A 230686-nucleotide genomic window follows, 5' to 3' on the forward strand; every position below is an offset into this window, starting at 1 on the left:
CTAAGCCCTCCAGCGCCGATGGTACTGCACTCGGGAGGGTGTGGGAGAGTAGGACGCCGCCGGACTCAACGTATGGAAAGGCCCACCCGGGTGACGGGTGGGCCTTTTCTTTTTGCCCTGACACGAGCGAGACACCCTCCTGGCCGGCGGTAGCGGCGCAGCCGGGGGCCGGGTGGATGCGGTTGTGGCAGCGGTGGCACGTACCGAATATGGGTTTTGAAAAGGCCGGGCCTCTCCGTTGAGAGAAGCCCGGCCTGATTTTGTTGGGTCAGGAAGGGAGGCCCAGGGAACGCCAGTCGACGAACTTGAAGTTCGTGCTGGTGCGGTCCTCGTTCGGGGTGTTCTCGCCGTCGTGGAGGACCAGGAGGCCCTTCGGGTAGCCGGGGAGGGCGACCGCGGTGACGGCGGCGCCGTCGGAGTGCTGGACGCCGTCAACGGTGCGGCCGTCGGTGACCGAGAAGATGGTCAGCGGCTTGTTGGTGCGGCGGTCGTAGACGAAGAAGCGGCTGTCGCCCTGACTGGAAACGATCAGGTAGCCGCTGCGCTTGCCGGTCGGGTAGATCGTGGCGCCCTCGACGTCGGCGGTGATGCGGCCGCCGAAGTTGTTGAGGTACTCGACGGTGCACTCCTCCGTCTCCGGGTCGTAGGTGGCGGGCTGGCCGAACTCGCGGACCCGCTCGACGACCCGCGGGATGCTGCTGAACGTGCCGCCGGCCAGGTTGATGCGCCAGAGGGCGACGTCCTCCTGGGCGGCGTAGAGCACGCCCGCCTCGGCGTCCACGACCATGCCCTCGACCTGCGGGTCCTCACCCGGCTCGAGGCAGGGCGTCCAGCGCTCGCCGTTGGGCAGGCGGAACTCGCGGGGCAGGTCCAGGGTGTCGGTGGTGCGGTAGGTGACCTTTCCGTTCTTCTCTTCGAGTCGGAAAATGCCCAGCCGCGTGCTGTGCCGGCGGCTCACCACCGCATACCGGTCGTAGACGGCGATGCCGTAGCCGGTCGCCTGCTCCTCGACCTCGGCCTCGTCCTTGGAGAAGAGCAGTGGGGCGTCGGCCGAGGTGATGTCGGTGAGGCCGTTCGCCTCGATCTTGTAGATGCGGAGCTTGTCGAGGCCGCGGTCGGTGACCACGGCGATGTCGACCCTCTTCTTGCCGAGCTTGAAGCCGGAGAGGACGTCGACGTTGTTGAAACGGCCGCCCTCGGGCGTGGCGATCGACTGGATCTCCCGGCCCCTGAGGTCGTACACGCGCAGGCCGCCGTTCTTGGCGGTGCCGATGACCAGGCTGCGGCCCTTGTCGGCCGGGTTGATCCAGATGGCGGGGTCGTCGGCGTCCGCGTCACCGCCGGCCTCGTCGTCGAAGAGGCTCGGGGTCTCGATGGTGGCGGTGATCTGCCGGGGCGGGCGCTCCGCCGCATACGCCGGGAAACCGGCGGCCAGAGTGGTCAGGGCGACGAGCGCGGCAATGCCGGTGGTCCGTTGCATGACCGGTGACGATTCCCGATCCACCTGACCGGGGGGTGGCTGATTGTTGAACACCGAATCCCCCGTTACCTATCCGTGACCGTGAATCACGGACAACAATCGTCGCTTTCCGCATCGCACCTGATGACGGATTGAACAGTAGCCGAGGGTGGGTAACAAGGGATCTGCTGAATGAGCCTCGCGATCGTGATCCTTCGGGATCCGCCGTCACAGGCGGGCCGGGCGGGCCGGATCGCTCGGCAGGCGGTGAAGACGGGTGTTCGGCATCGAGTGACCGTGATGTCACCTTTCGTCGACAGTGGTCGACGCGGATGTCACCTGTCCTCGCCCGCACGGGGAACTAGAGCGTTCAGACTATTTCGCCCAACGCGTGGGATCTATAGCATCGGCGCCTGATTCTTCTCAACCTGAGCTTCAGGTTGGAAGGACTGTGGGACGATAACGGGTGGCGCAGACTTGGGGGCACTCGTGTCCGCGCCGAACGCGTCGTCGCATACGAGACCCAACCGAATCCAGCCGGCTCAACTCTCGTTGAACGACAGCGTGACCGGCCGCGAGACTCGGTCCTTGATACGAGCTGGAGAAATCGTGAACACCGAAGTCGCGACCATGGACACTCTGGTCGGGCCGCTGGCCACCATCAAGAACGCACCCCTTCGGGAGATCAAGGCCGAGGACGCCGATCGGGTGGTGCGCCGGATCGTGGACAAGGAATCGTTGCTCCGGCGGCTGGATGTCGCCGCGTTCCAGTCTGCACACTGATGCCCGGCCGGGCGGGTGGTGAGTCCGGCGGGCCCCATCCGCTGAGCCAGTTCGTGTTGAAGGTGCACAGCCGGTGCGACCTCTCGTGCGATCACTGCTACGTCTATGAACACGCTGATCAGAGCTGGAGATCCAAGCCCAAGGTCATGTCGCCGGAGGTGGCCGGGGCCGCCGCCCGCCGGATCGCCGAGCATGCCGAGACGTGGAGTCTGCCCCGGGTGCGGGTCGTCCTGCACGGCGGTGAGCCGCTGTTGCTCGGGCCGGCCAGGCTGGACGAACTCATCACCCGGGTCCGCGCGCCGATCGAGGCGGTGACCCGGCTCTCCTTGATGATGCAGACCAATGGCGTGCGATTCAGCACCGAGGTGGGCGACGTGCTGAAGCGGCACGGCGTCCGGGTGGGTGTCTCGCTCGACGGTGATCGCCCGGCCAACGACCGGCATCGGCGCTTCGCGAACGGCGCGAGCAGCTTCGACCAGGTTCGCGCCGCCCTCGCGTTGCTCCGCCGTCCCGAGTATCGCGAGCTGTACGCCGGGATCCTCTGCACCATCGACGTGCGCAACCCACCCGAGCAGGTCTACGAAGCGCTGCTGGCCGAGCGCCCGCCGCGCATCGACTTCCTGCTCCCGCATGCCACCTGGGACGAGCCACCGTATCGTCCGGGGGACCGGCACACGCCGTACGCGGACTGGCTCTCCGTCATCCACCGGCGCTGGCTGGCCGACGACCGGCCGATGCGGATCCGCCTTTTCGAGGGCCTGCACTCCACGGCGCGAGGCGGCCCGAGCGGCAGCGAGCAGCTCGGGGCGGACGCCGTGGACCTGGCCGTCATAGAGAGCGACGGCAGCTACGAGCAGGCCGACTCGATGAAGACCGCCTACGACGGAGCGCCGGCGACAGGCCTGAGCGTTCTCACGCACACCGTCGACGACCTGTCCCGGCTGCAGCCGATCGCGGTACGGCAGAACGGCATCCGGAATCTGTGCGATGTCTGCCGGTCCTGTCCCGTGGCCACGCAATGCGCCGGCGGGCTCTACGCGCACCGCTACCGTACCGGGCACGGCTTTGCCAACCCCTCTGTCTACTGCCCCGACCTGCGTGTTCTCGTCGAGAGGACAAATGAGGAGAGCAGCATGTACGACGCCGGCAAGCCGCAGGAGACCGGCACCGCCGAGGTGATCGCCCAGCTGGCCTCCGGCTTCGGCGACGAGGCGACGATCGGTTGGCTGGCCGAGCAGCAGCGTTCGGTCACGCGTGCGCTGCTGTCCGCGACGATCGACCAGCACGGCGGGACTGCAGGCTGGGAGGTGCTGGCCGAGGTGGAGGCGGAGGATCCGGAAGCGGTCAGCCGTGTGCTGGCGCATCCGTACGTGCGGGCGTGGGCGGTCGGGATGCTCCGCACCGAGGACCCGTCCGGAATGCCGTACCTCGGTGGCCTCGCCGCCGCGGCCGGGGTGCACGCCGATGTGCGCGTCGAGACTGAGGTGCGGATCGACAGGGGTGTGGTCACGCTCCCCACGATCGGCACTCTCTACTGGCCCGGAGAGGTGACGGCCGGCGCCCGGATCACCGTGGATCGTGGGAAGCTCTGGCTCACCGGCCCCGACGACCGGACGATCACGGTGGACCTGGCCCAGCCCGGTGGCTCCGCGACCTGGCAGCCGGCTCGCCGTATCACCGTGGACGGCTGGAGCGTTCGTATCGAGGACGGCGACCCGGCCCGCGACTGTCACGGCTGGACGCCGGCGGGACGGCTCGACGACGTGGCCGCCGCCCGCTGGCGTGATGCGCTGGCCGGCGCGTGGCGCCTGATCGTCGCCGACCTGCCCGGATACGCCCCGGCGCTACGAGCCGGGTTGCAGGTGATCATGCCGTTGGAGGCGGACCCGGCGGGCAGGCAGCGGGCGGCCACCGCCATGGACGCCTTCGGCTCGATGGCGGCCGCACCGGTGGGGCCGGCCGAGCTGGCGGTCCTGCTCGTACACGAGTTCCAGCATGCCAAACTGGGCGCGCTGCTCGACCTTTACGACCTGCATGACCGGAACTCCGATGTGCGGATCATGGTCGGCTGGAAGCCGGAGCCCCGGCCGGTCGAGGCCGCTCTCCAGGGGGTTTACGCTCACGCCGCGGTCACCGACGTGTGGCGGACACGGCTGGGTTCGGACCCGCGCGCCGCCGAGTTGTATCCGATGTACCGCCGCTGGACCACCGACGCGATCACCGCGCTGCGCTCCTCCGGGGCGCTCACCCCTCTCGGGGCGGACTTCGTCGACCGGATGGCCGCGGCCGTGGCAGCCTGGGACGCGTGACCGGCCGCGCGCTCACCCGGAACGCCCTCGTCGCCGACCTGAGTGGACTCGGTGTTCCGGAGGGCGGCATCCTTCTCGTTCACTGCTCGATGCGCCGGCTCGGCTGGGTGGACGGCGGCGCCGCCACACTGCTGGCCGCATTGCGTGCGGTGTGCGGTCCGGCGGGCACGCTCGTCATGCCGGCGCAGACGCCGAACAACTCGCTGACCAGCCCGGTGTATCGAGCGGCCACGGCCGGCATGACCGACGCCGAGCGGCTGGCGTACGAGGACGGCATGCCGGGATTCGATCGGGACGTCACACCGTCGTACGGCGTCGGTGGTCTCGCCGAGCACCTGCGGTCGCAGCCGGGGGCGCTGCGCAGCCGGCATCCGCAGACCTCGTTCGCGGCGCTGGGGCCGGCCGCCGGAGAGGTTGTCGGCGTCCACGACCTCGACTGTCACCTGGGCGAGCGATCTCCGCTGGGCACGCTCTACCGCCTCGGCGCCACGGTGCTGCTGCTCGGTGTCGGCATGGACAAGTGCACCGCCCTGCACCTGGCCGAGTACCGCCTGGACCGGCCCGTCCCGACCATGGAGTACTCCTGTTTCGTCGCCGAGGACGGGCGCCGTGTGCTGACCCGGTTCACCGCCCCGAGGCTGAACGACAGTGACTTCGGCGCGGCGGGCGCCGACCTGCTCCGGCGCCCGTGGGCGGTCTCCGGGCCGGTCGGTGAAGCCGAAGCGCACCTTCTGCCGCTGGCGCCGGCCGTGGATCAGGCACGGGAGTGGTTTGCCGCCCACCGTTGACCCGACAGGGAAGCCGATCGATGACAGAGTGGAGTTGGACAACTACTCTGAATCTCCAGACCGGCGACCGGATCGGGGACCGAAGTGGACGTACGCGCTGAGGAGAGCTGATCGTGGCCCCGCCCGATCTCTACTTTGCGTTGATCTACGCTCGTACCTCGACCCCCAATCAGTGGGTCGAGGCGTTCTATCACCGCCTCAGTCTCGAGGTGCAGAGCCGTGCCGCGCCGATGCCCGGCCTGCGTTCGGGATCGCTTTACTTCCCCACCGCCGGCGAGGCGCTGCGTGCGCTCAAACTCGGACTTCCGCGGGTGCGCGTACTGGTGCCGCTCTATACCCGGGAGTTCCTGCACGATCCGCCGCCTGACTTCGGTGACCGCCTCTACCGCGTCGGTGACCCGACCAAGCTGCCCTTCGTGCATCCGGTGCTCTGGGAGGCGCACCTGCCGGCGCGACGGGTGAACGGCCTGGCCCAGGCCACCTCGTTGGGCAAATCGGTTCAGGAGTATCTGGACTGTGGCATGGCCGCGATCTGCCGGCTCAACGCGTACACAGTGGAACTCAAACGAATCGTCGAGGAACTGGCCGATCGCCTGGTCTCCGCCGCGGAGAACCCGGACCGGCCACCGGTCTGGCTCGTCGCCCGGTCCGAGCCGCCGGTCCTCGCCCGGGCGCCCGAGGTGCGTTTCCTGATCACCGTGGTCCGGGCGGACCGGCGGACCCCCGACTGGTCACCGTTCGGCACCGGCTCGCTGGCCGAGCGCGCCAAGGACGCCGCGCAGCGGCTCTCGTTGCTGCCGGAGATCGTGCTCGCGACGACGTCGCCGGCCTCGCCCAACGGTTTCCGTGAGGCGGCCGGTGTCCTGTTGCTCGACTCCGGCGTGCTCGACGACCCGCTCAGCCGGCCCGCCGCCGAACAGATATTACGCACCATGCCCCCGTGGATGACGGTGGTGATGGTGATCGCGCCGGACCACGGTGACCACGCCGCCCGTGCCCACGAGCTGGCCGCCGAGGCGCGGACGCTGGCGCCCAACAGCGTGCAGGTCGCCCGCGACGACCGGGAGTTCCAGCGGGCCGTCGTCGAAGCGGTCGCCAAGGCCCGCCGCAATTTCATGCACCGCCGGCAAACGAGCAGACCGTGGGAGGACCTGCGATGACCAGGGGCCGCAACGGACAGGTCGTCACGTTCTACTCCTACAAAGGTGGAACCGGCCGCACCATGGCGCTGGCCAACGTCGCCTGGATCCTGGCGGCGAACGGATACCGGGTGCTCGCGGTCGACTGGGACCTCGAATCGCCGGGCCTGCACCGCTTCTTCCAGCCGTTCATGGACCCCCGGCTGCTGGCCAGCACCCGTGGTGTCGTCGACATGATCAATCTGTATGAGTGGGACTCCTCAAAACCCGGATGGGACCCGGCACAGGTCGACGGCTACGCGGCGGTGCAGCAGCACTCCTCGTCGCTGAACTGGGACCACTTCCCGGAGGGTGGCACCCTGGACTTCCTCTCCGCCGGTCAGCAGAACCCGGTGTACGAGGGCGTCCTCACCAACATCAACTGGGATGACTTCTACCAGAGCGGTGACGGCAGCGGTGGCCGCTTCTTCGACGCGATGCGCGCCGACATGAAGGACCGCTACGACTTCACCCTGATCGACAGCCGGACCGGGCACAGCGACATCGCCGGGATCTGCACCAGCCACCTCCCGGATGTGCTGGTGGACTGCTTCACCTTCAGCGACCAGGGCATCGAGGGCGCGGCCCGGATGGCACGCCAGTTGCACAGCGTCCGCGACATCCGGGTACTACCGGTGCCGATGCGGGTGGACCCCGCCGAGAAGGGCAAGGCCGACGCCGGGAGGGCTGTCGCGCTCCGCGAGTTCGCCGACCTGCCGAGCGGACTGACCGATGCCGATCGCCGCGCATACTGGCTCAGCGTCGAGGTGCCTTATCGGGCGTACTACGCATACGAGGAGACACTGGCCACCTTCGGCGATGAGACCGGGGCGAGTGGCACCCTGCTGAGCTCCTACGAAGCCTTGGCCTCATACATCACCGACGGTCGCGTCTCGTCGCTGCCGCCGATGAACCAGAACCTGCGCAAGCAGATCACGCTGCGGTTCGAGCGCAAGGTCTTCTCCGAGGCCGACGCCGTGCAACTGTCCGGCGCCAGCGTCGACCAGGTGTGGATGGAGTGGGTCGAGCACGTGCTGTCCAACGGCGGCTTCCGGGTGGTGAACGCGGCCGACGCCGCCGACGACCCGGACGTCCCGTCGGAGAACGTCCAGCACCTGAAGATCATCTCGCGGGCGGAGGGCATCGACCAGTTCTCCGGTGCGCCGGGCATTCCCGGTGTCGAGCCGGAGGTGCGCGCGATCTACACGGCCGACATCACGCAGTGGCGCAGTATTCCCGCGGAGCACTCACGGTTCATCACCGGGCTCGGCTCGGCCGCGGCGGCCGCCCAGATTCTGGAACTCGTCGGCCGGCCCGCCGGTGACCTGGACGGCGTGCTGGCCGGCGCCCCCCGCTACCCCGGCGACGAGCCGGACCTGGTGGTCAACCTGCCGGCCCGCAACGCCCGCTTCACCGGGCGCGAGGCCGGGCTGCGCGCCCTCCGTGAGCAGTTGCGCTCCGGCTCGGCCGTGGTGCTCTTCGGCACCCAGGCGATCGCTCTGCAGGGCATGGGCGGTGTCGGCAAGACCCAGATGGCGCTGGAGTACGCGTATCGCTACCGGGCCGCGTACGACGTGGTGGCCTGGCTGAACGCCGACTCCGAGGAGAGCCTGCAAGGGTCGCTGCGAGACCTCGGCGGCCGGCTGAACCTGCAGTCCGAGCAGTCCGGGCCGGACTACGCCCGCGCCGTCGTGCAGGAGCTCAGCCGGGGCAAGCGGCGCTGGCTGCTGCTCCTGGACAACGCCGACGAACCGGATGCGGTCCGGTCCTACCTGCCGCACGGCCCCGGGCATGTCCTGATCACCTCCCGGAACAAGGCGTGGGGCGAGCAGACCCAGCCGTTCGAGGTCGACGTGTTCACCCGGGACGAGAGCATCGAGCACCTGGTGCAGCGCGTCGACGGGATCGGCCGGGACGACGCCGACCTGGTCGCCGAGCAGCTCGCCGACCTGCCGATCGCGGTCGCTGCGGCCGCCGCCTGGCTCGACGAGACGCACACCGCGGTCAGCGACTACCTTCGGCTGATCCAGGAGGAGGGGCCCAGCGCCGTGCTCACCGCCATGAGCGATCGGCCGATCGCGCGTACCTGGGACCTGTCGCTGAACCGGCTGCGGGAACGGGACCATGCGGCGTACCGGCTGTTCCAGCTCTGCAGCGTACTGGCCCCGGAGATCCCGCTCGAGCTGGTCTTCAGCGATCAGATGGCGGAGTACCTCAAGGCGTACAACCCGGCGCTCTCCGAACGTCTGCTGCGCGGATCGCTGATTCAGCAGATCAATCGCCTGGCGCTGCTGCGCCTGGACCAGCGGCCGAGCTCCTCCGGTGACGGTGAGCGCAGCGGGCGGATCCTCATCCATCGTGTCGTGCAGAACGTGGTCCGTGACCGGATGACCGAGGAGGAACTCGCCCAGGCACGGTTGGAGGTGCACCAGGTCCTCGCCAAGGCCCGGCCCGAGGGCGAGGTCGAGGACCCGCAGTACTGGCCGCGGTTCCGCCTGCTCTGGCCGCATCTGGATGCCTCCGACGCCGAGCACAGCACCGAGGAGGCGGTCCGCCAGCTGCTCATCGACCGCGTCCGTTGGTACTACGTCCAGGCGGACCCGGTGACCGGCCGCGGGCGATCGGAGCGGGTCGCCCGGATCTGGGAGCGGCAACTCGCCGAGATCATCGACCCGCAGCAGGCCGCGACCCTGCTGCGGCAACTTCTCCAGCTGCGCTTCAACCTCGCCAACCTGCTGCGTGACCTGGGCGAGTTCGAGCGCTCCCGGCAGGTGGACGAGGAGGTGCTGGCCGAGCAGGTACGCCTGCTGGGGCCGCAGCACCCACACACCCTGATGACCCGGGGAAGCTACGCGGCCGACCTGCGCGGGCTCGGGCGTTATCCGGAAGCGCTCAAGCTCGACATCGAGACCTATCGCTCCTGGCAGGACATGTACGGCGAGGACAACCCACGGACGCTGGCCGCCCGGAACAACCTCGCCGTGTCGTACCGGCTGATGGGGCAATTCTGGGAGGCCAGCGAGCACGACAAGGAGGCCTGGGAACGACGCCAGGAGGTGAACGGCGAGACCAACCTCTGGACGCTCGCCACCGCGGCGTGCCTGGCCCGGGACTGGCGCGACGCCGGTGACTTCGATCGCTCGGCCGCGCTTCTGAAACAGACGCTGGGCCACCTCGTCAACACCCGTGGACCGGACTCCCGGTCGACACTGACCACCAAGTCGAACTACGCGGTCTCACTGCGCAGCCTCGGACAGATCAACGAAGCTCGGCAACTGCACCAGGAGGCCTACGCCCGGCTGCTCGAGCTGTTCGGCGCCGACAACCCGGAGACGGTGGCCTGCCGCTTCAGCCGCGCGCTCACGCTGCTCACCGCGGGCGAGGGCGACCAGGCGGTGGAGGAACTGCTGGCCATCCTTCAGTTCTGGGAGCGCCGGCTCGGCGACAAGCACCCGTACACACTGGTCTGCCTGAACGACCTGGCGATCGCGGAACGCCAGCTCGGCCGGCTGAACGAGGCGCGTACGCGGATCAGGCCGACCGTGGAACGGCTCACCGAAGTCCTGGGGCCGGACCATCCGTACACGCTCTCCGCGCAGATGAATTACGCCATCTGCGAGGCCGAGCCCTCCGAGGCGGGCGGCGCCGACCCCGCGAAGGCACGGGAGACGCTGCTCTCGATCGGCGAACGCGTCCGGCGGGTGTTCGGGCCCGAACACCCCATCGCCCTCCGGTACGAGGCGAACCTCACCCTCGTCGAGGACGCGCTGGGCACCGAGGCCACCGACGATCGTCTCGCCGCGATCCGCCAGCGCATCGTCGCCCGGCTCGGCGCGACGCATCCGATCGTGAGCGGCCTCGACCGGCGCCGCTACCTGTACCGGCTCATCGATCCGCACCAGTTCTAGGGGATGGACCCATGGCGAACTCGGATAGCACCATCACGTCGCTGATCCGAACCGCTTGGCGCACCGCGCCGCCGGTGCTGCGCCGGTTCGCCTACGGGGTCTGGACCGTCGCGCTGGTGGCGGTGGTCCTCTCGGGTGTGGCCGACGCCCGCAACTGGTGGGGTGGACTGCAGTTCACCACGAACATCATCGCCGAGCTGGTCTGCGGCCTGTTCGCGCTGCCGGCCGCCCTGGTGATCATCGCCAGGCTGGCCGACTACCAGGTGCAGGAACTCGAACGGGTCCGCCTGGAGGCCAGGTACGGGGCGGCACTGGAACAGCTGACCAGCTCGGTCCGCACCACCGGCGACTACGTCCAGGAACTGGTTCAGGAGGTGACCGACAGCACCAACGCCTTTGTGACGGCCGTACGCATCGTGAACGGCGGCCTTGCCGATCCGGACGCCGCGATCGAGTCGGCCCACCTCCTGCAGGCACAGATGGACCGCCAGCAGTGGCTGTTCTACGAGCGGGTGGTCACTCCCCTGCGAATCGACGGCAACCAGCTCCGGGCGGTGTTCGGCGAACTCGTCCGCCACGGCGAGCAGACCGCCCAGGCGGCCCAGTTCGAACGACTCTGGAACGACATCGAGGCTGTGCTGCGGCACCACCGGCAGACCATGGCAGCCGGTTACCAGGAGTTCGCCCGGGGCGGCACACCCACCGCGAACCGGGCCACCCGGATGCGCAATGTCGCGATCGAACACCTGCAGAGCGTCGACCACCTGCTGCACCTGTGCGACGAACTGAAGGCGTTCGCCAACGAGGTGCGCCCCCAACTGGCGCGCGCCGACCTCTCCGTGGGCCGGCCCGGCCGATGACCGGCGGCGGTCAAGCCGTCAGCCACGCCAGGATCCGCGGCAGCACCTCCACCGCGCCGAAGTGGGCCGCGTCGTGCTGCACGTGCACCTCGGAGCGCGGGATCCGCTGCGCCAGCCACCGGCTGTGGCTGGCCGGCGAGAACGTGTCATGTGCGCCATGCCAGAGCCGGACCGGCGAGACGATCGAGTCGAGCGTGAACCCCCAGTCGCGGCGAAACGCCAGGATGTCGTCGAGCCAGCCGTACGGGCCCACCCGCAGTGCGTCGGCGTAGCTTTTCGCCAGCAACCGCCGGTACAGCACGCTCTGCATGAAACGCACGTCCGGCCCGGACATCTGTGCCTGCAACACCTCGAGGAGACTCTCCGGGTCGGCGGCGGTCTGCTCGGCCAGTGCGCGCAGCTCACCCAACTGATCGATGGTGCCCTGCTCGGCGGTGACATGAGCGCGGACATTCGACTCCGCCATACCCTCGTACCAATTGAGGCCGGCCGCGTCACGCGGCGCGAGCCCGACCAGGACCGCGGCACGCTCCACCCGGTGTGGCAGCAGCGCGGCACACGCCAGCGCATGCGGGCCGCCGCCGGAGCGGCCCACCACGGCGAACCGCTCGACTCCGAGCCGATCGGCGATGGCCCGCACGTCCACGGCGGCGTCCACCACATTGCGGTCCGGCAGTCGGGTGGAGCCGCCGTAGCCAGGCCTGTCATAGCTGATCAGCCGGATGCCCAGCCGGTAGAGAACGCTGTTGCGGGGGCGCGGGCCGGCGCTCGAGCCAGGGGTGCCGTGCAGCAGGAAAACCGGAGCCCCGTCCGACGCGCCGGACACATCGACCGAGAGGACCCTGGCGCCGACCCCGACATCAACTCGCGTCATCAAGGCCATCCTCATCTCCGAAGTACCGGTCAAGTCTTGACGGAGGTCGCTCGGCTCGTCCATCGATCGTAGTCGTGACAAGGAGGCATCCGAACAGGGTTTCGTGTCGGCCTCGCGCTTGGGTCACCTGCCCTCCACCGGGCTGCCGTGGGGGGATGGCCAGCTCTTCCAGCGAAAGCGCCGTCGGGGCAGGACCCACCCGACCCTGTTCGGGACCCGCCGAGGTGATTTCACGCCATGAACCGTTCTGGCCCCGGTCGGAGCGCAGATCCGGCCAAGGTCCTACCCGTGCCCGGTACCGCCTTGAATGGCAATTGAGCTGCGGAAACATGCACTTCGGGGTATCCCGGTGGGCGTCGAGGTCGTGCGCCGGTACTCTGTCTGCTGCGGGCTGCTAGCTCAATGGCAGAGCTGTGGACTTTTAATCCATAGGTTCAGGGTTCGAGTCCCTGGCGGCCCACTGTTACACCTGGTCAGCGCTGGTAATCCGGTGCTGGCCAGTTCCATATTCGGGGTCGTACAGCGCGAGCTTCTTGGCAATTGCTCCTTCTACGACGGCCAGGGGTCTGGAGCAGGGCGGCGGGGCCACTGTCAGGCGAGGTCCAGCAGGTGCATGTCGCCGCTGCGGATCATCCAGTCGTCCCAGTAGCCGAGGCGGCCGCAAGTGACGCAGCGGCTGGTGATCGCCAGGGCCCGGATTCCGTCGCCGCCGTCGTACAAAGAAAACCCGACCGCGATGTTGAAGTCTTCCTCGTCGGCGTCGCCGTCGCATTCGCAGACCATGATGCCGGTCTTGGTGTCGTCCCAGTACTGGCCGCTGTCGGCGATGCAGTGCTCCCCGCTGCAGCCGCGGCACAGACGCTTCGCGGTCTGCTGCTCCAGGTCGCCGTGGAGGCCGAAGACCTGGCCGCCGCATGTCGCGCACCGGCACAACCGGATCTCGTGGACGTCATAGCCCTCGGCGCCTTCGGCTCTCGCGTACTCGATGAGGTCGTTGACGTTCTGCCCGATCTTCCAGTTGCCGGCATCACGGATCACCACGACGACGATCTCATCACGGGAGGCGCCGGATGTGGCAAGCGGGCGGCCGTTGCGATCCGGTCAATTGGGACTAAAAGTATGGGTCGTAAATTTCGGGCTCACCTTTGGGGTGTATTCGCTTGGGGTGTGGGGCTTTGCGTGCCAGGGTCGGAGGCGGGCCGCAACGGGCGGTCGCGAGATCGGAGAGTGTCTTGGCGGTTTATGACCCTGGACAGCTGCTGGCCGGCTATCGGTCCATGACCATGCTGGCAGGGCTGGTCGAGCGGGGTGGCCGGCCGGCGGCGGTGAGCCCCACGGTGCCGCTGTGGGCCGGGGAGAAGCAGTATGGATGGTTTCCGGTGGACCTGGTCGGCGGTGATCGGCTGCTCGCCGTGGTCACCAACCGGCGGCTGATGCTGGGCGACGAGTCGTTCTCGTTGCGGGCGGTGACCGGGCTGCGGCCGCGGCCCGACGAGTGGGCGCTGACGCTGGACATCCGCGGGCACGGGACGGTGGAGATCGTCGGGCCGTGGGTGCCCTGGCTGGGTGTGGTGCTGTGCGCCGAGATCCATGGGGCGGCGTGGCCACCCGGATACGCGCCGATGATTCCCGCGCCGCGTCGGGCCCGCCGGCTGGAATCGGTGCGGTGAACGCCTCAGTACACCCAGACCCGCGTTTTCAGGGGAATGGCGTCGTTCTTCCACAGCCAGTTCATCGCGGAGACCGAGACGCGCGCACAACCGTGTGAGGCGGGATAGGGCGGCACGCTCGGGGCACCGTGCACCGCGATGCCGCCGTTGAAGTACTTGGGGCGCCACAGCAGGCCCAGCGGGGCGTTGCGCCAGCCGTCGATCTGGCGGCCCACCGTGAACCTTCCCCGCGGGGTGTTCGCCAGATAGGTGCGACCTTCCTGCTCGTAATACTCGTTCGAGCCGGTCGACGTGTTGAAGGTCTGGGTGATCCGGCCGTCGGTCACCAGGAGCAGCAGCTGCCGTTTCAGATCGATCTCGATCATTTTCCCGGTGGCGGAGCGCGCCTTCGGGCGTACCCCTTGATCCAAGGCTTTTTGGGTTTTGGGGCCGACCGTGCCGTCACGGTTGATGCCGGCGGCTTTCTGCAACGCGAAGACCGCCTGCTGAGTGGTCGAGTCGAATTTCCCGTCCATCTTGCCGTTCCAATAACCCAGCTCGGTGAGGCGTTGTTGCAGCGCCAGGACGTCGGGGCCCTGGAGACCGCTTTTCAGTTTCCGTTTCGGCCCCGGCAGGGCCGGGGCCGAGGAGGCGGTGGGCGCGGGAGCCGGCTGCGACGGCGATCCGGTGGTCGAGGCCGGCGACGACGATGACGGTACGCCCGAAGTCGGCCCCGCCCCGGTCGGTGTCCTCGACTCGCAACCGGCGGCGAGGGAAAGCGCCACCACGGCCGCGATCGTGGTCGCCAGAGCTCTACGCACAGGTGAAGTCTAGAGACTCATTCACGACCATCCACCGATGAACGGCAATCGTCCACTCGCTCGGGTGGCGTTCCGCGCACACGGGAAAAAGAGCCGAGTAGGCTTTGGGTATGTCATGGAAGGCCAGCGCGCGGCACGGTGTACGGGAGGCGCCGGGTGGTTTCGCTCTCGTGCAGGAGTTGCTGAACACTCGCCCGGCAATGTCGTATGCGCCTGATCTGCTGGCCAGCGTCGAGGACGCCCAGTGGTGGGTGACCGACGCGCTCGGGTTGTGGTCGCACGTGTCGGGGCTGCCCGGGCCGACTCTGCTGCTCTCCGTCGCCGATCTGCGGTCGATGCGCCGGCTGCGCACCGCTTTCGAGCATGTGGTGACGGCGGGGGCTAGCCCGGAGATGGATGAGGCGTTGCTGCCGCCGGCCGACGTCCAGGTGAGCCTGGTGCCGGACGGGGCGGGCTGGGTGCGGGTCGTGCCGACCGGCCGTGGGGTGCGCTGGCTGGCGTCGGCGCTGTGGGCGGAGGCGCTGCTGGCCCAGCAGGCGGGGATGTGGCCGCGGCTGAAGCTGTGCAACAACCAGGCGTGCCGTGCCGCCTTCTTCGACACCTCGCGCAACAACAGCGGCGTCTGGCACGACGTCAGCACCTGCGGCAACACGGCGAACCTTCGTGCTTTCCGGGAGCGGCGCCGGATGCTCGGTCACGAACATCAGTGAGCCCCGGCGGGAACTCGGGCGGCCGCGCAGGCGACTATCAGGTCATGGCATGTGAGCGGTGGCGCGAGATGCTCTCCGCGCAGCTGGACGGCGAGGACGACCCGGCGATGCGCCCGCTGGTCGACGAGCACCTGACCGGATGCGCCGGCTGCCGGGACTGGCTGGACCGGGCGGCGGTGGTGAACCGGCTGACCCGGACCGCCCCGGTGCCGGAGGTGCCGGACCTGACGGCCGCGATCCTGGCCGCGCTGCCCGCGCCGCCGGCCCATCGCCGGTGGCGGCTGCGCATGCCGAGAGCCGGTCTGCTCTACGTCGCGCTGGCGCTGGTCGGCGCCGTGCAGCTGATCCTCGGGCTGACCCAGGTCGGTGGCGGGGCGACGGTGGACCACGCGCACAACGGGCTGGGCGCCTCTCAAGGGCACCTCTGGCACGAGTCGGCCGCGTGGAACGTCGCCGTCGGCGCCGGCTATCTCTTCATCGCGCTGCGGCGGACCCGACCGACCGGTCTGGTGCCGATGCTGACCGCCTTCGTCGGGATGCTCCTGCTGATCTCGGTCACCGACCTGACCGGCGGGCGCGTCGACGTCGGCCGACTGGTCGGCCACGGTTTCGTGATCGTCGGATATCTGCTGGTGGTCGCCCTGTCCCGCGGCGCCGGTGGGGAGGCCCGGCCGCCCGGCGCCCGGATGGGGGCAGGCTGGCGGGCACGTTTCGACACCGAGGTCCACGAGGAGGCGCCCCGGCCGGGGCTCAGGCTGCTGCCACCGCCGCGCGGCCCGCTGACCGCGCGGCATCAGGACGATCACCGGGCTGCTTAGCGGTCGGCCGGGCGGACCGAGAGCTCACGCCACTCGTCCGGGCCGGAGAGCAGGGCGCGGATCATGTCGAGGGCCGCGTCCTCGCTGTCGTACTCGAAGAAGTGCGACACCCCGTCCGAGCCGCCGGCGCGCTGCTCGACATACCACTGATCACCGCTGGTGCGTAAGTAGACGTCCTTGCGGGCCAGCCGCCCCCACTTGCTGTTCCACCAGTGCTTACGCTGCTCCATCCCGGCACTGTATCGAACATCTGTTCGAACGGTGCCGGGAGGGCGGATCTTTTGAGATTTCAGCGGGGCTGGTCGGGGTGCGGCCGCTTGAGCACGTCGTCGAGGGCGCTGTTGGAGACCTGGTGGCCCTGGCCGCGCAGCAGAGCGTCGCGGATCTCGGTGAGCAGCTTGACCTCCTCGCTGGGCGCCTTCGGCGGCGGCTCCTCGCCGCGGCGGCGGCGCTCGGCCAGCACGTTCAGCGGCATGACCACGAGGAAGTAGAGCACCGCGGCGGTCAGCAGGAAGGTGATGACCGCGTTGAGGAACGAGGCGTAGTCGAACGGAACACCGTTGACCTTGAAGGTGCCGGCTTCCAGCCCCTTGCCGCCGCCCATCAGCTGGATCAGTGGCTTCAGGAATCCATCGGTGAACTTGGTGACAACCGTGGTGAACGCGGCACCGATCACGACGCCGACCGCGAGGTCGACGACGTTGCCGCGCATGATGAAGTCTTTGAAGCCTTGGAACATCTTGCTCACGGGCACACTCCTGGGGCCGAGGTCAGTCCGGCGACGGGGTGCCCGTCACCGGTCGACGACAAACTACGCCGACCGGATCTCAGTCGAGCGCAGGCTCGTCGGCGGCGACCGCCTCGTCGACCGTGGGATAGGTGTGCAGCACCTCGACCAGGCCGCTCACCTCGAGGATGCGGAGCACCCCGCGCTGCGGCGCGGCCAGGCGGACGGTGCCGCCGGCGTCGTCGGTGCTGTTCTTCGCGCGGACGAAGACCGACAGGCCCGTCGAGTCGCAGAAGGACACCTCGGCCAGGTCGAAGACCAGGCGGGTCCGGCCCTTCTCCAGCAGGTCACTGATCTGATCCTGCAGCTGGGGGGCGGTTGCCATGTCAAGCTCACCAGCGACCGACACGACCACCATGTCGTCACGCTGTTCCGTTTGTACCGTCAGGGACATTCGCCGACCTCCAGTTATTGCTGAACGGTACTCCACGTACCCCGGGGCGCGCAGAACGGGACGCGCCTTTGACCCTCGGTCCGTTACTTGGCTTACAGCAACTATTGGACATGCTGATGGTAAAGTCCGGCCGTTGCGCAGGATCGCTGTAGTTGGGGGAGGCACTGATGCCGCTCAGTCCGGACGAGGCGAGGCGCTTCGCCGCGCTGCTGGAAGGGCAGGCGGAGCAGCTGGCGAGCCGCTGGACCGAGCTGGTCGCCGCCGGCCTCCGTGGCCGGCTGAGCAGCGCCGAGCTCCGTCGACAGACCACCGACCTGCGGCGGGCCTTCCAGCAGGCGTTCGCCGGCGGGGCCACTGATCTCGGTCAGGATGCGGCCGCCGAGTTGCGTGCCCAGCTCACCGAGCTGTCCAGCGGCCGGGCGCGGCAGGGGTTCAGCGCCACCGAGACCGCCGTCAGCATCTACGCGTTCAAGGACGTGACGCTGGAGGTGCTCGGAGACCAGAGTGATGCCGCCACCCTTCGGGACTACGTGGCCTTCTCGAGCTTCGTGGACCAGGCCGCGCTCTTCACCTTCGACAGCTACGTGCGGATCCGCGAGTCGATCATCGCGGACCAGGCCGAGCAGCTGCTCGAGCTCTCCACGCCGGTGGTCAAGCTCTGGGAGGGCGTCGTCGCCGTGCCGCTGGTCGGTACTCTGGACTCGGCACGTGCCCAGGTGGTCATGGAGCGCCTCCTGCAGACCCTGGTGGACACCGGCTCGCCGTACGCGATCATCGACATCACCGGTGTGCCAGCGGTCGACACCCAGGTCGCGCAGCACATCCTCAAGACCGTCGTGGCGGCCCGCCTGATGGGCGCCGACTGCATCATCTCCGGCATCCGCCCGCAGATCGCGCAGACGATCGTCGCTCTCGGCATCGAGTTCGGCGACATCGCCACCAAGTCCTCGCTGGCCGACGCGTTGCGTTACGTGATCAGCCAGAACAAGCGGTCGGGACGCTGACGTGGAGCGGGTCCCGGTCCTGAAGATCGGTGACATCCTGCTGGTCTCCATCCAGATCGACATGGAGGACCAGGTCGCCCTGCAGCTGCAGGAGGACCTCGCCGAGCGGATCGTCGCGACCGGCGTGCACGGCGTGATCATCGACATCAGCGCGCTGGACATCGTCGACTCGTTCGTCGGGCGTACGCTCGCGACCATCGCCTCGGTCTCCCGGGTGCTGGATGCCGAGACCGTCGTGGTCGGCATGCGCCCGGCGGTGGCGATCACACTGGTCGAGCTGGGGCTGTCGCTGCCGGGGATCCGGACGGCCCTCAACGTCGAGCTGGGCATCGCGATGCTCGGCAGCCGCGAGGACGACGGCGAGCCCGAGGACGACGAGCCCGACCCGGTAGTGGTAACCGAATCGTGAACGACGAGAGCCAGCGCCTTCCGGTCGTGACCGACCAGGACGTCGTCCGGGTCCGGCAGCTGGTGCGTACCGTCGCGGTGGCCGTGAAGCTGTCTCTGGTGGACCAGACGAAACTCGTCACCGCGGCGAGTGAGCTGGCCCGCAACACGCTGGTCTACGGTGGTGGGGGCGAGGTCGAGGTGACCCGCGTCCACAACGAGCGGCGAGGCGGCATCCGGATCGTCTTCGCCGACCGTGGTCCCGGCATCGCCGATCTGGATCTGGCTCTCACCGACGGCTACACCACAGGTGGCGGCCTCGGGCTGGGGCTCAGCGGCGCACGACGGCTCGTCGACGAATTCGACATCGACACCGAGCCGGGCAAAGGCACGACCATTACGATCGTCAAGTGGTGCCGATGAGCGGAGGCGCGGTGGCGTCCCTACCCGAAGGACTCCTGGACGGAGGGGTCTGGTTCCGGGTGGAGGAGCCGGGGACGGCCTCCGCCGTGCGCCGGGCCGCCGAACGCCTCGCGGCCAGCCTGGACATGCCCGAGCAGCGCATCGGCGACCTCTCCATCGTCGCCGCCGAAGCCGCCGGCAACCTGGTCAAACACGCGGCCCAGGGCACGATCCTGGTGCGGGTGATCCGGGCCGCCGACGAGGCCGGGGTCGAGCTCATCGCGATCGACAGCGGGCCCGGCATGATCGACGTCCAGCGGTCCATCGGTGACGGGCACTCCACTGCCGGGACGCTCGGCATCGGGCTCGGCGCCATCCTGCGGCAGGCCAGCCGGTGGGATCTGCACTCGGTGCCCGGCAAGGGGACCGTGCTGAGCGTGCAGGTGTGGCCCGGCGCGGCGCCGAATCCGGGCTGGGCGGCGGGCCTGACTCGTCCGTTGAACGGCGAGACGGCCAGCGGCGACGCCTACGCGGTCCGCGAGATCGACGGCCGCCGGCAGCTTCTGCTCAGTGACGGGCTCGGTCACGGCGGCCTGGCCGCGGCGGCGTCCCACGAGGCGGTGCGCGGGTTCCACCAGGCGCCGGCGGTCCGGCCCGCTCAGATGGTGGAGGTGTTGCACCGCATGCTCGGGCACACCCGCGGCGCCGCACTCGCCGTCGCCGAGCTGGACGCCGAGGCCGGGGTGGTCCGCTATGCGGGTCTCGGCAACATCTCCGGCACCGTGCTCGCCCCGGACGGCGGGCGGCGCGGCATGGTCTCCATGCCCGGCATCGCGGGGCACCAGCGACGACAGGTGCGGGAGTACGACTACCCGCTCGCACCCGGCGCGATCGTGGTGATGCACACCGACGGGCTGGTCGACAGGTGGAACCTCGCCGACTATCCGGGCCTGGTCACCCGTACGCCCGAGGTGATCGCTGCCACCCTGCTGCGGGACGCCGGAACCCGCCGGGACGACGCCGGTGTGCTGGTGGCGCGGGTCTCATGACCGCCGAGCCGCTGATGCGCATGCGCCTGCGGGTCGAGCAGGACATCTTCGTGGTGAGGCAGCTCGGCCGCGAGGTGGCCCGGACGGTCGGTCTGGAGTCACAGGACCAGACCAGGATGGCGACGGCGCTCAGCGAGGTGGGCCGGGTCCTGCTGAGCCTCGGACGGCCCGCCGAGGTGACGTTCACCGTCGAAGCGATCGGGGTACCTACTCTCCACGTAGCCATGACGCATCCGGCGCGCGGGGAGGAGTCCCGCCTTGCCGGACAGTTACAGCAGGTCGGCCGCCTGGTCGACACGATGGAGGTCGACAATGGTGAATCCGGAACGGTCGTCCGGATGGCCCGGCGGTTGCCGGCGGGCGCCCCGCGGCTGACCCCCGAACGGATGGACGAGATCCACGCCGAGTTGGCGCGGCACGTACCGGGCACCCCGCTGGACGAGCTGGCGGTGCAGAATCAGCAGCTCATCTCCGCCCTCGACGAGGTGCGCGCGCAGCGTGACGACCTGGCCCGGCTCAACGCCGAACTCGAGGAGACCAACCGCGGCGTGATGGCCCTCTACAACCAGCTCTCCCAGGAGCTGGAGGAGACCAACCGTGGCGTGGTCGCTCTCTACGCCGAGCTCGACGAGAAATCTGCACAGCTCGCGGCGGCCAGCGAGGCGAAAAGCCGGTTCCTGGCCAACGTCAGCCACGAGCTGCGGGCCCCGGTCACCGCGATCATCGGCCTCGGCCGGCTGCTCACCGACTCCGGCTCCGACGAGCTCACCACCGAGCAGCGCCGCCAGGTCGACCTGATCCGCGGCTCGGCCACCGACCTGCTGACCCTGGTCAACGGCCTGCTCGACCTGGCCAAGGCGGAGGCTGGCCGGATCGAGCCGACGTGGTCCGAGGTGGATCTGAAAGCGGTCTTCGGTCAACTGCGCGGCACCCTGCGCCCGCTCGCCACCCGGCCCGAGGTCGATTTCACGGTGGAGGAGCCGGGCCTGCCCACCCTGCGCTCCGACGAGGTGCTGCTCGCCCAGGTGCTGCGCAACCTCCTCACCAACGCGCTGAAGTTCACCGAGGCCGGCTCGGTCCGGCTCAGCGTGCGCCGGATCGACGACGATGCCGAGTTCGTCGTCGCCGACACCGGTTACGGCATCCCGCCGGAGCTGCAGGAACGCATCTTCGAGGAGTTTTACCAGGTGCCGGGGAGCAAACCGGTCAGCGGCAAGGGCACCGGCCTGGGCCTGCCATACGCCCGGCGGCTCGCCGGGATCCTCGGTGGCGCCCTGCGGGTCGACTCCACCCCCGGCGAGGGCAGCACCTTCACCCTCCGGCTCCCGCTCGCGTCATGACACCCGCCACCGTCCTCGTCGTAGACGACAGCGCGACCAAGCGATACCTGCTGGTCAACTGGCTCAGCCGGGCCGGTTTCACAGTGCACGAGGCGGAGACCGGCGGAGCAGCGCTGACCCGGCTCCTGGAAGGAGAATTCGACCTCGTCGTCCTCGACGTGAAACTGCCGGACATGAGCGGTTTCGACGTCTGTGAGACGATCAAGAGCGATTCGCGGTACGGCGTACTCCCCGTGATCCACGTGTCGGCACACGCCGTCGACGTGGTCGACCGCACCCAGGGGCTGAACCGGGGCGCCGACGCCTACCTCGTCGAGCCGATCGAGCCGGACGAGCTGATCGCCACCGCCCAGGCCGTGCTCCGCTATTACCGCGCCCGGCAACGCGCCGAACTGCTCGCCGAGCGGATGGTGCGGCTGGCCGAGACCACCCTGGCGATCAACTCGGCGCCCACGCTGCCGGCCCTGCTCGCGGCCGCCGCCGAGGGAGCGGTCGACATCTTCGGCGGACCGGTCGCGGTGGTCGCCGAGACATCCGAGGGCGAGAGCCTCACGGCGACCGGCAAACCCTCGACGGTACGCCGATGGGCCGTCCCCGGGCATCGGGTGGCCGTCGGATCGCTCGTGCGCAGCGACGAGCCGGCCGACTGGGACGTCGTCGACTGGCCGGCCGGCGAGACCGTCGCCGTCGCCGCGGCCCGTCTGCGCGCCGACCGGCCACCCGTTTACGTCGCCGTGCCCGGCAGCTCGCAGACCCCTGGTTTCCCCGTGCTCCGGCAACTCTCCCAAGCGGTCGCCGCGGCCGTGGAGGCGCAGCGATCCTTCGACGAGGAACACCGGATCGCGGTCACCCTCCAGCGCAGCCTGCTCCAGTCGCGCCTGCCCGAGGTGCCCGGTGTCGACCTGGCCTTCCTTTACGAGCCGGCCAGCGCGCAGACCGAGGTGGGCGGCGACTTCTACGAGCTCACGATGCTCGACGACCGGCTGCTCGTCGCGATCGGGGACGTGGCGGGGCACTCGCTGCACGCCGCCACGGTGATGGCCGAGATCCGGCACGCCGTCCGTGCTTACGCCGTCGAGGGGCACTCGCCCGGCGCGGTGCTCGAACTGGTCAACCGATTCATGCGGACGGTGCTGCCCACCGAGTCGGCCACGCTCTGCCTGCTCACCCTGGAACCGGCCACCGGCCGGATCCGGATGGCCAGCGCCGGGCACCCGCCGCCACTCGTGCACGCCGACGGGGAGGTGCGCTACCTCGCCCCGCGCGGAGCGCTGCTCGGCATCGCCGCGCCCCGCCGCGCCGAACTCGAATACACCCTGCCGCCGGGCGGCACCCTGGTGCTTTACACCGACGGCCTGATCGAGCGCCGGGACGCCGACCTCGACCAAGGGCTGAACGCGCTCGCGGCCGGCGCCGCCCACATCGAGGACGATCTCGACGCCTTCTGCCGGCGCCTGCACACCCAGCTCACCGGCGCCCGGGAACAGGCCGACGACATCGCCGTCGTCGCGCTGCGCCGCTCGGTCTGACATCGAATCCTCCCCGCGGTGGTGGCTTGACGGCGGCTATTCACTGAGTGAATAGTAGCGCCCATGTCCACGGCGCATGTGCTCCTGGGGTTGCTCGCCGGGGGCCCGCGACACGGTTACGACCTCAAGCGGGCCCACGACGAGCGGCTGCCACAGGCCAAACCATTGGCGTATGGCCAGGTCTACTCCACGCTCGGGCGGCTGGAGCGGGACGGGTTCGTCGAGCAGTCCGGGCAGGAGCAGGAGGGCGGCCCGGAGCGTACGGCGTACACGCTGACCGACTCCGGCCGGGAGCGGCTCGCGCAATGGCTCACCGAGATCGAGCCGCCCGCTCCCTATGTGACGAGCACCCTCTTCGCCAAGGTGGTGGTCGCCCTGCTCGCCGCCGACGCCGACCGGGCCCGGGACTATCTGGCCGCCCAACGATCCGCCCACATGACCCGGCTGCGCGAGCTGACCGCCGTCAAGTCCGCGCCGGGCGCCACCGTCGGCGACGTGGTCGCCGCCGACTACGCCATCGGCCACCTCGACGCCGACCTGCGCTGGTTGCAGACCACGCTGGCCCGCGTCGCCGACCTACAGAAGGAAGTGACCGCGTGACCGCTCCGCTGCTGACCGGGACAGGAATCACCAAGGACTACGGCGCCACCCCAGCGCTGCGCGGCGTCGACCTCAGCGTCGCCGAGGGCGAGATCGTGGCGGTCACCGGCCCGAGCGGCTGCGGCAAGTCCACCCTTCTGCACTGCCTGGCCGGGATCCTCCGGGCCGACCACGGCTCGGTGGTCTTCCGCGATCAGAACATCGGGATGTGGTCCGAGGCGGCGCGGTCCCGGCTGCGGCGCAGCGAGTTCGGGGTGCTGTTCCAGTTCGGGCAGATGGTGCCCGAGCTGACGGCCGCCGAAAATGTCGCCCTGCCGTTGCTTCTCGCCGGTTCGGGGCGGCGAGAAGCACGGGAGGCGGCGCTCGCCTGGCTCGACCGGTTCGGGGTCGCCGACGTCGCGGACCAGATGCCCGGTGCGATGTCCGGCGGGCAACAGCAGCGCTGCGCGGTGGCCCGGGCCATGGTGACGCGGCCCCGGGTGCTCTTCGCCGACGAGCCCACCGGCGCGCTCGACCAGCTCAACGGCGAGCAGGTGATGCAGGCGATCGTCCGGGCGGTGCGCGAGGAGGGCACGGCGGTGGTGCTCGTCACCCATGAGGCGCCGGTCGCGGCGTATGCGGATCGGGAGATCGTGCTGCGTGACGGTGCCGTCGACCCGACCGGCCTCGGCGTGGGCGCGCCGTGAGAGCGGCCACCCTCATCCGGCTCAGCACCGCCGGAAACAGGACGGACACGTTACGGACGGTGCTCACGGCGATCAGCGCGGCCCTCGCCACCACCGCGATGCTGGCAGCCGCCACGGTCGCCGCCATCCGGGGCGGGGAGCCGGTGGACCAGCCGGACGGGAGCAACTGGCTCGCGCCCGGTGCGGAGCACTACACCAGCCCGCTGCTGCGTGAGCCCGGTCTGCGTCTCGGCGTGATCTTCGGGTTGCTGCTGCTCACCCTGCCGGTGCTGGCTCTGGCCGGGCAGTGCATCCGGCTCGGTGCGCCGGCCCGTGACCGGCGCCTGGCCGCCATCCGGCTGGCCGGCGCCACACCCGGGCAGGCCGTCCTGATCGCCGTCGCCGAGACGATCGCCGCGAGCATCCTCGGTTCCGCCGCGGGCTTCGGCCTCTACCTGGCCGTCCGGCAGGCCCTGCATGCGCCCGGCCCGGACGGGCGGCTGAGGCTGCCCACCGACATGTTCCCCACGCCGATGTCACTGGCGGTGGCTGTCGTGGCGGTGCCGGTTCTGAGCGGCCTGATCGGGTTGCTCCTGATGCGCGGCGTGGCGGTCACTCCGCTCGGGGTGGTGCGCCGGCAGCGCAGACACGGGCCCCGCCCCTGGCCCGGGCTCGCCATCGCGGTCGGCATCGTCCTGTTCAACGTGCCGGTCTGGCTGTCCGAGCGGATGGTGCTGTCCAGCTACGTCTTCGGGGCGTTGATGCTGCTCGGCACGGTGCTGGTGATGATCGGCGTGGTGGTCGGCACCGGGTGGATCTCGTACACGGCCGGCCGGCTGCTGCACCGCTTCGGGCGCGGACCGGTCACCCTACTGGCCGGTCGCCGGATGATGGCCGACCCGTGGAACGGGAGCCGCACCCTCGGCGCGCTGCTCGGCGCCGCCGTGATCGGCGGCGCGGCCATGGGCTACCACGCCCTCTTCGTGAGCCAGGGCCGCGCGGAGGATCAGTTCGGCGTCCTGATCGGGATGCCGGCCGACCCGGAGCACGCCGCCTTCTATGTGAACAGTGCCCGGCTCGTGCTGGTCGCGGTCGGTGTCGGCGTGGCCGTCTCGGCGGCGGGCATGCTGGTGGCGCTGGCCGAGAGCGTGGTCGCCCGGCGGCGCACCAACGCCGCACTGACCGCTGCCGGCACACCCGGCCGGGCCCTCGCCGGGACGCTGCTGTGGCAGACCCTGGCGCCGCTCGTCCCCGCGCTCGGCCTCGCCGTCGTCTCCGGGCTGGTCCTGGTCCGGTCGATCTACCACGAGGTCACGGTGGGCGGAGGAACCACCGAGACCTGCACCGACCCGGCGGCCGACCTGGAGACCTGCGCCCGGACCGTCGTGACCGACCCGGTCGTGACCCTGCCCGTGCCGGTGCCGTGGGAGCAGTTGGCGCTGCTCACCGGCGGGACCATCCTCGCCATGACGGTGGTGGCCGGGATCGGGATGCTGGTGCTCCGCAGCAGCACCGACCTCGAAGAGATCCGTGCCGCATGACCACGACCGTCGCTCCCGGAAGACATGACACCCTGACGGACTCCCCGATCCGGCCCGCGGTGCTGTTTCGCCTGGCCACAGCCGGTGGCCGGGCCGACCGGATCCGGACGGCGCTGACCGCGGCCAGTTCCGCGCTGGCCGCCGTGACCCTGCTCGCCGCTGCCACGGTCGCGGCGATCCCCGACGGCGACGCCCCCTACCGGATCGAGATGATCGCCCGCGGCGAGCAGCGGGCCGCGGTGATCGCGGCGCTGCTGCTGGTGGCCGTGCCGATCCTCGTGCTGGCCGGGCAGAGCATCCGCTTCGGTTCGCCCGGCCGGGACCGGCGGTTCGCCCTGCTACGCCTGGTCGGCGCGACGCCGGGGCAGGCCGCGCGGCTGGCGGTGTGGGAGACGGTGCTGGCCGCGACGCTCGGATCGGTGGTGGGTCTCGGGCTCTACCTGACATGGCGGGCGGTGCTCGATCGACAGGCGCAGGACGGCAGCCGGGCTCTGCCCACCGACGTGCTGCCGTCGATGGTGATGACGGGTTCGGTTCTGCTGCTCGTGCCGGTGCTGACCGCGGTCGGTGCGGTGATTCTGCTGCGGCCGGTGATCGTGACACCGCTCGGGGTGGTGCGGCGGGTGCGCGATCGTCGACCGGCCGGCTGGCCGGGCCTGCTGATCATCGGAGGGGTCCTGGCGCCGGTGGTCGTCGATCCGTTCGGCGGCTGGCTACTGGACAATGCCGACGAGGCCGAGCCAGGTCCGGGCCTGGCGGCGCTCACCCTGGCCGCGGTCGTGCTGCTGGCCACCGCCGGAGTGCTGATCGGGTCCGGCTGGATCGCCTATACCACTGGTGAGCTGCTGCAACGGTTCGGGAGACGGCCCGGCCTGCTGCTCGCCGGGCGGCGGCTGACAGCCGACCCGTGGAGCGGCAGCCGGCTGCATGCCGCGCTGTTCGCCGCCCTGATCGTCGGCGCGGGCGCCAGTTCGGTGCGTGCCTATGTGGTGGCGATGCAGGATGCCGGCGACCGGATGGCCGGCCTCAGTGGGCGGCCACCCATTCCCGGCGGGGAGTACCACCTGAACCCGATCACGCTGATCGACCTGGCGGTGGCCGTCGTCATCGGGCTGGCCGCGGCCGGCATCCTGGTGGCGCTCGCCGAGGGCATCACCACCCGCCGGCGGGTCTACGCCGCGCAGGTGGCGGCCGGGGTGCCGCGCCGGGTGCTCGGGGAAGCCATCGCCTGGCAGGCGCTCGGGCCCGCGGTGCCGGCCGTGGTGATCTCGTTGACTCTCGGCTGGTCGATCGTGCGGTCCCTCGGGTCGACTGTCACGGTCGGTGAAGCCGACGAGCCGGGGCTGCGGGTGACCATTCCGATCGAGGTGCCGATGGGGGACCTGCTGCTTCTGGGTGGCGGCGCGGTGGCGGCGTTGGCCCTGGTGGCGGGGATGGGCGTGCTGCTGCTCCGGATGAACACCGACTTGGAGGAGATTCGGGTGGGCTGAACGGGACGGGCCGTGCGCTCGCATGCGCCCGGATGCGGGCGCTGTGATCCGGTGATGCTGCTACGTCGCCTGGTAGCTGCGGGACGGTCTGGTTCGGTGGGACGGGGTGGCCGTACTGCCGAATGGGTTTGATCGTGCCCCGGCTGACCGCGGCGATGACGGGGTCCGGCGCGCTGAAATGCCGCGGTGCCTGGCGGGTGGGGCGTTTCGGGCGCCGCGGCATTCGCGGGTGCGGATGCCGCGGCGGCCGGGTTCGGTCAGGCGGGCTGCAGGACGTCGAGGACCCAGGCGAGGTTGAAGGCCTCTTCCTTCCAGGCGTCGTAACGGCCGCTCGGGCCGGCGTGACCGGCGCCCATCTCGGTCTTGAGGAGGTAGGTGCCTTCGGGAGCCACGGCACGCAGCCGGGCGATCCACTTGGCCGGCTCGTGGTAGAGGACCCGCGTGTCGTTGAGGCTGGTCACCGCGAGGATCCGGGGGTAGTGCTGCTTGGTGACGTTTTCATACGGGCTGTAGGCCTTCATGTAGGCGTAGACCTCGGCCGACTCGATCGGGTTGCCCCACTCCTCCCACTCGGTGACCGTCAGTGGCAGTGACGGGTCGAGGATCGAGGTGAGCGGGTCCACGAAGGGAACTTCGGCGAGGACGCCGGCGAACGCCTCCGGGGCGATGTTGGCGATCGCGCCCATGAGCAGGCCGCCGGCCGAGCCGCCGCGGGCCACCAGGCGGTCGGCGGACGTCCATCGGCTCCGGACCAGAGCCTCGGCAGCCGCCACGAAGTCGGTGAACGTGTTGCGCTTGGCGAGCATTTTGCCCTGCTCATACCACTGCCGACCCATTTCGCCGCCACCACGGACGTGGGCGATCGCGAAGACCACACCACGGTCCAGCAGGGACAGGCGGGCGATCGAGAAATACGGGTCGATGGAGTGCTCGTAGGACCCGTAGCCGTAGAGGAGCGCCGGCGCCGAACCGTCCCGTTTCACGCCCTTGCGCGCCACGAGCGAGATCGGCACGCGAGTGCCGTCGGGGGCTGTCGCCCACTCACGGAACTGCTCGTAGTCGTTCGGCTGGTAGTCGCCGAGAACGGGCTTCTGCTTACGCAGCGTCATCGAGCGGGTGACCAGGTCGACGTCGTAGACCGAATCCGGCGTGATCAGCGAGGTGTAGGAGATCCGGACGGAGTTCGTCTCGTACTCCGGGTTGCCGGCCAGGCCGACGCTGTACAGCGGCTCGGGGAACTCCATGTCGTAGGAGGCCGTGCTGCCGTCGGCGATCACCCGCAGGCCGGTCAGACCGTCGCGCCGCAGTGAGATCACCAGGTGGCGGGAGAACGCGTCGACAGACTCTAGGCGGGTACCCGGCTGGTGCGGGATCATCTCGATCCACTCGCCGGGGTTGTCCACCGAGGTCCAGGCGACCGCGAAGTCCTCGGCATCCCGGTTGTGCAGGATCAGGAACCGGTGGCCGTGGTGCTCGATCGAATACTCCACACCCTGCCGACGCTCGGTGATCAGGGTCGGCTCGGCATCCGGCATGTCGGCAGGGATGACCCGTACCTCAGAAGTGATCTTGCTCTGGGTGTCGATGACGATGAACTTCTCGCTCCGGGTGAGGTCGACGCCCACCCAGAACCTCTCGTCCGGCTCCTCGTAGATCAATGTGTTCTCGCTGCTGCCGACCGTGTGCCGCCACACCCGGTAGGGGCGCCACGCCTCGTCGACCGTGATGTAGAACAGCGTCGTGCCGTCGGCGGACCACGCGCTGCCGTAGAAGACGTCGGTCACCTCGTCGGCCAGCACCTCGCCGGTCACCAGATTCTTGACGCGCAGGGTGAACCGCTCGTCGCCGTCGAAGTCGGTCGAATAGGCCAGCCAGTTGCCGTCCGGGCTCACGTCGAAGGTGCCGAGCGCGAAGAACTCCTTACCCTCGGCCAGCTCGTTGCCGTCGAGAAGCACCTGCTCGCCGGGCTTGTCGGCGGCCATCGGCGGGTCCGTCTCCCCGGCGGCGACGGGGACGCGGCAATGAATCCCGTACTGCTTGCCCTCCTCGGTGCGGGTGTAATACCAGAACCCGCCCTTACGGCTCGGAACCGACAGATCGGTCTCCTGGGTGCGGCCCTTGATCTCCTGGAAGATCTTTTCTCGGAGGCCCGCCAGGTGCGCGGTCGCCTGCTCGGTCCAGGCGTTCTCCGCCTCCAGATGAGCGATGGTCGCCGGGTCCTCCTTGGCCATCAGCCAGGCGAACTCGTCGACGACCGTGTCGCCGTGGAAGGTGCGCTCGGTGGGCGCCTGGCGCGCGGTGGGTGGGCCATCAATCGTCACCGGAAACACGTTACCGCCCGGATTTCCCGGGCACACGAACCTCGGTCATTCGAACATGTGTACGATGTGCCAGAGTGGACGATCTTCGCTGTGGGGAGGCATCGGAGTGAGCGGTTCCCTTCTCGCCGAGCTCGTGGAGATCTGCGGTCCCGGCGCCGCCCGCGTCGCGCGCAGTGACGATCGAGTCGCCGGTCGCCATGCCGACTACGTCGCCGCGCCGGCTACCTCCAACGCCGTTGCACGGCTGATGCGCCTTGCCTCCGAGCGCGGGCTCGGCGTCCGGCCACGCGGTTCAGGCAGCAAAATCGATTGGGGTACGAGACCGGGGCGCCTGGACATCGTCATCGACACCGTCCGTCTTCACGGTATGTGGGATCACGACGGCTCGTCCGCGATCGTCGCCGCCGGCACCCCGGTCGAGGCGGTGCAGGCCGCCCTCGCCCGGCACGGCAGACGCCTCGCCATCGACCCGCCATCACCCGGCGCCACGATCGGCGGGGTGCTCGCCGTCAACGAGTCCGGTCCGCTGCGGCACCGCTTCGGCTCACCGGCCGGGCAGGCGGTCAGCGTCGCGCTCGTCGATCCGGCCGGGGAGCTGGTCGATCTCGCCGAGTGGGAGAGCCCGGCTCCCGGCGTGATCACGTCGGCGGTGCTGCCGGTCGAGGACCTTCCGGCGGAGCGGCGCTGGGTGGTCCGGCCGGTGTCGACGCCGACGGAGGTCAACGACCTGACGACCCGGATCGTGGCGCAGGAGTTCGGGCTGAGTGCCGTCGAGGTGGACATGCCGGCCGTCGGGGCGGGGTCGTTCGCGATGCTCCTCGAAGGCACGGCCGGGTTCGTCGCTGCCGGGGCGGGGCGGCTCGCCCGCGAGCTGGGTCCGCTCGCCACCATCCGCACCGAGGCGCCGGAGTGGTGGGGGAGCTATCCGTTCCGGCCGTCCGATGTGGCGCTGCGGCTTCGGGTGCGATCGCGTGACCTGCATGCGGTCGGGTTCGTCCTGCGCGACGCCGTCGGGGCGGCGGTGGCCGTGCGCGGGTCGGTCGGGGCCGGGGTGGTGCATGCGGTCCTGCCGCGAGGCCTGAGCCCAGCCCGTATCGGCGACATCGTCACCGGGCTCGAACAGGTGCTGATGGCACGCCGTGGCCGGGCTGTCATCGTGACCGCACCACCCGACTTGGCCGAGCGCATCCCGATGGCCGAGCCGGAAGATCTTTTCTGACCTGGTACGGGTGGCGGCCGGCTTCGTTCCTGCCGCCGGTTCCGGTGACCTGCTCTCGTGACGGGTTTCGGGAGGGGGTGAAGCCCCGCGGGGGGCCTGGTGGTGGCCGTGACCGGGAGCGCGGTGCGGCCCTTCTGGAGGCTTTGATCGTTCCGTGACCGGGAATGGGGTCCGGCCGTTCGAGAGGCTCGGTCGGCTGTGACCGGGAATGGGGCGCCGTCCGTCCGGAGGCTCGGTCGGCTGTGACCGGAACGGGGCGCCGTCCGTCCGGAGGCTCGGTCGGCCGTGACCGGAACGGGGCGCCGTCCTTCCGGGACTTGATGCCCGCGCCGGCCTGAGGGTCAGAAACGGGCGGGGATCAGGGCCGCTGTCTCTGCGGCTAAGTGACGGCCCATGCGGGCTACGTCGCCTACCGCGTAGGTGAGGTAGGCGAACTGGCCGACCTCGCGGACGCCGGTGAGGATCAGGTCGTCCACCAGCAGGCGGCGGCGCAGCATCGGGGTTCCCTCACCGAGGATGGCCGGGGCTATGCCGAGGATGATCTCGTCGAGCAGGCCCTCGGCTACGAACTGGCTCACCAGATTGCCCCCGCCGGCCAGCCAGACGTTCTTTCCCTGGGCCGCTACGACCATGGCCTCGTGCACCCGGCGGACGTCGCCACTGATCATGAACACGTTGGCGTCCGGCACCGGCGGCAGGTCGCGGTGGGTGAAGACCCAGCACGGTACGTCGCCGTACATGTCGTGCCAGTTCTCTGGTTCTTCGAGCAGATTGTCGTTCTTGAGGACCCATTCGTAGGTGGTCGCGCCCATGGCGAACGCGCCGACACCCTCGAAGAACTCACCGAACGGATTGTCGGTGCCCTCGTCGACCTCGAAGAGCCAGTCCAGCGAGTTGTTCTCGTCGGCGATGTAGCCGTCGATGCTGGTGGCGGTGTAGTACTGCGTCTTCGCCATGACAATCACCATGCCACGCCGGGACCGGCAAAAAGGGCAGATCGATCAGGAACGGCTCGGCCTCTCCACGCCGGATCCAACCGGTGATTCGTTCGGCGGCCCGCCCCGGATCGGTCGTCATCCTCAGGCCCATCGAGCACGGAATCCGAGCCACCGGGTTCACGTGAGAACCGGGATGCTGCGCCGCATCGGAGGCTGTTGTGTTGCGCCGGGGTTCGGGGCGAGCCGGGCTTCCCGGTCAGCCGAGGAACCTGCGTTGGCCGTGGGTCTCGCGCTGCCGGGGTCTTGCGCTGCCGGCGTCTTGCGCTGCCGGGGTCTCGCGCTGCCGGCGTCTTGCGCTGCCGGGGTCTCGCGCTGCCGGCGTCTTGCGTTGCCGGGGTCTTGCGCTGCCGGGGTCTTGCGCTGCCGGCGTCTTGCGCTGCCGGGGTCTTGCGTTGCCGGGGTCTTGCGTTGCCGGGGTCTTGCGCTCTCAGGAGAACTGCGCCGCATCGAGGAACTCATGATCAGGAAAACGGGGGGTGCCGGTGGCGGGTGGGGTGTTGCCGCACCCAGCCCGCCACCGTCACCGGCTCGACGCCGCGGCCTTGGGAATTCCGGCTGCGGGGTCCCACACCGTACTCCAACGGACGGGGCCGCGGGACCGACTCTCACATCTCGGATCGGCGTCGGTGGTCGACGTGTCCACACTGCTCAAACGCGCGAGGACGCGCGAGTTCCACGGTGCTGTCGCGGCTTTCCTCGGGCATCCGGCGGCCCGATGAGGGCGCAGAAGGCGAAGGCTCGCATGCCGGGCGTAAGGGCGGTGGCGGTGGCGGTCGAGGCTGGGGAACGGTGGCAGTCAAGGGAGGGTGAACGGCCAGCGGGGAACAGGGTGGCGCCGGTGGGTGAGGAAATCCAGGGAGGGGTCGTGGGCGCAAAGGAGCCAGGAACGAATGGACGCTTGTGAGCTGGAGCTTGCGGAAAGGCTCTGGACCAGCCGGACGCGGGAGGGCGCCGTGAACTGACCGCGAGGAGCTCGGCGCGGGAAAACACCGGGAAAGACGAAGGGACTTGAAGGAGGGATCCGGCCGCGCAGGCGGTGGACGGGGTGGGAGGGCTGGACCGGTGGGTGATCAGGGTGGGAGGGCTGGACCGGTGAGTGATCAGGGTGGGAGGGCTGGACCGGTGAGTGATCAGGGCGGGAGGGCTGGACCGGTGAGTGACCTGAGCGGGAGAGCTGGACCGGTGGGTGGACGGGGTGGGAGGGCTGGATCGCTGGGCGATCAGGGTGGGAGGACTGGACCGGGTGGGTGGACGGGCGGAGGACTTGGCCGACGGATGGACGGGACGTGGGCTACGTCGATGGATGGACGGGGTGTCAGCTACGCCGGTGGTGGACCGGTGAGGGCTACGCCGGTGGGTGGACGGCGTAGGTGAGGTAGGCGAACTGGCCCAGCCGGCGGACCTCGGCCAAGGTGTATCGGGAGGATGTGATGCGGCGCGGTAGCACGGGGGCGCCGGCGCCCAGAGTTACCGGGGCCACGCCGAGGATCACCTCGTCCAGCAGGCCGTGGTCGGCGAAAGTGGCCACCAGCTCGCCGCCGCCCACCAGCCAGATGTTTCGTCCGGCGGCGGCCGACACCATGTCGGCGTGGACGGGGCGGACGTCTCCCCGTACGAAATGAAGGTTTGCTCCTGGAATGACCGGCAGCTCACGGTGAGTGAAGATCCATGCTGGTGTGTCGCCGTAGGGCTCCAGCCAGGCGGACGGATGCTCCAGCGCCCTCTCGTGGGCCAGCACCCACTCGTAGGTGGTCGCGCCCATCGCGAAAGCGCCGACACCCTCGAAGAACGACGCGAACGGATTTTCGCCGGCCTTGTCGCCCACCTCGAAGAGCCAGTCCAGCGAGTTGTGCTCGTCGGCGATGTAGCCGTCGATCGTGGTCGCGGTGAAGTACTGCGTCTTCATGCCCACGACCCTGCCACGAGGGTCTGACAGAAACAGATGCGGCGGCGGGAGCCGTGTGAGCAAGAGAGAACGCAGCAAGGGAAGGCGGGAGTGCCCGAGCGAGGCCGGCGGGAAAGGATCAGGCGTCGTTACGCAGGACGAGGATCGCGATGTCGTCGCGGGGCTCCTCGACCGAGAAATTGATCGTCGTGGAGCGGAGCCGGGCCGCCATCACGTCTGCGGGGTAGCCGGCCAGTGGGGCCGACGCCTCCTTCAGCCGGGCCGAGCCGAAGAGTTCGCGTCCGCGCCGCCGCTCGGTGACGCCGTCGGTGTAGAAGATCAGCGAGTCGCCGGAGTTGAGGGTGATCGTCACATCGGGCGAGGTGATGGTCTCCAGGAGGCCGAGTGCGGTACCGCCTTCGCCGACGAACATGGTCTTGCCGTCGGCCCTGACCAGCACTGCCCGATCGTGGCCGGCCAGGTGCAGGCAGACGGTGAGCGCCCCGGTCGGCTGCCGGGTCACCGAGGCCATCGCGAGCGTGCAATACCGCCCGCCGCCGCGCTGGACGAGGGTCCGGTTGACCCGCCAGAGGATCTCGCCGAGCGCCTTGCCGTCGTCGACGAGGATCCGGATCACGTCGCGGACCAGGCCGGTCACGGTGGCCGCCTGCACGCCCTTGCCGGAGACGTCGCCGACCACCACGAGCCACTGGTTGTCGCCGGACGGGACCACGTCGTAGAAGTCGCCGCCGACCTCGGAGCCGGTCGGCACGTATTCGGCGGCGAAGCCTATGCCGTCGACGCGCGGCAGGGCCGGGGGCAGGAGCGAGGCCTGCAATGTACGCGCGACCGTGCGCCGCTCGTCGTGGATGCGCGCGTTGTCGATGGCGAGTGCCGCCCGCCGGGCCACATCCTCCAGCACGGCGACCTCGTCGGCGTCGTGCCGGTGTTTCGGGTGCTGGCCGACGGCGAGGGTGCCGAGGCGGGCGCCCCGGGCCACGAGCGGCACCGCATAACCCTCCAGCGGCGAGTTGAACATCACCTGGGTGCCGAGCCGGGACGACTCCTCCAGCCGGGCCAGCAGTGACTCGGGGCCGGGCTCGGCGAGGGTGGCGTGCAGCTGGGCCAGCGCGGACTCGTCGGCGTGGGTGGCGGCGGCGAGTTGCAGGCGGCCCCAGGCGTCGGTGGTGTGCACGGCGCACCACTGGCCGAGCCGGGGCACCACGAGCTGCGGGATCAGGGCCATCGTGAGGTTGACGTCGAGGGACTGGGCGAGCAGCTCGCTGGCCTCGGCGAGGAACGTGATCCAGGTCTGCCGGCGGATGTCGGCGCGGCGCAGCCGGTCGTTCTCCAGATGCAGGGCGAATCGCTCGGCGACCATCGTGGCCAGGGCCAGGGCGTATCCCTCGGGGGCGGCATCGAGCTCGAGCTCGCCGGCATACGGCCGGTGGACGGCCAGGGGCACGCGGATGGTGTCGGCGTTGTCGCGGGGGGCCCGGCCGTACCGCGCGAGAAGTTGCCGCCCCATCCCGTCGCCCCGGTCGAGCCGGACCACTCCGCCGGCCGCGCCGGTGAGGCGCGCCAGCCGGGAGAGAAGGTCGGCGGCGAGGTCGGCGAGGCCCTCGTCGGAGTGCCGGTCGGTGCCGCTGCGCAGCAGCCCGGTGAGCGCGCCGAGGCTCGGGGTCTCGGAGGCGTTGGGCAGGCGGACCGGGACGCCGGCGCCCTCACGTTGATCGAGCCGGAACCAGACGCCTTTGCCGTCACCCTCGTGGACGGTGCCCCAGCGGCTGGCGAAGTGGTCGACGAGCAGCAGGCCGCGGCCGCGCTCGGCGACCTCGCCGATCTCCGAGCTCTCGTTCTTGGGGCCGATGGTGAGCTGCTCGACGGGCCCGGAGGCGAAGTCAGTGACGGTGACGGTGAGCCCGCCCGGGTCGGCCGAGACCTCTATCTCCAGCTCGGTGTTGGCGTGCACGACGGCGTTGGTGGACAGCTCGGTGGTGAGCAGCAGTGCCTCGTTGAGCAGGCCGACCAGACCGGTCTCCTCGAGCACCGAGCGGACCAGCGCACGGGCCGCCGCGGGGGTGCGCCGATCGTTGGGCAACCTGGTCCGGCGCACCAGCGCCTCGGACGGGGCTCCCGATGGGATGCTCGTCCTGATTCCGACCTCGGCTGGCACCCATGCATCCTCTCCCGTCGAAGGGTGGATGCACAAAGTCGTGTCTCGCATTGACCCGGTCGGGCGAGAGAGGATAAGTAGCCCCCCGGCAGCGGACAGCAGGTGAGGACAACATGACTGCGGCAAAAGAGGTCGATGAGACCGTACTGCTCGGCGAACTCGCTGACGCATTGCGCCGGGTGCGACGCGGTGACCTCAAGGTCCGCCTGCCCCGGCGAGGTGGCGCGGCCGGGGCGGTCGCGGAGGCGTTCAACGAGGTCGTCTCGCTGCAGGAGCGGCAAAATCTGGATCTGCGCCGGATAAGCCGCATCGTCGGGCGTGACGGCCGGCTGACCGAGCGGCTCGACGAGGAGGGGCTGGACGGCTCCTGGGAGGACAGCGTCCGTTCGGTCAACTCGCTGATCGACGACCTGGCCCGGCCCACCACCGAGATCTCCCGGGTCATCGTGGCGGTGGCCGAGGGTGATCTCTCGCAGCACATGGCCCTGCAGATGGACGGGCGTCCGCTGCGTGGCGAGTTCCTCCGGATCGGCCGCACGGTGAACACGATGGTCGATCAGCTGTCGTCGTTCGCCGACGAGGTGACCCGGGTGGCCCGTGAGGTGGGCACCGAGGGCGAGCTGGGCGGTCAGGCCGACGTGCGGGGTGTGGCCGGCACCTGGAAGGACCTGACCGACTCGGTGAACACGATGGCGTCGAACCTGACGCATCAGGTGCGGTCGATCTCGCAGGTGGCGACTGCGGTGGCCCGGGGCGACCTGTCGCAGAAGATCACCGTGTCGGCGCGGGGCGAGGTCGCCGAGCTGTCCGACACCATGAACGGCCTGACCGACACGTTGCGGCTCTTCGCCGAGCAGGTGACCCGGGTGGCCCGCGAGGTGGGCACCGAGGGCAAGCTGGGCGGCCAGGCCGATGTGCCGAACGTGGCCGGCACCTGGAAGGACCTCACCGACTCGGTGAACTCGATGGCCTCCAACCTGACGAGCCAGGTGCGCAACATCGCCCAGGTGTCGACGGCGGTGGCCAAGGGTGACCTGTCGCAGAAGATCACGGTGGCCGCGCAGGGCGAGATCTTGGAGCTCAAGGACACCGTCAACACGATGGTCGATCAGCTGTCGTCGTTCGCCGACGAGGTCACGCGGGTGGCCCGTGAGGTCGGCACCGAGGGCCGGCTCGGCGGTCAGGCGCAGGTCCGCGGCGTCTCCGGCACCTGGCGCGACCTCACCGAGAACGTGAATCAGCTGGCCGCGAACCTGACCGCCCAGGTTCGGAACATCTCGCAGGTCTCCACGGCGGTGGCCAAGGGCGACCTGTCGCAGAAGATCACTGTCGACGCGCGCGGCGAGGTCCTGGAGCTGAAGAACACCGTCAACACGATGGTCGACCAGCTCTCGTCGTTCGCCGACGAGGTGACACGAGTCGCGCGTGAGGTCGGCTCGGAGGGCAAGCTCGGCGGACAGGCGCAGGTCAAGGGCATTTCTGGTACGTGGCGCGACCTCACCGACAACGTGAACTACATGGCGTCGAACCTGACCAGTCAGGTGCGCAACATCGCCTCGGTCACCACGGCCGTGGCGAAGGGTGACCTGTCGCAGAAGATCACGGTCGACGCGCGTGGCGAGATCCTGGAGCTGAAGTCGACGGTCAACACGATGGTCGACCAGCTGTCGTCGTTCGCCGACGAGGTGACCCGGGTGGCCCGCGAGGTGGGCACCGAGGGCAAGCTCGGCGGTCAGGCGCAGGTGCGGGGTGTGGCCGGCACCTGGCGGGACCTGACCGACAACGTCAACTCGATGGCCTCCAACCTGACCAGCCAGGTGCGTAACATCGCCCAGGTCTCCACCGCGGTGGCCAAGGGTGACCTGTCGCAGAAGATCACGGTCGACGCGCAGGGCGAGATCCTGGAGCTGAAGAACACCGTCAACACGATGGTCGATCAGCTGTCGTCGTTCGCCGACGAGGTCACGCGGGTGGCCCGTGAGGTCGGCTCGGAGGGCAGCCTGGGTGGTCAGGCACAGGTGCGTGGCGTCGCCGGCACCTGGCGGGACCTGACCGACAATGTCAACTACATGGCGTCCAACCTGACGGCCCAGGTCCGTAACATCGCGTCGGTCACCACGGCCGTGGCCAAGGGTGACCTGTCGCAGAAGATCACTGTCGACGCCCGCGGCGAGATCCTGGAGCTGAAGAACACCGTCAACACGATGGTCGACCAGCTCTCGTCCTTCGCCGACGAGGTGACCCGAGTCGCGCGCGAGGTCGGCTCGGAGGGCAAGCTCGGCGGACAGGCCCAGGTCAAGGGCGTTTCCGGTACGTGGCGCGACCTCACCGACAACGTGAACCAGCTCGCCTCCACGCTGACCATCCAGCTGCGTGCCATCGCCGAGGTGTCCACCGCCGTGACCCGCGGTGACCTGACCCAGAGCGTCGCGGTCGAGGCGCAGGGCGAGGTCGCCGAGCTGAAGGACAACATCAACCGGATGATCGTCACGCTCCGCGACACCACGAAGGCGAACGCGGAGCAGGGCTGGCTCGACTCCAACCTGGCCCGGATCGGTGGCCTGCTGCAGGGTCAGCGTGACGTCGGCGAGGTCTGCCGCATGATCATGACCGAGGTGACACCGCTGGTCGACGGCCAGCTCGGCGCGTTCTTCCTGGTCGACAACGAAGAGGCGGTCATGCGCCTGCGGCTCAACGCCGCCTACGGCTATGTGGCCAGGGACCACGACGTGATCTTCGGGCCGGGGGAGGGCCTGGTCGGCCAGGCCGCCGTCTCTCGCCGGACCATCCGGGTACGCGCCACGCACGACGGAATACTGACGATGCGGTCCGGGCTGCTCGCGATGCCGCCGAACGACCTGGTGGTGCTGCCGGTCCTGTTCGAGGGCGAGATGCTCGGTGTGATCGAGTTCGCGTCGGTGGCCGCCTTCAACGGGTTGCACCTGACGTTCCTGGAGCGGCTGGTCGCGACGATCGGCATCGCTCTCAACACCATTCAGGCCAACCGGCGTACGGAAGAGCTGCTCGCCCAGTCGCAGCGGCTGGCCCGGGAGATGCAGGACCAGTCGGCCGAGCTGCAGCGCACCAACGCCGAGCTGGAGGACAAGGCGAAACTGCTCAGTGAGCAGAAGGCGAACATCGAGCTGAAGAACCGGGAGATCGAGCTGGCCCGGCTCGGCCTGGAGGAGAAGGCGCAGCAGCTGTCCCGGGCGAACACGTACAAGTCGGAGTTCCTGGCCAACATGAGCCACGAGTTGCGTACCCCGCTGAACTCGCTCCTGCTGCTGGCCCGGCTGCTCGCCGACAACACCGAGCGCAACCTGACGAGCAAGCAGATCGAGTTCGCCAAGACCATCCACAGTGCCGGCTCGGACCTGCTGTCGCTGATCGACGACATCCTGGACCTGTCCAAGATCGAGGCCGGCCGGATGGATGTCGAGGCGGACGTGGTCGACTTCGACGGCATCCGCAGCTACGTCGAGCAGGCGTTCGTGCCGCAGGCGGAGATCAAGGGCCTGGACTTCCGGGTGGACGTGGCGCCCGAGCTGCCCGATTCGATCGTCACCGACCCGCAGCGCCTGCAGCAGATCCTGCGCAACCTGCTGTCGAACGCGGTGAAGTTCACCGACAACGGCTCGGTGACGCTGAGCATCTACTCGACCCCGCTCGACTCGGACGTCGACGCGCCTCCGCTGCTGCACTCGGCGCAGCAGGTGGTGGCGTTCGCGGTGAGTGACACCGGCATCGGCATCTCCGACGAGAAACTGGCGATCATCTTCGAGCCGTTCCAGCAGGCCGACGGCACCACCACCCGTAAGTACGGCGGCACCGGCCTGGGCCTGTCGATCAGCCGGGAGTTCGCCGCCCTGCTCGGTGGCACGATCACGGTCTCCTCGGTGCCGGGTGAGGGCTCGACGTTCACGCTCTACATGCCGGAGGCGCTGACGCCGGACGCGATCCCGATGCCGGTGCTGCCACCGGTGCCGGCGAAGGCGGTCTCGGTCCGCCCGGCGGCCTCCCTGGGCCTGCCGCTGATGGAGATGCCGCCACGGGTCGAGGAGAAGCCGGCGGTGAGCCCGGCCGGCCGGAAACTGGAGGGCGTCACGGTCCTGATCGTGGACGATGACGTGCGTAACGTCTTCGCTCTGACCAGTGCCCTCGAGATGCATGGACTCAACGTGCTGTACTCGGACAACGGGGTGGACGGTGTTCGGATCCTGGCCGAGCATCCGGAGATCGACATCGTGCTGATGGACGCGATGATGCCGGACCAGGACGGCTACGAGACGACTCGGGGTATTCGGCGCAATCAGCGTTTCCGGGACCTACCGGTAGTGTTCCTCACGGCGAAGGCGATGCCGGGAGACCGGGAATCGGCCCTCGCGGCCGGGGCGAGTGACTACATCACCAAACCGGTCGATCTGGATGAACTGATCGAGTTGATGGACCGCTGGGTGAACGCGGAGGGAACCGGGACCCCGAAGGAAGGCTGAAACCGGCCGAAACGGGGTAGCGCCATGGGAGGGGAACTACCGGTGGGTGAGGTGAGCACGGGTGGGTGAGCGTGCCAAGGCGCTGCTGGTCGACGACCGGCGGGACAACCTGTTGGCTCTGGAGGCGATCCTCCAGGGTCTGCCCGTCACCGCGGTCGCCGTGGAGAGCGGCGAGGCCGCGCTCAAGCAGCTGCTCACCGACGACTTCGCGGTGATCCTGCTGGACGCGCACATGCCCAACATGGACGGCTTCGAGACGGCGAGCCACATCAAACGCCGCGAACGTACCCGGCATGTCCCGATCCTGTTCCTGACCGCCGCCGACCGGGATGCCCAGCTGGCTCTGCGCGGTTACGCGGTCGGCGCCGTCGACTACCTGACCAAGCCCTTCGACCCGTGGGTGCTCCGGGCGAAGGTCTCCATCTTCGTCGAGTTGTGGACGAAGAATCAGCAGCTCAAGTCGCAGGCCGAGGCGTCCAAGGAGCGCGAGGCCCAGTGGCTGCGGCTCACCGGGACGGTCGACGAGGCCGCCCGGGTGCTGCGGGCCGGCGGCGAGAAGGCCGCCACCGAGGCTCTCGACCTGCTGGAGAAAGCCCGCTGGGGGGACTGATCCCGGGGTCAATTGTGACCTGGGTCACTGCCGGCAACCTTGCCGGGCAGCCGCACCACTACCGGGGCGTGATCGCTTGATCATGCGACGCCACCCCTGAGTAGGAGCAACATGCGGCACGCAATGCCTAGCGCGACCCCGAGCCGGCGGCGCCGTCGTCTGGTCGCCGGTCTCGGTGCGGCCGGTGCGGCCGGCGCCGTCACCGCGCTGGTGGCCATCCTCGTCCCGTCCGCCTCGGCCAGCACGCTCTTCAGCGACGACTTCGAGAACGGCGCGGGCAACTGGTCGAAGTCGGGCGGCGCCTGGTCGGTGGTCTCCGACGGATCGAAGGTCTACCAGCAGGCCAAGGCCGACAGCGAGCTCGCCCGGGTCTTCGCCGGTGAGGTCACCTGGACCGACTACTCGGTCGAGGCCAAGATCAAGGGACTCGACCTGAGCAAGGGCCTGGCCGGTGTCGCGGCCCGGGCCAGCGGCTCCTCCACGATGTACCGCCTCGCCCTCACCTCGGCCGGCAAGGCCGAGCTGCAGTCGGTCAAGGGCAGCGCGATCACCGTCCTCGGCTCGGCCGCGGTCAGCGACCCGGCCGCCTGGCACACCGTGCGGGTCGACGTCTCCGGCAGCAGCGTCAGCGGTTTCGTCGACGGCGCCAAGGTAGCCTCCGGCACCGGCTCGCTCACCGGAACCGGCCGCATCGGGCTGGTCACCAGCTTCGCCTCGGCCGAGTTCGACGACGTCGCGGTGAACCCACTGAGTGCCGGAACCACCAGCCCGACCGCCACCAAGAGCGCGACGGCGAGCCCGACGCCCACCAAGACGGCGAGCCCGGCCCCCACCAAGACGGCCAGCCCGACCCCCACCAAGAGCGCCGGCGCAACACCGACCGCGACGGCCACCCCCGCGCCGACCAGCGCGTCCACCGCCTGGCCCAAGGCGACCGGCGAGAAGGCGGTCACCGCCACCATCCCGGTCTCCGGCACGCTGGACGGCGGCAACGTCCGCTACTTCGGCAGCGGCGCCCTGGGCAGCGACTCCCAGGACGAGTCCCAGGACCCGATCTTCAAGCTCGCCGACGGCGCGGTCCTGAAGAACGTCATCCTCGGCGCCCCGGCTGCGGACGGCATCCACTGCTCCGGCTCCTGCACGCTGATCAACGTGTGGTGGGAGAACGTCGGTGAGGACGCGGCCACCTTCAAGGGCGGCACGTCGGCCGCGTACACGGTGGACGGTGGCGGCGCCAAGGGCGCTGACGACAAGGTCTTCCAGCACAACGGCGGCGGCACGCTGACCATCAAGAACTTCCAGGTCGAGGACTTCGGCAAGCTCTACCGTTCGTGCGGCAACTGCTCCACCCAGCACAAGCGCGCGGTCATCGTGCAGAACGTGGTCGCCACCGCCCCGGCCGGCAGCCTGGTCGGCATCAACAGCAACTTCGGCGACACCGCCAAGATCTCCGGCGTCACCGTGATCGGCAAGAAGAGCCTGGACATCTGCGTCAAGTTCACCGGCAACAGCTCCGGCAAGGAGCCGACCAAGATCGGCACCGGCCCGGACGGCGTCAACTGCATCTACAACGAGTCCGACATCACCTTCAAGTGATCGCCCGTGGCCGCCGGGGGGCTCTCGCCGGCGGCCACGGCCCGGAACCACAGGGATGCTGATGCGCGACGCCGCCTTCCGTGACTACTTCGAGCGGCACCACGATTCGATGTCCCGGCTCGCCTACCTGATGACCGGCGAGGCGGAGATCGCCGACGACCTGGCAGCCGACGCGCTCACCGAGGTGTGGCGGCACTGGGACCGCGTCACCGCGGCGGACGACCCGGTCGCCTACGGCCACGGCATCCTGATGAACCTGGCGCGCAACTGGGTCCGCCGTCGCAGCCGGGAACGGCTGCTCACCCTGGAACCCCTGCGCCGGGCCCTCGACCCGGACGTGCCGGCCGTCCTCGACGTGCGCGGCGCGTTACGGCGGCTCCCGCACCGGCGACGGGCCTGCGTGGTCCTTCGCTACTCGTTCGACCTCTCCGAGAAGGAGGTCGCGACGATCCTCGGCATCTCGGTCGGAGCGGTCAAGAGCGCGACCTCGCGCGGCGCCCGGCAACTCGCGGAACTACTCGGCGGCAGCACTGTCGCCCTCGCACGAATCGACGGTTGGGAGGCGGCGCGATGACGCTCATCGAATCAGAGCTGCGCGCGGCACTGCGCGCCGAGGCGGCGACGCACCGTCCCGACCGGGAGGCGATGCTCGACCGGATCACCGAGACCGCGATGCGCAGCCGGGCGGCCAAGGAACGGCCGGGCCCGCGCCTGCGGATCGCCGGCGCCGCGGTGGCCGTCGCCGCGGTGCTCGGCGGTGGCGGCTTCGCCCAGTGGGCCGTCGCCGGCGACGGTGAACCCCAGCCCGAACCCACGCCGAGCGTGGTGGTCTCGGTGACGCCGGCGCCCAGTGAGGCGCCCTCGCCCAGCGCGACCGGGCCCACGGCCAAGACCAGCAAAACGCCCCGGTCGCGGCCGCCCAGCCGATCGCCCAGCCCGTCCACGGAAGCCGGCGGCACGACCACCGCCCAGGGGGCGCTCTGGTCGGACGGCTCGGTCGCCCCGGACGGTGACTCCCAGGGCAGCAGCGTGGTGACGGTGAAGACCAGCGAGCGGCTCACCGCGCTCGAGGTGACGATCCGCCTCAACCGTACGGACGGCCTGACGGCTCGCGGTGGCAGCCAGCAGGTGCCGGGCGCCAGCGTGACCAGCACCGTCACCGAGGAGCCCAGCGCGTACGTCTACCGCTTCGTGCTCTCCTCCGGCGACACGCTCGACCCGGGGACGTACACCTTCTACGCGCGATACACGCACCCCGACGGTGGCCGGGATGCCGGCGGCGACACCTACGCCGCGGTGGCCACGACCGAGGGTGGGGCGGCGCCGACGGTCAGCGGCGACTTCCGCTGAGGATCTGCTGAGACTTTCCCCGGCCGTCGGGATCCGGTCGGGGGAAGTCTCAGTTCGAACTGATCATCAGGGCCGAACGCAGGCCCGTGATGTCGAGCACACGCATCAGGAAATCGCCGACGTTCGCCAGAGCCAGAACGATCTGCGCGTGCTGTGCTCTGCGACTCAGAACCACGAGCGTGCCGAGCCCCTGGGAGTCACAGAACGTGACACCGGACATGTCGAGCACGATGCGATTGAGCTGGTCATCGACCACCAACTCGTTGACGACCGTGGACAACTCGGTGACCGTGAGCACGTCGATCTCCCCGGCGAGCTGAATCGTCACCTCGTCGGGTGCGCGCTGAACCGCGATGGACAGCTCCGGTCGCTCCACGACGGTCAGCCTATCCTCTTCGGGGCGAATCAGCCCGTCCGGCGCGGTCAGACCAGGCGCTTGACGGCGATCATCCGGTGACGTGAGGAACCCTCTCGCAATACTCGTTCCATGCCGCTGACAGAATGGGGACCGCTGTGACCACGACATATCCCACCGCGGGACTTCCGTACCCGGAGGACGCCCCGGTCTCCCAGGCCCTGTTCGACCGCGCCCAGGCCATCGTGCCCGGCGGGGTGAATTCACCTGTGCGTGCGTTCCGCGCTGTCGGCGGCACACCCCGGTTCATGGCCTCGGGCTCCGGCCCCTGGCTCACCGACGTGGACGGGCGGCGCTATGTCGACCTCGTCTGCTCCTGGGGCCCGCTGATCCACGGCCACGCGCACCCCGCGGTGATCGAGGCGGTGCAGCGGGCCGCGGCCCTGGGCACCAGCTTCGGCACGCCCACGGCCGGTGAGGTCGACCTGGCCGAGGAGATCGTCCGGCGTACGTCGATCGACGAGGTCCGCCTGGTCAACTCGGGCACCGAGGCGACCATGACCGCGATCCGGCTGGCCCGTGGCTACACCGGCCGGTCCAAGGTGGTGAAGTTCGCCGGCTGCTACCACGGCCACGTGGACGCGCTGCTGGCCGCGGCCGGGTCCGGCGTCGCCACGCTGGGGCTGCCCGACTCGCCCGGCGTCACCGGCGCGGCGGCCGGCGAGACGATCGTCCTGCCGTACAACGATGTCGCCGCCGTCGAGGCGGTCTTCGCCGCCGAGGGTGGCGAGATCGCCGCGATCATCACCGAGGCGGCGCCCGGCAACATGGGTGTGATCACCCCGCGTGACGGCTTCAACGAGGCGCTCGCCGAGATCGCCCACCGGCACGGCGCCCTGCTCATCATCGACGAGGTGATGACCGGCTTCCGGGTCTCCGCGGGCGGCTGGGCCGGGCTGCACCCGGTCGACGCCGACCTGTTCACCTTCGGCAAGGTGATGGGTGGCGGTCTGCCCGCCGCGGCCTTCGGCGGCCGCCGGGAGATCATGTCCCGCCTGGCCCCGGCCGGCCCGGTCTATCAGGCCGGCACCCTCTCCGGCAACCCGCTGGCCTGCGCGGCCGGCCTGGCCTCGCTGCGGCTCGCCGACGAGGCCACCTACAAGCGGCTCGACGAGCTGTCCGGCACGATCGGCTCGCTCTGCGCCGACGCGCTGGCCGCTGAGGGAGTGCCACACCGGCTGCAGTACGCCGGCAACATGTTCTCGATCTTCTTCACCGACGCCGAGGTCGTCGACTACGACTCCGCGAAGACGCAGGACGCGGGCGCGTTCAAGGCGTTCTTCCACACCATGCTGGCCAACGGCGTCTACCTGCCGCCGAGCGCCTTCGAGTCGTGGTTCGTGTCGACGGCGATCGACGACGCAGCGCTGGACCAGATCGCCGCCGCGGCGCCGCTCGCGGCCCGAGCCGCCGCGGGGGCCGAATCATGACCGAACCGACCAGGACGACAGTGCACGTGCTGCGGCACGGCGAGGTCCACAACCCGACCAAGATTCTGTACGGCCGCCTGCCCGACTTCCACCTGTCGGAGCTCGGCAACCAGATGGCGAAGGCGGCCGCCGAGGTGCTGGCCGGCCGTGACATCACGCACGTGGTGGCCAGTCCGCTGGAGCGTGCGCAGGAGACGGCCGCCCCGTTCGCCGCGGAGTTCAAACTGGACATCGCCACCGACGTGCGCCTGATCGAGAGCGCCAACTACTTCGAGGGCAAGCGGGTCTCGGTCGGCGACGGCGCGTTCAGCAACCCGCGGCACTGGTGGGTGCTGCGGGACCCGATCACCCCGTCCTGGGGCGAGGCCTACCTGGTGATCGCGCAGCGGATGTTCGCCGCCGTGCAGGCCGCGCGGGTGGCCGCCGAGGGCCACGAGGCGGTCTGCGTCTCGCACCAGCTGCCGATCTGGACGCTGCGACGCTACGTCGAGGGCAAGCGCCTCTGGCACGATCCGCGTAAGCGCGAGTGCGGACTCGCCAGTCTCACGTCGTTCCGCTTCGAGGGGTCCAAGGTGGTCGGCATCGACTATTCGGAGCCCGCCGCCCACCTGGTCGCCATGTCCGCGACGGCCAAGACCGCCAAGGGGGCCTGATGCGTCGCCTCGCCGCCGTCACCGTCGCCGCGGTCACCGCCGCCGGGCTTCTGACCGGCTGCGGCGGCGAGGAGAACTGGGCCAAGAAGTGCTCCACCACGAACATGGTGGTGGAGTGCGCCCCGGAGCAGCGGCCGCTGGTCTCCGACGTCACCGGCGAGCTGCTCGCCGGCGGCACCTACGACCTGGCGAACGACCGCGGCAAGGTGGTCGTGGTCAACTTCTGGGGCTCGTGGTGCGCGCCGTGCCGGGCCGAGGCCGACGACCTGGAGAAGACCTACCAGGCGACCAAGGCCAGGGAGGTGACCTTCCTCGGGGTCAACACCCGCGACGACAAGGACTCGGCGAAGGCGTTCGAGCGCGGCTATCAGGTGACGTACGGGAGTGTCTACGACTTCCGCGGTGAGGTCGGGCTGAAGTTCGACGTCACGCAGAACGCGATCCCGAGCACGCTGATCCTGGACCGGCAGGGCCGGATCGCCGCCGCCATCCGGCGGGCCACCACGGCCGACGAGTTGCAGCCACTGGTCGAGAAGATCGCGGCGGAGGCGACCGGCTGATGGGTGACGCCTTCGAGGGTGTGGTGACCGACGGGCCGATGCTCCTGGCGGTCGGCGCGGCGTTGATCGCCGGGCTCGTCAGCATCTTGTCACCGTGCGTGTTGCCGCTGGTGCCAGGCTACCTCGCGTATGTCACCGGCCTCGCCGGTTCCGACATGGAGGCGGTGATGGGCCGGGGCGGCGCCACGACGAAGACCCGGACACTGGCGCTCAAGAGCCGGGTCCTGGCCGGCAGCGGCCTCTTCGTGCTCGGCTTCATGGTCGTCTTCACGCTGACGGTGGTCCTGGTGTCGAACATCGCGCTCCAGCTCACCAGCCACAAGGAAGTCCTGAACACCGTGGTCGGCGCGGTGATCATCGTGCTCGGCCTCGGCTACCTGGGCTGGATCCCGGGTTTCCAGCGGGAGGCGCGGATCACCAGGCTGCCGGCGGCCGGGCTGGCCGGGGCGCCGGTCTTCGGAGCGATCTTCGCGCTGTCCTGGATCCCGTGCATCGGCCCGACCCTCGGCGCCGTGATGGGCCTGGCGACGACCACCGGCCAGACCGACCGGTCGATCATCCTCGCGATCGCCTTCAGCCTCGGGCTGGGCGTGCCGTTCGTGCTGTTCGGGCTCTTCTTCCGCCGGCTGCTCGGGGTCTTCACGGTGATCCGCCGCAACAGCCGCTGGGTGACCCGGGTCGGCGGCGGGCTGCTGCTCGTCGTCGGGCTGGCACTGGTCACCGGGGCCTGGGACCACTTCCTGATCTGGCTGACGACCGTCGTCGACTTCACGGAGGTGCCGGTGCTGTGACCGTTGTCGAGGACCGGCCCGCCACCGCCGACGCGCCGCCGCCGAAGCGCGCCAACCCGGTGTGGGCACTGCTGCGCAACTCGTGGCGCCAGCTCACCAGCATGCGGACCGCGCTGATCCTGCTCTTCCTGCTCGCGGTCGCGGCCGTGCCCGGCTCGATCTTCCCTCAGCGCGGCGTGAACCGGGAGAACGTCTCCGAGTACTTCACCGAGCACCCGAAACTGGCGCCGGTGCTGGACCGGTTCTTCGCCTTCGACGTCTACTCGTCACCCTGGTTCGCGGCGATCTACCTGCTGCTGTTCACCTCGCTGATCGGCTGCGTCGTACCTCGCCTCCGTGATCATTTTCGGGCGCTCACGACCGTACCGCCGGATGCTCCGAAGCGTCTGGACCGCCTGCCGCACCATGTCGACGGCGGGCGACGGCCGGAGGAACCCGCGGCCGCTGCCGCGGAGATCGCGAAACTGCTGCGTCGCGGCAGGTTCCGGACCCGGGTGCGGGAGACGGCGGACGGCTGGACGGTCGCGGCCGAGAAGGGCTTCCTGAAGGAGACCGGAAACCTGCTCTTCCACTTCGCCATGCTGGCGGTGCTCGTGGGGGTCGGTTTCGGTCAGTGGTACGGCTGGCACGCGAACCGTCTGCTGATCGCCGGCGAGGACCAGGGCTTCTGCAACGCCGTCACGCAGCACGACGAGTCGGTCCTCGGCCCTCGGGTGGACGCCTCCGATCTGCCGAACTTCTGCCTGTGGATGACCGATTTCAGCTCCACCTTCCAGGACAACGGCATCCCCAAGTCGTTCCGGGCGAACGTGCAGGTCAACGAGGACGGCGGCGCCTACCGGCAGACGTCGTTCTCGGTCAACGACCCGCTGCGCCTGGACGGGGCGAACATCAACCTGATCGGCCAGGGATACGCGCCGGTGCTGCGTTACACCGACCGGTTCGGCGCGACCCAGGAGAAGGTGGTCGCGTTCCTGCCCACCGACAACATGCTGACCAGCGAGGGCGTCGTCCAGTTCCCGGACGTCAACATCGACCCGGCCACCAACACCCGCGACCCGAAACTGCAGATGGGCTTCGAGGGCGTCTTCCTGCCGACCGGCGGCGCCGACGGCAGCGCCAAGTCGAAGTATCCGGCGGAGGACAATCCGGTGCTCTACCTGGCCGCCTACCGCGGTGACCTGGGTCTCGACTCCGGCAAACCCGGTTCGGTGTACGCGTTGAATCGTCGCCAGATCCAGGACGGTGACCTGAAGAAGGTCAGCGGCGAGCGGCCGTACGCGCTGCGGCCGGGCGAGAAGTGGACGCTCGACGACGGCACCACGCTGGAGTTCGTCGGCACCCGCCGGTTCGCGACCATCTCCATCCGCCACGACCCGACCCAGTTCCTGATGCTGATCGGCGCGGTGCTCGGTCTGGCCGGGCTGATGCTCTCGCTCGCGGTGCACCGGCGTAGGGTCTGGTTCCGGGTGGTTCCCGCGGAGGGCGGCAGCGCGATCGAGGCCGGCGGCCTGCCCCGCACCGACTATTCAGGTTTCGGCGATGAGTTCGCGGCGCTCACCCGGCACATCAAGGAAGGGACGCCCTGATGGCGGAGTTGTCCAATCAGCTTATGGCGCTGACCGTGCTGGCCTACCTGACCGCCATGGTCTGCTACGCCGGGGAGTATGCGTTCGGCAAGCGCAGCCACATCGGCCGGGCGGCGAGCCGTCAGCTGGTGGGCGCCGGAGCCTCGGTGCCGGACGAGGTGCCGGTCGCCGAGCCGGCGGCCGGCAAGGGCGAGCTGGTCGGCCGTGTCGCCGTCGTGCTCAACCTGATCGGCCTGGCTCTGCACCTCGCCACCACGGCCACCCGGGGGATCGCCGCCGAGCGCATGCCCTGGGGCAACATGTACGAGTACATCCTCTCGGCGACCCTGGTCGGCGCCGCGGTCTGGACCGGCGTGCTGTTGCGTAAGCCGGCCGTGCGTCACCTGGGCCTGTTCGTCTCGCTGATTCTGGTGGTGCTGCTCGGCGCGGCCGCGCTGGTCGCCTACACCCCGGTCGGCCCGCTGGTCCCGGCGCTCAACTCGTACTGGTTCGTCTTCCACGTCTCGACGATCATCATCTCCTCCGGCATCTTCCTGCTCGGGGCGGTGCCGGCCGCGATGTTCCTGATCAAGGACGGGTGGGACGCGGGCAGACGCGGTTTCCCCTACACGCTGGGCCGTCGTGTCGGTGACGCCGGCTCGCTGGAGCGGCTCACCTTCCGCCTGCACGCCTTCGCCTTCCCGCTGTTCACGTTCGGCGCGCTGATCGCCGGGCCGTTGTGGGCCGAGGCGTCCTGGGGCCGTTACTGGGGCTGGGACCCGAAGGAGGTGTGGGCGTTCATCTCGTGGATCGTCTACGCCGCCTACCTGCACGCCCGGGCCACCCCGAGCGTCAAGCGGACCACCGCGACCTGGATCGCGATCATCGGGTTCGTGACGATGCTGATGAACCTGTTCGGCGTCAACCTCTTCTTCGAGGGCCTGCACTCGTACGCCTAGGGCGCGCAGTCCCCGGCGCTCCAGGTGTCGTAACGGGTCTTCCAGTCCAGGCAGAAGCCGCCGCGTGAGGGCGCTGCGGCCTCCGTCTCCACGTCCTCACGCCAGTATCGTGCGGGTCCGCCTCCGGCCGGCCGCAACTGCACGTTGTCCACGGTCACCGTCGGCATGTCGATCTTGGCCTGGCGGGACGCGTCGACGTGCACCTCGACGTACTGCTCGATCCGCGCGCTCGGGCCCAGCGGCAGCCGCTGCTGGGTGAGCAGGTTCCACCGGTTGTTCCACCACAGCCAGGCCCGCCACAGGCCGGTCCGGTCGGTGTTGATGTCCAGCCACACCTGGTCGCCGGGGCGCACCGCGTACTGGTCGTAGAACCGCCACCGGTTGGTGTTGGTGTCGAAGGTGTAGATGTGCTGGCGGCCCGGCGACGCCCAGCCGGTCTCCGACCATCCGGCCTCCAGCCATGCGATCCGCCCGCCGCCCAGGTCCCGTTTCGCCATGAACCGGCCGACCACGAAGTCGTAGGTCTGCGGCCGGATCGAGCCGTCCACCACCGAGAAACGCCCGGACACCCCGCCCCACTCGCCACGCGTACCGGCCCCGAGATGGTGGTAGCCGCTCGGGGTGAACGCGAACTTGTCGGACTCCAGGGCCGGATCGCCGCCCCGGCAGGCGCCCGGGCTGTCCACGGTGGCCGGGCCGGTCGGCGGGGTGGTCGAAGCCGGGCCGGGTACGCCGCAGGCGGGCAGCCGGGCCGTGGAGGACGAGGCCGCCGGGGCGGCGACCGCGAGAGCCGCGGCCAGACCGGTCAGCAGACACCATCGGGTCACGTTCCGCAGCTTCATGAAACGCCCAACGGGACTCCCGGATCTCCAGTGACGGACCCTGGTGCCAGACTGGGGGTATGGCGCCGCGTGGATTCCCCTATGCCGATCTGCAGAGCTTCATCGCAGCCCTCGAGGCCGTGGGTGAGCTGCGACGAGTCACCGTGCCGGTGGATCCGACGCTGGAGATCAGCGAGATCGTGACGCGGACCGTGCGGGCCGGCGGCCCGGCGCTGCTCTTCGAGCGCCCGACCCGGGGCGACATGCCGCTGGTGATCAACCTGTTCGGCACCGAGAAGCGGATGGCCATGGCCCTCGGCGTGGACCGGCTCGACGAGGTCGGCGAGCGGATCGGCGCGCTGGCCAAGCCGGAGCTGCCGGTCGGCTGGTCCGGGATCCGCGAGGGCATCGCCAAGGTGCTGCAGCTCAAGTCGGTCCCGCCGAAGAAGGTGAAGAGCGCCCCCTGCCAGGAGGTCGTGCTCAAGGGTGACCAGGTCGACCTGGGCCTGCTCCCCGGCCTGCAGGTCTGGCCCGGTGACGGCGGCATCTTCCACAACTTCGGGCTCACCCACACCAAGCACCCGGAGACCGGCAAGCGCAACCTCGGCCTCTACCGCCTCCAGCAGCACTCGAAGAACACGCTCGGCATGCACTGGCAGATCCACAAGGACTCGACAGCGCATCACGCGGTGGCGGAGCGGCGAGGCGAGCGACTTCCGGTCGCGATCGCCATCGGTTGCGACCCCGTGGTGACGTACGCCGCAAGCGCCCCCCTGCCGTCCGACATCGACGAATACCTGTTCGCCGGTTTCCTCAAGGGGGAGCGGATCGAGATGGTCGACTGCGTCTCCGTCCCGCTGCAGGTTCCGGCCGAGGCGCAGATCGTGCTGGAGGGCTACCTGGAGCCCGGCGAGCGCCTGCCGGAAGGCCCGTTCGGCGACCACACCGGCTACTACACGCCGGTCGAGCCGTTCCCGGTGCTGCACATCGAGACGATGACGATGCGGAAGAAGCCGATCTACCACTCGATCGTCACGTCGAAGCCGCCGCAGGAGGACCACGGCCTCGGCAAGGCCACCGAGCGGATCTTCCTGCCGCTGGCCAAGATCCTGATCCCGGACATCGTCGACTACGACATGCCGGCCGCCGGCGTCTTCCACAACTGCCTGATCGTGTCGATCCGCAAGCGGTACCCGAAGCACGCGCAGAAGGTGATGAACGCCATCTGGGGCGCCCACCTGCTCTCCCTGACCAAGCTTGTCGTGGTGGTCGACGAGGACTGTGACGTCCACGACTACAACGACGTGGCCTTCCGGGCCTTCGGCAACGTCGACTACGCCCGCGACCTGCTGCTCACCGAGGGCCCGGTGGATCATCTCGACCACTCGTCGTACCAGCAGTTCTGGGGTGGGAAAGCGGGTGTCGACGCCACCCGTAAGCTGCCGTCCGAGGGCTACACCCGGGGCTGGCCGGAAGAGATGACCATGTCTCCCGAGGTGGTCAGCCTGGTCGACAAGCGGTGGAAGGAATACGGGCTGTGACCGCTCTTCAGGAGCCCGGCAAGGTCAAGGCGTTCCTGCGGCTGGTGATGATCGAGCACTCGATCTTCGCGCTGCCGTTCGCCTACCTCTCCGCGCTGATCGCGATGGCGCAGCCGGCCGGTGACGTGACCACCGACGGCCGGGTCATCCTCGACCTGCCGTCCGGCACGCCGGTCAGCTCCGGCGTGCACTGGATGGACCTGCTGCTGGTCACGGTCGCCATGGTGTCCGGGCGGACCTTCGCGATGGCGGCCAACCGGATCCTCGACCGCAAGATCGACGCGCTGAACCCCCGCACCCAGAACCGGGAGCTGGTCACCGGCGCGGTCAGTCTGCGGACCGCCTGGACCGGCGCGGGCATCTCCCTGGTGCTCCTGATCGTGGCGGCCGGGCTGCTCAACCCGCTCTGTCTGCTGCTGTCGCCGCTGGCCGTGGTTCCGCTGATCATCTACCCGTACGCGAAGCGGTTCACGAACTTCCCGCACTACGTGCTGGCGCTGGCCCAGGCGGTCGCCCCGGTCGGTGCGTGGCTCGCGGTCACCGGCACGTTCGCCGGCTCCTGGCCGGCCTGGGTGCTCGGCGCCGCGGTCGGCCTGTGGATCGGTGGGTTCGACATCATCTACGCCTGCCAGGACATCGAGGTGGACCGGAGGATCGGTGTGCACTCCACCCCGGCCCGATTCGGCGTCCGGACCGCCCTGCACATCTCCACGGTCACGCATGTGGTCTGTTTCGCGCTCTTCGCGTGGTTCGGTCATCTCGTCGGTCTCGGCCTCTTCTGGTGGATCGGCCTGCTGATCACCGGCGCCGGTCTGGTCTACCAGCACGTCGTGGTGACGCCGAACGACCTCTCCAAGATCAACCGAGCGTTCTTCACGGCGAACGGGTTCATCGCGATCGCCCTCTTCCTCTTCGCCCTCGTCGAGTTGATCGTCGACGGACGTTTCGTTTCGTTGTTCCTCGTCGCCCCGATGTAACCGGTCGCGCCACCGCCTCCGTCTTACCGCCGTGAGCGATAGAGAGGCCGGATTCCGCGAGTTCGTCGCCGCGCGCATGGAGCCGTTACGGGGGCTCGCGTATCTGACCTGCGGCGACTGGCAGGTGGCCGAGGACGCGGTGCTGTCCGCCCTGGCCAAGCTGTACGTGAAGTGGAACCGGGTGGACAACCCGGAGGCGTACGCGCGGACCGCCGTGGTGCGGGCCGCCATCGACGAGACCAGGCGCCCGTGGTGGCGCCGCGAACAGGCCCGTAGCCACGCCATGCCGGACTCGGCGCTGTCCGACGACGCCACGGGGGCGATCGACGAGCGGTTACGGCTACGGCAGGCGTTGAGCGGGTTGCCGGCCCGGCAGCGCGCGGTGCTGGTGCTCCGCTTCCTGGAAGGGCTCAGCGTCCAGCAGACGGCGGCGGCCCTGCGATGCCCGGAAGGCACCGTGAAGGTCTACACCGCGCGTGGTCTCGGCGCGCTCCGCCAGATCCTCGGCACCGAGTTGGAGGCCGGTCATGAAGCAGCTGTCTGATCTGTTGCGGGAGGCGAAGGCGAACCCACCGGCGGCCCGCTACGGCGTCGATCAGGTGGTCGCGGCCGGGCGTCGTCGCCGTCGTCGGCGGAACGGCGGATGGGCGGTCGCGGCGGCGGTGGCGGTGGCCGTGATGATCGGTGTGCCACAGGTCATCACCCGCGCCGGCGGCCGGCCTCCGGTCCCGGCCGCGCCGGCCCCGGTCACGACGTACACGTTCCGCGGCTACACGGTCGACGGGTACGTGGTGAAGGACCCGTTCATCCTCGACGTCGGTGCGGTGGTGGCCGGCGTCGGGCGAAGCGGGGCCGGCGAGAAGTCGAGTGTCGGATCTCTCACGGTCTATCGGCCCGGTGTCGCACCGGAACATCCGCTGACCGGCCTGGCCGCCGCCGAACCGATGGCCGGGCGTACCGCCTTCTACCGCACGGTCGACCACCAGAAGATCCTCACCTGGGAGTACGCCGCCGAGGCGTATGCCGAACTGGCGACCCCCGAGGGCGAGGTCAGCAAGGCGGACGCCTATCGGATCGCCTCCCGTCTGGTCATGGGCGGCGGGGCGGAGCCGAGGATCGCGCTCCGGGTCGGGTATGTGCCGGACGGCTATCGCGTGATGGAGACGTGGAGCAGTCCCGGCGAGGTCACCCGGTTCGTCAGGTCGATGACGAACATCATGCTCGCGCCCGCCGCCTCGCAGAAGGCGCTGTTGACGAACCCCGGCCGCATGTTCAACCGCAACGGCAGCGCCCCGGAGGGCGAGCAGAGGTTTCACGACCAGCTCGTGATCGGGCTCTACCCGGCGGGCCGGACACGCGAGCAGATGCCGCCGGAGCCCTGCGATGAGAAGTCCTGCATGCGTGTGCTGGACGACGACGTCAGCATGCTCATCGTCGGCGGCGATCTGCCGATCGAGGAGATCCGCAAGGTGTACGAGTCGGTCACGGTCGTCAGCGACTTCACCGACGATGCCGGGTGGTATCCGTTGAGCGCGGCGGTCCCGCCCTCGGCGCGGCTGGTCGTCGAGTAGCGGCACACTTGACCACATGCGTGAACCATGGATCGTCGGCGTCTCCGGAGCCTCAGGAACCCCCTATGCCAAGGCGGTTCTGACCGCCCTGCTGGACGCCGGCGAGTCCGTCGATCTCGTGATCTCCCGGGCCGCCCGGCTGACGCTGCTGGACGAGACCGGAGCGACGGTACGGGACGCGCACTGGAAGGACGACGTCGGCGCCTGGCTCGGCCGGGACCTCGGCGATCTGGCCTACTGGCCCGCCGGGGATCTGGCTGCCGGCCCCAGTTCCGGGTCCTACCCAGCACGTGGGATGGCGGTGGTTCCGGCCAGCACCGCGGCGTGTGCCGGGATAGCCGTCGGATTGTCGAAGGACCTGCTGCAGCGAGCGGCCGAAGTGAATCTGAAGGAGCGCCGGCGGACCGTGGTCGTGCCACGGGAGACACCGGTCACCCGCAGTCACCTGGAGCATCTGATCGGCCTGCACGACGCCGGTGCCGTGGTGCTGCCGGCCAGCCCCGGATTCTACGGATCCGGGGCCGGCGCGACAGCACAACAACTGATCGACTTCGTGGCCGGAAAGGTGTTGGACGCTTTGGGCGTACCACACACGCTTTTTCGCAGATGGACCGGTGAATTGGGCGAGAGGAACGCTTAGCGCAAGCCGTTGGGCGGGCCGAAGCCCGACCCGGGATTGCTCGGACCGTTGTTCCGCGGCTTGTTCGCGGCGTCGTCCTCGCGCATCTCCTCGATCACGCCATCGCCCTCGAGCAATGCGCGAACTTCTGACTCACGGAATCGGCGGTGTCCACCCGGAGTACGGATACTGCCGATGCGCCCGGCGGCGGCCCAGCGTGTGACCGTTTTAGGGTCGACGCGGAACAACGCGGCCACCTCCCCCGGTGTCAGCAGACGATCTCCAGTGTCCACAACCCCCTCCTCGGTTTGGTTTCTGGAGCGGCCGTGGTCACGGAGAGTGTCGGCGTGCTCGATCGGGACGTAAAGTCATTAGAGCACCGCCCCCGAACCAAGTCCGTGAAATGCGGAAAAAGCCCCGATTGCGACAGTGGTCATTATCCTGCCGCCCATTCGCCGCTACCGGGCGTGAAGGCGTGAGCGCCACCCGATTAGGGTTTCAAGCATGGACTCCATCGACCTCAGGCTGATCGACCTGCTACGGGAGAACGCGCGCTCGTCGTACGCCGAACTCGCCCGCAAGGTCGGGCTCTCCGCCCCCGCCGTGCACGAGCGTGTGGGTAAGCTCGAGACCGCCGGAACCATCCGCGGCTACCGGGCCGACGTCGATCACGAGGCGATCGGGCTGGGCGTCACCGCGCTCATCGGCATCATCGAGGACTCCGGTGCCGACACCGACGACGTCCTCGCCGCGGTCCGAGCCATGCCCGAGGTGGAGAGCTGCTATTTCATGGCTGGCGTCGAGTCCTATCAGCTCACCGTGCGAGTCGGCACGATCGCCGAGCTGGAGCAGTTGATCGTGCGAATAAACCGGACACCCGGGGTCGCCTCGACCCGGACCGCGATCGCGCTCTCCACCAAGTGGGAGAACCGTCCGCAGCCCGGTCTGGGCTGAGGCCGGGGATGGACCTCACCAAGCTCGACCGCTCGGACAACGTGGCCCGGGACTGGGCGCGCGACGCGATCGCCCTGGTCGAGGCGGATGCCAACCGCTCCGCCGACACCCACCTGCTGCCGTACCCTCTGCCGATCTCCTGGGGCATCGACCTCTATCTCAAGGACGAGTCGTCGCACCCCACCGGCTCGCTCAAGCACCGCCTGGCCCGGTCGCTGTTCCTGTACGCGCTGTGCAACGGCTGGATCGGCCCGCAGACCACCGTCGTCGAGGCGTCCTCCGGGTCGACAGCGGTCAGTGAGGCGTATTTCGCCCGCATGCTCGGCCTGCCGTTCATCGCCGTGATGCCGGCCGCCACGTCGCCGGAGAAGATCTCGCTGATCGAGTTCCAGGGTGGTCGATGTCACCTGGTGACCGACGCCACCCAGGTGGTGCCGGAGGCCCGGCGACTCGCCGCCGACCTGGGCGGGCACTTCATGGACCAGTTCACCTACGCCGAGCGGGCCACCGACTGGCGTGGCAACAACAACATCGCCGAGTCCATCCACAGCCAGCTCGCCCTGGAACGGCACCCGGTCCCGGCATGGATCGTGGTCGGCGCCGGCACCGGCGGCACCAGCGCCACCATCGGCCGGTACGCGAGATACCGCCGCCTGGACACCAGAGTCTGCGTCGTCGACCCCGAGGGGTCCGCGTTCTGGCAGGCTTACATCGCCGGTGACTGGGCCACCGTGACCGGCCGGGGTTCACGCATCGAAGGGATCGGCCGGCCCCGGGTCGAACCGTCGTTCCTGCCGTCGGTGGTGGACCGCATGATCCACGTGCCGGACGCCGCCTCGCTCGCCGCCATGCGGGCCGGGTCGGCGACACTGGGCCGGCGCCTCGGCGGGTCGACCGGCACCAACCTGTGGGGCGCGTTCCGGCTGATCGCCGAGATGCGCGCGGCCGGGCGTACCGGATCGGTGGTGACGCTGATCTGTGACGGCGGCGAGCGCTACGCCGACACCTACTACTCCGACGACTGGGTGGCCGCCCAGGGGCTCGAATTGTCCCCTTACTCCGGGGTGATTGAGCGATTCATGGACGGCGGCGACTGGCCGGGCTGACATGCATCGACGCACCATGATTAGATCCGGCTCGTGGAGGACGACCTCGATCATCGATCGAGCTGGGACTGGGTGGCGCGTGCCTTCGGGGCCTTCGGTGTGTTGCTGCTGGCCGTCTCCGCCGCCGCCGTGGTCTTCTGGCCCCAGCCCCGCCAGGCCAGACCGGCCACCGCGGCGCCGGCCGTCCTCGACCTGCCCGCCCTGCTCGAACGAGAGGTCCAGTCGGTCCTCCGGGGCCAGGTCGATGCCCTGCTCAACGGTGACGAGAAGGGCTGGCTGACCCCGGTCGACATCGTGGCGCAGAGCCGTTACCGGGCCATCTACCGCAATCTGCGCAAGCTGGAGATCAGGCGGGCCGACTACGGTGTGGAGATCCGCGAGCCGAGCACCGAGAGCACGGTCCACGCCCGCGTCATGATCAGTTACTGCCTCGGCGGCGCGACCTGCCCGGCCTGGGTCGACCGGGTCGACGAGGGCGCCCCGAAACTCCTCTACGACCTGACCCTGACCCGGCGCCGGGACGACTACGTGGTCACGAAGATCGCCGACGTCGAGGACGGGAACTATCTGCAGCCCACCCCGTGGGAAAATGTCGAGCTCCGGTTCGCCCGCGGCAAACGGGTCGTCGTCGCCGGCCCGCCCGGACAGGCGAAGAACCTGCGGAGGGTGCTGGCCGCCGCCGAGAAGGCCGCCACCGTCGTCGACCGCTTCAGCAGCGAGCCGCCGGGGCGCTACCGGATCTACCTCGCCGACGACAAATCATGGAAACGGTGGTACGGCGGACAGCTCTCCACCTGGGTCGTCGGATACCACCTCGCCCTGAACCAGACCGGCAGCGACATCGTCCTCAAGGCGAGCCAGGTGCTCGAATCCGACCGCCAGCTCGCCCTCACCGTCCAGCACGAGATGGCACACGCGGTCACCATGGTTCCGTCGTACAACCGGGATCCGGACGACGACCTGTGGCTGATCGAAGGGGTCGCCGACTACATCGGGTTCTTCCCCGGCAAACCACAGAACACCGAGAGCCGGTACGCGTTGCGCAACTGGGTCGACGAGCGCGGCGCCCTCAGGTCGATCGTCCGGCCGGCTCTCACCGAGAAGTCCGACGACCTGACGGTCAGCACGCTCTACGCCACCGGGCACTACGCGGTCGGCTGCCTGGTCGACGGCTACGGCAGGGCGCGGATGCTTGACTTCGTCAAGCGGGTCGTCCGGGACGGTCAGGAGCTCGATCCCGCCGCCCGAACCTCCTTCGGGAAGCCCTTCAAAACCGTCGACAAGGCGTGCGTCAGCTGGATCACACAACGGATCTGACCGCCGGCCGGTATTGGGATAGAGCCGGGTCGAACCTCGTGGTTAGATCCTCGATCATGGATGAGACGCCCGCGTCGATGCCGTCGTCCGGGCCGTCGCCCGAGCCGCCGTCATCACCCTCTTCAGCAGCCCCCGTGCCCAAGCCCGCGGCGACCCCTTCACCCACGTCTTCTCCTGTGGACGAGCCCTCTTCTGTTCCCGCTGACGAGCCCACGTCTTCTCCTGTGGACGAGTCTGCGGCTGCGCCGGTGGTCGAGTCTGCGGCTGCGCCGGTGGTCGAGTCTGCGCCCGCGGTCGAGTCTGCGGCTGCGCCCGTCGTTGAGCCCGCGCCTCTCGTCGCGGCTGTACCCCCGTCATTTCTCGCGGCCGCGCCGGACTCTTCGGCGCCACCCGCGCCCGATGCCTTCGCAACGCCGACTCCGGCGCCGCGGAAGACCTCGGCACTGCTTGCCGGCCTGACCGCCGTGGTGTTGGCCGCGGGTGTCGGCGCGGTCGTCTTCTGGCCGGATCGCCAGGAGCCGGCCACCGCCACTCCGGCGCCGTCGGTCTCGATGTCGCCGTCGGCCTCGGCAACCCCGCTCACTCCGTTGCAGCAGGCCGAGGTGGCCCTCGCCGGCCAGGTCCAGGCGTTGCTGAAGGGCGACGAGGCGGGCTGGCTGGCGCCGGTCGACGCGAAACTGCGGTCGCGATACCGGACGATCTTCCAGAATCTGCGGGCGCTCGAACTCACCTCCGCCGACCTGACGATCGAAGGTCAGCCGAAGATGACCGGCGCCGTGATGAAGATCCGCGTCGACCTCAACTACTGCTTCAGCGGCGTGGAGTGTCCCGCTCACCGCTCCGACCCGGGGGCAGGCGCCCCTATGATGATCAACACACTCACCCTGACACCCCGTGACGGTTCCTACGTGATCACCGGGATGGCCGCCTCCGGGGTAAAGAACTATCTCCAGCCGACCCCGTGGGAGTCGTCGGTGCTGACCGTGGCGCGCGGGCAGCGAGTGATCGTGGCCGGTCCGAAATCGCAGGCCAAGAACATCAGCAGGGTCCTGCCGCTGGCCGAGAAGGCCGCCGCCGTCGCCGACCGGTACGGCACCCGGCTGCGCAACGAGCAGAAGAAGTACCGGGTCTACCTCGCCGACGACAAGAGCTGGCGGACCTGGTACGACGGATCCGCCCCGCCGTGGTCCGTCGCTTACCACCTGCCGCTCAACGGCGTCGGCAGTGACATCGTGGTGAAGTCCGGTGAGGTGATGTCCGTCGGCGACGCACAGGTCACCGAGATCATCCAGCACGAGATGGGCCACGCCGTCACCCTGAACGACACCCGGAACTGGGACGACGAGGACGACCTGTGGCTGATCGAGGGCGTCGCCGAATACATCGGTTACCAGCCCCGCAAGCCGCAGAACAGCTACAGCCGTGACGCGCTGCGCTACGTCCAGTCCCGCAAGGGGCCCATCAAGACGATCGCTCTGCCGCCGCTCAGCGCCAAATCCGACGACCTGACCGTCACCCGGCTCTACGCCACCGGCCATTTCGCGGTGGGCTGCCTGGCGGAGAAGTTCGGCGAGGAGAAGATGTTCAACTTCGTCGCACTGGTGCTGCGCGAAGGAGTGGAACCCCGATTCGCCTCCGAGGCCGCCCTCGGCAAACCTTTCAAGACGGTCGACAAGGCCTGCGTCAGCTGGATCAAGCAGAAGCTGTGACCCGGCGGGCCAGGCCCGGCCGGTCCGTCACGAGGCCGTCACCGTCGAAGATCAGGTCGACGCTGGCGGTCTCGTCGGCGAATCGCACCCGCCCGTCGCCCAGCGGCGTGTAGATCTGGTCCGCCTGCACCACCTCCAGGCTCGGCAGCAGAACCCACGCCACGCTCAGCCGGTGCGACACACCCGCCTCCGACCCGAGCAGGCCCAGCCGGCGGACCGGCAGAGTGGCGGACAACGCCGACCCGCCGAGGCCGACATCGAACGCGCCATACAGCAGATCGGGATCGGCGCATCCGGGTAGCCCGGCCCGCGCGTGACCGCTTCTGGTCAGTTCGGCATCGAGATCGCCCTGTTCAGAACCGGTCACCCGCCAGCGGCCCGCCGCCAGCTCCAGCCGCACGCCGCGCGCCCAGCCGGCACCCTCCGTACGCGCGTCCAACCGAACGGTCGCCCCATCCGGCCCGGTGCGCACCTCGTAGTGGCAGGCGAACGGAACCGGCACGGCGGCCAGCAGAGTGCCCCGCGCATAGAGGCCGTCGCGCGTCTCCAGCAGGGCATGCTCGGCACCGGGAACGTCGCTGCGCTCCCAGAACACCACGTTCGGCAACGGCATGCCGGTAACCTACCTGATTTCCACCATTTTGTACGGCCTACACCAGTCCCGAAGCCACCGCGCGACGCAGGCGACACTCCCGCCCACCACTGCGCCTCACGGGCGAAAGCCGCTGGTCACCACGCTACGCGCCCCGCCGTGACGTCGACTCGAACCCCCGGTGGGCTCACCCCGGTGTCTCAGCGCTGCTGAGACACCGGCGACGACCATACGGTGATCCGGGACTCGCCCGTGAGACGCGCTGTGACCGCGGGCATCGCCTGCGTCGCGGGGTAGCCGGGCGACCTTTTGTACGGCGTACCTCATAAAAGGCCGAAGCCCCGACCGCCTGGAGGCGACCGGGGCTTCGGTGGGGTTCATCAGTAGCTGCGAGCCGGGCGGGAGGTGCCGTAGCGGCCACCCGGACCCTCGCGACGGTCGCCGCGGCCGTCGGTGCGGTGACCCTCGCGACGCGGACCCGCCGGACGGTCACCGAAGCGGTCGCCCGCCGGACGGTCACCGAACGAACGCTGCGGACGGTCACCGGACGGCCGGTCGCCGAACGAGCGCTGCGGACGGTCACCGTAGGAACGCTGCGGACGGTCACCGGAGGGACGGTCGCCGAACGAGCGATCCCCGTACGGCCGGTCGGAACGCTGACGGTCGCCGAAGCCACGGTCACCACGGTCGCCGGACGGGCGGTCGCCGTAGCCGCGGTCACGGTCACCGAACGGGCGGTCCGAGCGGGGACGGTCACCGAACGAGCGGTCACCCGCCGGACGGTCGCCGTAGGAACGCTGCGGACGGTCCCCGAAAGGCCGCTCGTTGCGCTCACCGAACGACCGCTGCGGGCGGTCACCGTAGGAGCGCTGCGGACGGTCACCACGAGGGCGGTCACCGAAACGGCCACGGCCGCCACCGGACCGCTCACGACGCGGCTCCGGCTCGTCGACGACCGGAACACCGCTGGGCTCACGGGCGCCGGTGATCTCCGACAGCTTGTCGTCACCCAGGCGGACGCGGGTCTCGGCGGGAGCGACCCCGGCCTTCGACATCATCGCCTGCGTGGTCCGGCGCTGCTTGGGCAGCACCAGCGTGACGACCGCGCCGGACTCGCCGGCCCGGGCGGTGCGACCGGCCCGGTGCAGGTAGTCCTTCGGGTCCTTCGGCGGGTCCACGTGCACGACCAGCGAAATGCCGTCGACGTGGATGCCACGGGCCGCCACGTCGGTCGCGACCAGGACGTTCGTCCGGCCTTCCTTGAACTCGGCGAGCGTACGGGTACGGACTCGCTGCGTCTTGCCGCCGTGCAGGGCGCCGGCCCGGACACCGACCGCCGCGAGCTGCTCGACCAGCCGGTCCACGCCCATCTGGGTGCGGGCGAAGACGATGGTCTTGCCGTCCCGGTTCGCGATCCACGAGGTGATCGGGAACTTGTCGGCCGGCGGGATCAGCAGCAGGTGGTGATCCATGGTGGACACGCTCGCCTCCGCCGGGGCGGTCGAGTGCGTCACCGGGTCGTGCATGAACCGCTGCACCAGCGCGTCGACGTCACCGTCCAGAGTGGCCGAGAACAGCAGGCGCTGCGCCTTCTCCGGGGTCTTGGCCAGCAGATCGGTGACCTCGGGCAGGAAGCCCATGTCCGCCATCTGGTCGGCCTCGTCCAGCACGGTGATCTCGACGTCGTCGAGCTTGCAGGCGCCCCGCTCGATCAGGTCGGCGAGCCGGCCCGGAGTGGCGACGATCACCTCGACGCCGCGGCGCAGGGCGTCCATCTGACGGTCGTACGGAACCCCGCCGACCGCGGTCTTCAGGAACACGCCGACCGACCGGCCCACCGGCATCAGCGAGTCGGCGACCTGCATCGCCAGCTCACGGGTCGGCACCAGGATCAGAGCCTTCGGGTGATGCGGGCGAGCCCGGCCACCCTGCGCGGTGCGAGCCAGCACCGGCAGACCGAACGCCAGAGTCTTGCCGGAGCCGGTCTGGCCACGGCCCAGGACATCCCGGCCGGCCAGCGCGTCCGGCACGGTCGCGGCCTGGATCTCGAACGGGGTGGTGATGCCCTCACGGTTGAGGACACGCACGATCTCGGACGGCAGGCCGAGGTCGGCAAAGGTCTTGACCGGCGCGGCGGCGGGCTCAGCCGCGGTGCCGGTGGTCTCGGGGGTCTCGTTTTCCGAGGTGGTGCTGTCGAAGACGGACGGGAACGTGCTGGCATCAGCGAAAGTGGTCAAGAGAACCTCTCTACGGGGGCGCATGCTCGCGAATGGCCCGCCGCGGTCATCGGAGACCGCTCGCTGAAATGCCCGCAAGAACGCCCGTGGCGTGCACCGGGTGGGCACGCCGCGTCAATAACTACCATCAGTGTACGGGTGAACGTCTGAACCGCCGACCGCATTCCGGCCGGGTAGTGGGCATGCTCACCCCGAAGCGCAACCGCGCCAGCTTAAATGTTCGAGGCCCCGGGCGGCAAAACGCCGGGGCCACGTGGCACTGTCGGGACTGCGTCAGTTGCTCACTTGCCGGTCAGATTACCGATGAAGTCGGTGAACGCGTCACCCGCTGTGAACACGAACACCAGGCTCACCGTCACCAGAAGGCCGAGCACCGCGAGCATGGCGATGACCACCTTCAGGTTGCTGCGGCGCTGATCGACCGGAGCGTCATACCACCCCTGGGCGAGGATGTGGCCGGTCAGCGACCCCGAATTCTCCACCGGGTCCGAGACCGGCATCGTCATGTCGATCGCCGGGTAACCGCCCGTGCTGTACACCGTGCCCTGGCCGCGCTGCTGCGGCACGCCGCCACCGACCGGGCTGATCGGGGTGGTCGGCGGGTTGCCGTACTGGGACGGCTGTGGAGTTGCGGCCGAGACCGGCTGGGTCATCTCGATGTTCTCCGGTGACGACGGGAAGCCCCGGTACGGCGTTCCACGAGGAGCGCTCTGCGGAGCCGGCGGCAGGCCTGCCGAGGCGGCGGTGGGCGGCAGGGTGTAGCTGGGCAGACCGTTTCCGGTCGGCGGGCGGGTTCCGGCTCCCGGGCCGTTGCCGGCTGGGCCACTGCTGGCTGGGCCACTGCCGGTTCCCGGGCCGTTGCTGGCTGGGCTACTGCTGGCTCCCGGGCCGTTGCTGGCTGGGCCACTGCCGGTTCCCGGGCCGTTGCCGGCACCCGGACCGTTGCCGTCCGCGGCGTTGTTTCCGGGGGTCAGGCTGTTTCCGATCATCGGGGCCGGAGGGACAGGGCCGGGAGGGACCGGTCCCGGACCCGGCGGGATCGGGCTGGGGCCAGGGCCGGGCGGCACCGGGCTGGGACCGGGGCCCGGCGGGATCGGGTTGGGCCCGGGACCGGGCGGGATCGGGCTCGGCGGGATCGGCGTGGGCGGGACCGGGCCCGGGGGCACCGGTGTGGGCGGGATCGGGCCTGGAGGAACCGGGCTCGGCGTCGGTGTGGGCGCGGGCGGAACCGGCCCGGGGCTAGGCGCTGGTGGGACAGGATTCGGCGCGGGCGCGGGCGCGGGCGTGGGCTTGGGCACCGGGAACGGCGTCGGCGGCTTGGCCGGCTCGGGCTGGGCCGGTTTCGGTGGGGCCGGGCGCGCGGGCGCCGGTTGCGGGTTCGCCGGCTCGGGATCGGCAGGGTCAGTCGGCTTCGGGCGCTCGCCGGGCTCGGGCTTGGCCGGTTCAGGCTTCGCGGGTTCGCCGGGCTGGGGTTTGACGGGCTCGGGTTTGACAGGTTCACCGGGCTCGGGTTTGGCCGGCTCGGGTTCGGCGGGCTTCGGCTCGTCCGGCCGGGAGCCGGGCGGATCGGTCGGCTTCGGCTCGTCCGGCCGGGAGCCGGAAGGCTGGGAGCCGGAAGGCTGCGGATCCGTTGCCTTGGAGCCGGCGACGTTCCAGTCGGTTGCCTTGGGGCCAGCCGCGTTCGGGCCAGCCGCGTTCGGGTCGGCTGCCTCCGGGACGGCCGACTTCGGTTCAGAAGGCTGGGGGCCGGAAGGCTTCGGGCCGGCGGGCTTCGCGGGTTCGGCCGGCTTCTCCGGGGCGGAAGATGTGACGTCGGCGACAGCGGCCGAGCCGGTTGGTCGTGGTGCTGAACCGTAGACGGTCGGCTGGCCCGCGGCACGAGCCGAGGCCGGAACCTCGTCGGCAGCCGGCCGAACCACGCCGGGCACGGACACCCGCGCGGCTCCCGCTCCGGGCACCGCCGAGACCGGCCGTGCCGACGACCCGCCAGCCGCGAGCGAGACCGGACGACCACTGGATGCCGGCGGCGTGCTGGAAGCGGACGGGGCCGAGGTTGGCGTGCCGGGAGCGGGCGCTTTCAAGGGAGACTCGCCGGCGGGCTTGCCGGACGTGGGCGCCGAGCTCGGGGAGTAGGTGGCTGGGGTGCCCGAGGTCGGCGCTGTCGAGGGCGGAGCGACGGCTGGGGTGCCCGAGGTCGGGGCTGCCGAGGGCGGAGTGACGGAAGCGGACACCCGACTGGCGGGCGCTTGCGAACCCGCTGCGCCGTCGGCTGGGGCAGCGACGGAGGCGGAGGCACTCACTCGGGGCGCGGACGGCGCGGACACGGGCACCGAGGCCGAAGCCCTGACAGCAGACGCCGAAGCGGCAAGCCCCGAGCCGGCTGCCGGTGCGGCAGAGGCCGGTGCGGCAGAGGCCGGTGCGGCGGAGACCGGCACGGCTGATGAGGAGGAGACCGGCGCTGCGGCGGGCTCGGAGGTCGGAGTTGCGGCGGGCGCGGCCGAGACCGGCGCGGCGGAAACCGGGGCTGCCGAGACCGAGGCGGAGGCAGGCTTGAAGGCGGAGGCCGGGGGCGCCGAAACGGGGGCGGAGGCAGACGCGGGAGCGGCTGCCGGGGCGGCGGAGACCGGAGCGGAGGCGGCGGCCGGGGCAGCGGAGACCGGGGCCGGTGCGGCGGTGGCCGGGGCGGCGGAGACCGGGGTCGGTGCGGCGGATATCGGAGCGGCGGCGGAGACCGGGGCCGAGGCGGCGGCCGGGGCTGCGGAGACCGGGGCCGAGGCAGGCTTGGAGGCGGCGGGCGGGGTGGAGGCGGGCTTGGGATCACCGGCCGGAGAGGCCCACAACGCGCCCGGGGCGGGCGGGGGCGGAGGAGCGTACCCCTCGGTGTCGTCGGCGGGCGGCCGCGCGGCGGACGGTGTTCCGGTCTCGCCGTCCTTGGTCGCCTGCTGCTCGTCCATGGGTCCTCCCGACCACCGCTGCCGACGATGTCTCGGACGTCGGGCGCTGACCATAACCGTGCCACATCAGCCGGTGTGAACACACCCGGCATCAGCGTCACTCGCCCGGCAACGACCGTCCGATGGCCGACCGGCCGTTTCGGGCCGTTGCGCCCGGCCCCCTTTGTCTGCTTACCGGATCACTTGTCGCCGGAACCGGCGCTGGACGAAGCGGACGTCGCGGCTGAATGTGCCGCGGACGCCGCCCCGGAGGCGGCGGCCTGCGACGCGCTCGCCGCCGCGGAGCCCGTGGTGCTGCCGACCGAGGCGCTCGGCGTGTTCTTCGTCGGCTCCTTCGACGTCTCGTCGGTCGCCGGCGGCGGCACCACGGGCGGTGTCGACGGGGACGGCGACGGCGACGCCGACGGTGACGGCGAACTCGACGGGGACGTCGAGGTGCTCGGCGACGTGGAGGCGGACGGCGACGTGGAGGTGGACGGCGACGCCGAGGTGGAGTTGCCCGGTTTCGGCGAGGACGACGTCGAGTTGCCCGGTTTCGGGCTGCTGCTGGCCGACGGCGACTTGGTCGGGGTGACCGGCTCGTCCGGGTCGGGGTTGCCGAGGTCGGGCGTCTCGGTCTCGCCCTCGATCGAGCCGTAGATCCGGGTGGCGGCGAAGAGGCGAGTCCACCGGACGGGGGTGAGCCGCACGTTCAGACCGCTACGCGGAGCCTCGACCATCATGCCCTGACCCGCATACATGGCGACGTGGTGAATTCCCGTCCAGCTGCTCGACGAGCTGAAGAACAGCAGGTCGCCGGGGAGCAGCGAGTAACGGGAGACCTGCCGCTCACGGGTCTGGTAATACTGGTCGCGCGACACCCGGTTGAGCTGGAAGCCGACCGAACGGTAGGCCGCCCACATCAGGCCGGAGCAGTCGTACTGATCCGGGCCCTCCTCGGACCACACATACGGGTCGCCGCGCTGGGCGAGCGCGAACTGCAGCGCCTGGACCGCCCGCGGGTCGGCGCCGCGGCCGGCGTCGGCGCCCGCCAGATACTCCGCGCCGAGCTGCTGGTCGGCGGCGTTGGCGGTGCTCTCGGCGGCGCTGATCTCGTCGCGGTGCTCGTTCTCGTACTTGGTCTGGGCCGCCTGTTTCTTGCTCAGGGTGGTGTTGAGCTGCGTCCACTGGGCGGCCAGCGCCGAATACCGCGCGTTGGTGGAGACCTGGTCGGTGGCCGCGGTCCGGGCGGCCTCCTCGGCGGCGATCAGGCGGCGGGCAGCCGCCTCATACGACGAGGTGGCGTCACCGCGCTGCATGCGGGACAACGCGTCCAGCTCGGCCCAGCGGGAGTCGATCGCCCCGGGCGGCAGGGCGGCGGCCTGCTGCATCGCGGCTGCGGCGGACTCCTGGGCCACCCGGCGGGCCTGGACGAGCGCCTGCTGGTTCTCGGTGACCCGGGCGGTGGCGGCGGTGAGCTGCGTCTGGGCGAGGTCACGATCCTGGCCGACGCGGATCAGCTGGTCGCCCAGGGTGGCGATCTCGGCGCGGCCCTTCTCCACCTTCTGCAGGACGGGGCTCGCGGGGGCGCCGGGCGTGATCAGCGAGGGTGTGGCCGGGGTGTTCGTGGAGGCGGGGGTGCCGGGGAGCACGAGCGGGCCGACCGCGACCGGCTGTGAGCCGCCGTCCGGCACGGACGTCATGGTCCCGGGGGCGCCCGCCGGGTCGGCCATCGCCGGGATCGGCTGGAACAGCGCTGCGATCGCGGCTGCCACCGCGGCCGAGATGACGAACGGGCGCAGACGCGAGCGCACGGGACGCATGCGATGCGTAGTGCCTCGCCGCACTGCCTTGGCCATGAGCTCCCCGTCCGTGACGGTTACGACCGTCACTTGTCGTCCCTAAAGGTTCTTACCGCAAGGCCCGTACCGGTGTCGATCGAATGAAGGTGAAAGCACGCTGAGAATTTTTCAGATGAACGGTGCCGCAGGTCACCGATGGGTGGCGACGTACCCTCGTGCACATGGATGCGGGGTTGAAGCGAGAGCTGGAAGCCAAGGTCTACGCGGGCGAGCGACTGTCCCGCGAGGACGGTGTCGCCCTCTACGCGAGTGACGACCTGGCCTGGCTCGGCCGATTGGCACACCACAAGCGGACCGTGATGAACGGCGACCGGGTGATGTTCAACGTCAACCGGCACCTCAACCTGACGAACGTGTGCTCCGCCAGCTGCGCTTACTGCTCCTTTCAGCGCAAACCGGGGGAGAAGGACGCCTACACGATGCGCATCGACGAGGCCGTCGCCAAGGCCAAGGAGATGGAGGACGAGCAGCTCACCGAGTTGCACATCGTCAACGGCCTGCACCCGAGCCTGCCCTGGCGCTATTACCCCAAGGTGTTGCGCGAGCTGAAGGCGGCGCTGCCCGGCGTGAAGCTCAAGTGCTTCACCGCGACCGAGGTCCAGTGGTTCGAGAAGATCAGCGGCCTGTCGGCCGGCGAGATCCTCGACGAGCTGATGGACGCCGGGCTGGAGTCGCTGACCGGCGGCGGCGCCGAGATCTTCGACTGGGAGGTCCGGCAGCACATCGTCGATCACGCCTGCCACTGGGAGGACTGGTCGCGCATCCACCGGGTCGCGCATGAGAAGGGCATGAAAACCCCGGCGACCATGCTGTACGGCCACATCGAGGAGCCGCGGCACCGCGTCGACCACGTCCTGCGCCTGCGCGAGCTGCAGGACGAGACCGGCGGTTTCGCGGTCTTCATCCCGTTGCGCTACCAGCACGACTTCCACGACTCCCAGGACGGCAAGGTCCGTAACCGGATCCAGGACCGCACCACGATGGCGGCGCCGGCTGAGTCGCTGAAGACCTTCGCGGTGTCCCGCCTGCTGTTCGACAACGTGCCGCACGTCAAGTGCTTCTGGGTGATGCACGGGCTCTCGGTGGCCCAGCTCTCGCTCAACTTCGGGGCCGACGACCTGGACGGCTCGGTCGTCGAGTACAAGATCACTCATGACGCCGACTCGTACGGCACGCCGACCACCATGCACCGCGACGACCTTCTTCACCTGATCTGGGACGCCGGTTTCCAGCCCGTCGAGCGGGACACTCGTTATCAGGTGGTACGTGAGTACGAGAAGGCGCCGTCGCTTGCCGAGCGCCGCAGCGAGCCCCAGAAGATCTGGGCCTGACCGGGGAGACGATGCGCCGATGACCCAGCAGAAAGACGCCGGCGGCCGGCTGGCCACGATCGGTGACCTGCTGGGTTCCGCGTTCGCCGGGCTGGCCGCGGGCGCGGGCGTCCTGCTGGTCTTCGAGACGGTGATGGCGCTGACCGGCCTCGGCGAGTTCGGCGGGTCGAACGGGTGGCTCCTGGTGATCCTGCCCGTCTGGCTGTTCGTCGAGGAGTTCCGGGGCGAGGGCTTCGGGCCGCATCGGATCATGGTGGGTGGCCTGGCCGCCGGGTTCGGGGTGGCGATCGGTATGACGGTGGCCGGTCTGGTGGCGGAGGTCGCTCCGCCCTTGGTCAGCGGCGGCTCCGGCGCGGTGACCGGTACGGTCGTGTATTGCCTGGTCTGGTTCTACGGCCTCCGGTGGCTCGGTCACCGGTCGGGCTGAGGGAGATAACGATGAAGCCCGCCGTCAAGTACGCGCTCGGCCGCCTCGGCCTGTTCCTGGTCGTGTTCGCGGTGCTGATCCCGACGACGCCGCTGAACATCCTGGTCAAGGCGATGGTTGCGCTCGTCGCCGCGTCCGGCCTGTCGCTGATCCTGCTGCGTGGCTGGCGGGACCAGTCGGCGGAGCAGTTCGGCGAGATCGCCGCCCGCCGTTCGGCGGAGAAGGAGCGGCTGCGTTCGGCGCTGGCCGGTGACGAGGTGGCGGCCGCCGAGGGCGACCGGGTCACCGCCGCCGACATCGTCGAGCACGCGAAGCGCACCGGCGCCTGATCCCGGCATCGATCGATGCCGGGATCTTGACAACGCGTTAGTCGAGTCGTGCAGAGTTTCGGCCGCCCCGGCTTCGTACCGGCGGATTCGGTCACCGGTCGTGTGGTCCGCCTGGGCCGACACGCCTCCGGTGACCGAAAAGGGACACCGTAGGCGGGGAGGACACGATTCGCACCGATGACGGCTCCCGGCCGGTGGTGGGTTAGCGTTTCAGGGACCGCGTCGCAGCGAAGCCGGTGAGAAACCGGCGCTGTCCCGCAACTGTGATCCCTCCTCGGAGGTCTAGCCAGGTCGCCTGGGCGTCGGTCGCGATTCAGCGCTCCCGGGGAGGGGCGCCTCGCGGGCGGCGGCCGGCGGCGGCCCCTGTCGGCGAAGCACCACACGCCCGGCCGACAGGAGGACCGACCCATGAAACGCCTGATCACTGCCGCCATAGCGGCCTCCGCACTGTTCCTCACGGGCTGTGCGGGCGACGATCCGCAGCCCACCGTCACCACGACCGCCTCGGGTGCTCCCGCCGCGGCGTACCCGGTCACCGTCGGCGCCGTGACCCTGCGGGAACGCCCCGACAAGATCGTCTCGCTGAGCCCGACGGCCACCGAGATGCTCTTCGCGATCGGCGCCGGTCCGCAGGTCATCGCGGTCGACGACCAGTCGACCTACCCGGCCGAGGCGCCCAAGACCGACCTGTCCGGTTTCAAGCCGAACGCCGAGGCGATCGCCGCCAAGGAGCCGGACCTCGTGGTGATCTCCGGGGACGCCGACGGCATCGTGGCGCAGCTCGGCAAGCTGGCGATCCCGGTCCTGGTGTCTCCGGCCGCGGCCACCCTCGACGACACCTACACCGAGATCAGCGACCTCGGCCGGCTCACCGGGCACCCGGACGAGGCGACGGCCCTGACCGGGAAGATGTCGACCGAGATCGACACGATCGTGAAGTCGGTCCCGGCCCGGAGCAAGCCGCTCAGCTACTACTACGAGCTGGGCCCGGACCTGTACTCGGCGACGTCGACGACGTTCATCGGCTCGGTCTTCGGGCGCTTCGGCATGACCAACGTGGCGGACGCCGCCGACCCGGACGGCAAGCTCGGCGGTTACCCGCAGCTGTCCCAGGAGTCCCTGGTGAAGGCCAACCCGGACACGATCTTCCTGGCTGACACCAAGTGCTGCCGGCAGTCCGCCGACACCGTCCGGGCACGGGCCGGCTGGTCGTCGATCACGGCCGTCGCGAAAGGCCAGGTCTACGCCCTCGACGACGACATCGCCTCGCGCTGGGGGCCCCGTACCGTCGCCCTGGTCCAAGCCGTCGCCGACGCGGTGGCCAAGGTCCCGGCATGACCGAGCGCCGCCGGCCCGCCGGGCTGCGGCCGGCGTGGCTGGCGGCGGGTGTCCTCGCGGTGCTGGTCGCGACCATCCTCGGCCTCGCCTTCGGCTCGGTCTCGCTGCCGCCCGGCGGGGTCGCGGTGGAGATGCTCAATCTTCTTCCGGGGGTACGGCTGACCAGCGGCCTGTCCGATCGTGAGGTGGCCATCCTGACCCAGCTCAGGCTGCCGCGCGTGGTCCTGGGGCTGCTGGTCGGCGCCCTGCTGGCGCTGGCCGGCGCCGCCTACCAGGGCGCGTTCCGCAATCCGCTGGCCGATCCCCACCTGCTCGGGGTGGCGTCGGGTGCCGGGCTCGGGGTGACCGCGGTGATCGTCCTCGGTGCGTCGGGCGCCGCCGACGGGCTGACCGGCCTGCCGATCGGGGTGCCGGCGGCCGCGTTCGCCGGCGCGATCGGTGCGGTGACCCTGACCTGGCTGCTCGGGGCGGCCGGTGGACGGGACCGCTCGCCCGCCACCCTGATCCTGGCCGGGGTGGCCGTCTCGGCGTTCCTGTCGGCGGCGCAGACCTACCTGTTGCAGCGGCATCTGGAGTCGGTGCGGGACGTCTACTCCTGGATGCTCGGGCGGCTCTCCACAGCCGGCTGGCACGACGTGCTCGTGGTCCTGCCCTATGCGGTGGTCACCTGCGTGATCGTCCTGGCCCAGCGCCGGGAGCTGGACGTCCTGACCGTCGGTGACGCCGAGGCGGCCAGTCTGGGCCTGCACCCGCAGCGCGTCCGGTACCTGCTGATCGTGGCGGCGTCGCTCGGCACGGCCGCGGCGGTCAGCGTGTCCGGGCTGATCGGGTTCGTCGGGATCATCGTGCCGCACACGCTGCGCCTGCTGGCCGGGCCCGGCAACCGGGCGCTGCTGCCGCTGTCGGTGCTGCTCGGGGCGGCGTTCCTGGCACTCACCGACCTGCTGGCCCGGACCGCGGGCGGCGACGCCGAGATCCCGATCGGCGTGGTCACGGCGTTCCTCGGCGCGCCGTTCTTCGTCCTGGTGCTGCGTACGAGCCGGACGGCCCCGGAATGACGAACTCCGAGCCGGACAGCCCCGGGAGAACCGCTGTCGAGGTCGAGAGACTCACCGTGCGCCTGGACGGCACGCTCATCGTCGACGGTGTGGACCTCGACGTCGCCGAGGGCGAATGGGTGACAGTGATCGGGCCGAACGGGGCCGGCAAGTCGACGGCGCTGCGGGCGATCGGCGGGCTGCTGCCGTTCGGCGGGACGGTCAGATGGCACGGACGGGCGGTCGCCGACATGCACCGGCGGGAACGGGCCCGGGCGGTGGCCACGGTGCTGCAGTCGCCGGTGGTGCCGCCGGGCGTGCGCGTCTTCGACTACGTGCTGCTGGGGCGTACCCCGTACATCCCGCCTCTGGGTCGTGAAAGCGCCGCCGACCTGGAGGCGGCCGACGAAGCCCTCGCCGCGCTGGACCTCGTGCCCTTCGCCGGACGGCGCCTGGACACGCTCTCCGGCGGTGAGAGACAGCGGGTCTTCCTCGCTCGCGCGCTGGCGCAGGGCGCCGGGATCCTGCTGCTCGACGAGCCGACCAGCGCTCTCGACATCGGGCATCAGCAGGAGGTGCTGGAGTTGGTCGACCGGTTGCGCTCGTCGCGGGGCCTGACCGTGCTCGCCACCATGCACGACCTGTCGACCGCCGGGGAGTACGCCGACCGGATGGTCCTGCTGTCCGGTGGCCGGGTCGTCGCCGCCGGCACGCCGTCCGAGGTGCTGACTGAGGAGAATCTGGCCGAGCACTACCGGGTCAAGGTGCGGATCATCCCCGGAGATCACGGCCCGCTGGTCGTCGCCGTCCGGACTTGAGCTTTCCTGCCCCGCGAACCGAACGGCAACCGAGTGGCGACCGGTCTGCACTCCGCGGGTCCGCCGAAGCGCCCGAACTGAGGGGCATGACGGACGCGCTGGTAGTTGAGATCGCCCTGCAGGCCATGACCGTCGCCGCGAAGATGGCGGCGCCGGTGCTGCTCACCGCTCTCGCGGTCGGCTTCGCCATCTCCCTGTTCCAGTCGGTCACCCAGATCCAGGAGGCCACGCTCTCGTTCGTGCCGAAGGCGGTGGCGATCGGCGCGGCCCTGCTGCTCACCGGCAACTGGATGCTCCGCGAGATGATGACCTTCACGACCGAGCTGTTCGAGAAGCTGCCGGCCATGCTCGGCTGACGTGACACCGAAAAAGGGCCGCCCGATGGGGCGGCCTTTTTCGTTGCGGGTGGGTCAGAAGGCGCCGGTGTAGAGCAGGCGGTTCGGGGAGCCGGTGCCCGCACCGGTGACCACGCCGGTGGTGGCGTTGTTGACGATCGCCGCGTTGACAGCGGTCACCGAGGCGCCCGGGTTGTCGGCCAGGTAGAGCGCGACCGCGCCGGCCACGTGCGGGGCCGCGAACGACGTGCCGCTACCGGTGTAGGTGGCGGTGTCGCTGGTCCGCCAGGATGAGGTGATCGAGACACCGGGCGCGAACAGGTCCAGCACCGAGCCGTAGTTGGACCAGGACGCCTTCGCGTCGGTGTTGCTGGTCGCGCCGACGGTCAGGGCCTCGGTGACCCGGGCCGGCGAGGTGCTGCTCGCGTTGACACCCGAGTTGCCGGCCGCGATGGCGTACGGGATCCCCGCCGCGATCGACCGCCGGACCGCCGCGTCCAGGGTGGTGCTGGCCCCGCCGCCGAGGCTCAGGTTGGCGACCGAACGGCCGGGCGTCGCGTTCGCGGTCACCCAGTCGATGCCGGCGATGACCCCGGCCGTCGTCCCGGACCCGTTGTTGTCGAGCACCCGAACACCGACGATGCTCGCGTTCTTGGCGACACCGTAGGTGCTGCCGGCCGCCACGCCGGCGACGAAGGTCCCGTGCCGTTGCCGTCCTGCGCCACGTTGTCACCCTCGACGGCGTCGTAGCCGTACGACGCCCGGCCCCCGAACTGCTGGTGGGTGATCCGGATGCCGGTGTCCACCACGTAGACGGTGACGCCGCTGCTCGCCGTGTAGTTGTAGGTGCTGTTCAGCGGCAGCGCGCGCTGGTCGATGCGGTCCAGGCCCCACGGCGCCGACGTCTGAGTGTCGGCGATCCGGACCACCTGGTCGGCCTCGACCGAAGCGACCGAGGGGTCACCGGCGAGCCGGGCGGCCTGGACGGCGGTCAGTTTCGCGGTGTAGCCCTCGACGGCGTTGCCGAAGACCCGGTCGACGCTGCCGCCGTAGCGCTTCGCGAGCCGGTCGGCGCGAGCGCGGTCCGCCTCGCCGCTCTTGAAAACGACGACGTACGAGCCGTCGATCGCCGTGGCACTGTCGGCGTAGAGGACGGTTCCGGTGGCCGGCGCGGCGAACGCGGGCGTGGTGAGGGAGAGGGCGATGGCGGTGCCGGCGAGGATCGCGGCACCTCGGGTGGCGGGTCGCATGGGTTCCTCCAGTGTCGTGGTGTCCGGTTCGGACGCCTGGCGATGACGCTAGAGAGAAACCTTTTATCGACGATCAACGATCAGTAAGCATCCTGACAACGGCTGTTATCGCCGATTGTTCAGGATTGCGAACGTTCCGCCCTGCGGGTCGGTGAGCACCGCGTACCGCCCGACCGAGATCGTTGTCGGTGGGTGCACGATCCGGCCGCCCAGCAGGTGCGCGTGCTCGGCCGCCGCGTCACAGTTGCCGACCGCGAAATACACCAGCCAGTGCGGCGGCAGATCGTCCGGGAAACCGCTGCCCACCATCAGCTGCATGCCGGCGACCGGAGCCCGGTCCCGGTCGCACATCACGTACGGCAGGCCGCTCACGTGCGCCTCCCGGAACGTCCAGCCGAACACCGAGCCGTAGAACGCCATCGCGCCCTCCAGATCCCGGGTGTTCAACTCGTTCCAGGTGAGGGCGCCGGGGATGTCGAAGACCTCGGCGCCGCGCATCGTCCCCGGCTCCCAGATACTGAACGGCGCCCCGGCCGGATCCAGGAACGCCGCCATCCGGCCCTGATCCATCACGTCGAACGGCGGCACCAGCACCTTGCCCTGCGCCGCCTCCACCCGCGCGGCCACCACGTCGGCGTCGGCGGCCGCGATGTAGCTGCTCCAAGCGGTCGGCTGGCCCTGCCCGAAGAGCGGCCCGGCCCCGGCGACCGGCAGCCCGTTCAGCAGGAACGTGGTGTAGCCACCGAACTCGTCGCCGGAGATCTGGGCGGTCCAGCCGAACAGTTCGGTATAGAACCGGATCGCGCCATCAAGGTCGGAGGTGGCCAGGTCGACCCAGTTGGGCGCGCCCGGTGACGGTACGGTCATGCTGCGGATCGTCGCATTTCCATGCCACCCACCGGATCGAACTGTCGGTTAGCCGAACCGCCGACCCTCGTCGCGACGGTGTGCCCAAACCGCCAGCGCTCCGAACAAAACGGTCCACCCGATCAGCGCCAGCGTCGCCCCGAGATCGAACGGGAAATCGGTCACCGTGGCCCACATCAGACGCGCGGCGCCACCGGTCGGCAGGAACGGGGCGAGGTCCTCGATGAACCCCGGAGCGCCGCCCGGCGGGGTGAGCAGGCCGCCGCCGAAGGCCAGCGGCAGGAACAGGATCTGCGCCACCACCAGCGCCGCCTTCTGCGGCAGCGCATAGCCGATCGTCAGCCCCATCAGGATGAACGGGACCGAGATCGCGGCGCACACCCCGATCGCGGCGACGAACGCCAGAGGGCTCACCACGGCCTCGGTGAACAGGGCGGCGATCAGCACCACCGGGGCCAGCGACACCACCATCATCAGCAGACCGGTCAGCAGCCGGCCGAGGAACCGCGGCGCCGCTCCGGCGGCCAGCGTGCGGACGAACGGATCCCACGGCTGCGCGCGGTCCTCGGAGACGCCGATGCCGTACTGGAAGAGGTTGGTGTTCATGATCGCGAAGGTGATCATCGAGGCGGTCGCGTAGGTGGCGCCCACTGGATCGTCGCCGGCGAACGGCACCACGAACGCGAGCATCGACGCGGCCGGCCAGAACGCGCTGCCCACCACCGCGATCGGGATGCGGAAGAGTTCGAGGGTCTGGAACTTGGCGTGGGTCAGGACAAGGCTCGTCACTTCTGTTCCTTTCCGGTCTTTCCCGTCAGCACCAGGAAGGCCTCCTCCAGCGAGGTCGGCCGGACCTCCAGGTCGCGGAACGGCACATTCCGCCCGACCAGCTCGCGCACCATGCGGTCGGCGTCCGGCGTCAGGAGATGCAGGCGGTCGCCCGCCTGCTCCAGGGCCACCAGACCATCAAGATCAAAATCAGTCAGGGGTACGGGTGAAGTAAGGCTGACCCGGCTCACCTTGATCAGTCCGCGGATCGCCGCCACACTGTCGTCGGCCAGCACCCGCCCCTCGGTGATCACCACCACCCGCTCGGCCAGTGCCTCGACCTCCTCCAGGTAGTGGCTGGTCAGCACCACCGTGCCGCCCTCGGCGTGGAAGGACCGCACCGCCTCCCACAGATCACGCCGTGCCTCCACATCGAGACCCGTGGTCGGCTCGTCCAGAAAGACGATCTCCGGGCGGCCGGCGAACGCCAGAGCCACCGCGAGGCGGCGCTTCTGCCCGCCGGACAGGCCGCCGGTCTGCCGCCGGACCAGGTCGTTCAGCCCGAACCGGTCCAGCAGCTCGGCCTTCGGCAGAGGATCGGGGAAGTGTGCCCGTACGAAATCGACGACCTCGCCGACGCGAAGCGAGGCGGGCAGACCCGTCTCCTGCGGTGTGACGCCCAGCGTGCGCCGGTTGCGCGGATCCCGCGGGTCACCGCCGCACAGCTCCACCCGCCCCGCTGTCGGACGGCGGCCCCCGGTGAAGAGGCTGACCAGGGTGCTCTTGCCGGCGCCGTTCGGGCCCAGCAGGCCGACCAGCTCGCCGGCCCGGACCTCCAGGTCGACCCGGTCGAGCGCGAGCGTGGAACCGAAGCTCTTGGTGACACCTTCGGCGCGGGCGTGGATCATGACGGCTCCTCTCCCGGATCGATCAGGGTGCGCAGGGCGCTGACGTACTCCTCGAAGGCGAACCGCCCCCGCTGGGTCAGGTGCACGAGCGTGGCCGGGGTGCGGCCGCGGTGGGTCTTGGTGACCTCGACATAACCGGCCTCCTCGAGCTTGCGGAGGTGCACCGAGAGGTTGCCGGCGGTCATCCGCAGGATCTCCTGCAGTCTCGGGAACGTGATCCGGTCGCCACCGGGCAGCTGGGAGAGGGCGGCCACCACCCTCAGCCGCGCCTGGGCGTGGATCACCGGATCCAGCTCGGGTAGATCAGTGCTCATCTACGCCGCATCCATCCGATCAGGCCGGCCGCCAGCAGACCGCCACCGCCCGCGACCGCGAGGACGAGCGCGTGCCAGCCCGGGCCCCAGAGGACGCCGATCACGTTGACCACGCTGATCCAGGCGCCCAGCACGAACATGTCCCGCACGTCCCAGATCGCGCTGCCGGCCATGTAGAGCACGCCGACCAGGGCCACCATGCCGCCGCCCCAGAGCAGGCCGAGCATCTCGTCCGGCACATGCTCGCCGACCCGGCCGAAGATGATCGCCAGACTCGTGAACCCGGCCGACCACGAGATGCCGTAGGCGGCGCCCTGCCGGCTCGACGGACCGGAGATGTGCCGGCTCGCCCGGGCGCCGACGATGCCGGTGAAAATGCCCGCGGCGATCAGCAGGCCGGTCAGGGCGAGCAGCGGCAGCCAGTCCGGCATGTCCACGAAGGTCTTGCCGTCAGGGCCGAACCGCAGGAACGACAGCCCGAAACTGATCAGCCAGGTGAGGCCCCACGGCCAGTACATGAGCCGGGGATCGGGGGTCACGTGGCGCATCGTGTTGGCCTGCTCGCGCTCGATCAGCCGGAGCGCCTCACCGGGATCCTCGAAGCTCGATTCGTCGTCCGTCGATGTCATGACTCGACTTTACGACACAAAGTCAAAGAAGTTTGTGCCACAAAGTTGACTAGGGTGTCGGCATGGGTGAACTGATCTTGCGGGCGGCTCTCGTCGACGAGCTCCCGGCAGTGCTGGGGTTCTGGCAGGTCGCCGCCGAGAACGAGAGCCGCCCGGCAGACACTCCCGACGCCGTGCTCGCCATGCACCGGCGCGACCCGGAAGCACTGATCCTCGCCGTCGACGGCACCGAGATCGTCGGCACGATCATCGCGGGCTGGGACGGCTGGCGGTGCCACCTCTACCGGCTCGCGGTCGCCCCGTGGCGACGCCGCGAAGGCATCGGCGGACAGTTGATCGCGGCGGCCGAGGAGCGGTTCCGGGCGTTCGGCGGCACCCGCGTCGACGCGATGGTCCTCGACGGGAACGCTGCCGCGCACGGCATCTGGGCTGCTCACGGCTATCGTCGCCAGCCAGACTGGTCCCGCTGGGTGAAGCCCCTTCGGCCGGCCGAAGCCGAGGCACGTGGGCGGAAATCGGTCGAGGCGCAGCCGGGCGGCTCCTAGGATCGGCCGCCATGAAGGCACGCGCCCTGCTGGCGGGCCTGGCGGGTAATCCGGCTCTGCCGTCCACACTGGTCGACCGGATGATCAGCCGGACCGATGACGACCTCGCCGGGGAGCTGGCGCAACGGTCCGATCTGGAGCCTCGCCAGGTGCGTGCCCTGGCTCGCCGGTCCGGGACGGCGATGCTTCAGCTGGCGTGGAACGGGCTCCTCGACCCGGTGGATGTCGACCCGGTCGCGCATCCGGAGGTGGCTCTCGCCCTGCTCGATCAAGGGCGTGGCCCGGACGAATGGGCGGAACTGCTCGCCGGCGACCCGGATCCGTGGCGCCGGGAGAAGCTGGCGGCCTGTCCCGGCCTGCCCGCGTCGTTCCGGGCCCGGCTCGCCGGGGATCCGGAGTCGCGAGTCGTCGCGGAGCTGGCGATCTTCACGACCGATCGGGAGCTGCTGACCCGGCTGGCCGAGCATCCGCATGCCGAGGTCCGGGCCGGGGTCGCCGCCAATCCGGCCGCCCCGCCGGAGGTGCTGGCCGGCCTGATCGCCGTTCACTGGCGCGGCACGGGCGGACCGCTCCCGGTCTCGTGTGCGGTGTGCCTGCTGGAGCCGGTCCCGTTCGTTCACGATCCGGAATGCCCGCGACTCGACTGTGATCTTCCACCCGGGGCGGCCTGCGACGGTACCCACGAATCAGTTATCCACAGCCTGCTTGTGCGGGCTGTGGATAACACGGCGACACCTGCTGACGCGGCGGCTGAGCTGGCCGGACATCCGTCGCTGCACGTGCGGTGGCAGCTCGCGGCCCGGCTCGACCTGCCCCCGGACGTGGCTGTGCGCTTGGCCGGCGATCCGAATCCGGGGGTGCGCGGTGCGGTGGCCGGAAACCCGGCGCTGCCCGAGCCGATGATCCGGAACCTCGCCACCGACGACAGCCCGACCGTGCGACGCCATCTCGCCTCGAATCCCGGCGTGCCTCTCGATCTGCTCGCCAGGGCAGCCCGAGTTCCCGCCGGCCCGCTTCCGCGGATCGCCGCGGCCTCTCCGGACGAGGTCCGGCAGCTGGCCGAGAGCCGGAGCCCGCAGCTCCGGGCGCTGGTGGCGGAACGCCGGGACCTGCCGCCGGAGATCCGGGACCGGCTGGCCCGTGACCCGGACGCCAAGGTCGTCAAGGCGGTGGCGCCGCACCCGGGACTCTCGGAGGATCTGCTGCGGGAGATGGTGACCCGGCACGGGGTACGGGTGATCGTCACGGTCGCCACCAACCCGGACGCGTCCTCGGCGCTGCTCGTCGACCTGGCCCGGCATGTGCCGCCGGTGCAGAAGGTGTTCCGGGAGATCGCGCGCCGCCCGGACGCCCCGGCCGAGGCCCTCGACCGGTGTCTCGCCGACCCGCAGGCCCGGCCGATCGCCGCCGCTCATCCGGCTCTGCCGGTGGACCGGATCGTCGCGCTGATCGACGACCCCGACGAGCGGGTGGCGACGGCCGCCGCCACCAACCCGTCGTTGCCGGTGTCCGCGATGGAGCGGATTATCGGCCGAGCGCCTTGAGCGCGGCCAGAGCCTGGCCCAGATGATCGTCGCCGAACGGCCGCAGGACCACCGTGTCCGCGCCGCCGCCGGTCAGGATCTGGACGCCGGCGGGCACGTCGGACGCCGGGCCGATCAGCCCGAACACCTCGTCGACCGGCACTCCGAGGAAGCCGGCCTGACCGGTCAGCGCCGTCGTCCGGACCGCTGCGGCTTTGTCCGGGTCGTCCTCGACGTGCAGGAACGCGAAGGTGATGATCTCGTGGTCGTCGCCGGCGCCGCCCCGGCGGATGTGCCCGATGGCCTCCTCGATCTGTGCCGGCTGCAGGCCCTCGACCAGGATCGTGCCGTCGGCGACGCGGCCGGACAGCTCCAGCGACTTCGGCCGGACCACACCGGTCACGATCGGCGGGACGACCGCCGGCGGGTGCACCAGTTTGATGTCCTCCAGGTGCACCTCACGGCCGTCCATGCTCACCGTCTCACCATCGAGGAGGCCGCGGATCGCCACGATGCTCTCCTCCAGCAGCGACAGCGGCGACTTCGGCGCGTTACCTATGCGGCGCATCCAGTCACCGACGCCGTGACCGATTCCGGCCACTACCCGGCCGGGGTGGACGCGGGCCAGCGTGGCGATCTCCATGGCGTACACCGCGGGGCTCCGGAACGGCGCCGGGGCGATGCCGATGCCGACCCGCAGCCGGGTGGTGGCGGCCAGGGCCAGCGCGGCGGCGCTGACGCCACCGTTCCAGCCGAGATCCTCCACCACCCACAGGTCGTCGGCGCCGGCCGCCTCGAGGGCGACCGCGAACTCCGGGAGCTCCTCGGGGGCGCGGTTACAGTCGAACATGACTCCGATTCGCGACATCACGGAAGAGTAAGCGCCTCCGGCAGCGGCTTCGAGTGCAATACCGAAAGCCGGGTCACCGCCCTGGTCAGGACCACGTAGAGGCGGTTCAGGCCCTTCGGCTCGGCGGCCACGATGTCGGCCGGCTCGTGCACGATGACGTGGTCGTACTCCAGGCCCTTGACGATCGTGGCCGGCACCACCAGGACGCGCGCCGGATTGTCGACGTCGTCCGGCGTGGCGTGCTCGATGCCCGCGGCGTCCAGGTGGGCCCGGAGCCGGTCCACCGCGGCGTCGGCAGCGATCACCGCGACCGAGCCCTCGTGGGTCAGGGCGGCGGTCACCTCGGCCATCGTCCGCGCGTCCAGGTCGGCGGCCGCCGGCACGCCGATGACGGCGAGATCGCCGTCGCGGCGCAACGACACGGCCTCCGGCACGTTCACCCCGAGCGCCGGCAGGAGGCGGTTGGCCAGGGTCACCACAGCTTCCGGTACGCGGAACCCGACCGTCAGCGGCACCACGGAGGCCTCCGGTTTGCCCAGGTGAGCGAGGATGTCCCGCCAGTCGGTGGTGGCCCACGGGGCGGTGCCCTGCGCGAGGTCCCCGAGCAGCGTGATCGACCCGTGCTCGCTGCGCCGCGCGATCGCCCGGGCCTGCATGGGGGACAGGTCCTGTGCCTCGTCCACCACCACGTGACCGAAACTGACCTCTCGTTCGAGGAGTCCGGCGGCCTCGTCGAGGAGCACCAGATCGGCCGCGCTGAACCGCGCCGACTTCACCGTCTTCGGCGGTTTCACCCAGCGGATCGTGTCCCGTTCCTCCTCGGTGAACACGTCCCCGGCCAGCTCCGGCTCGGTCAGCAGGGCCACCACCAGCGCCTCCGGGGTGACGGCCGGCCAGGTCGCCTCCAGGAACTCCGTCACCGGCCCGATCTTGCTCATCCGGCGCAGCCACGTCTCGCTCGGTGAGTTGCCGGTCCGGTACTCCGACTGGCGCTGGAGCAGGCCGACCACCCGGGCACGCACCCGTTCCCGGCCCACCGCGTACGGCAGACCCTCCCGCCGTGCCTCGTCGACGATCCGTCGCAGCGGCTCCACGTCGATCCGCCAGCGGTAGGAGCCGTCCGACACCATGATCGGGTCGGCGGGCTTGGTGATCCGGTTCCACAGGGCCCGGTGGAGTGCCGTCGCCATCCGTACGTCATGTTTGAGAGCAGTGGCGGCGGCCGAGTCGCCTGCCTTGACCGGCGCCCGGCCGACCAGCTCGTCCAGCGTGGACTGGAGCACCTCGACCTCGCCGAGCGTCGGCAGCACCGCCGATATGTAGTAGAGGAACGCCGTGTTCGGCCCGACGATCAGCACCTTCGACTTGCGCAGCCGCTCCCGGTGCAGATAGAGCAGGTAGGCGGCCCGGTGCAGGCCGACCGCCGTCTTGCCGGTGCCCGGCGCGCCCTGCACGCAGATCGAGTCGGCCAGGTCGGCGCGGACCAGCTCGTCCTGTTCCGGCTGGATGGTCGCGACGATGTCCCGCATCGGCCCGACACGTGGACGCTCGATCTCGGCGGTCAGGATGCGGCTGCTGGTCCCCAGCTCCTCGCCGCGGTCCAGATGCTCGTCCTCGAAGCTGGTCAGCTCACCCTTGACGAACCCGAACCGGCGGCGGGTCCGGATGTTCTGCGGGTCACGCACGCTGGCCCGGTAGAACGACCGCGACAGCGGCGCCCGCCAGTCGAGCACCATGGGCTCCCCGGCGTCGTCGGTGACGTGCCGCCGCCCGATGTGGAAATGCTCGGCCTCGATGTCGAGTTTGCCGAAGAAGAGCGGGGTGTCCGGGTCGTCGGCCAGCTCCTTGACCCGGCGGGCCATGTGCCGGCCGAGTTGCTCGGCGGTGTACGAGTCGCCGGCGACCTTGTCACCGGTGGAGAAGAGCGCCTGGGCCCGGTCGCGCATGCGGCGTAACGCGGCCCGGGACTCGGTGAGATGGGTCCGTTCGGCGGCGAGCTCGGCGTCGAGCTCATCAGTGGCAGTCACAGGTCGTCCTCGAAGGTTGAACGAGCTGCTCGCGTATCCGAGAGGGCGGGTCGGCCACCCCACGGCGCGGGGGACGTCCGGTCCGGTGCATGCTCACCACGGCCGTCAAGCGGCCCTAAACACTACGCGATCCCACCGCCGCGTCCACCGATTTACCAGCCCGTGCCGCGGCGCCGCGATCGGGGCGGGGTGCGATTTCAGCCACGGAGCGGGTCTCGGACCACCATGCGGGACGGGAGTGGGGATAACGTCGCAGCATGAGCGACAGCGTCCGTCGGCCCCGGGTCGGGCACATCCAGTTCCTCAACTGCCTGCCCATCTACTGGGGGCTGATGCGCTCGGGCGCCCTCCTCGACGTCGATCTGCACAAGGACACGCCGGAGCGGCTCAGCGCCGGCCTCGTCGCCGGAGATCTCGACATCGGGCCGATCACCCTCGTCGAGTATCTGCGGCATGCCGACGAGTTGCTGCTGCTGCCCGACCTGGCGGTCGGCAGTGACGGGCCGGTCCTCTCGGTCAATCTGATCTCCACCCGGCCCCCGGCCGAGCTGGACGGGCGGCCGGTGGCGCTGGGTTCCACGTCACGGACCGGCGTCATGCTCGCGCAGATGCTGCTGTCCGAGCGGTATGGCGCGGAGCCCGAGTATTTCCGCTGCCCACCCGACCTGGCCCAGATGCTCATGGAGGCGGACGCCGGTGTGCTGATCGGCGACCCCGCGCTCCGCGCGATGTATGAGGCGCCCGGCAACGGGCTGCTCGTCATCGACCTGGCGGAGGCGTGGAAGGAGTGGACCGGTCTGCCGATGGTCTTCGCGGTCTGGGCGGTGCGGAAGGACTTCGCCGCCGCGCATCCGGGCCTGGTCAAGGATGTGCACGAGGCTTTCCAGCGGTCCCGTGACCTGTGCCTGGGCGAGCTCGACGAGGTGGCGGAGGCGGCGGCCCGATGGGAGCCGTTCGACGCGGCGACGCTGGCCAACTACTTCCGGGCGCTCGACTTCTCGCTGGGGGAGCGGCAGATCGCCGGGGTGCGCGAGTTCGCCCGGCGTGCGGCGGCCCGTGGTGAGGTGCCGGCCCTGCCCGCCGAGGGTCCGGAGTTCGCCGACGTTTGATCTCGGCCGGCGGCGGCTTTAGGATCCGCGGACCCGCCGGCCGACGATCTCGGGCCGGCTCCCGAGCCCGAAGTCGGTGAGGATGCTGTTGCGCGCCCGTTTTGCCCTGGCCGGGGCCGTCTCCGTGCTGGCCGTCAGCGGTCTCGCCCTGCCCGCGCGGGCCGCCGAGGGCACGGGGGAGTTCGACTACGTCGGCATCCTCAGTCCGGAGACGGTGACCGTCATCAACGGTCAGTCGAAGACGGTGAAGTTCGACCTCTACAACCTCGGTGACAGCGCGGTGCGGGATGTGCGGCTCACCTTCGGCAGCTCGTCCGAGCCGATCAGTGCCGACCTGGGGTTCGCGGCGCCGGCCGGTTGTGTCGCGAACATCTGCGACATCGGTGATCTGAAGGCGGGGCAGCGGCGCAGCGTCAAGTTCACGGTCAAGCCGGTCGCGGGGGACTCGGCCGACCCGGCGGGAACCATCGCGCTGTCCACGTCGATCGGCGGTCAGACCAGTGACCGGTCGTCGATCATCGTGCTGCGTACCGACAAGGGTGGTGTCGACCTGGAGATCGACGACATCGCCGACATGACGCTGAGCCCGGGCGGCTCGGCGGACGTGCCGGTGGCGGTCCGCAACAGCGGCGACAAGGACGTCTCCGCGCTGGGCCTGGTGGTGGCGTCGCCGCTCGGGGTGAAGACCGCGCTGAACTACCGCAACTGCGAGCAGGACGCGGAGATCGGCGGTTTCGTCTGCGTCTTCAACGACACGCTGGCCGCCGGTGGTGTCTTCACACTGCCGGAGGACACCCCGCTGCGGGTGTCGGTGCCGAAGGGCACAGCCGGGCCGTACGACTACCCGGTCTTCGTGGCGGCGGTCGGCCTGACCGACAGGTTCGTGTTCGACTTCGCGAGACGGACCGCCGGCGCGGCCGGTGAGGAGCTGACGCTGGAGCCGGTGGCCCGCCGGTCGGCCAGGGAGCCGGACGCTGTCGAGGACCTCAACGAGGAGGACAACTTCGCCGAGTTCGCGGTGTCGGTGCCGAAGACGCTCGCGGACAGCGCCGCTGTCGGTGGCGTCTTCAAGGGAGCCGTCGGCGACCGGGCCACGGCCGAGGTGGGCGTGCACAACCTCGGCCCGTCCGCGACCGTCCCGCTGTCGGTGAACGCGGTGCAGTACGCGCACGTCAAGCTGCCCACCGGAGTCACCCTGACCACCGTCGACCGGCGCTGCCTGCCGGGCACCTCGATCGACGACGTCGGCGAGCCGGGCGGCGAGCTGTCCGCCGTCACGGATCTCGTCTGTGTCGTCCTGGAGAGCGTGCCGGACAACGGCCGGAATCTGTTCGCCCTCACCGCCGAGATCCGCGAAGCGACCGAGTACAAGGCCGGTTCCGTGCAGGTCGAGGGCAGTGTGCAGGACACGAAGGGCGGTAACGACCAGGCCGCCCTGACGGTTGAGACGACCGGCGGCGGCCAGGGCGGCGGCCTGCCGATCACCGGCGCCCCGGCCGGTCTGCTCGCGGCCGGGGGCGCCACCCTGCTGGCGGCGGGCCTGATCGCTTACCGCCTGGCCCGGCGCCGCAGGATCGTCGTCGTCGCGGAGTAAACAGTCAGGTCAGCCGTTGAGGAGCTTGTCGAGCGCGGCCACGTCGGCCGCGCTCAGGCGCCAGGAGCCGGCCGCCGCGTTCGCCTGGACCTGCTCGGCCGTGGTGGCGCCGGCAATCACACTGGTCACCCCCGGCTGGGCGGCGAGACCGGCGACGGCCACCTCCAGCAGGCTGCGGTCCCGTTCGGCGCCGAAGGCGGTCAGCGCCTCGATGGTGTCCCAGTCGGCGCGGGCGAGCCACGACGCGTACCGCTCGTTGGCCATCCGGGTGCCGGCCGGCGGCTGCTCGCCGCGCCGGTACTTGCCGGTGAGCAGGCCCGACTCGAGCGGGAAGAACGGCAGGAATCCCAGACCGAACCGCTCGCAGGCCGGGATCACCTCGGTCTCGACGCTCCGCTCCAGCAGGCTGTACTGGTTCTGCGCGCTGATGAACCGGGCCATGGTGCCGCTGCGGGCGACCCAGTCGGCGTCGGCGATCTGCCAGCCGGAGAAGTTGGAGTTGCCCAGGTAGCGCACCTTCCCCGAGCGGACCAGGTCGTCGAGCGCGGCCAGCGTCTCCTCGATCGGGGTGGCCGGGTCGGGGGCGTGCAGCTGATAGAGGTCGATGTGGTCGGTCTCCAACCGCCGCAGCGAGGCCTCGACCGCCCGGACGATGTAGCGCCGCGAGCCACGGGCCCCAAAGTCGCGCCCGTTGAGACCCTCCATGTCCATGCCGAACTTGGTGGCCAGCACCACCTCGTCGCGGCGGCCCTTGAGCGCGGCGCCGAGCAGCTGCTCGGACGAGCCGTGCGGGGTGCCGTAGATGTCGGCGGTGTCGAACAGGTTGATGCCGGCGTCGATGGCCGCGTCGACGACCTCGCGGGTGCCGTCCGCGTCGAGTTTGCGGCCGAAGTTGTTGCACCCGATCCCGACCACGGACACCACCAGACCCGAGTCGCCCAGGCGCCGGTAGGTCATCTCGCTCATGAACCACTCCTGTAGCTAGTTGTCGATGAACACGCCTGGTAGCGTGACGTAACGCTGCGTCCATCGTGGACTAACCCACGATCGGTCCACGATGGACTCAGCGCTACCCGTCCGCGTCAGGTTTCGCCAGGTCACGGTAATGCGGGCGAAGCACGTCGGTGAGGGGTACGTGTCGCACCTTCACCGGTGGCGCGTCGAGGGCGCGGAGCAGCAGCTCCGGTGGGGTCACGCCGCGCGCGGGCCGCTCCCGCAGCCGGCCCAGGCTGATCGCCGGCGACCAGAAATCGGCCAGCCGGGCGTCCAGCGGCTCCTCGTCGATCGCCAGCGGGTCGATCGTCTCCGACGGCTCGGGGGTGCCGCGCAGCGCGTCGAGCAGCTCGTCCCGGCCGCGGCCACGCCACGCCAGCACCAGGAACGGGTCGTCGTCGAACGCCTCGGCCAGCACGTAGAGCACCGCCGACCCGTGCTTGCAGGGCACCCCCCAGTCCGGGCAGTTGCAGTCGATGTCCAGCCGCTCCGGGAAGAGCGGCAGCCCCAGCTCGGTGAAGAGTTCGACGATCTCGTGCGGCATGTCACCGGCCAGCAGCGCGGCCCGGTAGAGGGCCCGGGACGCGAGGGCGTCGATCGCGTCCGACCAGCGGGCGTCGTCATAGGCGGGGACCCGGACGGTCACCTCGTACGGCTTCGGCCGCGACCCCTGGACGCGGGCCAGCACCCGCCCCGGGGAGAGCGCGAAGTCCATCACCTGGCCCTTGCGCGCGTAGTTGCGGCCGCGCGCGAGCCGGCCGGGGTCGCACATCTCCTCCAGGACGTCCACGAACCGGCGCGACCACCACTGCTCGCCGATCTTGCCGCGCTGGGACCGGACGGCGAGCCCGCCGTCCACCTCGATCGGCCGGCCGTGCTCGAAGAAGGCCATCTCAGCGCACCGCCGCCGGGTCCAGCGAGAACAGCTCCCGCAGCTGGTCGGTGCTCAGATCGGTGATCCACTCCTCGCCGGTCCCGACGACCGAGGAGGCCAGCGCCTTCTTCCGCTCGATCATCGCGTCGATCTTCTCCTCCAGCGTCCCGGTGCAGATGAACTTACGGACCTGCACGTTGCGCGACTGCCCGATCCGGAAGGCCCGGTCGGTGGCCTGGTCCTCGACCGCCGGGTTCCACCACCGGTCGAAGTGGACGACGTGGTTGGCGGCGGTCAGGTTGAGGCCGGTGCCGGCCGCCTTGAGCGACAGCAGGAACAGCATCGGCTCGCCGGACGTCTGGAAGCGCTCGACCAGCTCGTCCCGGCGGGCCTTGCTCAGGCCGCCGTGCAGCCAGAGCACCGGTCGTTCGGTGTGCGCGGCGAGGTAGGGCTGCAGCAGCGTGCCCCACTCGGCGTACTGCGTGAAGATCAGGGCCTTGTCGCCGTCCTCGATGATCTCGTCGGCCAGCTCCTCCAGGCGGGCCAGCTTGCCGGACCGCCCGGGCAGCCGGGAGCCGTCCTTGAGCAGGTGGGCCGGATGGTTGCAGACCTGCTTCAGCTTCATCATCGCGGCCAGCACGTTGCCGCGGCGCTGAATGCCCTCGCTGCTCTCGATCTCGGCCATCATGTCCTCGACCACGGCCTGGTAGAGGGTGGCCTGCTCGGGAGTGAGCGAGCACCACACCTTCATCTCGTTCTTCTCCGGCAGGTCCGAGATGATGCTCTTGTCGGTTTTGAGGCGGCGTAGCACGAACGGTCCGGTGGCCCGTTTCAGGGCGGCGGTGGCGTCCTCGTCCTGCCGGCTCTCGATCGGCTCCTGGAACCGGCGGCGGAACCGCTTCGCCGGCCCGAGCAGCCCGGGATTGCAGAAATCCATGATCGACCACAGCTCGGCGAGATGGTTCTCCACCGGGGTGCCGGTCAGCGCCACCCGGGTCCGCGCCGGGATGGCCCGGACCGCCTGCGACTGCCGGGTGCCACTGTTCTTGATCGCCTGAGCCTCGTCGCAGACCACCCGGCTCCAGGTCACCGTGCGTAGTGTCGCCAGATCACGCAGCGCAGTCCCATACGTGGTGATCACCAGGTCCGCCCCGGCGACCGCCTCGTCGAACTCCTCGCCCCGCATCCGGGTGCCGCCGTGGTGCACGTAGACGCGCAGCCCCGGCGCGAACCGGCCGGCCTCCTTGAACCAGTTGCTGACCAGCGACATCGGGCAGACCAGCAGGGTCTTCGCGCCCTCGTCGGTGAGCAGCAGCGACAACGTCTGGGCGGTCTTGCCCAGCCCCATGTCGTCAGCGAGGACCCCGCCCAGGCCGAGGCGACCCAAGAAGGTCAACCACGACAGACCCCTCTCCTGGTACGGCCGGAGCACTCCCTGGAATCCGGCCGGAGTGGCCATCGGGCTCAACCGCTCGGCAGCCTGCCCGGAGAGGAGATCACCGAGATCGCCGTCGGCGTCCACCTCGACCAGCGGCAGATCCTCGTCGCCGCCCTCGACCACCTGCCGCAGCAGCTCTCCCGCGGTCATCTCGCCCTCGCGCCGCTGCCCGACCGCCTTGAGCGCCGCCTTCAGCTGCCGGTCGTCGAGCTCCACCCACTGCCCGCGGACCCGGACCATCGGCACCTTGAGCCGGGCCAGCTCGGCCAGCTCCTCGGCGCTCACCACGCTGTCGCCGATCACCAGGTCCAGGCGGAAGTCGACGAGCTGCTCCAGGCCGAACCCGGAGTCCGCAGCGGCCTGCCCGGAACCGGACTTCGACTTCGTGCGGGTGGTCATCTTGAGGCCCACCGCCTTCCGCCCGGCCCACGCCGGCAGCTGCACCCCGAACCCGGCGGCCTGCAGCAGCGGGGCGGCCTGACGCAGAAACTCGTAGGCCTCGGCAGTACTGAGAGTCATCTCGGCCGGGCGCTGCTCGAGCAGCGCCACGTGCAGTAACGGGAACAGGCGGACCGCGCGGCCCAGCCCGGCGAGCAGGGTCTCGTCGGGGCGGCGGGGCAGGCCGGGGAAACGGGCGCCGGCCCACAGGTCCGCGGCCGGCAGATAGAGCGCCGGGTCCTCGGCCGACTGCAGCGCGAACTCCATCGCCCACACGTCGGTCTCCGGCGCCGGCTCGATCAGCCGGAAGCTGACCCGGATCGGCCCGTGCGCCTCGTTGGCGGCGCGCATCCAGTCGTCGAGAGCCCGGCGCAGGTCACGGACGTCGGCATCGGCGGCGCCCGGGAGCGCCGGGTCACCGGTCAGCGCGGCGAGCCAGCGGTCGGGGAGGGCGGCTTTCGGCCCGGGGCGCTGGCCGACCATCAACCGGTCCGGCAGGACGGCCCGGGCCGCGCTGTCGAGCATCCATTCGAGGGCGTCGCGCACCGTACGCCCCAGGGATTGACCTTCGCCGAAGGCGCGGACCACCGGCGGCATGCCGGCCGCGAAGTCCCGGAAGGAGGCGGTGTCGCCGCCGGTCAGCACCGGCCGCCAGCGAGCCGTGGGCATCCCGCCCTCGATCACCAGCTGCGGCAGCATCCGGCCGCGCCGGGCCAGGTCGCACGCATACCCGGCGAGCAGGCTCAGGTAGCGCAGCGACGACCCGGCGACCCACGGCGCGTCCGGATCGGGCTCGGCGAGCGACCCGAGGACGGCGAGCGCCTCCGGACCGGGCACGGTCAGCGCCGGAACCGTCCAGACCGCGAGCCGGACGCCCCGGGCCGTGGTCTCCAGGCCGGTCTCCGGCGACGGCAGCGGGCCACCGCCGGCCGACGGGAGCGTGAGCTGCGCCGCACCGGCGACCGCCCCGGGCACGTCCGGAAGCTCGGCGGTGGCGAACGGGTGTGGCCGGGATCGCGCGCGCGAGGTGGTGGCCGACGGCAGGCCCGGATCCTCGGCCCAGATGACCAGCCCGCGGCCGGGCACCCATCCACCGTGCACGACGAGCACTCGCACCCCCTGGACGACGGGAGCGAACCCCCCGCGACGACCCGTCGAGCCTATCCGCCGGCAGGGGCCGCCCCGGTGACCCTCGCCGCTGACGGTTGACGGCCGCTGGACGTACGCTTCAGATCGTGACCGCGAATCCGGAGATCGACAGCATCCTGCAGCGCGGCGCCGACGGCGGGCGGATCACGCCCGAGGAGGCGCTGCTGCTCTACACGGAGGCCCCGTTCCACGCGCTGGGCGAGGCGGCCGACGCGGTCCGGCGCCGGCGTCATCCGGAGGGCATCGTCACCTACCTGATCGACCGCAACATCAACTACACGAACGTCTGCGTGACGGCGTGCAAGTTCTGCGCGTTCTTCCGGGCCCCCAAGCACAAGGAGGGCTGGGCGCACCCGACCGAGGAGATCCTGCGGCGGGCGGGTGAGGCGGTCGACCTCGGCGCCACCCAGGTGATGCTCCAGGGTGGCCACCACCCCGACTTCGGGGTGGCGTATTACGAGCATCTCTTCTCCTCGGTCAAGCAGGCGTTCCCGCAGCTCGCGATCCACTCGATCGGCCCGAGCGAGATCCTGCACATGGCCAAGGTCGACGGTGTCTCCATCGAGGAGGCGGTGATCCGGATCAAGGCGGCCGGGCTCGACTCGATCGCCGGGGCCGGCGCCGAGATGCTCCCGGACCGCCCGCGCAAGGCGATCGCCCCGCTCAAGGAGAGCGGCGCCCGGTGGCTGGAGGTGATGGCCATCGCGCATCGGCACGGCCTCTCCTCGACCGCGACCATGATGATGGGTACGGGTGAGACCAACGCCGAGCGCATCGAGCACATCCGGATGATCCGTGACGTGCAGGACCTGGCCGTGGCGAACGGTTACCAGGACGTGGCGGTGGAGCAGTCGCACGAGGTCGGCGGCTTCCGGGCCTTCATCCCGTGGACCTACCAGCCGGAGAACAACCATCTCAAGGGCCGCACCCAGGCCACCACCATGGAGTATCTGCGGTTCATCGCGGTCTCCCGGCTCTTCTTCGACAACGTGTCCCACCTGCAGGCGTCCTGGCTGACCACCGGCAAGGACATCGGCCAGCTCTCGCTGCACATGGGCGTCGACGACCTGGGCTCGATCATGCTGGAGGAGAACGTGATCTCCTCGGCCGGCGCCAAGCACCGGTCGAACCTGCAGGAGCTGATCTCGATGATTCGTACGGCGGACCGGATCCCGGCCTGGCGTGACACCTGGTACAGGCATCTCGCCGTGCACCACACGCCGGCCGACGACCCGACCGACGACCGCGTGGTCTCGCACTTCTCCTCGATCGCGCTGCCCGGCGGGGGCCGTAAACAGCTCCCGATGGTCGACGTCGCCTGACCGAACCGGTCCGTTCGGGGGGTGGCAGTCAGCCGTTCGGCCAGGTTCGGGTCGTCGGACCGGTGAGGCTGGGTTGCTCCTTCGTAACGAGCCCGCCGGTTGGCTGTACCGGGTCCTTTCCGCTGGTTACGTTGCCTGTGTAAGGCACCGGAACACTTATACGTCGCCTGCCGCGGTCAGCGTGGGTGACGAGCATTCGGACCCGACCGATGGCGGTCGTATATATAACGCACAAGGCACGGGCGGGATGGGTGACCATCCCGCCCGTTCTGTTATCTGGCAGGCTTGCCTCGTGACGCGCGCAGATCTGGACAAGCAGCCGCACGAGGTCGCCGAGATGTTCGACGGCGTGGCGAATCGGTACGACCTCACCAACACGGTGATCTCCTTCGGGCAGGACCGGGGGTGGCGGCGTTCCACCCGGGCGGCCCTCGGGCTGCGGCCGGGGGAGCGGGTGCTGGATGTCGGCGCGGGCACCGGGGTGTCGACCGAGGAGCTGAGCCGGTCGGGCGCGTTCGCGGTCGGCGCGGACATCTCGGTGGGCATGCTGCGGGCCGGTCGCCGGGTGCGGGCCGAGGTGCCGCTGCTGGCCGGTGACGCGCTGCGGCTGCCCTTCGCGGATGCCACCTTCGACGCCGTGACGATCTCCTTCGCGCTGCGCAACGTGGTCGACACCGGTGCGGCGCTGCGGGAGTTCGCCCGGGTGACCCGGCCGGGCGGGCGTCTGGTGGTGTGCGAGTTCAGCCACCCGGTCAACGGCCCCTTCCGGACCGTCTACCTGCAATATCTGATGCGCTCGCTGCCGGCCGTGGCGCGTGCGGTGGCGAGCAACCCCGAGGCGTATGTCTATCTCGCCGAGTCCATCCGGGCCTGGCCCGACCAGCAGGGCCTGGCGACCCGGATCGCCGGGGCCGGCCCGTGGGATCGGGTCGGCTGGCGCAACCTGACCGGCGGGATCGTGGCCCTGCATCGGGCCACTCGGGTGTAAAACCGTCATTCGCTGAACAAAGCGGTGAATGCGCTGCTTTGCTCGGATCATGACTGATATCGGACAACTCGACGACACCGACATCGACCTCCCCATCGACGAGGGTGAGGCGGGTGAGCGCCGTGCCACCGAGCTGGCCACCCGGCTCCGGGCGGTCGCGGCGCAGGACCCCGATCTCGCCCAGGATCTTGTCGAAGGGCTGATCGTGGCCCTCGACCGGGCGATGGGGGGAACCATCCGCGAGCACCTTGACGGTCCGGCTCTCGGCGTGGCGGACCGGGTCCTTCAGGTGCCTGAGCAGGGACGTTAGTCCGGGCGAAACAATTAGGCGGACCTAAGCGCAAAGATCTTCGATTGTCGGCCTAGACTCCGATCGAGGCATGCTTGTGAACTAATTCACGAGCATCCCGAGCGAGGCGGAGGTTGGACCGTGAACGACCACGTAGCGAGTGGGCCCGTCGCCGACGAGGCGGACGTGATCGTGGTCGGAGCGGGCCCGGGCGGTTCCGCGGCGGCGTACCACCTGGCTCGGCACGGCGTCCGGGTCCTGCTCCTGGAGAAGACCGAGTTCCCCCGCGAGAAGGTCTGCGGCGACGGCCTGACCCCGCGCGCGGTCCGCCAGCTCATCCGGATGGGTGTCGACACCTCGGAGAAAGCGGGCTGGCTGCAGAACCGGGGCCTGCGGGTGATCGGTGGCGGCGTCCGGCTCGAGCTGGACTGGCCCGAGCTGGCCAGCTTCCCCAACTACGGCCTCGTCCGTACCCGGATGGACTTCGACGACATGCTGGCCCGGCGCGCGGTCGAGGCCGGCGCCCTGCTGCGGACCGGGGTGAACGTCACCGGCCCGGTGCAGAACGACGACGGCTACGTGATCGGCGTCGAGGCCAAGGTCGGTCCCGGCAAGGAGCCGGCTCAGTTCCGGGCTCCGCTGGTGATCACCGCGGACGGCGTCTCCGGCAAGTTCCCCCTCGCGCTCGGCCTGGCCAAGCGCGACGACCGGCCGCTCGGTGTGGCGGTCCGGCGGTATTACCACTCGGCGGTCAAGGCCGACGACGACTACCTGGAGTCCTGGCTGGAGCTGCGCAGCGCGCAGGACCCGGCGCGGCTCCTGCCCGGCTACGGCTGGATCTTCGGGCTGGGCGACGGCCGGGTCAACGTGGGCCTCGGCATCCTCAACTCATCCGACGCGTTCGGCAAGACGAACTACCGGCACCTGCTCACCGACTGGCTCGGCAGCACCCCCGAGGAGTGGGGCCTGCGCGACGAGGACAACGCGGACGGCCCGACCCTGGGCGCCGCTCTGCCGATGGGCTTCAACCGGGTGCCGCACTACACCCGTGGCGTGCTGCTGGTCGGCGACTCCGGCGGCATGGTCAACCCGATGAACGGCGAGGGCATCGCCTACGCGATGGAGTCCGGCGAGATGGCGGCCGAGGTGGCGGTGCAGGCCCTGGCCCGTCCGTTCGGCCCCGAGCGCGAGCGGGCTCTCCAGGCGTACCCCGCCGAGTTGAGTCTCCGGTTCGGTGGTTATTACCGGATCGGCGGGATCTTCGTGAAGCTGATCGGCAATCCGCAGATCATGAGGTTGGCGACCAAGTACGGCATGCCGCAGCCCCTGCTCATGAAGTTCGTCCTCAAGCTCCTGGCCAACCTCACCGACCCCCGGGGTGGCGACGCCATGGATCGCATCATCAACGGTTTGACCAAGGTGGCGCCCTCCGTCTGACTTGGAAATCAGGCAAATCAGGCACCCCGACCAAAGGACAGCACAACCACAGTAACTAGTGTGAAGCGGCTAACAGTCGTACGGGAGTAGAAATGACGATCAACCCTTATGTCCCGATCGTCGGGTTGCTGATTCTAGGCGCCCTGTTCGCGTTGTTCTCGGTGTCCGTCGCCCCCATCGTCGGGCCCAAGCGCTTCAACCGCGCGAAACTCGACGCTTATGAGTGCGGAATCGAGCCGGCGCCAACGCCGATCGGTGGCGGGCGGTTCCCGGTGAAGTTCTACCTGACCGCCATGCTCTTCATCATCTTCGACATCGAGACCATCTTCCTGTACCCGTGGGCCGTCTCCTTCGACATGCTCGGCCTGTTCGGGTTCGTGGAGATGGTCCTGTTCATCCTCACCGTCTTCATCGCCTACGCGTACGTATGGCGGCGCGGCGGCCTCAACTGGGACTGACCCCAACGACTTTTTAGGTCTTCTCACTGGAAGGCATTGCGACATGGGAATCGAAGAGAAACTCCCGGCAGGCATCCTGCTGACGAGCGTCGAGAAACTGTCCAACTACGCTCGGAAGTCGTCGTTCTGGGGCGCCACGTTCGGCCTCGCCTGCTGCGCCATCGAGATGATGGCCTCCGGTGGTCCCCACTACGACCTCGGTCGCTGGGGGATGGAGGTGTTCCGGGCCTCGCCCCGTCAGGCCGACCTGATGATCGTGGCGGGCCGGGTCAGTCAGAAGATGGCCCCGGTGGTCCGGCAGATCTACGACCAGATGCCCGAGCCGCGATCGGTGATCTCGATGGGTGTCTGTGCGTCCTCCGGCGGGATGTTCAACAACTACGCGATCGTCCAGGGTGTCGACCACATCATTCCGGTCGACGTCTACCTCCCGGGCTGTCCCCCGCGCCCGGAAATGCTGATCGACGCGATCCTCAAGATGCGCGAGAAGGTCATGGCGCAACCCCTCGGCCCCAACGGCCGGAAGATGCTCGAAGCTCGGCAGGCCGAGGGCCGAACTCCGATCGTCGCCCCGGGAGCCATGCCGTCGTCCTACCGTGTGGACAAGGTCCGTCGTGAGGAATGGACCCAGGCCGTCAAAGAGGGACGCGAAGAGCAATTGCGGATCGAGAACTGGATGAAGCTCCAGCCGCATTTGCGGGAGGCCCACAAATGAGTATTGAGCCCGGAACTCAGGGTAGTGTCCCGGCGGGCGCCGAATTGGGTGCTCCGGCACAGACGCCGCCCAGCCCGGATAAGGGCATGTTCGGCGTCAAGGGGACCGGAGACGTTTCCGGCTTCGGTCGCCTGGTCCGCCCTCGACCTGCTGTTTTTGACAGCCCACGGCCTTACGGCGGGTATTTCGACGACGTCTATGACGCGTTGGAAGAAGCTTATCCGGCCCTCTCCGAAGCCATCGAGAAGGTGGTCGTAGATAGGGCCGAACTCACACTTCACGTACGTGCCGAGCACATCGCCGAGGTGTGTCAGGTAATGCGTGACGACGCCTCGCTGCGCTTCGAACTGTGTTCGTCCGTTGACGGAGTGGATTATCTCAGCTCCGACGAGCGCCGTTTTCACGTCGCTTATCAATTGACTTCGATGACCTATCGCCGCCGCGTGCGGCTGGAGGTCGCGGTGGCCGAGGGCGTCACCGTTCCGAGCGTCACCCGGGTCTACCCGACCGCGGACTGGCAGGAGCGCGAGGTCTACGACATGTTCGGCGTCGTCTTCGCCGGCCACCCGAACCTCACCCGCATCCTCATGCCGGACGACTGGGAGGGCCACCCCCAGCGCAAGGACTACCCACTCGGCGGCGTGCCCGTCGAGTACAAGGGCGCCGAGATTCCGCCTCCCGACCAGCGGAGGGTCTACCAGTGACCACATCTGAGTACGCAGCCGAGCGCGAGACGACCGAGGGCCGGGTCTTCACGGTCACCGGTGGCGACTGGGACAGCATCACGTCCAGCATCGACCCGCTCAGCAACGAGAAGATCGTCGTCAACATGGGCCCGCAGCACCCGTCGACACACGGCGTGCTCCGGCTCGTGCTGGAGCTCGAGGGCGAGACGGTCACCGAGGCCCGTCCGGTCATCGGCTACCTGCACACCGGCATCGAGAAGAACCTCGAATACCGGAACTGGACGCAGGGCGTCACCTTCGTGACCCGCATGGACTACCTCGCGAACATGTCGAACGAGGTGGCCTACTGCCTCGCGGTGGAGAAGCTGCTCGGCGTCACCGACCAGATCACCGAGCGGACCAACACGATCCGCGTCATGTTCATGGAGCTCCAGCGGATCGCCTCGCACCTGGTCTGGCTCGCGACCACGGGCATGGAGCTGGGCGCGATCTCGATGATGCTGTACGGCTTCCGCGAGCGGGAGTACATCCTCGACATCTTCGAGGAGACCTCCGGCCTGCGGATGAACAACGGCTACATCCGCCCCGGCGGCCTCGCGCAGGACGTGCCGGAGTCCGCGATCCGCAAGATCCGCGACTTCCTCAAATACCTGCCGAAGAAGCTCAAGGAGTACGAGGCCATGCTGTCCGGCCAGATCATCTGGCAGCAGCGGACACAGGGCGTCGCCGTGCTGGACGTGACCGGGTGCCTCGCGCTCGGCATCACCGGCCCGGTGCTGCGCTCGGCGGGCCTGCCCTGGGACCTGCGCAAGACCATGCCGTACTGCGGCTACGAGAACTACGAGTTCGACGTGCCGACCGCGACGACCGCCGACGTCTGGGGCCGGTACCTGGTCCGGATGGCGGAGATCCGGGAGTCGCTGAAGATCGTCGAGCAGGCTCTGGACCGTCTCAAGCCCGGGCCGATCTGGATCGAGGACAAGAAGATCGCCTGGCCGTCGCAGCTGGCGCTCGGCCTCGACGGGCTCGGGAACTCCCTCGAACACGTCGCCAAGATCATGGGTCAGTCGATGGAGTCGCTGATCCACCACTTCAAGCTCGTCACCGAGGGCTTCCGGGTTCCGCCCGGCCAAGTCTATGTCGCGGTCGAGCACCCGCGTGGCGAACTCGGCGTGCACGCGGTCTCCGACGGGGGCACCCATCCGTACCGGGTGCACTACCGCGAGCCGAGCTTCGTGAACCTCCAGGCCATTCCCGCGATGGCCGAGGGCGCCCTGTTGGCCGACGTGATCGCCGGCGGCGCTTCGCTGGATCCCGTGATGGGTGGGTGTGACCGATGACAACGGTGGAATTCTCGCCGGCCGCCGAACCGCTGGCGGCGAAACTTCTCGAACCGGCCAGGGAGATCCTGGCCCGGTACCCGGCCGGCCGGGAGCGCTCGGCCCTGCTGCCGCTGCTGCACCTGGTGCAGACCGAGGAGGGGTACGTCAGCCCGAACGGGGTGGCGTTCTGCGCCGAGGTGCTGGGCATCAACAAGGCCCAGGTAGGGGCGGTCGCGACCTTCTACACCATGTACAAGCGCCGGCCCACCGGTGAGTACCTGGTCAGCGTCTGCACCAACACCCTCTGCAACGTCCTGGGCGGCCAGGAGGTGTACGACCAGCTGGTCGAGCACCTCGGCGTCGGCCACGACGAGACCACGGCCGACGGCAAGATCACGCTGGAGCACGCCGAGTGCCTCGCGGCCTGCGATTACGCGCCGGTGGTGACGGTCAACTACGACTTCACCGTCGACCAGGCCACCCCGGAGAGCGCAGTCGAGCTGGTGGAGAACCTGCGCCAGGGCCGCGAGCACACCCCGGCGCGTGGTGCGCGGATCTGCTCGCTCAAGGAGATGCAGTACCAGCTCGCCGGGTTCGCGGACCCCCGCGACGGGGCGGTCGCCGACGGCGTGGCCGGCGCACCCACCCTGCGCGGCGTGCGGCTCGCGCAGGAGCACGGTGTCGCGGTGGCCGGGTTCGACCCGGACACCCCGATCACCAAGACCAAGCCGCTGCCCAAGGACGAGGTGGCCACCAAGGCCGAGGCGGCCGGCGTGGCCGCGAACAAGCCGGCCTCCGACGCCAAGCCCGCCGGTGACGCCCGCCCGAGTGGTGGGGAGGGAGCGAAGTGACCCAGCCACGGCAGGAGGTCCTGCAGAAACTCACCCCGGTCCTGACCAAGCGCTGGCTGTCGCCGGACGCCTGGCAGATCGGGGTCTACGAGCAGCTGGACGGCTACCGCGCGATCCGCAAGGCGCTCGACGTGCACCCGGACGACCTGATCCAGCTGATCAAGGACTCCGGCCTGCGCGGCCGCGGCGGCGCCGGCTTCCCGACCGGCCTCAAGTGGGGCTTCATCCCGCAGGGCGACGGCAAGCCGCACTACCTGGTGATCAACGCCGACGAGGGCGAGCCGGGCACCTGCAAGGACCTGCCGCTGATGACCTACGACCCGCACTCGCTGGTCGAGGGCGCGATCATCGCCTCCTACGCGATCCGTGCGAACCGGGCGTTCATCTACATCCGCGGTGAGGCGGTACACGCCGCTCGCCGGCTGCGCAACGCCGTCCAGGAGGCGTACGCCAAGGGGTATCTCGGCAAGAACATCCTTGGCTCGGGATTCGACCTCGACCTGGTCGTCCACAGCGGCGCCGGGGCGTACATCTGTGGTGAAGAGACCGCATTGCTGGACTCTCTCGAAGGGTTCCGTGGGCAGCCCCGTCTGCGCCCGCCGTTCCCGGCGATCGCCGGTCTCTACGCCAGCCCGACCGTGGTCAACAACGTCGGCACCATCGCCAGCGTGCCCTACATCGTGCTGGGCGGCGCCGACTGGTGGAAGAGCATGGGCACGGAGAAGTCGTCCGGCCCGATGATCTATTCGCTGTCCGGCCGGGTGGTCAATCCCGGTCAGTACGAGTGCGGCCTCGGCATCACCCTGCGCGAGCTGATCGAGCTGGCCGGCGGCATGCAGCCCGGTCACAACCTGAAGTTCTGGACGCCGGGTGGCTCGTCGACGCCGCTGCTGACCGCCGAGCACATCGACACCCCGATGGACTTCGAGGGCGTAGCGGCGGCCGGCTCGATCCTCGGCACCACGGCGATGCAGATCTTCTCGGACCAGGACTGCCCGGTCTACAACACGTGGCGGTGGCTGGAGTTCTACCACCACGAGTCGTGCGGCAAGTGCACCCCGTGCCGGGAGGGCAACTACTGGATGGTGCGCACCTACCGGCGGATTCTCGCCGGTCACGGCACCGTCAAGGACCTGGACACCCTGCAGGACACCGCCGACAACATCTTCGGCCGGTCCTTCTGCGGCCTCGGCGACGGCGCGGCGACGCCGGTCGTGTCGACGCTCAAGTGGTTCCGGGACGACTACCTCGGCTACATCGAGGGCCGCACCGCGCCGCGGCTCTCCGAGAAGTCCCTCGTAGGAGCGCACTGATATGACGGATGTTCAGAAGAGGGCCGATCAGGTCTCTCTCATCATCGACGGCGTAGAGGTCGTCGCGGAGAAGGGCGAGCTGGTCATCCGGGTCGCCGAGCGGATGGGCATCGCCATCCCGCGGTTCTGCGACCACCCGCTGCTCGCCCCGGCCGGCGCCTGCCGGCAGTGCCTCGTCGAGGTGGAGGGCCAGCGCAAGCCGGTCGCCTCCTGCACCCAGACGGTGGCCGAGGGCATGGTGGTCAAGACCCAGCTCAGCTCGCCGGTCGCCGCGAAGGCGCAGGCCGGCGTGATGGAGCTGCTCCTGATCAACCACCCGCTCGACTGCCCCACCTGCGACAAGGGCGGTGAGTGCCCGCTGCAGAACCAGGCGATGAGCACCGGCCGCGCCGACTCGCGGTTCAAGGAGGAGAAGCGGGAGTACGAGAAGCCGATCCACATCTCCAGCCAGGTGCTCCTCGACCGCGAGCGCTGCGTGCTGTGCCAGCGGTGCACCCGGTTCTCCGAGGAGATCGCCGGTGACAAGTTCATCGACCTGATGGACCGGTCCTCCGGCGAGCAGATCAACGTCTACCGGGACGACTTCTTCGGCGGCGCCGGCACCGGCGACGGGCAGGTCGGCGAGGGCGAGGGCGACGTCGCGTTCAACTCGTACTTCTCCGGCAACACCATCCAGATCTGCCCGGTCGGCGCGCTGACCGGCGAGCAGTACCGGTTCCGGGCCCGCCCGTTCGACCTGGTCTCCACGCCGAGCGCCTGTGAGCACTGCGCCTCCGGCTGCTCGCAGCGCACCGACCACCGCCGTGGAAAGGTGCTGCGCCGGCTGGCCGGTGACGACCCGGCGGTGAACGAGGAGTGGAACTGCGACAAGGGCCGCTGGGGTTTCCGCTACGCCACCGCCACCGACCGCATCCTGACCCCGCAGATCCGCGACACCAAGACCGGCGAGCTGCGGGAAGCCTCCTGGAGTGAGGCGCTGCTCGCGGCGGCCGAGGGGCTCAAGGCCGCCAAGGAGCGCGGCGTGGGTGTCCTCACCGGCGGCCGGCTCACCGTCGAGGACGCGTACGCCTACGCGAAGTTCGCCCGGACCGTCCTCGGCACCAACGACGTCGACTTCCGGGCCCGGCCGCTGCGCGCGACCGGCTCGCCGGTGACCACCACCGAGGAGGCCGACTTCCTGGCCGCCGCGGTCGCCGGGATCACCGAGGTGACGTACGAGCAGGTGGAGAACGCCCCGTCGGTGGTGCTCGCCGGACTGGAGCCGGAGGAGGAGTCACCGATCCTCTTCCTGCGCCTGCGCAAGGGCCACATCCGCCGGAAGCTCCGGGTCACGGCTGTCTCGGCGTACCTCTCCCGCGGTCTGGAGAAGATCGGCGCCGCGCTCGTCGCGGCAGTCCCCGGTGACGAGGCGCACATCCTCGCGTCCGACGCCGCGGTGGCCGAGGCACTCGGCGCACCCGGCGCCCTGCTGATCGTCGGGGAGCGCCTGGCCACCGTGCCGGGCGCGCTCAGCGCGGCCGCCGACCTGGCCGCTCGCACCGGCGCCAAGCTCGCGTGGGTGCCCCGCCGGGCCGGCGACCGCGGCGCGATCGACGCCGGCTGCCTGCCCAACCTGCTGCCCGGCGGCCGTCCGGTGACCGACGACGCGGCCCGAGCCGCGTTGTCGCTGGCCTGGAAGGTCGACGCCGGAGTCGTGCCCGGCACCCCCGGCCGCGACACCGACCGGATCATCGCGGCGGCCGCGGACGGCACCCTCGGCGCCCTGCTGGTCGGCGGTGTGGACCCGGCCGACCTGGCCGACCCGACGCTCGCCGAGAACGCGCTGGACACGGTGCCGTTCCTGGTCAGCCTGGAGATGCGGCAGAGCGCCGTGACCCGGCGGGCCGACGTGGTCCTGCCGATCGCGCCGGCCGTGGAGAAGGCCGGCACGTACATGGACTGGGAGGGCCGGCTCCGGTCGTTCGGCGCGGTGCTGAAGAGCACCGCGATGACCGACGGCCGGGTGCTGGAGGCGATCGCCGCCCTGCTCGACGTCAGCCTGAACACCGGCGACGTCAACGCGGTCCGTCGTGAGCTGGGCGGGCTGCCCGGCAGCACGCTGCCGAGCCCGGTCCGTCCGAGCGTCGCGGCCGCCCGTGCCGCGCAGCCGGCCGAGAACCAGGCGGTCCTCGCCACCTGGCACCAGCTGATCGACCTGGGCTCGCTGCTCGACGGCGACCAGGTGCTGGCCGGCACCGCGCGGCCGCCGGTCGCCCGGATCGGCAAGGACCTGGCCGAGTCGCTCGGGCTCGCCGACGGTGACCTGGTCACGGTCGGCACCGACCGGGGCTCGATCACGCTGCCGGCCGCGATCACCGATCTGCCGCCGCGGGTGGTGTGGCTGCCGACGAACTCGCCGGGCTCGACGGTCCGGCGCAGTCTCGGGGTCACCGCCGGTGCGGTGGTCACCCTGACGGCCGGCGTCCCCGGCCCGATCCTCGCCGAGGAGGCGGCCCGATGACCTCGTTCGTCACGGCGGCCACGGCCGTCGACCCGACTCTCGAGACGTTCGAGAACGACATCTGGTGGATCGTCCTCATCAAGCTGGTCGGCGTCTTCGCGCTGCTCCTGCTGCTGACGCTGTTCACCATCAACTACGAGCGCAAGGTCGTGGCCCGGATGGCGGTCCGGCCGGGCCCCAACCAGGTCGGCCCCAAGGGCTGGTTGCAGAGCCTCACCGACGGCCTGAAACTGCCGTTCAAGGAGGAGATCATCCCGAAGACCGCCGACAAGGTGGTCTACTTCATCGCTCCGGTGATCTCCGCGACCACGGCGTTCACCGCGTTCTCGGTGATGCCGTTCGGCGGCGTGGTGAACATGTTCGGTCACCAGACCGCGCTGCAGCTCACCGACGTGCCGGTCTCGGTGCTGGTGCTGCTGGCCTGTTCGTCGATGAGCGTCTACGGCGTGGTGCTGGCGGGCTGGGCGTCCGGCTCGACCTACCCGCTGCTCGGTGGCCTGCGGTCGAGCGCTCAGATGATCTCGTACGAGGTCGCGATGGGCCTGTCGATCGTGGCGGTGTTCATGACCGCCGGCACGATGAGCACCTCGCAGATCGTCGCGGCGCAGGCCTCGGGCGACCCGGTGCAGCTCTTCGGTTTCGAGGTGACCGCCCCCGGGTGGTATGCGGTGCAGCTCCTGCCGAGCTTCATCATCTACATGATCGCGGCGGTCGGTGAGACCAACCGGGCACCGTTCGACCTCCCCGAGGCGGAGTCCGAGCTGGTCGGCGGCTTCCACACGGAGTACTCGTCGTTCAAGTTCGCGCTGTTCTTCCTCGCCGAGTACATCAACATGATCACCGTCTCGGCCTTCTGCACCACGCTCTTCCTGGGTGGATGGCGGGCTCCGGCCCCGATCACCACGTTCTGGGAGGGTGCGAACTCCGGCTACTGGCCGCTGCTCTGGTTCTTCGGCAAGGTGCTGATCCTGCTCTTCGGCTTCATCTGGCTGCGGGCCACGCTCCCCCGGATGCGCTACGACCAGTTCATGCGCTTCGGGTGGAAGGTCCTCATCCCGGTCAGCCTGGTGTGGATCCTCTTCCTGGCGTTCTTCAAGGTCGCCCGCAGCGGCGCCATCTCGGACACCACCCGCTGGGTCACCACCGGCGTCGTGGCGGTGCTCGTTCTGGCGATCGCCTGGGGCTGGCCGTCACCGAAGAAGCCGAAACAGCTCTCCATCGAGGAGGAACTGCACCAGCGGCCGCCGGGCAGTTTCCCGGTGCCGCCGATGGACCTGCAGGTCCCGCCGAGCCCCCGAGTCCGTCGCGCGGTTGCCGAACGCGACCCCGTTTCGAAGGAGGTGTGACGTGGGTACGTTCACCGGCTCCTTCAAGGGTTTCGGCGTGACCTTCGCGCACATGTTCCGCAAGGTGATCACCACCGACTACCCGTTCTCCCCGCCGAAGCCGGCGCCGCGCTACCACGGGCGGCACATTCTCAACCGGCACCCGGACGGCCTGGAGAAGTGCATCGGCTGTGAGCTGTGCGCCTGGGCCTGCCCGGCCGACGCGATCTACGTCGAGGGTGGCGACAACACCGACGAGCAGCGGTTCTCGCCGGGCGAGCGGTACGCGAAGATCTACCAGATCAACTACGCGCGCTGCATCTTCTGCGGCCTGTGCATCGAGGCCTGCCCGACCCGGTCGCTGACCATGAGCAACGAGTACGAGCTGGCCCGCGACAGCCGCCAGGACCTGATCTTCACGAAGAAGGAGCTCCTGGCCCCGCTGCTGCCGGGCATGGAGCAGCCGCCGCACCCGATGCTGCTGGGCGAGACCGACAAGGACTACTACGTCGGCGCGCTCACCAACCCGGGCACCTCGGTGGGCGCCGAGCGCGCACCGATCTCGCAGGGAGATGCGGAATGAACGCCGTCTCCACCGGCGAGCAGGTCGCCTTCTGGATCCTCGGCTCGCTGGCCGTGATCGGGGCCCTCGGCATGGTGCTGGCCCGCAACGCGGTGCACTCCGCGCTCTGGCTGGTCGTCACGATGCTGAACCTCGGGTTCTTCTACGTGATCAACTCGGCGCCGTTCCTCGGCTTCGTGCAGATCATCGTCTACACCGGCGCGATCATGATGCTGTTCCTCTTCGTGCTGATGCTGGTCGGCCGGGACGCGTCGGACTCGCTGATCGAGACGCTGCGTGGTCAGCGGATCGCGGCGATCGTGCTCGGCATCGGGTTCGCCGCGCTGATCGGCACGGGCCTGGCCCGTGCCCTCGGCTCGACGTTCACCGTCGGCCTGGACAAGGCGAACGCGAACGGCAACGTCGAGGGCCTGGCCTCGCTCCTGTTCACCAAGTACGTCTTCGCCTTCGAGGTCACCTCGGCCCTGCTGATCACGGCCGCGGTCGGCGCGATGATCCTGGCGCACGTCGAGAAGGCCAAGGAGGACAAGCGGGACCAGGTGACCCGGATGAAGGAACGCTTCCGGCCGGGCAACTACCCCGGTCCGAAGCCCGGCCCCGGTATCTACGCGAACACCATGTCGGTGGCCGCTCCCGCCCGCCTGCCGGACGGCAACGGAGCCGAGCGGAGCATCTCGCCGATCCTGCCGGTTCGTGAGCTGAGCCAGGCGGAGGCGGCGCCGAAGGGAACCGAGAAGTGACTCCTGACTACTACCTGGTGCTGTCGGCGATCCTGTTCACCATCGGCGCCGCCGGGGTGCTGGTCCGCCGCAACGCGATCGTCCTGTTCATGTGCATCGAGTTGATGCTCAACGCCGCGAACCTCGCGCTGATCACCTTCAGCCGGATCAACGGCGGCCTGGACGGCCAGATCATCTCGTTCTTCGTGATGGTCGTCGCCGCGGCCGAGGTCGTGGTCGGCCTCGCCATCATCATGTCGATCTTCCGTACGCGACGCTCGGCGAGCGTCGACGACGCGAACCTCCTGAAGTACTGAAGGGGCCTTTCGTGGAACACACATTCGCCCCGGCGACGGGAGTGCTGAGCAACATCTGGTTGCTCGTGGCCATCCCGCTGGCCAGTGCGACCATCCTGCTGCTGCTCGGCAAACGGGCCGACAGGTGGGGGCACTGGCTCGGCGTGGCCTCGGTCGCCGCGTCGTTCGTACTCGGGCTGATCTTCTTTCTCAACCTGTCCGGCCTGGACGCCGCGAAGCGGTCCGCTGAGCTGAGCCTCTGGGACTTCATCGTGGTCGGCGATCTGAAGGTGGACTTCGGTCTGCTCTTCGACCCGCTGGCCGGTGTCTTCGTGCTGCTGATCACCGGTGTCGGCTCCCTGATCCACCTGTACGCGGTGGGCTACATGGAGCACGACCCCGGCCGGCGGAAGTTCTTCGCCTACTTCAACCTGTTCGTCTCGGCGATGCTCCTGCTGGTCCTGGGCAACAACTACGTGATGCTGTACTTCGGCTGGGAGGGCGTCGGTCTGGCGTCGTACCTGCTGATCTCGTTCTGGTACACCAGGCCGTCGGCGGCCACCGCCGGCAAGAAGGCGTTCCTGATGAACCGGGTCGGCGACGCCGGCCTGGCGATCGGCATCTTCCTGATGTTCACCGAGCTGGGCACCACCCAGTACGACGGTGTCTTCAACGGCGTCGACAAGCTGGCCGCCGGAACCGTCCTGGCGATGGGCATCCTGCTGCTGCTCGGCGCCTGCGGCAAGTCCGGCCAGTTCCCGCTGCAGGCGTGGCTCCCGGACGCGATGGAGGGCCCGACCCCGGTCTCCGCCCTCATCCACGCCGCGACCATGGTCACCGCCGGTGTCTACCTGATCGCCCGCTCCAACCCGATCTTCTCGGCCAACGAGACGCTGCAGCTGATCGTGGTCAGCATCGGCGCGGTCACCCTGCTGATGGGCTGTCTCATCGGCGCGGCCAAGGACGACATCAAGCGGGTCCTGGCCTGGTCGACGGTCTCCCAGATCGGCTACATGTTCCTCGGCGTCGGGCTCGGCGGCGGGGCGTACGCCCTGGCGATCGTCCACCTGCTGGCGCACGGCTTCTTCAAGGCCAACATGTTCCTCGGGGCCGGCTCGGTCATGCACGGGATGCACGACCAGGTCGACATCCGGCGGTTCGGCGGCCTGTCGAAGCACATGAAGATCACCTGGCTGACCTTCGGCACCGGCTGGCTCGCGATCATCGGCATCCCGCCGCTGTCCGGCTTCTTCTCGAAGGAGCCGATCATCGCGGCCGCCTTCGAGGGCGAAGGATGGCAGCCCTGGGTCTTCGGTGGCGCGGCGCTGCTCGGCGCGGGCCTGACCGGCTTCTACATGACCCGGCTCTTCGTGCTCACGTTCCACGGCCCGGCGCGCTGGACCGAGGACAACAAGCACCCGCACGAGTCCCCGGCGATCATGACGATCCCGCTGATCCTGCTCGCGATCGGCTCGGTCGCGGCCGGTGGCCTGATGGCCAGCACCGTGCCGGACTGGCTGACGCCGGTACTGGGTGAGCACGGCGAGGAGCACGCGACGGTGCTCCCGCATGTGGTGCTGCAGATCCTGGGCATCGTGATCCCGGTGATCGGCGCGGGACTGGCCTGGGCGCTGTTCCGCAACGGCACGGCGCTCGAACCGGAGCCGGCCGGTGTGCTGGTCACCGCGGCCCGGCGCAACCTCTATACCGACGCGTTCAACGAGGCGGTGTTCGAGCGTCCCGGGGTCTACCTGACCCGGGCGCTGGTCTTCCTCGACAACAAGGGGATCGACGGCGTGGTCAACGGCATCGCCGCCGGCATCGGCGGTGGTTCCGGCAGGCTGCGGCGGCTGCAGACCGGCTTCGTCCGGTCGTACGCGCTGTCCATGCTCACCGGCGCCATGCTCGTGGTCGGCGCCTTCCTCGCGATCCAGCTGGGGTGGTTGGCGTGAAAGACTTTCCGTTCCTTTCCGTCCTCACGCTCCTGCCCCTGGTGGGGGCCCTGGTGGTGGCGTTCATCCCGCGGACCAAGGCGGGGCTGGCCAAGACGGTCGCGCTCGGCTGGTCCGTGCTGGTCCTGGCGCTGAGCGTCGTCATGTGGCTGGCGTGGACCGTCGACGGCGGCGAGCGCTTCCAGTTCCGGGAGTCGTACACCTGGATCCCGGCCTGGGGCGCCAACTTCACCTTCGCGGCCGACGGCATCGCGCTCGTCATGCTGATGCTGATCGCCGTCCTGTTCCCGGTCGTCATCCTGGCGTCCTGGAACGACGTCGACCAGAGCACCCGGTCGGCCCCGGCCTACTTCGCGCTGCTGCTGTCCTTCGAGTTCACGATGATCGGGGTGTTCGCCGCGGCGGACATCTTCCTGTTCTACGTGTTCTTCGAGATCATGCTGATCCCGATGTACTTCATCATCGGGTCGTTCGGCAGCGGCCAGAAGCAGTACGCGGCGGTCAAGTTCTTCCTCTACAGCCTGGTCGGCGGCCTCTTCATGCTGGCCTCCGTGATCGGGCTGTGGGTGCTCGGCGGGCACACCTTCGACTTCACGAAGCTGGCCGAGTCGACCGCGTCGATCGACCAGAACACCGCCCGGTGGCTGTTCCTCGGCTTCTTCGTGGCGTTCGCGATCAAGGCGCCGTTCTTCCCGTTCCACACCTGGCTGCCCGACTCCGGTGGGGCGGCTCCGGCCGGCGCCGCGGCGCTGCTGGTCGGCGTGATGGACAAGGTCGGCACGTTCGGCATCCTGCGCTACTGCCTCTCGCTCTTCCCGGAGGCGTCGCACTGGTTCGCCCCGGCCGCCATGGTGCTCGCGGTGATCGGCATCATCTACGCGGCCCTGCTGGCGGTCGGCCAGAACGACCTCAAGCGCCTGGTGTCGTACACCTCGATCGCGCACTTCGGTTTCATCGGCATCGGCATCTTCGCCTTCACCACGCAGGCCGGGACCGGTGCGGTGCTGTACATGGTCAACCACGGCCTGGCCACCGGCCTGCTGTTCATCGTGGTCGGCATGTTCGTGGCGCGGCGCGGGTCGTCGCTGGTCAGCGACTTCGGCGGGGCCGGCAAGCTGATGCCGGTGCTGGCCGGGGTGCTGTTCTTCGCCGGTCTCGCCTCGCTGGCGCTGCCCGGCACCGCCCCGTTCGTCAGTGAGTTCCTGGTCCTGATCGGCACCTTCAGCACCAACAAGGGGTACGCCGTGGTGGCCACCCTGGGCATCGTGCTGGCCGCGGCGTACGTGCTGTGGATGATCCAGCGGACCACCCAGGGCACCCTGAACCCGGCCCTCACCGAGGTGCCGGCGATGTCGAAGGACATCACCCTGCGCGAGAAGGTGGTCGTCGCGCCGCTGATCGTGCTGCTCCTGGTGCTCGGCTTCTACCCGAAGCCGATCACCGATGTGATCAATCCCGCGGTGCAGGCGACGATGCAGGACGTCGGCGCGAAGGACCCGGTCCCCAACGTGGAGGCCGGCGGAAAGGTGGGCGGCTGACCATGGAACAGTTGAAACTGCCCCCGATCGACTACGGAGCACTGCTCCCGATGCTGATCCTCTTCGGCGCGGCGTGTCTCGGCGTGCTGGTCGAGGTGGTCGTCCCGCGCCGGGCCCGCAATGCCGTACAACTGTCGCTCGCCCTGCTCTCCGTGGTGGCCTCCCTGGTCGCCGTGGTGCTGGAGCGCGGTACCCGGACGATCACCATCGGCGGCGCGGTCGCCGTGGACGGGCCGACCCTGTTCCTGCAGGGTTCGATCCTGGTGCTCGGCGGGGTCTCGCTGATGCTGATCGGGGAGCGCTCGATCGAGCGGGGCGGCGTGTTCGTCTCCCAGGCGGCCGTCACCGCCGGCTCGCAGAAGGACGCCCAGCAGGCCGGTGGGCAGCCGGGCGCCACCGAGGTGTACCCGCTGAGCGTCTTCGCGCTCGGCGGCATGCTCCTCTTCGTGGCGGCGAACGACCTGCTCACCATGTTCGTGGCGCTGGAGGTCTTCTCGCTGCCGCTCTACCTGCTGTGCGCGCTGGCCCGTCGCCGGCGGCTGCTCAGCCAGGAGGCCGCGCTCAAGTACTTCCTGCTCGGCTCGTACGCCTCGGCGTTCTTCCTGTTCGGGGTGGCCTTCATCTACGGCTTCGCCGGCGGGATCCAGCTGAGCGTCGTGCACGAGGCGGTCGCCAACCCGCAGCGCAGCCAGGTGCTGCTCTACGTGGGCCTGGGCATGGTCGCGATCGGCCTGCTCTTCAAGGCCGCGCTGGCGCCGTTCCACGTCTGGACGCCGGACGTCTACCAGGGCGCTCCGACGCCGGTCACCGCGTTCATGGCGGCCTGCACCAAGGTCGCCGCGTTCGGGGCCCTGCTGCGGGTGCTCTACGTGGCGTTCGAGGGGGTGCGCTGGGACTTCCAGCCGGTCCTCGGCGGCATCGCAGTGCTCACCATGTTCGTCGGCGCGGTCCTGGCGGTCACCCAGACCGACCTGAAGCGCCTGCTGGCCTACTCGTCGATCGCGAACGCCGGATACCTCATGGTGGGTGTCCTCGCGCTCAACGACGAGGGGCTCAGCAGCACGATGTTCTACCTGGTCGCGTACGGGTTTTCGGTGCTCGCCGCGTTCGCGATCATCAGTCTGGTGCGCGACCCGGACGGCGAGGCCACCCACCTGTCGAAGTGGGCCGGCATCGGCCGGAAGAGCCCGCTGCTCGCCGGGATCTTCACGTTCATCCTGCTCGCCTTCGCCGGCATCCCGCTGACCAGTGGTTTCACCAGCAAGTTCGCGGTCTTCGGGGCGGCTGTCGAGGGCGGCCAGACCTGGCTGGTGATCTTCGGTGTGATCACGAGCATGCTGTTGGCGTTCCCGTACCTGCGGGTCGTCGTGCTGATGTGGCTGTCCGAGCCGGGGGAGTCCACCCCGGCGGTCTCCATCCCGGGCTTCCTCACCTCGGCGGTGCTGGGTCTCGGCGTCCTCGTGACCGTGGCGCTCGGTGTCGTACCGGCGCCGCTGATCGATCTGACCCGAGAGGCAGCGCAGTTCGTCCGCTGATTCTGATCAGCGCGTGAAGGCCCCGGCGAGCGCCGGGGCCTTCGTCGTTCATCGGTTGTCGATCGGGTGCGGCTAGCTTCGCCGCGTGTCTGACCCGAGCGTGTTCAACGAGACCCTCCAGGCCTACCGGACGTGCGAGTTCGCCACCCTGACCAGGAGCGGGGCGCCGATCGCCTGGCCGACCTCCGGGCTGGTCCGGAAGGACGGCACGATCCTGCTCACCACCTCGCTGGGTTACCCCCGGAAGGCCCTCAACATCAGGCGGGACGGGCGGGTGGCACTGCTCTTCTCCGACCCCACCGCGAGCGGTCTGAAGCAGCCTGAGCAGATTCTGGTACGGGGTGACGCGATCTGCCCGGACGAGATCCGCGTGCGGCCCGAGGGCGACCTGGAGGCGTTCTGGGAGCTGCTGCTGGCACGGCAGCCGCACTCGCAGTCCTACCTGGACTGGCCGATGACGGCGATGACCGATTTCTACTACATGAGGCTGCTGATCACCGTCACTCCGACGGAGATCGTCGAGCGGCCTCTACCGGTCCCGGCCCGCCCAAAGGTGACGTCGCTGCTCGGCGCCGAGGTGCTCGCCGGCTTCGACTCGGTGGTCCTGACCGCCGTCGACAAGACCGGCGCCCCGGTGCTCCTGCGGACCACGGTGAGCCCGGCGCCCGGCGGGTACCGGGTCGGCGTGCCGGACGACGTGCCCGTCACCGAGGGACCGGCCGGGCTGCTCGTGCACCGGCACGACGACCGGCTGTGGAATCTCTACAACGCGAGCGTGCGGGGCGAGCTGATCGCCGACGGGAACGGCTGGCTGCTCAAACCGGACCGTCTCGTCGAGCCCGGCGCCCGGTACCGGGGGAGTCCGCTGGACCAGTTCCGCATCCTGCGGGACACCAAGGCGGCCACCAAGCGGTACCTGGAACGCCGTGGACTGGCCCGTCCGGTGATCCCGTGGGCGGACTACCGGGCGATCCGGTCCCGGGTCCGTCACGGGGGCTGAGTGGCCGTACCCCTGCTGTCGGGTTTTTGATCTTGTCGCGTGCCACCCTGGGACAGAAAGCGGTCGGGCGGTATGGCAAGGTGAATGTGTGGTGAGCACCGGTGATCTGACCCCGAGCGATCTCGCGCTGTCATCGCTGGGCCTCGACGTCGATCCCGCCGTGGACGAGTCGGTGTCGGCGACGCTGGCCGCTGTGGAGGTTGCGCTGCGCGGCCATCTGGCCAGCGCCGATCCGCTCGTGGCCGAGGCCGCGCGGCATCTCGCCGAGGCCGGCGGCAAGCGGTTCCGGCCGCTGCTCGTCGCGCTCGGGGCGCAGTTCGGCGACCCCGGCGCGCCGGAGATCGTCGCCGCGGCGAATGTGGTGGAGCTGACCCATCTGGCGACCCTCTACCACGACGACGTCATGGATGAGGCGCTGGTGCGCCGGGGCGCGCCGAGTGCCAACTCGCGGTGGGGCAACTCGGTGGCCATCCTGGTCGGCGACTATCTCTTCGCCCAGGCCGCCGATCTGGCCGCCACCCTCGGCACCGAGGCGGTCCACCTGCAGGCGCAGACGTTCGCGCGGCTGGTGCACGGGCAGATCGCCGAGACGGTGGGCCCGCGCGGCACCGACCCGATCGAGCATCACCTGCACGTCATCACCGAGAAGACGGCGTCCCTGATCGCCACGGCGGTCCGCTTCGGCGGGCTGTTCTCCGGCGCGCGCCCGGAGGTCGTGGAGGCGCTCGCGGGTTACGGCGAGACCATCGGCATCGCCTTCCAGCTCTCCGACGACCTGCTCGACATCACCAGCGAGTCGGTCCAGTCCGGCAAGACGCCCGGCACCGACCTGCGCGAGGGCGTCCCGACGCTGCCGGTGCTCTATGCGCTGGCCGGCGACGACACCGACGCTTCCGCGGTCCGGCTGCGGGAACTGCTGTCGGCCGGCCCGATCACCGACGACGATCTGCACGCCGAGGCGCTGACGCTGCTGCGTGACTCGGCGGCGATGAAGCGGGCGCGGGAGACCGTCCGGTCCTACGCCGAGGAGGCGCGGGCCCGCCTGGCGCCGCTGCCCGCGAGTGAGGCGAAGCGGGCGATGGAAGGTCTCTGCGACGTCATCGCCGATCGTACGAGTTGAGGCTCCCCGCCCTCCGGTAGGTTTGCTCGCCCTCGCCCTCGCCCTCGCCCTCACCGCGCCCGCGCCGCGCTCCTCCCTCGCGAGGAGCGTGTGCTCTCGCCCCCGCTCGCCCCCGTTTGTGTGGGGCAAAGCGGGCATTACGGAATTTCTCCACTGCGGACAGTTCCGCCGGTCGCACGCGCTGTGTAAATCGACCGTGATCCACTCCTGTTTGGCATTCCGTCCGAGGCCGATTGTTCATATGGTGTAAGTCCCTGGCCTCGGAGGTAGCTGTGCGTGACCCCCTAGCGGAGCCGTCAGATCTCATCCGGAGCGTTTCGCGTGCCCTGCGCGTGCTGGAGTCCGTGGGCCGGGCTCCGCGCGGACTCACCGTGAAACAGATCGCCCGTCGATGCGAGCTGACCGTCGCGACGACGTATCACCTCGTCCGGACTCTCGCCTACGAGGGCTATGTGATCCGGCGCGAGGACGGGACGTACATCGTCGGGCTGGAGATCGCCGATCGGTACCGTGAGCTGGTCTCCGCCTTCCGTGGGCCGCCGGCCGTCGGGGAGGCGCTGCGCCGGGCCGCCGTCGACAGTGGATACAGCCACTACCTCGGCCGGTTCGTCGGCGGGCGGATAGCCGTCACCGCCTCCGCCGAGGGCGCCCGCTCCCCGTTCCTGGACGATGTGGCGCCCGGCTTCGACGAGGGCGGCCACGCCACCGCGCTCGGCAAGGCGCTGCTCGCCACCCTCACCACCGACCAGCGCTCCCGCTACCTGCGTGACTACGGGATGCGGGCGTTCACCCCGGCCACCCTCACCACACCCGAGGCGCTGGAGGCCGATCTGGCCGCCGGCGAGCGGCGTGGCATGCAGATCGAGATGGGCCAGTTCCGGCAGGGTCTCGCCTCCGCCGCGGTGGTCGTCGTCGCCGATCGAGACATGGAGAGACGGCTGGTCCTCGCCTGCTCGATGCCCGCCGCGGAGATGCTGACCTCGGCACGAGTGGTCCGGGCGAAGCTCACCGCCGCCGCTCGCAACGTCGCCGAAGCCCTGTCCGGAGGGGAGTCCGCAACCGCCTGAACGGGTGGTCGCTCTCCGAATCCGGGCCGCCACGGCGTGAGGTGGGGGTTTAAGGAATCGTTGAACCTTAGAGCCCGATGCCGCGTACCAGAGACCGGGAGAAGTGACCCGGTTGGAGGCGGTAGGAATGCGATGCGAGGACGGGCACGACGACGCCGCCTACGTCCTTGGCGCGCTGTCGCCGATCGAACGGGCCGCATACGAGCGTCACCTGGCAACATGCTCGTTCTGCCGGGAGGCGGTCGCTGATCTGGCGCTCGTGCCGGACATGCTCGACCGGCTCGACGCCGACGAGTTCGCCAAGCTCCTCGACCCCAGTCTGTCGGACCTGTCCCGGCCGGCGCACGCGCCGTCGATCAAGAAGGTACGGGCCCGGCCGATCCGGATCGTCAGCTCGATCGCGGCTCTCGTGCTCTTTCTGATCATCGGGGGCGGGCTGGCGTACTGGGGATTGAACGCCGGTGATGCGACGAACCAGCCAACCGGGCCGTCGATCGCGATGACGAAGGTCGACCCCGCGTCGCAGATCACGGCCACCGTACGCATCACCAGCACCGGGGCCGGCAGCCGCGTCGACATGGAGTGCTCCTACAGCGACGTGGCCAAGCCGTACACGTTCCGGCTCATCGCCTACGGTCCCGACGAGCAGACCGAACAGCTCGGATCGTGGCTGGCCCAGCCGGGCAAGAAATTCCAGATGCCGGCCGCCACCCACTTCACCCAGGGCAGCTTGTCCCGGCTCGAACTGGTCCGCTCCGACGACAAGGTGATGCTCGTCTACGAGCCGCAGAGCTAGGCCGCTGCCGCCACTGCTGCCGCCGCCCGGGTGCGGGCCGCGGCCCGGGCGCTCCGGATGCCGTCCGCCGTGAAGATCAGCAGCGCCAGCCAGACCAGACCGAAGCCGGCGAGACGGGCCGGCGGCATCGGCTCGTGGTAGATCAGCAGGCCCACGGCGAGCTGCAGGATCGGCGCCAGATACTGCAGAATGCCGAGGCCGACGAGCGGCACCCGGTTGGCCGCCCCGGCGAACAGCAACAGCGGGATCGCGGTCAGCACCCCGGCCACCAGCATCAGCACGGTATGCGTCACCGAGACATGGCCGAACTCGGCCCCACCGGACAGGTTGAGCCACGTCAGGTAGGCCAGAGCGGGCAGCATCAGCACCGCCGACTCGACGAACAGCCCCTCGGCCGGCGGCAGCGACATCCGCTTCTTGATCAGGCCGTAGCAGCCGAACGACGCGGCGAGGGTCAACGCGATGTACGGCAGACGGCCGTAGTCGATCGTCAGGACCGCCACCGCCAGAGCGCCGACCCCCACGGCCGCCCACTGCAGCGGGCGCAGCCGCTCACCCAGCACCGTCACGCCGAGAATCACCACGAGCAGCGGCGTGATGAAGTAGCCGAGTGCCGTCTCCACCACGCGGGACGAGTTGACCCCGTAGATGTAGGTGCCCCAGTTGACGCCGATCAGCACCGCCGCCAGGGTGACCCCGCCGAGCAGCCGTGGCGTGCGCACCAGCCGTCCCAGGAACCGCCAGTTGCGCATCACGGTCAGCAGCAGGGCCACGAAGACGACCGACCACACCACCCGGTGCGCCAGGATCTCCAGCGGTGGCGAGGGCTGCAGCAGCTTGAAGTAGATGGGGAAGAAACCCCACATCGTGTACGCCAGGAGGCCGTACACGTATCCACGCCGCTCGTCGCTCATGCCCCCACGGTAAGGGTGGGGGCATGTTTCGGTCCTTGCGACTATGAAGCAGGTCACGAGGCCAATCCGGCCCTACTGGCCTGCTTTGTGCTCCGCGCTCAGTCGCCGTCCGGAACCAGCATGTTCAGCAGCCAGCTCACGATGCCGACCAGCAGCGCGCCGAGCACCGCCGGAAGCACGCCGTCCACGTGGAAGGCCAGGTCCAGCTTGTCGGCGATCCAGCTGGTGAGCAGCAGGAGCAGGCCGTTGACCAGCACCGCCACCAAGCCCAGCGTGAGAACGTAGAGGCCGCAGCCGATGGTCTTGATGATCGGCCGGAGAACCGCATTGACCAGGCCGAAGATCACCGCGACGGCGAGCAGTGTGCCCGCCTTGTTGGCGGCGGAGTCGGCGGTCAGCTCGATGCCGTCGATCACCAGAGTCGCGATCCACAGCGATACGGCGGTGATCACCAGCCGGATGAGGATGCCCATGGCCGGGAATGGTGCCATGGCCCGTCCACCAGTGGAAACGACACCCCGCGATCTTTCTGAGATCTATGCCGGAGTTAAGGCTCGTCCGCTCGGTCCTTCCGGCCTCACGCCGTGGTCAGGGAGGGGGCACGGACCGGCTCGCCGATCAGGCTCTGCTCGATGGGGGTCTGCGAGAAGACCGCCCAGCGGACCGCCCGCCGGTTGATCACGGCCACCATGTCGGTGCGCATCCGGGGAAAGTACGACGCGGTCTCGCCCAGCCCCAGCGTGCCGCCCAGCAGGGTCGCCTCCGCCGGGGTGAGCCGCTGCAGCATCACCAGGTCGGCCTCGGTGGCGTGCGGGACGTCCGCGGGGCCGAACTCGTCTCGTACCACCAGGGTGGTCTGCCAGCCCGCATCCCGTGCCGGCTCCGGACCACCGGGAGCACCGCCGGTGTCGAGGACGGTCAACGTCGGATGCCGCACCGACCCGGCCGGGGCGTCGAAGGGGCGGCCCGGCGGCAGGATCGTGATCGCCTCCCCGGGCACGGCCGCGCCCCGGGCGAACGGCTCCCAGGCGTGCGGACGAGTCGTCCGGACCACGACCCGCGCCCCCGTCGCCATCGCCCGGAACGCCAGCAACTGCGCGCCCGGCAGCCCGCCCACCAGCAGAGCCCGGGTCGGCTCCGGCCGGAACAGGCGCAGCAGCACCGCCCCGCCGCCCTGATTGCGGCCGATCATCAGGCCCGCCGGGCTGATCGGGAGCTCGGGAGCGCCGATCCGCCGGCCGTCCACGGCCTCGCCACCGAGCGGGAGCGTGGCCGCCAGACCCGGCAACTGCGCGCCCTCGAGCCGGCGCAGCCGGACCCGGTCGGCGGAGAGCAGGGTGCGCAGCGCCCGGACCGCCGTGTCCAGCGCGGTGACGTCGGGCGCCGCGACCCGGACGACGAGTCCGGTCGCGGTCAGGGACACCGTGGTCGCGGCCGCCGGCAGATGCAGGATCCGGGTGATCAGGTTGCCGGTGAGGCCGGCCCCCGACGCGGGCCGGCACCGGAACGTCGCCTGGACCAGGCCACCCAGGCGCAGCGACGACCAGCTCTCCCGGGCACTGTCCGGCCCGGCGCCGGTCTCGGCGTTGGCCAGATCGGCGATCGCCCGCAACGCGGCCACCTCACCCAGCGGCCGGGCCGTCGACGGCCCCAGGCGGCGGGTCAGGCGCCGGGTCATCCCGGCCAGGCTCCGGCGCAGCTCGTCGTCGGACCAGCCGCCGGCGCGGGAGACCCGCAGCGCCAGCACCGCCCGCAGATGGCTGAGCGAGCTGCCCTCGGCAAGGGTCCGGTAGGAACTCTGCGCCGGACCGGCGCCGCCCCGGGCGGTCGGCGCCGGGACCGCGCTCAGCACCAGCTGGGCGCGCACCCGTGGCTGGTCGCCGACGGCCTGGTCACGGCCGGTTGCGTGGAGCAGGGCCGCGAAGGACGGGATCGCGGACGCCTCGTCGGCCGGGTCGCCCAGCTCGATCAGCACGGTCAGCCCGGAGTCGTCGGCGAGGACCGCGGCCGTGGCGCCCGGCACGTCCAGGCCGGTCAGCCGGACCCGGGGCGCCGCGTAGGCCAGTAGGGCGGTGCTGCTGTCGATCGAGGCGGAACGGCGGCGGCCGGCATAGCGGGCCAGGACACCGAGCCACTGGAAAGCCCACCGGCCGCGCAGCCGCAGCCAGGTCAGGGTCAGCAGCCCGGCGGCGACGACCACCGCGGGCACCATGGCCAGCCCGCCGGCCACCAGACCGGCCAGCACCACGGCCACGGCGACCTGGGTGGCCACGATCTGCTCCGGCCGGGCGCCGAGCAGCCGGCCGGCCGGGCGCTGCCGGATCAAGGACTCGGCCGCCGGGACCGCGCTCTCGGTGCTCACGAACCGCCTCCCCCGTCGCCGGACATCCATTTACCCTCGTGCGCGGCTCATCGTAGGGCAGTTATCCACAGCTCGATGGCCGGGCGGCGAGGTTATCCACAGGTTCCCGTTCCGGGGCTGACGTGGGTCGTATCGGGCGGCTAACGTCGTCGCTGTTGTTTCGCGGCGAGCCTCCCGGCCTGATCGTGAACGGCCAAACCTAGTGGCACGCGTCGATGTATCAGCGGTCCACAGCGGATCAAGTTGTGAAAGGGGTGACGCCCAGATGTCGCAGACCGAAAGCCAGTCCGCGCAGATGGCGAGTACCGCCAACGAGTTCGACCGGATCAACGGCTCGCTCCAGAGCATGCTCAGCACGCTGATGAACGAGCTGTCCACCCTCAGCTCGGCCTGGAAGGGTCAGGGCGCGCTCGCGTTCGAGCACGTGAAGAACGAGTATGCGAACGACCTGAAGCGGCTCAACGAGGCTCTCGCCGAGACCGCCCAGGGGATCCGCACGTCCGGACAGAGTTACGAGCGCTCCGACGCCGACGCCGCGTCCAGCATCGGCCGGACCGGCGGCCAGTTCACCCTGCCGCTCTGACCTACCGGAGGAAGTCATGAACGACGGTCACCTGCTCGTCAATTTCCACTCGCTCCACCAGGCGCGGATGGACATCGCGAAGGCGGTGAACAAGCTCACCGCCGACCTGGAGTATCTCGAGGGTGAGGGCAAGAAGCTGCTGGGCACCTGGTCGGGCGAGGCTCAGCAGGCTTACGAGGAGCGCCAGCGCAAGTGGCAGTCGGCCTCCCAGGATCTGCAGACCATCCTGGCGCAGATCGGGTCGGCCCTCGAGAAATCGCGAGACGACTACCAGCAGACCGAGCGGGCCGCGACTCAGCGGTTCCAGTGAGTCGCTGAGTCGATCGGGTCGCCCGTTCGCGTAAAAGGCGCTGCCGGCTCCCGCGGTTACCATGGGTAATATTGCGATCACGCTGAGCCATTGGTGCAAGCCCGCGGGGTCCGGACGGCCCCTTTCCGGAGACGTCTCAGGCCCAACCTTACGGTCAGCATGCCGCCGCCCATTGTGATTGTGGCCTGACCTTGTAGGTTATACGCGTTGAGTTGGCTCGTTGACACGCGTGGGGAGAGGTGGACGTGTCCGAGTGGGAACCGGCTACGGACGCCGAAGTCGCGATGCGCGATGCGTTGCGCACCGACGACCAGGAGTCCTATTTCCGTATTCTCGCCGGTGTCGACCTTCTGTTACCGGTCTCCGCCGAGGTCCTGGCCGGCACCGCGCCGATGGGCTGGGGCACGTGGAGCACCGGCGGTCGCACCCACGTGCTGGCGTTCACGTCGAACGCCGCGCTGCAATCCTGCCTGGCCGACTACACCGGCTCGGCCCGGCGCGTGCCGTATTCGGAGCTGGCCAACACCTGGCCCAACCTCGAGTGGTGGCTCGCCGTCAACCCCGGTCTGCCCATCGAGGGCTACCTGCCGGCCTGGTTCGTGGCCCAGCTCGCCCGTGGCGACCTGAGGCTGCCCACCCGGGGGCCGGGCCGCGAGGCGCACCCCACCTCCAAGATCCAGGAGCTGGGCGCGGCGGCGCTGGCGGCCAACCGGGTCGGCGGCGAGTCCGGCGGTCCCACCTACGAGCCTGAGCCGGCCGTCGCCGTGCCGGCCGCCGCGGCCGCTCCGCCGGTTCCGGCCGCGGTGGCTGCCCCGCCCGTTCCGGCCGCGCCCCCGGTGGCCCCCGCGGTCGCCCCGATCCCGCCGGTCGGCAACACGCCGCCGATGGGCCCGGGTGGCCTGCCGGTGCGTACGCCCAGTGGGACGTCGCCCAGCGGTCTGCCGGTCCGTAGCCCGTCCTCGCCGAGCGCGCCGGGGTCACCCGCGGCGCCGGGATTCCCTGCGGCGCCGGGATCGCCCGCGGCTGTGCCCGGTGGGTATCAGCCTCCGGCGACTCCCGCTGCCTACGCTCCGCCGGCGGTTCCGGCCGCGCCCTCCGTTCCCCCCGGCAGGGGAGGCACCGGATCCGCGATGGCCACCCCGGGCTGGGAGAAGCCGGGCATGCCGTTCCGGCCGGAGGAGGACCCTCGCGGGCCCCTTCAGGACCCGGGCGCGCCGCTGCCCGTCCGCACCCCGATGGCGAACACACCGCCGGTGCCCGAGCACGTCATGCCCTACAACCCGGCCGAGGCGCCGGTCGATCCGGCCTGGGCCGGGAAGCAGGGTCCCCAGCAGTCCGGCCCCGCCCCGGCCGGCGCGCCGCCGCTCGCGGCACCGCTCGCCACGCCCGCGAGTGCGCCGCCGTTCGCCGCACCGGCGAGCGCGCCGCCGTTCAACACGCCCGCTGCGCCGCCGTTCAACGCGCCCGCCGGGTCCGCGCTGGCGAGCGCCCCGCCGTTCGGTGGGCAGGCCGGCTCCCCGGCGGCGGCCCAGTTCGGCGGGCCCGCCGGGTCTCCGCCGCCCCCGAGTGCGCCGGCCGGCTCGAACCTCGGTGGGGCGCTGCCCCGGCGACAGCCCGGCCAGTCGACCGGCGGCGGTTCGATGACGAGCATGGCCGGGTTCGTGCCGGCCTCGTCGAACGCCGCCAACGCCGGTAACAGCCCCGCGATCCGCCCGGCGTCCCCGCCGGGCGCCCCCGCGTCGGCGCCCCCGTCCTACGGGACGCCGACTCCGCCGTTCGGTGGCCCGTCAGGGCAGGCTTCCGGTGTTCCGGCGTCATCCGCTCCGGGCTTCGGCGGTCAGGCGGCATCCGGTCCCGGCTACGGCGCTCCGTCGTCCGGTGCGGGTTTCGGCGCTTCCGCGTCGTCCGGCCCGGCCACCGGCAGCCCCGCATCGGCTCCGGGTTCCGGCGGCCCGGGAGTGGGAGTTCCCGGTTTCGGCGGCCCCGCCTCGGCCGGCAACGGTTTCGGTGGTCCGGCTCCGTCCGGTTCAGGTTTCGGCGGCCCGGCAGCTCCCGGTTCCGGTAGTGGTCCGGCCTCGTCCGGCCCCGGCTTTGGGGGCCCCGGTTCGTCCGGACCCGGCTCCGGTGGTGGTCCAGCTTCGTCGGGTCCTGGTTTCGGTGGCCCGGGTTCGGCTGGTCCCGGCTCCGGCGGTGGCTCTGCGTCGTCCGGCCCCGGCTTCGGTGGTCCGGGTTCGTCGGGTTCCGGCTTCGGTGGTCCGGGTTCGTCCGGGCCGGCGTTCGGTGGGCCGGGGGCTCAGCAGCCGGTCAGCCCGGCCCGGCCGTCCGCACCGCCGCTCGCCGCGTCCGGTGCCGGCTCCGGTGGGCCCGGTGGGGCGCTGCCTCGCCGTCAGGTGACGCCGCCGTCCGAGCGGCCGACCTCGATGGCCGCCGCGGCACAGGCGCTCGGAGCCCGTACCCCGTCCAATGAACCGCCCGCGTGGGAGCGTCAGACCCCGCCGCCCGCCGCTGACCGTTTCGGGCCGTCCGGGCCGGCGCCGTCGATCGTGCCGCGGCCGGAGGCCGATTCACCCGCGGCGACGACGATGACGAACCTGCTTCCGCCGGTGATCCCGGGTGCTTCCGGGGCCGATCGGGGCGCCTCGGCGTACCCGGCGTCCGGTCCCGGCTATCCGGCTTCGGCGGCGCCGCAGGCGTACACGCAGCCCGCGCCCGGCCCGGCCTACGGTCTTCCGCCGCAGGGCAGCCCGGCGTCGGCGTATGCGGCGCAGTCGCTCTCCGGCCCGGCTTTCGCGACCCAGGCGCTGCCCGTCGCGACCGGCGGCTACACCCCGTCAGGTGCGTCCAACATGGGCGTCTCCGGGTCGGCCACCGGCTCGCGTGGCCCGTCGGCCACGGATTTCGTGCCGGCCAACGAGGTCGAGCGGGAACTGCAGGACGCCGCGGACACCGGCAACACCGACGTTTTCCTGTCGACGCTGCTGCTGGCCCAGGTCCTGGTGCCGGTCGCCAGCCATTCCCGGCCCGGCAGCGCGCCCGGCGAGTCCGGTTTCGCCTTCCTGCCGGAGGAGGTCGAGGGCGAGCGGTACCTGATCGTGTTCACCAGCAAGGACCGGCTCTCCGACCACTTCGGCGAGCCGACCCGTACGGTGGGGGTCCGCTTCTACGAGCTGATCCGCAACTGGCCGGACCCGGCGTGGTCGTTCGCGGTCAACCCGGGCACCCCGGTCGGCGCGAAGTACCCCGGTGCGCAGATCATCGCGCTGGCCAACTGGGCGACCGAGGCCGGTCTGGGCGCCGAGCCCGTCGAGGTCCCGGTGACCGAGACGCCGCCCGCCCCGGTGCCGGCGCCGGAGCCCGCCAGCGACGAGGCGCAGCAGGCCACCGTCATGCAGAAGACGATCGCCGCCGAGCAGGTCGACTACTACCTGGACCGGGGTTATGACCGGGTCGCCGGATTCGTGCACCGGGCCTCCGAGGTCGAGCATCTGCGTACTCCGGGCGAGTTGTTCGGCGCGCTGGGGCTCTACTACGACGCGTCGCCGTTCCAGCCGGACGCGAAGGAGGCGTTCGTGCTGCGCTGGCCGGCGTACCGGCCGAGCCTCTACCGGATCCCCTACGGCGGGCAGAACGAGCAGGCTCTGCGTGCGATGGACGGCTGGGTGATCGAGCGCCCGCCGTTCCGCGGCAACGGGTTCGCGCCCGGCGAGGGCCGTGACGTCATCGCCGAGTTCAAGGTGGACAGTGTCCGCCTGCCGCACGGCGCGCAGCTGTGGAGCATCGACGCGGACGGCAACGAGCGGATGATGGCGATCTTCGACGCGGACGGCCCCAAGTGGCGCCGGGTGGGTGAGTAGTGATGCGTGACGGTTACGTGGTCACCTGGCAGGGCCGGGAGTACGACGCGGCCCCCGACGGCGACAAGGTCCGCATCTACAGCGCCACCCCGGCGGACGGTTTCGAGGAGTCCAAGCCGGGGCGGTACGTCCGAGTCCTGGAGCCGGACGAGTACGACGAGCTGACCTACGTCCGTACCCTCTGCACGTGGCGCGGCGAGCCCTTCATCGTGCTCGCCGAGGCCGACTCGTGGCTGCGTCTGGAGTACACGGGCGGCCGCGCCCCGGTGGCCCGCCAGCTCGGCCTCGAAGAGTTCGACTACGGCGTCTATCAGGGCTGGGCTCCGGCCCACGAGGTCCGCGACCGCTACGAACACCGAGTCTGAAGACCCGTACAAAAGCCTTCATCCGGTACGGGTCACGGCCCGCCCGACCGCACCCACGCGTACCGGACCTACCCCGCGACGGTTCTGCCACTCCGGACCGAAGCGCGCCCGCCGGGCAGAGCGACGCCCTCGTCATGTGTAGGTCGCCGCTCTTGGTCGGACGGCGCCGGCACTCAGCCGTGCCGACCGCCCGATTCGTCCGGCGCCGCGTCGGCTTCGAGGAGTGCGGCGCCGAAGCGGTCGGCGAGGTGTTCGAGCCATCCCGGTTCCTCGTGGAGCAGGTTGGCGCCCTGTGCTTCGCGGAGGCCGCGGAGAAGATCGCGAACCCGGTTCTCCGGGGTGCGTCTGCCCGGCTTGATCCGCCTGTCCGAAGTGGTCCACCGGCGTACCGCGGTGGCTATGTAGCCCGTCGGTTCGTGGGGCTGCCAGTACTCGGCGACCTGCACCTCGCGGAGCAGCGCGGTCAGCGTGGCGGCCCGATCCTCCCGCGATTGCCCAGCGCTCATGGGGCGATCATGCCGCGTGCCGGCTGTGCGGTGCACCCGAGTTCTACGGGCGCGAGGCTGTGGATAACGCTGTGGAAAAGGTTGGGCTCCCCGTCCTGGGACGGGGAGCCCGATCGATTAATGATCACTTAAGGTGACCGTAGGGGGAAGATCAGGACGGAGTTTTGAGCCACCGCAGGATCTCGCCGGTCACCACGTCCGGCGCCTCCTGGTGAAGGAAATGTCCGACCTCGGGCAAGAGCCGCCACTCGTACGGCGCGGTCACATAGCGTCCTGAACCCTGCGCGGTACGGGGCAGCACCGCCGTGTCCAGCGCACCGTGCAACTGGAGGGTCGGCACACTCGACGGGCGCTGCATCAGCTTCACGAACCGGTATCCCTGAAGGCGCAGCGCGCTCCGGGCCACCCACCGGTACGCCTCCAGGGCGCAGAACGACGCCTGCGGGATCTGCATGGCCTCCCGGCAGCGCGCCACATAGTCCGCGAACTCCGGTGTGGCTGTCCACCCGGGGCTGCTCCACCGGGTCATCAGCTCGCCGACCAGGGCCGCGTCGTCGCGCGTCAGCACGTGCTCGAAACGGGGCACCTGGAACCGGGCGATGGTCGTGGAGGCGGCGAGCTGCCCGCGCGGATCGGCGAAGAGCGCGGCCCGCAGGCGCAACGGATGCGCGGCGCCGAGCACCACCAGCCGGTTCACCAGTTTGGGATGGAACGAGGCGGCCGCCCAGCCGATCATGCCGCCCGCGCCGGCCCCGACCACCGTCGCCGACCGCTCACCCAACGCGCGGATCAGGCCGGTGACATCGGCGGCCATCGTGTAGCCGTCGTACCCCCGTGGTGGTTTGTCGCTCGCGCCGTAACCCCGCAGGTCGATCGCGGCCGCCCGGAAGCCCGCGTCGGCGACCCGGACCATGATGTCGTGCCAGGCCCACCAGAACTCGGGGAAACCGTGCAGGAAGAGCACGAGCGGGCCGGCGCCGACCTCAGCGACGTGGAACCGGGAGCCGTTGGCGCCGACGAACCGATGCCTCCACGGCCCCTCCGTCAGAACGCACGACTCGTCCACCCGACCGCCCATGTCGTCAGCCTAGGCTCCGCTGTCACGGACGATGTCGAACGGTGGCGAAATGGAGCCGCAACGTGATCATTTGATGGTCTCGGCGTCGGTCATCGCCATCAACGTGCCCGGCCCGCAGTAGATGCGCAGCATGGTGGTCTCGAGCTTCACCTTGACCCGGGCGCCCTGGACCAGCTCGGTGCCGGCGGTGGAGTAGAGGGCGTAGCGCTGACCGTCGTCGGCGATCAGGCCGTAGCAGGGGCCTTTACCCCCGCGAGTGACCATCCCGGCGACCCAGCCGGTGTTCGGCTGCTTGTCGGTCGGCTCCTTGGGCGGCTTGTCGGTCAGCGTGATCGTCGGCAGTGGTTTGCCGGTGGGGGGCTCGGCGGCGGGTGACCGGGGCGCCGGAGCGGTCGATTCGAGCGACGGCACGGCCGATGGGGTGGGGGAGGCGGCCGTCGGGGGAGTCGTCGCGCCGGCGGAGGACGTGGGGGACGCTGTGTCGTTCGCGCAACCGGCGATGATCGCTCCGGCCGCCACAGCCAGGCCGATCCGGAACGTTGTGTGAGTGCGCATGAAGCACATCCTTCCCGCGTAAGGCGTAGAAGATGGGACGAATCGCGGGGCGGCGCGGTTCCATGAACACGAACGGCGCCCGGGTTGCCCCGGGCGCCGCCTGTCGTGCGTGGATCAGTAAACAGCCACCGTCATCGAGGTGCCGACCTGGCTCAGGACAGCGATCTTGACGCCGACCGCGGGGAGCTTGACGCCGTGGTTCGGCAGCTCCTCGTAGAAGTACTTGTCCTTGTCGTTGAAGGTCGGGTCACCGAACTGCGGCTTGATGACCGACTTCGCGCCGTTCAGGTGCAGGGTCATTCCGTCAGTCGGGTAGAGGCTGAACGGAGCGTCGTACACCTGGACCCGGGCCCGCCACGGAACACCGGTCGGGTTCAGGACCGGCTTCGGGTGAGCGTCGATGTACAGGTTGCGGCCCGTACCCGGGTGCTCGTTGGTGTTGTTGTCGACCTGCGAGGTGTCCCAGTAGGAGACCAGCAGACCGGTCTGGTAGTTGTAGTGCTCGACCCAGTCCGGCTTGGTGTTCGCGAAGCCGAAGTTGTACGGGCCGGTCGCCAGGTACTTGTCGTACGAGGTGTAGCTGCGGTAACCGGCGATGTAGTAGTTCGGGTAGTTCGCGGTGCTGGTCGCGCCCACGATCGAGAACCCGTTCGCCGTCCAGGTCGAGGTGCCCTCGGCGCCCTCGGTGGAGACGACCGCGCCATCGGCGGTGATGGTCAGCTCGTCACCGAAGAAGCCGCCCTCGGAGACACCACCGTCGGTCACGTAGTGCAGGCGGAAGTCGAACTTCTTGCCCGCGTACGCGTTCAGCGGCACGTTGATGTCGACCCAGGCGCCGTTGGAGGTGCCGCTGATCGCCGGAGCGCCCGCGCCGTCCTTGACGAACGGAGCACCGGCGGCGGTCCCGTCGAGCTTGGTCCAGTTCGCGCCACCGTCGGTCGACACCTCGGCGTAGAGGTAGTCGTAGTCGAGCTCGATGGCGTAGCGGCCCTTGAGCGAGACGGCGCCGGAGGTCTTGCCGGTCAGGTCGATCGACTTGGACAGCGAGACGTTCAGGTCGTCGGCGTTGCCGGAGAAGAACTGCTTGCTGCCGGCGAACGGAGCGCCCAGGTCGGTGGTGACCGGCTTGTCCGGCAGGTTGACCACGACGGCCTGCTTCTTCTTGGTGTTGTACTCCTCGGGGCCGAGGTTGACGACCTTCTTCTGGCCGGCCTTGACCGTCTCGTAGTTCAGCCACCCGAGCTGGAGCTTGTTCCACGCGCCCAGGTCACCGGGACGCGTGCCGATGCCCTGGTCACCCTTGGCGCTGAGCCGGCTCTGCGCCATCAGCGTCCAGTACTCGCTGTTGTTGTCGCCCAGACCACTGGTGTCGTAGTCGTCCGGCAGACCGAGGTCGTGGGTGTACTCGTGAACGAAGACGCTCAGGCCGCCGTTCTCGGGCTGGACGGTGTAGTCACCGACCCACAGGTTGCTGTTGCCGACCTTGGCGCCACCGAGCTTGTTGAAGTCGGGGCCGGTCACGCCGGCGCTGCTGGAGTAGGCGTACCAGCGGTGGCTCCAGATGGCGTCCTCACCCTGGTACGGGTCACCGTCGGCCTGGTCGCCGCCGGAGTGGACGATCTGGAAGTGGTCCAGGTAGCCGTCGGGCTCGTTGAAGTTGCCGTCACCGTCGAAGTCGTAACGGTCGTAGACGTCGTACTCCGCGAGCGCCGCGTTGATCTGGGCCTCGGTCTTGCCGGCCGCCTTCTGGTCCGCGTACCACTGGTTCACGCCGTCCTTGACCAGCTCCCACACGTTGGTGCAGTTGCTGCTCGCGCAGACGGCGGGGTCGTCACCGTTGGCGTCGGTCGGGTTGTCGCTGGACCGGCCGTACCGCGCCTCGTTGTACTTGACCTTGACCCAGTCGGAGACCTGGCCGTCGACGCTGTAGCGGCCGGACGACTGCTCCTCGAAGTAGGTCTTGACCGACTCGGTGTTCTTGCCGGTGCCGAAGTACAGCTTCCGGAAGTAGTCGGGCGAGTAGTTCGCCTGCCAGATGGTGGAGTTGTCCACCTTGCGGTCCGGCTCCGGGATCGCGTTGTGCAGCGGGCCCTCGAAGGTCGAGGGGCCGGCGAACTGCGTCGTCGTGTCCTTGTCCGGGAACGACGGGTGCCGCTCGTTACCGAACTCGGTCAGGATGACGAAGATCTTGTCGGTCTTCTCCCGCGCGAGCTCGACGTACTGGTTCTTGCCCGGGTGCCCGAAGCCGCCGTTTCCGTAGGTCTTGCCGAGCTTGACGACCTTGCTGCCGTTCACGGTCTCGACCTTGGCCTTGCCGCTGACCACCTCGGAGACTGCCTGCTCGCGCAGGGCGCGGCGCTTCTCCTCGAGGGGGTTGGGCATGTCATGGTCGTCGAGGTGAGCGGATTCGCTAGCGGGCGCAGCCGGGGCTGTGTCCGAGGGTGGCGCCGCCAGGGCAAATGTCGGCGCCATCGCCCCGACACTCGTCACGACCGCGGCGCCGAGCAGTCCTGCGACCACCTTGCGCACTACGTTTACCTCCGCTTTCGCCAGCCGGGACGCTTGGGGTACGGGCGTCCGGCGTGAGACGGTCCCGTCGTTCGGGACTCAGGTGAACGTATGCAAACCAAACGATGTTCGGGGATCGCCGAGCATATTGATGACCAATGGTTACCCAATATGGTCCGGTCATAGCACAGGGACCGGCAAATACGACAAAAGGCTGGCGACACAGTTGTGTCACCAGCCTTTATTAATTGCCGTCAGTCCTCCGGTTTGGCCGTCTTCAGCCCCGACGAGATCAGGTCCATCACGGTTGAGTCCTGGAGGGTGGTGACGTCACCGAGTGACCGGTTCTCCGCCACGTCACGCAGCAGCCGCCGCATGATCTTCCCGGAACGGGTCTTCGGCAGCTCGGTGACGAGCATGATCTGCCGGGGCTTGGCGATCGGGCCGAGGGTCTTGGCCACGTGGTTGCGCAGATCCTTGATCAACGCCTCGCCCGCTTCGCCCTCGGTGTCCACATTGCCCCGGGGAATCGTGAACGCGACGATCGCCTGACCGGTCGTCGGGTCGGTCGCGCCGACCACCGCGGCCTCCGCCACCGACGGGTGCGACACCAGCGCCGACTCCACCTCGGTGGTGGAGATGTTATGACCGGACACCAGCATGACGTCGTCGACCCGGCCGAGCAGCCAGAGCGCGCCGTCCTCGTCCTTCTTCGCGCCGTCGCCGGCGAAGTAGATCCACTCGTCGCCGTTGCCCGCGCCGGCGCCGAACCGGGACCAGTACGTGTCCAGGAAGCGCTGGTCGTCGCCCCAGATCGTGCGCAGCATCGACGGCCACGGCTCGCGCAGCACCAGGAAGCCACCGCCGCCGTCCGGCACCGACTGCGCCTGGTCGTCGACCACGTCGGCGCCGATGCCCGGCAGCGCGGTCATCGCCGAACCCGGCTTCGCGGCGGTCACCCCGGGCAGCGGCGAGATCATGATCGCGCCGGTCTCGGTCTGCCACCAGGTGTCCACGATCGGCGTGCGCTCACGGCCGACGTGCTCCCGATACCAGATCCAGGCCTCCGGGTTGATCGGCTCGCCCACGCTGCCGAGGACCCGCAGCGACGACAGGTCGTATTTGGCGGGGATGTCGTCGCCCCACTTCATCATGGTGCGGATCAGCGTCGGCGCGGTGTAGAGGATCGACACCTTGTACTTGTCGACGATCTGCCAGAACCGGCCGCGGTCCGGGGTGTCCGGCGTGCCCTCGTACATCACCTGGGTCGCGCCGTTGGAGAGCGGGCCGTAGACGATGTACGAGTGACCGGTCACCCAGCCGATGTCGGCGGTGCACCAGTAGACGTCGGTCTCCGGCTTGAGGTCGAAGACGGCGTGATGCGTGTACGACGCCTGCGTCAGGTAGCCGCCGGTGGTGTGCAGGATGCCCTTCGGCTTACCGGTGGTGCCCGAGGTGTAGAGGATGAAGAGCGGGTGCTCGGAGTCGAACGGCTGCGCCTTGTGCTCCGGGCTGGCCTGCTCGACCGTCTCGTGCCACCACTTGTCCTTGTCGGTCCAGGCGACCTCCTCGCCGGTCCGGCGGACCACCAGCACGTGCTCGATCCGGTCGGTACGCGCGACGGCCTCGTCCACGGTCGGCTTCAGCGCCGACGGCTTGCCCCGGCGGTAGCCACCGTCGGCGGTGATCACCACCTTGGCGTCGGCGTCGTCGATCCGGGTGGCCAGCGCGTCCACCGAGAACCCGCCGAACACCACACTGTGGGTGGCGCCGATCCGGGCGCAGGCCAGCATCGCGACCGCGGCCTCCGGGATCATCGGCAGGTAGATCATCACCCGGTCGCCCGCGGTCACGCCCAGGTCGGTGAGGGTGTTGGCGGCCTGGCTCACGAGCTTGAGCAGCTCGGCGTAGGTGACGGTCCGGGTGTCGCCGGGCTCGCCCTCCCAGTGGATCGCCACGCGGTCGCCCAGGCCGGCCTCGACGTGCCGGTCCACACAGTTGTAGGCGAGGTTCAGCTCGCCGCCGACGAACCACTTCGCGAACGGAGGGTTCGACCAGTCCAGGATCTGGGTCCACGGCTTGCTCCAGGCCAGCCGTCCGGCCTGCTTCGCCCAGAAGGCGAGCCGGTTGGATGCGGCCTCCTCGTAGGCGTCGGCCTTCACGTTGGCGTTCGCCGCAAGGTCGGCTGGCGGCGGGAACTGCCGCGTCTCCGAGGACAGGTTCTCCAGTGTCTCGCTCATGAGGGCGGCTCCTCTGCCGTGACCGGGGTCTCTTCAACTGCACACTAGTTGCGAGGGAAGGTTTGTGCCGCAGCCCGCGCCCGATGGTGTCGTGCGCGCGCCGACCGGCGGATAGATGCTCACTACTGCGCGAATCTTGCCAGTTCCGCGCTCGTTTGTGCACCCCGTGTTTCGGAACTCTTACCGGTTACCGTGTTCACGTGGATCCACTCGCCCCGTTGCTCGACCTTGCCGACGTCGCTCCCGCCTTCGCCGGCGCCCGCGAAGCCGTCGACGCCGCCCACAAGCACCGTGCCCTGCGCAGGCACGGTGGCCAGGTCGCCGCGGAGGCCAGCCTCCGGGCCGCGGTCGCCAGTGCGGCGCTGGAGGGCAACAGATACGACCTCGACGAGGTACGCGACGGAACCGTCACCGACCCGGTCGTGCAGGGCGCCCTCCGCGTCGCCGAGGCCCTCCCCGGCCTCGTCGATCTCTGGCCCCGCGCGCCTCGCCAGGCGCTCGCCAAACTCCACGTGCTCGCGGCCCGCGGCGTCGTCCACGACCACGACCTCGGGCGCCTCACCTCCGGCGCCGAGCGGATCGACGCCCTCGCCGGTCTCGTCGCCGGCAACGAGACCACCCCGCCGATGCTGCTGGCCGCGATCGTCCACGCCGAGCTGATCACCCTGCGCCCGTTCGCCGGCCCGGCCGGTGTGGTGGCCCGCGCCGCCGCCCGGCTCACCCTCACCGCCCGCGGCTTCGACCCGCGCGGCCTGGTCGTGGTCGAAACCGGTCACCTCGACCGGGAACCGGAGTACGTCGGATCGGCCGGCGCCTACGCCACCGGCACCCCGGACGGCGTGCGCTCCTGGCTGCGGCACTACGCCGCGGCGATCACGGCCGGCGCCGGGGAAATCAGCGTCATCGGAGACGGCGTGCTGGCCGCGGTCTGAACGACGGCATACTTTTCTGCGTGGGTTCGCACTGGGTCCGTCCCTATCCGCCGGGTACCGGCCGCTGGCTCGTGATCGTCTGGGAAGCGGTGGCCCTCGCTCTGCTGACCTGGGCGACCATCCGGCAGTTCGATCTGATCGGGCACGGCGTGCGGGCGGTCGCCGTCGTGCTTGCCGCGGTCTGGGTGATCGGCGCCTGGCGGATCGTCCAGCACGGCGTCTACGTCAGCAGCGAGGGTGTGCTCATCCGCGGCCTGCTGCGGTCCCGCATCCTGCACTGGCGCGACATCGCCGGCGTGCACCTGCACCAGGCCACCCACAGGGTCGGCCGATGGGAGCTGCAGCGGGACACGACCGTCGTGATCGAGCGGCACGACGGCGCCACGGTCAACACCGAACTCTGGGCCCAGGGGGTCGACTTCCACGCCCGGCCCAAACTCTTCCGAGCCGTCTACCAGGAGATCCGGCGACGGCACCTGGCCGCACGGCTGCTGCCGGAGAATTGAAGAGCCGGCGTCCCTCGCGGGGGCGCCGGCTGCGCGCGTCCGGACCGGGTTATCAAGCGTGCACCTGGGTCGTTGTCGACGGTCCAGCGCCCCGCAGAGCGGAGGTCCCGCCGCAACGTGCCTGCCGTGGCTGATCGCGCGTGGGTTCCCGGTGGCCGTGCACGGTGCCCGAAGTTTCCGGGCCCGCGAATCATTTCTACGCCGGCCGCCACTTGATCGCCAGATTTCAGCGGTAAAGGCCGCCGAACGAGAAATACTCAGACCGAAGACCGGATGCTCCCGCCGGCGTCCCGGACGCCGTGAGAGCCGAACGGTAACCACCGCATATGCCCGGCGGCCGCGCCGCGGTCCGGTGCCGCAACCGCCTCGCGCGGACAGCCACGGTGCTTTTCGTGGCCGTACAAAATAATGGTCCTAAGCGACCGCGGCGGCGCGGGTCCGCCGATGGCGACCGTAAAGAGCGACGCCGATGGCAACACCGACTCCGACCCCCAAGGCCGCCGCGACCGGCACCGCCGGCCGATCGCGAAGGCGCCTCCCGAGGGGTACGGGATGACGGAACTCCAGAATCGGCCAGGAACGCAGCGCCGCCACCCGGCGCAGCGCCCGATCCGGATTGACGGCGCTCGGATGACCGACCGCCTCGAGCAGCGGCAGATCACTGTTCGAATCCGAATAGGCGTAACACTCGGAAAGGTCGTAACCGCGCTCGTCGGCGAGCCGCTGGACACCGGTGACCTTGGCCGGGCCGGCCGCGTAGAACTCCACGGCCCCGCTGTAACGACCGTCGACGATCGCCATCCGAGTCGCGATCACATCGGTGATACCGAGCAGCGCGCCGATCGGGCGGACCATTTCGTCACCCGAAGCTGAGACGAGCACCACATCGCGGCCCGCCGCCTGGTGCTCGGCGATCAGCGCGGCGGCCTCCGCGTAGACATAGGGGTTGATCAGAGTGCCGAGTGTCTCCGCGACGATCTGCTGCACCTGCTCGACCCGCCAGCCCTTGCACAGGGCGGCCATGTAGTCGCGGGTGCGGGCCATCGATTGCTCGTCGGTGCCGCCACCCAGGCGGAACATCAGCTGGGCATAGGCGGTTTTCACCACGTCACGACGGCTGATCAGGCCATCCCGATAGAAAGGCCGTCCGAAGGCCAGCGCGCTGGACTTGGCGATGACGGTCTTGTCGAGGTCGAAGAACGCGGCGCTGAGCCCCACGGGCCGAAAGTGTAGCCGCACGACGCCTCTGCCGGTTGTCCCGTACGCGCGACGCGCTCCGCCGTGACAGCCCGTGAAAACGGGCAGAGGGGTAGGAGCCGGTCCAGTCGGCCACATTCGGTACTCGACGCGGAGCGTGATCCTGAGGCAGACTTGTGTTTGCTACGAGGTGTGTGTTGTTCCCGCTTCAACGAGTCACTTGAGACCTCGCACTTTCAGGCCACGGTGATCGCGCCCCCCGCGATCACCGGGTGATTCGGCTCGACCCCCCCGGAGCCGAATCCCAAGGACGGCCCCCGTCTCCCCCGACGGGGGTCGTTCCCTTTCACGGCGTCAATTGCCGGGCGGCTTCACGCGCCGGTCGCCTGTGACGGCGCGTCGATCGTCTCGATCAGCCCGAAGAAATCGGAGAGGCCGGTCACCGCCAGCACCCGGCGGAACGTGTCACTCGGATTGACCACCCGGAAACCGGTGCCCGCCGCGACCGCCGCCCGGTAGCCCTCGATCAGCGCGCCCAGCCCCGTCGAGTCGATGAACGTGGCGTCCCGGACATCCACCACCACCGACGGCGGGGACCAGTCGGCGACCGCGTCCCGGATGCCCTGCGCGACCTCGTCCGCGTCGGAGAAATCGATCTCTCCCGAGATGGTGACGGTGACCGTGCCGTCGTCGGCGAGAGTCGTGCGGATCGAGTTCTCCATACCCCACTCCATCGTTCCGGCGAGCACCACAACATACCCAACGCGGCCCGGAGCATGCCTCGCCGTAGCAGATCGTTGCCGCGGGCGGCGGTTGTCCACGGCTCCGCGTTGTCCACAGCCGGACGGCATCGACGGTTGCCCGGGTCGTCCCCGCCCGGCCACGGTGGGCGCCCCAACCCGCCGTCCCGCTGGAGGCCAGCGATGCCCGCCCCGCGCCGTCCCCTGATCGTGACCGCCGATCCGGATCTCCTCGACGAACTACTACGCCTCGCCGCGGCGGGCGGCGTCGAGGCCGAGGTGTCACCCGACCCGGCCGGCGCCCGCGCCCGCTGGACCACCGCGCCACTCGTCTTCGTCGGCGCCGACCAGGCCATCCCCTGCCTGCGCGCCCGCCTGCCCCGCCGCGGGCGGCTCTTCCTGGTCGGCTTCGACGGGCTCGCCGACCCCGCCTTCTCGGTCGCCGACCTGATCGGCGCGGAGAACGTGGCGGTCCTGCCCGCCGCCGAACCCTGGATCGTCGACCAGCTCACCGCCGGCGACCGGCCCGTCCCGCCGGCCGACGGCCGCACCCTCGCGGTGATCGGCGGCCGTGGCGGCGCCGGCGCCAGCATCCTCGCCGCCGGGCTCGCCACCACCGCGGTCCGATCCGGATACCGGACGCTGCTGATCGACGCCGACCCGCTCGGTGGCGGCCTCGACCTCGTCCTCGGCTGGGAACAGGTCGGGGGCCTGCGCTGGCCCGGCCTCACCGGCGCCGACGGTCGCGTCGACCCGCCCACCCTGCTCGGCGCCCTCCCGCACCGCGGCGACCTGGTACTGCTCTCCTTCGACCGCGACGAACTGCCCGGCGTGCCGATCGAGGCGATGGCGGCCACCCTCGACGCGGCCCGCCGCGGACGCGACGTGATCGTCGCCGACCTGCCCCGGCAACTCGACGACGCGGCGATCCTCGCGCTCCAGGCCGCCGAGCGGACCCTGCTCGTCGTCCCGGCGGAACTGCGGGCCACCGCCTCCGCCGCCCGGACCGCGGCGACCGTCGCGGCCCACTGCGAGAACATCGCCGTCGTCGTGCGCGGCCCGGCGCCCGGCCGGCTCAAGGCCCGCGAGATCGCCCGTGCGCTCGGTCTGCCGCTGGCCGGCACCCTGCGGCCGGAGACGTCGATCTGCCAGGGCATCGAGCGGGGAACGGCGCCCACCGCGGACGGCAAGGGCGCTCTCGCCGATCTCTGCCGACGGATCGTCGACGGGCTCATGGGTACGGAGCGGAAAGCAGCCGTGGCATGACGGTCGCCGATCGGGTCCGCAGGCGATTCGCGTACGACGGGAGGGAGGCGACCCCGGCCGCGGTCGTCGACGCCGTCCGCCGTGACAGCGCGGTGCTCGGCGACACGGCCGTGCTGCGGATGGCCGGACTGGTCCGCGACGAGCTGATCGGCGCCGGGCCGCTCGCCCCGCTGCTCAGCGACCCGGCCGTCACCGACATTCTGGTGAACGACTGCCGGGTCTGGGTCGACCGGGGCGCCGGGCTCGAACGCTCGTCGATCCGGTTCACCGACTCCGCGGAGGTTCGCCGGCTGGCACAGCGGCTCGTCGCGGCGTGCGGGCGGCGGCTCGACGACGGGCAGCCCTACGCCGACGCCCGGCTCTCCGACGGGACCCGCCTGCACGCGGTCCTGCCGCCGGTCGCGACGAACGGGCCGCACCTGTCGTTGCGTACCTTCCGGCAGCGGCCGTTCCGCCTCGACGACCTGGTCCGGCACGGGACGATCCCGGCCGGCGCGGCGGAGGTGCTGGCCTCGGTGGTGGCGGCGCGACTCGCGTACCTGGTCACCGGCGGCACGGGCAGCGGCAAGACCACCCTGCTCGCCACCCTGCTCGGGCTCGTGCCGCCGACCGAGCGGATCGTGCTCGTCGAGGACGCGGCGGAACTCCGGCCGGTGCATCCGCATGTGGTGGCGCTTCAGGCGCGTACCGCCAATGTGGAGGGCGCCGGCGCGATCGGCCTCAGCGACCTGGTCCGCCAGGCGTTGCGGATGCGGCCCGACCGGCTGGTCATCGGCGAATGCCGGGGAGCGGAGATCGTCGACCTGCTCGGCGCCCTCAACACCGGCCACGAGGGTGGGGCCGGCACGCTGCACGCCAACGCGCCCGCCGACGTGCCCGCCCGGCTGGAGGCGCTCGGGCTGCTCGGTGGCCTGCCGCGAGCGGCGTTGCACGCCCAGGTGGTTGCCGCGCTCCAGGTCGTTCTGCAGGTTCGGCGTACGGCTGAGGGCCGTCACCTGGAGTCCATCAGCGTGCTCACGGCGGCCGGGGACGAACGCCTGGCCACCGTGGTGCCTGCCTGGCAGCGCGATCGGGGGCCGGGGGCGGGCGCGCCCGTGCTGGCCCGGCTGCTGACCGAGCGCGGTGAGCGGGTGCCGGCCGCGCTGCTGCCGGAGCGGTTGTCATCTCCGGGGCCGTCGTCGCTCCCTCCCGCGCGGCCGTCGTTTCCGGGGTGGTCGTCGTGACGTGGCTGATGGCGGTGCTGCTCATCGGTGCGGCGGTCCTGGTCGCGCGGCCGGGGGAGCAGGCGCGTGATCGGCTTCCCGGGCGGCGGGGCCGGATCGATGTGGGCGGGCTCCGGCGTACCGTCGCCGGGCTCCTCGACGGTCCGGAGTGGCGGTCTGCGCTCACCGCCGCCGTGCTCGCGGGCGTGCCGGCGGGCCTGTCCGGCGGCCCGGTCGCCGCGATCGTCGCGGCGGTCTACGCGCTGCTCGCCGCCCGGGAATGGCGCCGCCGATCCGGGCGGAGACGCGCCGCCGAGCAGCGGGCCGCCCACCTCGACGACCTCACGTCACTCGTCGCGGACCTGCGAGCCGGTATCCCGCCGGCGGCCGTCGCGGCGTCACCCACCGCGCCCGGCCGGATCGGGCAACTGACCGACGCCGTGTGGCGACTCGCCGAACGTACCGGCGCACCCGCCGCCGACCTGCTCGAACGGATCGAATCGGACGCCCGGGCTGCCGAGCGGTCGGCGAAGACCGCCCACGCCCACGCCTCCGGCACCCAGACCACCGCGATCCTGCTGGCGGCCCTTCCCCTGGCCGGGATCGCTCTCGGACACGCGATCGGCGCGGACCCGGTCGGGGTGCTGCTGCACACGCCGCTCGGGGCGGTCTGTGTCGCCGTCGCGCTGGTCCTCCAGTTCGCGGGGCTGAAGTGGGCGCAGCGGCTCACCGAGGGAGCGACCCGATGACCACCGGTTCCTGCGGGGTGGCGGCACTTCTCCGGGCGGGCGGTCCGGTCCGTGTTCCGCTGCGCGAATGCTGCGTGGCCGCCCTCGTCGGCGCGGACGGCGTGATCACGAGTTGCGCCGCCACCCCGGATCCGGCCGCCACTGGGGCCATCGATTCGGGCCTGCCTCGGTGGGAGCCGATCGAGGTGTCCCCGTGAGTGGCGCAGTCGTGGCCTTTTGCACCGTGACGGCCGCCGTGCTGGTGATGCTTCCGCGTGGTCGGCTCCGGCTGTCCCGGGCGGCACCGCGACAGGCGTCGTCCGAACGGACCCGGCTGCTCCTGTCGGTGTCGGCCGGAATCGCCGTCGCCGGCCTGGTCGGCACCGGTTGGGGCCTGATCGCCGCGGTGGCCGCCGGAATCGGCACGGACCGCTTCCTGCGCAGCCGTGAGCCCGCCGAAGTCCGTCGCGAACGCCAGGAGGCCCACGCCGATCTACCCCTTGGCGCGGACCTGCTGGCAGCCGCCCTCCGGGGCGGAACCGCGGTGGACCGGTCGATCGGCGCCGTCGCGGAAGCCCTCGGCGGCCCGCTCGGCGAGCGGCTCGAACGCACCGCCCGTTCGCTGCGACTCGGCGCCGAACCAGCCGAAGCCTGGGCGCACCTGGCCGGCGTTCCGCAGGCCGAGCGGCTCGTCGCGGCTGCTGTCCGATCCAGCGCCAGCGGCGGCGCGCTCGCCGGAGCACTGGAACGCCTCGCCGGCGACCTACGCGCCGACCGCGCGGTGGCGATCGAGGCGGCCGCCCAGCGGGCCGGCGTCCTGATCGTGCTGCCGCTCGGGCTGTGCTTCCTGCCGGCGTTCCTGCTCACCGGCTTGATGCCGACCGTGATCGCCATCCTCGGCGACGTCCTGTGAGACTGCGCCGCCCGTTCGGTGGCGTGCTGTGAAACCCCGGTGCGGCGTTGTCGTCGTCGCACCAGCAAGGAAACAAGGAGGTCCTGTGTACAAACTCATCGCCCGCTACCGGCGGCTCCAGGCGGAAGCCGCGGACGCCGGAATGAGCACCGCCGAGTACGCCATCGGCACGCTCGCCGCGGTCGCCTTCGCCGGTGTGCTGCTCAAGGTCCTGACCAGCGGGCCCGTGCAGGCGGCGCTCAGCGGGGTCATCGGCCGGGCGCTGAAGTGACACGACGCCGGCATCCCGGCCGCGACCGGGGCTCGTTCACCGCCGAACTCGCGGCCGGGCTGCCGGCGCTCATGCTGCTCCTCAGCCTCGGCCTGGCGTCGGTCTCCGCGATCGCGGCGAAGATGCAGTGCCTCGACGCGGCGCGGGAGGCGGCCCTGGCGGCGGCCCGCGGCGACGCCCCGGCGGACGCGGCGGCCGGGCTGGGTCCGGAGGGCGCGAGCGTACGCGTTGGTGGCACCGCGGAGAGTGTCGTCGCCGAGGTGTCCGCGCCGATCAGCCTGTTCGGCATCGACCTGCCCGGGGCGGTCGTGAGCGGCGACGCGACGGCAGCCCGCGAGCCGGCCGGGGAGGCTGTGCCATGAGCCGTCTCCGCCGTCTCCGCTACGGCCGGGGAGGCCGTGCCATGACGCGACTCCGTGACGGCCGGGGAGGTGGCCGTGCCATGACGCGGCTCCGTGACGGCCGGGGAGGTGGCCGTGTCATGACGCGGCTCCAGGACGCCCCGGGAAGCCGTGTCAGGAGGCGGCTTCGGGACGACCGTGGGGCGGCGTCGATCTTCGTGCTGGCGGTGGGCCTGGTGTTGATCGGGGTGGCGCTCGTCGTCGTGGCCGGCGGCGCAGCGCGGATAGCCCGGCATCAGGCCCAGGCGGCGGCCGACTTCGGTGCCCTGGCCGGCGGGGCGCACGCCATCGAGGGCCAGGCCGCGGCGTGCGCCGTGGCGGCCCGATACGTCCAGGCCAACCACGGCCGGATGGCGGGATGCGCCGTCGAAGGCCTGGAGATCGTGGTCCACGTCGAGGTCCGGCTCGACTTCTATCCGGCGAGTGCTGGCGCCGCCGCCCGAGCAGGCCCGGTCACCGCGTTCCCGGGCGGCCCCTGATGTCGCGGGAAGGAGTTCTGCCACGAGCCCCGCCGCGGACGAATCAGTGCGTGGGCGCCGGATGCCGAGGTGACGGTATGGCCGGGGTCAGCGGCGCGCAGTGGACGCCGATGGAGGCAGCGGGCGCAGAATTTTCCGCGAGGCGCGAGGCCGCGGGTCAGCGGGAGGCGTTCTGCAAGGTGGACGGTGACGGCTGGCGCGGCGAAGGGCTGACCCCGGCCGGCCGCTCTTGAAGCCCTTCGCTGTGACCGGCGCGTGTGGCGGCCGGCGAGCCCGCCTGAGCCGAGCCGGCCGAGCCGGCCGAGCTGGCAGGGCCGGCCGAGCTGGCCGAGCCGGCAGAGTCCGCCGCGCTGGCCGAGCCGACAGAGTCCGCCGCGCTGGCCGAGCCGGCAGCCGCCGCCTCGGCTGCCGACACCCGGCGGACGTCGGCGATCGCCCGCCGCAGCATCGTCCGCAGCCAGCGGCTGAGGGGCCGTTCCGCGAACCGGTGCACCAGCCAGGCGAGCCCCAGCACGACCGTGATGGCCCCGAGCAGCAGGGCCCACACCGGCAGGCTGGTGCGCTCCTGGGCGTGCCGGATCAGCCCGTACCCGATGCGCTGGTGCAGCAGATAGAAGGGATAGGTGAGCGCCCCCGCGGTGGTGAGCCACGACCAGCGGATCCGGTCGGTCCAGCCGAGCGCGACGGCCAGGACCACCAGGTAGCACAGGGACACGATGGCGATGCCGGGCCAGATCGGCACCTCGAAGCCGGGGTTGATGGTGCCGACCCGCTGCTCGACCCGGTGGATGCTGACCAGCCAGGAGAAGCCGATGATCGCGAAGAGCAGCGGCGACCGGCCGAAGCGATTGATCAGGAACATCGCTATTCCGGCGATGAAATACGGCGCGTATTCCGGGATGGCGAGAATATTGACGATTCTGCTGTCGAGGGTCGGGCCGATCACCGCGACGATCATCCAGGTGACGCAGAAAATCACCGTCCGGCGGTACGTGAGCCCGAACGCCACGAGTGCCGCGAAGAGCAGATAGAACCGGAGTTCGACGAAGAGCGTCCAGTAAACGGTGTCGACCGCGGGAATGCCGAGTGGCTCCTGGAGCATGGTCATGTTGACCGCGATGTCGCGTGCTTCCGGGACGCCGCTGATCGGCACGCCACCGGTCACCGGCAGGATCGCGACGACCGCGACGGTGATCAGGATGCACACCCAGTAGGCCGGGTAGAGACGGCTCACCCGTGACACGAAGAACTCGCCCAGGCTGCGCCGCCAGCTGCTCATGCCGATCACGAAGCCGCTGATCAGGAAGAACAACTCCACGCCGAGGAAGCCGTAGGCGGCGATCGGGGCGAGGTCGGGCAGATAGTAGGCGGGTGGGCTCTGCCCGTCGAGACGCCAGGAGACGCTCAGGTGGAACACCGCGACGGCCAGTGCGGCGATCAGTCGGAGGCCGTCGAGGGCGGCGAGGCGAGGGCTCGTGTTTGCTCGGTCACGATTCATCGGGAACGCAGGTTACCGCTTCGACTCGGGGGGAGGGACAAGGTGTGTCTCTTCCCCGGAGTGATCAGCAATAAACGGCGGTAAATGATCACAGTGCCGCGAGCACGATATCCAGCACTTTCACAGCGTCCTCTTTGTTCAGAGGATTGTTCCCGTTTCCGCACTTGGGTGACTGCACGCAGGAGGGGCATCCGGCCTCGCATCCGCACGAGGCGATCGCCTCCCGGGTGGCCCGCAGCCACTCCGCCGCGGTCCCGTAGGCGCGCTCGGCGAACCCCGCGCCCCCGGGGTGGCCGTCGTAGACGAAGACCGTCGGCGCCTCGGTGTCGGCGTGGTTGGCCGTGGACAGCCCGCCGATGTCCCATCGGTCGCAGGTGGCGATCAGCGGCAGCAGGCCGATCCCGGCGTGCTCGGCAGCATGCAGGGCGCCCGGGAACTCGCCCGGCTCCACCCCGCCGGCGGTCAGCGCCTGCGGCGACACGGTGAACCAGACCGCGACCGTACGCAACTCGCGAGCCGGCAGGTCGAGGGGCCGGGTGTCGATGATCTCCCCGCTGCCGAGCCGCCGCCGCTGGTAGGAGACGACCTGGTTGGTCACGTCCACGTCGCCGAGGAACAGCCCGACCGGACCGGCGTCCACATACGACCGGACGTTCACCACCGACAGGTTCGTCACGTCCCGGGCGTGCGTGGTCCAGTCCGGCTCCTCCTGGTGGACCAGCGCGATGGCGTCCTCCAGGTCGAGGTCGTCGACCACGAACGTGACGCCCTGGTGCAGGTAGACCGCTCCGGGGTGCAGCATGGCGTGCGACGAGCCGTGGTCGACGGTGCCGAGCAGCCGCCCGGTGGCCGCCTCCACGACCGAGACGGGCGCGCCGCCGGTCCCGCGGAGGTCGACCTCGGGCCGCCCGCGATGGGTCCAATACCACCCGGACGGCCGCCGTCGCAGCAGCCCTTCGGCGGTGAGCTGCTCGACGAGCCCGTGTCCGCCGAACAGGTCCAGGTCAGCGTCGGTGAGTGGCGCCTCGGAGGCGGCGCAGCACAGCTGGGGCCCGAGCACGTACGGATTCCCCGGGTCGAGCACCGTCGCCTCGACCGGCCGCCCGAACACCGCCTCCGGATGGTGCACCAGGTACGTGTCGAGCGGGTCGTCCCGGGCCACGAGCACGGCGAGCGCCTCGTCACCGGCCCGCCCGGCCCGGCCCGCCTGCTGCCACAGCGACGCGCGGGTGCCCGGATAGCCGCAGATCAGCACCGCGTCCAGCCCGGTCAGGTCGACGCCGAGCTCCAGCGCGTTGGTGGACGCCAGCCCGAGCAGCTCGCCGGAGAGCAGCGCCCGCTCGATGGCCCGCCGGTCCTCGCGCAGGTATCCGCCGCGGTAGGCGGCGACCCGGTCACCGAGGCCGGGCACCGCCTCGTTCAGCGACTGCCGGGCGGTGGATGCGATCACCTCGGCCCCACGCCGGGACCGCACGAACGCGATCGTCCGCGTCCCGGCGATCACGGAGTCGGTGAGCAGATCGGCGGTTTCGCGCAGGGCTGACCGGCGGATCGGTGAGGCGTCCTCGGCGTGCGGCTCGAGGAGCGGCGGCTCCCAGAGGGCGAACGTCACGGCCCCGCGCGGCGACGCGTCGGACGTGATTTCGGTCACCGGCACACCGGTCAACCGGGATGCGGAACCGGCCGGATCCCCGGACGTCGCGGACGCCAGGATGAAGGTGGGCGAGGCGCCGTACCGCGCGGTGGCCCGCCGCAGCCGCCGCAGCACGTGCGCCACGTGCGAGCCGAAGACGCCCCGGTAGGTGTGGCACTCGTCGATCACCACATACCGCAACCTGCGCAGGAAGACGCCCCAGCGGCCGTGGCCGGGCAGCATGCTGTGGTGCAGCATGTCCGGATTGGTGAGCACGAACCGCGAGTGCTGGCGGATCCACTCGCGCTCCTCACGCGGGGTGTCGCCGTCGTAGGTGGCCGGCCGCACCCCGTCCAGCCCGAGCCGGTTCAGGCCCCGGAGCTGGTCGGCGGCGAGCGCCTTGGTGGGTGACAGATAGAGCACTGTCGCTCTAGGGTCCGTGGCGAGCGCGTTCAGCGCCGGTAGCTGGTACGCGAGGGACTTGCCCGACGCGGTGCCGGTGGCCAGCACGACGTGCGTGCCCTCCCAGGCGAGGGTGGCCGCGGCCGCCTGATGCTCCCACGGGACACTGATCCCCTGGGCGACGAAGGCGTCGCGGACAGCGGGCTCGGTCCATGCCGGCCACGGCGCCGGACGGCCCTCCCGGGCGGGCACTCGCTCGATGTGTGTGACCGGGGACACTGCCGTCCCGCTGCCGCGAGCCCGCAGCCGGTGCAGCAGCTCAGCAGGACCGAAAGCGGTTGAGGTCACGCATTGCACTGTGACACCGGTATGCCCCGAACCTCAAACGGGTAGGACGGTGGGTGCCACGCGTCGCCCCCTTCCCGTCGGTGGTTAGATTTCGCGGGGGGAGAGATCAGGGAGGAGGACCGATGGAGCTGTCACTCACGACCCGGACCGTCGCCGAGCACACCGTGCTCGAGGTCGGCGGCGAGGTGGACGTTTACACCGCCCCCCGGCTGCGTGAGCGTCTCATCGAGCTGGTGGACGCGGGGGCCCGTGACGTGGTCGTCGATCTGGAGCGGGTCGACTTCCTCGACTCCACCGGGCTCGGCGTGCTGGTCGGCGCCCTCAAGCGGCTGCGGACGGCACACGGCACCTTCGGCCTGGTCTGCGCCAAGGAGCCACTTCTCAAGATCTTCCGGATCACCGCGCTGGATCAGGTCTTCCCGATCTTCCCGACGGTCGATGCGGCGACGGAACGCGACGGCAGCGGTCCCGCTTCGTGATGGCTACCGTTCGACTCTCCTTCTCGCCGGCCCCGGTGCATGTGCGCACCGCACGCCTCGTCGGTGTCGCCGTCGCGCGCCGTGCCGGGGTCGCGGAGGAGTTGCTCGACGAGGTCCGGCTCGCCATCGGTGAGGCCTGCACCCGGGCGGTCACCCTGCACCGGCAGTATGGTTTGACCGACCTCGTCACCGTCGAGATGTCCGACTCGGACTCGTACACGGTCAGCGTCATCGACCACGCGCCGATCGAGGCGAGCGTCGGCCTGGCGAAGCTGCCGCCGGACGAGTTGGCCGACGAGTCGCTGACCGACGACGCGCTCACCACCGGCGTCGGCTTCGCGCTGCTCGCCGGTTTCGTCGACGACCTGCAGGTGCGCCCGGTGGATGACGGCCCGGGCACCGAGGTCCGGATGGTCTGGCCGGTCACCCGCCGCTGACCGCGGCGGAGTGCCAAAAAAGATCAACCACGCAGGGGGTACGGCACAACGCCGCGCCCACCATGGGCGATATTTCCGAAAATGACCAGCTAAGTCGGGCGAAAATCCAGACACTGGCGGCTACCCGTGTACCCGAGATCCACACCGGCCTAACACAGCGGCGATCATCACCGCGACACGGCTGGTGCGACATGTGACGACCACCACGTAAGCCCTATACAGTACGCGAGTTGTCAGCTACTTACCGGCCTCGCGTCCGCAGGTCTGGTCGGTCGTTCCCCACTCCCCGGGGAATGCGCCCGGGTGGTCTCGTCCGCCTCCCGGACGCCATCGGTGTACAGGAGGACATTGATGTCCGGAGACTCGATAGACCTTGCCGCCGAGGGTGGCGGAGTTTCCCTGAGCGGCTCGAACGTCACATTCGTCATCGTCGCGCTGGTGTTCGCCCTAGTGGCGCTCGGTTTCGCCGCCGCGTTCGTCCAATCGGTGCTGCGTACCGCGCGCGGCACACCGAAGATGCAGGAGATCGCCGGCGCCGTGCAGGAGGGCGCCTCGGCATACCTGTTCCGGCAGTTCAAGACTCTCGGCATCTTCGTCGTCATCGCGGTCGTCCTGCTGTTCCTCCTACCGGTGCACGAGACCGACAACGAGACCTGGGTCAAGATCGGCCGCTCGCTGTTCTTCATCGTCGGCGCGGTGTTCAGCTCGTTCATCGGCGGCGCCGGTATGGCGCTGGCCACCCGGGCCAACCTGCGGGTCGCAGCCGCGGCCGGCGAGCAGGGTGGCCGGGAGAAGGCGATGGGCATCGCCTTCCGCACCGGTGGTGTGGTCGGCTTCCTGACCGTCGGCCTCGGCCTGTTCGGCGGCGCGCTGGTCGTGCTGATCTTCCGCGGTGACGCGCCGACCGTCCTGGAGGGATTCGGTTTCGGCGCCGCGCTGCTGGCCATGTTCATGCGGGTCGGCGGCGGCATCTTCACCAAGGCCGCGGACGTCGGCGCGGACCTGGTCGGCAAGGTCGAGCAGGGCATCCCGGAGGACGACCCGCGCAACGCGGCGACCATCGCCGACAACGTGGGCGACAACGTCGGCGACTGCGCCGGCATGGCCGCCGACCTGTTCGAGTCCTACGCGGTGACCCTGGTCGCGGCGCTGATCCTGGGCTCGGCCGCGTTCGGTCAGGACGGCCTGATCTTCCCGCTGATCGTCTCCACGATCGGTGTGCTGATCGCGATCATCGGCGTCTTCATCACCCGGCTGCGGGCCAGTGACCGCAACGGCCTCACCGCGATCAACCGGGCGTTCTACATCTCGGCCGCGATCTCCGCGATCGCGGTGGCCGTGGTCAGCTTCGTCTACCTGCCGAACAGCTTCGCCGGCTTCGGCGACGCGGGCATCGACGAGGAGATCCTGAACAGCGGTCAGAACCCGCAGCTCGTCGCGGTCGGCGCGGTCGTGATCGGCATCGTGCTGGCGGCCGCCATCCAGGCGCTGACCGGCTACTTCACCGAGACCAACCGCCGCCCGGTGCAGGACATCGGCAAGTCGTCGCAGACCGGCCCGGCCACCGTCATCCTGGCCGGCATCAGCGTCGGCCTGGAATCGGCGGTGTACTCGGCGATCCTGCTCGGCGCGGGCGTCTTCGGCGCCTTCCTTCTGGGCGGGTCGTCGCTGACGCTGTCGCTGTTCGCGGTGGCGCTGGCCGGCACCGGTCTGCTCACCACGGTCGGCGTGATCGTGGCGATGGACACGTTCGGCCCGATCTCGGACAACGCGCAGGGCATCGCCGAGATGTCCGGCGACGTGGACGAGCGGGGCACGCAGATCCTCACCGAGCTGGACGCGGTCGGCAACACCACGAAGGCGATCACCAAGGGCATCGCGATCGCGACCGCCGTCCTGGCGGCCACGGCGCTGTTCGGGTCGTACACCAACAGCCTGGCCAGCGCGCTGACCGAGGCCGGCGTGACGAACGTCGGCACCGAGATCCTGGCCCAGTTGAACATCTCCAACCCGCGCAGTCTGGTCGGCCTGCTGATCGGCGCGGCGGTGGTGTTCCTCTTCTCCGGTCTGGCCATCAACGCGGTGTCCCGCTCGGCGGGCGCTGTCGTGATGGAGGTCCGTCGCCAGTTCCGGGAGTTCCCGGGCATCATGGACGGCTCGCAGCGTCCGGAGTACGGCCGGGTCGTCGACATCTGCACCCGGGACGCGCAGCGGGAGCTGCTCACGCCCGGTCTGCTGGCGATCATGGCCCCGATCGCGGTGGGTTTCGGCCTGGGCCCGGGCGCGCTGGCCGCCTACCTGGCCGGTGCGATCGGCACCGGCACGCTGATGGCGGTCTTCCTCTCCAACTCCGGCGGCGCGTGGGACAACGCGAAGAAGCTGGTCGAGGACGGCTCGTACGGCGGCAAGGGCTCCGAGGCGCACTCCGCCACGGTGATCGGTGACACGGTCGGTGACCCGTTCAAGGACACCGCCGGCCCGGCGATCAACCCGCTGCTCAAGGTGATGAACCTGGTCTCGCTGCTGATCGCCCCGGCCGTGGTGACCTGGAGTTACGGCTCGGACGCGAACACACCGCTGCGGGTCGGCGTGGCGATCGTCGCGGTCGCCATCGTGACCGCGGCCGTGGTCTGGAGCAAGCGCAAGCCGATCGCGATCGGTGACGACAGCGCCTCGGCCTCGGCCGCCGGCGCCGCCGACACCGCCCGCGCGGTCCAGGACGCCCGCACCACCGAGGCGCCCCGGATCAAGGACAACGTCTGAGGTAGACACCGGCGAAAGGCACCCGGGGGACCGGGTGCCTTTCGTATTGCTCCGATCGAGGCGTGTGGAGTGTCCTGCCGGAGTCGTACCCTGCTTCCATGCGCGCGGTCCGACCGATCTCCTTTGCCCTCCTGCTGGTGCTCGCCGCACCGCTGGCCGCCTGCTCCGGTCAGCCCGGCGCGCACGCCTGGGCCGCGCTGGTGTGCACCACGCTGAGCCCCTGGCGCAGCGAGATCGACACCCTCACCAGCCGCACCCAGCAGCAGATGACCAGCAAGACCACGCCCGGCCAGGCGAAGGAGAATCTGGCGCGCCTCTTCGACGGGGCGGCCACGGCGAGCGAGAAGGCCCGGGAGGGCGTGGAGAAAGCGGGTGTCCCCGACGTGGACAACGGGAAGGCCATCGCCGACGGTTTCCTGTCCTCGCTGGCCGGCATCCGCGACGCCTACGGCCACGCGCGCACCGGCATCGAGGGCCTGGCCACGGCCCCGTCCCAGGCCTTCTACGACGAGGTCGGCAAGGTCGTGGCACAGCTCACCACCGACTACGAGCGCAGCAGCCTGGACACGACGAACCTGGAGTCGGTCGAGCTCAGACAGGCCTTCGACACCCTGCCCGAATGCCAGTGACACGATGACCGAGACCGGCTGGCCGCTGATCCCGCGCGAGGTCCTTCCCCCACCGGTGCCGGTGGCGAAGCGGACCTCTCCGCGTGGCGTGCCCGGCCCGCCGGGCGGCCGCCAGCTGTCGATGTTCGGCGCCGAGACGACCGAGCCGTCACCCGCCGATCTGGCCGGCCTGCTGGCCGGTCCGGGCCGTCTGGGCAGGATGGGGGGCACGGCCCGCGTCTCGGTCCGGGTGGATGCGGCTTGGCGGGTGCATGTCCTGGTCGGCGAGTTGGTCGCCCGGGGCCTGACGGCCACGTGGGAGCCGATCGAGGAGGTACGCATCGTCGACCTCGCCGCCGCGAAAGAGGCGATCATCACGTCCGAACCCCCGTCGACGGAGGAGGAGCCCGGCGACACGGCCGGGTCCGGCGCCCCGGACGACGATGCCCGGCCCGGCGACGGCGTCGGCGACGAGCGCCACGTCGACGCCGGTCAGGCCGACGGCGACCCGGTCGACGGGCCCGCGGAGGACGGTGATCCGGGGGAGCCGGAGCCGCCCAAGCAGGTCTTCGAGGTGCGTACCGCGTACTCCCGAAGGTTGAATGCTCTTGCCCGCGCCTGGCCGGACGCATCCGCGCAGCTCTTCCTCTCCGGCCCTCGTCTGCGGCTGTGGGTGGCCGCCGCCGGCGGCCCGCGCCCGGGTGGCTGGGTGCTCGGCCTGGACCCGGCCAAGGACCGTCACGCGGTGGAGGCCGCGCTGGTCCGGGCCGGTCTGGCGGGCCGGGTGTCGGAAGACGGACGACGCTACCTCATCTCGGGTGCACGGAGGCTGCGCCGGCTGGCCGAACTGGTCGGGGAACGCCCCTCAGCAGCCCCGGAGGAATTCTGGCCGGGCGGCATAGTTGCGTGATCTTCCGGGATTGTGTCCGACATAACACCGTCTTCCCGGTGTACGGTGTCGCGGTCAGACGCATGCGGTGGCCGGACCGTTACCATCCGACTGCGGGCTTCCCCGGGAATGCAGTCTTGTCCGGCGCGTTACGTTGAACGTCTGTGCTCCGCCGGGCGGAGCGGGGAGTGCTGAGGCCAAATAAGGAGTGCCGTGCCGAGTGACACCAGGACGACCCGTCTGGTCATCGTCGAGTCCCCGTCGAAGGCCAAGACGATCGCCGGTTACCTGGGCCCCGACTATCTGGTCGAGGCCTCCGTCGGCCATATCCGCGATCTGCCGCGCAACGCCGACGAGGTCCCCGAGGAGTTCAAGGGCCAGCCGTGGGCACGGCTCGGCGTCGACGTCGACAACGGCTTCCACGCCCTCTACGTGATCTCCGAGGGCCGCCGGCAGCAGGTGGCCAAGCTGAAGCGGCTGGCCAAGGAGGTCGACGAGATCTTCCTCGCCACCGATGAGGACCGCGAGGGCGAGGCCATCGCGTGGCACCTGGTCGAGACGATCAAGCCCAAGGTCCCGATCAAGCGGATGGTCTTCCACGAGATCACCAAGCCGGCCATCCAGGCCGCGGTGGCCAACCCCCGGGACATCGACCGGTCCCTGGTGGACGCCCAGGAGGCGCGCCGCATCCTGGACCGGCTGTACGGCTACGAGGTCAGCCCGGTCCTGTGGAAGAAGGTGATGCGCGGCCTGTCCGCGGGCCGTGTGCAGTCCGTCGCCACCCGCATCGTCGTCGAGCGCGAGCGGCAGCGGATGGCGTTCCGCTCCGCGGAGTATTGGGACATCCTGGCTCACCTGGCTGTTCAGGGCCAGGTCGAGGGCCCGCGCGCGTTCAACGCCACGCTGATCGCGCTGAACGGTGACCGGATCGCCACCGGCAAGGACTTCGAGCCCACCACCGGGCAGCTCAAGGCCGGTTCGACGGCCGTGCAGCTGGACGGTGACGGCGCTCGCGGGCTGGCCGCCCGTCTGGAGGGCCGCCCGTTCCAGGTCACCCGGGTCGAGGAGAAGCCGTACCGCCGCCGGCCGTACGCGCCGTTCATCACCTCCACGCTCCAGCAGGAGGCGGCCCGCAAGATGCGCTACTCCTCGCAGCAGACGATGCGCACCGCGCAGAGCCTGTACGAGAAGGGCTACATCACCTACATGCGTACGGACTCGGTGAACCTCTCCGAGACCGCGGTGGCCGCCGCCCGCCGGCAGATCGCCGAGCTGTACGGGCCGAGCAACGTCCCGCCGCAGCCGCGCAAATACACGACGAAGGCCAAGGGCGCGCAGGAGGCGCACGAGGCGATCCGCCCCGCCGGGGACAACTTCCGGACCCCGGGCGAGGTGGCGAACGAGCTGAGTGGCGACGAGTTCCGGCTCTACGAGCTGATCTGGCGCCGTACGATCGCCTCGCAGATGACCGACGCGGTCGGTAACTCGATCAGTGTCCGGATCCGCGCGACGACCGCGGCCGCCGAGGAGGCCGACTTCGCCGCCTCCGGCAAGACGATCACCGACCCGGGTTTCCTGCGGGCCTATGTGGAGTCGTCCGACGACGAGAACGCCGAGTCCGACGACGCCGAGCGCCGCCTGCCCAACCTGGTGAAGGACCAGCCGCTGACCGCCGACCAGCTGAACGCGACCGGCCACAACACCACACCCCCGGCGCGGTACACGGAGGCGTCGCTGGTGAAGGCGCTGGAGGAGCTCGGCATCGGCCGCCCCTCGACGTACTCGTCGATCATGCAGACCATCCAGGACCGCGGCTACGTGGAGAAGCGCGGCCAGGCGATGATCCCGTCGTTCCTGGCGTTCGCGGTGATCGGCCTGCTCGAGGGGCACTACCCGCGGCTGGTCGACTACAACTTCACCGCGGCGATGGAGGGCCAGCTCGACGACATCGCGGCCGGCGACGGCACGCAGCTCGCCTTCCTGTCGTCGTTCTACTTCGGCAGCCAGGAGGCCGGGGCGGACGACGACATCGCCAAGGCCGGCGGCCTGAAGAAGATGGTCACCGAGAACCTCAGCGCGATCGACGCCCGCGAGGTCAACTCGATCCCGCTCTTCGTCGACGAGGAAAATCGCCGGGTCGTCGTCCGGGTCGGCAAGTTCGGGCCGTACCTGCAGCGCAAGGTGGTCGACGGCGGCGAGGACGCGCCGGAGGACAAGGCCTCGCTGCCGGAGGGCATCGCCCCTGACGAGCTGACCCCGGCCCGGGTCGAGGAGCTGTTCCTGGCCGGCAACGGCGACCGGGTCCTCGGCGAGGACCCGGCCACCGGTGACGAGGTCACCGTCAAGTCGGGCCGCTTCGGGCCGTACGTGTCGGCCGGCGACCGTAAGTCGTCGCTGTTCAAGAGCCAGTCGCCGCAGACGCTGACCCTGGAGCAGGCGCTCGATCTGCTGAAGCTGCCGCGCGTCGTCGGCAAGGACGCGGACGGCAACGAGATCATCGCGCGCAACGGCAAGTTCGGGCCGTACATCTCCCGGGAGAAGGACTCGCGGTCGCTGGGCAGCGAGAGCGAGCTGCTCACGATCACCCTGGAGCAGGCGCTGGCCCTGCTGGCGCAGCCGAAGACCCGCCAGGCCCGGACGGCGAAGCCGCCGCTGCGTGAGCTGGGCGCCGATCCGGTCAGCGAGAAGCCGCTGGTGATCAAGGAGGGCCGGTTCGGGGCCTACGTCACCGACGGGGAGTTCAACGCGACCCTGCGGCGCGACCAGAAGCCTGAGGAGATCACTCTGGCCGAGGCTTCCCAGATGATCGCGGACAAGCGCGCCAAGGGCCCGGTGGTGAAGAAGACCGCCGCGAAGAAGGCGCCGGCCAAGAAGGCCGCCCCGAAGGCCGACGGCGAGGCGACCCCGGCCAAGAAGGCCCCGGCCAAGAAGGCCCCGGCCAAGCGGGCCGTCGCCGCGAAGAAGACGACGACCGCCGTCAAGAAGGCCGCTCCGGCCAAGAAGGCGGCCCCGCGCAAGGCCGCAACCGCCGCGGAGTGAGCGTGGGCCGGCTCCGGGAGCTGTCGTCGGACAGCGCCGGAGCCGGCCGGGTTCTAGGCTCCGAGGACGCGGTTCAGGTAGTCGTTGGTGAAGACCCGGTCCGGGTCGAGGCGGTCCCGCACGGCCAGGAAGTCATCGAATCGGGGGTACGCCGTCCGCAGTGACGCGGCATCCCGGTAGTGCAGCTTCCCCCAGTGCGGCCGGCCGCCCAGCGCCGTGCAGACCTCCTCGACGGCCCGGAAGTACGGCTCGTACGGCGCGCCGATGTACTGGTGCACGGCGATGTACGCGGACTCGCGGCCGTACCCGTGCGACAGCCAGATGTCGTCCGGCCCGGTGAACCGCACCTCGACGGGGAACTGCACCTTGAACGGGAGCCTCGCGAAGATCTTCGCCAGCTCGTCGAGAACCTCGGGCAGGGCGGCGCGCGGCACCTCGTACTCCATCTCGGTGAATTTGACCTTGCGCGGTGAGCAGAAGACCTCGTGGGACCGGCCGGTGTAGGTCCGCGCGCTGAGGCCGCGGGCCGAGACCGCGCTGAGCGTCGGCACCGTGGCCGGGATGCGCCGCCCCACCGCGCAGATGCCCTGCCAGACGGTGTTGGACAGGAAGTCGTCGTCGAGCCAGCCGCGGAACCGCCCGAGCGGCCGATCGTTCTCGGTCACCTTCCGGTTCCGTTTGAGCTGCGCCCGATTCGTGTACGGGTACCAGAAGAACTCCACGTGGTCGTTCTCCGGCATCCACTCGTCGAGCCCGGCCAGCACGTCGTCGAGCAGCATCGGCCGTTCGTCGGCGAGCAGGATGAAAGCCGGCACACAGCGCAGGGTCACCTCGACGATCACGCCGAGGGCACCCAGACCGACCCGCACCGCCGGGAACTCGGGCGCATCGGCGGTGTACCGCTCGACCTGACCGTTTGCGGTCACCAGGGTGACGGCCTCGACGCTGGAGGCGAGCGTGGAGTACGCGATGCCGGTCCCGTGGGTGCCGGTGGAGATCGCCCCGGCGACGGTCTGCGCATCGATGTCACCGAGATTGGGCATGGCGAGTCCGTGCTCGGCGAGGATCGTGTTCAGGGTGGACAGCGGCATCCCGCCCTGGACGGTGACCAGCTCCCCGTCGACGGCGACCAGCCCGGCCATCCGGTGCACGAACATCCGCTGGTCGTCGGCGACCGCGATGGCGGTGAACGAGTGCCCGCTGCCGACGACCTTGATCCGCCGTCCGGTTTCGGCGGCCTGCTTCACTTGAGTGGTGACCTCGTCGATGCTGCCGGGCGTCAGCACCTCGGCGATCGACTCCTGATTGCGGCCCCAGTTCGTCCACCGGCGGGCGTTAACGGGTGTAGTCATTCCGGCCTTTGTCCTCCGTCCGAGCGGACACCGTCACCCGGCGTCCCGTCGATGCGCCTCGCTCGTTGATCCGAGTAACGTTCTTCTTAATACTGCTGAGAGGGAGTGGCGACGCGTGTCGACACCAACCGTCAGCACCGGACCGCTGAGGCGGGTTCCGGTGCAGGGCAGAAGCGTTGCCCGGGTGCAGCGCATGCTCGACGCCTGCGCTGAGCTGGTGGACGAGGTCGGTTATGAGGGCTTGACCACGACGCTGCTCGCCGAGCGCGCCGAGGTCGCCATCGGCTCGGTCTACCAGTTCTTCCCGGACAAGCGGGCCATCGTCCAGGCGCTCGCGCTGCGCAACATGGACGCGTACCTGCAAAGCCTGTCCGATCGATTCGCCAGCGAGACCTTCACCCATTGGTGGGACGCGGTCGACGCGGCGATCGACGCCTACATTCACATGCACCGCAGCGTGCCCGGTTTCCGGACACTGCATTTCGGCGACGTCGTCGACCTGCACCTGCTCGACTCCGACCGCGACAACAACGCGGTGATCGCCGAGCGCCTGGCCGAGCTGCTGATCGAGCAGTTCAAGCTGGCCGACCGGGGCCGTCTGCGTTTCGCCCTGCAGATCTCGGTCGAGGCGGCGGACGCGCTGATCAAGCTGGCCTTCCGCCGGGACTCCACCGGTGACGAGTCGGTCCTGACCGAGGCGAAAGCGCTGATAAGAGAGTATCTGCACCGCCACGTCTCGGCCTGAGAGGCGCTCACCCCAGGAAGGCACGGCCTTCTCCGCGGTACGTGAGGGCCGGCGTGCTCGTCTCCCCGTCGACAAGCTGCAGCTCGTTGACGTGTTCGCACAGCTCGCCGGCCTTGGCGTGCCGGAACCACACCCGATCGCCGGGGCGCAGCCGCTCGGCGGCCTCACCCAGCAACGGGGTCTGCACCTCGCCGGCGCCCTCGTCGGACTTGAACCGCAGCCCCTCGGGCAGCCACGGGACGGGCAGGCGGGACGCCTCGGGAGTGCCGGAGGCGATCCAGCCGCCGCCCAGCACCGTGGCGATCCGCGGGGCCGGACGGCGCACCACGGACAGCGCGAAGAACGCCGCCGGTTGGGGCCGCCAGCTACGGTAGCCGTCGAAGAGCGTGGGGCCGTAGAGCCCGGAGCCCGCGGTCACCTCGGTGACGGCCGGGTCGGCGCTGGTCGCGGAGACGCTGCCGGTGCCGCCACCGTTCACGAACTCCAGGTCGGCGTGCTCCCGGACCGCGCGGACCGCTGCCGCACGCCGCTGCCGCAACTCCGGGAAGGCCCGGCTCTGCATCAGCCGGATGGCCCGGCCGCGCAGCGCCTGACCGGGTGGGTCGTCACCGACACCGGCGATGTGCGCCTCGTAACACATCACCCCGACCAGCCGGAATCCGTCCCGCTCAGCGATCTTGCGGGCCAGGGCGCCCGCTTGCGCGGCCGAATGGATCGGCGACCGGCGCACACCGATGTGCAACGGCCCGGCGGGACGCCAGGAAGCATCAAGATCAATACATAGGCGTACGGCCGGACGCGCGCCCGGCGCTGCCACCTGATCCACCACGTCGAGATGCGACGGATGGTCCACCATGAGAGTGATCGCGGCGGCCAGCTCCGGGTGTGTGGTCAGCTCCCGCAGCCCGGCCCGGTCGACAGTGGGGTACGCCACGAGCACGTCGTCGGTCACGCCGGAGCGCACCAGCCAGACCGCCTCGGGCAGCGTGTAGGCCATCACACCGCGCCAGCCGGGACGGCTCAGAACCCGTTCGAGCAGCGTCCGGCAGCGCACCGACTTGCTCGCCACCCGGATCGGTTTGTCACCCGCCCGTGCGGCCAGGCGCTCCGCGTTGTCGTCGAAGGCGGCCAGGTCGATCACCGCGACCGGCGTCTCCAGATGGCAGGTGGCCTTGTCGAGCCGCTCGCGCAGGCTGATGCGGTCAGTGAGCACGCCAGCACGGTATCCCGTCCTTGGATAACACGAAAGACATTCATCTCTGCTCCACCCGATCGTGGTTGCCCCCAACCCGTGGAAGTGGCCGGTTACAGTGCTCCGAGCACTGACCACGGGAGGTAGGGCCATCAACACGGACACGCAGCAGGACCCGGGGCCCGCCGACCTCAGCGGTCTGGCGGCGCTGCGCTCGGTTCTGCGCCTGCGCGGCTTCCGCCGGCTGTGGCTGGTGCTGGCGGCCGCCTCCTTCGGCGACTGGATCGGCCTGCTCGCCACCGCACTGTTCGCCTCCGCCCAGTTCGAGAACACGGCGGCCCAGGGCGCGGCCTTCGGCGGCACCATTGCCGTACGCCTGCTCCCGGCCCTGCTCCTCGGACCCATCGCGGGCGTCTTCGCCGACCGGTTCGACCGCCGTTACACCATGGTCACGGTCGACCTGCTGCGATTCGTCATCTACGGGTCGATCCCGCTCGCCCCGGTGTTCGGCGCCACCCCGACACAGACCGCGGCCTGGGCGACCTTCGCCACCCTGATCGGCGAGACGATCACGCTGATCTGGATCCCGGCCAAGGAGGCCGCGGTCCCCAACCTGATCCCCAAATCCCAGATCGAGGTCTCCAACCAGCTGACCCTGATCACGACGTACGGGATCACGCCGATTCTCGCAGCGCTGTCGCTCGCCGCGCTCTCCGCCGGCCTCCAGCAGGCCGGGGTCACCCTGCCGGACTGGGCCCAGCCGGTGCAGATCGCGCTCTACATCAACGCGTTCTCGCGGCTCGCCACCGCGATCGTGGTGTTCTTCGGCATCCGGGAGATCGGCGGCAAGAGCCCCGAGCGGGAGAAGGCCGCCGAGCAGAGCATGACCCGCCAGTTCCTGGAGGGGTGGAAGTTCATCGGCACCACCCCGCTGGTCCGGGGCCTGGTGCTGGGCATCTTCGGCGCGTTCGCGGCCGGCGGCGTGGTGATCGGCGAGGCCCGTACCTTCGCCTACTCCCTGGGCGCCGGCGAGGCCGCCTTCTCGCTGCTCTTCGGCTTCATCTTCCTGGGCCTCGCGCTCGGCATCGGCCTCGGCCCGATGATCGTCAAGGACCTGTCCCGGCGGCGCTGGTTCGGCATGAGCATCGTGCTCGCCAGCGGCTCGGTGATGTTCCTCGGCCTCGCCTTCCACCTGTCCATCGCCCTGTTCGGCGCGCTGATGGTCGGCGCGGGCGCGGGCATGGCGTTCCTGGCCGGCACCACCATGCTCTACGGCGAGATCGAGGACGCCATCCGTGGCCGGGTCTTCGCGGTCGTGCAGATCGGCGTCCGGACCGTGCTGTTGCTGGCCATCACCCTCGCCGGGATCCTGGTCGGTCTCGGGAGCTCCCGGCGCATCGAGTTCGGCGCCTTCCACATCGACATCTCCTCCACCCGCGTGCTGCTGCTGGTGGCCGGCGCCATCGGCATCTGGGTAGGGATCGGCTCATTCCGGCAGATGGACGACAAAAAGGGTGTCCCGGTCTTCGCCGACCTGCTCGGCTCGCTGCGCGGCCGCCCGCTCTCCCCGCCGGAGGAGTTCACCCGCTCCGGCGTCTTCGTGGTGTTCGAGGGCGGTGAGGGCGCCGGCAAGTCGACCCAGGTCACCCGGCTCGCCGAGGCGCTCAAGGCGGAAGGACGCGACGTCGTCGTCACCCGGGAGCCCGGCGCCACCGACATCGGATCCCGGATCCGAGGGCTCGTGCTCGACCGGGACAAGACCGAGGCCCCGTCGGCGCGGGCCGAGGCGCTGCTCTACGCCGCCGACCGGGCCCACCACGTCGCCACGGTGGTCCGGCCGGCCCTCGCCCGCGGCGCCGTGGTGATCAGCGATCGATACGTCGACTCCTCGCTCGCCTACCAGGGCGCCGGGCGTACGCTGCCGGTCCAGGAGGTCTCCTGGCTCTCCGCGTGGGCGACCGGTGGCCTCAAGCCCGACCTGGTCGTCCTGCTCGACGTCGACCCGGGCGTCGGGCTCAACCGGGTCGACAGCCGGGGTGAGGGAGCCGACCGGCTGGAGAGCGAGTCGCGGGCCTTCCACGAGCGGGTCCGGTATGCGTTCCTCGACCTGGCGGCCTCCGACCCCAAGCGCTACCTGGTGCTGGACGCCTCCCGGCCGCTCGACGAGATCGCCGAGGCGGTCCGCGAGCGGTTGTCGGGCGTCCTCGAACCCTCCGCCTAGGGCCGTTTCGGAATGCGGCCGAGTGCGAGGCGAGGTCCAGGTGGTTGTCAGGGGTGCTGGAAGCCGCTCAGCCGGATCGCGGCCGCCATCGCCGCCATCCCGGCGTCGTTGGGATGCAGGTGGTCGCCGCTGTCATAGGCGGGGGCAAGGCGCAGCGGATCGGCCGTATCCCGGACCGCGGCGTCGAAGTCGATCACCTCGTCGTACTCGCCGGACGTCCGGATCCAGCGGTTCAGCGCTGACCGTTTGCGTTCGTTCTCCGGCGTGAAGAAGCCGAGCGTGTCGCCCTTGAACGGCAGGATCGTGGCGCCGTGCGTCCGCAGTCCGGCCTGCCGCGCCCGCGCGATCAACTGCCGGTGCCCGGCGATCAGGTCGGCCGCCGTGACCACCTCGCTCGGCGGGGCCACGGTCCCGGGATGACCGAGATCGTTCACCCCGAGCAGCACCACCAGATGCCGCGCGCCGGGCTGCGCCAGCACGTCCCGGTCGAAGCGGCGCAGGGCGCTCTGCGCGAAGTACGCCGCGAACGTCTCGGCCGGGTCGCCGGCGGGCGGGTTCGGGTCGTGCAGCAGCCGGTTGCCGGAGACGCCCACGTTCGCCACGCCGAGGCCGATGCCGGCCTTACGGAAGCGGGCCGCCAGCAGGTCCGGCCAGCGGTGGTTGGCGTTCGTCTCGGTGTTCGCCCCGTTCGTGATCGAGTCGCCGAGCGTGACGACCGTACCCGCGCCACTCCGGACGCTCACCCCCGACAGGAACAGGTACTGCGTGATCGTGCTGGTCGCGGTGATCCGGGCAGCGCCGGTGACGTTGCCCGCGGCGATCGCGTTCTCCTGGAAAGCGAAGGCCGCCAGCGTCGTGACCGGGGTGCGATCCGGCAGGTAGAGGCTGATCACCAGGTCGGCGCCGGGCGTGACCGACAGCCCGACCGGGTCGCTGAGCAGCGGCGCTCCGGCCGGCACGGTGGCCGATCGCTGTCCGCTGAAGGTGACCCGCCGGTCGGTCCCCGGCCGCGCGTCGGTGCTCGCCCCGCTGCCCGCCCGGATCGCCACGTGCACCTCACCGACGTGCAGCGGGGTGGCGCCGAACTCGTTCGTCAACCGGATCCGGAGCTGGTCGCCGCCGGCGCTGGTGTGCACCACCTGCCGTACCGTCCGGCCGGTCAGCTCCAGTGGCGGCCCGGGCGGGATCGTGGTCGGCGCGGCGGCCCACGTCGCGGCCCAGCCGTCGTCGCGGCCACCGGCCACGGCCGGGGTGGGCAGAGCCACGGCGGTGACCGCCGCACCGGAGGCCAGGGCCAGGATCTCGCGTCGAGTCGACATGTTCACTCCGAAACTTTCGGAAACCGGGTAGTCGAGTGCCCGTAACGTAAATCGACGTTCTTCCGTAGTCAACCATTGACCGACGTCGGTGTGTGTGCCTAGCGTTGCGCCCTGACACCGAAACATCACCGAAACTTTCGGGAGGATGGGATGGCTACCCGACGTAACGTCCTGGCCGTCGTCGCGCTGGCGCTGGCCACCGTCGTGAGCGGTGCCGCACCGGCCGTCGCCGGCGCGGACACCGACACCCTGCGCGCCGCGGCCCGTGGCAGCGGCGTCCGCATCGGCACCGCTGTCGACATGTCGGCGCTCGCCTCGGACGCCGACTACCGGGCCATCGTGGCGAGCCAGTTCGACTCGGTCACCGCCGAGAACGTGATGAAGTGGGAGGCGATCGAACCGGAACGGGGCCGCTACGACTGGGCCGCCGCCGACCGTCTCGTCGACTTCGCCCGCGCCAACGGGCAGGTCGTCCGCGGGCACACCCTCGTCTGGCACAACCAGAACCCGGCCTGGCTCACCGAGGACGCCTTCACCCCGGCGGAGCTGCGGCAGATCCTCCGCGACCACATCAAGACGCAGGTCCGCCACTTCAAGGGCCGCGTCTACCAGTGGGACGTGGTGAACGAGGTCTTCAACGACGACGGCACGCTGCGCGACACGATCTGGCTGCGGGCCCTCGGACCCGGCTACATCGCCGACGCGTTCCGCTGGGCGCACGAGGCCGACCCGAAGGCGAAGCTCTACCTCAACGACTACAACAACGAGGGCGTCAACGCGAAGAGCGACGCCTACTACGCCCTCGCGAAGCAGCTGCGGTCGCAGGGCGTGCCGATCCACGGGTACGGCATGCAGGGACACCTCGGCGTCCAGTACGGCTTCCCGGGCACCGTCTTCGACAACGTGCGCCGCTTCGACGCACTCGGGGTGCAGACCGCCTTCACCGAGGTCGACGTGCGCATGATCCTCCCCGTCGACCCGACGAAAGAGCAGGCCCAGGCGTACGGGTTCAGCACACTCCTGCAGGCCTGCCTGCTCGCCCGGCACTGCGTGTCCTACACCGTCTGGGGCTTCACCGACCGGTACTCGTGGGTCCCCGGAGTGTTCGAGGGGCAGGGGTCGGCCACCCCGTACACCGAAAGTCTCCAGCCCAAGCCCGCCTATCAGGCCATCCGGAACACCTTCCTGCTCGCCCGCTGACCGCGTCGCGGTCGTGCCGGCCCGTCCACCGGCACGACCGCGACGCTTAGCCGGTCACCCTCGCCAGAGGGTGACCATCATCGCCTCCAGGGCGACCTGTGGCTTCACGTTCTTGTCGATCGCCTCGCGGCAGGTAAGCACCGCTTCCAACCGGCGCAGGGTGCTCTCCGGCGACCACTTCTCCGCGGCCGCCGACGACACCGGCGCCAGGTCACCGTGCACCACCGGCACCGGGGCCCGCATCGAGGTGACCAGCACATCCCGGTAGAAACCGATCAGGTCCTGCAGAGCCCGGTCCAGCGCGTCCCGCTGGGCCCGGGTCGCCCGCAGCTTCTGATTGCGCTCCAGCTCCTTCAACTGCCCGGCCGCGCCCCGCATCGCGCCGGTCGCACCCCGGCCGGTGCCGCCCGCGCCGAGCGCCCGCTCCAGCGCCGCCCGCTCCGCGACGTCGAGCTCGGCCACCGCGTTGGCGGCCTCGGTCTTGGTCGCCGCCTCCAGTTTCGCCGCGACGTCGAAACAGGCCCCGATGCTGGTCAACCGGCGCGGCACCGAGAGCACCTCCTCCCGGCGGCCGCGAGCCTCCGGATCGGCGGCCAGCTGCCGGGCCCGCTCCACATCACCCTGCGAGGCCGCCGCCGCCCAGCTCGCCTGGTCGGGCGCCACCCCGAACCGCTGCACCAGGAAATCGGCGACCGCGGCCGACGGTGGCTGCCGCAGCGACACCAGACGGCAGCGGGACCGGATCGTCACCAGGATGTCGTCCGGATGCACCGACGGCGTGCAGAGCAGGAAGACGGTCCGCGGAGACGGCTCCTCGATCGCCTTGAGCAGAGCGTTGCTGGCCCGCTCGTGCAGCCGGTCGGCGGCTTCGATGATCACCACCTGCCATCGGCCGCCGGTGGGCGCGCTGGCCGACCGCAGCACGACCGCCCGGGTCTCCTCGGTCTTGATGGTCAGACCCTCGGTCGTCACCACCTGCACGTCGGCATGTGTGCCGGCCAGCGTCGTGTGGCAGCCGTGGCACTCACCGCACCCGGCGCCGTCACGCTGACACTGCAGCGCCGCCGCGAACACCCGCGCCGCGACCGTGCGCCGCGACCCCGGTGGGCCCGTGAAGATCCACGCGTGTGTCATGCCGCCACCGCCGGGCTCTCCCGCCACGATCCGGGCGGCGGCCGCGGCGGCCCGGCGCAGCGCGTCGACCGGCTCTTCCTGGCCCACCAGCTCGGAGAAGACGTCATGCGAAGTCACCCGACGATGGTATTGCGGGCCCCTGACAGAAACCGCTCCCGGTTGGTGTTGATCACGCAGTGTAATCGCGATTCATCTTTGTGTGACGCTCGGTGGTGGTGTCGGAAGTTATCCACAGGGGACACTGCGGCCGTAGCGGGAGGGTGACCTGAGCGGGTACGGTCTCAACCCGGAACGCGACGGCGACATGACGCGCGGTGAGGAGCCATGAATGGCCCGCGAGATCGACGAGGCGTGGATCGACGAGGCAATCGACCGATATCGGCACATCGAGGACCTGCGTGCCGAGTTCGAGAAGGCCGTCGCCATCCACACCGTGTCGGTGCACTCTCCGGACCAGTCCATCGAGGTGGTCGTGACCGCCGCGGGGGACATCGTGGACGTTCGCGTGCACGGTTCACTGCACCATCGTCAGCCGATCGAGTTCGCCCGTGAGATTCGATCCGTGGTGACCAGCGCGGCCAAGGCCGCCCGCTGGGCCAGGGAGAAACTGCACGGTGAGGTGTTCGGATCGTTCCGCACCCTGGAGGAGCACTGAAGTGGACCGACTAGCCGACCAGATCGACCATGCCGCCGCGGCGCTGGCCATCATGGACAGTCGGGTGCCAGAGCTGCTGCCAGGCGCCGCAGACTTCGCCGCCGACGACGCCGGCCGCCCCGGCCGCATCGGCCGGGCCCTCTACGCCGGCTGGTCAGCGGCGCTGGCCGCCCGAGCGCGAGAGGCAGCCGACGCCTCCTCGAAACTGACCGAGATAGCCCAGTCGGTCCGAGCGGGCGCCAACGCCTACACCGAAACCGACGACCTGGTCCAGCGCCGCTTCCAGCGAGGCCTCTGATGCCTCCCAAGTCATCCACAGCCTCCCAGCGAGTTCTCCGGTGACCCGCCCGGCCCAGGCCGCCCAGTCCACCACTCGCCGATCCCGCCCCTCGCTCCACCGAAGCGGCCCCGTACCCACCAGGATTCCACCTCCCCTCGCGACCGCAGCCCGCCCTTCCGCCCCCCGGTCGTCGCTCCGGCTCGCACCCAGCGGCCCTTCCACGGCCTGGGCAGCGCCCGGACGCGTTGCTCGGTGCCGCCCGATCGCACGTGGCGCTCCAACCCTGGCCCTCGTCAGTCAACCCGCCCCAGCGACCAGCTCGGAATTTCCCTCGATGGTTCTCGGTGAGCCGGCTCGTGTCGTGACTTCGGCGGTGGCCTTTTCCTTCCTTCGTCCTGATCACCAGCCAGGGGGCCGGTCCGGGCTGCGGGCGGGCGAATCGGGTCGTAGCGCTGTTCTCCGTGGTCGCCGGGCGGGTTCGCTGACGCGCTGTGCTGCCGCGGCGGGACCGTCTCGCCGTCGGCGAGGTCGATGATGGATCGGCTCGACGAATTGCTGACCGCCGCCGGCCCTCTGCTCCAGCGGGTCGACGAGGTGCTCTCCGGAATCGGGGCACCCGGTGGGCACGGTGTCTGGCGGGAGCTGCGCCGGGTTCGCCTGCTTCCCGGAGACGCGGCCCGTGCGGTGGCAGCTCTGCGTCCCGCGGCGATTCGCGAGGCGGCACCCGAGCTGCGGGCCGACGCGCGGACCTATGCGGACCTGGCCGACGCGCTGCCACTGGCCACCAGCTGGACCGGTGAAGCCGCGGAAGCCTACGAGAAGGCCCGTCGAAGCGCCGCCGAGCACCTCAACGGCGGCCCCGACAGCCTCGGCCATCGCATGTCGGCGACCGCAGACCTGGCCGACTCCCTCATCGGCTGGATGCTCGGTATCCGGGCCGACCTGGCCGCGGTCCTGACCGAGGTGATGATCTCCACCGAGGCGGTGGTCCTCACCGCCGGAGATCACCCACCGGCCGACCAAGCCGACGCGGCCGCCGCGATCGGTGCCCGTCTCCTACGAACCGTCGCCGACGGCTACGACGAGGCCGAAGACCTGTTGACCGGCTCCGCCGACCTGCAAAGTCCTCTGCACGTCTGACCGGACCCCGGACTCTCCGGAGGGCTTGGAGGTTGTGGTCAGGAGCGCTTGCGCCTGCGTGAGGACAGAACGATGGCGGCGGCTCCAGTAAAGATCATGACGAAGCCGGCGATCAGCAGGGACACCGTTCGCGGGCCGGTGACCGGGAGGGCGCTGGTGCGCCGGGCCGCACCGGACAAGGCGGGGCTCTGACCAGGCGTGACGGTGCTGCGCCGGGCCGCACCGGACGAGGCGAGGCTCTGACCAGGCGTGCCGCCTTGGCGCGTCGTAGCGCTTGGACCGGGCGTAGCGCCTTGGCGCGACGTAGCGCTCGGATCGGGCGTAGCGCCTTGGCTGGGCGTAGCGCCTTGGCTGGACGTAGCGCTACGACTCGATGTGCCGCTCTGCCCGGACGCACCGCCCTGATTCAGGGGGCCGCTTCGGCCGTTCGTGATGCCATGGCCGGGCGCGGCGTTCGGGCCGGTGCTCGTGCCCCAGCCTGGCGTGCCGCTGTGGCTGGCCGTGGTGCCGTGGCCGTTTGTGGCGCCCTGGCTGGGCGTGATGCCGCGGCTGGGCGTCGTGCCCTGGCCGGGTGTGGTGCCGTCGCCGGGCGTGGTGCTCCGGCCGGGAGTGCCGTTCTGGGTGGAGATGGCTAGGCCGGAGGTGTAGCCCTTGCCGGAGGTGTAGCCCTTGCCGGAGGTGTAGCCCTTGCCCGAGGTGTAGCCCTTGCCGGGGATGCCGGCCCGCGACGGGGTGTGGCCCGGGTGACCGGCCTGTTTGCCGGTGGGGGCTACCGCGGCTGCCTCCAGCATGCCGATGGCCACGTCGGCGACCACACCGGATGGTCCGGCCGGAGGCTGGCCGGCCGTGGTGTCCACATTGCGGGTCAGCGTCACTCGAACTGCTGTGGCCCGGGCCGCGACGGCGTTGTTCTTGGTGGCCTGACGGGCCTCGCCCAGAGCGATACGCAGCGTGGAACCGGGGCCGGATGCCGGGGTGGTCTCGGGGGCCGCGGTCACCGGAAGGCCGGAAACCTGCGGGATCGGCAGGTCCCCGATCGGGCCCAGGCGTGGTGGCAGGGACTCGATCGGACGCATTTCCTCACTCAGCGTGACCTCAATATGGTCACCGGCAGTGTCGAGCCGGGTCTTCTTGCCGTTCTTGGTGCTCACCTCTACAACCGCCGGCTGATATTCGACTCTGCTCTGTCCGGTGGCGGTCATGCTGGCGCGGAGCTGCGGGGCCTGTAGGACGCGAAGCCGCACCTCGTTGTCGGCCAGGCTGATCCGGCCGGCGGTGATAGTCGCCGAACTGGCCGACTGTGCCGTGCCGCCACGGAGCCGGAGAGTGGTGCTGGTTCGGCTGGTGATCTTCTCCGGGATGCGTACCAGGGAAGCGCTCCCGCCTCCGGCGATCGTGAGCCGGCTGATCTCGGCCGATGCCGTCGAGGTGTCTCCGGCCGCCTTTTCGCAGGCCATGCCGTGTGCCCAGGTGGCCCGGGCGGTGAGGCGGCCGGCGCCGACCTGCATCGGGCCGAACTTCTTGGAACCGGTACGCCGGCTCGCTCCCTCGGGACCGACCGGGGGCGCCTGCTGAACGACCAGCTCGTTCCGCTCCTTGGAGCCGGTGACCTGCCCGTTCAGGATCCGTGCCGCGCCGGCCGAGTTCACCGGTCCGTTGGCGATCAGCACGGTCCGGACATCTCCGAGCCCGACCCCGCTGACGGTTGGATCCGTTCTACCGTCTCCCTGTCCGCTTTCGTTCGTCGAGTTCCGGCGGATCGGCTGGCTCGGCTCGGTCTCGCCGCCCACGTCAGCCTCGCCGGGTTTCCGGTCCGAGGCGGTGCCGGCTCCCGTCGTACCACCAGAAAGGGCCGGGCCGAGATCGAGCCGATTGACGCGCAGAAGCTCGGCCGAGGACTGGGCGGCATAGTTTTTCGGCCGGTCACATGTCCGGGACGCGAAAGCGGGCGCTGAAGCGGCCGGAGTGAAGGTGAACGGCGCGGCTGAAGCGGGTGTCGGGACGGTCAGCGTGCCCGCCAACCCGAGCGCTACGACACCGGTGGCTACCGAGCGGGCGGGAGTCATGGCTGGTCCTTTCGAGGCGTCAACGCGTCTACGGGACTGGCCAACGAAGGTCGATTGGCCCGGTTGCGCGGCATCTATGCGACAACCCTCGCGGGTAGTTCAAATCCGGCATTTGGTGCGGCTTGCCAACCGTCGTAGGGTTGGTCGCATGGGCATGCTGTGCGCGGTCAGCTTCAACCGGTACGGCCGCCTCTACTACCTCGATCCCGCCGGGTTCGCCCCGGCTGTCGGTGACCGTGTGCTGGTCCCGACCGATGACGGTCCCGAGGTGGCGGAGTGCGTCTGGGCGCCGCAATGGGTCGACGAGGACACCGACGGGTTCCCCAAGGTCGTCGGGCTCGCCGATGATCAGGACCTGCGCCGTGACGAGACCCTGCGTAAACGCAAGGCCGAGGCCAAGGTCGCCGCGAAGAAACTGATCAAGGCCCACGACCTGCCGATGAAGGTCGTCGCCGTCGACCATGTGCTCGACCAGCCGGGCAACGGCGGCGCGCGCACCACCATCTACTTCACGGCGCCGCACCGTGTCGACTTCCGATCACTGGTCCGTGACCTGGGCGCCACCCTGCACTGCCGGGTCGAGCTGCGGCAGCTCTCGGCGCGTGACTCGGCGCGGGTGCAGGGTGGCATCGGCTCGTGCGGGCGCGATCTGTGCTGCGCCACCTTCCTGACCGACTTCGAGCCGGTCACGATCCGTATGGCGAAGGACCAGGATCTCCCGCTCAATCCCCTGCGTATCTCCGGGGCCTGCGGGCGCCTGATGTGCTGCCTGAAGTATGAGCACCCGCTCTACCAGCAGTTCCAAGCGTCAGCGCCGGCCATCGGCACGCGCGTCACGACTCCGGAGGGTGACGGGCGAGTCGTGGCGCACAGTGTCCCCAAGGACTCCGTGGTGGTCCGGCTCGACGCCGACGGCTCCCGGTGCTCCTGCTCACGCGCCTCGGTGTGCGGGCCGCGGCAGGCGCACGACGAGCGGTATCCGGAGGGCTGAACCGCCCGCTCAGGCGCGGTCGTGCAGGGTGATCCGATAGCCGTCCGGGTCGGCGAAGGTGAACGTCCGCCCGAAGGGGCCGTCGATCGGCGCCGAGACGATGGTGTGACCGTCGGCGACGAGGGCGTCGTGGCTGGCCTGGACGTCGGTGGCGTGGAGCCAGATCGCGGCCCCGATGCCCGGCTGCGCCACGGAGGCGAGATCGGTGCCGGGAACGATGTCGCGGAGCGCGAACGTGATCGGTTTCGTCTCGAAGACGACGGCGTGCGGAGGCCCGGCCGGCGAGCGGACGAGGCCGAGGTACTTCTCGTAGAACGCCTGCGAAACGTCGAGGTCACGTGCCTGCAGCGAGATGAAGTCGGGACCGGTGACGGGCATGGTGCTGCTCCTTATCTTCGTGTCAGCCAACTGACACGCATCACGGTATGTCAGAATGCTGACATGGGTCAAGACGGTGCCGGCATCAACCTGGAGACGTCGCTCGGCTACCTGCTGAAAGAGGCGTCGAGCGTCCTGCGCACAGCCATGGAGGAGGTGCTGCGCCCGCTCGGGATGACCGTGACGCACTACTCCTGCCTCGAGTTGCTGGCGCAGCGGCCCGGCCTGTCCAACTCCGAGCTGGCCCGGGGTGCGTTCGTCACCCGGCAGTCGATGAACGTGCTGCTCCAGGCCTTGGAGCGGGACGGCTACGTGACCAGGCCCGCGCAGGCGCCGGTCGGCAAGGTCCTGCCCACGCGGCTCACACCCAAAGGGCGGCGAAACCTGGAGAAGGCGACCGCGGCGGTACGGTCGGTCGAGCTCCGCATGCTGGCCGGCCTGACCGATTCCGAGCAGGCGGAGGCGCTCCGGATCCTGAAGGCGATGATCCACGGGCTGACGCGAATCGATCAGTGCTGATACTTTCCGGTGGCTGTAACACTCACGGGGAAGGAGCGCAGTGATGCGCCAGAAGAGCAAGATCGCATTGGCCGTCGCGGCGATGGGCGCCGGCCTGCTGTCGCCGATCGCCGCGCAGCCGGCACAGGCCGCGCCGGCCGCCGGCTGGACCGAGGTCGCGCAGTACGGCTACTACGACGACTGCGAGGTGGCGGGCCTCCGCGGTCAGAACAAGCGCTGGTGGGTCACCTACCGCTGCATGGTCTCGCTGCCCAGCAAGCCAGGTAAGCCGGGGGTCTACCACCTCGAGGTCAAGTACAACTGAGGTGGCTCAGCCGACCCTGATCGGCGGTTCGATGCGGTGTACGGTGAGCGGCGTCCGTGGGCGCAGCCACGGTGCATGCGGCTCGCCGTCGGGGTCGGCCTCCCACTCCTTGCAGATCCGCTGGACGCCGAGCGGGTGGATGGTGAGCGTGCCGTCCGCGTCGATGTGCAGCCGCAGGAAACTCTTGGCGTGTTCGATGCCCTGACCGGCGTAAAGCTCGTTCAGGTTGACGTCGAAGCGGGCCGCGATCAGCAGGTAGAGCGCGACGAGCTGGGTGGAGACGATCGCGATCAAGGGTCCGTAGGCGACCGCCGCCACGGCCAGCGGCCCGGGCCACTGCCAGTTGCGGAACGGGAACTGCTCCCACACCCACGTGCCGGCGATGACCAGCCCGATCTGGCTCAGGCCGTGCGCCACACCGAGCACCCAATGGCGTACGTGCCCGTCCGGCTTGGCGAAGAGCACGGTGCCCGCCATGATCACTACCAGCATCAGGACCAGCGGGATGCTGAACAGCCGCTGGATGTTGCCGCCCTGGCTGATCGCGCCGGCCATGGCCAGCATGGTCAGCGTGTGGATGATGCCGAGCATGGTGGCGAACCCGGCGTTGCGATGCGGCACCCGGTGGAAGACACCCCAGCCCAGCCGCCACGACGCCGTGGTGTCGGGGAAGGTCGCCTTCCGCTCGTACCGCCGGCTGCGGCTGCGGCTGCGCGCGAGGGTCTCCTTCGGCGGCACCATCAGATGGTCCGGCAGGTTCTGCGTGCCGAGCGTGTACGCCCCACCGCCACCACAGGTGATCAATTCCCGGTCCTCGCCGGAATAGCGCGCATAGTGGTGCAGGTCGCCGGAGACGAGCACCCGGACCTGGGCCTGCGTGGGGCCGAGGATGGTACGGATGAAGTAGTCGACAGCGTCGTACGCGTCCGGATCCTGTCGCGCCTTGACCCACGTCGGCGAGGGTGTCATCAGGATCACCCGGTCCTCCGGCCCGACATGCTCGGCGGCCCGCTCGAAGTAGAGCAGCTGCGGGTCGTCGATGTAGGCCCCGAACTGCTCGTCCACCGCGAAGAGCCACCAGTTCGCCGGCAGTTTGACAGCGAAGTACGACCGCCGCTGCTCGGTGCGCCACCCGCCGATGTGCCCGTCCTTGCGCCGGGCGAAGAGCCGCAGGAAGGCGGTCAGCCCGTCGTACCAGTCGTGGTTGCCGGGCAGCGCGAACAGCGTGGGCCGGGGTGCGCCGGCCGGCGCCTCGGGCAGCGCGGCCCGGTACGGGCCCTTCATCCGGTTCTCGTAGCCGTCCCCGCTGGCCAGCGGATACACCTGGTCGCCGCCCATCAGCAGCAGCCGTCCGCGGGGCAGCCGCTCCCCGTCTACCGCCAACTCCTCCTGCGCCAGCAGATAGGCCATCGAGTAGGTGGCGTCGAACCCGTCCCCGAGATCGGCGATGTAGTCCAGCCACAGCTCGCCGGTGGCGGTCGCCGAATGGTCGAAGACGTCCCCGTCGAGGGCGTTCTGCAGCTCCCGCTTGTCGAGGTAGGCCCCGAACAGGATGTGCAACAGCGTCCGCAGCCCGGTGCTGAGCAGAAGCAGCGGCGCCAGCCAGCCGATCGGACCTTTCCGGGTGAACCCGAGCTCCTGCGGATCGAGGCTTCGTGGCCGATTCGGCACACTGGGTTCGGACTCGTCGAGACGCTGTCGGGGAGCGATGGTCACCGAACGATCCTCCCCGGTGAGGGCGTGTCCGTCTATGCAGTACACTGGCTAATCGTTGCCGCCTTAGCTCAGTCGGCTAGAGCGACGCACTCGTAATGCGTAGGTCGTCGGTTCGATTCCGACAGGCGGCTCAGAGGGAAAGCCCAGGTCATTGACCTGGGCTTCTTCTTTTGAACAGCTCGACGACGGTGTCCGGAGCGCCAGTCCGCATATAGTCCGCACCCTGCCGAGCCGCCTGGTCGAGGCGGTCCGCCACCTGGTCGAGGTCGTCCTCGAACAGGTCCGCGTACACGTCCAGGGTCATCGCCGCCGACGCGTGGCCGAGCATCCGCTGAACCGCCTTCACGTTCCCGCCGGCCGCGACCGCGAGTGACGCCGCGGTGTGCCGCAGGTCGTGCGGAGTCAGCCCGGTCAGGCCCACCGACTCGGCCGCCGGGGTGCAGAACCGGGGCCGGAAGTTCGTGTTGCGTAGTGGGCCGCGGTTCGGGGCGGTGAACACGAGCGCGTCCTTCGGCCTGCCGGCCACGTGGGCGGCCAGTTCGTCGACCAGAAAGCGGGGGATCGGCACCGACCGCCGGTGGTGACTCTTCGGAGTGCCCTCGATCAGTTGCCCCCGGACCTCGCTGAACGCCACCGCCACGTTGACCCGCCGCCGCAGCAGATCCAGCCGACCCACCCGCAGCGCTGACATCTCACCCCACCGCAGGCCGGTGTACGCCAGGAAGCGCACCAGCAGCCCGTACGGCTCGCAGGCGTCCGCGAGCGCCGCGACCTGGGCGTGGTCGAGGAACACCGGTTCCTCTCGCAGCACCCGCGGCAGCCGCACACCGTCAGCGGGATTCCGGAAGATTCGGCCGTCCCGGACGGCATGGCCCAGGATCATCAAGGCGCCGCGCAAGCGCGGCGCTGGCCGGACGCGCTCGGCCTGCTGGCGGGCTCCGCCCGGCATCGGCCGGCGCACCGGCCGATTCGTGCTCCGGTGCATGACTGGGAGGTCATGCCGCGGGCGTGCTGCGATCATCGATTATGTCGTCATGAGCCATGAGCACCGCACCTTTCATAACCCGCCGTCCGCAAGGCCGGACGAGGTACGGATGGCCCTGGACCGCGAGGACATCTCCGGTGCCCTGGACGCCATGGTCGGATGCGCGCTGTACGGCGACGGCGACTGGAGAGAGGCACAGGATCTCTACCTGGCCCTGCTCGATCATGATGACCACCAGGTCCAGGCACTCGCCGCTACCTGCCTGGGGCACGTGGCGAGGGTTTACGGCCAGCTTGACGAGGGTCGCGTAGTCGCGGCGCTTCGCCAGGCACGTGCCCGGCCCCACGTCCGGGCGACCGCTGGCAACGCGCTGGAGGATATCGAGGTTTTCTTGCACCCTCGGCGTGCACGGAGGCGGGGACGGCTGTGGCGACTTGTTCGTCCATGGACCTGGTTCTGACGCTATCGCTGGACGCGGTAGAGGCAAGTTGAAGATGAGCGTGTGGTCGCGCTGAAGTTGCTGCCGCGCCGCTTCGCGGCTTGCCCTCGAAAGGTGGTGTCGGTGGGATGGCTGGAGCTGTCGGCGGCTGTGACCGTCAGCGGCGTACGAGGGACCGAGTGTCGAGTTCGAACCGGAACGGGTGCTCGGAGATCAGGCTTGCGCCGGTCTTCACGACGGCATCCTCAACGTAGTGGTGGCCGTCGAGGCGGTTGAGTCGCAGTGTCAGCGAGTCCGGCGCCTCGTGCTCGACAAGGAGGTACCACCCGATGCTGGCGGCGGCGTAGAGCTGCATTTTGAGCACGCGGTCCATGGCGGCGTTGCTCGGCGAAACGATCTCACCGATCAGGACCACCCGAGCGGCGTCCGCGGTGACGGCTTCCTCGTCTTGGTCCACCACGGCCAGGTCGGGAATGACGATGCGGCCGGTGTGCAGCCGGATGTTGATCGCCTCGTAGACGAAGAGCCCAGCGGGCTCGGCTCCTTCGTCCAGCGCGTTCGCCAGGCGGCGGGAGAGACGCTGATGGCTCATGCTCGGCGCGGGGCTCGCCACCAGGCTCCCGTCGATGAGCTCGATCCGGTCCGTCGTCTCGCCGAGCGCAAAATACTCGTCCTCAGTCCATGGACCGACGTGGTCAACTACTCCCACGCTCATCGACTACGTCACCTCCAGCAGCGGCTCATAAGAAGATGCTTCCGTCCACGGTACGGCACCTCAGGCAGCGCGGTGTTCCTGTGAAGCAGCACGGTGGCGTGAGTGGGAAGGCGGCCCGCCCTTGGCCGAGGTGGCGGCCATGCCACTCGACGGCCGCGCTGACGCTGGTCGGGAGCGGGCCGAACATCCTTACCTCAAGATCCAGTAGTCCGCATCCAGTCCGCACGAAGTCCGCAGAGACAGCGGAACGCTGTCAGATCTTGACAAGCGTTTCCGCAGCTCAGCGGACATCCGCGCAGCTAGATCAACTCTCTGGTTTGGTCTCGCAATGCGTAGGTCGTCGGTTCGATTCCGACAGGTGGCTCAACGAGAAACCCCAGGTCAGAGACCTGGGGTTTCTGCTTAAGCGGGTTGGGTCACGCCTCGAAACGCGACCGCCGGCGGCGTCCGATCACGTAACCGGCAGCGCCGAGCGCCAGGAGCGCCCCGCCGACGCCGGCCACGGTCCCGGCGGCCGCACCGGTCACCGGCAGCCCGCCACCCTCGCCACCGTCGTCCTCGCCGGCGCCCGCACCGGCCGAGGCGGTGACGCTGGGCGAAGCGGTCACCGTGGCGCTGGGCGTCGTGCCGGGCGTGACACTCGGCTTGACGCTCGGCGACGGCGACGGCTGCGCGGCACAGTCGAGCGCCCGCGCCGCGTACACGCCCTTGTTCAGGTAGGCGAGCAGCGCCTCGTAGGAGCCGTCGTCGAGCGTCTTGTTCGCGGCAGCCTTCACGTTGGTGCCGCCGTTTGTCATCGTCCAGCCCACCGAGATCCGCAGGGCGTGCATCCAGGACGTCAGCACGCGATCCTTGAGGAAGGCCCGCAGGTCCTCCTCGGTGCCGCCCAGCTTCTTCTCGATCTCCTCGGGGAGAACGATGAACGACTCGGCCTTCGCCTCCTCCAGGAGCCGGTAGGCCAGGACCCGCACCTCACCGGCGTTGGCCGTGTCCAGATCGATGGTGATCAGCTCACGGAAGTCCTGGAAAACCTTGGGCTGAACCGGCTGGCAGGCCTCGTTGAGCACGGGCGTTTCGGCGCCGGCGGCGGCGGGCGCCGCCGGAATGAGAAGAGCCAGCGCCATCAGAGCGCCGGCCGAGATCTTCTTGATCATGCAGGTGTTCCTCCCCGTTGGAGCCAAAGCCCGCAGATACTACCGTCGATGCCCGACGTCGACGCCCGGGCCCGTCCAAAACCGGAGATCAAGACCGGATCCGGGGTACGCCGGCAGCCGGCCCCGTGGCTGTCCGACACCGATCGGCTCCCCGCGCAACCCGCGTCAATGACCCGACCAGGGCCGTGGACGATGACGTTTTTCGATATCATGTGGACTCGTCACGCTCGTCGAAGGTCGATGAACATCATCCGAACGGGGTAGTCAATTGCGGAAGTCTCCCATTGTGCTGGCGGCTGGTGCGGCCGCTGCCGTCGTGTTGAGCGGGTCGATGGCGGCGCTGGCCGAGGCCGCCGCGGACGAGTCGCCGACGTCGCTGGTCGAGGACTACAGCTACCCGGGCGCCGCCCAGGTCGAGGCCGATCGCGGCATCAAGCTGATCAAGGGTGACGGTCACATCATGCTGGCCGACTGCGGTGCCGACCCGAACCTGCCGCCCGAGGATCTGATCCTGGTCCAGACCACGAAACCGGGCAGTCCCGCGCAGACGAACCACTGCTTCAAGGCCACCGGCACGTCCGGCGTCCTGACCATGGAGGTCGGCGACGTGTTCTTCATCCGCGGCGAGAGTGACCGCACCCTGGCTGCCAAGGTGCAGGTCCAGGACACCACCCCGGTCGTCGAGACCGAGAAGGTGGAGCCCGAGGAGTGGCAGCCCGTCGGTGTGGGCCAGGGCCGTGGCGCGGCCACGCTGCTCGAGCTGCGGTACCCCTTCACGAGCTAGGGACTCCACGAAACGGCCCGGCCGGCGAACGCCGACCGGGCCGTTTCGTGTGTGTCAGGAGGCGAACGGGCAGCCGACCGCGAGCTGGACGACGGTGAGCCGTCCGGACTCCCAGGCCGCGGTGTCCTCGTCCGAGAACTTCCACGCCTCGGCCATCACCCGGCTGGGCGCCGTCCGGTACGCCTGGATGTCGCACTGCGTACCGTCGGAGGCCTGCCCGCTGCCCGTCGCCGCCAGCTGACGGAGGGGGTCGGCCGCCTTGTCGGAGGCCGGCCGCATCACCAGATCGGGTCCGGCCACCGCCGCCCCGACGTCGGCGGGCGGTGGGACGAGGAACACACCGGTGGTGGCCTCGTCGTGGACGACGGCGGTCGCGTGCCGGCCGGCAACGGTGAGATCCGCGAGGTAGTCGTCCTCCACGCCGGAGCCGGTGCACGCGGAGAGCCCCAGCACGACGCCGAGCGCCACCCCCGCGAGGAGGGCGGCGCGCCGGCGTCGGCTGACGGCGTGGGGCATCAACAGGTCCAGATGTTCGACTTACAGATCAGGTCGTCCGCCTTCACCCGGTTTCCGCGGGTGGAGCCGGCGTAGCTGTTGCCCAGCTTGCCGAGGTTGCCGGTCGAGTTCTTGGCCTCGTTGAACCCCTCGTAGCCGACGTTGTACATGGCCGCCGCCAGCTCGTCGGGCGTGTAGGTGTTCTTCATCGCCTCGGTGGCGTTGGAGATCCCGTACTCCCGCAGGTCACGCAACCGGTAGGCGGTCACCTTGAAGCTCAGGTCCTGGTTACCCATGACATCGGTCCACTTCGCGTCCTTGAGCTCGGGGTGCCGCGCCTTGGTCTCGTTGAACGCCGCCTCCTGAATGTTGCCCCAGCCCAGCGACGGCGGCGAGTCGCCCTTGCCCAGAGCGCTCTTCACCTTGCGGTAGAAGCCCAACTTGTCGGCGGCCCACTGGCCGAACTGCAGCGAGTTGTCGATCGGGTACAGCTCGTCGGACCGGCCCACCTCGATCATGAGGACGGACATCAGCAGGCGCGGGTCGATGCCCGCGGCCCGGGCCTCGTTCACGATGCGGTAGCTCCACGCGTACATGTTGTCGCAGGTGTTCGGGAAAATGGCGAGCGGTCCCCGGAAGCAGGCGCCCGGCTTGCCCATCTTCTCCCAGACCATCCGCAGCGCCTCTTCCTCGGAGAGGTTCGTGCTGGCGCCGCCCGGTGTGGTGTTCGCCCAGATCGCGTCGAGCTCGTCGGTGCTGTACGGGTCGACCAGACCCCGCATCTCCTGCCGCCAGAGGGCGTGCTCGGCGTTGACCGCGTCCACGTACGCCGTCGCTGCGGCGTCCGCGTCGGCCTGCGCCTCCTGCGCGCTGGCCTTGGCCTTCTGAGCGTAGCCGCGAGCCCGGTTCGCCGAAGCCTGCGCCTGCTGCGCCGAGGCGGTGGCACGGGTGGCCGCGGCGGTAGCGGTCGCCGCCGACTGCCGGGCCGTGGCCGCCGCCGACTTCGCCTGCTGTGCGGACGCGGCCGCCGCGTCCGCGGACTTCTTGGCGTCGGCCGCCGCGGCGGCGGCCTGGTCGGCGTAGCCCTTCGCCTGAGCAGCCGCCTCGCTCGCCTTCCGCGCCCACTCGGCCGCCTCGGTGGCTGCCTTGTTGGCCACGGCCGCGACCCGGGCGGCCTCGGCTGCCTGCTGCCGGGCGAGCGCCGCATACCGGAGACCGTCGGCGACGAGCCGCTGCACGGTCACCTGGTGCACGTTCGTGTCGTAGTCGCGCATGGCCGCCTGGTACCGCTCGGACTCCAGGAACGCGCCGAGGTACGCACGCGGGCCGGAGAGGGCGATCTCCCCGGCGGCCTTGACCTCCGGGCCCCCGGAGTTGATCAACTGGCCGATCTCGACCCGCTGGTCCTTCTCGGCGGCGACGTACCGCCCGACGCGCAGGAATTCGTGCCGGGCGGCCGCTGTGCTGTTGAGCGCGGCCTCGGCCGCGGCCTTTGTCGCCGGACCGCCGGCGGTGATGAGCTGGGCGATCTCGATCCGGTCCTCCTGCTCCTTGGCAGGGTAGGACGGCAGGCGCAGGAACTGCGCCACCTCGGTGTGCGAGTTACGGTCCATGACGGCCTTGGCCGCGGTCCGGTAGGTCTCCTTGCCCGACTCGGTGGCCAGCTGGGCCAGCCGGTCCCAGTCGTCCTGAGCGGCCGCCGACTCCCGGCCACGGGACAGCCAGGCGCGCATGTCGGCCTCGTCGCCGACGAGCGCATCGGCGGCCGAGGCACGGGACCAGTCGCCCGCCCACGACGCCTCGGCGATCCGGATCGCGGCCTGCCGGCCTTTGTCCAGAACGGTGGCGGCCGGCGCGCCGGCGGCGCCCGCCTCCGCCAGCAGCTGCACGGTGGTGGCGTCGACGAGCTCCTGCTCCGGGGTGTCGTCGGGCACGTCGGTGGGCTTGACCAGCTCGGCCGCACGGACCTCGGCGGCCTTGGCCTTCCTCTCCTCGGTGTAGGTCCGCAGGTCCTCGGCCTCGGCGGCACGCGCCGTCTGCTCGATCGTCTGCGCCTGCTGTGCGGCGGAGGTGGCCGTGTTCGCGGCCTGCGCCGCGGCGTTCGCGTGCTGCGTCGACAGCTTCGCGGCCTCCGCCGCGGTGTGGGCGCGGGAAGCCGCCTCGTCCGCGGCGTTGGCCGCGGCCTCCGCGTGGTTGGCGGCGTCCGTGGCGAGCCGGTCCGCCTCGCGTGCGGCGGCACTGGCCTGCGCGGAGAAGGTGGCCGCGTTCGCGGCGGCTCGGTTCGCCCGCGCTGCCTGAGCGCGAGCCCGGGCGGCCTCCTCGCGTGCCCGCTGAGCCTCCGCCTGCGCCACCGCCGACTGCCCGGCGGCCTCGTCGGCCGCGGCCGCGGCCGCGTCGGCGTTGCCCAGAGCGCTCGTCGACGCCCGGGCGGCCGCCTGCGCCGCGTCCGAGGCGTCGGCGGCCGCACGAGCAGCGGCCGCGGACTGCTTCGCCGCTCGTGCCACCGCCCGTGCCTGTTCCGCGGCGACGCGGGCATCGTTCGCCTTGGTCGCGTCGGTCGCGGCCGCGGCGGCGGCCTGGTATGCCCGTGAGGCGGAGTCACCGGCCATCACAGCGGCGTTCGCGGCGCGGGACGCCGCGGTCGTGGCGCGCGCGGCCGCGTTGTTGGCCGCCCGAGCCGCGGCGACGGCCTCCCGCGCCGCGGCGGCGGCGCGCTTGGCGGCGTCGGCAGCCCGGCCGGCGGCCCGGGTCGCCTTCGTGGCCGAGTCCTTGGCGGCCAGGGTCTCGGCAGCCGCCTTCTGAGCGGCCTCCTTGGCCTCCTGCGCGGCGGCCACCGCCTTCGCCGAAGCCGCCTTGGCCGCCTCGGTCTCCGCAGTAGCGGTCTGCTGCGCCTGCTTGGCCAGGTCGACGAGCTGGGTGATGGTGGAGATCTCCACGTCCCGGGCCCGCGCGACGTGCTGGCCACGGTCGAGGAACTCGCGGATGTCCTGTGCGTTGCCGGCCAGCGCGGTCCGCGCGGCGGCCTGCACGACGGGTCCGCCCGCCGAGATGATCTGGGCCACCGCGATCCGGTCGTCCTGTGCGGCGGCGGTGTACTGCCCGCTCAGCAGGAACGCCCGGATCGCCCCGTCGCCCCCGCTGAGGGCGGACGTGGCGGCCGTTTTCGTCGCCGTCCCGCCGGAGGTCATGATGCGGCCGACGTCGACGCGCAGGTCCTGCTGGAACGGCGTGTCAGTGCCGCTGGCGAGGAACGTGTCGACGTCCGACGCCGAGCCGGCGAGCGCCTGGGTGCCGGCCGCCTGCATCGCCGGGCCGCTCAGCGTCATCAGCTCGCCGACGCGCACCCGCTGGTCGAGGACGCGCAGCTGGGGCGCGTCGGTGAGGAATTGGGTCACCGTGGCGTCCGAGCCGAGCAGGGCCTCCCGCGCGGCTCGCGACAGGGTCGGTCCCCCACTCTCCAGCAGGGCCAGAGCCTGCGCACGAGCGGCCGTGGAGGGCTCGGCCTCGGCGGCCGAAGCCGCCGAGCATATGCCCGCGACCAGCGTCAAAGCTGTCCCGGTGGCCGTAGCGGCACGCGCTAAGGCCCTGACGATCGTAGTCATCCGTCCCCCGTGATCCATCGACGGTGTTCTTTTTCAGCCCACAATAATGGACAGTCGGGCGAGAACAACCGGGACGCGTATCGCACCGCACAGAGCGGCTTAAGCGCCCAGAAGGATCAAAACCGGCACGGGGGTACGGGTGACCGCCCGGTCGTGGCTACCGGGCGGTGGGCTCGCGTAGTGCCGGGGTGAGCGCGAGTGACAGCACCAGCAGCATCGCCACCGCGAGCAGGCCGCGGGAGACGGTGAAGTGGTCACCCAGGAAGCCGATCAGTGGTGGCCCGCCGAGGAAGGCGCAGTATCCGATCGACGCCACCACCCCGACCCGGGCCGGCGCCTTGGCCGGCTCGTCGGCGGCGGCGCTCATGCCGACCGGGAAGCCGAGCGAGGCGCCCAGCCCCCACAGCAGCGCCCCGGCGAAGGCGACCGCCGGGTGCGGGCCGAAGACGAAGACCAGCAGGCCGGCCAGGCCGGTGAGGGCCAGGAGCCGGAGCACCGGCACCCGCCCGTAACGGTCCAGCAGGTTGGGGCCGAACCAGCGGCCGACAGTCATGGCGGCCAGGAACACGGCGAAGCCGAGAGTGCCGGTGGAGGCGTCGGTGCCCTGGTCGTCGATGAGCGCGATGTTGATCCAGTCGATGCCGGCGCCCTCGGTCAGCGCGAAGGCCAGCACGAACAGGCCGATCAGCAGGGTGCGTGGCTCGGTCCACGCGGCCAGCGCGCCACCCGAGGTCTTCTCGGCGCCCTCCTCGGCGGCGCTCTCGTCCGGGACGAACCCACGGACCGCGATCACCACCGCGGCCACGACCAGGACGCAGGCGGCGACCACGTGCTGGGTGACCGGGAGCCCGGCCTTGACCGCTCCGGCGCCGGCCAGCGCGCCGGCGACAGTGCCCACGCTGTACCCGGCGTGGAAGCGGGACATGATCGACCGGCCGAGACGGCGTTCCACCACGGCGGCCTGCACGTTCATCGCGACGTCCCACGCGCCGGTGGAGAAGCCGTAGACATAGAGCGCGACGACGACCGGGACGACGCCGTGCTGGTAGCCGATCGCGGCGGCGGCCAGCGCCGCGCCGAGCAGCACGGCCATCGTGCCGACCATGGCGCGGGAGCCGAAGCGGTGGACCAGGTGCCCGGCCAGCGGCAGCGAGGTGATCGACCCGGCGGCGATGGCGAGCAGCACCAGACCGATCCCGGACGGGGTGAGCCCGAGGTGGTCGCGGATCTGCGGGATGCGGGCGGCGAAGCTGGCCATGGCCACGCCGAGGAAGATGAAGGTGATGTAGACCGATCGGGTCGTGGCCCGCAGGTCGGCTGTCTCGACCGTACTCAAACGATGACTCCGTGCGAATGTGAGAGCGTTTGCTCTGCCCACGGTATCGAGAATCGTGAGGTGACGGTGGGGGCGGGCAGCCTGCTCGGCCACCCGCCCGTGACGGGGATCAGAGAGAGCGGCGCTGCCAGGGCGCCCACTGGATCGCCGCGGCGAAACCACCGCGCCGGGCGTCCCGGGCTCCGGCCGCGGACAGCGGCCCCTCCCGGTCGTATTTGACGCCCGTGCCGATCAGCCTGGTCTCGAACCAGGACCCGCTGAATCCACGACGTACGCGTTCCCACAGGCCACCCTCGATGAGCGCCTCGGTGTGGGTGCGCAGCCGGTCGGCCAGGACGGCCGGATCCTCGTCGCAGGTCTCGCAGACGCAGGCCGGCAGGGACTCCCACCACCATCGGCCGAACCGGAGCGTCAGCCCGAGCTCGGTGAAGTGGACCGCCAGGGGGGCGGCGGTCGGCATGCGGGGGATGAGCCGGACGGTCCGCACGAGCGCGTCGTCGAGCCCGAGCGGTTCCTTGCTCTCGCGGCGCTCCACCTGGAAACGCGCGGAGAGCTCGTCCAGCAGGGTTTCGGCCGCCTCGTGCAGAGAGGCGAAGCGGTCGGTCTCGGTGGCACCCGGTTTGCCGTCCACCAGTGCAGTATGCCGCGCTCGGCCCGCGGCGCCGGGCTCCACCAGAGGAAGGTGAGTCATCAGAAACCGAAGGTTCCCGCCTTGACTCCTGCCACGAATGCGTTCCACTGCTTCACCGGGAAGCTGAGGGGCATCGTGCCGGGATTCTTCGAGTCGCGGACCAGGAACCGGTCCGCGAGCCGGGCCACCTCGACACAGGCGCCGTGGGAACATCGACCGCTTCGGCGCCAACGGGGCTCTTCCGTCGGTTTGATCATTTCTGTGCACCTCCGTGACGGTTCGGAATCCACGTTAGGCGAGGGACCCGGGACCGGCCGGACGGTTGCATGAGTGAAAATGAAAAACGACGCTTTCCTCCTCGAATGGGAGTTGTGCGCCGCTGATTTATGGCTATTAATCTGTTTTGTGAATTTTGTTGGACCGGCCCGCTCTGATTTCTCCCCACAGCCAGAGCGGGCGCGACCGAACGACTTCAGAAGCGGAACTCGCCCGCGGCCACACCCTCCACGAAGGCGTCCCACTCGGCCTGCGTGAAGCTGAGAGCAGGGGCCTCGGGGTTCTTCGAGTCGCGGATCAGGTACTGGTCTTCGACCTTGGCGACCTCGACGCACGTCGACGTTCCGCAGCGGCTGCTCTTCCGCCAGGCGGGCACGTTGGTTTCTTCCATCGGGGACCTCTCGAAACGTATCTCGGTGATTTATGTGTTGTCCGGAGACGCGGCCTCGGTATTCCCGCGTTCCAGTTCCTTTATCTGCCGTTCGATGAATTGGATCGTGTCTTCCTCACCAGCGGCTTCGCTCCAGACGCGGTCGTAACGAGCGCGATGTTTCGCGATCGCCTCCCGGTCCTCGATCATTTCGTCATTGAGACCGGTTTCCCGGTAGAGCACCTCGCCCTGGCCCAGTTGAAGCAGGTCGAAGCTGGCATTGTTGGTCACTGACGCGTCGAGCGAGAACGGCACCATCCGGATGCGCACGTAGCCGTTCTCGGCCTGTCGCTTCAGGTGGCGGAGCTGCTCCGCGAAGACCTCCGGGCCGCCGATGGTGCGGCGGAGCACCGACTCGTCCACCATCAGCAGGAACGCCACCGGGCGGGTCTCCAGGACCTCGCGACGCCTGTTCCTCGCCTCGATACGCCTCGTGCGCTGATCCTCGGAGAGCTCGTCCTCGAACCGGGACATCAGCGCTTCCGCGTAGGCGGGCGTCTGCAGGTGACCCGGTATGTAATAGATCGAGTACGAGCGGATCTCGGAGGCTTCGCTCTCGTACTCGATCAGTTTACGCATGCCGTCGGTGAGGGTGTCGCGGAATTCCGCGGCCTGATACCACGCCTGCTGGCGTGTCCGGGAGATGCGTGCGGCAGCGACCAGATCGGCGACGACCGCCTTGTCCTTGACGCCGAGAAGAGTCAGCAACGGCCGCAGATCGTTCTGGGAGATGCTGACATCCCCGTTCTCGATCCGGATCACCTTGCTGTGCGACCACTCCATCGCCTCGGCGACCTGATTTTGGGTGAGCCCGGCTCGCTCGCGCGCTTGTCGGAGCGCGAGACGCACGCGCCGGCGCGCGATCGTCGGCGAGTCACCCTCGGTCATGAGTCCTTCAACGTCGAAGTGTGTGGTGACGCCTAGTAACGACTAAGCTTCGGTAAGCCACCTCGCTGACTGCCAGGTGGCAACCAGCGAGGTCGCGGACATCCTATTACTGTCCTATCAGAACGACGGGTGCAAGGTGCGGTTTTGATCAATTCGAGATCTCACCCGAGAGATCCTCGCGAAATCCCAAGTCAAGCCGCTGCGAGCCCGTAACCCCAGGAGGTGCGCCGCCGGTCTTCCATGGCGCGGCGCAGAGCCCGGCTCACCTGGTTGAAAACGCGTGGGTCGGCGGACGAATAGAGGACCACGGCTGTTCCGTGATACTGCGCGTGCAGCTCCCAGCGGCCCGGCTGGCGCCACATCATGGCTACTCCGGGTATGGCCAGGGCCAGGAAGGCGAGGACGTAGACGGCCGGGTCCGGAAGCAGGATCCAGCCGGCTGCGGCCGCGGCGATGGCGACCACGGCGAACGCGGGAGCGTAGGGACGGACATGGGCGGGCGCCTGGACCAGGCCGACGTTGCGAAGATCCGGAATGGTGAAGACCTGCGGAGAAGTAGTGGGGTGCCAGACGAACCGATCGTCGGACACCAAGGCGTCCGGCCCGCGATAGTAGATCCGTGTGCGCATGGCGAACTCCTCTTCACGGATTCTTGCGAGAGGGGAAGGGGCGGAGCCACCATTGGCGCGAGAGACCCATTCCCGCCTCGCTCGAGTCGCAACGAACGAAGCCGCTGAGGAAGCCGCCGCCGAGTGGTCCTCGGAGGCAGACAACGGCACCCGTTTGCCGCCGGGTGCCGTTGCTTGTCTCTCCCTCCAACTCCGCCCTTGTTGCCCTGTAAGAAGTGAAGCACGCCACCCTGCAGTCCGCCATCTTTCAATCTGCCATGTTGCAGACTGCGTACAAGCTGTGCGACGTTGACGACACCGGCCCATCGGCGGTCGCCTACGTGTTTGCCCCCGGAAGCGACCGGGTAGGCCAGACTCGGATGCCACTACGAGCCTGCGTTTGTGCAGGTAGGAAGGGCGAAACCGAATGGAGAGCCGATTGAGCGTCGCCGGTCAGGCGGTGCAGCCGATCCTGGTGATGTTCCCGTTGGGGCTGTTCGCGATGGCCGTCATGTTCGATATGGCGGACCTGGTGGGCGGTCCTGACATCCTCGGTGCACTCGCCTACTGGAACATCGTGGCGGGTCTGGTCGGCGGGGCCCTGGCCACTGTGGCGAGCGCCGTCGACGTGATGTTCGCGCGCCGCTCGCAGGACCGCCGGCTCGGCGCACTGCGCAGCCTGATCAACGTGGGTGTGCTGGTGGTGTTCGCGGTGATCGCGATGCTGCGGGTGCAGGCCGCCGACCGGGCGATCGGTGGCGGGTTGTTCACCGTCGAGCTGCTGGCCCTCGCGCTGGCCGGGTTCGGCGCCTGGTTCGGTGGTGAGCTCGCCAACGGGCGGCCGCCGGCGTTTGCCCGCGCCGCCGTCGGGAACCGGAACTACTGACGGATTCCGGCGACCGAGAGGGGCGACAGTCATGACCACCGCATCGATCAAGGGGAAGCGGGTCGCTTTCCTCGCGACCGACGGCGTGGAGGAGATCGAGTACACCGAGCCCCGCAAGGCGGTCGAGACGGCCGGCGGGCGGGCCGAGCTGATCTCACTGAAGGACGGTGAGATCCAGGCCGTGAACCACATGGACAAGGCCGGCACGTACCGGGTGGAGAAGACGGTGCGCGACGCCGACCCCGAGCAGTACGACGCGCTGGTGCTGCCCGGCGGCGTGGCCAACCCGGACTTCCTGCGGGCGGACGCGGACGCGGTCCGATTCGTGCGCGACTTCGTGGCCGCGGGCAAGCCGGTCGCGGCCATCTGCCACGGCCCGTGGACCCTGGTCGAGGCCGGCGTCGTCGACGGCCGCACCCTGACCAGCTGGCCCAGCCTGCGCACCGACCTGGTCAACGCCGGCGCCACCTGGGTGGACGAGCAGGTCTTCGTCGACGACACCCTGATCACCAGCCGCAACCCGGACGACCTTCCGGCCTTCTGCGAGACCCTGGTCGACCGCCTGGCCGCGGCCTGACCGCTTCCGCCGGAGGCCGGTCCCGGCCTCCGGCGAGAAAGCGGCAAAGCCGTTTCGGCTCTTTCGGTCTGACCATTGGGACAGGGTCGCCCGGACGCGCGGCCAGAAGTGCGCTCGGCATCTGGAAAGCGACGACCGGCAACATGCAGGATTGCCCATACGTAACGACGAGACGGAACCGTCCGTTCGTTGGGGGAAGGGAATCCATGCGCAAGTCTTTTGTCCGCCGCGGCCTCGCGGCGGCTCTGGCCGTCTTCACCGGGCTGACCGCTGTGGCGCTGACCGCGGCGCCCGCGCAGGCCGATCCGACGCTCGCCGGCGTCACACTGTCGACCGGCACGGTGGTCCTCGACGGCGACGCGGGCTGCGCCAACCGGGTGAAGGTGACCTACAAGGTCTACGACCCGGCGAACGATGCCTACGTGACCGGAGACGTGCTCGGGTCCGACGGTGACATGGTCGACTTCCTGTTCCCGTCGCAGTCCTCGCGCAGTGGCGACTACGTCTACCTCACCGACTGGATCTTCATCTGCGGCGGGTTCGACCCGGTCGGGCGGTACACGATCCGTACCGAGCTGGAGTGGACCGACGACGACTTCAACAGCCACGTGGCGGAGCGGGTCGACACGTTCTACGTCAAGCGGCCGACGTCGCTGAGCTACAACGCGACGCCGGAGCCGGTGAAGAAGAACAGCGCGCTCACCCAGACCGGCGTGGTCAAGGCCGACCCGGTCGGCTACGGCGCCAAGTACGGTCTCAAGGGCGCCGTGGTGAAGTTCTACTTCAAGGCCGACGGCGCCAAGGCGTACGTGTACCAGGGGCAGACGACGACCGGTACGGGTGGCAGGTACAGCAAGAAGATCAAGGCCACCCGGTCCGGGCTGTGGAAGGCCGTCTACGAGGGGAACTCGTTCCGTCAGGCGCAGACGGCGTACGACGCGGTCAAGGTCAGGTGAGCGGACGGCCGGTGCGGGAGGCGGCGGTGGCGTTCCATTCGTCGTCTGCCGCCTTCTTCAGGGCCATGCCGTGTTCGCCGTTGTAGCGGAGGAACTTCGGCAGGGCCGCGGCCAGGGCCAGGCTGCCCGCCACACAGAGCGCCCCGCCGACCCAGATGGCGCCGGCCACGCCGAGTCCGGTACGGGCCATCGCGCCCGCCCGGAGCTGGCCGAGCAGCGGGCCGGTGGTGTACGACAGCATCTCGATCCCGGCCAGGCGGCCGCGCAGATGGTCGGGAATCGTCTGGTTCCAGATGATCATGCGGAACAGGCCGGAGACCATGTCCGCCGCTCCCGCGAAGGCCAGGCAGAACAGGGTCAGCCACAGGGTGGTCGACAGGCCCACGCCGACGATGCCGACACCCCACAGCGCGGCCGCGATCAGCACCATCAGGCCGTGCCGGTGCACCCGGGCCGTCCAGCCGGAGCCGATCGTGGCCAGCAGTGACCCGACCGCGGGCGACGCGTAGAGCAGGCCCAGCACCCGGGGGCCACCGAGGTCCTCGGCCAGGAACGGGTAGAGCGCGGCCGGCATGCCGAAGAACATCGCGTTGATGTCGACCAGGTAGGTGCCGAGCAGCTCGGGGCGGGACTTCGCGTACTTCAGGCCGTCGACCACGCTCTTCACCGACGGGCGGTCGGCGGCCACCGGCGGCGGAACCGCCTTCACCAGGAACAGGCAGACCAGCGAGACGGCGAAGGTCAGCAGATCGAACGCGTACACCCAGGCCAGGTCGAAGGCGGCGAGCAGGATGCCGGCCAGCGGCATGCCGGCGAGCTGGGCGAACTGCATGCTGAGGGACTGCAGCGACATGGTGGCGGGCAGCTCCTCCGGCTTCACCAGCCGGGGAACCATCGCCTGCAGGGCCGGGCGCTGCAGACCGGCGACCGCGGCGGTGAGGAACGCGGCGACGTAGAGCAGCCACAGGTGCGGCTCGTCGGAGAGCGAGTTGATCAGCAGGATGCCGCAGATCGCCGCGAGCGCGGCCTCACTGCCCCAGACCAGCAGCCGCCGGTCGATGTAGTCGGCCAGCGCCCCGCCGACGAACGACATGATGAAGAGCGGCAGCAGCTCGCAGACGCCGATCAGGCCGACCATCAGGGGGTCGTCGGTCAGCTTCGCCACCTGGTACGGGATGGTGACGTAGCTGATGAACGAGCCGAACGCGGTGACGAGGCCGGCGATGAAGACGAGCCGGAAGTCCCGGGAGGTGCGTAACGGGGACAGGTCCAGGCTCAGGCGGCGCTTCGAGGTCACGAAGGGTCATCCTGCCCCAGGAGCCGGAGCGGCGCACCGCGATTTAGGCCACCCTTACTTCATCACCAGGACGCCGGTCTCGCGGAAGGTGGCCAGGTCGGCGAGCGCCTCGTCGATCACGAACGACTTGGGGCCGGGCAGCGCGTCCAGCGGGAAGAAGCCGGCGTCGACACTCTCCTCGGTCTGCCGCAGCAGCTCGCCCTCCCACGAGTGCACCACGAACGTCATCAGCACCTGCTGGTACGTGTGCTGATACTCGTTGGTGTAGGTGTACGCCGTGTAGAACGCATACGGCGTCAGGGACGTGGCCCGCAGCCCGGTCTCCTCCCACAGCTCGCGGACGGCGCAGTCCGCCATGCTCTCGCCGAGCTCCATGGCGCCGGCCGGGATCGCCCAGCGATGGTTGTCGGACCGCTGGATCAGCAGCAGCCGGCCCTGCTCGTCGAAGACCACGGTGCGCGCGCCGACGAAGAAGATCGTGTCGGTGTCGCCGATGCTGGCCCGCACCTTGCCGAGGTAAGAATCAGCCCATGCAAGTCCCATGGGAGAAGATTAGTCACGCTGACTTCTTGGTGGCCTTCCGCGGCGTGGTGGTTTTCCTCGCTGCCGTGGCACGGGGCGCCCGGGACGCCTTTTTCGCGGGTGGGGGCGCGTCGTCCGTACCCTCTGATGGTTTTTCGCCGCGGGCCTGCTTCGCGCGTTCGACGGAGGCCTTGAGCGCCGCCATCAGATCGATGGCCGCCGCCGGCGCCTCCTCGGCCTCCTCCGGCTGGACCACCTCGCGTCCCTCGACCTTGGCGTCGATGACCTCCTGCAACGCGGCCCGGTAGTTGTCGGTGAACTCGTCGGGCTTGAAGCTGCCGGCCATCGAGTCGATCAGCGAGCTGGCCATCGCGAGCTCGGCCGGGCGGGTCTCGATGTCGTCGTCGAGGAAACCGAAATCGGGGGTACGGACCTCGTCGGGCCACATCATCGTGTTGAGGACCAGCACGTCGTCGCGGACCCGGAGGGTGGCGAGCTGTTCGCGCTGCCGGATCGCGATCTTGACGATGGCCACCCGCTCGGCGTCCCGCAGCGCGTCGCGCAGGAGCACGTAGGGTTTCGCGGCCTGGCCCTCGGGTTCCAGATAGTAGGCCTTCGCGAAGAGGATCGGGTCGATCTGCTCGGACGGGACGAATTCGAGCACGTCGATGGCGCGTGACGTGCTCAGGGGCAGGTCGGCGAAATCCTCATCGGTCAAGATCACCATTTCGCCGCCGCCGATGTCGTAGCCCTTGGCGATGTCGTCATAACTGACCACCTCGCCGTCCACCGAGCAGGTGCGCTGGTATTTGATCCGGCCCCCGTCGGTGCGATGCACCTGGTGGAAGCGGATGTCCTTCTCCTCGGTCGCCGAATAGAGCTTGACGGCGATCGACACCAGACCGAATGAGACAGCGCCCTTCCAGATCGCTCGCATGTCCTCAGAATGGCATCACTGGGACGCCTGCGTAAGGTGATTGCTTCTGCCTATGGTGATCGGGTGTCCGGATCACCGCTCACCCCGATGCTCGCGACCGCGGGCGGGTTGCCGGTGGGCCCGGACTGGAGCTTCGAGTTCAAGTGGGACGGCGTCCGCGTCCTGGCGCTCTTCAGCGGCGGCCCGCCCGCGCTCTACGCCCGGTCCGGGGCGCTGGTCACCGCCGCCTATCCGGAGATCGCCGACCTGCATCTGCCGGAGGGCACCCTGCTGGACGGCGAGATGGTGGTCTTCGACGCGGCCGGCCGGCCCTCGTTCACCGCGCTGGCCGAGCGGATGCACGTCCGCGACAAGAGCAAGGCGGCACGGCTGGCGGCCACTCTGCCGGTCACCTATCTGATCTTCGACCTGCTCTACCTGGACGGCATGGACTACACCGGCCTGCCCTACCTGGCCCGGCGCGAGCGCCTGGAGGAGCTCGACCTGGCCGGCCCGCACTGGATGGTGCCGCCGTCCTTCGGTGACGGCCCGGCCACCGAGGCCGCGGCCCGGGAGAACCGGCTCGAAGGCGTCATGGCCAAGCGTTCCGACTCGGTCTACCTGCCCGGACTCCGCTCGCCGGACTGGGTCAAGGTCAAGTTCGACCAGACCGGCGACTACGTCATCGGCGGCTGGCGGCCCGGCGCGCGCAAACTCGGCGGCCTCCTGATCGGCGTGCCGACCCCGGAGGGCCTGGCCTTCCGGGGCCGGGTCGGCGGTGGCATCGGCGCGGCGGCCGAGCGTGATCTCCTTTCCCGGCTGGCGCCGCTCGCGACGACCGATTCGCCGTTCGCTCCCGGTGCGGTGCCGCGCGAGGATTCCAAAGGAGCACATTGGGTACGCCCGGAGTTGGTGGCCGAGATCCGCTACGGCAACCAGACGCCCGACCGCCGTCTGCGCTTCCCCCGGTTCCTGCGGCTGCGTGACGACAAGAAGCCCGCGGAGTGTGCCGAAGATGCCCCGTGACCGGATCCCGGTGACCATCGAGGGCCGTGACCTCGAACTCTCCAACCTGGACAAGGTCATGTACCCGGTGACCGGCTTCACCAAGGCCGAGGTGATCGACTACTACACCCGGATCGCCCCGTTCATGCTGCCGCACCTGCGGGGCCGGGCGGTCACCCGGATCCGCTATCCCAACGGCGTCGACCAGGCGCATTTCTTCGAGAAGAACAAGCCCGGGGGTACGCCGTCCTGGGTCCGCCTGGAGACACTGCCGGTGCCCGGTTCCACGAAGAGCCGGGAGACCGTCGACTTCGTGGTCGTCGACGAGCTGGCCACCCTGGTCTGGCTGGCCAATCTCGCGGCGATCGAGCTGCACACCCCGCAGTGGCGGATCGGCGCCGACCCCGACCTGCTGGTCGTCGACCTCGACCCGGGCGCGCCGGCGGCTCTGCGGGAGTGCTGCGCCGTGGCGGTGCTGATGCGTGACCGGCTGGCCGCCGACGGCATCGCCGGCTGGCCGAAGACCTCGGGGAAGAAGGGCATGCAGCTGTGCTGCCCGATCTCCGGCACCCAGTCCTCGGAGGTCGTCTCGGGGTATGCGAAGCGGGTCGCCGAGGAGATGGCCCGGATGGTGCCCGGCTCGATCACGGCCAAGATGGCCAGGCAGCTGCGCCCCGGGAAGATCTTCATCGACTGGAGCCAGAACGCCGCGGCCAAGACCACTGTCACGCCGTATTCGCTGCGCGCCGGCGAGAAACCGACCGCCTCCACCCCATTGACCTGGGACGAGGTCGTCTCGATGGCGACCGGGGAGTCGGAGTCGTGGCAGTGCGGCGCGGCCGAGACGCTGGCCCGTGCCGAGGAGCACGGCGACCTGTTCGCCGGACTGCTGGAGCCGGGACCGCCGGTGCCCACCTGATTGCCGGCTCCCACAATCTGTGTGTATAACTGTTCTAGAACACAGTTCTAGAACAGTGGAGGTGTCATGACCGAGATCGCGTTGCCGCGACCGGCCGCCGGAGTCATGAGCGATCCCGGCGCCCTCGGGCGGTTCGGGGAGTACGGCGGCCGCTATGTGCCCGAGTCGCTGATCCCCGCCTGCGCCGCGCTGGAGGAGGCGTTCCGTGACGCCTGGTCCGACCCGCGGTTCCGTCGCGATCTCGACCGGCTGCTCGCCGTGCACGCCGGGCGGCCCACCGCCCTCACGCCGGCCTGGCGGCTCTCCGCCGACCTGGGGGTGAACGTGCTGCTCAAGCGCGAGGACCTGGCGCACACCGGCTCACACAAGATCAACAATGTGCTGGGGCAGGCGCTGCTCGCCAAGCGGATGGGCAAGACCCGGCTCCTCGCCGAGACCGGCGCCGGACAGCACGGCGTCGCCACCGCCACCGCCGGCGCGCTCCTCGGCCTCGACGTGACCGTCTACATGGGCGAGGTCGACATCGAGCGGCAGGCGCTCAACGTGTTCCGGATGAAGATGCTCGGCGCCGAGGTCGTCCCGGTCACCAGTGGCACCCGTACGCTCAAGGACTCCACCAGCGAGGCGCTCCGGCAGTGGGTGACCTGTGTGGACGAGGCGCACTACTGCCTCGGCTCGGTGATGGGGCCACACCCGTACCCGTGGATGGTCCGGGAATTCCAGCGGGTGATCGGGGACGAGGCGCGGCGGCAGTGCGCGGCCGAGCTCAGCACCGGGATCCCCGACTACGTGGTGGCCTGCATCGGCGGCGGTTCCAACGCGGCCGGCACGTTCGCCGGGTTCGCCGACACCGGGGCACAGCTCGTCGGCGTCGAGGCCGAGGGTGGGGCGGCGGTCGCGTTCGGGCAGGTCGGCGTGCTCCACGGGTTCCGGTCCTACCTGCTGCAGGACGAGAACGGGCAGGTCAGCGAGGCGCACTCGATCGCCGCCGGGCTGGATTACCCCGGCATCGGGCCGGAGCACGCACACCTCAGGGACAGCGGGCGCGCCCGGTACGTCACGGTGAGCGACGAGGAGATCGTCCCGGCGGTACGGCGGCTGGCCCGTACCGAGGGAATCCTCCCCGCCCTCGAATCCGCGCACGCCATCGCCTGGGTGATCCGGGCCGCCGAGTCCGGGGAGCTCCCACCCTGGTCGACGGTGCTGGTCACGCTCTCCGGGCGCGGCGACAAGGACATGGCGACCCTGATGGCGGCGTCATGACCACGCTGCCACGCACCGGACGACCCCTGCTGGCGCCCTACATCACCGGGGGCATCCGGCCGGACTGGACCGAATACCTGCACGAATACGTCCGCAACGGCGCCGACGCCATCGAGATCGGGCTGCCCTTCTCCGACCCGATCCTGGACGGACCGACCATTCAGGAGGCCTCCGACACCGCCCTGCGCCGTGGCGTGACCGTCCGGAGCATCCTCGACGAGGTGGCCGCGATCGACGCCGGTGTCCCGCTGATCGCGATGACCTACTACAACCTCGTGCACCGCGACGCCGCGGCGTTCTGCCGTGACCTGGCGGCCGCCGGGATCCACGGGCTGATCGTGCCGGACCTGCCGGTCGACGAGTCCGCCCCGCTCGCCGCGGCCGCCGCCTCCGCGGAGGTCGACCTGACCCTGCTGGTCGCGCCGACCACACCCGCGGCCCGGCTCGCCGAGATCGCCGCGGCTTCCCGGGGTTTCGTCTACGCGGTCTCGACGATGGGCACCACCGGCTCCTCCTTCGCCGCGTCGGGCGGTCGCCTCGCCACCGAGGTGCGCGAACTCACCGCACTGCCGGTCCTGCTCGCGTTCGGCATCGCCACCCATGCCGACGCGGTGACCGCGGCACGGTCGGCCGACGGTGTGGTGATCGGGGCCGCGTTGATGCGGCGCATCCTCGACGGCTGCTCACCGGCGGAGCTCGGCGCGGTGCTGGCCGGGTTCCGCAAGGCGCTCGACGAGGATGGGTCAGACTGTGTTCCGTGAAGATTCCCGCCTACCGGCGCATCGCCACCGACCTCGCCGATCGCATCCGGGCGGGGGAGTACCGGCCTGGTGACGCGCTCCCGGCCCAGCGGGAGTTGAGCGCCGGCTACGGGGTCACGCTGATGACTCTGCGCCAGGCCCTGCAGGAGCTGCGCGACGAGGGACTGATCGTCCAGCAGGCCGGGCGGGGGACCTTCGTCGCGCCGGTGCAGGCCGCCTATCGGGTCGACACGTTGCGCAGCTTCGTCGAGGACCTGCGCGAGCAGGGCCATCGGGTCGCCACCGAGGTCGTGGCGGTCGCTCTGGACGGGGGTCTTCGGCTGGAGCGGGTGCGCCTGCTCGGCGACCGGCCGGTGATCCACCAGACGTCGTCGGTGCCGGCACCCTGGGCGGCCGCGATCGCTGACGAGGACTTCCGGCGGGTGTCGCTCTACGCGGCGCTGGCCGAGGCCGGGGTGACCATCGTGCGGGCGTCGGAGCGGATCGTTCCGGGGCTGCTCACCGAGCCGGTCGCCGGGCATCTGCGCCGGCCGGCCGGGGAGGCGGTCTTCGTCAGCGAGCGCACCACCTACGGCATGGACGAGCAGGTCGTGGTCGTCGACCGCGCGGTGATCGTCGGCGATCTGATAGAGATCCGCGCCGAACGGGCCGCCACCCGCCTGTCGCTGCAGTGGGGGACGGTACGGGACCGTCCATTCGGTTGATCGACGACTTTGATCTTCATGCGTAACGTGCTGAGGCAACCGATACGGGGGAGCATCCACAGTGCGCATTCGACGTCTTGCCGCGGTAGCGGCGATATCCGGTTCCCTGATCCTCGCGTCCGGCGCGCCGGTGATGGCCGCCGATCCGCTGATCGTCTCGACCGGTCTCTCCGACGGTCAGCTCATCGGCAGCCAGACGACCGTCTTCCCGCGACTCACCACCGACCTGTACCGGCTCACCCGGCTCGAGGTGCTGATCGACGGCACGGTGCGCGCCGCACGTACCAATGCTGAGGGCCCGCTGGATCGCGGCATCACCTTCCAGGTGCCCGCCGAGTACCACGGCCGGACGATCCCGGTGACCATCCGCGGCACCGACTTCCTGGGTGTGACCGACGAACTGGCGACCTCGGTGGAGGTCGACGCCGAAGCCCCGTCGCTGTCCGACTTCGGGCCTCCGGCCGGCAGCGTCGTGCCCGGTGTCGTCACCTTCACCCCCACCGGTCTCTCCAGTGACGTCGCCAAGGTGGCGGTGGTGCAGAGCCCCTATCCGAACGAGTGGCCGGCCAGCGAGGCGACCGCCGCACCCTGGACCGTCACCTGGGACAACCGGCAGATCCGCCCGGGCTCGGCGTCGGTCACCATCCGGGTCACCGACCGCGCCGGCAACCACACCGACTACGTCCGCGGCTACGAGGTCGAGAACCGCGCGCCGGACATCTACTTCGAATCGTCGGACGTGGTCGGCCCGGGTCGCAGCGACCTCGCCATGCGGGTGCTCGACGACACCGGCGTCGCCCGCGTCGAGTGGTGGATCGACGGCGTGCTGCGGTCGACGCAGGAGGCGATCACCTACGACTTCGGCACCCGCAGCCGGTACGTCCCGGTCCTGTTCAAGGCGTGGGACACGGTCGGCAACCTCGGCACCTGGGAGTCCTCGGTGACCGTCGACGCCTCCGGGCCGGCCGTCACCTGGCTGTCGCCGTCGAGCGGGGCGTACCTGCGCAGTCGCCAGATCGTCAGCCGGGTCTCCGCCGCCGACCCCCACGGCATCCTCTACGCCCACCTGCAGGGCGGCAGTCCGGTACGGATCGTGCAGGGCGACCTCGAAGCCAAGGTCAATGTGCGGGCCGACGGCCGGCGGGAACTGGTCTGGGAGGTGATGGACCGGATGGGCAACAGCACCGTCGTGCGCCGGACCGTCACCGTCGACACCCTCCGCCCGACCCTGAAGGTGACCAAGGCTCCGAAGAACAAGGCCAAGGTCAAGGGCACCGTGAAGGTCACCGCCTCGGCGAGCGACAAGTACGGGGTCGCCCGCGTCGAGCTGCTGATCAACGGCAAGGTGGTGGCCAAGGACTACAAGGCCGGCTACGCCTTCTCGATCAACACCAAGAAGTACGGCAAGAAGATCAAGTTCCAGCTGCGGGCGTACGACCGGGCCGGCAACGTTCAGTCGATCTCGACCCGCACCTGGTACCGCTGACGACGCTCGCCTGCTACTTCACGGCCATTGTCGGATGGCCGGCGAAGAAGGCGTCGATCGTGGCCCGGTCCTCCGGACGGAACGCCGCCCGGGGGACCGGCACCTGGGTCGCGCCGTGTCGCAGCATCCACGCGTGCGGCCGCGACCTCACCCAGGTCATGCCCGCCCACGTCAGGTGGACGTCGCTGATGGCCGTGCGGACCCGGAGCCCCTCGTCGTCGAGCACGTAGTACGTCGTCCGAGCAGCCTGCTTCCGTTGCTGATGCCAGGCGAGGAGCACGACCAGCTCGGGGAAGACCAGGCAGATGAGGCCGCTGAGCAGGGGGATCAGGTCGTCACTGTCGACGCCGATGACCAGAGCCAGGACCAGGGTCGCGGCGCCCACTCCCTGGAGCAGGCGCCGCCCGGGCACGCTCTCGATGGCGATCCGGCGAAACGTCCGGAAGGTGAAGTGGTGATCCCCCGCGATATTCATGCGGGGGAGTATGTCATTCAGTCGATCTTGGGCAGGGGTGGGCCGAGCACGTCGTCGGCGTCGATGATCTTGTAGGCGTACCCCTGCTCGGCCAGGAACCTCTGCCGATGCGCCGCATACTCGGTATCGATCGTGTCGCGGGAGACCACCGTGTAGAAGTGCGCCTGCCGCCCGTCACCCTTCGGCCGCAGCACCCGGCCCAGACGCTGCGCCTCCTCCTGGCGCGACCCGAACGTGCCGGACACCTGGACCGCCACCGCCGCCTCCGGCAGGTCGATCGAGAAGTTGCCGACCTTCGACAGCACCAGGGTCCGCAGTGAACCGTCACGGAACGCGTCGAACAGCCGCTCCCGCTCCTTGTTCGTCGTCGAGCCCTGCACGATCGGCGCCTCCAGGAACTCGCCCAGCTCGTGCAACTGGTCCAGGAAACCGCCGATCACCAGCACCTGCTCACCGGGGTGCCGCTCCACCAGGGCCTTCACCACGGGCAATTTGGTACGCGCGGTCGCCGCCACCCGATAGCGCTCCTCGGCCTCGGTCACCGCATACGACATGCGCTCCGCCTCGGTCAGGGTGACCCGGACCTCGACGCACTCGGCCGGCGCGATCCACCCCTGGGCCTCGATGTCCTTCCACGGGGCGTCGTAGCGTTTCGGGCCGATCAGCGAGAAGACGTCACCCTCGCGGCCGTCCTCCCGGACCAGCGTCGCGGTCAGGCCGAGCCGGCGGCGCGCCTGCAGGTCGGCGGTGAACCGGAAGATCGGCGCCGGGAGCAGGTGCACCTCGTCGTAGATGACCAGACCCCAGTCGCGGGCGCCGAACAGGTCGAGATGCGTGAACGCGCCACCGCGCCGCGACGTCAGCACCTGATAGGTCGCGATGGTGACCGGGCGGATCTCCTTGCGCTCCCCGCTGTACTCCCCGATCTCGTCCTCGGTCAGCGAGGTCCGGGCCAGCAGCTCCCGTTTCCACTGGCGGCCGGCGACCGTGTTGGTGACCAGGATCAGCGTCGTCGCCTTCGCGGTCGCCATCGCCGCCGCGCCGACCAGCGTCTTGCCCGCCCCGCACGGCAGCACGACGACCCCGGAGCCACCCGCCCAGAAACCGTCGACGGCCTCCTGCTGGTACGACCGGAGCGTCCACCCGTCCTCAGCGAGGTCGATCTCGTGCGCCTCGCCGTCGACGTAACCGGCCAGGTCCTCGGCCGGCCAGCCGAGCTTGAGCAGCGCCTGCTTCAGCCGGCCGCGCTCCGAGCCGTGCACCGCGATCGTCTCGTCGTCGAGGCGGGCGCCGAGCATGCCGGCCAGCTTCTTGGATTTCGCCACCTCGATCAGCACGATCTTGTCCAGCCCGCGCAGGACCAGCCCGTGCACCGGATCGTTCAGCAGCTGCAGCCGCCCGTAGCGGTCCATCGTCTCGGCGACGTCCACCAGCAGGGCGTGCGGCACCGGATAGCGCGAATACTTGATCAGCGCGTCGACCACGCTCTCCGCGTCGTGGCCGGCGGCCCGCGAATTCCACAACCCGAGCGGGGTCAGCCGATAGGTGTGCACGTGCTCCGGTGACCGCTCCAGCTCGGCGAACGGCGCGATCGCCATCCGGCAGGCCTGGGCGTCCGGGTGATCCACCTCCAGGAGCAGGGTCTTGTCCGACTGCACGATCAGTGGTCCGCCACTCACGCGTACACCCTCCGAAGGTCGAAAAAGACGACCCTCAAGTGTGCCACGGAATTCGCCTACAACCTTTCGCCCCTCTGGCGCGTCGGTAGTTACGGCCGGGTCGTGCGCTGTACATCGGGGGCGCACGACCCGGCAATGACCCTCACCCCTCGGCGGCCAGCGCGCCGAGCTCCTCCAGCTCGTCGAAGGCCGCCCGCACGGCCGCGGAGTCAGCGTCGTGGGCCAGGAGAGCCGCGGCGATCGATGTCGCCTCCGGCCCCTCGATCCCCCGATGGGCGAGAAGCCGGACCACCGTGTCCCGGAGGCCGTCCCCGAACGGGTGAAGAGAGACGGGCATCGGCACGGCCCCGGCCGGTATGTCGATGCCGAACAGCCTGCCGAATGCCGCGGGATCGCCGAGGGCGAGATGTCTGGCAACGATGTTCAAGGGATCAGAAGCAGAGGTGATCGCGCGGCCCTCCCGACAGAAAGCGAACGACTAGCTGAACCAAGCCTATAGGCCTCGTTCAGCTAGTCGCAAGCCGCCTGGATGGAGGACTACTCCTCGGTCACCGCCGCGGTTATCCGGTGCAGGGCGAAGGTGTGCAGGCTCTCGCCGCGTTCGTCCTCCGCGCGCAGGTAACCCGCGGACAGCGAGACCGGGCGGACCAGGCGGGACAGGGTCGCTCCGTGCGAGTCGACGTAACCGACCCACACCCGGGCCTTGTCGCGGACCGCCTGCTGGAGCACCGCCATCGCCTGGGTGTGCTGCTGGACCGCGGTCAGGCCGGGGATCGCCTGGCCGTGGGCGGCGCGGACGGTCACCGGGGCGCGCCGGGCGGCCCTGGTGGCGATGTCGCCGCGACGCAGCTGCTCGACGACGCCGGCCAGACGCGGGCCGGCCAGGACCGGTGCGGCGGGCTCGGCGATCCGCGGGCTGCGCGACGGCGCGCGCCGGGCTTTCGGCCGGGTCAGCACGGTCGTGCCGCCGGCGTCCTCGGCGACCGGGGCGTACCCGTTCTCGCGCAGCGCCCCGAGCAGCCGGGCCACCGGGCGCGGGCTGACCAGCACGGTCGGCGCGATCCGCCGCAGGTCGAGGGTGCCGAGGCGCCGGTCGGCGACCACCTCGGCGAGCAGGGCCTCGTCGTCGCTGCGCAGGTAGGAGCCGGCCGAGCCGCTGCGCAGGCCGCCGTGCCGCCGTGCCGTGTCGTCGATCAGGTAGGTCAGGGTCTGCGGCACCGGGGTGCGCGACCGGCGGCGGAACAGCGCGTGCAGGTCGGCGGCCTGATAGCCGACGTCCAGAGCGCGCCGCACGCTGGCCGGCGTGACCCGGAAGACGCTGGCCCCACCGGCCGACTCGGGCTCGGCGAGGACGTCCAGCTCGGTGGCGAGCTCCGGCTCGGGCGGGCCGGGCACGATCACCGTGAGGTCGGCCTGGACCAGGATGTGGTCGACCGGGGCGGGCAGCAACTGGTCGAGCGCGCGGACGGCGTCGGCGTGGGCATCCTCCGGATGCACCCCGAGCGGGTCACCGTCGTCCGGTCCGGCGTCGGTCAGGAGCAATCGGGCGTACGAGGTGAGCGCCCCCAGCCCGGTGATCCCGAGGAGGGCCGCCCCGGCGTATGCGTCGCGGTGTGCCGTCTCCCGCCCGCGGGCCCGTCGCGGCGCCTGCCACGCGAGCAGCGCCAGCAGGTCGTCGGCGGCGGGCGCGGCGCCCGGGTCCAGCTCGGCGAGCGCGGTGAGCGCCTCCCGCCGGGCCTGCGGCGCCCCGGCCCGCTCGGCATCCGGGGCGAGCGCGTTGATCGGCCGGTCCCGCTCGTCGCGGCGGCCGATCAGCCCGGGCTGCCGGGTCATGGTGAGCCAGGCCCGGGCCAGGGCGGCCCAGCGGTGTGCGATGCCGGCGGCACGCCACAGGTCGTACGCCCCGGTGGGTAGGAAGTTGTCCTGGTTCTGGCCGTTCTCGGCCTCGCCGAGCAGACCCGCCGCGTAGCTGATCTCGACGAGCAGCGCGGCGCCGGCCTCGTCCACGCCGGCGGCCTTGGCCAGGCGTTTGAGGTCGCGGACGCCGAGCCCGCCGGCGCGCAGCACGGGGGCCGGCTCGGCGGCGAGGGACTCCAGGACGGCCTCGGCGGCGCGGACCGCCTCCATGGTCTGGCCGGCGCCGGCCGAGTCGGCGGCCCGCTGGTCGCGGACCGGCCCGTCGGGGACCGGCGCGGACGGGCGCAGCACACCGAGCGGCCCGGTGTCCCGGCGCAGCAGCATGCCGATCTCGCGGGGCAGCTCGACGAGCTCGCCGTCGGGGCGCGGCGCGCGGCCCGCCTCCGACACCGGCACCAGCACGTGCTGGTCGACGAGCCAGCGGACCGGCTCGGCGACGGCGTCGCGGGTGAGGGCGCCGATCGGCGGGCCGGCGGCGAGCCGGTCGAGGACGGCGCGGGCGCCGGGCGGGGCGGCGAGCACGGTGCGGCGCAGTTTGGCCGGGTCGGCGCAGAGGGCGGCGGCCTGCGGGTCGAGGAAGTCGGCGGGCCGGCCGAGCCCCGCGGGGTACGGCGAGGTGACCTCGTCGACGGCGCCGACCACCTGGAGCCCGTCCTCCGGCCCGTGCAGCAGGAAACGGACACGCAGCCGGTCGATCGCGAGCCGCACGTCCTCCTCGCTGATGCCGGTGGTCAGCTCCAGAACGGCGCGGACCGAGGTGAGCGCGGTGTCGGCGGCCCGGGTGAGACGGGCCGCGTCGAGGACGGCGAGGGTGAACTCGTCGAGGCCGTCCAGGCAGCGGGCGACCGAGTTGCGGGACTGCGCGCGTACGGCGAGGGCCGAGACGTCAGCCGGCACCGGGATGACGAGATCCGGGCGCAGTTGTATGAGCGCGCCCAGAGCCTCGTCGGGCAGCGACCGGAGTTGATCGGCGAATGTGGTGGCCATCGTCTTCAACGCTAACGTTCATGGGACGATGGTGGTGGGTCCGGGCGTGGCCGGACCTCTATCTGAGGAGGACCGAAAGTGGCGAAGGCCAAGCTGCCGGGTACGCAGGTGTCGACGGGGGAGAACTCGGCCGGGCCGCGCGGCGTGGACATGAAGGGCCGTATGCACGTGTCCGAGCTGATCTCCGACCGCGCTGCCGCCCCGTCCCCCTTCGGTGACGACCAGACGTTCCCTCTTCCGGTGGAGACCCTGACCTACCGGGCCACCCACGGTCAGGGTGACTGACCTCGGAGCGGTCGGTTTCGACCTGGACATGACCCTGATCGACTCCCGCCCCGGGATCCGGGCGGCGTATCAGGAGCTCACCGCCCGGACGGGCGTCTTCGTCGACGCGGATCTCGCGGTGTCGCGGCTCGGCCCGCCGTTGCGGACCGAGTTGCGGCACTGGTTCCCGGCGGACGAGGTCGAGGAGGCCGTCACCATCTATCGGGCGCTCTATCCGGAGTTCGCGATCGCGCCGAGCCTGCCCACACCGGGCGCTGCCGAGGCTCTCGACGCGGTCCGGGCGGCCGGTCTGCGGGTCGTGGTGGTGACGTCGAAACTCGGCCGTCTGGCCGCGCTGCACCTGGATCACCTGGGGTTATACGCCGACGAGCTGGCCGGTGACCTGTTCGCCGAGGGCAAGGCGTCCGCGCTGGCCGAGCACGGCGTCGGGTGGTATGTCGGGGATCACATCGCGGACATGGTGGCGGCCCGGACGGCGGGCGTGCCCGGTGTCGGCGTGACCACCGGCCCGTGTGCCGAGGCCGAGTTGTGGGCGGCCGGCGCTTCGTACGTTTTGTCCGATCTGACCATGTTCCCGACGTTACTCAGTGAGATTGCAGTTGGGCCGGAGCCGTCGGCTGGATAGCCTTGGCGTGAGCGGTTGTGTCCATTGAGTGAAGTTGAGGTCAGCGGTGCCCACGGGTCGAGTGAAGTGGTACGACGCTACGAAGGGATTCGGCTTCGTCACCAGTGACGAGGGCGGAGACGTGTTCCTTCCCAAGGGTGCGCTGCCGGCGGGGGTCACGGAGTTGAAAACCGGCCAGCGGATCGAGTTCGGCGTCGTCGACAGCCGGAAGGGCGCGCAGGCCATGGGTGTGAAACTCCTGGATGCCCCACCGTCCCTGGCCGAGTTGCGCCGCCGCCCGGCGGACGAGCTGGCCAGCATGATCGAAGACATGATCAAAGTCCTGGAGAGTTCGGTGCAGCCGTCCCTGCAGCGGGGTCGATACCCGGACAAGAAGACCTCGCTGAAGATCGCGCAGCTGGTGCACGCGGTCGCCCGCGAGTTCGAGATCTGAGTTCGGACTAGCAACAGGTTCTACAGAAACGACGGCACAGCAGGCGTGAGACCCGCCGCCGCCGCGCGCCCGAGCAGGGCGTCGGCGGCGGCGAGCCCGTCTTTGCCCAGCTCCAGGGTGAATTCGTTGACGTAGAGCTCGATGTGCTGCCGCACCACGGCCGGCTCCATCTCCTGCGCGTTGGCGAGGATGAAGTCCTGGCTGGCCGACGGGTCGCGCCATCCGTGCCGCAAGGACTCGCGGATCCACCCGGTGGCCTCGGCCGGGTCGACCGTGCCGCGCTTGGCGAGGATCGCGCCGAGCGGGATCGGCAGGCCGGTGTCGCCCTCCCACCACTCGCCGAGGTCGACCAGCGCGGTCAGGCCGTAGCGCTGGTAGGTGAACCGGGCCTCGTGGATGACCAGGCCCGCGTCGAAACGGCCGTCGGCCACACCCGGCATGATCTGGTGGAACGGGACGACCTCGATGCGGGCCGGACGCTGGTCGGCGGCCCAGAGGCGAAACAAGAGGTACGCCGTGGTGCGGTCACCCGGCACGGCCACCGTCGCCCCGTCGAGGTCGGTGCGCCCGTTGGTCAGCACGAGCGGCCCGCAGCCCCGGCCGAGGGCGCCGCCGCAGTGCAGCAGCTCATAGTCGCCGAGCAGCCAGGGCAGCGCCGCATAACTGACCTTGACCAGGTCGAACGCGCCGTCGAGAGCGGCCGTGTTGGTGACGTCGACGTCGGCGAAGGTCAGGTCGACCGGCGGGGCGCCGGGCACGAGACCGTGCACGAGAGCGTGGAAGACGAACGTGTCGTTGGGGCACGGCGAGACAGCGAGAGAAAGCGCCACACTCTCACGCTAGTCCGTACCCCAGGGAAAATATTCATGTCTCCCTCTGGCCTTGAAGGTGTGATCCTTCCTACACTCCGCCTTGTTGGATCAAGTGATCGACCAAGGGGGTGTCTTGTGATCCGTAAGCTGGTCGCGGGCGTCTTGGTGCTCGGCCTCGTCGGTGGGCTGCCCACGCCCGCCAGCGCCGCGAGCTGGACGCCCGCCTACGACCTGGAGGGCGCGTGCGTCACCCTCCAGGCTTTCAACGGTTCGACGTCACTCGGCTACGTCTGGAAGGACTCGGTCGGGTACGGCTTCAAGAGCGCCGTCGCCAGTGCCGAACCCTTCCGGCTGGAAGCCACCCAGCTCGGGCGCTACGTCCTGCGCGACCAGGACGGGGCGCCGCCCTACCAGAGCGTCGTCAACTGGGTGTGGGCCGGATCCGAGTACGGCGCCCGCGCCGACTGGACGGTCACCACCGACGGCAGCAGCTACAAGTTCGTGAACACCGCGACCGGTCAGCAGGCCGGCTCCTACCTGGGTGGGCTCGGCACCGGCAGCGCCACCTTCAAGCTCGCCCCGGCCTCCGGGTGCGTCGCCAACCCGGACATCGCCACCGGCGTCAGCGGCACCCCGGGACCCGCGGTCGACGCCGGCGGCAAGCTCGTCGGCTGGATCGACGCGCACGCGCACATCACCGCCGGTGAGGCGTTCGGCGGGGCACTGCACTGCGGGGACGCGTACGCGCCCGGCGGTGTCACGGTCGCCCTCAAGGGCTGCGCCTCGCACGGCACCCTCGGCTGGGGCGCCCTGCTCGAAGCGATCATCGCCGGCACCGACCCGATCAACTCGGCCGAGGACGGCTGGCCCACCTTCGGCGACTGGCCGCAGTACGACACGCTGCTGCACGAGGCCTCCTACTTCCGCAGCCTGGAACGGACCTGGAAGTCCGGGCAGCGGGTGCTCAACGTGCTGCTGGTCGCCAACCGGGTGATCTGCGAGCTCACCCCCGAGCACACCTCCTGCAACGAGATGGACCAGATCCGGGCGCAAGCGCTCTATCTGCAGAAGATGCAGGACTATGTGGACGCCCGCAGCGGCGGTCCGGGCAAGGGCTGGTTCCGGCTGGCGAAGACCCCGGCAGAGGTACGCAGCATCGCCGCCCAGGGCAAACTCGCCGTCACGATCGGTGTGGAGAACTCCGAGATCTTCAACTGCCGGGAGATCAAGAACGTCCCGCAGTGCACCACCGCCGACATCGACGCCGGGCTCAACGAGCTGCAGAGCCTGGGCGTGAGCGGCCTCTACCCGGTGCACAAGTTCGACAACGCGTTCGGCGGCACCCGCTTCGACGAGGGCGTCACCGGCGCAGCGATCAACGTCGGCAACCTGCTCTCCACCGGCCACTGGTGGCAGGCGACCAGCTGCACCGGCCCGTCCGACAACGAGCAGCCGATCGTCAGCGACGACCTCGCCAAACTGCTGGAACTCGGCGTCGGCCTGCCCGCCGGCACGGTTCTCCCGGTCTACCCGAGCGGCAAGATCTGCAACACCCGTGGACTGACCGATCTCGGCACGTACCTCGTCAAAGCGATGATGAACCGCGGCATGATCATCCACATCGACCACATGGGGGTGAAGACCGCGTCAGCGGTCCTCGACCTGGCCGAGCAGGCGAAATACCCGGGCGTCGCCTCCGTGCACACCTGGGCCGACCCCGCCCTGATCAACCGGACGCTCGGTGTCGGCGGCTTCGTCGCCAGCTACGCCTTCGCGGCCCACGACGACGGCCAGGGCACGCCCACCTTCCTCGACGAGTGGCGCACCCACCGGGCGCTCGCCAACGGCTCCAAGATCACCGGGTACGGCGTCGGCACCGACGTGAACGGCCTGGGCCCGCAGGCGGCGCCCCGCCTGGACGCCGCGTCCAGCCCGCTCAACTACCCGTTCACCGCGACCAACGGCACCACGGTCGCCAAGCAGGTCTACGGCAGCCGCACCTTCAACCTCAACACCGACGGCGTCGCCCAGTACGGGCTCTACGCCGACTGGGTCACCGACCTGATCAACTCGGCCGGATCCGACGGCCCACTGCTCCGGCAGCAGCTGCTCAGCGGCGCCGAGGCGTACACGGTGATGTGGGAAAGGTCCCGTGCGTGACGCTTGTCGAAACGCCGGTCCGCCGGTCATGGATGGTCGCTTACGCGCTCGCCATGATCGGCGTGGCCGCCGGCTGGTTCGGGCCGATCCAGATCCTGCTCCCGGAGCAGGCGGCCCACCTCGCCGGCGACAGTGGTAAGGAGGCGCTGCTCGCCCTGGTCACCGCCTGGGGCGCAGGCGCCTCCATGGCCGCCAATCCACTGTGGGGCATGGTCTCCGACCGGCTCGGCAAGCGCCGGCCGATCTTCGTGGCCGGCACCCTGATCGGCGTCGCGGGACTCCTCGTCCTCTCCGCGGCCGACACCACGACGCTCATGGTCACCGGCTGGATCCTGGTGCAGGTCGGGCTGAACGGGCCGATGGCGGCGCTGGCCGCGATGATCGGCGACCAGGTGCCCGAACGGCAGCGGGGCACGGTCGGTGCCCTGTTCGGAGTCGCCCAGATCATCGGCGTCATCCTGGGCACGGCGGTGGCGGTGGCGGCCGGCTCGACCACCCCCGGCTACGTCGCGGTGGCGATCGCGGTGCCGGCCCTCGGCGCCTCGCTGCTGATCATCAGCCGGGAACAGCCGGTGGTCGTCGCCGGTCGCGCGAAGATCCACTGGCCGGGCGGGCAGTTCGCCTGGGCCTGGCTGATCCGCTTCCTGCTCAACCTGGTCAACGCGCTTGTCCTGGTCTACCTGCTCTACTACCTGTCGGACGAGGTCGGCGTCGGCGACGCGGCCACCTGGGTGCTCATCGTGACCGTGGTGAACGTGCTGTTCGCCGGCATCTTCGGCTTCGCCGGGGGAGTGCTCTCCGACCGCTGGGAGAGGCGCCGGGTCTTCGTGGCCGCCGGCGCCGTCATCCTCGCCGCCGGCACGGCGCTGATGGCCCTCGTCCCGGTCGTGCCCGTGGTGATCGCCGCGTCCGTACTGGTCGGGGTCGGCTGGGGTGCGTACATCGCGGTCGACATGGCCGTGCTCACCCACGTCCTGCCGGACCCGGAGACCCGGGCCACCATGCTCGGCGTCGCCAACGTGGCCGGAACCCTGCCACAGATGCTCGCCCCGGTGCTCGCCGCGCCGATCGTCACCGCGCTCGGCGGTTACCGCACGCTCTACCTGGTCACGGCCGGCTTCGCGCTGCTGGCGCTGGCCCTGCTGCCCCGCCTCCGGGCGATCCACTGAAAGGAACCACCTTGTACCCCCAGTTCCCACCCGGCTTCCGGTTCGGCATGTCGACGTCGTCCTACCAGATCGAGGGCGCGGCCGACGCGGGCGGCAAGGGCCCGAGCATCTGGGACACCTTCACCGCACAGGCCGGAACCGTCCGCAACGGCCAGGACGGCCGGGTGGCGATCGACCACTACCACCGGTACGCCGAGGACATCGCGCTGATCGCCGCGGCCGGCGTGCAGGACTACCGGTTCTCCTTCTCCTGGCCACGGGTGCTCGGCGGCGACATCGGCTTCTACGACCGGCTCGTGGACACGCTGCTCGACGCCGGCGTCCGGCCGGTGCCCACGCTCTACCACTGGGACCTGCCCCAGGAGTTCGAGGACGCCGGCGGCTGGATGAACCGGGACACCGCGCACCGGCTCGCCGACTACGCCAGCACGCTGGTGCTGCGACTCGGTGACCGGGTCCGGGACTGGATCACCATGAACGAGATGAACGTGCACACCCTTTACGGGTACGCGCTCGGCGATCACGCCCCGGCCCGCGGGCTCGGACTCGGAGCGCTCCCCGCCGGGCACCACCAGTTGCTCGCCCACGGACTGGCGGTGCAGGTGTTGCGTACCCACGGCGCGAAAACCGTGGGGATCGCCAACCAGCACTTCCCGGTGACGCCGGCCACCGACTCCCCGGAGGACGTCGCGGCCGCGACGCTCTTCTCCGACCTGACCAACTGGACCTTCTCCGACCCGATCCTGCGCGGCGACTACCCGAGCGAGCTGATCCGCGCCGGGGTCGGCGTGCCGGACGCGCAACTCGACCGGGACCTCGAACTGATCAAGGCACGTCTCGACTTCTACGGGGTCAACTACTACGAGCCGACGATGATCGAGGCGCCGCGGGCCGGGAAGGACTACAGCGGTGTGCTCGAAGTGGACATTCCGGAGGGAATGCCGTTCTCGCCGGTGCCGGTGAAGAGCGACGAACGCACTGATTTCGGGTGGGCCATCGTGCCGTCGGGGCTCACTGAGATCCTGGTCACGCTCAAGGAGCGGTACCCGGCGCTGCCACCGGTGATCATCACGGAGAACGGGGCGTCGTTCCACGACGCCGCGCCCGGGCCTGACGGCCGGGTCCACGACGAGCGGCGCATCGCTTATCTCGACGCTCACCTCTCCGCGGTGGCCGGGGCTGTCTCCGCGGGGGTACGGGTGGACGGCTACTACGTCTGGTCAGCCCTCGACAACTTCGAATGGGCGGCGGGGTACGAGGAGCGCTTCGGCCTCATCTACGTGGACTTCTCGGATCTGTCGCGTACCCCGAAGGACTCCTACTACTGGTACCGAGACCTGATCGCGTCCCAGCCGCGCGCCGCTTAGAGCCGCTTCCCGCCGCTGCTGCGGCACCGCTTGCAGTCCTCGGCGGTGCCGCTCGTGGTGCTTTCGTTCCGCCGCTCGGAGCGATTCAGGCGCGCAGCTGATCCACGAACTGGTTGGCGAGGCGGGACAGCCGGTCGGCGCGGCCCTCCTCGGCCCAGCCGTCCACCAGGCTGAGCAGGGTGCTGCCCTCGACCAGGATGATGAAGTCGTCGATCACCGCCTCGTCATCGACACCGGCCCGAAGCTCGCCCAGCTCCCGAGCCTCCCGCAAACAGTTGATCAGGTGCACCCGGATCGCCCGGTGCGAATCCCGCCGCGACTCGGCCAGCCGTGGGTGCGACAGCGCCGCCCCGGCGAACGCCACGTTCACATGCGCGTCCGCGGCCCGCTCCTCGTCCAGCGGCAGCACCGCCTCGAGCGCCGCCCGCAACCCGTCCAGCCCGAACAGATCGCCACCGATCTCGAACGCCCGCTCCACGATCCGGTCATAGATCGCCTTCTGCGCCGCGACCAGTATGTCGTCCTTACCGCCCAGAAAATGCGCCAGCACACTGAGCGAACACCCCGCCTCATCGGCGATCGCCCGAGTCGTGGTGCCCTCGACACCCCGAGCCCGAACCACCCGCCAGGCAGCGGCCAGCAACTCCGCCCGGCGCAGGTCGTGATCCACCAGCTTCGGCACGGGCACAGCTTAGCCACAGCGCTCCCGCCCTCCCGACCGCAAGCGCCGTACCAGCCCCGCAGGGTGGGGCTAGCTGATGGCGGGCTCTCGGGCCGTCAAGTGGCCGACCCGGCGGGCCAGCGGCAGCGTCGCCACCACGGCGACCACCGGGATCAGGAACGCCCACCGCAAGCCGACCGGCTCGGACAGTGCTCCCAGCAGCACCGCGCCGAGAAGGGCTCCGCCGTAGTTGAACAGGTTGACCTTCGCGATGACCTCGTCGCTGCTCTCCATGGCTGCTTCGCCGGCCGCGCTGAACGCCAACGGCACGAGCACCCCGACCCCGATGCCGGCGACCGCGAACCCGGCCACCGCCGCACCGATCGCCGGGAGCGCCACGATGAGACCGCACCCGATGCCGCACACCGCGAGGGCGCCCAACGCGATCGGCACACGCCCGGCCCGGGGCACCACATGGTCGGCAACCAGGCGGCTGACCAGCACCGCGGCCTGGTAGGCGGCATAGCCCAGCGGCGCCACCGAGGCGGCCGCCGTCAGCGAGTCCTGCAGATACACCGAGCTCCACGTGCTGACCGCCGAGTCGACCAGGAACGCGGTGAAGATCAACATGCCGCAGACGAGCACGATCGGGCGTAGGCTCCGGCCGCTCCCGGCGTGGGCCACGCTCGACCGCAGTGTCCGGCCCGGCTCGAACAACCGCCAGCCGACCACGCCGATCAGCACCGCGTACACCGCGGCCACCCCGACCGCCACCGCCGCGCCCGCACCCGATTCCAGCGAGCCGGACATGATCAGTGCGGCGGCGATGGCGGCGGCCGTGTACGCGGCGAACAGCCGGCTCATCACACTGCGTCCCAGCCGGGCCTGCACCAGCACACCCTGCATGCTGAGGGACGCGTCGACCGCGCCGAGGCCCACCCCGTACGCAAGAAGGATCCCGGCGAAGATCGCATTGGGTGACCACACGGTGGTGCCGGCGAGTCCCGCGCCGGCCAGGAAGAGACCGGACGCGAGCGCGTAACGGCTGCCCCAGCGGGCGGCGATCCGGTCGGCGAGGATCGAGCCACCGGCCGCCGCGATCACCACCAGGAGCAGCAGCACGGACACGAACGTGTCATCGATGTGCTGCCGATCCTTGAACGACGGCAACGCGGTCATCATCGCGGCATAGCCCAGCCCCTGCGCGGCGTACCCGGCGCCGATCAGCCGGGCACGCGCGCCGGCCGACATGCCGCCCGCGCTCTCATCGTCCATCGATGCCTCGTTTCGCCGTCAGCACCACGTGGTCCCGATCACAGGTCCGTCAGCGCAGCATGCCGCTCACGATCGCCGACAGCAACATTTTCCGTGTAAACGATTCATCCGAAGGCCGAAGCGCCCAGGCCGTCCTCACCCGGCCTCCGCCGTCATGCCGCACGTCGCCTCGCCCGGCCCGCACACCGGCCATCGACCGCGCGAGATCCGCCCTCGTCAAAGCCACCTGATGTTCGGCCGGCCGAACATCGGAGAGGTGATGGCGCCCCCGATTTTCGGCCGGCCGAACACGGCGGTCGGGGTCAGGGGAGGGTGGGCAGGGCAGGGGCGGCGGCGCGGAGTGCGGCGAACGCGTCGCCCAGACGCCAGGCGGCGCGGTCGCGGGGGCCGATCGGGTTGGAGACGGCGCGGAGTTCGGCGAACGGCACGCCTGCCCCGGCCGCGGCGGACGCGACACCGTAGCCCTCCATGGCCTCGGCGGCGGCCAGCGGGAAGCGGGCGGCGAGCCGGTCGGCGGTGGCGGCGGTCCCGGTGACGGTGGCGAGGGTGAGGACGTCACCGGTGATCGCGGTCGGCAGGGCGGTCTGCAGGGCCTTGACGAGCTGCGGGTCGGCGTCCAGGACGCTGGTGCCGAACCCGAGTTCCTCGATCGGCAGGAACCCGTCGGGGGATTCGGCGCCCAGGTCGGCGGCGATGCTGCGGGTGGCGATCACCAGGCCGCCGACGGCTGCGCGGCCCGGGAAACCGCCGGCGATCCCGGCGCTGACCACGGCACGGAAGGCGCGGCCGGCGAGCAGCCTCGCGGTCGCTGCGGCGGCTGCGGCGGGCCCGACCCCCACGGCTTCGACCACGACGTCTCCCGGGTCGAGGCCGGCCCGGACGGCTTCGGCCTCGGCGGTCACCGCGGTCACCACCAAGAGGGGGTACGAGTTCACGAGTCCTCATTCTCCGCAGGATCACCGTCACGCGCCGGGGACCCGGCGGACGACGGCCGATACACGTGGTATCCGGGTGGCGCCACCGGCGGCCCAGCGGTCTCCCCGCTTCCCTCCCAGCGATCACCGCTCCGGCTGCCGCCGCCCGGCTCACCACGAGTCCGTCCACGCCCACCGACGCCGCCCGCTCCCGTGGCGCCGCGTCCGCGGCCACCGATGCGGCCGGACCGTTCGCCGCCCGGGTCGCTGCTGCCGGCGCCGCCGGTTTCCGTGCCCGGAGCCCAGCCGACGCCGCCCGATCGTCCGTCGGCCGGTTCGCCGTTGCCTCGGCCCCGGCGGGTGGCGCTGCCCGGTCGTCCGTCCGGCGGGTCGCCGTTGGCTCGGCCGGTGGGGGTGCCGCGGCCCGCCGTCGCCGTCCGGCCCGCGGGGGTCGCACGCTTTCGCTGCCACCAGCGGCGGCCGTCGGGTTCGGGGTCGAGGCGCTGGGTGTCGCCGTCGCGGAACGGGGAGCCGGCGGGCCGCGAGGCGGGAGCCGTGCGGCGGCCACCGGTGTCCTGCGCGGAGCCGCCGTGGCTCGCCGGGGTGCCGGCCGCCCACGGGTCCTCGGGCCAGGTGTCCTCGGCCTCGAGCCAGGCTTCCCGATCGTCGTCCGGCACCGAGCTGCCCACGTCACGGCCGGTGGCCCCGGAGGCACGGCGGTCGCGGTCGCCGCGGGAGCCGGGAAGGTCGCCGCGGGCGTCGTGGAGGTCGCCGCGGGAGCCTCGGAGGTCGGTGGTGTCGTCGAGGTTCGTGGTGGGGGCGCCGCTGAGGTTGATGGTGTCGTCCGGGTTCGCGGGGCGGTGGCCGCGCGAGGCGGGCGTTGTGGCCGTACCACCAAGGGGGTCTTCGCCGGGGATCGGAGCGTCGGGCCGGCCCGCCAACCGTTCGTTGTGCAGGCGCGCCGCCGACCAGGCGGCCCTGGCCGCCGCGAGCACCGCGAGCAGGGCGGCGAAGCCCAGGCCGAGCCGGCCGTCGAAGGGGATGAGGCCGAGGCCGCCGCCGGCCACCCAGGCGAGCATGAGGGCCGTCTCGGAGTGGGCGAAGGCGGTGGCGCGCTGCCGTTCGATTACGCGTTCCTGGATGCTGGCGTCGACGGCGAGTTTGGCCAGGCCGCTGAAGGTGGCGGTGAGCAGGGCCAGCAGCGTGACCATGGCGAGGTTGTAGAAGATCGTGGTGAGCACGGCGACGCCGGCTGTCACGATCAGGCCGCTGGACTGCAGGGCCAGGGGCCGCCGAATGCGCAGGCCGGTGCCGGCGGCGGTGGACAGGAAGGTGCCCAGGGCCAGCGCGCCGCCGACCAGGCCGACCGCCACGTTGCGGCCCAGCTCGTAGCCGAAGACCTCAGTGGTCAGCTGGTCGCCCATGATCGCGAAGGTCAGGAAGAGCAGCATGAAACCGTAGAGCAGGCGCAGGCTGCTGCTGCCGATCAGGGTGGCGACGACCAGGCGGTTGGAGAGCGGGCGGTCCGCGGCGTCGCGGCTGATGCCGAGCATCGTGCGCCAGGCGCGGGGGAGCGCCTCGGGCGGGTCGGAGTCGGCGCGTGGCGGCAGGCGCAGGGACACCACCATGCCGACCAGGAAGATGATGGTGGCGACCCGCAGCGGCCACTGTGGGCCGAACTTGAACGCGAGCAGTCCGATCGGCGCCACCAGCCCACCGGCGAAGGTGCCGTAGACGCTGGCGCGTGCGCCCACCTGGGACAGTCCGACACCCTCGGGCAGCAGCCGGGGCACGGCGGCGGAGCGGGCCACCCCATACGCCCGGGAGAGCGCCAGCACCCCGAAGGCCGCCGGATAGAGGCCCCAGCCGAGCAGGTTGTCGGACATCACGTAGGCCAGGAAGGCGCGGCCCAGGAACGTGGTGGCCAACGCATACCGCCGGCCGTGCCGGAAGTGGTCGAGCAGCGGGCCGACCACCGGGGCCAGCAGCGCGAACGGCACCATCGTGATGAGCAGGTAGAGCGCCACCTTGCTGCGGGCCTCGCCGAGCGGGACGCTGAAGATCGTCCCGGCGAGGCCGATCGCGATCAGCGCGTCACCGGCACAGGAGACGGCGTGCAGGTCGAAGAGGCGGATCATGCCGATCTCGTTGGCCGCGCCCTTGGCCCGGGCCAGCCCGACCCGGCGGGTGGCCCAGGCGCCGCCACGCACCGAGCCACGCACCACCAACCGGCCCGCTTTGATGCCGGTGCCGACGATGCGCCCGAGTGCGGAGAACTGCGGCATGGGAACCATCCTGACTGATCGGGGCGACCCGTGCCGCCTCTGACGCCCGGCTATCTGGGGAGTCGTTGCGGGTCGCCCGGTTCGGTAGGCAACAATGGGCGGGTGACCTCCAGGACCACCTCCCGCGCCGCCCGACTCGACCAGGTCTGTGCCGATGCTGTCGGGGTGGCCCGTGGTGCCATCACCGAAGTGGACCCCAGTGACATCGGTGAGCATCTCGAAGTGATCGCCGAGGGCGACCGTGTCGTGACTCACTTCTTCGAGAGCCATCTCGACGGTTACCGCGGCTGGCGGTGGGCCGTCACGGTGACCCGGGTGCCGCGCAGCCGCCACGTGACCGTCTGCGAGACCGTGCTGCTGCCGGGGCCGGACGCTCTGCTCGCCCCCGGCTGGGTGCCGTGGAACGAGCGGGTGCAGCCCGGCGACCTCGGTGTCGGCGACCTGATGCCGACGGCGCCCGACGACGACCGGCTCACCCCCGGCTACGTCCTCAGTGACGACGCCGCGGTCGAGGACGTGTCCTGGGAGCTGGGCCTCGGCCGGTCCCGGGTGATGTCGCAGGAGGGCCGGATGGAGACGGCCCAGCGGTGGTATGACGGTGATTCCGGCCCGGAGGCCCCGATCTCCTCCGCCGCCCCGCGCAACGCCCGCTGCGGCACCTGTGGTTTCTACCTGCCGCTCGCCGGGTCGCTGCGGACCATGTTCGGTGTCTGCGGCAACCTCTACGCGCCCGACGACGGCCGGGCGGTCAGCGCCGACCACGGCTGTGGCGCGCACTCGGAGGCGCTGCTGAGCGCGGCCGAGCAGCCGGTCGACGAGTTGCCCACGGTCTACGACGACAGTGAGGTCGAGACGGTGGCGGTCAGCCGCGGCCACGGCTCGGTCGAGTCGGGCGACCCGGCCGAGGATTACGGCCACAGCTAGGGTTTGTCCTCCACCACCTGGAAATCCGGGTGGGTCAGCGCTCGGCGGCGCCGGCGGCCCCGGTCGTGCACCACCATGGTCAGCGTGCCCGGGATGCCCCACACCAGGCCCGCGACGCTGATCTCGACCCAGGACTGCGGCGCGTGGCCGAGCCAGGTGATCAGGGACGCGAGGGCGAAAGCGGCGACACCGGCGAGCGCGAACGGGACCATGGGTGGGTCCAGCGGGGCGGGCCTCGGTTTCGTCCCGGTCACCACGGCGAGGCCCGGCAGGGGTTCGCCGGTGCGCGTGGCGGGAGACAGGTCACTCACTCCGACAGGGTACGACCACTACGCATCGCATCGGCGCAGCGCGTGAGAGTTGTAACATCACTTCGCTTTTGCAGGAGTAGTTGCATCTGAAAGCATGCGCGCGTTCACCACTGCGCCATCCTTTCGGAAGGTCCCATGTCTGCTGATACCGAAGCGGCTGCCCCCACCGGCTTCGACCGGTACTTCGAGATAACCAAGCGCGGCTCGACGTTGAGCCGGGAGGTCCGTGGCGGTGTCGTCACGTTCTTCACGATGGCCTACATCGTGGTCCTGAACCCCCTGATCCTGGCCGGCGGCATCGACGCCGACGGCCAGAAGCTCCCGATCACCGCTCTCGCCGCCGGGACCGCGCTGGTCGCCGGTGTGATCACGATCCTGATGGGTGTGGTGGGCCGTTTCCCGCTGGCCCTGGCCGCCGGACTCGGTGTGAACGCGCTGGTGGCGTACGAGATCGCGCCGGAGATGACCTGGGCCGACGCGATGGGCCTGGTCGTCATCGAGGGTGTGCTCATCCTGATCCTGGTGCTGACCGGTCTGCGTACGGCCGTCTTCAAGGCCGTCCCCACGCAGCTGAAGACCGCGATCGGCGTGGGCATCGGCCTGTTCCTGATGATCATCGGTCTGGTCGACGCCGGGTTCGTGCACCGCATCCCGGACGCCGCGAACACCACGGTCCCGGTCGAGCTGGGCCTGGGCGGCAAGCTGGTGACCTGGCCCACCCTCGTCTTCGTGATCGGCCTGCTGTTCACGCTGGTGCTCTTCGTGCGCAAGATCAAGGGCGCCATCCTGATCGGCATCCTGGGCACCACGGTGCTGGCGATCATCGTGGAGGCGGTGGCGAAGCTGGGCCCGGCCGTGGTCAAGCCGGGTGGCTGGTCGCTGAACGTGCCGGCGCTGCCGGACCAGATCATCGACACCCCCGACCTGTCGCTGATCGGCAAGTTCAACGTGCTCGACTCGTGGAGCACGGCCGGTCCGCTGGTCGTGCTGATGTTCGTCTTCACCCTGCTGGTGACGGACTTCTTCGACACCATGGGCACGATGGTCGCGGTCGGGCAGGAGGGTGAGCTCCTCGATGAGGAGGGCATGCCCCCGCGGACCCGGGAGATCCTGCTCGTCGACTCGGTCGCCGCGGCGGCCGGTGGTGCGGCCAGCGTCTCCAGCAACACGTCGTACGTGGAGAGCGCCTCCGGCGTCGGCGAGGGCGCGCGTACCGGTGTCGCGAGCCTCGTCACCGGCGCGTTGTTCCTGGTCGCGATGTTCTTCGCCCCGCTGGTGAAGGTGGTTCCGTTCGAGGCGGCGTCGACCGCGCTGGTGGTCGTCGGGTTCCTGATGATCACCACGGTTCGTCAGATCGACTGGTCGGACTACACGATCGCGGTGCCGGCGTTCCTCACCGTCACGCTGATGCCGTTCACGTACTCGATCTCCAACGGTATCGGCGCCGGGATCATCTCGTACGTGGTGCTGAAGCTGGCCACCGGGCGGGCACGCGACATCCACCCGCTGATGTACGGCATCGCGGCCCTGTTCGTGCTGTACTTCGCGCGGGGTCCGCTGGAATCCTGGATCCTCTGAGGTTTCGCAGAGCCGTCACCGGGCGCGTCATCGGCCCGGTGACGGCTGTCATATGGGTCAACAGATGTCGTTAGCCATGCTCATTAGCTAGGCTAAAGACCGTGACGGAGCGGGTGATGACGACGGAGCGCACGACAGCGGACACGCTGGCCAAAACGCTGCGGGACGCGATCATCCGGTTCAGCCGGCGAGTCCGGCAGGCCCGCCCGGTCGGTGACCTGACGTTCAGTCAGCTCTCCGCGCTGACCAGCCTCCAACTGGCCGGTGCGCTGACTCCTCGTGAGCTCGCCGACGTCGAGCGGGTCCAGCCCCCGACGATGACCAAGATCGTGGGCAAGCTGGAGGAGCGCGGGCTTGTAGCGCGTACGCCGCATCCGACCGACGGGCGGCAGGTGATCCTGGCCGCCACCGACGAGGGCCGGGCGGTCTACGCGTTGCACGAGCGGGCCCGCAACGAGTGGCTGGCCGCCGAGCTGGAGCGGCTCACTCCGGAGGAACGGGAAACCCTGGCGCAGGCCGCTGAGATCATGCAGCGAGTCGCCCGCGGCTGAGCCGGCCCCTGGTCGTTCCGCTTCGTCACGTGTTTCTGACGCGTACGACGAAACTTAGGGGGCGGCCGCTCTGAACGCCATGTTCCGATCCCTACAGGTCAAGAACTACCGGCTCTTCACCGCCGGGCAGATGGTGAAGCTCATCGGCGTGTGGATGATGTTCACCGCCCAGGACTGGCTGGTCCTCGAACTCTCCGACAACTCCCCGGGCGCCCTCGGTGTGGTGACGGCGCTCCAGTTCGTACCCGTCATGCTCCTGACCCTCTGGAGCGGCCGCCTGGCCGACCGGTACGACAAGCGCAAGCTGCTGATCGCGGCGAACGCCGCCTTCGCGTTCTTCGCCATCGTCTTCGCGGTGCTGGTCGCGGCCGGGGTGGTCGAGCTCTGGCACGTGTTCGTCGCCGCGCTGTTCCTCGGCATCGCCAACGCCGTCGAGACCCCGGTCCGGCAGTCGTTCGTCTCCGAGCTGGTCGAGCTGCGTCTGCTGCCCAACGCGCTGGCGCTCTCCGCGGCCACCTTCAACGTGGCCCGGATCAGCGGTCCCGCTCTCGCCGGGGTGCTGCTCGCGCTGCTCTCCACGCCCGGTGTGTTCCTGATCTCCACGGCGCTGGCGATCGCGCCGGTCTTCACCTACCTGCGGATGCGTCCCGAAGACCTCTACCGCGCCGAGCGCAAGGCTCGCGGCAGCGCCCGGGTGATCGACGGCCTGCGGTATGTGGGGAAGCGTCACGACCTGCTGCTGCCGATCTGCATGATGGCCGTGATCGGCATGATCGGGTTCAACTTCCCGGTCACCCTGGCCGCTCTCGCGAAGATCGACTTCGGTGCCGGGCCGTCGACGTTCGGCCTGCTCACCACGTGTCTGGCGATCGGTTCGCTGGGCGGGGCGCTGGCCGGCACCCGCCGTCGTTCGCGCCCCGGGCCGTACCTCGTGATCGGTGCCGCTCTGCTCTTCGGGGTGTTCGAGTTCGCCGTCGGGTTCGCGCCGAACTTCGTGACCGCCGCCCTTCTGCTCGTCCCGACCGGGTTCTTCTCGATCTACCTGGCCCAGGGGTGCAACCACCGGGTCCAGATGGGCGTCGACGCCGAGTTCCGCGGCCGGGTGATGTCGCTCTACGTCCTGGTCTTCCTCGGCACCACGCCGATCGGGGCGTCGCTGGCCGGCTGGTGGGGCGAGCGTTTCGGGGTGCCGTCGAGCATCTGGGCGGCCGGACTGGTCAGTTTCCTGGCCGCGGTCGGCGCGCTGATCTGGCAGCTGCGGGTCAGCGGCGACCGGATCCGGATCACCCTGCGCTCCCAGCCCCGGGTGCACGTGGTGGCGGCCCCGCTCGAGATCCCGCGGCCGCACGCCGAGCCGCTGGTCCGGTCGGGTTCGGGCGTCGGCGTCTGATTCTGCACCCACCGTGATGTTGGCATGGCCGGCTCCACCGAACGGGTATTCCCGCCTGCCCGGTCAGCGCCTAGCGTCGAACCGTGGCGATCGGGCACATTGCTGTGCTGTCGGCGGCGCTGTCGGCGCTGCTCATCCTGCCGTGCGCCGCAACCATCATGATCACTGGCGGGGTCACCGATCTCCGTCGCCTGTTCACCCGCCGCGGTCGCAGCGAGTTGCGTGAGCGGCATCACGGTGAGCGAACCTCGGTGCGCCGGGTGGTCCGCCGATACCGCCGCCGCGACGATCGGGGCCCCCGCGGCCGCGACGACCGGGCCCACCGCCGCCTGGACCGCACCCTGCGGGCGTGGGACCCGGCGGCCCGCATGGCGGCGCTGCACATGCCGACGATCGAGCAGATCGCGTACGACCTGCGCCGTCTCGACCACCAGCGCCGCTCCGGCCCGCACGGCGAGGCGTACCGCGCGGCCGTGATGACCGCCTACGACTCCCGGCTCCGGCTGGCCTGCTGCTGCCTCGGCATCCGCGAATATTTGCACGGGCTGGAAGGCGTGGAACTCGACTTCGAGCGCGTCCGCGTCGAAGGCCTGCTGGAGGCGGCCGGCCTGGTTCTGCGGCACGAGCCCGGTGCGGCGTTCTAGGAATTCGGCGAGGCCTGGCCCACCTTCACCGATCTTGCGAGTTCCGCCGTCGGCCGCCGGGTGAGGATCGCGGCCATCACCCCCGACACGACCGCGCCGATCATGCTGGGCATCCCGATCTCTCCACGTGCCACGTAGGAGAAGGCCGACGTGGTGAGCACACCCGTCGTGTAGGCGAGCCCGGCCGGTAGCGCCAGGACAGCGGCCCGCTCCGGCAGCAGCGCTCCCGCCAGCAGCACCGCGCAGAGGATCAGGTCGGGAACCAGGAAGGTGCTCCCGCCATGTCCATGCGCCGTATCGCCGCCGACCTGGAATGCGACCCGATGGCGATCTACCGGCACTTCCCCAACCGGGAGGCCCTGCTCGACGCCGTCGCTGACCTGGCCCTCGCCGGCGTCGTCGACCCCGGCCCGGAGACCCCCTGGGACCAGCGCCTCAGTGGAATCCTCGCTGCGGCTCGGTCGGCTGCCCTCCAGCATCCGGGAATCGCCGCCCATATCGCGGCCCGCCCGCCGCTCGGCGTCCACGGGCTCCGGCTTGCCGCCGGCATCACCGCCTCCCTCACCGAGGCGGGCCTGTCACCGACAGCGGTGGTCCAGACCCTGCAGACCCTCATCGCGTACGTGACAGCGGCCCTCGCCATGGCGGTGAACGCGGGAGTACGCGACGAGCGCTGGCACCGGGTCAGCCAAGCGATGAGCGGCTTGCCGGGGGAAACTCTGCCGATCGTCGGGTCCAGCGAACAGTTCACCTACGGCCTACGGCTCCTGCTCCACGGCATCAGGGCCGAGGCTGCCGCCGGTGGGTCGCGTTGAAGCCGCGGACGGCATTCGAGTCGGGGCCGCCGCCCGTGCGTCGTCTCCGGCGGAGACGGGCCGTGCCGCCTCGGCGGTCCTGGTCAAGGACACAAGGAACGGGACCAGGCCCGGAGATAGTCGCCGCCGACGCTGTCCACCAGGGCGAACTCCGTCACCGGCCAGGACGGGCCGGAATAGCCGTCGAGCAACGTGGCCAGGCGCCGATCGTACCGATAAGAGATCGTGAGATGCGGCCGGAACGGTCGCGCGTCGATCGGGAGACCGGCGTCCGCCAGAGCGCGCCGGACGTCCTCCCGGAAGGATCCGAGCCGCTCCAGCTCGCCGTGGACGCCGGCCCAGATCACCGACCCGAATCGGCCCGCACCGGCCAGCCGCAGGGTGATCGGGCCGGGCGGGGGCACGTCGGCGAGAGCGGCCGCCACCACCGGCACGTCGGCGTCCGGGACGTCACCGAGAAACGCCAGCGTGACGTGCCATTTCTCGGGCCGGCGGGCAGCTGACGCCGGGAGGTGGCCACGCAGGTGATCGACGGCCTCCTCGGACGGGAAGACCGCGACGAAGAGCCGGCTCAGGAGGACTCGCGGGCCGCCGGGCCACCGCCGAACAGCACGTCATCCCAGCTGGGGAGCCGCTTGCGAGGCTTGTTGGTCTCCTCGGACTCCTGGCTCGACTGGCTGTTGGCCTGGCCCACCGTGCGGCGCGGGCGCAGCACCGCGAGCGACGGCACGGCCGGCACCTCTTTCGGCAGGTCGGCGTCGTCGTCGAAGGCCGAACCGGAACCACCGCCGAGCAGGGCCGCGGCGCCACCGGCGACCGGGCGCCGGGCGGGCGACTCCAGGCTGCGGCCGGACGAGCCCTCCAACGGCCGGTCCAGTGAGGCGAGCAGAGCGTCGCGGCTGGCCCGGATCGAGTCGCGGGTCGACCGCGCGGCCGGGTCGGCGCTGGGCAGGCCGTGACCGCCACGGGTCGGCTCACCGCTGCGGGCCGGGCCGGGCAGGCCGTGACCGCCGCGCTCGGGCGCCGGCTCCTGCCCGAGGATCTGGGTGGGCCGCTCGGCACACAGATACTGCGCCATGTCGTCGTGCGGCGAGACCACCTGGCGGCCCTTGTCGAGGTCCCAGATGGCCTGCGCGGTGGCCTTGCCGGACGGCCAGGTGGCGACGATGCGCCAGGTGCCGTCGTCGCGGCGGAACGCGTCCCACGAGATCTTCTCGGTGTCGATGCCGTGCTGCGCGAGCCGGCTGTCGACCACCTCGGCCAGCGGCTGACCGGAATCGGACGTCTTCAGCCGGGTGCGGCGAGCATGCTGCGCCAGCATGGCGCGCTCCTGCAGCACCGGGCCGGCATATCGCAGCACCCGGTCGACCGGCACACCCGCGATGCGGGCCACATCCTCGGCGGACTCGCCGGAACGGATCCGGGCCTGGATGTCCCGAGGGGACAGCGTCGGTGCGTTGGCGTCGGACGCCAGCACGGCGACAGCGCTGCCGGGGGCCGCCGGACCCTCGTGGAGCGCACCCGAGATCCGGTCGTCGATGGGGAGAGCCAGGAGCCGGCCGACCTCATCGGCGAGCACGAGAGCCTGACCGTCCTCGGAAAGGGCGACGAAGCGTACCGGCCGCATGCGTTGCCTCCGTCCCGTCGCGTTGGCCTGGACATCCCGAGAGTCATTCACCCGGGCGCGTTTCGGAACACGGTACGCGCCTTGGTCACCCAATGGGGGTAAGCCACGCCGTCAAGATGCTGACCAGCGGAGATGATCTTCGTCCTCCGCCGCCGAACTCCATCAAACCCTTTTAGAGGTACGGCCACCCGTCGTCAACAGCAATGAATCCCGTCACTACCCATCCGGGCGACGCTCAATCCCGCTCCGGATCGTTGCGCCGCCCTCCGGGCGTATGCGAGGGAGACGACCTACCCCAACCGCTCGACGACGTAGTCGATGCACTGGGTGAGAGCCGTCACATCGGATGGGTCGACAGTGGGGTAGAGGGCCACGCGCAGCTGGTTGCGGCCCAGTTTGCGGTAGGGCTCGGTGTCGACGATGTCGTTGGCGCGCAGCACCTTCGCGATCGCCGCGGCGTCCACACCCTCGGCGAAGTCGATGGTCGCGACCGCCGCCGAGCGCAGCGCCGGGTCGGTGACGAACGGCTCGGCGAACGACGACCGGTCGGCCCAGCCGTAGATCGCGGCCGCGCTCTCCGCGCTGCGCTTGACCGCCCAGGACAGACCGCCCTGCGCGTTCATCCAGTCGACCTGCTCGGCGGCGAGGAAGACGGTGGCCAGCGCCGGCGTGTTGTAGGTCTGCTCCAGACGGGACTGCTCGATCGCGGTCACCAGATCGAGGAACTGCGGAATGTACCGTTTCGAGGCCTTGATCGCGAAAGCCCGCTCGATCGCGGCCGGCGACATCAGGGCCAGCCAGATCCCGCCGTCCGAGCCGAGCGCCTTCTGCGGCGCCAAGTAGTACACATCGGTCTCACGGACGTCGACATCGAGGCTGCCACCACCGGACGTGGCGTCGGTGAGCAGCAGCGCGCCCGGGTCGGCGCCCTCGACCCGGCGAACCGGGACGGCCACACCCGTCGAAGTCTCGTTCTGCACGGTGGCGTAGACGTCGACACCGGTCTCGGCGGTCAGGTAGGCCGCCTGGCCACCCGGCGCGCGGTGGACCGTCGGCTCGGCCAGGAACGGCGCGTCGGTGACCGCCTGCACGAACTTGGCGCCGAACTCGCCGAACTCGGCGAACTGCGCCTTCTCCCGGACCAGTCCGAACGCGGCGACCTCCCAGAACGCGCTGGTGCCGCCATTGGACAGGATCACCTCATACCCGTCCGGGATCGAGAAGAACTCGGCCAGGCCGCGGCGCAGGCGGGCCACGTGGTCCTTCACCGTCTTCTGCCGGTGGGAGGTGCCCATGAACGTGCGGGACACCGCGGAGAGCGCCTCGACTCCCTCGGGACGGACCTTGCTCGGCCCGGAGCCGAACCGTCCGTCGACGGGCTTGATCGCGTCGGGAATCCGGATGTCATTCAACGATTTGACCTTCTGTTTTCCGCTGCGGGGCTGGCACTGCCACGGTCATACATTATGCGGGAGCTGATCCCAGCCCTCGACCTCCTGCGGCTTCCGCGGCTCCGCTCCCACATAGTGGAGACCCGGGCGCAGGATCCGGCCGAGTTTCTTCTGCTCCAGGATGTGCGCGCTCCAGCCGGCCACCCGCGCGCAGGTGAACATCGAGGTGAACATGTGCGCCGGGACCTCGGCGAAGTCGAGCACCACGGCCGCCCAGAACTCCACGTTCGTCCAGAGCTGCTGCTCCGGCTTGCGCTCGTGCAGCTCGGCCAGCGCGGCCCGCTCCAGCGCCTCGGCCACCTCGTAGCGCGGCGCGCCCAGATCCTTCGCGATCCGGCGCAGCACACGTGCCCGCGGGTCCTCGGCGCGGTAGACCCGGTGTCCGAAACCCATCAGCCGCTCACCGCGGTCGAGCATGTCCTTCACATACGCCTCGGCGTCACCGCTGCGCTCCACCGCCTCGATCATCTGCAGCACCCGGGTGGGCGCGCCGCCGTGCAGCGGGCCGGAGAGCGCGCCGATGCCGGAGGAGATGCAGGCCGCCGCGTCCGCCCCGGTGGAGGCGACGATCCGCGCGGTGAAGGTGGACGCGTTGAGCCCGTGCTCACAGGAGGAGATGAAATACGCGTCGACGGCCTTGACGTGGCGCGGGTCCGGCTCGCCACGCCACCGGCGCATGAACCGCTCCACGATGGTCTCGGCCTTGTCGATGTCCTTCTGCGGGACGGCCGGCAGACCGAGGCCGCGGGCCGCCTGGGCCACGAAGGAGAGCGCGGTCACCGACACCCGGGCCAGATCACGCCGGGCCTGCTCGTCGCTGATGTCGAACATCTGCGAGAGCCCCCAGTACGGCGCGAGCATCGCGACCGCGGACTGCACGTCGACCCGGATGTCACCGGAGTGCACCGGCACCGGGAACGGCTCGGCCGGTGGCAGCCCCGGCCCGAACCGGCCGTCCACCAGCAGGCCCCAGACGTTGCCGAACGACACCTGTCCGATCAGGTCCTCGATGTCGACGCCGCGATACCGCAGCGCGCCACCGTCCCGGTCGGGCTCGGCGATCTCGGTCTCGAACGCGATGACGCCCTCGAGCCCCGGCTTGAAGTCGGTCACGGCACTCCCTGTGGAACCGAACTGCGGTGGGTGATTCATCTTGCCCGCCGAGTAACCGCACGGTCGACCCGTCGCGATTGTGCTCTCGATGACACCCATCCTGGTTCAACTGACGTTTGCGGGCGGGGGACTTACGGTCGTTTCCGTCCCCCTGGACGCTCCATGGGGCGGTTGAGACGTGAGCGAAGGAGGCAGTGTGGCCACCGAACCGCCGTCACCAGCCGGAATGCGCCGGGATTACACCGAGTGGCCGCCGCTGCTCGAGGATGCTCTCGCCGCGACGTGGACCAGCCAGTTCACCGCCTGGTTCGCCGACGCGACGGCCTTCGGCCTGCCGGAGCCCAACGCGATGATCGTGGCGACGGCAGGCGAGGGGGCACGGCCGTCGGCGCGCACGGTCCTCCTCAAGGGGTACGACGAGGACGGTTTCGTCTTTTTCACGAACTATGAGTCGCGCAAGGGTGCGGACGTGGCGCTTCACCCGTACGCCGGCCTGGTCTTCCCCTGGTTTCCGATGCAGCGTCAGGTGATCGTGTCCGGATCGGTCGAGCGGGTGTCCCGCCAGGAGACCGAGGAGTACTTCGCGTCCCGGCCGCGCGGCTCCCAGCTCGGCGCCTGGGCCAGCCCGCAGTCGCGGGTGCTGCCCGGCCCGGAGGCGCTGGCCGAGGGGCTCACGGCGGTCGTCGACCGGTTCGGCGCCGGGCCGGTGCCGGCGCCACCGCACTGGGGCGGGCTGCGGGTGCGGCCGGAGAGTGTCGAGTTCTGGCAGGGCCGCAGCAGCCGGCTGCACGACCGGCTCCGCTTCCGGGACACCGGCGCCGGGTGGATCGTGGAGAGGCTGGCGCCTTGAGTCAGGGCGTCAAGGAGCCGCGGGCCTGGATGATCGACACCCGTCCGCTGGGCGTCACGACGTTCCGGCGGACGTGGATCGGCAACGGCGCGTCGTATTTCGGGTTCCAGTTCACCGCGGTCGCCGTGCCGGTGCAGATGTACGCCGTCACCGGCTCGCCCACCTGGGTCGGGTTGCTCGGGGTCGCGGGTCTCGTACCCCTGCTGATCTTCGGGTTGTGGGGCGGCGCCGCCGCCGACGTGGTCGATCGCCGCAAGCTGCTGCTCATCAGCTCCGCGATCACCTGGGCGACCACTCTCGCGCTGCTGGCGCAGGCGGTCCTCGGGGTCCGCAGCGCGCATCTGCTGCTGGCCCTGACCGCGATCCAGGCCGCCGGCTTCGCGGTGAGCTCGCCGGCCCGGCACTCGATCGTCCCGCGGATCGTGCCGGAGCCCCTGGTGCCGGCGGCGAACACGCTGAACTACACGGCCAGCACGGCCGGTGGGGTGCTCGGCCCGCTGGCCGCCGGCGTGATCATGGGAATCTGGTCGACCGGCGCCGGCGTCGAGGTGGCCTACGCGCTGGACGCCCTGCTGTTCACCGTCACGTTCTGGGCGACCTGGAAGCTGCCGGACATCCCGCCGGTGGTCTCGCCCGCCGCCTCGGCGTCTCCGGAGAAGCCGAGTGTGGGTCTGCGGGGCATCGTGACCGGCCTCAAGTTCCTGGTCACCCAGCCGGTGCTGCTGCTGTCCTTCGCGGTCGACCTGATCGCCATGGTGTTCGCCATGCCCCGGGCGCTGTTCCCGGCGGCCGCCGAGCAGTTCGGCGGCGGCTCGGCGGTCGGCTGGCTGTACAGCGCGATCGCGATCGGCGCGATGGTCGGCGGCCTGACCAGCGGCTGGATCAGCCGGGTCCGGCGGCAGGGGCTCGCGCTGATCGCCGCGGTGGTGGTGTGGGGCCTGGCGATCGGGCTGTCCGGACTGGCCCGCAGCCTGTGGCTGATGGTGCTGCTGCTCGCCCTGGCCGGGATGGCCGACCTGGTCAGCGCGGTCTACCGGCAGACGATCATGCAGACCTTCGCGCCCGACCACCTGCGCGGCCGCCTGCAGGGCGTGTTCACCGTGGTGGTGGCCGGCGGCCCGCGCCTCGGCGACCTGCGCGCCGGCGCCACCGCCGACCTGACCAGCGTGTCCACCTCCTGGGTGGGCGGCGGTCTGGTCGCCGCCGGGCTGGCCGTGGTCCTCGGGCTCACCTCGCCCGCGCTGATCCGATACCGGCCTGAACAGGACCGGGCGGACGACCGATAGTGTCGCGGGTATGAGCGCAGAGTCAGCCGCCAAGTCCGGCGTCCAGTGGTCGATCGAGGCGGACGGCCACCGTGCCGTCCTGGTGGAGGTCGGCGGGACGCTCCGGTCGTACTCCGTGGACGGCGTCGAGATCCTGGACGGATTCGGCGCCGACGAGATCTCCCCCGGATCGGCCGGCCAGATCCTCGCGCCGTGGCCCAACCGCATCCGCGACGGGCAGTACGAGTTCGAGGGGCAGTCCTACCAGCTCGCGCTCACCGAGCCGGCCCGGCGGACGGCCATCCACGGCCTGGTCAACTGGTCCCGGTGGCGGCTCGCCGAGCAGACCGCCGCCTCGGTGACCCTGGAGTACGAGTTGCCCGCGCAGGTCGGCTACCCGTGGTCGCTGCTGCTGCGCTCCCGCTGGACGGTCTCGGCCGACGGGCTCCGGTGCGACCAGGAGGTGGTCAACACCTCGGAGGCCAACGCGCCGTGGGGGTATTCGGTCCATCCGTACCTGCGGCTGCCCGGCGTGACGGTCGACGACACCGTGCTGCACGTGCCCGCCGCCTCCCGGATCCAGGCCGACGCCCGCCTGCTCCCGATCGGCGCCACCAAGATCGCCGGCACCGAGTTCGACTTCTCCGAGCCGCGCCGCATCGGTGACCTGGTGCTCGACACCACCTTCGGCGACATCGACTTCGACGCCGACGGCATCACCACGCTCACCCTGGCCGGCCCCGGCGCGGAGCGGCCGATCGTGGTCTGGGCCGACGAGAAGTTCCGGTACTGGCAGGTGTTCACCGCCGACACGCTGCACGGCGAGCGCTTCCGCCGATCGATCGCGGTCGAGCCGATGACCTGCCCGCCGGACGCGTTCCGGACCGGCCGTGACCTGACCGTCCTGGCGCCCGGCTCGACCTGGGCCACGTCCTGGGGCGTCCGGTATTGATGGGTTTCGACTGCTGATAGGTCTCGACTTGTGATGGTCTCGACTTCTGATGGTCTCGACTTCTGATGGTCTCGACTTCTGATGGGTTTCGCCTCCTGATGGGTTTCGCCTTCTGATGGATTTCGACGAGGTCGTCCGCCGCCGGCGGATGGTGCGCAGCTATGACCCGGACCGGCCGATCGCCCCCGACCTGGTGGACAAGATCGTGCGGCACGGGCTGCGGGCGCCGTCGGCGGGTTTCAGCCAGGGCTGGAGCTTCCTGGTCCTGACCTCGGCCGAGGACCGTTCGCGCTACTGGTCGAGCACAGCCGACGGCAGCGGCGACAGCGGCTGGCTGGAGCGCATGCGGACGGCCCCCCTGATCATCGTGGCGTTCTCCAACAAATCGGTGTATCTCGACCGCTACGCGCAGCCCGACAAAGGCTGGACGGACCGGGACGAGGCGCGCTGGCCGGTTCCCTACTGGGACATCGACACCGGCTTCGCCGCCCTGCTCATGCACCTGACCGCGGTAAACGAGGAACTCGGCTCGTGCTTCTTCGGGGTGCCCGCCGCCCGGGTGCCGGCGTTCAAGGAGGCGTTCGGGGTGCCGGCCGAGTTCCACCCGATCGGGGCACTCACCATCGGGTACCCGGCGGCCGACAAGAGGTCACCGTCACTGCGTCGAGGCCACCGCCCGGTGGCCGACGTGGTGCATCATGGCCGGTGGGCTTCGTCGGGCGAGGTCTGACCGGCCCGCGGGTACGCTGGCATACGGTTCTCACGGAAAGGGCAACCGCCGTGATCTTCAAAGCGGTCCGGGATGGAGCCCCGTACCCCGATCACCAGACGACGCTCAAGGAGTGGGCGGAGATCCCGCCGCGCAAGGTGTGGCTGGCCGACCTGATCACCACCAAGCGTGAGCTGGCGCTCGACAAGCTCCTCGCCGAGGACTCGACCTTCTATGGTGACCTGTTCCCCCACGTCGTGGAGTATCAGGGGTACTACTACCTGGAGGACGGGTTGCACCGGGCGCTCCGGGCGGCCCTGCAGCAGCGCAAGGAGATCCACGCCCGCGTGCTGATCCTCGAGGACTGACCGGGTTCGGCGGGTCTTGCCCCTTGGTCCGGCAGGTTTCGCGTCCCGGGTTCGGCGGGTCTCGCCCCTTGGCCCGGCAGGTTTCGCGTCCCGGAGTCCCGGGTTCGGTGCGTCTCGCCCCTCGGTTCGGCAGGTTTCGCGTCCCGGAGCCGGGGTGGTTCGGCGAGTTCGGGCGGTCTCGAGCCGGGTTTGTCGGTGGCGCGCGTCGGGAGGATCGGGTTTGGGGGGTTTCGCGGTTCGGGAGTCCGATCAGTGCTCTCCGGTCGCGAATTGTCGTACCCCCTCCGTACCGTTAGGGCATGGCCGAATCGCCCACCCCCGAACACCCCACCAGCGAGTATCCGGCCGTGCCCGATCGGCCGGACGCTGCGGAGCCCACCCCCGAGCAGCCCCGGCCGAGCGGTTTCGCGCGGCTGCTGATCTTCGTCGGCTTCGTCTTCGCGCTGATCGTCGCCTCCTGCCTCGGGCTGCGCGCGATGAATGTGCTGCCCACCTTCGACAATCCGTTCGCCGAGGAGACCACCGACCGCAGTCAGCCGGTGCTCCTGCAGTCCATGCGCGACCTTCAGCGTTACGTGGCGGCTGACGGCACGTTCCAGGTGATCGTCGACCTGCAGGAAAACCGTGACAACATCCCCGATTTCCTCATCAACCGGCGCACATTGTTCGTCGGCTCGGGCACGGTCGAGACCTACGTGGACTTCAGCGGCCTCTCCGGCGACGCGTTGAAGATCGACGAGGAGAAGAAGACGATCGAGCTGACTCTGCCAGCTCCCCAGCAGTCGACCGCGGCGCTCGACATGGAGCGCAGCTACGTGGTGGCCGAGGAGCGCGGCCTGTTCAACCGGATCGGCGACGCCTTCCGCGACGACCCGGGCAAGCAGCAGCAGGTCTACCAGTTGGCCCAGCAGCGGATCACCGAGGCGGCGCGGGCCAGTGAGCTGGACAAACGGGCCCGGGAGAACACGCAGCGGATGTTGGAGAGCCTCTTCGCGCGGCTCGGCTACACCACCGTTACGGTCTCGTTCGCCAGCCCGTGAGCGAGCCGGCCGGCCGGGCTTCGTCCGGCCGGCCGGTTTCGGTCGGGGCGCTGGTTCCGGTCGGGCCGGCCAGCTCCGGTCGGGCTGCCGGTTTCGGTCGGGCTGCTGGCTTCAGCCGGGGTGCCGGTTTCGGACGGGCCGCCGTTTTGGACCGGGCTGGTTCCGGTCGGGCCGGCCAGCTCTGGTCGGGCTGCCGATTTCGGACGGGCCGCCGGTTTCGGACGGGGGCTGGTTGACGGGGGCTGGTTCCGGTCGGGCCGGCCAGCTCTGGTCGGGCTGCCGGTTTCGGTCTGGCGGCTCGCTTCGTCCGAGCCGCCTGGCCTTGTTGTGCGGCCGGCTCGTTTGGCGGCTGGCTCGGGCGGACCGGTGGTTTCGGTCGGGCTGCCGGTTGCGGTCGGGCCGTCGGCTCCGCTTGGGCGGCTGGGGTTGGTCGGCTGGGGTTGGTCGGCGGCCCTCGACGAAAGGGCGGCGGGTTTGTTGAGGCGGGCCGCTCCCCGGGCTTCGTTGCCGGGGGAGCGGCCCGTCATCTTGGTTCCGGGCATCCCGTCACGGGGGCAGGGACGGGATGCCCGGAAGCTCTATCGCCGCGCCAGCGGGTGATCCCCGCCGACGGCGTGTTGCCCCGCGGCGGCGTTTTGCTCGCCCTCGACGTGTTGCCAACCGTCGACGTGTTGCCAACCGGCGAGGTGTTGCCCGCCGGTCGGCGTGTTGCCAACCGGCGAGGTTTTGCCAACCGGCGAGGTGTTGCTCGCCGGTTGGCGTGTTCCTCGCCGGGTGGCGTGTTGCCCGCCGGGTGGCGGGCGACGTCACTCGCTGGGCATCAGGGCCCAGAGGGCCAGGTAGATCAGGACCTGCGGGCCGGGCAGGAGGCAGGAGACAACGAAGAGGAGCCGCACCATCCCGGGCCGCATCCCGAAGCGCTGGGCCAGGCCGGCGCAGACACCGGCGATCCGGCGGTTGTGGCGGGGGCGGGAGAACGAGCGGGTCCTGAGGGGGCTGGTCACTTCATCCACTCCTTCGGCGGTGGCCTCGGCTTCCTGCCGTGGCCACTTCGACGGTAGGTACGGGTGCAGCGCCGTCCCTCGTTCCCGAGGTGGATGTCGGCGATGCGGCTCCCGTAAGGGTCATCCGTACCCAGCCGGGGTCGGTGGTTAACCTGAATCCCTCTCGTCCCAGGTCAGAGGCTGGTTGTGGACGTCCCTGAGTGGCCCGCTCTCGTTGAGCACCGTGGGCTCGATCGCACGTGGGGTGTTCGAAGCGTCACACCGAGCAGGTGATGGTCGCGGCCCGGGGCGGCCGCCGAGCTCTGCCGCCGACTGGATCGAGGAGGCGAACGGTGGTGCTCGGGTGACCCTGGCCGTCCTGACCGCCCGAACCGGCCACGCCCTGCCCCACGGCGACGCCGACCGGTTGGCCGGAGAACTCACCGGCGCGCTACGGGCCGCCGGCGTGTCCGCGATCGATCGGCTCGTACCGGGTGCTGACGAGGTGTCCCGCCTCCGCGAGCTGGCCCGGCAGGCCCGCGACGCCGGGGAGCCCCTGCTGATCTGCCCCGACAACCTGGTCGCGCACGGCAGTCTGCTGCGGACCCTGGCCACCGAGCCGGCCGGGCGCAGCACGGTGCTGGTCGCCGCCGACCCGTCCGGTGACCTGCGGGAGGACCGGGGCCGGGTGATCGCCGCGCCGCCCGGTGGCGGGACGGTCCGGCATCTCGGGGCCATGTGTGTGGCCCCGCCCGACCTGCCGCTGCTGGAGAAGGCCCTCGACCGGCCCTGTCCGCTGGCCGAGATGCTCGCCGACGGGTTCGTCCCGGTCGCGACCCGGGTCCGGCTGCTGCACGCCGAACAGGTGCAGTCCTCGGAGCAGCTGGCCGCCGCCCGGGACGCGATCGCCGCGGTGGACGAGGACGCGGCGCGGCTGCGGCTCGCCGTCAAGGAGGAGGACGATCTCTTCACGACGTACGCCGTGAGCAGCTGGTCGCCACACCTGACGGGACTGGCCGCGCGGCTGCGGTGGACCCCGACCGCGGTGACCGGCCTGTCGGTGCTGTTCGCGGTGGTCGCGGCGATCCTGTTCTGGCAGGCGTCCCGCCCCGCGATGGTGGCGGGCGCGGTCCTGCTCTACCTCGGTTTCGTGCTCGACTGCGTGGACGGTCAGCTGGCCCGCTACACCCGCCGGTTCAGCGCCTTCGGCGGCTGGCTCGACACCATGGCCGACCGCGCCAAGGAGTACCTGGTCTACGCCGGTCTCGCCGCCGGGGCCGACCGGGCGGGCCTGCCCCACGCCTGGTCCCTGGCCGTCACCGCGATCGTGGTGCAGACCGCCCGGCACATGACCGACACCTGGTACGGGGCACTCCACAACAGGGCCGCCACCCGTCCCGCTCCGGTCGATCCCGGTGCGGCCGTAGCCGGCCGGGGTGGGGCCGGTGCACGGCTTGCTGCCATCTCCACACAGGCGCAGAGCCGGCGGGGCTCGCCGATCTACTGGGCCAAGCGGGTCGTCGTCTTCCCGATCGGCGAGCGGTGGGCGCTGATCTCGGTGCTGGCCGCCCTCACGAACGGCCGGGTGGCTCTTGCCGCGCTCGTCGGATTCGGGTTGTTCGCGGCGGCGTACACGCTGATGTTGCGTTCCTTGCGTGCCCTGTCGATGGGGGTGGGGGTGCTCGACACGGTCGACACCGCCCGGCACCGCGACGACGGGCCTCTGGTGCGCACGGTGCTGAGCCGGACAGGTGCCGGGCGGCCGTTGCCGTTCGCTGTGATCTTCCTGGGGTACGCCCTGGCGACGGTCACCGTGTTCGCCCTCGGGGAGCCGTCGCTGCACCCGTGGCTGCTCGCCATCGCGGTGATCCCCGTGCTGCTCACCGGCTTCTCCGGAGCAACCCGGCACGACAGGGCCCTGGACTGGCTGGTGCCGGCCGCGTTACGCGCCGCCGAACACCTGATCGTGGTCGCCACCGGCCTCTACGGGAACGTACCCCCGCCCCTCGTCTTCCTCCTGCTGTTCACGCTGGCGCTGCGGCACTACGACCTGACCGCCCGCATGGAGCAGAACGCGCCCGCCACCGGCACCGCCGGAACCGCACTGGGCTGGGACGGCCGGGTCCTCCTGCTGGTCCTGGCCGCCCTGATCGGCTGGGCGACCCCGGCGATGGCCGCGCTGACAGTCCTGATCGCCGCCACGCTCACCAAAACCACCCACCGGGACTGGCGATTCTGAATGTGAACGTGCACACCAACGACCTGCAATGTTCCGATCTCTGTAATCGATTGATCACTATGTGCGAATGGCACTTTCGCCCGATGGTGAACCATCGAAGGCACTCGCAGAGTTAGGGCCCGATCGCCGACCGTCGTGGGCTCGGGGTCGCACTCGATCGCGGGAGGTTGACGGTGTCCACCGTCGCACTCAAAGACGTCACCAAGATCTGGCCGGACGGCACCTATGCCGTCGACAACGTCAGCCTGGAGGTGCAGGACGGCGAGTTCATGGTCCTGCTCGGCCCCTCCGGCTGCGGTAAGTCGACAGTGCTCCGGATGATCGCCGGCCTGGAGGATCCCACGCGGGGGGAGATCCTTCTCAATGGTGAGCCGGTGCTGGAACTGCCGCCCCGCGATCGCAGCATCGCCATGGTGTTTCAGGACTTTGCGCTCTATCCGCACATGACGGTGTCGGAGAACATCGGTTTCCCGCTCAAGCTGTCCGGCATCGAGCCGTCGCCGCGCCAGGACCGGGTGGACGCGATCGCGGGCGCCCTCGGCATCGGAGAGGTGCTCGGCCGGCGGCCCGGTCAGCTCTCCGGCGGCCAGCGGCAGCGGGTGGCGATGGGCCGGGCCATGGTGCGCCGTCCCGGGATCTTCCTGATGGACGAGCCGCTGTCCAATCTCGACAGCGGGCTGCGTGCCGAGCTGCGGGCCGAGATCAGCAGCATGACGCGTGAGCTGGGCGTGACCACCATGTACGTGACGCACGACCAGGCCGAGGCGCTGACCATGGCCGACCGGGTCGCGATCATGCGCAGGGGGGTGCTGCAGGACCTCGGCACGCCGACCGAGGTCTACCGGCGCCCGGCGACGCTCTACACCGCGGCGTTCCTCGGCTCGCCGAAGATGAACCTGCTGGAGGCCGCGGTCTACGTGCATCTGGACCGCTACATAGCGCTGAGCTTCGGCGAGCAGACCCTGTACCTGGCGTGGAGCGACCCACGCGCGCGGGCGGTGGCCCGCTATCACGGCGAGCGGATCGTGGTCGGCATCCGGGCCGAGGCGCTCACCCCGGTCACCCCGGACACGCAGGGCCATGTCTTCCAGGGGCGGATCCGGTATCTCGAGCACCACGGGCACGAGTCGCTGGCGTACCTCGACATCGGCGCCACCGCGATCGTGGTGGACGAGATCGGCGCGGCGCTGACCGATACCCGGGGCCAGGGTGGCGGGGCCTTCAGGCGGCTCGGCGGGGCGCTGCAGCGGCTGACGCGCCCGGGCGGCGCGGAAGTGGCCCCGGAGGGCCCCGGCGGGGTGGCGACCGACCCGGGCCGTCATCACCGCAAGCCGGCCGAGCTGGCCGTGCGCCTCGCGCCGTATCCGCAGGTCTCGCACGGTCATCCGCTCGCCGTCTCGGTCCGGATGGACGCCGTGCACTTCTTCGACCAGCGCGGCGACCGGATCGATGCCGGCTGGCGCTGACCGTGCGACAGGCGCCACTTCCGGGCGGGTTCCTCGGATGCCTCCCGCCACCGGTCGGCCACAGCGCGTAGGCTGCAGCACGGTGGAGGACAGGATCGGCCAGAGCGTGCGTTCGGCTCTCGACGGGGAGCCGAGGGCCGATGCCGCCCCGCCCCGGGAGTGGCCGGTGCTGCTGGACCGCGCCTTCGGCCCGGACGACATCGCGGTTCTGCGGCACGAGGCGATCCGTCTGCTCGCGGCGGCGGGTCTCGCCGGTGACCGGCAGGACGGCTTCGTGCTGGCCGTCAACGAGGTGCTCACCAATGTCGTGCTGCATGCCGGCGGCAACGGCCGGGTCGTCCTGAAGATCGAGGACGGTTCGGTGTGGTGTGTGGTGACCGACTCCGGTCCGGGCATCCCGGGCGCCTATCTGGACGGCCTGCACGCGGCGGAGGCGTTCGAGGTCGGCGGGCGCGGGCTGTGGCTGGCACATCGGCTCTGTGACGAGGTCACGACGGCGACCGGCCCGATCGGGACGTCGATCGGACTGCGGATCATCTTGGATTCCGCAGCTTGAACGACTTGTAAACCATCGTGGAAATGTGAAGCTGCCCTTCGCCTCTCGCCCGCGATCGGGTCCGGCTACATTGGGCGCGTGCTCGGACTTCCTTCACAGGTGACCGCTTGCCTATTCGATCTTGACGGTGTGCTTACGCAAACCGCGCTGGTGCACAACGCTGCGTGGAAACAGACGTTCGACACGTTCCTGAAATCGTGGGCCGAACAGCATGAGCTACCTTTCGTGCCGTTCGATTCCGCGGTCGACTATCACCGATATGTCGACGGCAGGCAGCGTGCTGACGGGGTCCGGACCTTCCTGGCCTCGCGGGGCATCACGCTGCCCGAGGGCGACCCCGACGACACCCCCGATCGGGAGACCGTCAACGGCATCGGCAATCGCAAGAACCTGCTCGTGCTACAGAAGATCAAAGAAGGCGCCGTCCAGGTCTACCCCGGATCGGTGGAGTATCTGAGGGCCGCCAAGGCCGCCGGTCTACGCCGCGCGGTCGTGTCGGCGAGCGCCAACTGCAAGGACGTCCTGGAGGCGGCCGGGATCGCCGACCTCCTGGAGGCCCGCGTGGACGGCGTCGTGGCGCGTGAGCGGGGCCTGCCCGGCAAGCCCGCGCCGGACACGTTCCTGTACGGCGCCGAGCTGCTCGGCC

General features: G+C 70.2%; 211 protein-coding genes, 2 tRNA genes, 4 pseudogenes and 1 riboswitch (1 of these 218 cut by a window edge). Of the genes and pseudogenes, 137 read left to right on the forward strand and 80 right to left on the reverse strand.

The features are described 5' to 3' along the window. Positions 1-268 precede the first annotated feature (268 nt). Positions 269-1480: a phytase gene (locus tag BM290_RS33710; protein WP_093620217.1), complete on the reverse strand. Its 1212-nt coding sequence runs from the start codon at positions 1478-1480 to the stop codon at positions 269-271. A gap of 588 nt (positions 1481-2068) precedes the next feature. Here BM290_RS33710 and fxsA point away from each other — a divergent pair. The 6 genes from fxsA (at position 2069) to BM290_RS33740 (ending at position 11285) form a co-directional block, all read left to right on the forward strand. Continuing rightward, a complete protein-coding gene (gene fxsA / locus BM290_RS33715; protein ID WP_093619995.1) occupies positions 2069-2242 on the forward strand; it encodes an FxSxx-COOH cyclophane-containing RiPP peptide in 174 nt (57 codons plus the stop codon). Beyond that, positions 2242-4551 carry an FxsB family cyclophane-forming radical SAM/SPASM peptide maturase gene (locus BM290_RS33720; RefSeq protein ID WP_093619996.1) on the forward strand — a complete coding sequence of 770 codons (2310 nt, stop codon included), beginning with the start codon at positions 2242-2244 and terminating at the stop codon, positions 4549-4551. The genes fxsA and BM290_RS33720 overlap by 1 nt, the downstream gene beginning before the upstream one ends. Further along, positions 4548-5339 (forward strand): AAC(3) family N-acetyltransferase, encoded by a 792-nt coding sequence (locus tag BM290_RS33725; RefSeq protein WP_177320012.1) that lies wholly within the window; start codon positions 4548-4550, stop codon positions 5337-5339. Before BM290_RS33720 ends, BM290_RS33725 begins: the two co-directional genes overlap by 4 nt. 113 nt (positions 5340-5452) lie before the next feature. Beyond that, positions 5453-6499 carry a hypothetical protein gene (locus tag BM290_RS33730; protein ID WP_143134025.1) on the forward strand — a complete coding sequence of 349 codons (1047 nt, stop codon included), beginning with the start codon at positions 5453-5455 and terminating at the stop codon, positions 6497-6499. Continuing rightward, the gene (gene fxsT / locus BM290_RS33735; RefSeq protein WP_093619998.1) at positions 6496-10425 is read left to right on the forward strand and encodes an FxSxx-COOH system tetratricopeptide repeat protein; all 3930 of its coding nucleotides are present in this window, start codon (positions 6496-6498) and stop codon (positions 10423-10425) included. Before BM290_RS33730 ends, fxsT begins: the two co-directional genes overlap by 4 nt. Before the next feature lie 11 nt (positions 10426-10436). Continuing rightward, positions 10437-11285 carry a hypothetical protein gene (locus tag BM290_RS33740; protein WP_093619999.1) on the forward strand — a complete coding sequence of 283 codons (849 nt, stop codon included), beginning with the start codon at positions 10437-10439 and terminating at the stop codon, positions 11283-11285. A gap of 10 nt (positions 11286-11295) precedes the next feature. On the opposite strand, the gene BM290_RS33745 is transcribed toward BM290_RS33740, so the two are convergent. Beyond that, on the reverse strand, positions 11296-12159 hold the full coding sequence (locus BM290_RS33745; protein ID WP_239143928.1) for an alpha/beta fold hydrolase: 864 nt from the start codon (positions 12157-12159) through the stop codon (positions 11296-11298). A 388-nt stretch (positions 12160-12547) separates the two neighbouring features. On the opposite strand from BM290_RS33745, the gene BM290_RS33750 reads away from it, so the two are divergent. Then, a tRNA-Lys gene (locus tag BM290_RS33750) sits at positions 12548-12619 on the forward strand. A gap of 131 nt (positions 12620-12750) precedes the next feature. Here BM290_RS33750 and BM290_RS33755 read toward each other — a convergent pair. Continuing rightward, positions 12751-13200: a hypothetical protein gene (locus BM290_RS33755; RefSeq protein WP_093620000.1), complete on the reverse strand. Its 450-nt coding sequence runs from the start codon at positions 13198-13200 to the stop codon at positions 12751-12753. 236 nt (positions 13201-13436) lie between these two features. Between BM290_RS33755 and BM290_RS33760 the strand changes: the two genes are divergently transcribed. Then, positions 13437-13829 (forward strand): hypothetical protein, encoded by a 393-nt coding sequence (locus tag BM290_RS33760; RefSeq protein WP_093620001.1) that lies wholly within the window; start codon positions 13437-13439, stop codon positions 13827-13829. A 5-nt stretch (positions 13830-13834) separates the two neighbouring features. On the opposite strand, the gene BM290_RS33765 is transcribed toward BM290_RS33760, so the two are convergent. After that, positions 13835-14629 carry a L,D-transpeptidase family protein gene (locus tag BM290_RS33765; protein WP_093620002.1) on the reverse strand — a complete coding sequence of 265 codons (795 nt, stop codon included), beginning with the start codon at positions 14627-14629 and terminating at the stop codon, positions 13835-13837. A gap of 110 nt (positions 14630-14739) precedes the next feature. Between BM290_RS33765 and BM290_RS50830 the strand changes: the two genes are divergently transcribed. Continuing rightward, a complete protein-coding gene (locus tag BM290_RS50830) occupies positions 14740-15339 on the forward strand; it encodes a CGNR zinc finger domain-containing protein (RefSeq protein WP_093620003.1) in 600 nt (199 codons plus the stop codon). A gap of 44 nt (positions 15340-15383) precedes the next feature. Continuing rightward, entirely contained in the window at positions 15384-16157 is a 774-nt protein-coding gene (locus BM290_RS33775) for a zf-HC2 domain-containing protein (RefSeq protein ID WP_093620220.1), read from the forward strand. On the opposite strand, the gene BM290_RS33780 is transcribed toward BM290_RS33775, so the two are convergent. The 3 genes from BM290_RS33780 to BM290_RS33790 form a co-directional block, all read right to left on the reverse strand. After that, positions 16154-16387 (reverse strand): hypothetical protein, encoded by a 234-nt coding sequence (locus BM290_RS33780; protein WP_093620004.1) that lies wholly within the window; start codon positions 16385-16387, stop codon positions 16154-16156. The genes BM290_RS33775 and BM290_RS33780 overlap by 4 nt on opposite strands. A gap of 59 nt (positions 16388-16446) precedes the next feature. Further along, the gene (mscL, locus tag BM290_RS33785) at positions 16447-16896 is read right to left on the reverse strand and encodes a large conductance mechanosensitive channel protein MscL (protein ID WP_093620221.1); all 450 of its coding nucleotides are present in this window, start codon (positions 16894-16896) and stop codon (positions 16447-16449) included. An 88-nt stretch (positions 16897-16984) separates the two neighbouring features. Next, positions 16985-17338 (reverse strand): STAS domain-containing protein, encoded by a 354-nt coding sequence (locus BM290_RS33790; RefSeq protein ID WP_093620005.1) that lies wholly within the window; start codon positions 17336-17338, stop codon positions 16985-16987. A 167-nt stretch (positions 17339-17505) separates the two neighbouring features. Between BM290_RS33790 and BM290_RS33795 the strand changes: the two genes are divergently transcribed. The 10 genes from BM290_RS33795 (at position 17506) to BM290_RS33840 (ending at position 27345) form a co-directional block, all read left to right on the forward strand. Then, on the forward strand, positions 17506-18342 hold the full coding sequence (locus BM290_RS33795) for an STAS domain-containing protein (protein WP_093620006.1): 837 nt from the start codon (positions 17506-17508) through the stop codon (positions 18340-18342). 1 nt (position 18343) lies between these two features. Continuing rightward, a complete protein-coding gene (locus BM290_RS33800; RefSeq protein ID WP_093620007.1) occupies positions 18344-18751 on the forward strand; it encodes an STAS domain-containing protein in 408 nt (135 codons plus the stop codon). Then, on the forward strand, positions 18748-19152 hold the full coding sequence (locus BM290_RS33805; protein ID WP_093620008.1) for an ATP-binding protein: 405 nt from the start codon (positions 18748-18750) through the stop codon (positions 19150-19152). The genes BM290_RS33800 and BM290_RS33805 overlap by 4 nt, the downstream gene beginning before the upstream one ends. After that, positions 19149-20180: a SpoIIE family protein phosphatase gene (locus tag BM290_RS33810; protein ID WP_093620222.1), complete on the forward strand. Its 1032-nt coding sequence runs from the start codon at positions 19149-19151 to the stop codon at positions 20178-20180. Before BM290_RS33805 ends, BM290_RS33810 begins: the two co-directional genes overlap by 4 nt. Next, positions 20177-21520 (forward strand): sensor histidine kinase, encoded by a 1344-nt coding sequence (locus BM290_RS33815; RefSeq protein WP_093620009.1) that lies wholly within the window; start codon positions 20177-20179, stop codon positions 21518-21520. The genes BM290_RS33810 and BM290_RS33815 overlap by 4 nt, the downstream gene beginning before the upstream one ends. Continuing rightward, positions 21517-23049: a SpoIIE family protein phosphatase gene (locus tag BM290_RS33820; RefSeq protein WP_093620010.1), complete on the forward strand. Its 1533-nt coding sequence runs from the start codon at positions 21517-21519 to the stop codon at positions 23047-23049. The genes BM290_RS33815 and BM290_RS33820 overlap by 4 nt, the downstream gene beginning before the upstream one ends. Positions 23050-23112: 63 nt before the next feature. Beyond that, on the forward strand, positions 23113-23649 hold the full coding sequence (locus BM290_RS33825; protein ID WP_093620011.1) for a PadR family transcriptional regulator: 537 nt from the start codon (positions 23113-23115) through the stop codon (positions 23647-23649). Beyond that, the gene (locus BM290_RS33830; protein ID WP_093620012.1) at positions 23646-24335 is read left to right on the forward strand and encodes an ABC transporter ATP-binding protein; all 690 of its coding nucleotides are present in this window, start codon (positions 23646-23648) and stop codon (positions 24333-24335) included. The genes BM290_RS33825 and BM290_RS33830 overlap by 4 nt, the downstream gene beginning before the upstream one ends. 59 nt (positions 24336-24394) lie before the next feature. Beyond that, positions 24395-25855: an FtsX-like permease family protein gene (locus BM290_RS33835; protein WP_307837968.1), complete on the forward strand. Its 1461-nt coding sequence runs from the start codon at positions 24395-24397 to the stop codon at positions 25853-25855. Then, the gene (locus BM290_RS33840; protein WP_239143927.1) at positions 25852-27345 is read left to right on the forward strand and encodes an FtsX-like permease family protein; all 1494 of its coding nucleotides are present in this window, start codon (positions 25852-25854) and stop codon (positions 27343-27345) included. The genes BM290_RS33835 and BM290_RS33840 overlap by 4 nt, the downstream gene beginning before the upstream one ends. Before the next feature lie 257 nt (positions 27346-27602). Here the strand turns inward: BM290_RS33840 and BM290_RS33845 are convergent, their stop codons facing one another. Continuing rightward, positions 27603-29666, reverse strand: coding sequence for a S9 family peptidase (locus tag BM290_RS33845; protein WP_093620224.1), 2064 nt, complete (start codon positions 29664-29666; stop codon positions 27603-27605). A gap of 64 nt (positions 29667-29730) precedes the next feature. Here BM290_RS33845 and BM290_RS33850 point away from each other — a divergent pair, with 64 nt between their 5' ends. Beyond that, complete coding sequence (locus tag BM290_RS33850; RefSeq protein ID WP_275413315.1) at positions 29731-30885, forward strand: FAD-binding oxidoreductase; 1155 nt, start codon at positions 29731-29733, stop codon at positions 30883-30885. Positions 30886-31226: 341 nt separating this feature from the next. On the opposite strand, the gene BM290_RS33855 is transcribed toward BM290_RS33850, so the two are convergent. The 3 genes from BM290_RS33855 to BM290_RS33865 all read right to left on the reverse strand — a co-directional run bounded on the left by BM290_RS33855 (position 31227) and on the right by BM290_RS33865 (position 35944). Then, complete coding sequence (locus BM290_RS33855) at positions 31227-31841, reverse strand: dihydrofolate reductase family protein (RefSeq protein WP_093620226.1); 615 nt, start codon at positions 31839-31841, stop codon at positions 31227-31229. 1387 nt (positions 31842-33228) lie between these two features. Then, a complete protein-coding gene (locus BM290_RS33860; protein WP_093620014.1) occupies positions 33229-33789 on the reverse strand; it encodes a dihydrofolate reductase family protein in 561 nt (186 codons plus the stop codon). Positions 33790-33907: 118 nt separating this feature from the next. Continuing rightward, positions 33908-35944, reverse strand: coding sequence for a SpoIIE family protein phosphatase (locus tag BM290_RS33865; protein ID WP_093620015.1), 2037 nt, complete (start codon positions 35942-35944; stop codon positions 33908-33910). 113 nt (positions 35945-36057) lie between these two features. Between BM290_RS33865 and BM290_RS33870 the strand changes: the two genes are divergently transcribed. The 5 genes from BM290_RS33870 (at position 36058) to BM290_RS33890 (ending at position 43993) form a co-directional block, all read left to right on the forward strand. Then, on the forward strand, positions 36058-40437 hold the full coding sequence (locus tag BM290_RS33870) for a HAMP domain-containing protein (RefSeq protein ID WP_093620016.1): 4380 nt from the start codon (positions 36058-36060) through the stop codon (positions 40435-40437). Between the two features lie 61 nt (positions 40438-40498). Beyond that, positions 40499-41047, forward strand: coding sequence for a response regulator (locus BM290_RS33875; RefSeq protein ID WP_093620017.1), 549 nt, complete (start codon positions 40499-40501; stop codon positions 41045-41047). Positions 41048-41170: 123 nt separating this feature from the next. Continuing rightward, a complete protein-coding gene (locus BM290_RS33880) occupies positions 41171-42643 on the forward strand; it encodes a pectate lyase (RefSeq protein WP_239143926.1) in 1473 nt (490 codons plus the stop codon). Positions 42644-42704: 61 nt separating this feature from the next. Continuing rightward, positions 42705-43217, forward strand: coding sequence for a SigE family RNA polymerase sigma factor (locus BM290_RS33885; protein WP_093620227.1), 513 nt, complete (start codon positions 42705-42707; stop codon positions 43215-43217). Further along, positions 43214-43993: a hypothetical protein gene (locus BM290_RS33890; RefSeq protein WP_093620019.1), complete on the forward strand. Its 780-nt coding sequence runs from the start codon at positions 43214-43216 to the stop codon at positions 43991-43993. The genes BM290_RS33885 and BM290_RS33890 overlap by 4 nt, the downstream gene beginning before the upstream one ends. Positions 43994-44042: 49 nt before the next feature. On the opposite strand, the gene BM290_RS33895 is transcribed toward BM290_RS33890, so the two are convergent. Beyond that, positions 44043-44369 carry an STAS domain-containing protein gene (locus BM290_RS33895; protein WP_093620020.1) on the reverse strand — a complete coding sequence of 109 codons (327 nt, stop codon included), beginning with the start codon at positions 44367-44369 and terminating at the stop codon, positions 44043-44045. A gap of 125 nt (positions 44370-44494) precedes the next feature. Between BM290_RS33895 and hemL the strand changes: the two genes are divergently transcribed. The 6 genes from hemL to ccsB are packed head-to-tail and all read left to right on the forward strand — an operon-like array spanning position 44495 to position 50369. Further along, positions 44495-45838 (forward strand): glutamate-1-semialdehyde 2,1-aminomutase, encoded by a 1344-nt coding sequence (gene hemL, locus BM290_RS33900; protein ID WP_093620021.1) that lies wholly within the window; start codon positions 44495-44497, stop codon positions 45836-45838. Further along, a complete protein-coding gene (locus BM290_RS33905) occupies positions 45835-46491 on the forward strand; it encodes a histidine phosphatase family protein (protein ID WP_093620022.1) in 657 nt (218 codons plus the stop codon). Before hemL ends, BM290_RS33905 begins: the two co-directional genes overlap by 4 nt. Beyond that, entirely contained in the window at positions 46491-47051 is a 561-nt protein-coding gene (locus tag BM290_RS33910; protein ID WP_093620023.1) for a TlpA disulfide reductase family protein, read from the forward strand. Before BM290_RS33905 ends, BM290_RS33910 begins: the two co-directional genes overlap by 1 nt. Beyond that, positions 47051-47842 (forward strand): cytochrome c biogenesis CcdA family protein, encoded by a 792-nt coding sequence (locus tag BM290_RS33915; RefSeq protein WP_093620024.1) that lies wholly within the window; start codon positions 47051-47053, stop codon positions 47840-47842. The genes BM290_RS33910 and BM290_RS33915 overlap by 1 nt, the downstream gene beginning before the upstream one ends. Beyond that, positions 47839-49431, forward strand: coding sequence for a cytochrome c biogenesis protein ResB (gene resB, locus BM290_RS33920; RefSeq protein ID WP_093620025.1), 1593 nt, complete (start codon positions 47839-47841; stop codon positions 49429-49431). Before BM290_RS33915 ends, resB begins: the two co-directional genes overlap by 4 nt. Continuing rightward, the gene (ccsB, locus tag BM290_RS33925) at positions 49431-50369 is read left to right on the forward strand and encodes a c-type cytochrome biogenesis protein CcsB (protein WP_093620026.1); all 939 of its coding nucleotides are present in this window, start codon (positions 49431-49433) and stop codon (positions 50367-50369) included. Before resB ends, ccsB begins: the two co-directional genes overlap by 1 nt. Here the strand turns inward: ccsB and BM290_RS33930 are convergent. After that, entirely contained in the window at positions 50366-51196 is an 831-nt protein-coding gene (locus BM290_RS33930; RefSeq protein WP_239143925.1) for a hypothetical protein, read from the reverse strand. The two genes, ccsB and BM290_RS33930, sit on opposite strands and share 4 nt — an antisense overlap. Positions 51197-51270: 74 nt before the next feature. Here BM290_RS33930 and BM290_RS33935 point away from each other — a divergent pair, with 74 nt between their 5' ends. The 5 genes from BM290_RS33935 to BM290_RS33955 are packed head-to-tail and all read left to right on the forward strand — an operon-like array spanning position 51271 to position 55919. Beyond that, complete coding sequence (locus BM290_RS33935) at positions 51271-52731, forward strand: menaquinone biosynthesis decarboxylase (protein WP_093620027.1); 1461 nt, start codon at positions 51271-51273, stop codon at positions 52729-52731. A 47-nt stretch (positions 52732-52778) separates the two neighbouring features. After that, a complete protein-coding gene (gene mqnP, locus BM290_RS33940; protein WP_239143934.1) occupies positions 52779-53708 on the forward strand; it encodes a menaquinone biosynthesis prenyltransferase MqnP in 930 nt (309 codons plus the stop codon). Between the two features lie 31 nt (positions 53709-53739). Continuing rightward, positions 53740-54252 (forward strand): SigE family RNA polymerase sigma factor, encoded by a 513-nt coding sequence (locus tag BM290_RS33945; protein ID WP_093620028.1) that lies wholly within the window; start codon positions 53740-53742, stop codon positions 54250-54252. Beyond that, on the forward strand, positions 54236-55279 hold the full coding sequence (locus tag BM290_RS33950) for a hypothetical protein (RefSeq protein WP_093620029.1): 1044 nt from the start codon (positions 54236-54238) through the stop codon (positions 55277-55279). The genes BM290_RS33945 and BM290_RS33950 overlap by 17 nt, the downstream gene beginning before the upstream one ends. Before the next feature lie 16 nt (positions 55280-55295). Then, positions 55296-55919, forward strand: a complete 624-nt coding sequence (locus tag BM290_RS33955; RefSeq protein ID WP_093620030.1) for a UbiX family flavin prenyltransferase — start codon at positions 55296-55298, stop codon at positions 55917-55919. Here BM290_RS33955 and BM290_RS33960 read toward each other — a convergent pair. After that, the gene (locus BM290_RS33960; RefSeq protein ID WP_093620031.1) at positions 55916-56191 is read right to left on the reverse strand and encodes a BldC family transcriptional regulator; all 276 of its coding nucleotides are present in this window, start codon (positions 56189-56191) and stop codon (positions 55916-55918) included. The two genes, BM290_RS33955 and BM290_RS33960, sit on opposite strands and share 4 nt — an antisense overlap. Positions 56192-56402: 211 nt before the next feature. Between BM290_RS33960 and BM290_RS33965 the strand changes: the two genes are divergently transcribed. From BM290_RS33965 to BM290_RS33980, 4 genes are all read left to right on the forward strand, one after another. Beyond that, a complete protein-coding gene (locus BM290_RS33965) occupies positions 56403-56852 on the forward strand; it encodes an Lrp/AsnC family transcriptional regulator (RefSeq protein WP_093620032.1) in 450 nt (149 codons plus the stop codon). Between the two features lie 8 nt (positions 56853-56860). After that, positions 56861-57958, forward strand: coding sequence for an L-cysteine desulfhydrase Cds1 (gene cds1, locus BM290_RS33970; RefSeq protein WP_093620033.1), 1098 nt, complete (start codon positions 56861-56863; stop codon positions 57956-57958). A gap of 33 nt (positions 57959-57991) precedes the next feature. After that, the gene (locus BM290_RS33975; protein ID WP_093620034.1) at positions 57992-59275 is read left to right on the forward strand and encodes a hypothetical protein; all 1284 of its coding nucleotides are present in this window, start codon (positions 57992-57994) and stop codon (positions 59273-59275) included. Positions 59276-59739: 464 nt separating this feature from the next. Continuing rightward, positions 59740-60984, forward strand: a complete 1245-nt coding sequence (locus BM290_RS33980; RefSeq protein WP_093620035.1) for a hypothetical protein — start codon at positions 59740-59742, stop codon at positions 60982-60984. Here the strand turns inward: BM290_RS33980 and BM290_RS33985 are convergent. The 4 genes from BM290_RS33985 to BM290_RS34005 all read right to left on the reverse strand — a co-directional run bounded on the left by BM290_RS33985 (position 60968) and on the right by BM290_RS34005 (position 68569). Further along, positions 60968-61597, reverse strand: coding sequence for a putative glycolipid-binding domain-containing protein (locus tag BM290_RS33985; RefSeq protein ID WP_093620036.1), 630 nt, complete (start codon positions 61595-61597; stop codon positions 60968-60970). The genes BM290_RS33980 and BM290_RS33985 overlap by 17 nt on opposite strands. Positions 61598-61956: 359 nt before the next feature. After that, positions 61957-63813, reverse strand: coding sequence for a DEAD/DEAH box helicase (locus BM290_RS33990; protein ID WP_239143924.1), 1857 nt, complete (start codon positions 63811-63813; stop codon positions 61957-61959). Positions 63814-64094: 281 nt separating this feature from the next. Further along, positions 64095-64466: a hypothetical protein gene (locus BM290_RS48725; RefSeq protein WP_177320013.1), complete on the reverse strand. Its 372-nt coding sequence runs from the start codon at positions 64464-64466 to the stop codon at positions 64095-64097. A gap of 2480 nt (positions 64467-66946) precedes the next feature. Continuing rightward, complete coding sequence (locus BM290_RS34005) at positions 66947-68569, reverse strand: C40 family peptidase (protein ID WP_239143923.1); 1623 nt, start codon at positions 68567-68569, stop codon at positions 66947-66949. A 200-nt stretch (positions 68570-68769) separates the two neighbouring features. Between BM290_RS34005 and mqnE the strand changes: the two genes are divergently transcribed. From mqnE to fliQ, 7 genes are all read left to right on the forward strand, one after another. Then, positions 68770-69939 (forward strand): aminofutalosine synthase MqnE, encoded by a 1170-nt coding sequence (gene mqnE / locus BM290_RS34010; RefSeq protein WP_093620039.1) that lies wholly within the window; start codon positions 68770-68772, stop codon positions 69937-69939. Positions 69940-69958: 19 nt separating this feature from the next. After that, entirely contained in the window at positions 69959-70366 is a 408-nt protein-coding gene (locus tag BM290_RS34015) for a hypothetical protein (RefSeq protein ID WP_093620040.1), read from the forward strand. Between the two features lie 11 nt (positions 70367-70377). After that, a complete protein-coding gene (locus BM290_RS34020) occupies positions 70378-70695 on the forward strand; it encodes a DUF4229 domain-containing protein (RefSeq protein WP_093620041.1) in 318 nt (105 codons plus the stop codon). Positions 70696-70873: 178 nt separating this feature from the next. Next, a riboswitch (cobalamin riboswitch) is annotated at positions 70874-71013 on the forward strand. 90 nt (positions 71014-71103) lie between these two features. Further along, positions 71104-72033: an ABC transporter substrate-binding protein gene (locus BM290_RS34025; RefSeq protein ID WP_093620042.1), complete on the forward strand. Its 930-nt coding sequence runs from the start codon at positions 71104-71106 to the stop codon at positions 72031-72033. Then, on the forward strand, positions 72030-73091 hold the full coding sequence (locus BM290_RS34030) for a FecCD family ABC transporter permease (RefSeq protein ID WP_093620043.1): 1062 nt from the start codon (positions 72030-72032) through the stop codon (positions 73089-73091). The genes BM290_RS34025 and BM290_RS34030 overlap by 4 nt, the downstream gene beginning before the upstream one ends. After that, on the forward strand, positions 73088-73888 hold the full coding sequence (locus tag BM290_RS34035) for an ABC transporter ATP-binding protein (protein WP_093620044.1): 801 nt from the start codon (positions 73088-73090) through the stop codon (positions 73886-73888). Before BM290_RS34030 ends, BM290_RS34035 begins: the two co-directional genes overlap by 4 nt. An 86-nt stretch (positions 73889-73974) precedes the next feature. Next, positions 73975-74244, forward strand: coding sequence for a flagellar biosynthesis protein FliQ (fliQ, locus tag BM290_RS34040; protein ID WP_093620045.1), 270 nt, complete (start codon positions 73975-73977; stop codon positions 74242-74244). Positions 74245-74298: 54 nt separating this feature from the next. Here fliQ and BM290_RS50220 read toward each other — a convergent pair whose 3' ends face one another. The 7 genes from BM290_RS50220 to BM290_RS34070 all read right to left on the reverse strand — a co-directional run bounded on the left by BM290_RS50220 (position 74299) and on the right by BM290_RS34070 (position 78959). After that, entirely contained in the window at positions 74299-74907 is a 609-nt protein-coding gene (locus BM290_RS50220; protein ID WP_239143922.1) for a S8 family peptidase, read from the reverse strand. Further along, entirely contained in the window at positions 74790-75473 is a 684-nt protein-coding gene (locus BM290_RS50225) for a S8 family serine peptidase (RefSeq protein ID WP_239143921.1), read from the reverse strand. The genes BM290_RS50220 and BM290_RS50225 overlap by 118 nt, the downstream gene beginning before the upstream one ends. 105 nt (positions 75474-75578) lie before the next feature. After that, positions 75579-76340 (reverse strand): VOC family protein, encoded by a 762-nt coding sequence (locus tag BM290_RS34050; RefSeq protein ID WP_093620046.1) that lies wholly within the window; start codon positions 76338-76340, stop codon positions 75579-75581. Between the two features lie 48 nt (positions 76341-76388). Then, positions 76389-77129 carry an ABC transporter gene (locus BM290_RS34055; RefSeq protein ID WP_093620047.1) on the reverse strand — a complete coding sequence of 247 codons (741 nt, stop codon included), beginning with the start codon at positions 77127-77129 and terminating at the stop codon, positions 76389-76391. After that, positions 77126-78016 (reverse strand): ABC transporter ATP-binding protein, encoded by an 891-nt coding sequence (locus tag BM290_RS34060; protein WP_093620048.1) that lies wholly within the window; start codon positions 78014-78016, stop codon positions 77126-77128. The genes BM290_RS34055 and BM290_RS34060 overlap by 4 nt, the downstream gene beginning before the upstream one ends. Next, positions 78013-78330 carry a winged helix-turn-helix domain-containing protein gene (locus BM290_RS34065; protein WP_093620049.1) on the reverse strand — a complete coding sequence of 106 codons (318 nt, stop codon included), beginning with the start codon at positions 78328-78330 and terminating at the stop codon, positions 78013-78015. Before BM290_RS34065 ends, BM290_RS34060 begins: the two co-directional genes overlap by 4 nt. Next, positions 78327-78959 carry a transporter gene (locus BM290_RS34070; RefSeq protein ID WP_093620050.1) on the reverse strand — a complete coding sequence of 211 codons (633 nt, stop codon included), beginning with the start codon at positions 78957-78959 and terminating at the stop codon, positions 78327-78329. The genes BM290_RS34065 and BM290_RS34070 overlap by 4 nt, the downstream gene beginning before the upstream one ends. Positions 78960-79021: 62 nt before the next feature. Between BM290_RS34070 and BM290_RS34075 the strand changes: the two genes are divergently transcribed. Both BM290_RS34075 and BM290_RS34080 read left to right on the forward strand, forming a co-directional pair. Beyond that, positions 79022-79504 (forward strand): GNAT family N-acetyltransferase, encoded by a 483-nt coding sequence (locus BM290_RS34075; RefSeq protein ID WP_093620051.1) that lies wholly within the window; start codon positions 79022-79024, stop codon positions 79502-79504. A gap of 11 nt (positions 79505-79515) precedes the next feature. Beyond that, positions 79516-81048: a hypothetical protein gene (locus tag BM290_RS34080; RefSeq protein WP_093620052.1), complete on the forward strand. Its 1533-nt coding sequence runs from the start codon at positions 79516-79518 to the stop codon at positions 81046-81048. Here the strand turns inward: BM290_RS34080 and BM290_RS34085 are convergent. Together BM290_RS34085 and BM290_RS34090 are read right to left on the reverse strand one after the other, a co-directional pair. Then, positions 81029-81895, reverse strand: coding sequence for an LLM class flavin-dependent oxidoreductase (locus BM290_RS34085; protein WP_093620053.1), 867 nt, complete (start codon positions 81893-81895; stop codon positions 81029-81031). The two genes, BM290_RS34080 and BM290_RS34085, sit on opposite strands and share 20 nt — an antisense overlap. Further along, positions 81895-83904: a HelD family protein gene (locus BM290_RS34090; RefSeq protein ID WP_093620054.1), complete on the reverse strand. Its 2010-nt coding sequence runs from the start codon at positions 83902-83904 to the stop codon at positions 81895-81897. Before BM290_RS34090 ends, BM290_RS34085 begins: the two co-directional genes overlap by 1 nt. Positions 83905-84161: 257 nt before the next feature. Between BM290_RS34090 and BM290_RS34095 the strand changes: the two genes are divergently transcribed. Continuing rightward, the gene (locus BM290_RS34095; RefSeq protein WP_093620055.1) at positions 84162-85013 is read left to right on the forward strand and encodes a menaquinone biosynthetic enzyme MqnA/MqnD family protein; all 852 of its coding nucleotides are present in this window, start codon (positions 84162-84164) and stop codon (positions 85011-85013) included. 88 nt (positions 85014-85101) lie between these two features. Then, the gene (locus BM290_RS34100; protein WP_143134027.1) at positions 85102-86607 is read left to right on the forward strand and encodes a COG1361 family protein; all 1506 of its coding nucleotides are present in this window, start codon (positions 85102-85104) and stop codon (positions 86605-86607) included. Positions 86608-86616: 9 nt separating this feature from the next. On the opposite strand, the gene BM290_RS34105 is transcribed toward BM290_RS34100, so the two are convergent. From BM290_RS34105 to BM290_RS34115, 3 genes are all read right to left on the reverse strand, one after another. Then, on the reverse strand, positions 86617-87573 hold the full coding sequence (locus BM290_RS34105; protein WP_239143920.1) for an aldo/keto reductase: 957 nt from the start codon (positions 87571-87573) through the stop codon (positions 86617-86619). Between the two features lie 103 nt (positions 87574-87676). Continuing rightward, entirely contained in the window at positions 87677-88492 is an 816-nt protein-coding gene (locus tag BM290_RS34110) for an SWIM zinc finger family protein (RefSeq protein ID WP_093620057.1), read from the reverse strand. A gap of 1 nt (position 88493) precedes the next feature. Next, positions 88494-91460: a DEAD/DEAH box helicase gene (locus tag BM290_RS34115; protein WP_093620058.1), complete on the reverse strand. Its 2967-nt coding sequence runs from the start codon at positions 91458-91460 to the stop codon at positions 88494-88496. A 125-nt stretch (positions 91461-91585) separates the two neighbouring features. Here BM290_RS34115 and mqnC point away from each other — a divergent pair, with 125 nt between their 5' ends. The 22 genes and pseudogenes from mqnC (at position 91586) to BM290_RS34225 (ending at position 115311) form a co-directional block, all read left to right on the forward strand. After that, the gene (gene mqnC, locus BM290_RS34120; protein ID WP_093620059.1) at positions 91586-92821 is read left to right on the forward strand and encodes a cyclic dehypoxanthinyl futalosine synthase; all 1236 of its coding nucleotides are present in this window, start codon (positions 91586-91588) and stop codon (positions 92819-92821) included. A 247-nt stretch (positions 92822-93068) separates the two neighbouring features. After that, the gene (locus BM290_RS34125; RefSeq protein ID WP_093620060.1) at positions 93069-93809 is read left to right on the forward strand and encodes a demethylmenaquinone methyltransferase; all 741 of its coding nucleotides are present in this window, start codon (positions 93069-93071) and stop codon (positions 93807-93809) included. 49 nt (positions 93810-93858) lie between these two features. Then, entirely contained in the window at positions 93859-94119 is a 261-nt protein-coding gene (locus BM290_RS34130; protein WP_093620232.1) for a hypothetical protein, read from the forward strand. Between the two features lie 120 nt (positions 94120-94239). Next, a complete protein-coding gene (locus tag BM290_RS34135) occupies positions 94240-95535 on the forward strand; it encodes a geranylgeranyl reductase family protein (RefSeq protein WP_093620061.1) in 1296 nt (431 codons plus the stop codon). A gap of 92 nt (positions 95536-95627) precedes the next feature. Continuing rightward, entirely contained in the window at positions 95628-95993 is a 366-nt protein-coding gene (locus BM290_RS34140; protein WP_425319650.1) for an NADH-quinone oxidoreductase subunit A, read from the forward strand. 43 nt (positions 95994-96036) lie between these two features. Beyond that, entirely contained in the window at positions 96037-96708 is a 672-nt protein-coding gene (locus tag BM290_RS34145) for a NuoB/complex I 20 kDa subunit family protein (RefSeq protein WP_093620062.1), read from the forward strand. Beyond that, the gene (locus tag BM290_RS34150) at positions 96705-97412 is read left to right on the forward strand and encodes an NADH-quinone oxidoreductase subunit C (protein WP_093620063.1); all 708 of its coding nucleotides are present in this window, start codon (positions 96705-96707) and stop codon (positions 97410-97412) included. The genes BM290_RS34145 and BM290_RS34150 overlap by 4 nt, the downstream gene beginning before the upstream one ends. Beyond that, complete coding sequence (locus BM290_RS34155) at positions 97409-98734, forward strand: NADH-quinone oxidoreductase subunit D (protein WP_093620064.1); 1326 nt, start codon at positions 97409-97411, stop codon at positions 98732-98734. Before BM290_RS34150 ends, BM290_RS34155 begins: the two co-directional genes overlap by 4 nt. Beyond that, positions 98731-99555: pseudogene (nuoE, locus tag BM290_RS34160) on the forward strand (NADH-quinone oxidoreductase subunit NuoE); the annotation flags it as partial. The gene BM290_RS34155 and the pseudogene nuoE, both read left to right, overlap by 4 nt. Before the next feature lie 8 nt (positions 99556-99563). After that, positions 99564-100880, forward strand: a complete 1317-nt coding sequence (gene nuoF, locus BM290_RS34165; protein WP_093620066.1) for an NADH-quinone oxidoreductase subunit NuoF — start codon at positions 99564-99566, stop codon at positions 100878-100880. Position 100881: 1 nt separating this feature from the next. After that, positions 100882-103380, forward strand: a complete 2499-nt coding sequence (locus BM290_RS34170; RefSeq protein WP_093620067.1) for an NADH-quinone oxidoreductase subunit G — start codon at positions 100882-100884, stop codon at positions 103378-103380. Further along, a complete protein-coding gene (gene nuoH / locus BM290_RS34175; protein WP_093620068.1) occupies positions 103377-104726 on the forward strand; it encodes an NADH-quinone oxidoreductase subunit NuoH in 1350 nt (449 codons plus the stop codon). Before BM290_RS34170 ends, nuoH begins: the two co-directional genes overlap by 4 nt. A gap of 1 nt (position 104727) precedes the next feature. Continuing rightward, positions 104728-105288: an NADH-quinone oxidoreductase subunit NuoI gene (gene nuoI, locus BM290_RS34180; protein WP_093620069.1), complete on the forward strand. Its 561-nt coding sequence runs from the start codon at positions 104728-104730 to the stop codon at positions 105286-105288. Beyond that, positions 105285-106028, forward strand: a complete 744-nt coding sequence (locus tag BM290_RS34185) for an NADH-quinone oxidoreductase subunit J (protein ID WP_093620070.1) — start codon at positions 105285-105287, stop codon at positions 106026-106028. Before nuoI ends, BM290_RS34185 begins: the two co-directional genes overlap by 4 nt. Next, positions 106025-106324: an NADH-quinone oxidoreductase subunit NuoK gene (gene nuoK / locus BM290_RS34190; protein WP_093620071.1), complete on the forward strand. Its 300-nt coding sequence runs from the start codon at positions 106025-106027 to the stop codon at positions 106322-106324. Before BM290_RS34185 ends, nuoK begins: the two co-directional genes overlap by 4 nt. A gap of 11 nt (positions 106325-106335) precedes the next feature. Continuing rightward, positions 106336-108255, forward strand: a complete 1920-nt coding sequence (gene nuoL, locus BM290_RS34195) for an NADH-quinone oxidoreductase subunit L (protein WP_093620072.1) — start codon at positions 106336-106338, stop codon at positions 108253-108255. Further along, positions 108252-109793 (forward strand): NADH-quinone oxidoreductase subunit M, encoded by a 1542-nt coding sequence (locus tag BM290_RS34200; protein ID WP_093620073.1) that lies wholly within the window; start codon positions 108252-108254, stop codon positions 109791-109793. Before nuoL ends, BM290_RS34200 begins: the two co-directional genes overlap by 4 nt. 2 nt (positions 109794-109795) lie before the next feature. Then, complete coding sequence (gene nuoN, locus BM290_RS34205) at positions 109796-111328, forward strand: NADH-quinone oxidoreductase subunit NuoN (RefSeq protein ID WP_093620074.1); 1533 nt, start codon at positions 109796-109798, stop codon at positions 111326-111328. Between the two features lie 85 nt (positions 111329-111413). Further along, positions 111414-112328, forward strand: a complete 915-nt coding sequence (locus BM290_RS34210) for a pyridoxamine 5'-phosphate oxidase family protein (RefSeq protein ID WP_093620075.1) — start codon at positions 111414-111416, stop codon at positions 112326-112328. 127 nt (positions 112329-112455) lie between these two features. Further along, positions 112456-113448 carry a polyprenyl synthetase family protein gene (locus BM290_RS34215; protein WP_373871129.1) on the forward strand — a complete coding sequence of 331 codons (993 nt, stop codon included), beginning with the start codon at positions 112456-112458 and terminating at the stop codon, positions 113446-113448. A gap of 272 nt (positions 113449-113720) precedes the next feature. Further along, on the forward strand, positions 113721-114515 hold the full coding sequence (locus BM290_RS34220) for an IclR family transcriptional regulator (RefSeq protein ID WP_093620077.1): 795 nt from the start codon (positions 113721-113723) through the stop codon (positions 114513-114515). Between the two features lie 127 nt (positions 114516-114642). After that, positions 114643-115311: an anti-sigma factor family protein gene (locus tag BM290_RS34225; protein WP_093620078.1), complete on the forward strand. Its 669-nt coding sequence runs from the start codon at positions 114643-114645 to the stop codon at positions 115309-115311. Here the strand turns inward: BM290_RS34225 and rarD are convergent. From rarD to BM290_RS34240, 3 genes are all read right to left on the reverse strand, one after another. Beyond that, positions 115308-116225, reverse strand: a complete 918-nt coding sequence (rarD, locus tag BM290_RS34230; protein WP_093620079.1) for an EamA family transporter RarD — start codon at positions 116223-116225, stop codon at positions 115308-115310. The genes BM290_RS34225 and rarD overlap by 4 nt on opposite strands. A gap of 98 nt (positions 116226-116323) precedes the next feature. Further along, on the reverse strand, positions 116324-116698 hold the full coding sequence (locus tag BM290_RS34235) for a phage holin family protein (RefSeq protein WP_093620080.1): 375 nt from the start codon (positions 116696-116698) through the stop codon (positions 116324-116326). Positions 116699-116802: 104 nt separating this feature from the next. After that, positions 116803-118587 (reverse strand): hypothetical protein, encoded by a 1785-nt coding sequence (locus BM290_RS34240; protein WP_093620081.1) that lies wholly within the window; start codon positions 118585-118587, stop codon positions 116803-116805. 265 nt (positions 118588-118852) lie between these two features. Here BM290_RS34240 and BM290_RS34245 point away from each other — a divergent pair, with 265 nt between their 5' ends. The 4 genes from BM290_RS34245 (at position 118853) to BM290_RS34260 (ending at position 123699) form a co-directional block, all read left to right on the forward strand. Then, positions 118853-119170: a WXG100 family type VII secretion target gene (locus tag BM290_RS34245; RefSeq protein WP_239143919.1), complete on the forward strand. Its 318-nt coding sequence runs from the start codon at positions 118853-118855 to the stop codon at positions 119168-119170. Positions 119171-119186: 16 nt separating this feature from the next. Next, positions 119187-119480 carry a WXG100 family type VII secretion target gene (locus tag BM290_RS34250; RefSeq protein ID WP_093620083.1) on the forward strand — a complete coding sequence of 98 codons (294 nt, stop codon included), beginning with the start codon at positions 119187-119189 and terminating at the stop codon, positions 119478-119480. 245 nt (positions 119481-119725) lie between these two features. After that, complete coding sequence (locus BM290_RS50230; protein WP_239143918.1) at positions 119726-123334, forward strand: SseB family protein; 3609 nt, start codon at positions 119726-119728, stop codon at positions 123332-123334. Then, complete coding sequence (locus BM290_RS34260; RefSeq protein WP_093620084.1) at positions 123334-123699, forward strand: hypothetical protein; 366 nt, start codon at positions 123334-123336, stop codon at positions 123697-123699. The genes BM290_RS50230 and BM290_RS34260 overlap by 1 nt, the downstream gene beginning before the upstream one ends. Positions 123700-123872: 173 nt before the next feature. Here the strand turns inward: BM290_RS34260 and BM290_RS34265 are convergent, their stop codons facing one another. The 5 genes from BM290_RS34265 to acs form a co-directional block, all read right to left on the reverse strand. Beyond that, positions 123873-124205, reverse strand: coding sequence for a hypothetical protein (locus BM290_RS34265; RefSeq protein ID WP_093620085.1), 333 nt, complete (start codon positions 124203-124205; stop codon positions 123873-123875). Positions 124206-124356: 151 nt separating this feature from the next. After that, positions 124357-125283, reverse strand: a complete 927-nt coding sequence (locus BM290_RS34270; protein WP_093620086.1) for an alpha/beta fold hydrolase — start codon at positions 125281-125283, stop codon at positions 124357-124359. A 66-nt stretch (positions 125284-125349) separates the two neighbouring features. Next, a complete protein-coding gene (locus BM290_RS34275; RefSeq protein ID WP_093620235.1) occupies positions 125350-125838 on the reverse strand; it encodes a hypothetical protein in 489 nt (162 codons plus the stop codon). A gap of 114 nt (positions 125839-125952) precedes the next feature. Further along, complete coding sequence (locus BM290_RS34280) at positions 125953-128310, reverse strand: immune inhibitor A domain-containing protein (protein WP_093620236.1); 2358 nt, start codon at positions 128308-128310, stop codon at positions 125953-125955. Positions 128311-128600: 290 nt separating this feature from the next. After that, positions 128601-130586, reverse strand: a complete 1986-nt coding sequence (gene acs, locus BM290_RS34285) for an acetate--CoA ligase (RefSeq protein WP_093620087.1) — start codon at positions 130584-130586, stop codon at positions 128601-128603. 200 nt (positions 130587-130786) lie between these two features. On the opposite strand from acs, the gene BM290_RS34290 reads away from it, so the two are divergent. Both BM290_RS34290 and BM290_RS34295 read left to right on the forward strand, forming a co-directional pair. Next, on the forward strand, positions 130787-131518 hold the full coding sequence (locus BM290_RS34290; RefSeq protein WP_239143917.1) for a Fic family protein: 732 nt from the start codon (positions 130787-130789) through the stop codon (positions 131516-131518). A 20-nt stretch (positions 131519-131538) separates the two neighbouring features. After that, positions 131539-132024 (forward strand): PH domain-containing protein, encoded by a 486-nt coding sequence (locus BM290_RS34295; protein ID WP_093620089.1) that lies wholly within the window; start codon positions 131539-131541, stop codon positions 132022-132024. A gap of 414 nt (positions 132025-132438) precedes the next feature. Here the strand turns inward: BM290_RS34295 and BM290_RS34300 are convergent, their stop codons facing one another. After that, positions 132439-133242: an HAD family hydrolase gene (locus tag BM290_RS34300; protein WP_093620090.1), complete on the reverse strand. Its 804-nt coding sequence runs from the start codon at positions 133240-133242 to the stop codon at positions 132439-132441. A 350-nt stretch (positions 133243-133592) separates the two neighbouring features. Beyond that, on the reverse strand, positions 133593-133943 hold the full coding sequence (locus BM290_RS34305; RefSeq protein ID WP_093620091.1) for an STAS domain-containing protein: 351 nt from the start codon (positions 133941-133943) through the stop codon (positions 133593-133595). 228 nt (positions 133944-134171) lie between these two features. Between BM290_RS34305 and ssd the strand changes: the two genes are divergently transcribed. The 8 genes from ssd (at position 134172) to BM290_RS34345 (ending at position 139221) form a co-directional block, all read left to right on the forward strand. Then, positions 134172-135227 (forward strand): septum site-determining protein Ssd, encoded by a 1056-nt coding sequence (gene ssd / locus BM290_RS34310; protein WP_177320019.1) that lies wholly within the window; start codon positions 134172-134174, stop codon positions 135225-135227. Beyond that, the gene (locus BM290_RS34315) at positions 135224-136450 is read left to right on the forward strand and encodes a TadA family conjugal transfer-associated ATPase (protein ID WP_093620093.1); all 1227 of its coding nucleotides are present in this window, start codon (positions 135224-135226) and stop codon (positions 136448-136450) included. The genes ssd and BM290_RS34315 overlap by 4 nt, the downstream gene beginning before the upstream one ends. Beyond that, positions 136447-137178, forward strand: coding sequence for a hypothetical protein (locus BM290_RS34320; RefSeq protein ID WP_239143916.1), 732 nt, complete (start codon positions 136447-136449; stop codon positions 137176-137178). Before BM290_RS34315 ends, BM290_RS34320 begins: the two co-directional genes overlap by 4 nt. Continuing rightward, positions 137175-137375, forward strand: a complete 201-nt coding sequence (locus BM290_RS34325) for a hypothetical protein (RefSeq protein WP_093620094.1) — start codon at positions 137175-137177, stop codon at positions 137373-137375. The genes BM290_RS34320 and BM290_RS34325 overlap by 4 nt, the downstream gene beginning before the upstream one ends. A 47-nt stretch (positions 137376-137422) precedes the next feature. Continuing rightward, positions 137423-138070 carry a type II secretion system F family protein gene (locus BM290_RS34330; protein WP_093620238.1) on the forward strand — a complete coding sequence of 216 codons (648 nt, stop codon included), beginning with the start codon at positions 137423-137425 and terminating at the stop codon, positions 138068-138070. Positions 138071-138212: 142 nt separating this feature from the next. Continuing rightward, positions 138213-138341 carry a DUF4244 domain-containing protein gene (locus tag BM290_RS34335; RefSeq protein WP_239143932.1) on the forward strand — a complete coding sequence of 43 codons (129 nt, stop codon included), beginning with the start codon at positions 138213-138215 and terminating at the stop codon, positions 138339-138341. Continuing rightward, on the forward strand, positions 138338-138703 hold the full coding sequence (locus BM290_RS34340) for a TadE family type IV pilus minor pilin (protein ID WP_093620096.1): 366 nt from the start codon (positions 138338-138340) through the stop codon (positions 138701-138703). The genes BM290_RS34335 and BM290_RS34340 overlap by 4 nt, the downstream gene beginning before the upstream one ends. Before the next feature lie 119 nt (positions 138704-138822). Then, positions 138823-139221, forward strand: coding sequence for an Rv3654c family TadE-like protein (locus BM290_RS34345; protein ID WP_093620097.1), 399 nt, complete (start codon positions 138823-138825; stop codon positions 139219-139221). 157 nt (positions 139222-139378) lie between these two features. Here the strand turns inward: BM290_RS34345 and BM290_RS34350 are convergent, their stop codons facing one another. Together BM290_RS34350 and BM290_RS34355 are read right to left on the reverse strand one after the other, a co-directional pair. After that, the gene (locus BM290_RS34350; protein WP_143134028.1) at positions 139379-140719 is read right to left on the reverse strand and encodes an acyltransferase family protein; all 1341 of its coding nucleotides are present in this window, start codon (positions 140717-140719) and stop codon (positions 139379-139381) included. 88 nt (positions 140720-140807) lie between these two features. Beyond that, a complete protein-coding gene (locus BM290_RS34355; protein ID WP_093620098.1) occupies positions 140808-143111 on the reverse strand; it encodes a DEAD/DEAH box helicase in 2304 nt (767 codons plus the stop codon). 113 nt (positions 143112-143224) lie between these two features. Here BM290_RS34355 and BM290_RS34360 point away from each other — a divergent pair, with 113 nt between their 5' ends. The 6 genes and pseudogenes from BM290_RS34360 to topA all read left to right on the forward strand — a co-directional run bounded on the left by BM290_RS34360 (position 143225) and on the right by topA (position 151317). After that, positions 143225-143581 carry an STAS domain-containing protein gene (locus BM290_RS34360; RefSeq protein WP_093620099.1) on the forward strand — a complete coding sequence of 119 codons (357 nt, stop codon included), beginning with the start codon at positions 143225-143227 and terminating at the stop codon, positions 143579-143581. Further along, positions 143578-144018, forward strand: coding sequence for an ATP-binding protein (locus BM290_RS34365; RefSeq protein ID WP_093620100.1), 441 nt, complete (start codon positions 143578-143580; stop codon positions 144016-144018). The genes BM290_RS34360 and BM290_RS34365 overlap by 4 nt, the downstream gene beginning before the upstream one ends. Before the next feature lie 351 nt (positions 144019-144369). Next, positions 144370-146781 carry a sodium-translocating pyrophosphatase gene (locus tag BM290_RS34370; protein WP_093620101.1) on the forward strand — a complete coding sequence of 804 codons (2412 nt, stop codon included), beginning with the start codon at positions 144370-144372 and terminating at the stop codon, positions 146779-146781. Positions 146782-146879: 98 nt separating this feature from the next. Beyond that, positions 146880-147410, forward strand: coding sequence for a hypothetical protein (locus BM290_RS34375; protein WP_093620102.1), 531 nt, complete (start codon positions 146880-146882; stop codon positions 147408-147410). A 4-nt stretch (positions 147411-147414) separates the two neighbouring features. Further along, positions 147415-147711: pseudogene (locus BM290_RS51135) on the forward strand (hypothetical protein); the annotation flags it as partial. A gap of 780 nt (positions 147712-148491) precedes the next feature. Continuing rightward, positions 148492-151317 carry a type I DNA topoisomerase gene (topA, locus tag BM290_RS34385; protein WP_093620104.1) on the forward strand — a complete coding sequence of 942 codons (2826 nt, stop codon included), beginning with the start codon at positions 148492-148494 and terminating at the stop codon, positions 151315-151317. A 53-nt stretch (positions 151318-151370) separates the two neighbouring features. On the opposite strand, the gene BM290_RS34390 is transcribed toward topA, so the two are convergent. Beyond that, positions 151371-152669: a D-arabinono-1,4-lactone oxidase gene (locus BM290_RS34390; protein ID WP_093620105.1), complete on the reverse strand. Its 1299-nt coding sequence runs from the start codon at positions 152667-152669 to the stop codon at positions 151371-151373. 115 nt (positions 152670-152784) lie between these two features. On the opposite strand from BM290_RS34390, the gene BM290_RS34395 reads away from it, so the two are divergent. After that, entirely contained in the window at positions 152785-153414 is a 630-nt protein-coding gene (locus BM290_RS34395; protein ID WP_093620106.1) for a TetR/AcrR family transcriptional regulator, read from the forward strand. Positions 153415-153421: 7 nt separating this feature from the next. Here BM290_RS34395 and BM290_RS34400 read toward each other — a convergent pair whose 3' ends face one another. Beyond that, positions 153422-154627, reverse strand: a complete 1206-nt coding sequence (locus BM290_RS34400) for an amino acid deaminase/aldolase (RefSeq protein WP_239143915.1) — start codon at positions 154625-154627, stop codon at positions 153422-153424. A gap of 97 nt (positions 154628-154724) precedes the next feature. Between BM290_RS34400 and tmk the strand changes: the two genes are divergently transcribed. Continuing rightward, positions 154725-156827 carry a dTMP kinase gene (tmk, locus tag BM290_RS34405; protein WP_373871128.1) on the forward strand — a complete coding sequence of 701 codons (2103 nt, stop codon included), beginning with the start codon at positions 154725-154727 and terminating at the stop codon, positions 156825-156827. A 47-nt stretch (positions 156828-156874) separates the two neighbouring features. On the opposite strand, the gene BM290_RS34410 is transcribed toward tmk, so the two are convergent. Then, positions 156875-158146, reverse strand: coding sequence for an SGNH/GDSL hydrolase family protein (locus tag BM290_RS34410; RefSeq protein ID WP_093620107.1), 1272 nt, complete (start codon positions 158144-158146; stop codon positions 156875-156877). A gap of 150 nt (positions 158147-158296) precedes the next feature. On the opposite strand from BM290_RS34410, the gene BM290_RS34415 reads away from it, so the two are divergent. Then, positions 158297-159346 carry an endo-1,4-beta-xylanase gene (locus BM290_RS34415; protein ID WP_093620108.1) on the forward strand — a complete coding sequence of 350 codons (1050 nt, stop codon included), beginning with the start codon at positions 158297-158299 and terminating at the stop codon, positions 159344-159346. A 54-nt stretch (positions 159347-159400) separates the two neighbouring features. Here BM290_RS34415 and BM290_RS34420 read toward each other — a convergent pair whose 3' ends face one another. After that, on the reverse strand, positions 159401-160597 hold the full coding sequence (locus BM290_RS34420) for a DNA polymerase III subunit delta' (RefSeq protein ID WP_093620109.1): 1197 nt from the start codon (positions 160595-160597) through the stop codon (positions 159401-159403). A gap of 211 nt (positions 160598-160808) precedes the next feature. Between BM290_RS34420 and BM290_RS34425 the strand changes: the two genes are divergently transcribed. From BM290_RS34425 to BM290_RS34435, 3 genes are all read left to right on the forward strand, one after another. Continuing rightward, positions 160809-161135 (forward strand): hypothetical protein, encoded by a 327-nt coding sequence (locus BM290_RS34425; protein ID WP_093620110.1) that lies wholly within the window; start codon positions 160809-160811, stop codon positions 161133-161135. 1 nt (position 161136) lies between these two features. Further along, positions 161137-161433: a hypothetical protein gene (locus BM290_RS34430; protein WP_093620111.1), complete on the forward strand. Its 297-nt coding sequence runs from the start codon at positions 161137-161139 to the stop codon at positions 161431-161433. Positions 161434-161949: 516 nt separating this feature from the next. After that, the gene (locus BM290_RS34435; RefSeq protein WP_239143914.1) at positions 161950-162555 is read left to right on the forward strand and encodes a hypothetical protein; all 606 of its coding nucleotides are present in this window, start codon (positions 161950-161952) and stop codon (positions 162553-162555) included. A 38-nt stretch (positions 162556-162593) separates the two neighbouring features. On the opposite strand, the gene BM290_RS34440 is transcribed toward BM290_RS34435, so the two are convergent. After that, a complete protein-coding gene (locus tag BM290_RS34440; RefSeq protein WP_143134029.1) occupies positions 162594-164621 on the reverse strand; it encodes a hypothetical protein in 2028 nt (675 codons plus the stop codon). A gap of 148 nt (positions 164622-164769) precedes the next feature. On the opposite strand from BM290_RS34440, the gene BM290_RS34445 reads away from it, so the two are divergent. Then, a complete protein-coding gene (locus tag BM290_RS34445) occupies positions 164770-165612 on the forward strand; it encodes a PSP1 domain-containing protein (RefSeq protein WP_093620114.1) in 843 nt (280 codons plus the stop codon). A 9-nt stretch (positions 165613-165621) separates the two neighbouring features. Here BM290_RS34445 and BM290_RS34450 read toward each other — a convergent pair whose 3' ends face one another. Then, positions 165622-165990: a VOC family protein gene (locus BM290_RS34450; RefSeq protein ID WP_093620115.1), complete on the reverse strand. Its 369-nt coding sequence runs from the start codon at positions 165988-165990 to the stop codon at positions 165622-165624. Between the two features lie 63 nt (positions 165991-166053). Here BM290_RS34450 and BM290_RS34455 point away from each other — a divergent pair, with 63 nt between their 5' ends. Then, positions 166054-166509, forward strand: coding sequence for a MarR family winged helix-turn-helix transcriptional regulator (locus BM290_RS34455; RefSeq protein ID WP_093620116.1), 456 nt, complete (start codon positions 166054-166056; stop codon positions 166507-166509). Positions 166510-166552: 43 nt separating this feature from the next. Next, positions 166553-166813 carry a hypothetical protein gene (locus BM290_RS34460; RefSeq protein ID WP_093620117.1) on the forward strand — a complete coding sequence of 87 codons (261 nt, stop codon included), beginning with the start codon at positions 166553-166555 and terminating at the stop codon, positions 166811-166813. A gap of 6 nt (positions 166814-166819) precedes the next feature. Here BM290_RS34460 and BM290_RS34465 read toward each other — a convergent pair whose 3' ends face one another. Next, on the reverse strand, positions 166820-168529 hold the full coding sequence (locus BM290_RS34465) for a metallophosphoesterase (protein ID WP_093620118.1): 1710 nt from the start codon (positions 168527-168529) through the stop codon (positions 166820-166822). Between the two features lie 57 nt (positions 168530-168586). Here BM290_RS34465 and BM290_RS34470 point away from each other — a divergent pair. Then, a tRNA-Thr gene (locus BM290_RS34470) sits at positions 168587-168660 on the forward strand. Between the two features lie 17 nt (positions 168661-168677). Here the strand turns inward: BM290_RS34470 and BM290_RS34475 are convergent. The 4 genes from BM290_RS34475 to BM290_RS34490 form a co-directional block, all read right to left on the reverse strand. Then, on the reverse strand, positions 168678-169340 hold the full coding sequence (locus BM290_RS34475) for a tyrosine-type recombinase/integrase (protein WP_203779627.1): 663 nt from the start codon (positions 169338-169340) through the stop codon (positions 168678-168680). A 184-nt stretch (positions 169341-169524) separates the two neighbouring features. Continuing rightward, the gene (locus BM290_RS49270) at positions 169525-169911 is read right to left on the reverse strand and encodes a hypothetical protein (protein WP_203779626.1); all 387 of its coding nucleotides are present in this window, start codon (positions 169909-169911) and stop codon (positions 169525-169527) included. 199 nt (positions 169912-170110) lie between these two features. Beyond that, positions 170111-170668 (reverse strand): Uma2 family endonuclease, encoded by a 558-nt coding sequence (locus BM290_RS34485; protein ID WP_093620120.1) that lies wholly within the window; start codon positions 170666-170668, stop codon positions 170111-170113. A gap of 416 nt (positions 170669-171084) precedes the next feature. Beyond that, the gene (locus BM290_RS34490) at positions 171085-171822 is read right to left on the reverse strand and encodes an LPXTG cell wall anchor domain-containing protein (protein WP_093620121.1); all 738 of its coding nucleotides are present in this window, start codon (positions 171820-171822) and stop codon (positions 171085-171087) included. 286 nt (positions 171823-172108) lie between these two features. Here BM290_RS34490 and BM290_RS50235 point away from each other — a divergent pair, with 286 nt between their 5' ends. Beyond that, positions 172109-172606, forward strand: a complete 498-nt coding sequence (locus BM290_RS50235; protein ID WP_239143913.1) for a sortase family protein — start codon at positions 172109-172111, stop codon at positions 172604-172606. Positions 172607-172660: 54 nt separating this feature from the next. Here the strand turns inward: BM290_RS50235 and BM290_RS34500 are convergent, their stop codons facing one another. From BM290_RS34500 to BM290_RS34535, 8 genes are all read right to left on the reverse strand, one after another. After that, complete coding sequence (locus BM290_RS34500) at positions 172661-173122, reverse strand: hypothetical protein (RefSeq protein ID WP_093620122.1); 462 nt, start codon at positions 173120-173122, stop codon at positions 172661-172663. Continuing rightward, on the reverse strand, positions 173122-176649 hold the full coding sequence (locus BM290_RS34505; RefSeq protein ID WP_177320015.1) for an ALF repeat-containing protein: 3528 nt from the start codon (positions 176647-176649) through the stop codon (positions 173122-173124). The genes BM290_RS34500 and BM290_RS34505 overlap by 1 nt, the downstream gene beginning before the upstream one ends. A 211-nt stretch (positions 176650-176860) precedes the next feature. After that, entirely contained in the window at positions 176861-178039 is a 1179-nt protein-coding gene (locus BM290_RS34510; protein WP_093620124.1) for an MFS transporter, read from the reverse strand. 109 nt (positions 178040-178148) lie between these two features. Then, positions 178149-178670, reverse strand: coding sequence for a DUF6226 family protein (locus BM290_RS34515; RefSeq protein ID WP_093620125.1), 522 nt, complete (start codon positions 178668-178670; stop codon positions 178149-178151). A 59-nt stretch (positions 178671-178729) separates the two neighbouring features. Further along, positions 178730-178927 carry a DUF397 domain-containing protein gene (locus BM290_RS34520; RefSeq protein WP_093620126.1) on the reverse strand — a complete coding sequence of 66 codons (198 nt, stop codon included), beginning with the start codon at positions 178925-178927 and terminating at the stop codon, positions 178730-178732. Between the two features lie 215 nt (positions 178928-179142). After that, positions 179143-179337 (reverse strand): DUF397 domain-containing protein, encoded by a 195-nt coding sequence (locus BM290_RS34525; protein ID WP_093620127.1) that lies wholly within the window; start codon positions 179335-179337, stop codon positions 179143-179145. A 30-nt stretch (positions 179338-179367) separates the two neighbouring features. After that, a complete protein-coding gene (locus BM290_RS34530; RefSeq protein WP_093620128.1) occupies positions 179368-180264 on the reverse strand; it encodes a helix-turn-helix domain-containing protein in 897 nt (298 codons plus the stop codon). 191 nt (positions 180265-180455) lie between these two features. Then, positions 180456-180893, reverse strand: a complete 438-nt coding sequence (locus BM290_RS34535) for a DUF6232 family protein (RefSeq protein WP_093620129.1) — start codon at positions 180891-180893, stop codon at positions 180456-180458. 418 nt (positions 180894-181311) lie between these two features. Here BM290_RS34535 and BM290_RS34540 point away from each other — a divergent pair, with 418 nt between their 5' ends. The 3 genes from BM290_RS34540 (at position 181312) to BM290_RS34550 (ending at position 183291) form a co-directional block, all read left to right on the forward strand. Beyond that, positions 181312-181758: a DUF2231 domain-containing protein gene (locus BM290_RS34540; RefSeq protein ID WP_239143912.1), complete on the forward strand. Its 447-nt coding sequence runs from the start codon at positions 181312-181314 to the stop codon at positions 181756-181758. 31 nt (positions 181759-181789) lie between these two features. Continuing rightward, on the forward strand, positions 181790-182335 hold the full coding sequence (locus BM290_RS34545) for a type 1 glutamine amidotransferase domain-containing protein (RefSeq protein ID WP_093620131.1): 546 nt from the start codon (positions 181790-181792) through the stop codon (positions 182333-182335). Between the two features lie 206 nt (positions 182336-182541). Then, positions 182542-183291 (forward strand): hypothetical protein, encoded by a 750-nt coding sequence (locus tag BM290_RS34550; protein ID WP_093620132.1) that lies wholly within the window; start codon positions 182542-182544, stop codon positions 183289-183291. Here the strand turns inward: BM290_RS34550 and BM290_RS34555 are convergent. From BM290_RS34555 to ku, 3 genes are read right to left on the reverse strand one after another with little or no spacing between them, the layout of a single operon-like run. After that, positions 183284-184588, reverse strand: a complete 1305-nt coding sequence (locus BM290_RS34555) for an MFS transporter (protein WP_239143911.1) — start codon at positions 184586-184588, stop codon at positions 183284-183286. The genes BM290_RS34550 and BM290_RS34555 overlap by 8 nt on opposite strands. A gap of 54 nt (positions 184589-184642) precedes the next feature. After that, complete coding sequence (locus tag BM290_RS34560; protein WP_093620133.1) at positions 184643-185131, reverse strand: NUDIX domain-containing protein; 489 nt, start codon at positions 185129-185131, stop codon at positions 184643-184645. A 13-nt stretch (positions 185132-185144) separates the two neighbouring features. After that, positions 185145-186047: a non-homologous end joining protein Ku gene (ku, locus tag BM290_RS34565; protein ID WP_093620134.1), complete on the reverse strand. Its 903-nt coding sequence runs from the start codon at positions 186045-186047 to the stop codon at positions 185145-185147. 63 nt (positions 186048-186110) lie between these two features. On the opposite strand from ku, the gene ligD (BM290_RS34570) reads away from it, so the two are divergent. The 6 genes from ligD (BM290_RS34570) to BM290_RS34595 all read left to right on the forward strand — a co-directional run bounded on the left by ligD (BM290_RS34570) (position 186111) and on the right by BM290_RS34595 (position 192164). Then, positions 186111-187052, forward strand: a complete 942-nt coding sequence (ligD, locus tag BM290_RS34570; RefSeq protein WP_373871127.1) for a non-homologous end-joining DNA ligase — start codon at positions 186111-186113, stop codon at positions 187050-187052. Next, entirely contained in the window at positions 187042-187950 is a 909-nt protein-coding gene (gene ligD / locus BM290_RS34575) for a non-homologous end-joining DNA ligase (protein ID WP_093620244.1), read from the forward strand. Before ligD (BM290_RS34570) ends, ligD (BM290_RS34575) begins: the two co-directional genes overlap by 11 nt. Before the next feature lie 66 nt (positions 187951-188016). Then, complete coding sequence (gene trpB, locus BM290_RS34580; RefSeq protein WP_093620136.1) at positions 188017-189213, forward strand: tryptophan synthase subunit beta; 1197 nt, start codon at positions 188017-188019, stop codon at positions 189211-189213. Further along, entirely contained in the window at positions 189210-189974 is a 765-nt protein-coding gene (gene trpA, locus BM290_RS34585) for a tryptophan synthase subunit alpha (RefSeq protein WP_093620137.1), read from the forward strand. Before trpB ends, trpA begins: the two co-directional genes overlap by 4 nt. Further along, positions 189971-190678, forward strand: coding sequence for a GntR family transcriptional regulator (locus BM290_RS34590; protein ID WP_239143910.1), 708 nt, complete (start codon positions 189971-189973; stop codon positions 190676-190678). The genes trpA and BM290_RS34590 overlap by 4 nt, the downstream gene beginning before the upstream one ends. 61 nt (positions 190679-190739) lie before the next feature. Further along, complete coding sequence (locus BM290_RS34595; RefSeq protein WP_143134030.1) at positions 190740-192164, forward strand: Ig-like domain-containing protein; 1425 nt, start codon at positions 190740-190742, stop codon at positions 192162-192164. Between the two features lie 13 nt (positions 192165-192177). Here the strand turns inward: BM290_RS34595 and BM290_RS34600 are convergent, their stop codons facing one another. The 4 genes from BM290_RS34600 to BM290_RS34615 form a co-directional block, all read right to left on the reverse strand. Next, positions 192178-192639: a YcxB family protein gene (locus tag BM290_RS34600; protein WP_093620139.1), complete on the reverse strand. Its 462-nt coding sequence runs from the start codon at positions 192637-192639 to the stop codon at positions 192178-192180. A gap of 17 nt (positions 192640-192656) precedes the next feature. Then, positions 192657-194318: a DNA repair helicase XPB gene (locus BM290_RS34605; RefSeq protein ID WP_093620140.1), complete on the reverse strand. Its 1662-nt coding sequence runs from the start codon at positions 194316-194318 to the stop codon at positions 192657-192659. A gap of 142 nt (positions 194319-194460) precedes the next feature. Continuing rightward, positions 194461-194655 carry a hypothetical protein gene (locus BM290_RS34610; protein ID WP_143134031.1) on the reverse strand — a complete coding sequence of 65 codons (195 nt, stop codon included), beginning with the start codon at positions 194653-194655 and terminating at the stop codon, positions 194461-194463. A 200-nt stretch (positions 194656-194855) separates the two neighbouring features. Then, positions 194856-197222, reverse strand: a complete 2367-nt coding sequence (locus tag BM290_RS34615) for a helicase-associated domain-containing protein (protein ID WP_093620142.1) — start codon at positions 197220-197222, stop codon at positions 194856-194858. A 78-nt stretch (positions 197223-197300) separates the two neighbouring features. Between BM290_RS34615 and BM290_RS34620 the strand changes: the two genes are divergently transcribed. Genes BM290_RS34620 through BM290_RS34630 form a run of 3 tightly spaced genes read left to right on the forward strand, consistent with a single transcriptional unit; the run spans position 197301 to position 198565 of the window. Next, on the forward strand, positions 197301-197507 hold the full coding sequence (locus BM290_RS34620; protein ID WP_093620143.1) for a hypothetical protein: 207 nt from the start codon (positions 197301-197303) through the stop codon (positions 197505-197507). After that, positions 197500-198132 carry an HAD family hydrolase gene (locus tag BM290_RS34625; RefSeq protein WP_093620144.1) on the forward strand — a complete coding sequence of 211 codons (633 nt, stop codon included), beginning with the start codon at positions 197500-197502 and terminating at the stop codon, positions 198130-198132. Before BM290_RS34620 ends, BM290_RS34625 begins: the two co-directional genes overlap by 8 nt. Before the next feature lie 46 nt (positions 198133-198178). Continuing rightward, positions 198179-198565 carry a cold-shock protein gene (locus BM290_RS34630; RefSeq protein ID WP_093620145.1) on the forward strand — a complete coding sequence of 129 codons (387 nt, stop codon included), beginning with the start codon at positions 198179-198181 and terminating at the stop codon, positions 198563-198565. A 20-nt stretch (positions 198566-198585) separates the two neighbouring features. Here the strand turns inward: BM290_RS34630 and BM290_RS34635 are convergent, their stop codons facing one another. Next, on the reverse strand, positions 198586-199395 hold the full coding sequence (locus tag BM290_RS34635; RefSeq protein ID WP_093620146.1) for a 1,4-dihydroxy-6-naphtoate synthase: 810 nt from the start codon (positions 199393-199395) through the stop codon (positions 198586-198588). Between the two features lie 117 nt (positions 199396-199512). Here BM290_RS34635 and BM290_RS34640 point away from each other — a divergent pair, with 117 nt between their 5' ends. From BM290_RS34640 to BM290_RS34650, 3 genes are read left to right on the forward strand one after another with little or no spacing between them, the layout of a single operon-like run. Then, positions 199513-201537, forward strand: coding sequence for an amidohydrolase family protein (locus tag BM290_RS34640; protein ID WP_093620147.1), 2025 nt, complete (start codon positions 199513-199515; stop codon positions 201535-201537). Further along, positions 201534-202706 (forward strand): MFS transporter, encoded by a 1173-nt coding sequence (locus tag BM290_RS34645; RefSeq protein ID WP_093620148.1) that lies wholly within the window; start codon positions 201534-201536, stop codon positions 202704-202706. Before BM290_RS34640 ends, BM290_RS34645 begins: the two co-directional genes overlap by 4 nt. Before the next feature lie 11 nt (positions 202707-202717). Continuing rightward, complete coding sequence (locus BM290_RS34650; RefSeq protein WP_093620149.1) at positions 202718-204073, forward strand: GH1 family beta-glucosidase; 1356 nt, start codon at positions 202718-202720, stop codon at positions 204071-204073. Positions 204074-204158: 85 nt separating this feature from the next. Here the strand turns inward: BM290_RS34650 and BM290_RS34655 are convergent, their stop codons facing one another. The 4 genes and pseudogenes from BM290_RS34655 to BM290_RS34670 form a co-directional block, all read right to left on the reverse strand. After that, positions 204159-204755, reverse strand: a complete 597-nt coding sequence (locus BM290_RS34655) for a TetR/AcrR family transcriptional regulator (protein ID WP_093620246.1) — start codon at positions 204753-204755, stop codon at positions 204159-204161. Between the two features lie 69 nt (positions 204756-204824). After that, a complete protein-coding gene (locus tag BM290_RS34660) occupies positions 204825-206009 on the reverse strand; it encodes an MFS transporter (protein WP_093620150.1) in 1185 nt (394 codons plus the stop codon). A gap of 302 nt (positions 206010-206311) precedes the next feature. Continuing rightward, positions 206312-206944, reverse strand: coding sequence for a futalosine hydrolase (locus tag BM290_RS34665; RefSeq protein ID WP_093620151.1), 633 nt, complete (start codon positions 206942-206944; stop codon positions 206312-206314). Positions 206945-207765: 821 nt separating this feature from the next. After that, positions 207766-209208: pseudogene (locus BM290_RS34670) on the reverse strand (MFS transporter); the annotation flags it as partial. A gap of 102 nt (positions 209209-209310) precedes the next feature. Between BM290_RS34670 and BM290_RS34675 the strand changes: the two are divergent. Then, positions 209311-210132, forward strand: a complete 822-nt coding sequence (locus BM290_RS34675; RefSeq protein WP_177320016.1) for a DUF3027 domain-containing protein — start codon at positions 209311-209313, stop codon at positions 210130-210132. Here BM290_RS34675 and BM290_RS34680 read toward each other — a convergent pair. Next, entirely contained in the window at positions 210129-210344 is a 216-nt protein-coding gene (locus tag BM290_RS34680; protein ID WP_093620248.1) for a DUF2530 domain-containing protein, read from the reverse strand. The genes BM290_RS34675 and BM290_RS34680 overlap by 4 nt on opposite strands. Before the next feature lie 234 nt (positions 210345-210578). On the opposite strand from BM290_RS34680, the gene BM290_RS34685 reads away from it, so the two are divergent. The 4 genes from BM290_RS34685 (at position 210579) to BM290_RS34700 (ending at position 214606) form a co-directional block, all read left to right on the forward strand. Beyond that, positions 210579-212021, forward strand: coding sequence for an NCS2 family permease (locus tag BM290_RS34685; RefSeq protein WP_093620152.1), 1443 nt, complete (start codon positions 210579-210581; stop codon positions 212019-212021). A 101-nt stretch (positions 212022-212122) separates the two neighbouring features. Continuing rightward, positions 212123-212572: a MarR family winged helix-turn-helix transcriptional regulator gene (locus BM290_RS34690; protein WP_373871126.1), complete on the forward strand. Its 450-nt coding sequence runs from the start codon at positions 212123-212125 to the stop codon at positions 212570-212572. Positions 212573-212651: 79 nt separating this feature from the next. Then, on the forward strand, positions 212652-213962 hold the full coding sequence (locus tag BM290_RS34695; protein WP_093620153.1) for an MFS transporter: 1311 nt from the start codon (positions 212652-212654) through the stop codon (positions 213960-213962). A gap of 83 nt (positions 213963-214045) precedes the next feature. Further along, positions 214046-214606, forward strand: a complete 561-nt coding sequence (locus BM290_RS34700) for a hypothetical protein (protein WP_093620154.1) — start codon at positions 214046-214048, stop codon at positions 214604-214606. Here BM290_RS34700 and BM290_RS34705 read toward each other — a convergent pair. Beyond that, positions 214603-214845, reverse strand: a complete 243-nt coding sequence (locus tag BM290_RS34705) for a hypothetical protein (RefSeq protein ID WP_093620155.1) — start codon at positions 214843-214845, stop codon at positions 214603-214605. The genes BM290_RS34700 and BM290_RS34705 overlap by 4 nt on opposite strands. 33 nt (positions 214846-214878) lie before the next feature. Here BM290_RS34705 and BM290_RS50835 point away from each other — a divergent pair. Both BM290_RS50835 and BM290_RS34710 read left to right on the forward strand, forming a co-directional pair. Beyond that, positions 214879-214968, forward strand: a pseudogene (locus tag BM290_RS50835) (TetR family transcriptional regulator); the annotation flags it as partial. An 18-nt stretch (positions 214969-214986) separates the two neighbouring features. Continuing rightward, the gene (locus BM290_RS34710; protein ID WP_280522850.1) at positions 214987-215421 is read left to right on the forward strand and encodes a TetR/AcrR family transcriptional regulator C-terminal domain-containing protein; all 435 of its coding nucleotides are present in this window, start codon (positions 214987-214989) and stop codon (positions 215419-215421) included. A gap of 83 nt (positions 215422-215504) precedes the next feature. On the opposite strand, the gene thpR is transcribed toward BM290_RS34710, so the two are convergent. From thpR to BM290_RS34730, 4 genes are all read right to left on the reverse strand, one after another. Next, positions 215505-215996: an RNA 2',3'-cyclic phosphodiesterase gene (thpR, locus tag BM290_RS34715; RefSeq protein WP_093620156.1), complete on the reverse strand. Its 492-nt coding sequence runs from the start codon at positions 215994-215996 to the stop codon at positions 215505-215507. Beyond that, positions 215993-217048, reverse strand: a complete 1056-nt coding sequence (sepH, locus tag BM290_RS34720; RefSeq protein WP_093620157.1) for a septation protein SepH — start codon at positions 217046-217048, stop codon at positions 215993-215995. Before sepH ends, thpR begins: the two co-directional genes overlap by 4 nt. Positions 217049-217338: 290 nt before the next feature. After that, complete coding sequence (gene serC / locus BM290_RS34725) at positions 217339-218460, reverse strand: phosphoserine transaminase (protein WP_093620158.1); 1122 nt, start codon at positions 218458-218460, stop codon at positions 217339-217341. Positions 218461-218505: 45 nt separating this feature from the next. Next, positions 218506-219612, reverse strand: a complete 1107-nt coding sequence (locus BM290_RS34730) for a citrate synthase 2 (RefSeq protein ID WP_093620159.1) — start codon at positions 219610-219612, stop codon at positions 218506-218508. 226 nt (positions 219613-219838) lie between these two features. On the opposite strand from BM290_RS34730, the gene pdxH reads away from it, so the two are divergent. The 6 genes from pdxH (at position 219839) to BM290_RS34760 (ending at position 224796) form a co-directional block, all read left to right on the forward strand. Beyond that, on the forward strand, positions 219839-220462 hold the full coding sequence (pdxH, locus tag BM290_RS34735; RefSeq protein ID WP_093620160.1) for a pyridoxamine 5'-phosphate oxidase: 624 nt from the start codon (positions 219839-219841) through the stop codon (positions 220460-220462). A 29-nt stretch (positions 220463-220491) separates the two neighbouring features. Next, a complete protein-coding gene (locus BM290_RS34740) occupies positions 220492-221748 on the forward strand; it encodes an MFS transporter (protein WP_093620251.1) in 1257 nt (418 codons plus the stop codon). 10 nt (positions 221749-221758) lie between these two features. Beyond that, complete coding sequence (locus BM290_RS34745; protein WP_093620161.1) at positions 221759-222679, forward strand: aldose 1-epimerase family protein; 921 nt, start codon at positions 221759-221761, stop codon at positions 222677-222679. 115 nt (positions 222680-222794) lie between these two features. Continuing rightward, a complete protein-coding gene (locus BM290_RS34750) occupies positions 222795-223409 on the forward strand; it encodes a nitroreductase family protein (protein WP_093620162.1) in 615 nt (204 codons plus the stop codon). Between the two features lie 50 nt (positions 223410-223459). After that, a complete protein-coding gene (locus BM290_RS34755) occupies positions 223460-223756 on the forward strand; it encodes a type II toxin-antitoxin system VapB family antitoxin (RefSeq protein ID WP_093620163.1) in 297 nt (98 codons plus the stop codon). A gap of 299 nt (positions 223757-224055) precedes the next feature. Next, positions 224056-224796: a DUF4230 domain-containing protein gene (locus tag BM290_RS34760; protein WP_093620164.1), complete on the forward strand. Its 741-nt coding sequence runs from the start codon at positions 224056-224058 to the stop codon at positions 224794-224796. An 806-nt stretch (positions 224797-225602) separates the two neighbouring features. Here BM290_RS34760 and BM290_RS34765 read toward each other — a convergent pair. Then, entirely contained in the window at positions 225603-225800 is a 198-nt protein-coding gene (locus BM290_RS34765; RefSeq protein WP_093620252.1) for a PspC domain-containing protein, read from the reverse strand. 343 nt (positions 225801-226143) lie between these two features. On the opposite strand from BM290_RS34765, the gene BM290_RS34770 reads away from it, so the two are divergent. The 4 genes from BM290_RS34770 to BM290_RS34785 all read left to right on the forward strand — a co-directional run. Continuing rightward, positions 226144-228018 carry a DUF5941 domain-containing protein gene (locus BM290_RS34770; RefSeq protein ID WP_093620165.1) on the forward strand — a complete coding sequence of 625 codons (1875 nt, stop codon included), beginning with the start codon at positions 226144-226146 and terminating at the stop codon, positions 228016-228018. Positions 228019-228191: 173 nt separating this feature from the next. After that, positions 228192-229484: an ABC transporter ATP-binding protein gene (locus tag BM290_RS34775; RefSeq protein WP_093620166.1), complete on the forward strand. Its 1293-nt coding sequence runs from the start codon at positions 228192-228194 to the stop codon at positions 229482-229484. A gap of 82 nt (positions 229485-229566) precedes the next feature. Then, complete coding sequence (locus BM290_RS34780; protein WP_093620167.1) at positions 229567-230040, forward strand: ATP-binding protein; 474 nt, start codon at positions 229567-229569, stop codon at positions 230038-230040. A 78-nt stretch (positions 230041-230118) separates the two neighbouring features. Beyond that, positions 230119-230686, forward strand: the 5' portion of a protein-coding gene (locus BM290_RS34785; RefSeq protein WP_093620168.1) for a beta-phosphoglucomutase family hydrolase. The gene runs 167 nt beyond the window's last position; the window shows 568 of its 735 coding nt (coding positions 1-568); it begins with the start codon at positions 230119-230121; its stop codon lies off the right edge, out of view.

This window comes from Actinoplanes philippinensis (assembly GCF_900113015.1).
Lineage (GTDB): Bacteria > Actinomycetota > Actinomycetes > Mycobacteriales > Micromonosporaceae > Actinoplanes > Actinoplanes philippinensis.

Bases quoted from the DNA above. Each gene is read 5' to 3' on its own strand.
- ccsB (WP_093620026.1), top strand. From the start codon at position 49,431: ATGGCGGAGTTGTCCAATCAGCTTATGGCGCTGACCGTGCTGGCCTAC.
- BM290_RS34030 (WP_093620043.1), top strand. From the start codon at position 72,030: ATGACCGAGCGCCGCCGGCCCGCCGGGCTGCGGCCGGCGTGGCTGGCG.
- BM290_RS34440 (WP_143134029.1), bottom strand. From the start codon at position 164,621: ATGACTCCCGCCCGCTCGGTAGCCACCGGTGTCGTAGCGCTCGGGTTG.
- BM290_RS34680 (WP_093620248.1), bottom strand. From the start codon at position 210,344: ATGGTCCCGTTCGCGCTCGCCGGTGTCGCCGCTTTCGCCCTCGCGTCC.
- BM290_RS33760 (WP_093620001.1), top strand. From the start codon at position 13,437: ATGACCATGCTGGCAGGGCTGGTCGAGCGGGGTGGCCGGCCGGCGGCG.
- BM290_RS33965 (WP_093620032.1), top strand. From the start codon at position 56,403: ATGGACTCCATCGACCTCAGGCTGATCGACCTGCTACGGGAGAACGCG.
- BM290_RS34550 (WP_093620132.1), top strand. From the start codon at position 182,542: ATGCGCAAGTCTTTTGTCCGCCGCGGCCTCGCGGCGGCTCTGGCCGTC.
- BM290_RS33850 (WP_275413315.1), top strand. From the start codon at position 29,731: ATGTGCCAGAGTGGACGATCTTCGCTGTGGGGAGGCATCGGAGTGAGC.
- BM290_RS33890 (WP_093620019.1), top strand. From the start codon at position 43,214: ATGACGCTCATCGAATCAGAGCTGCGCGCGGCACTGCGCGCCGAGGCG.
- BM290_RS34245 (WP_239143919.1), top strand. From the start codon at position 118,853: ATGTCGCAGACCGAAAGCCAGTCCGCGCAGATGGCGAGTACCGCCAAC.
- BM290_RS34750 (WP_093620162.1), top strand. From the start codon at position 222,795: ATGGATTTCGACGAGGTCGTCCGCCGCCGGCGGATGGTGCGCAGCTAT.
- BM290_RS50225 (WP_239143921.1), bottom strand. From the start codon at position 75,473: ATGCGACCCGCCACCCGAGGTGCCGCGATCCTCGCCGGCACCGCCATC.
- BM290_RS34410 (WP_093620107.1), bottom strand. From the start codon at position 158,146: ATGTCGACTCGACGCGAGATCCTGGCCCTGGCCTCCGGTGCGGCGGTC.
- BM290_RS33810 (WP_093620222.1), top strand. From the start codon at position 19,149: ATGAGCGGAGGCGCGGTGGCGTCCCTACCCGAAGGACTCCTGGACGGA.
- BM290_RS34685 (WP_093620152.1), top strand. From the start codon at position 210,579: ATGTCTGCTGATACCGAAGCGGCTGCCCCCACCGGCTTCGACCGGTAC.
- BM290_RS34530 (WP_093620128.1), bottom strand. From the start codon at position 180,264: ATGACCGAGGGTGACTCGCCGACGATCGCGCGCCGGCGCGTGCGTCTC.
- BM290_RS33825 (WP_093620011.1), top strand. From the start codon at position 23,113: ATGTCCACGGCGCATGTGCTCCTGGGGTTGCTCGCCGGGGGCCCGCGA.
- BM290_RS34740 (WP_093620251.1), top strand. From the start codon at position 220,492: ATGATCGACACCCGTCCGCTGGGCGTCACGACGTTCCGGCGGACGTGG.
- BM290_RS34035 (WP_093620044.1), top strand. From the start codon at position 73,088: ATGACGAACTCCGAGCCGGACAGCCCCGGGAGAACCGCTGTCGAGGTC.
- BM290_RS34350 (WP_143134028.1), bottom strand. From the start codon at position 140,719: ATGAATCGTGACCGAGCAAACACGAGCCCTCGCCTCGCCGCCCTCGAC.
- ligD (WP_093620244.1), top strand. From the start codon at position 187,042: ATGCCCCGTGACCGGATCCCGGTGACCATCGAGGGCCGTGACCTCGAA.
- BM290_RS34060 (WP_093620048.1), bottom strand. From the start codon at position 78,016: ATGATCCACGCCCGCGCCGAAGGTGTCACCAAGAGCTTCGGTTCCACG.
- BM290_RS33985 (WP_093620036.1), bottom strand. From the start codon at position 61,597: ATGCCGTTGCCGAACGTGGTGTTCTGGGAGCGCAGCGACGTTCCCGGT.
- BM290_RS34455 (WP_093620116.1), top strand. From the start codon at position 166,054: ATGGGTCAAGACGGTGCCGGCATCAACCTGGAGACGTCGCTCGGCTAC.
- BM290_RS33745 (WP_239143928.1), bottom strand. From the start codon at position 12,159: ATGACGCGAGTTGATGTCGGGGTCGGCGCCAGGGTCCTCTCGGTCGAT.
- BM290_RS34445 (WP_093620114.1), top strand. From the start codon at position 164,770: ATGGGCATGCTGTGCGCGGTCAGCTTCAACCGGTACGGCCGCCTCTAC.
- BM290_RS33820 (WP_093620010.1), top strand. From the start codon at position 21,517: ATGACACCCGCCACCGTCCTCGTCGTAGACGACAGCGCGACCAAGCGA.
- BM290_RS33860 (WP_093620014.1), bottom strand. From the start codon at position 33,789: ATGAAGACGCAGTACTTCACCGCGACCACGATCGACGGCTACATCGCC.
- fliQ (WP_093620045.1), top strand. From the start codon at position 73,975: ATGACGGACGCGCTGGTAGTTGAGATCGCCCTGCAGGCCATGACCGTC.
- BM290_RS33710 (WP_093620217.1), bottom strand. From the start codon at position 1,480: ATGCAACGGACCACCGGCATTGCCGCGCTCGTCGCCCTGACCACTCTG.
- BM290_RS33905 (WP_093620022.1), top strand. From the start codon at position 45,835: ATGACCGAACCGACCAGGACGACAGTGCACGTGCTGCGGCACGGCGAG.
- BM290_RS34125 (WP_093620060.1), top strand. From the start codon at position 93,069: ATGGGTGACCATCCCGCCCGTTCTGTTATCTGGCAGGCTTGCCTCGTG.
- nuoN (WP_093620074.1), top strand. From the start codon at position 109,796: ATGGAACAGTTGAAACTGCCCCCGATCGACTACGGAGCACTGCTCCCG.
- BM290_RS34615 (WP_093620142.1), bottom strand. From the start codon at position 197,222: ATGGCCACCACATTCGCCGATCAACTCCGGTCGCTGCCCGACGAGGCT.
- BM290_RS34435 (WP_239143914.1), top strand. From the start codon at position 161,950: ATGGATCGGCTCGACGAATTGCTGACCGCCGCCGGCCCTCTGCTCCAG.
- BM290_RS34520 (WP_093620126.1), bottom strand. From the start codon at position 178,927: ATGATCAAACCGACGGAAGAGCCCCGTTGGCGCCGAAGCGGTCGATGT.
- BM290_RS34660 (WP_093620150.1), bottom strand. From the start codon at position 206,009: ATGGACGATGAGAGCGCGGGCGGCATGTCGGCCGGCGCGCGTGCCCGG.
- BM290_RS34275 (WP_093620235.1), bottom strand. From the start codon at position 125,838: ATGCGCACTCACACAACGTTCCGGATCGGCCTGGCTGTGGCGGCCGGA.
- BM290_RS34085 (WP_093620053.1), bottom strand. From the start codon at position 81,895: ATGTCGCGAATCGGAGTCATGTTCGACTGTAACCGCGCCCCCGAGGAG.
- BM290_RS34050 (WP_093620046.1), bottom strand. From the start codon at position 76,340: ATGACCGTACCGTCACCGGGCGCGCCCAACTGGGTCGACCTGGCCACC.
- trpB (WP_093620136.1), top strand. From the start codon at position 188,017: ATGACCGAGATCGCGTTGCCGCGACCGGCCGCCGGAGTCATGAGCGAT.
- BM290_RS34150 (WP_093620063.1), top strand. From the start codon at position 96,705: ATGAGTATTGAGCCCGGAACTCAGGGTAGTGTCCCGGCGGGCGCCGAA.
- BM290_RS34020 (WP_093620041.1), top strand. From the start codon at position 70,378: ATGAAGCCCGCCGTCAAGTACGCGCTCGGCCGCCTCGGCCTGTTCCTG.
- BM290_RS34610 (WP_143134031.1), bottom strand. From the start codon at position 194,655: ATGCCCGTCTCTCTTCACCCGTTCGGGGACGGCCTCCGGGACACGGTG.
- BM290_RS50830 (WP_093620003.1), top strand. From the start codon at position 14,740: ATGTCATGGAAGGCCAGCGCGCGGCACGGTGTACGGGAGGCGCCGGGT.
- BM290_RS34745 (WP_093620161.1), top strand. From the start codon at position 221,759: ATGAGCGCAGAGTCAGCCGCCAAGTCCGGCGTCCAGTGGTCGATCGAG.
- BM290_RS34170 (WP_093620067.1), top strand. From the start codon at position 100,882: ATGACGGATGTTCAGAAGAGGGCCGATCAGGTCTCTCTCATCATCGAC.
- BM290_RS34375 (WP_093620102.1), top strand. From the start codon at position 146,880: ATGCGCGCGGTCCGACCGATCTCCTTTGCCCTCCTGCTGGTGCTCGCC.
- BM290_RS34525 (WP_093620127.1), bottom strand. From the start codon at position 179,337: ATGGAAGAAACCAACGTGCCCGCCTGGCGGAAGAGCAGCCGCTGCGGA.
- BM290_RS34325 (WP_093620094.1), top strand. From the start codon at position 137,175: ATGACCACCGGTTCCTGCGGGGTGGCGGCACTTCTCCGGGCGGGCGGT.
- BM290_RS33795 (WP_093620006.1), top strand. From the start codon at position 17,506: ATGCCGCTCAGTCCGGACGAGGCGAGGCGCTTCGCCGCGCTGCTGGAA.
- sepH (WP_093620157.1), bottom strand. From the start codon at position 217,048: ATGCGGCCGGTACGCTTCGTCGCCCTTTCCGAGGACGGTCAGGCTCTC.
- BM290_RS34360 (WP_093620099.1), top strand. From the start codon at position 143,225: ATGGAGCTGTCACTCACGACCCGGACCGTCGCCGAGCACACCGTGCTC.
- BM290_RS34695 (WP_093620153.1), top strand. From the start codon at position 212,652: ATGTTCCGATCCCTACAGGTCAAGAACTACCGGCTCTTCACCGCCGGG.
- BM290_RS34270 (WP_093620086.1), bottom strand. From the start codon at position 125,283: ATGGGCGGTCGGGTGGACGAGTCGTGCGTTCTGACGGAGGGGCCGTGG.
- BM290_RS33815 (WP_093620009.1), top strand. From the start codon at position 20,177: ATGACCGCCGAGCCGCTGATGCGCATGCGCCTGCGGGTCGAGCAGGAC.
- rarD (WP_093620079.1), bottom strand. From the start codon at position 116,225: ATGAGCGACGAGCGGCGTGGATACGTGTACGGCCTCCTGGCGTACACG.
- BM290_RS34265 (WP_093620085.1), bottom strand. From the start codon at position 124,205: ATGAGCGCTGGGCAATCGCGGGAGGATCGGGCCGCCACGCTGACCGCG.
- BM290_RS34110 (WP_093620057.1), bottom strand. From the start codon at position 88,492: ATGGCCTTCTTCGAGCACGGCCGGCCGATCGAGGTGGACGGCGGGCTC.
- BM290_RS34450 (WP_093620115.1), bottom strand. From the start codon at position 165,990: ATGCCCGTCACCGGTCCCGACTTCATCTCGCTGCAGGCACGTGACCTC.
- BM290_RS33840 (WP_239143927.1), top strand. From the start codon at position 25,852: ATGACCACGACCGTCGCTCCCGGAAGACATGACACCCTGACGGACTCC.
- BM290_RS34370 (WP_093620101.1), top strand. From the start codon at position 144,370: ATGTCCGGAGACTCGATAGACCTTGCCGCCGAGGGTGGCGGAGTTTCC.
- BM290_RS34460 (WP_093620117.1), top strand. From the start codon at position 166,553: ATGCGCCAGAAGAGCAAGATCGCATTGGCCGTCGCGGCGATGGGCGCC.
- BM290_RS34075 (WP_093620051.1), top strand. From the start codon at position 79,022: ATGGGTGAACTGATCTTGCGGGCGGCTCTCGTCGACGAGCTCCCGGCA.
- BM290_RS34330 (WP_093620238.1), top strand. From the start codon at position 137,423: ATGCTTCCGCGTGGTCGGCTCCGGCTGTCCCGGGCGGCACCGCGACAG.
- BM290_RS34485 (WP_093620120.1), bottom strand. From the start codon at position 170,668: ATGAGCGTGGGAGTAGTTGACCACGTCGGTCCATGGACTGAGGACGAG.
- BM290_RS33740 (WP_093619999.1), top strand. From the start codon at position 10,437: ATGGCGAACTCGGATAGCACCATCACGTCGCTGATCCGAACCGCTTGG.
- BM290_RS34080 (WP_093620052.1), top strand. From the start codon at position 79,516: ATGAAGGCACGCGCCCTGCTGGCGGGCCTGGCGGGTAATCCGGCTCTG.
- acs (WP_093620087.1), bottom strand. From the start codon at position 130,586: ATGAGCGAGACACTGGAGAACCTGTCCTCGGAGACGCGGCAGTTCCCG.
- ku (WP_093620134.1), bottom strand. From the start codon at position 186,047: ATGCGAGCGATCTGGAAGGGCGCTGTCTCATTCGGTCTGGTGTCGATC.
- BM290_RS34335 (WP_239143932.1), top strand. From the start codon at position 138,213: ATGAGCACCGCCGAGTACGCCATCGGCACGCTCGCCGCGGTCGCCTTC.
- BM290_RS34145 (WP_093620062.1), top strand. From the start codon at position 96,037: ATGGGAATCGAAGAGAAACTCCCGGCAGGCATCCTGCTGACGAGCGTC.
- trpA (WP_093620137.1), top strand. From the start codon at position 189,210: ATGACCACGCTGCCACGCACCGGACGACCCCTGCTGGCGCCCTACATC.
- BM290_RS33870 (WP_093620016.1), top strand. From the start codon at position 36,058: ATGACTGCGGCAAAAGAGGTCGATGAGACCGTACTGCTCGGCGAACTC.
- BM290_RS34560 (WP_093620133.1), bottom strand. From the start codon at position 185,131: ATGGGACTTGCATGGGCTGATTCTTACCTCGGCAAGGTGCGGGCCAGC.
- BM290_RS33880 (WP_239143926.1), top strand. From the start codon at position 41,171: ATGCCTAGCGCGACCCCGAGCCGGCGGCGCCGTCGTCTGGTCGCCGGT.
- BM290_RS33955 (WP_093620030.1), top strand. From the start codon at position 55,296: ATGCGTGAACCATGGATCGTCGGCGTCTCCGGAGCCTCAGGAACCCCC.
- BM290_RS33950 (WP_093620029.1), top strand. From the start codon at position 54,236: ATGAAGCAGCTGTCTGATCTGTTGCGGGAGGCGAAGGCGAACCCACCG.
- BM290_RS33790 (WP_093620005.1), bottom strand. From the start codon at position 17,338: ATGTCCCTGACGGTACAAACGGAACAGCGTGACGACATGGTGGTCGTG.
- BM290_RS34415 (WP_093620108.1), top strand. From the start codon at position 158,297: ATGGCTACCCGACGTAACGTCCTGGCCGTCGTCGCGCTGGCGCTGGCC.
- BM290_RS48725 (WP_177320013.1), bottom strand. From the start codon at position 64,466: ATGACCCAGCCGGTCTCGGCCGCAACTCCACAGCCGTCCCAGTACGGC.
- pdxH (WP_093620160.1), top strand. From the start codon at position 219,839: ATGCGCCGGGATTACACCGAGTGGCCGCCGCTGCTCGAGGATGCTCTC.
- cds1 (WP_093620033.1), top strand. From the start codon at position 56,861: ATGGACCTCACCAAGCTCGACCGCTCGGACAACGTGGCCCGGGACTGG.
- BM290_RS34130 (WP_093620232.1), top strand. From the start codon at position 93,859: ATGACTGATATCGGACAACTCGACGACACCGACATCGACCTCCCCATC.
- BM290_RS34535 (WP_093620129.1), bottom strand. From the start codon at position 180,893: ATGCGCACACGGATCTACTATCGCGGGCCGGACGCCTTGGTGTCCGAC.
- BM290_RS34070 (WP_093620050.1), bottom strand. From the start codon at position 78,959: ATGACATCGACGGACGACGAATCGAGCTTCGAGGATCCCGGTGAGGCG.
- mscL (WP_093620221.1), bottom strand. From the start codon at position 16,896: ATGTTCCAAGGCTTCAAAGACTTCATCATGCGCGGCAACGTCGTCGAC.
- BM290_RS33720 (WP_093619996.1), top strand. From the start codon at position 2,242: ATGCCCGGCCGGGCGGGTGGTGAGTCCGGCGGGCCCCATCCGCTGAGC.
- hemL (WP_093620021.1), top strand. From the start codon at position 44,495: ATGGGGACCGCTGTGACCACGACATATCCCACCGCGGGACTTCCGTAC.
- BM290_RS33910 (WP_093620023.1), top strand. From the start codon at position 46,491: ATGCGTCGCCTCGCCGCCGTCACCGTCGCCGCGGTCACCGCCGCCGGG.
- BM290_RS34025 (WP_093620042.1), top strand. From the start codon at position 71,104: ATGAAACGCCTGATCACTGCCGCCATAGCGGCCTCCGCACTGTTCCTC.
- BM290_RS34545 (WP_093620131.1), top strand. From the start codon at position 181,790: ATGACCACCGCATCGATCAAGGGGAAGCGGGTCGCTTTCCTCGCGACC.
- BM290_RS33915 (WP_093620024.1), top strand. From the start codon at position 47,051: ATGGGTGACGCCTTCGAGGGTGTGGTGACCGACGGGCCGATGCTCCTG.
- BM290_RS34225 (WP_093620078.1), top strand. From the start codon at position 114,643: ATGCGATGCGAGGACGGGCACGACGACGCCGCCTACGTCCTTGGCGCG.
- BM290_RS34280 (WP_093620236.1), bottom strand. From the start codon at position 128,310: ATGGCGCCGACATTTGCCCTGGCGGCGCCACCCTCGGACACAGCCCCG.
- BM290_RS33855 (WP_093620226.1), bottom strand. From the start codon at position 31,841: ATGGCGAAGACGCAGTACTACACCGCCACCAGCATCGACGGCTACATC.
- BM290_RS34490 (WP_093620121.1), bottom strand. From the start codon at position 171,822: ATGATCAAGAAGATCTCGGCCGGCGCTCTGATGGCGCTGGCTCTTCTC.
- BM290_RS34185 (WP_093620070.1), top strand. From the start codon at position 105,285: ATGAACGCCGTCTCCACCGGCGAGCAGGTCGCCTTCTGGATCCTCGGC.
- BM290_RS33775 (WP_093620220.1), top strand. From the start codon at position 15,384: ATGGCATGTGAGCGGTGGCGCGAGATGCTCTCCGCGCAGCTGGACGGC.
- nuoH (WP_093620068.1), top strand. From the start codon at position 103,377: ATGACCTCGTTCGTCACGGCGGCCACGGCCGTCGACCCGACTCTCGAG.
- BM290_RS34425 (WP_093620110.1), top strand. From the start codon at position 160,809: ATGGCCCGCGAGATCGACGAGGCGTGGATCGACGAGGCAATCGACCGA.
- BM290_RS34065 (WP_093620049.1), bottom strand. From the start codon at position 78,330: ATGAGCACTGATCTACCCGAGCTGGATCCGGTGATCCACGCCCAGGCG.
- fxsT (WP_093619998.1), top strand. From the start codon at position 6,496: ATGACCAGGGGCCGCAACGGACAGGTCGTCACGTTCTACTCCTACAAA.
- BM290_RS34140 (WP_425319650.1), top strand. From the start codon at position 95,628: ATGACGATCAACCCTTATGTCCCGATCGTCGGGTTGCTGATTCTAGGC.
- BM290_RS33780 (WP_093620004.1), bottom strand. From the start codon at position 16,387: ATGGAGCAGCGTAAGCACTGGTGGAACAGCAAGTGGGGGCGGCTGGCC.
- BM290_RS33935 (WP_093620027.1), top strand. From the start codon at position 51,271: ATGGCGCCGCGTGGATTCCCCTATGCCGATCTGCAGAGCTTCATCGCA.
- BM290_RS34500 (WP_093620122.1), bottom strand. From the start codon at position 173,122: ATGCCCCACGCCGTCAGCCGACGCCGGCGCGCCGCCCTCCTCGCGGGG.
- mqnE (WP_093620039.1), top strand. From the start codon at position 68,770: ATGGATGCGGGGTTGAAGCGAGAGCTGGAAGCCAAGGTCTACGCGGGC.
- mqnP (WP_239143934.1), top strand. From the start codon at position 52,779: ATGATCGAGCACTCGATCTTCGCGCTGCCGTTCGCCTACCTCTCCGCG.
- BM290_RS34600 (WP_093620139.1), bottom strand. From the start codon at position 192,639: ATGAATATCGCGGGGGATCACCACTTCACCTTCCGGACGTTTCGCCGG.
- BM290_RS34305 (WP_093620091.1), bottom strand. From the start codon at position 133,943: ATGGAGAACTCGATCCGCACGACTCTCGCCGACGACGGCACGGTCACC.
- BM290_RS33885 (WP_093620227.1), top strand. From the start codon at position 42,705: ATGCGCGACGCCGCCTTCCGTGACTACTTCGAGCGGCACCACGATTCG.
- BM290_RS34760 (WP_093620164.1), top strand. From the start codon at position 224,056: ATGGCCGAATCGCCCACCCCCGAACACCCCACCAGCGAGTATCCGGCC.
- BM290_RS34390 (WP_093620105.1), bottom strand. From the start codon at position 152,669: ATGACTACACCCGTTAACGCCCGCCGGTGGACGAACTGGGGCCGCAAT.
- BM290_RS34105 (WP_239143920.1), bottom strand. From the start codon at position 87,573: ATGAGCGAGATGACCTACCGGCGCCTGGGCGACTCGGGTCTGGTGGTG.
- BM290_RS34315 (WP_093620093.1), top strand. From the start codon at position 135,224: ATGACGGTCGCCGATCGGGTCCGCAGGCGATTCGCGTACGACGGGAGG.
- BM290_RS34235 (WP_093620080.1), bottom strand. From the start codon at position 116,698: ATGGGCATCCTCATCCGGCTGGTGATCACCGCCGTATCGCTGTGGATC.
- BM290_RS34250 (WP_093620083.1), top strand. From the start codon at position 119,187: ATGAACGACGGTCACCTGCTCGTCAATTTCCACTCGCTCCACCAGGCG.
- BM290_RS34005 (WP_239143923.1), bottom strand. From the start codon at position 68,569: ATGCGTCCCGTGCGCTCGCGTCTGCGCCCGTTCGTCATCTCGGCCGCG.
- BM290_RS34345 (WP_093620097.1), top strand. From the start codon at position 138,823: ATGACGCGGCTCCAGGACGCCCCGGGAAGCCGTGTCAGGAGGCGGCTT.
- BM290_RS34015 (WP_093620040.1), top strand. From the start codon at position 69,959: ATGACCCAGCAGAAAGACGCCGGCGGCCGGCTGGCCACGATCGGTGAC.
- BM290_RS34095 (WP_093620055.1), top strand. From the start codon at position 84,162: ATGAGCGACAGCGTCCGTCGGCCCCGGGTCGGGCACATCCAGTTCCTC.